At 67.2% G+C, this 228,724-nt stretch carries 204 protein-coding genes, 6 tRNA genes, 1 other RNA gene and 1 pseudogene (2 of these 212 only partly in view); 72 read left to right on the top strand and 140 right to left on the bottom strand.

All coding sequences use genetic code 11. The features are described 5' to 3' along the window. On the top strand, nt 1–106 hold the final stretch of the coding sequence (locus ACFOMD_RS14925) for an isovaleryl-CoA dehydrogenase (RefSeq protein ID WP_380862778.1). Its footprint begins 1,058 nt before the window's first position; only the last 106 of its 1,164 coding nucleotides appear in the window; its start codon lies beyond the left edge, outside the window; the stop codon is at nt 104–106. A 320-nt stretch (nt 107–426) separates the two neighbouring features. Here ACFOMD_RS14925 and fabZ read toward each other — a convergent pair whose 3' ends face one another. The 18 genes from fabZ to secG all read right to left on the bottom strand — a co-directional run bounded on the left by fabZ (nt 427) and on the right by secG (nt 21,637). Continuing rightward, nucleotides 427–900 carry a 3-hydroxyacyl-ACP dehydratase FabZ gene (gene fabZ, locus ACFOMD_RS14930; protein WP_380862780.1) on the bottom strand — a complete coding sequence of 158 codons (474 nt, stop codon included), beginning with the start codon at nt 898–900 and terminating at the stop codon, nt 427–429. Continuing rightward, nucleotides 897–1,490 (bottom strand): OmpH family outer membrane protein, encoded by a 594-nt coding sequence (locus tag ACFOMD_RS14935; protein WP_380862782.1) that lies wholly within the window; start codon nt 1,488–1,490, stop codon nt 897–899. The genes fabZ and ACFOMD_RS14935 overlap by 4 nt, the downstream gene beginning before the upstream one ends. Next, nucleotides 1,490–4,063 carry an outer membrane protein assembly factor BamA gene (gene bamA, locus ACFOMD_RS14940; protein ID WP_380863457.1) on the bottom strand — a complete coding sequence of 858 codons (2,574 nt, stop codon included), beginning with the start codon at nt 4,061–4,063 and terminating at the stop codon, nt 1,490–1,492. Before bamA ends, ACFOMD_RS14935 begins: the two co-directional genes overlap by 1 nt. Nucleotides 4,064–4,134: 71 nt before the next feature. Beyond that, nucleotides 4,135–5,271: an RIP metalloprotease RseP gene (rseP, locus tag ACFOMD_RS14945; RefSeq protein WP_380862784.1), complete on the bottom strand. Its 1,137-nt coding sequence runs from the start codon at nt 5,269–5,271 to the stop codon at nt 4,135–4,137. Beyond that, the gene (locus ACFOMD_RS14950; protein WP_380862786.1) at nt 5,272–6,438 is read right to left on the bottom strand and encodes a 1-deoxy-D-xylulose-5-phosphate reductoisomerase; all 1,167 of its coding nucleotides are present in this window, start codon (nt 6,436–6,438) and stop codon (nt 5,272–5,274) included. Next, nucleotides 6,435–7,259: a phosphatidate cytidylyltransferase gene (locus ACFOMD_RS14955; protein WP_380862788.1), complete on the bottom strand. Its 825-nt coding sequence runs from the start codon at nt 7,257–7,259 to the stop codon at nt 6,435–6,437. The genes ACFOMD_RS14950 and ACFOMD_RS14955 overlap by 4 nt, the downstream gene beginning before the upstream one ends. A gap of 1 nt (nt 7,260) precedes the next feature. After that, nucleotides 7,261–7,992, bottom strand: coding sequence for an isoprenyl transferase (locus tag ACFOMD_RS14960; protein WP_380862790.1), 732 nt, complete (start codon nt 7,990–7,992; stop codon nt 7,261–7,263). Further along, nucleotides 7,989–8,558 (bottom strand): ribosome recycling factor, encoded by a 570-nt coding sequence (frr, locus tag ACFOMD_RS14965; RefSeq protein WP_380862792.1) that lies wholly within the window; start codon nt 8,556–8,558, stop codon nt 7,989–7,991. Before frr ends, ACFOMD_RS14960 begins: the two co-directional genes overlap by 4 nt. A gap of 1 nt (nt 8,559) precedes the next feature. Further along, nucleotides 8,560–9,282, bottom strand: a complete 723-nt coding sequence (gene pyrH / locus ACFOMD_RS14970) for a UMP kinase (RefSeq protein ID WP_380862794.1) — start codon at nt 9,280–9,282, stop codon at nt 8,560–8,562. Between the two features lie 87 nt (nt 9,283–9,369). Continuing rightward, the gene (tsf, locus tag ACFOMD_RS14975) at nt 9,370–10,299 is read right to left on the bottom strand and encodes a translation elongation factor Ts (RefSeq protein WP_380862796.1); all 930 of its coding nucleotides are present in this window, start codon (nt 10,297–10,299) and stop codon (nt 9,370–9,372) included. An 86-nt stretch (nt 10,300–10,385) separates the two neighbouring features. Then, nucleotides 10,386–11,150, bottom strand: coding sequence for a 30S ribosomal protein S2 (gene rpsB, locus ACFOMD_RS14980; protein ID WP_380862798.1), 765 nt, complete (start codon nt 11,148–11,150; stop codon nt 10,386–10,388). Nucleotides 11,151–11,272: 122 nt separating this feature from the next. Further along, the gene (locus tag ACFOMD_RS14985; protein WP_380862800.1) at nt 11,273–12,325 is read right to left on the bottom strand and encodes a 5'-nucleotidase; all 1,053 of its coding nucleotides are present in this window, start codon (nt 12,323–12,325) and stop codon (nt 11,273–11,275) included. Nucleotides 12,326–12,374: 49 nt separating this feature from the next. Continuing rightward, nucleotides 12,375–15,905 (bottom strand): DNA polymerase III subunit alpha, encoded by a 3,531-nt coding sequence (gene dnaE / locus ACFOMD_RS14990; RefSeq protein ID WP_380862802.1) that lies wholly within the window; start codon nt 15,903–15,905, stop codon nt 12,375–12,377. Nucleotides 15,906–15,990: 85 nt separating this feature from the next. Further along, the gene (locus ACFOMD_RS14995) at nt 15,991–16,671 is read right to left on the bottom strand and encodes an ABC transporter ATP-binding protein (RefSeq protein ID WP_380862804.1); all 681 of its coding nucleotides are present in this window, start codon (nt 16,669–16,671) and stop codon (nt 15,991–15,993) included. Continuing rightward, complete coding sequence (locus ACFOMD_RS15000; RefSeq protein WP_380862806.1) at nt 16,664–17,911, bottom strand: lipoprotein-releasing ABC transporter permease subunit; 1,248 nt, start codon at nt 17,909–17,911, stop codon at nt 16,664–16,666. Before ACFOMD_RS15000 ends, ACFOMD_RS14995 begins: the two co-directional genes overlap by 8 nt. Further along, nucleotides 17,908–19,197: a proline--tRNA ligase gene (proS, locus tag ACFOMD_RS15005; protein WP_380862808.1), complete on the bottom strand. Its 1,290-nt coding sequence runs from the start codon at nt 19,195–19,197 to the stop codon at nt 17,908–17,910. The genes ACFOMD_RS15000 and proS overlap by 4 nt, the downstream gene beginning before the upstream one ends. 317 nt (nt 19,198–19,514) lie before the next feature. Then, complete coding sequence (locus ACFOMD_RS15010) at nt 19,515–21,143, bottom strand: CTP synthase (RefSeq protein ID WP_380862810.1); 1,629 nt, start codon at nt 21,141–21,143, stop codon at nt 19,515–19,517. 101 nt (nt 21,144–21,244) lie between these two features. Beyond that, nucleotides 21,245–21,637, bottom strand: coding sequence for a preprotein translocase subunit SecG (secG, locus tag ACFOMD_RS15015; protein WP_380862812.1), 393 nt, complete (start codon nt 21,635–21,637; stop codon nt 21,245–21,247). A gap of 152 nt (nt 21,638–21,789) precedes the next feature. Here secG and ACFOMD_RS15020 point away from each other — a divergent pair, with 152 nt between their 5' ends. After that, the gene (locus ACFOMD_RS15020) at nt 21,790–22,053 is read left to right on the top strand and encodes a BrnT family toxin (RefSeq protein ID WP_380862814.1); all 264 of its coding nucleotides are present in this window, start codon (nt 21,790–21,792) and stop codon (nt 22,051–22,053) included. 19 nt (nt 22,054–22,072) lie between these two features. Then, a complete protein-coding gene (locus ACFOMD_RS15025) occupies nt 22,073–22,309 on the top strand; it encodes a BrnA antitoxin family protein (protein ID WP_380862816.1) in 237 nt (78 codons plus the stop codon). Between the two features lie 15 nt (nt 22,310–22,324). Here ACFOMD_RS15025 and tpiA read toward each other — a convergent pair whose 3' ends face one another. After that, nucleotides 22,325–23,071, bottom strand: coding sequence for a triose-phosphate isomerase (gene tpiA, locus ACFOMD_RS15030; RefSeq protein ID WP_380862818.1), 747 nt, complete (start codon nt 23,069–23,071; stop codon nt 22,325–22,327). Nucleotides 23,072–23,213: 142 nt separating this feature from the next. On the opposite strand from tpiA, the gene ACFOMD_RS15035 reads away from it, so the two are divergent. The 8 genes from ACFOMD_RS15035 (at nt 23,214) to lexA (ending at nt 31,660) form a co-directional block, all read left to right on the top strand. Continuing rightward, nucleotides 23,214–25,148 carry a peptidylprolyl isomerase gene (locus tag ACFOMD_RS15035; protein WP_380862820.1) on the top strand — a complete coding sequence of 645 codons (1,935 nt, stop codon included), beginning with the start codon at nt 23,214–23,216 and terminating at the stop codon, nt 25,146–25,148. Continuing rightward, a complete protein-coding gene (gene trpE / locus ACFOMD_RS15040) occupies nt 25,148–26,656 on the top strand; it encodes an anthranilate synthase component I (protein ID WP_380862822.1) in 1,509 nt (502 codons plus the stop codon). The genes ACFOMD_RS15035 and trpE overlap by 1 nt, the downstream gene beginning before the upstream one ends. A gap of 199 nt (nt 26,657–26,855) precedes the next feature. Further along, nucleotides 26,856–27,452 carry an anthranilate synthase component II gene (locus ACFOMD_RS15045; RefSeq protein WP_380862824.1) on the top strand — a complete coding sequence of 199 codons (597 nt, stop codon included), beginning with the start codon at nt 26,856–26,858 and terminating at the stop codon, nt 27,450–27,452. A 2-nt stretch (nt 27,453–27,454) separates the two neighbouring features. Further along, complete coding sequence (gene trpD, locus ACFOMD_RS15050) at nt 27,455–28,456, top strand: anthranilate phosphoribosyltransferase (RefSeq protein ID WP_380863459.1); 1,002 nt, start codon at nt 27,455–27,457, stop codon at nt 28,454–28,456. Next, entirely contained in the window at nt 28,453–29,244 is a 792-nt protein-coding gene (trpC, locus tag ACFOMD_RS15055; RefSeq protein ID WP_380862826.1) for an indole-3-glycerol phosphate synthase TrpC, read from the top strand. Before trpD ends, trpC begins: the two co-directional genes overlap by 4 nt. A gap of 4 nt (nt 29,245–29,248) precedes the next feature. Then, the gene (moaC, locus tag ACFOMD_RS15060) at nt 29,249–29,719 is read left to right on the top strand and encodes a cyclic pyranopterin monophosphate synthase MoaC (RefSeq protein ID WP_380862828.1); all 471 of its coding nucleotides are present in this window, start codon (nt 29,249–29,251) and stop codon (nt 29,717–29,719) included. After that, entirely contained in the window at nt 29,719–30,927 is a 1,209-nt protein-coding gene (locus ACFOMD_RS15065; RefSeq protein ID WP_380862830.1) for a molybdopterin molybdotransferase MoeA, read from the top strand. The genes moaC and ACFOMD_RS15065 overlap by 1 nt, the downstream gene beginning before the upstream one ends. A 37-nt stretch (nt 30,928–30,964) precedes the next feature. Beyond that, nucleotides 30,965–31,660: a transcriptional repressor LexA gene (gene lexA / locus ACFOMD_RS15070; protein ID WP_380862832.1), complete on the top strand. Its 696-nt coding sequence runs from the start codon at nt 30,965–30,967 to the stop codon at nt 31,658–31,660. On the opposite strand, the gene ACFOMD_RS15075 is transcribed toward lexA, so the two are convergent. Further along, entirely contained in the window at nt 31,621–33,783 is a 2,163-nt protein-coding gene (locus ACFOMD_RS15075; protein WP_380862834.1) for a ComEC/Rec2 family competence protein, read from the bottom strand. The genes lexA and ACFOMD_RS15075 overlap by 40 nt on opposite strands. 43 nt (nt 33,784–33,826) lie before the next feature. Here ACFOMD_RS15075 and gltX point away from each other — a divergent pair, with 43 nt between their 5' ends. Beyond that, nucleotides 33,827–35,239: a glutamate--tRNA ligase gene (gene gltX, locus ACFOMD_RS15080; protein ID WP_380862836.1), complete on the top strand. Its 1,413-nt coding sequence runs from the start codon at nt 33,827–33,829 to the stop codon at nt 35,237–35,239. Nucleotides 35,240–35,281: 42 nt separating this feature from the next. Beyond that, a complete protein-coding gene (gene gltA, locus ACFOMD_RS15085; RefSeq protein WP_380862838.1) occupies nt 35,282–36,565 on the top strand; it encodes a citrate synthase in 1,284 nt (427 codons plus the stop codon). Between the two features lie 6 nt (nt 36,566–36,571). Here the strand turns inward: gltA and ACFOMD_RS15090 are convergent, their stop codons facing one another. From ACFOMD_RS15090 to ACFOMD_RS15100, 3 genes are all read right to left on the bottom strand, one after another. Beyond that, nucleotides 36,572–37,606 carry a sensor histidine kinase gene (locus ACFOMD_RS15090; RefSeq protein WP_380862840.1) on the bottom strand — a complete coding sequence of 345 codons (1,035 nt, stop codon included), beginning with the start codon at nt 37,604–37,606 and terminating at the stop codon, nt 36,572–36,574. Then, complete coding sequence (locus tag ACFOMD_RS15095) at nt 37,606–38,631, bottom strand: DUF2336 domain-containing protein (RefSeq protein WP_380862842.1); 1,026 nt, start codon at nt 38,629–38,631, stop codon at nt 37,606–37,608. The genes ACFOMD_RS15090 and ACFOMD_RS15095 overlap by 1 nt, the downstream gene beginning before the upstream one ends. 87 nt (nt 38,632–38,718) lie before the next feature. After that, a complete protein-coding gene (locus ACFOMD_RS15100) occupies nt 38,719–39,945 on the bottom strand; it encodes a hypothetical protein (RefSeq protein ID WP_380862844.1) in 1,227 nt (408 codons plus the stop codon). A gap of 161 nt (nt 39,946–40,106) precedes the next feature. Here ACFOMD_RS15100 and ACFOMD_RS15105 point away from each other — a divergent pair, with 161 nt between their 5' ends. Further along, nucleotides 40,107–42,434 (top strand): hypothetical protein, encoded by a 2,328-nt coding sequence (locus tag ACFOMD_RS15105; RefSeq protein ID WP_380862846.1) that lies wholly within the window; start codon nt 40,107–40,109, stop codon nt 42,432–42,434. A gap of 294 nt (nt 42,435–42,728) precedes the next feature. Here the strand turns inward: ACFOMD_RS15105 and ACFOMD_RS15110 are convergent, their stop codons facing one another. From ACFOMD_RS15110 to efp, 22 genes and pseudogenes are all read right to left on the bottom strand, one after another. Next, a complete protein-coding gene (locus tag ACFOMD_RS15110) occupies nt 42,729–43,019 on the bottom strand; it encodes a DUF1467 family protein (protein WP_380862848.1) in 291 nt (96 codons plus the stop codon). Then, entirely contained in the window at nt 43,016–44,656 is a 1,641-nt protein-coding gene (locus tag ACFOMD_RS15115; RefSeq protein WP_380862850.1) for a ribonuclease J, read from the bottom strand. The genes ACFOMD_RS15110 and ACFOMD_RS15115 overlap by 4 nt, the downstream gene beginning before the upstream one ends. A gap of 18 nt (nt 44,657–44,674) precedes the next feature. After that, nucleotides 44,675–45,448: a type III pantothenate kinase gene (locus tag ACFOMD_RS15120; RefSeq protein ID WP_380862852.1), complete on the bottom strand. Its 774-nt coding sequence runs from the start codon at nt 45,446–45,448 to the stop codon at nt 44,675–44,677. 13 nt (nt 45,449–45,461) lie between these two features. Then, entirely contained in the window at nt 45,462–46,175 is a 714-nt protein-coding gene (locus tag ACFOMD_RS15125) for a biotin--[acetyl-CoA-carboxylase] ligase (RefSeq protein WP_380862854.1), read from the bottom strand. Nucleotides 46,176–46,180: 5 nt separating this feature from the next. Further along, on the bottom strand, nt 46,181–47,665 hold the full coding sequence (gene nuoN, locus ACFOMD_RS15130) for an NADH-quinone oxidoreductase subunit NuoN (RefSeq protein ID WP_380862856.1): 1,485 nt from the start codon (nt 47,663–47,665) through the stop codon (nt 46,181–46,183). Next, nucleotides 47,665–49,209, bottom strand: coding sequence for an NADH-quinone oxidoreductase subunit M (locus tag ACFOMD_RS15135; protein ID WP_380862858.1), 1,545 nt, complete (start codon nt 49,207–49,209; stop codon nt 47,665–47,667). Before ACFOMD_RS15135 ends, nuoN begins: the two co-directional genes overlap by 1 nt. After that, nucleotides 49,209–51,254, bottom strand: coding sequence for an NADH-quinone oxidoreductase subunit L (gene nuoL / locus ACFOMD_RS15140; RefSeq protein WP_380862860.1), 2,046 nt, complete (start codon nt 51,252–51,254; stop codon nt 49,209–49,211). Before nuoL ends, ACFOMD_RS15135 begins: the two co-directional genes overlap by 1 nt. A 7-nt stretch (nt 51,255–51,261) precedes the next feature. Continuing rightward, the gene (gene nuoK, locus ACFOMD_RS15145; protein WP_380862862.1) at nt 51,262–51,567 is read right to left on the bottom strand and encodes an NADH-quinone oxidoreductase subunit NuoK; all 306 of its coding nucleotides are present in this window, start codon (nt 51,565–51,567) and stop codon (nt 51,262–51,264) included. Then, a complete protein-coding gene (locus ACFOMD_RS15150; protein ID WP_380863461.1) occupies nt 51,564–52,127 on the bottom strand; it encodes an NADH-quinone oxidoreductase subunit J in 564 nt (187 codons plus the stop codon). Before ACFOMD_RS15150 ends, nuoK begins: the two co-directional genes overlap by 4 nt. A 90-nt stretch (nt 52,128–52,217) precedes the next feature. Next, nucleotides 52,218–52,706, bottom strand: a complete 489-nt coding sequence (gene nuoI / locus ACFOMD_RS15155; RefSeq protein WP_380862864.1) for an NADH-quinone oxidoreductase subunit NuoI — start codon at nt 52,704–52,706, stop codon at nt 52,218–52,220. A 4-nt stretch (nt 52,707–52,710) separates the two neighbouring features. Further along, nucleotides 52,711–53,763 carry an NADH-quinone oxidoreductase subunit NuoH gene (gene nuoH, locus ACFOMD_RS15160; protein WP_380862866.1) on the bottom strand — a complete coding sequence of 351 codons (1,053 nt, stop codon included), beginning with the start codon at nt 53,761–53,763 and terminating at the stop codon, nt 52,711–52,713. 4 nt (nt 53,764–53,767) lie between these two features. Further along, nucleotides 53,768–55,801, bottom strand: coding sequence for an NADH-quinone oxidoreductase subunit NuoG (gene nuoG, locus ACFOMD_RS15165; protein ID WP_380862868.1), 2,034 nt, complete (start codon nt 55,799–55,801; stop codon nt 53,768–53,770). 10 nt (nt 55,802–55,811) lie between these two features. After that, nucleotides 55,812–56,528: a hypothetical protein gene (locus ACFOMD_RS15170; protein ID WP_380862870.1), complete on the bottom strand. Its 717-nt coding sequence runs from the start codon at nt 56,526–56,528 to the stop codon at nt 55,812–55,814. Then, a complete protein-coding gene (gene nuoF, locus ACFOMD_RS15175; protein WP_380862872.1) occupies nt 56,525–57,817 on the bottom strand; it encodes an NADH-quinone oxidoreductase subunit NuoF in 1,293 nt (430 codons plus the stop codon). Before nuoF ends, ACFOMD_RS15170 begins: the two co-directional genes overlap by 4 nt. Nucleotides 57,818–57,958: 141 nt before the next feature. Continuing rightward, on the bottom strand, nt 57,959–58,519 hold the full coding sequence (nuoE, locus tag ACFOMD_RS15180; RefSeq protein ID WP_380863462.1) for an NADH-quinone oxidoreductase subunit NuoE: 561 nt from the start codon (nt 58,517–58,519) through the stop codon (nt 57,959–57,961). Between the two features lie 83 nt (nt 58,520–58,602). Then, complete coding sequence (locus ACFOMD_RS15185; protein ID WP_380862874.1) at nt 58,603–59,844, bottom strand: NADH-quinone oxidoreductase subunit D; 1,242 nt, start codon at nt 59,842–59,844, stop codon at nt 58,603–58,605. 13 nt (nt 59,845–59,857) lie between these two features. Beyond that, nucleotides 59,858–60,541 (bottom strand): annotated as a pseudogene (locus tag ACFOMD_RS15190) (NADH-quinone oxidoreductase subunit C); the annotation flags it as partial. Then, entirely contained in the window at nt 60,538–61,011 is a 474-nt protein-coding gene (locus ACFOMD_RS15195) for a NuoB/complex I 20 kDa subunit family protein (protein ID WP_380863464.1), read from the bottom strand. The gene ACFOMD_RS15195 and the pseudogene ACFOMD_RS15190, both read right to left, overlap by 4 nt. Nucleotides 61,012–61,088: 77 nt before the next feature. Continuing rightward, nucleotides 61,089–61,466 (bottom strand): NADH-quinone oxidoreductase subunit A, encoded by a 378-nt coding sequence (locus tag ACFOMD_RS15200; RefSeq protein WP_380862876.1) that lies wholly within the window; start codon nt 61,464–61,466, stop codon nt 61,089–61,091. Nucleotides 61,467–61,571: 105 nt separating this feature from the next. Next, a complete protein-coding gene (locus ACFOMD_RS15205; protein ID WP_380862878.1) occupies nt 61,572–62,798 on the bottom strand; it encodes a hypothetical protein in 1,227 nt (408 codons plus the stop codon). 10 nt (nt 62,799–62,808) lie between these two features. Beyond that, a complete protein-coding gene (locus ACFOMD_RS15210; protein ID WP_380862880.1) occupies nt 62,809–63,612 on the bottom strand; it encodes an inositol monophosphatase family protein in 804 nt (267 codons plus the stop codon). A gap of 50 nt (nt 63,613–63,662) precedes the next feature. Then, nucleotides 63,663–64,226, bottom strand: coding sequence for an elongation factor P (gene efp / locus ACFOMD_RS15215; RefSeq protein WP_380862882.1), 564 nt, complete (start codon nt 64,224–64,226; stop codon nt 63,663–63,665). A gap of 138 nt (nt 64,227–64,364) precedes the next feature. Here efp and ACFOMD_RS15220 point away from each other — a divergent pair, with 138 nt between their 5' ends. After that, complete coding sequence (locus ACFOMD_RS15220; RefSeq protein WP_380862884.1) at nt 64,365–64,913, top strand: 2'-5' RNA ligase family protein; 549 nt, start codon at nt 64,365–64,367, stop codon at nt 64,911–64,913. Here ACFOMD_RS15220 and thiE read toward each other — a convergent pair. From thiE to tkt, 6 genes are all read right to left on the bottom strand, one after another. Further along, nucleotides 64,910–65,584: a thiamine phosphate synthase gene (gene thiE, locus ACFOMD_RS15225; protein WP_380862886.1), complete on the bottom strand. Its 675-nt coding sequence runs from the start codon at nt 65,582–65,584 to the stop codon at nt 64,910–64,912. The genes ACFOMD_RS15220 and thiE overlap by 4 nt on opposite strands. Before the next feature lie 31 nt (nt 65,585–65,615). Then, nucleotides 65,616–66,509 carry a fructose bisphosphate aldolase gene (locus ACFOMD_RS15230; RefSeq protein WP_380863466.1) on the bottom strand — a complete coding sequence of 298 codons (894 nt, stop codon included), beginning with the start codon at nt 66,507–66,509 and terminating at the stop codon, nt 65,616–65,618. A gap of 85 nt (nt 66,510–66,594) precedes the next feature. Beyond that, the gene (locus tag ACFOMD_RS15235) at nt 66,595–67,236 is read right to left on the bottom strand and encodes a TIGR02466 family protein (protein ID WP_380862888.1); all 642 of its coding nucleotides are present in this window, start codon (nt 67,234–67,236) and stop codon (nt 66,595–66,597) included. Further along, complete coding sequence (locus ACFOMD_RS15240; RefSeq protein WP_380862890.1) at nt 67,233–68,426, bottom strand: phosphoglycerate kinase; 1,194 nt, start codon at nt 68,424–68,426, stop codon at nt 67,233–67,235. The genes ACFOMD_RS15235 and ACFOMD_RS15240 overlap by 4 nt, the downstream gene beginning before the upstream one ends. Nucleotides 68,427–68,430: 4 nt before the next feature. Then, nucleotides 68,431–69,441: a type I glyceraldehyde-3-phosphate dehydrogenase gene (gap, locus tag ACFOMD_RS15245; protein ID WP_380862892.1), complete on the bottom strand. Its 1,011-nt coding sequence runs from the start codon at nt 69,439–69,441 to the stop codon at nt 68,431–68,433. Between the two features lie 2 nt (nt 69,442–69,443). After that, the gene (tkt, locus tag ACFOMD_RS15250; RefSeq protein WP_380862894.1) at nt 69,444–71,420 is read right to left on the bottom strand and encodes a transketolase; all 1,977 of its coding nucleotides are present in this window, start codon (nt 71,418–71,420) and stop codon (nt 69,444–69,446) included. 191 nt (nt 71,421–71,611) lie between these two features. Here tkt and ACFOMD_RS15255 point away from each other — a divergent pair, with 191 nt between their 5' ends. From ACFOMD_RS15255 to ACFOMD_RS15280, 6 genes are all read left to right on the top strand, one after another. Then, on the top strand, nt 71,612–71,809 hold the full coding sequence (locus ACFOMD_RS15255) for a hypothetical protein (RefSeq protein ID WP_380862896.1): 198 nt from the start codon (nt 71,612–71,614) through the stop codon (nt 71,807–71,809). After that, nucleotides 71,809–72,129: a cell division protein ZapA gene (locus ACFOMD_RS15260; protein ID WP_380862898.1), complete on the top strand. Its 321-nt coding sequence runs from the start codon at nt 71,809–71,811 to the stop codon at nt 72,127–72,129. The genes ACFOMD_RS15255 and ACFOMD_RS15260 overlap by 1 nt, the downstream gene beginning before the upstream one ends. A 7-nt stretch (nt 72,130–72,136) precedes the next feature. After that, nucleotides 72,137–72,293, top strand: a non-coding RNA gene (gene ssrS, locus ACFOMD_RS15265) — 6S RNA. A 7-nt stretch (nt 72,294–72,300) separates the two neighbouring features. Further along, nucleotides 72,301–72,849: a 5-formyltetrahydrofolate cyclo-ligase gene (locus ACFOMD_RS15270; protein WP_380862900.1), complete on the top strand. Its 549-nt coding sequence runs from the start codon at nt 72,301–72,303 to the stop codon at nt 72,847–72,849. Nucleotides 72,850–72,859: 10 nt separating this feature from the next. Continuing rightward, nucleotides 72,860–73,075, top strand: coding sequence for a DUF2842 domain-containing protein (locus ACFOMD_RS15275; RefSeq protein WP_380862902.1), 216 nt, complete (start codon nt 72,860–72,862; stop codon nt 73,073–73,075). Between the two features lie 23 nt (nt 73,076–73,098). After that, nucleotides 73,099–73,371, top strand: a complete 273-nt coding sequence (locus ACFOMD_RS15280) for a chorismate mutase (protein WP_380863468.1) — start codon at nt 73,099–73,101, stop codon at nt 73,369–73,371. Between the two features lie 23 nt (nt 73,372–73,394). On the opposite strand, the gene ACFOMD_RS15285 is transcribed toward ACFOMD_RS15280, so the two are convergent. After that, nucleotides 73,395–73,471 (bottom strand) — tRNA-Asp (locus ACFOMD_RS15285). Nucleotides 73,472–73,572: 101 nt separating this feature from the next. Next, nucleotides 73,573–74,646: an AI-2E family transporter gene (locus ACFOMD_RS15290; protein ID WP_380862904.1), complete on the bottom strand. Its 1,074-nt coding sequence runs from the start codon at nt 74,644–74,646 to the stop codon at nt 73,573–73,575. 494 nt (nt 74,647–75,140) lie between these two features. On the opposite strand from ACFOMD_RS15290, the gene ACFOMD_RS15295 reads away from it, so the two are divergent. Genes ACFOMD_RS15295 through ACFOMD_RS15320 form a run of 6 tightly spaced genes read left to right on the top strand, consistent with a single transcriptional unit; the run spans nt 75,141 to nt 86,844 of the window. After that, on the top strand, nt 75,141–76,145 hold the full coding sequence (locus tag ACFOMD_RS15295) for a hypothetical protein (protein WP_380862906.1): 1,005 nt from the start codon (nt 75,141–75,143) through the stop codon (nt 76,143–76,145). Continuing rightward, complete coding sequence (locus ACFOMD_RS15300; protein WP_380862908.1) at nt 76,145–76,627, top strand: hypothetical protein; 483 nt, start codon at nt 76,145–76,147, stop codon at nt 76,625–76,627. The genes ACFOMD_RS15295 and ACFOMD_RS15300 overlap by 1 nt, the downstream gene beginning before the upstream one ends. Before the next feature lie 56 nt (nt 76,628–76,683). Then, a complete protein-coding gene (locus tag ACFOMD_RS15305; protein ID WP_380862910.1) occupies nt 76,684–77,853 on the top strand; it encodes a hypothetical protein in 1,170 nt (389 codons plus the stop codon). A gap of 36 nt (nt 77,854–77,889) precedes the next feature. Further along, entirely contained in the window at nt 77,890–83,109 is a 5,220-nt protein-coding gene (locus tag ACFOMD_RS15310; RefSeq protein ID WP_380862912.1) for a hypothetical protein, read from the top strand. Then, nucleotides 83,106–85,790, top strand: a complete 2,685-nt coding sequence (locus ACFOMD_RS15315; RefSeq protein WP_380862914.1) for a DUF7933 domain-containing protein — start codon at nt 83,106–83,108, stop codon at nt 85,788–85,790. The genes ACFOMD_RS15310 and ACFOMD_RS15315 overlap by 4 nt, the downstream gene beginning before the upstream one ends. Before the next feature lie 4 nt (nt 85,791–85,794). Beyond that, nucleotides 85,795–86,844 carry an acyltransferase family protein gene (locus ACFOMD_RS15320; RefSeq protein WP_380862916.1) on the top strand — a complete coding sequence of 350 codons (1,050 nt, stop codon included), beginning with the start codon at nt 85,795–85,797 and terminating at the stop codon, nt 86,842–86,844. A gap of 10 nt (nt 86,845–86,854) precedes the next feature. On the opposite strand, the gene ACFOMD_RS15325 is transcribed toward ACFOMD_RS15320, so the two are convergent. Continuing rightward, nucleotides 86,855–86,939, bottom strand: a tRNA-Leu gene (locus tag ACFOMD_RS15325). A 79-nt stretch (nt 86,940–87,018) separates the two neighbouring features. On the opposite strand from ACFOMD_RS15325, the gene ACFOMD_RS15330 reads away from it, so the two are divergent. Beyond that, nucleotides 87,019–87,876 carry a pseudouridine synthase gene (locus tag ACFOMD_RS15330; protein ID WP_380862918.1) on the top strand — a complete coding sequence of 286 codons (858 nt, stop codon included), beginning with the start codon at nt 87,019–87,021 and terminating at the stop codon, nt 87,874–87,876. Then, nucleotides 87,873–88,415: a 16S rRNA (guanine(966)-N(2))-methyltransferase RsmD gene (gene rsmD / locus ACFOMD_RS15335; protein WP_380862920.1), complete on the top strand. Its 543-nt coding sequence runs from the start codon at nt 87,873–87,875 to the stop codon at nt 88,413–88,415. Before ACFOMD_RS15330 ends, rsmD begins: the two co-directional genes overlap by 4 nt. On the opposite strand, the gene ACFOMD_RS15340 is transcribed toward rsmD, so the two are convergent. Continuing rightward, nucleotides 88,400–91,612 (bottom strand): AsmA family protein, encoded by a 3,213-nt coding sequence (locus tag ACFOMD_RS15340; protein WP_380862922.1) that lies wholly within the window; start codon nt 91,610–91,612, stop codon nt 88,400–88,402. The two genes, rsmD and ACFOMD_RS15340, sit on opposite strands and share 16 nt — an antisense overlap. Before the next feature lie 41 nt (nt 91,613–91,653). Then, nucleotides 91,654–92,046 (bottom strand): GFA family protein, encoded by a 393-nt coding sequence (locus ACFOMD_RS15345; protein WP_380862924.1) that lies wholly within the window; start codon nt 92,044–92,046, stop codon nt 91,654–91,656. 55 nt (nt 92,047–92,101) lie between these two features. Between ACFOMD_RS15345 and ACFOMD_RS15350 the strand changes: the two genes are divergently transcribed. Both ACFOMD_RS15350 and ACFOMD_RS15355 read left to right on the top strand, forming a co-directional pair. Next, complete coding sequence (locus tag ACFOMD_RS15350; RefSeq protein WP_380862926.1) at nt 92,102–94,375, top strand: ATP-dependent helicase; 2,274 nt, start codon at nt 92,102–92,104, stop codon at nt 94,373–94,375. A 42-nt stretch (nt 94,376–94,417) separates the two neighbouring features. Beyond that, the gene (locus ACFOMD_RS15355; protein ID WP_380862928.1) at nt 94,418–95,326 is read left to right on the top strand and encodes a 50S ribosomal protein L11 methyltransferase; all 909 of its coding nucleotides are present in this window, start codon (nt 94,418–94,420) and stop codon (nt 95,324–95,326) included. A gap of 3 nt (nt 95,327–95,329) precedes the next feature. Here ACFOMD_RS15355 and ACFOMD_RS15360 read toward each other — a convergent pair whose 3' ends face one another. The 4 genes from ACFOMD_RS15360 to ACFOMD_RS15375 all read right to left on the bottom strand — a co-directional run bounded on the left by ACFOMD_RS15360 (nt 95,330) and on the right by ACFOMD_RS15375 (nt 100,213). Then, nucleotides 95,330–95,488, bottom strand: coding sequence for a hypothetical protein (locus ACFOMD_RS15360; protein WP_380862930.1), 159 nt, complete (start codon nt 95,486–95,488; stop codon nt 95,330–95,332). Between the two features lie 150 nt (nt 95,489–95,638). Then, nucleotides 95,639–97,750: an NAD-dependent DNA ligase LigA gene (ligA, locus tag ACFOMD_RS15365; RefSeq protein ID WP_380862932.1), complete on the bottom strand. Its 2,112-nt coding sequence runs from the start codon at nt 97,748–97,750 to the stop codon at nt 95,639–95,641. Continuing rightward, a complete protein-coding gene (gene recN / locus ACFOMD_RS15370) occupies nt 97,747–99,408 on the bottom strand; it encodes a DNA repair protein RecN (RefSeq protein WP_380862934.1) in 1,662 nt (553 codons plus the stop codon). The genes ligA and recN overlap by 4 nt, the downstream gene beginning before the upstream one ends. Before the next feature lie 22 nt (nt 99,409–99,430). Next, nucleotides 99,431–100,213 (bottom strand): outer membrane protein assembly factor BamD, encoded by a 783-nt coding sequence (locus tag ACFOMD_RS15375; protein ID WP_380862936.1) that lies wholly within the window; start codon nt 100,211–100,213, stop codon nt 99,431–99,433. Between the two features lie 81 nt (nt 100,214–100,294). On the opposite strand from ACFOMD_RS15375, the gene ACFOMD_RS15380 reads away from it, so the two are divergent. Both ACFOMD_RS15380 and ACFOMD_RS15385 read left to right on the top strand, forming a co-directional pair. After that, nucleotides 100,295–101,467 (top strand): glycosyltransferase, encoded by a 1,173-nt coding sequence (locus ACFOMD_RS15380; protein WP_380862938.1) that lies wholly within the window; start codon nt 100,295–100,297, stop codon nt 101,465–101,467. Nucleotides 101,468–101,502: 35 nt separating this feature from the next. Continuing rightward, a complete protein-coding gene (locus tag ACFOMD_RS15385; RefSeq protein ID WP_380862940.1) occupies nt 101,503–101,838 on the top strand; it encodes a hypothetical protein in 336 nt (111 codons plus the stop codon). 4 nt (nt 101,839–101,842) lie between these two features. Here ACFOMD_RS15385 and ACFOMD_RS15390 read toward each other — a convergent pair whose 3' ends face one another. Genes ACFOMD_RS15390 through yajC form a run of 4 tightly spaced genes read right to left on the bottom strand, consistent with a single transcriptional unit; the run spans nt 101,843 to nt 105,141 of the window. Then, the gene (locus ACFOMD_RS15390) at nt 101,843–102,220 is read right to left on the bottom strand and encodes an Mth938-like domain-containing protein (protein ID WP_380862942.1); all 378 of its coding nucleotides are present in this window, start codon (nt 102,218–102,220) and stop codon (nt 101,843–101,845) included. Between the two features lie 5 nt (nt 102,221–102,225). Continuing rightward, a complete protein-coding gene (gene secF / locus ACFOMD_RS15395; protein ID WP_380862944.1) occupies nt 102,226–103,176 on the bottom strand; it encodes a protein translocase subunit SecF in 951 nt (316 codons plus the stop codon). A 37-nt stretch (nt 103,177–103,213) separates the two neighbouring features. Beyond that, nucleotides 103,214–104,803 carry a protein translocase subunit SecD gene (secD, locus tag ACFOMD_RS15400; RefSeq protein ID WP_380862945.1) on the bottom strand — a complete coding sequence of 530 codons (1,590 nt, stop codon included), beginning with the start codon at nt 104,801–104,803 and terminating at the stop codon, nt 103,214–103,216. Between the two features lie 5 nt (nt 104,804–104,808). Next, complete coding sequence (yajC, locus tag ACFOMD_RS15405; protein WP_380862947.1) at nt 104,809–105,141, bottom strand: preprotein translocase subunit YajC; 333 nt, start codon at nt 105,139–105,141, stop codon at nt 104,809–104,811. Nucleotides 105,142–105,210: 69 nt separating this feature from the next. Between yajC and ACFOMD_RS15410 the strand changes: the two genes are divergently transcribed. Further along, nucleotides 105,211–106,047 carry an ATP-binding protein gene (locus ACFOMD_RS15410; RefSeq protein ID WP_380862949.1) on the top strand — a complete coding sequence of 279 codons (837 nt, stop codon included), beginning with the start codon at nt 105,211–105,213 and terminating at the stop codon, nt 106,045–106,047. Between the two features lie 121 nt (nt 106,048–106,168). Here ACFOMD_RS15410 and ACFOMD_RS15415 read toward each other — a convergent pair whose 3' ends face one another. From ACFOMD_RS15415 to ACFOMD_RS15430, 4 genes are all read right to left on the bottom strand, one after another. Continuing rightward, on the bottom strand, nt 106,169–107,635 hold the full coding sequence (locus tag ACFOMD_RS15415) for a M20/M25/M40 family metallo-hydrolase (protein ID WP_380862951.1): 1,467 nt from the start codon (nt 107,633–107,635) through the stop codon (nt 106,169–106,171). Nucleotides 107,636–107,763: 128 nt separating this feature from the next. Beyond that, nucleotides 107,764–108,219, bottom strand: coding sequence for a peptidylprolyl isomerase (locus ACFOMD_RS15420; RefSeq protein ID WP_380862953.1), 456 nt, complete (start codon nt 108,217–108,219; stop codon nt 107,764–107,766). 59 nt (nt 108,220–108,278) lie between these two features. Continuing rightward, complete coding sequence (locus ACFOMD_RS15425; protein WP_380862955.1) at nt 108,279–108,875, bottom strand: 2-hydroxychromene-2-carboxylate isomerase; 597 nt, start codon at nt 108,873–108,875, stop codon at nt 108,279–108,281. Nucleotides 108,876–108,880: 5 nt separating this feature from the next. Next, nucleotides 108,881–109,612: an SDR family NAD(P)-dependent oxidoreductase gene (locus ACFOMD_RS15430; RefSeq protein ID WP_380862957.1), complete on the bottom strand. Its 732-nt coding sequence runs from the start codon at nt 109,610–109,612 to the stop codon at nt 108,881–108,883. A gap of 77 nt (nt 109,613–109,689) precedes the next feature. On the opposite strand from ACFOMD_RS15430, the gene ACFOMD_RS15435 reads away from it, so the two are divergent. From ACFOMD_RS15435 to ACFOMD_RS15445, 3 genes are read left to right on the top strand one after another with little or no spacing between them, the layout of a single operon-like run. Beyond that, nucleotides 109,690–110,136 carry a winged helix-turn-helix transcriptional regulator gene (locus ACFOMD_RS15435; protein WP_380862959.1) on the top strand — a complete coding sequence of 149 codons (447 nt, stop codon included), beginning with the start codon at nt 109,690–109,692 and terminating at the stop codon, nt 110,134–110,136. An 11-nt stretch (nt 110,137–110,147) separates the two neighbouring features. Then, complete coding sequence (locus ACFOMD_RS15440; protein WP_380862960.1) at nt 110,148–110,900, top strand: sulfite exporter TauE/SafE family protein; 753 nt, start codon at nt 110,148–110,150, stop codon at nt 110,898–110,900. 11 nt (nt 110,901–110,911) lie between these two features. After that, nucleotides 110,912–111,550, top strand: coding sequence for an HAD-IA family hydrolase (locus tag ACFOMD_RS15445; protein ID WP_380862962.1), 639 nt, complete (start codon nt 110,912–110,914; stop codon nt 111,548–111,550). Here the strand turns inward: ACFOMD_RS15445 and ACFOMD_RS15450 are convergent. Further along, the gene (locus ACFOMD_RS15450) at nt 111,547–111,756 is read right to left on the bottom strand and encodes a hypothetical protein (RefSeq protein WP_380862964.1); all 210 of its coding nucleotides are present in this window, start codon (nt 111,754–111,756) and stop codon (nt 111,547–111,549) included. The genes ACFOMD_RS15445 and ACFOMD_RS15450 overlap by 4 nt on opposite strands. Nucleotides 111,757–112,250: 494 nt before the next feature. Beyond that, entirely contained in the window at nt 112,251–112,796 is a 546-nt protein-coding gene (locus ACFOMD_RS15455; protein WP_380862966.1) for a TetR/AcrR family transcriptional regulator, read from the bottom strand. A gap of 83 nt (nt 112,797–112,879) precedes the next feature. Here ACFOMD_RS15455 and ACFOMD_RS15460 point away from each other — a divergent pair, with 83 nt between their 5' ends. Then, nucleotides 112,880–114,319, top strand: coding sequence for an 8'-apo-carotenoid 13,14-cleaving dioxygenase (locus ACFOMD_RS15460; protein WP_380862968.1), 1,440 nt, complete (start codon nt 112,880–112,882; stop codon nt 114,317–114,319). A gap of 58 nt (nt 114,320–114,377) precedes the next feature. On the opposite strand, the gene ACFOMD_RS15465 is transcribed toward ACFOMD_RS15460, so the two are convergent. Continuing rightward, on the bottom strand, nt 114,378–115,844 hold the full coding sequence (locus ACFOMD_RS15465) for a hypothetical protein (RefSeq protein WP_380862970.1): 1,467 nt from the start codon (nt 115,842–115,844) through the stop codon (nt 114,378–114,380). A 179-nt stretch (nt 115,845–116,023) separates the two neighbouring features. On the opposite strand from ACFOMD_RS15465, the gene ACFOMD_RS15470 reads away from it, so the two are divergent. Continuing rightward, nucleotides 116,024–116,206, top strand: coding sequence for a hypothetical protein (locus tag ACFOMD_RS15470; protein WP_380862972.1), 183 nt, complete (start codon nt 116,024–116,026; stop codon nt 116,204–116,206). Nucleotides 116,207–116,285: 79 nt separating this feature from the next. Here the strand turns inward: ACFOMD_RS15470 and ACFOMD_RS15475 are convergent. The 3 genes from ACFOMD_RS15475 to hrpB all read right to left on the bottom strand — a co-directional run bounded on the left by ACFOMD_RS15475 (nt 116,286) and on the right by hrpB (nt 119,237). Further along, nucleotides 116,286–116,362, bottom strand: a tRNA-Arg gene (locus tag ACFOMD_RS15475). A 63-nt stretch (nt 116,363–116,425) separates the two neighbouring features. After that, nucleotides 116,426–116,704 (bottom strand): ETC complex I subunit, encoded by a 279-nt coding sequence (locus tag ACFOMD_RS15480; protein WP_380862974.1) that lies wholly within the window; start codon nt 116,702–116,704, stop codon nt 116,426–116,428. A gap of 79 nt (nt 116,705–116,783) precedes the next feature. Then, nucleotides 116,784–119,237, bottom strand: coding sequence for an ATP-dependent helicase HrpB (gene hrpB, locus ACFOMD_RS15485; protein WP_380862976.1), 2,454 nt, complete (start codon nt 119,235–119,237; stop codon nt 116,784–116,786). Between the two features lie 293 nt (nt 119,238–119,530). On the opposite strand from hrpB, the gene ACFOMD_RS15490 reads away from it, so the two are divergent. Continuing rightward, nucleotides 119,531–120,100: an IS110 family transposase gene (locus ACFOMD_RS15490; protein ID WP_380862978.1), complete on the top strand. Its 570-nt coding sequence runs from the start codon at nt 119,531–119,533 to the stop codon at nt 120,098–120,100. Nucleotides 120,101–120,105: 5 nt separating this feature from the next. Beyond that, complete coding sequence (locus ACFOMD_RS15495) at nt 120,106–120,480, top strand: transposase (protein ID WP_449329081.1); 375 nt, start codon at nt 120,106–120,108, stop codon at nt 120,478–120,480. Between the two features lie 152 nt (nt 120,481–120,632). Here ACFOMD_RS15495 and ACFOMD_RS15500 read toward each other — a convergent pair whose 3' ends face one another. Next, the gene (locus ACFOMD_RS15500; protein ID WP_380862982.1) at nt 120,633–121,652 is read right to left on the bottom strand and encodes a polyprenyl synthetase family protein; all 1,020 of its coding nucleotides are present in this window, start codon (nt 121,650–121,652) and stop codon (nt 120,633–120,635) included. A gap of 85 nt (nt 121,653–121,737) precedes the next feature. On the opposite strand from ACFOMD_RS15500, the gene ACFOMD_RS15505 reads away from it, so the two are divergent. The 3 genes from ACFOMD_RS15505 (at nt 121,738) to ACFOMD_RS15515 (ending at nt 123,056) form a co-directional block, all read left to right on the top strand. Continuing rightward, nucleotides 121,738–122,028, top strand: coding sequence for a chorismate mutase (locus ACFOMD_RS15505; protein ID WP_380862984.1), 291 nt, complete (start codon nt 121,738–121,740; stop codon nt 122,026–122,028). Between the two features lie 27 nt (nt 122,029–122,055). After that, the gene (gene phhA / locus ACFOMD_RS15510; RefSeq protein ID WP_380862986.1) at nt 122,056–122,928 is read left to right on the top strand and encodes a phenylalanine 4-monooxygenase; all 873 of its coding nucleotides are present in this window, start codon (nt 122,056–122,058) and stop codon (nt 122,926–122,928) included. Nucleotides 122,929–122,980: 52 nt separating this feature from the next. Further along, a tRNA-Ala gene (locus tag ACFOMD_RS15515) sits at nt 122,981–123,056 on the top strand. Nucleotides 123,057–123,058: 2 nt separating this feature from the next. Here ACFOMD_RS15515 and ACFOMD_RS15520 read toward each other — a convergent pair. After that, nucleotides 123,059–124,111 (bottom strand): acyltransferase family protein, encoded by a 1,053-nt coding sequence (locus tag ACFOMD_RS15520; protein WP_380862988.1) that lies wholly within the window; start codon nt 124,109–124,111, stop codon nt 123,059–123,061. A gap of 111 nt (nt 124,112–124,222) precedes the next feature. Between ACFOMD_RS15520 and ACFOMD_RS15525 the strand changes: the two genes are divergently transcribed. Continuing rightward, a complete protein-coding gene (locus ACFOMD_RS15525) occupies nt 124,223–125,002 on the top strand; it encodes an NUDIX hydrolase (protein WP_380862990.1) in 780 nt (259 codons plus the stop codon). On the opposite strand, the gene ACFOMD_RS15530 is transcribed toward ACFOMD_RS15525, so the two are convergent. Together ACFOMD_RS15530 and ACFOMD_RS15535 are read right to left on the bottom strand one after the other, a co-directional pair. After that, nucleotides 124,957–125,799: a class I mannose-6-phosphate isomerase gene (locus ACFOMD_RS15530; RefSeq protein WP_380862991.1), complete on the bottom strand. Its 843-nt coding sequence runs from the start codon at nt 125,797–125,799 to the stop codon at nt 124,957–124,959. The two genes, ACFOMD_RS15525 and ACFOMD_RS15530, sit on opposite strands and share 46 nt — an antisense overlap. Before the next feature lie 32 nt (nt 125,800–125,831). Further along, complete coding sequence (locus tag ACFOMD_RS15535) at nt 125,832–127,379, bottom strand: acyl-CoA carboxylase subunit beta (protein WP_380862993.1); 1,548 nt, start codon at nt 127,377–127,379, stop codon at nt 125,832–125,834. A gap of 32 nt (nt 127,380–127,411) precedes the next feature. Between ACFOMD_RS15535 and ACFOMD_RS15540 the strand changes: the two genes are divergently transcribed. The 3 genes from ACFOMD_RS15540 to ACFOMD_RS15550 all read left to right on the top strand — a co-directional run bounded on the left by ACFOMD_RS15540 (nt 127,412) and on the right by ACFOMD_RS15550 (nt 130,861). Beyond that, a complete protein-coding gene (locus tag ACFOMD_RS15540; RefSeq protein ID WP_380862995.1) occupies nt 127,412–128,101 on the top strand; it encodes an extensin-like domain-containing protein in 690 nt (229 codons plus the stop codon). A gap of 35 nt (nt 128,102–128,136) precedes the next feature. Further along, the gene (locus ACFOMD_RS15545) at nt 128,137–129,741 is read left to right on the top strand and encodes an amidohydrolase family protein (protein ID WP_380862997.1); all 1,605 of its coding nucleotides are present in this window, start codon (nt 128,137–128,139) and stop codon (nt 129,739–129,741) included. Nucleotides 129,742–129,871: 130 nt separating this feature from the next. Further along, complete coding sequence (locus ACFOMD_RS15550) at nt 129,872–130,861, top strand: IS30 family transposase (protein WP_380862999.1); 990 nt, start codon at nt 129,872–129,874, stop codon at nt 130,859–130,861. 74 nt (nt 130,862–130,935) lie between these two features. Here ACFOMD_RS15550 and ACFOMD_RS15555 read toward each other — a convergent pair whose 3' ends face one another. Next, on the bottom strand, nt 130,936–131,166 hold the full coding sequence (locus ACFOMD_RS15555) for a hypothetical protein (RefSeq protein ID WP_380863001.1): 231 nt from the start codon (nt 131,164–131,166) through the stop codon (nt 130,936–130,938). A 120-nt stretch (nt 131,167–131,286) separates the two neighbouring features. On the opposite strand from ACFOMD_RS15555, the gene ACFOMD_RS15560 reads away from it, so the two are divergent. From ACFOMD_RS15560 to ACFOMD_RS15575, 4 genes are all read left to right on the top strand, one after another. After that, on the top strand, nt 131,287–131,994 hold the full coding sequence (locus tag ACFOMD_RS15560; protein WP_380863003.1) for a hypothetical protein: 708 nt from the start codon (nt 131,287–131,289) through the stop codon (nt 131,992–131,994). Nucleotides 131,995–132,284: 290 nt separating this feature from the next. Further along, nucleotides 132,285–135,164 (top strand): excinuclease ABC subunit UvrA, encoded by a 2,880-nt coding sequence (uvrA, locus tag ACFOMD_RS15565; protein ID WP_380863005.1) that lies wholly within the window; start codon nt 132,285–132,287, stop codon nt 135,162–135,164. Further along, on the top strand, nt 135,161–136,144 hold the full coding sequence (locus ACFOMD_RS15570) for a hypothetical protein (RefSeq protein ID WP_380863007.1): 984 nt from the start codon (nt 135,161–135,163) through the stop codon (nt 136,142–136,144). Before uvrA ends, ACFOMD_RS15570 begins: the two co-directional genes overlap by 4 nt. 70 nt (nt 136,145–136,214) lie before the next feature. After that, nucleotides 136,215–136,820, top strand: coding sequence for a beta/gamma crystallin-related protein (locus ACFOMD_RS15575; RefSeq protein ID WP_380863008.1), 606 nt, complete (start codon nt 136,215–136,217; stop codon nt 136,818–136,820). A gap of 347 nt (nt 136,821–137,167) precedes the next feature. On the opposite strand, the gene ACFOMD_RS15580 is transcribed toward ACFOMD_RS15575, so the two are convergent. Both ACFOMD_RS15580 and ACFOMD_RS15585 read right to left on the bottom strand, forming a co-directional pair. Next, nucleotides 137,168–137,701, bottom strand: coding sequence for a YybH family protein (locus tag ACFOMD_RS15580; protein WP_380863010.1), 534 nt, complete (start codon nt 137,699–137,701; stop codon nt 137,168–137,170). Nucleotides 137,702–137,887: 186 nt separating this feature from the next. Then, nucleotides 137,888–138,253 carry a hypothetical protein gene (locus ACFOMD_RS15585; RefSeq protein ID WP_380863012.1) on the bottom strand — a complete coding sequence of 122 codons (366 nt, stop codon included), beginning with the start codon at nt 138,251–138,253 and terminating at the stop codon, nt 137,888–137,890. Nucleotides 138,254–139,237: 984 nt separating this feature from the next. Between ACFOMD_RS15585 and ACFOMD_RS15590 the strand changes: the two genes are divergently transcribed. Next, nucleotides 139,238–140,149: a DUF4440 domain-containing protein gene (locus ACFOMD_RS15590; RefSeq protein ID WP_380863014.1), complete on the top strand. Its 912-nt coding sequence runs from the start codon at nt 139,238–139,240 to the stop codon at nt 140,147–140,149. Between the two features lie 216 nt (nt 140,150–140,365). Here ACFOMD_RS15590 and ACFOMD_RS15595 read toward each other — a convergent pair whose 3' ends face one another. The 4 genes from ACFOMD_RS15595 to ACFOMD_RS15610 all read right to left on the bottom strand — a co-directional run bounded on the left by ACFOMD_RS15595 (nt 140,366) and on the right by ACFOMD_RS15610 (nt 143,992). Continuing rightward, on the bottom strand, nt 140,366–141,859 hold the full coding sequence (locus tag ACFOMD_RS15595) for a flavin-containing monooxygenase (protein ID WP_380863016.1): 1,494 nt from the start codon (nt 141,857–141,859) through the stop codon (nt 140,366–140,368). Nucleotides 141,860–142,251: 392 nt separating this feature from the next. Continuing rightward, the gene (locus tag ACFOMD_RS15600) at nt 142,252–143,112 is read right to left on the bottom strand and encodes a S1/P1 nuclease (RefSeq protein WP_380863018.1); all 861 of its coding nucleotides are present in this window, start codon (nt 143,110–143,112) and stop codon (nt 142,252–142,254) included. A gap of 59 nt (nt 143,113–143,171) precedes the next feature. Next, nucleotides 143,172–143,360 carry a hypothetical protein gene (locus ACFOMD_RS15605; protein ID WP_380863020.1) on the bottom strand — a complete coding sequence of 63 codons (189 nt, stop codon included), beginning with the start codon at nt 143,358–143,360 and terminating at the stop codon, nt 143,172–143,174. A 164-nt stretch (nt 143,361–143,524) separates the two neighbouring features. Beyond that, on the bottom strand, nt 143,525–143,992 hold the full coding sequence (locus tag ACFOMD_RS15610) for a DUF2721 domain-containing protein (protein ID WP_380863022.1): 468 nt from the start codon (nt 143,990–143,992) through the stop codon (nt 143,525–143,527). Nucleotides 143,993–144,078: 86 nt separating this feature from the next. Between ACFOMD_RS15610 and ypfJ the strand changes: the two genes are divergently transcribed. Next, nucleotides 144,079–144,960 carry a KPN_02809 family neutral zinc metallopeptidase gene (gene ypfJ / locus ACFOMD_RS15615; RefSeq protein ID WP_380863024.1) on the top strand — a complete coding sequence of 294 codons (882 nt, stop codon included), beginning with the start codon at nt 144,079–144,081 and terminating at the stop codon, nt 144,958–144,960. A 244-nt stretch (nt 144,961–145,204) separates the two neighbouring features. On the opposite strand, the gene ACFOMD_RS15620 is transcribed toward ypfJ, so the two are convergent. From ACFOMD_RS15620 to ACFOMD_RS15645, 6 genes are all read right to left on the bottom strand, one after another. After that, the gene (locus ACFOMD_RS15620; RefSeq protein WP_380863026.1) at nt 145,205–145,414 is read right to left on the bottom strand and encodes a hypothetical protein; all 210 of its coding nucleotides are present in this window, start codon (nt 145,412–145,414) and stop codon (nt 145,205–145,207) included. Nucleotides 145,415–145,449: 35 nt separating this feature from the next. Next, nucleotides 145,450–145,824, bottom strand: a complete 375-nt coding sequence (locus ACFOMD_RS15625; RefSeq protein WP_380863028.1) for a ribose-phosphate pyrophosphokinase — start codon at nt 145,822–145,824, stop codon at nt 145,450–145,452. Between the two features lie 10 nt (nt 145,825–145,834). Beyond that, a complete protein-coding gene (locus tag ACFOMD_RS15630) occupies nt 145,835–146,338 on the bottom strand; it encodes a retropepsin-like aspartic protease family protein (protein ID WP_380863030.1) in 504 nt (167 codons plus the stop codon). 62 nt (nt 146,339–146,400) lie between these two features. Then, nucleotides 146,401–146,940 (bottom strand): MOSC domain-containing protein, encoded by a 540-nt coding sequence (locus tag ACFOMD_RS15635; protein WP_380863032.1) that lies wholly within the window; start codon nt 146,938–146,940, stop codon nt 146,401–146,403. A gap of 11 nt (nt 146,941–146,951) precedes the next feature. Further along, nucleotides 146,952–148,016: a ribonucleotide-diphosphate reductase subunit beta gene (locus ACFOMD_RS15640; protein WP_380863034.1), complete on the bottom strand. Its 1,065-nt coding sequence runs from the start codon at nt 148,014–148,016 to the stop codon at nt 146,952–146,954. Nucleotides 148,017–148,276: 260 nt separating this feature from the next. Continuing rightward, nucleotides 148,277–150,094 carry a ribonucleoside-diphosphate reductase subunit alpha gene (locus ACFOMD_RS15645; protein ID WP_380863036.1) on the bottom strand — a complete coding sequence of 606 codons (1,818 nt, stop codon included), beginning with the start codon at nt 150,092–150,094 and terminating at the stop codon, nt 148,277–148,279. A 446-nt stretch (nt 150,095–150,540) separates the two neighbouring features. Between ACFOMD_RS15645 and ACFOMD_RS15650 the strand changes: the two genes are divergently transcribed. After that, complete coding sequence (locus tag ACFOMD_RS15650) at nt 150,541–152,061, top strand: fumarate hydratase (protein ID WP_380863038.1); 1,521 nt, start codon at nt 150,541–150,543, stop codon at nt 152,059–152,061. Between the two features lie 3 nt (nt 152,062–152,064). Here ACFOMD_RS15650 and ACFOMD_RS15655 read toward each other — a convergent pair whose 3' ends face one another. The 15 genes from ACFOMD_RS15655 to ACFOMD_RS15725 form a co-directional block, all read right to left on the bottom strand. Then, a complete protein-coding gene (locus tag ACFOMD_RS15655; RefSeq protein ID WP_380863040.1) occupies nt 152,065–153,492 on the bottom strand; it encodes a sugar transferase in 1,428 nt (475 codons plus the stop codon). Between the two features lie 301 nt (nt 153,493–153,793). Further along, a complete protein-coding gene (locus ACFOMD_RS15660; protein ID WP_380863042.1) occupies nt 153,794–154,552 on the bottom strand; it encodes a WecB/TagA/CpsF family glycosyltransferase in 759 nt (252 codons plus the stop codon). Then, nucleotides 154,545–155,714, bottom strand: a complete 1,170-nt coding sequence (locus ACFOMD_RS15665) for a hypothetical protein (RefSeq protein WP_380863044.1) — start codon at nt 155,712–155,714, stop codon at nt 154,545–154,547. Before ACFOMD_RS15665 ends, ACFOMD_RS15660 begins: the two co-directional genes overlap by 8 nt. Further along, nucleotides 155,711–157,867: a bi-domain-containing oxidoreductase gene (locus ACFOMD_RS15670; protein ID WP_380863046.1), complete on the bottom strand. Its 2,157-nt coding sequence runs from the start codon at nt 157,865–157,867 to the stop codon at nt 155,711–155,713. Before ACFOMD_RS15670 ends, ACFOMD_RS15665 begins: the two co-directional genes overlap by 4 nt. A 1-nt stretch (nt 157,868) precedes the next feature. Then, a complete protein-coding gene (asnB, locus tag ACFOMD_RS15675; protein ID WP_380863048.1) occupies nt 157,869–159,770 on the bottom strand; it encodes an asparagine synthase (glutamine-hydrolyzing) in 1,902 nt (633 codons plus the stop codon). 133 nt (nt 159,771–159,903) lie between these two features. Beyond that, nucleotides 159,904–161,220 (bottom strand): hypothetical protein, encoded by a 1,317-nt coding sequence (locus ACFOMD_RS15680; protein WP_380863050.1) that lies wholly within the window; start codon nt 161,218–161,220, stop codon nt 159,904–159,906. Between the two features lie 10 nt (nt 161,221–161,230). Next, nucleotides 161,231–162,325, bottom strand: a complete 1,095-nt coding sequence (locus tag ACFOMD_RS15685) for a glycosyltransferase family 4 protein (RefSeq protein ID WP_380863052.1) — start codon at nt 162,323–162,325, stop codon at nt 161,231–161,233. 38 nt (nt 162,326–162,363) lie between these two features. Next, the gene (locus ACFOMD_RS15690; protein WP_380863054.1) at nt 162,364–163,560 is read right to left on the bottom strand and encodes a hypothetical protein; all 1,197 of its coding nucleotides are present in this window, start codon (nt 163,558–163,560) and stop codon (nt 162,364–162,366) included. Between the two features lie 29 nt (nt 163,561–163,589). After that, nucleotides 163,590–164,732 carry a hypothetical protein gene (locus ACFOMD_RS15695; protein WP_380863056.1) on the bottom strand — a complete coding sequence of 381 codons (1,143 nt, stop codon included), beginning with the start codon at nt 164,730–164,732 and terminating at the stop codon, nt 163,590–163,592. Between the two features lie 35 nt (nt 164,733–164,767). Beyond that, nucleotides 164,768–165,445, bottom strand: coding sequence for a class I SAM-dependent methyltransferase (locus ACFOMD_RS15700; RefSeq protein WP_380863058.1), 678 nt, complete (start codon nt 165,443–165,445; stop codon nt 164,768–164,770). A 29-nt stretch (nt 165,446–165,474) separates the two neighbouring features. Continuing rightward, nucleotides 165,475–166,842, bottom strand: a complete 1,368-nt coding sequence (locus tag ACFOMD_RS15705) for an O-antigen ligase family protein (RefSeq protein WP_380863060.1) — start codon at nt 166,840–166,842, stop codon at nt 165,475–165,477. Then, nucleotides 166,842–167,480, bottom strand: coding sequence for a hypothetical protein (locus ACFOMD_RS15710; protein WP_380863062.1), 639 nt, complete (start codon nt 167,478–167,480; stop codon nt 166,842–166,844). Before ACFOMD_RS15710 ends, ACFOMD_RS15705 begins: the two co-directional genes overlap by 1 nt. Continuing rightward, nucleotides 167,464–169,677, bottom strand: coding sequence for a GumC family protein (locus tag ACFOMD_RS15715; protein WP_380863064.1), 2,214 nt, complete (start codon nt 169,675–169,677; stop codon nt 167,464–167,466). Before ACFOMD_RS15715 ends, ACFOMD_RS15710 begins: the two co-directional genes overlap by 17 nt. Before the next feature lie 29 nt (nt 169,678–169,706). Further along, nucleotides 169,707–170,987 (bottom strand): outer membrane beta-barrel protein, encoded by a 1,281-nt coding sequence (locus tag ACFOMD_RS15720; RefSeq protein WP_380863066.1) that lies wholly within the window; start codon nt 170,985–170,987, stop codon nt 169,707–169,709. Nucleotides 170,988–171,319: 332 nt separating this feature from the next. Continuing rightward, nucleotides 171,320–172,084, bottom strand: a complete 765-nt coding sequence (locus tag ACFOMD_RS15725; RefSeq protein ID WP_380863068.1) for a metallophosphoesterase — start codon at nt 172,082–172,084, stop codon at nt 171,320–171,322. 69 nt (nt 172,085–172,153) lie between these two features. Between ACFOMD_RS15725 and ACFOMD_RS15730 the strand changes: the two genes are divergently transcribed. Further along, nucleotides 172,154–172,714 (top strand): polysaccharide biosynthesis/export family protein, encoded by a 561-nt coding sequence (locus tag ACFOMD_RS15730; protein ID WP_380863070.1) that lies wholly within the window; start codon nt 172,154–172,156, stop codon nt 172,712–172,714. Nucleotides 172,715–172,724: 10 nt separating this feature from the next. Here the strand turns inward: ACFOMD_RS15730 and ACFOMD_RS15735 are convergent, their stop codons facing one another. Beyond that, entirely contained in the window at nt 172,725–173,213 is a 489-nt protein-coding gene (locus tag ACFOMD_RS15735) for a transglutaminase-like cysteine peptidase (RefSeq protein WP_380863072.1), read from the bottom strand. Between the two features lie 124 nt (nt 173,214–173,337). After that, complete coding sequence (locus tag ACFOMD_RS15740; RefSeq protein WP_380863074.1) at nt 173,338–174,663, bottom strand: serine hydrolase domain-containing protein; 1,326 nt, start codon at nt 174,661–174,663, stop codon at nt 173,338–173,340. Here ACFOMD_RS15740 and ACFOMD_RS15745 point away from each other — a divergent pair. Further along, the gene (locus tag ACFOMD_RS15745) at nt 174,620–175,663 is read left to right on the top strand and encodes an MBL fold metallo-hydrolase (RefSeq protein ID WP_380863076.1); all 1,044 of its coding nucleotides are present in this window, start codon (nt 174,620–174,622) and stop codon (nt 175,661–175,663) included. The genes ACFOMD_RS15740 and ACFOMD_RS15745 overlap by 44 nt on opposite strands. Before the next feature lie 61 nt (nt 175,664–175,724). Beyond that, a complete protein-coding gene (locus tag ACFOMD_RS15750; RefSeq protein WP_380863078.1) occupies nt 175,725–176,444 on the top strand; it encodes a class I SAM-dependent methyltransferase in 720 nt (239 codons plus the stop codon). A gap of 4 nt (nt 176,445–176,448) precedes the next feature. Here the strand turns inward: ACFOMD_RS15750 and ACFOMD_RS15755 are convergent, their stop codons facing one another. Beyond that, complete coding sequence (locus ACFOMD_RS15755) at nt 176,449–176,844, bottom strand: VOC family protein (RefSeq protein WP_380863080.1); 396 nt, start codon at nt 176,842–176,844, stop codon at nt 176,449–176,451. Nucleotides 176,845–176,924: 80 nt separating this feature from the next. Between ACFOMD_RS15755 and uvrB the strand changes: the two genes are divergently transcribed. Next, the gene (uvrB, locus tag ACFOMD_RS15760; protein WP_380863082.1) at nt 176,925–179,129 is read left to right on the top strand and encodes an excinuclease ABC subunit UvrB; all 2,205 of its coding nucleotides are present in this window, start codon (nt 176,925–176,927) and stop codon (nt 179,127–179,129) included. A gap of 191 nt (nt 179,130–179,320) precedes the next feature. On the opposite strand, the gene ACFOMD_RS15765 is transcribed toward uvrB, so the two are convergent. Further along, nucleotides 179,321–179,647: a hypothetical protein gene (locus ACFOMD_RS15765; protein ID WP_380863084.1), complete on the bottom strand. Its 327-nt coding sequence runs from the start codon at nt 179,645–179,647 to the stop codon at nt 179,321–179,323. A 72-nt stretch (nt 179,648–179,719) separates the two neighbouring features. Here ACFOMD_RS15765 and ACFOMD_RS15770 point away from each other — a divergent pair, with 72 nt between their 5' ends. Then, on the top strand, nt 179,720–180,940 hold the full coding sequence (locus tag ACFOMD_RS15770) for a sulfotransferase family protein (protein ID WP_380863086.1): 1,221 nt from the start codon (nt 179,720–179,722) through the stop codon (nt 180,938–180,940). Here the strand turns inward: ACFOMD_RS15770 and ACFOMD_RS15775 are convergent. Next, nucleotides 180,916–181,632, bottom strand: a complete 717-nt coding sequence (locus tag ACFOMD_RS15775; protein WP_380863088.1) for a fatty acid desaturase — start codon at nt 181,630–181,632, stop codon at nt 180,916–180,918. The genes ACFOMD_RS15770 and ACFOMD_RS15775 overlap by 25 nt on opposite strands. A gap of 53 nt (nt 181,633–181,685) precedes the next feature. Here ACFOMD_RS15775 and ACFOMD_RS15780 point away from each other — a divergent pair, with 53 nt between their 5' ends. Continuing rightward, nucleotides 181,686–182,198, top strand: a complete 513-nt coding sequence (locus tag ACFOMD_RS15780) for a sterol desaturase family protein (RefSeq protein ID WP_380863090.1) — start codon at nt 181,686–181,688, stop codon at nt 182,196–182,198. Here the strand turns inward: ACFOMD_RS15780 and ACFOMD_RS15785 are convergent. From ACFOMD_RS15785 to ACFOMD_RS15805, 5 genes are all read right to left on the bottom strand, one after another. Beyond that, a complete protein-coding gene (locus tag ACFOMD_RS15785) occupies nt 182,164–183,108 on the bottom strand; it encodes a phytoene/squalene synthase family protein (protein ID WP_380863092.1) in 945 nt (314 codons plus the stop codon). The genes ACFOMD_RS15780 and ACFOMD_RS15785 overlap by 35 nt on opposite strands. A gap of 154 nt (nt 183,109–183,262) precedes the next feature. After that, nucleotides 183,263–184,741 (bottom strand): phytoene desaturase, encoded by a 1,479-nt coding sequence (locus ACFOMD_RS15790; RefSeq protein ID WP_380863094.1) that lies wholly within the window; start codon nt 184,739–184,741, stop codon nt 183,263–183,265. After that, entirely contained in the window at nt 184,734–185,888 is a 1,155-nt protein-coding gene (gene crtY / locus ACFOMD_RS15795) for a lycopene beta-cyclase CrtY (protein ID WP_380863096.1), read from the bottom strand. Before crtY ends, ACFOMD_RS15790 begins: the two co-directional genes overlap by 8 nt. 265 nt (nt 185,889–186,153) lie before the next feature. Further along, on the bottom strand, nt 186,154–186,537 hold the full coding sequence (locus ACFOMD_RS15800) for a hypothetical protein (RefSeq protein ID WP_380863098.1): 384 nt from the start codon (nt 186,535–186,537) through the stop codon (nt 186,154–186,156). A 43-nt stretch (nt 186,538–186,580) separates the two neighbouring features. Continuing rightward, nucleotides 186,581–189,232, bottom strand: coding sequence for a valine--tRNA ligase (locus ACFOMD_RS15805; protein WP_380863100.1), 2,652 nt, complete (start codon nt 189,230–189,232; stop codon nt 186,581–186,583). A gap of 153 nt (nt 189,233–189,385) precedes the next feature. On the opposite strand from ACFOMD_RS15805, the gene ACFOMD_RS15810 reads away from it, so the two are divergent. Next, nucleotides 189,386–189,955, top strand: coding sequence for a hypothetical protein (locus ACFOMD_RS15810; RefSeq protein ID WP_380863102.1), 570 nt, complete (start codon nt 189,386–189,388; stop codon nt 189,953–189,955). A gap of 212 nt (nt 189,956–190,167) precedes the next feature. Here the strand turns inward: ACFOMD_RS15810 and ACFOMD_RS15815 are convergent, their stop codons facing one another. The 3 genes from ACFOMD_RS15815 to ACFOMD_RS15825 are packed head-to-tail and all read right to left on the bottom strand — an operon-like array spanning nt 190,168 to nt 192,731. Further along, nucleotides 190,168–190,596 (bottom strand): DUF2497 domain-containing protein, encoded by a 429-nt coding sequence (locus ACFOMD_RS15815; RefSeq protein ID WP_380863104.1) that lies wholly within the window; start codon nt 190,594–190,596, stop codon nt 190,168–190,170. 15 nt (nt 190,597–190,611) lie between these two features. Next, nucleotides 190,612–192,039 (bottom strand): TolC family outer membrane protein, encoded by a 1,428-nt coding sequence (locus ACFOMD_RS15820; protein WP_380863106.1) that lies wholly within the window; start codon nt 192,037–192,039, stop codon nt 190,612–190,614. A 26-nt stretch (nt 192,040–192,065) separates the two neighbouring features. Continuing rightward, on the bottom strand, nt 192,066–192,731 hold the full coding sequence (locus tag ACFOMD_RS15825; protein WP_380863108.1) for a protein-L-isoaspartate O-methyltransferase family protein: 666 nt from the start codon (nt 192,729–192,731) through the stop codon (nt 192,066–192,068). A gap of 142 nt (nt 192,732–192,873) precedes the next feature. On the opposite strand from ACFOMD_RS15825, the gene ACFOMD_RS15830 reads away from it, so the two are divergent. Further along, nucleotides 192,874–192,947 (top strand) — tRNA-Cys (locus tag ACFOMD_RS15830). A 137-nt stretch (nt 192,948–193,084) separates the two neighbouring features. On the opposite strand, the gene ACFOMD_RS15835 is transcribed toward ACFOMD_RS15830, so the two are convergent. The 3 genes from ACFOMD_RS15835 to ACFOMD_RS15845 form a co-directional block, all read right to left on the bottom strand. Further along, entirely contained in the window at nt 193,085–193,693 is a 609-nt protein-coding gene (locus ACFOMD_RS15835) for a hypothetical protein (RefSeq protein WP_380863110.1), read from the bottom strand. Nucleotides 193,694–193,757: 64 nt separating this feature from the next. After that, nucleotides 193,758–194,750 carry an LLM class flavin-dependent oxidoreductase gene (locus ACFOMD_RS15840; RefSeq protein WP_380863470.1) on the bottom strand — a complete coding sequence of 331 codons (993 nt, stop codon included), beginning with the start codon at nt 194,748–194,750 and terminating at the stop codon, nt 193,758–193,760. A gap of 158 nt (nt 194,751–194,908) precedes the next feature. Beyond that, nucleotides 194,909–196,465, bottom strand: a complete 1,557-nt coding sequence (locus ACFOMD_RS15845) for an amidase (protein WP_380863112.1) — start codon at nt 196,463–196,465, stop codon at nt 194,909–194,911. A gap of 36 nt (nt 196,466–196,501) precedes the next feature. Here ACFOMD_RS15845 and ACFOMD_RS15850 point away from each other — a divergent pair, with 36 nt between their 5' ends. Next, nucleotides 196,502–197,764 (top strand): MFS transporter, encoded by a 1,263-nt coding sequence (locus ACFOMD_RS15850; protein ID WP_380863114.1) that lies wholly within the window; start codon nt 196,502–196,504, stop codon nt 197,762–197,764. A gap of 19 nt (nt 197,765–197,783) precedes the next feature. Here the strand turns inward: ACFOMD_RS15850 and ACFOMD_RS15855 are convergent, their stop codons facing one another. From ACFOMD_RS15855 to ACFOMD_RS15890, 8 genes are all read right to left on the bottom strand, one after another. Continuing rightward, on the bottom strand, nt 197,784–198,086 hold the full coding sequence (locus ACFOMD_RS15855) for a hypothetical protein (RefSeq protein WP_380863116.1): 303 nt from the start codon (nt 198,084–198,086) through the stop codon (nt 197,784–197,786). Between the two features lie 23 nt (nt 198,087–198,109). Continuing rightward, nucleotides 198,110–198,484 (bottom strand): YkvA family protein, encoded by a 375-nt coding sequence (locus ACFOMD_RS15860; protein ID WP_380863118.1) that lies wholly within the window; start codon nt 198,482–198,484, stop codon nt 198,110–198,112. After that, a complete protein-coding gene (locus tag ACFOMD_RS15865; protein ID WP_380863119.1) occupies nt 198,481–198,813 on the bottom strand; it encodes an Mpo1-like protein in 333 nt (110 codons plus the stop codon). Before ACFOMD_RS15865 ends, ACFOMD_RS15860 begins: the two co-directional genes overlap by 4 nt. A 121-nt stretch (nt 198,814–198,934) precedes the next feature. Continuing rightward, nucleotides 198,935–200,314, bottom strand: coding sequence for an amidohydrolase family protein (locus ACFOMD_RS15870; protein WP_380863121.1), 1,380 nt, complete (start codon nt 200,312–200,314; stop codon nt 198,935–198,937). A 42-nt stretch (nt 200,315–200,356) separates the two neighbouring features. Next, a complete protein-coding gene (locus ACFOMD_RS15875) occupies nt 200,357–200,794 on the bottom strand; it encodes a DUF3995 domain-containing protein (protein WP_380863123.1) in 438 nt (145 codons plus the stop codon). After that, nucleotides 200,791–201,969, bottom strand: a complete 1,179-nt coding sequence (locus ACFOMD_RS15880; protein WP_380863125.1) for an acetyl-CoA C-acyltransferase — start codon at nt 201,967–201,969, stop codon at nt 200,791–200,793. The genes ACFOMD_RS15875 and ACFOMD_RS15880 overlap by 4 nt, the downstream gene beginning before the upstream one ends. Before the next feature lie 122 nt (nt 201,970–202,091). Next, nucleotides 202,092–202,556 (bottom strand): MaoC family dehydratase, encoded by a 465-nt coding sequence (locus tag ACFOMD_RS15885; RefSeq protein ID WP_380863127.1) that lies wholly within the window; start codon nt 202,554–202,556, stop codon nt 202,092–202,094. Nucleotides 202,557–202,597: 41 nt separating this feature from the next. Then, a complete protein-coding gene (locus ACFOMD_RS15890) occupies nt 202,598–203,053 on the bottom strand; it encodes an Lrp/AsnC ligand binding domain-containing protein (protein WP_449329079.1) in 456 nt (151 codons plus the stop codon). Nucleotides 203,054–203,177: 124 nt separating this feature from the next. Between ACFOMD_RS15890 and ACFOMD_RS15895 the strand changes: the two genes are divergently transcribed. Next, entirely contained in the window at nt 203,178–206,156 is a 2,979-nt protein-coding gene (locus ACFOMD_RS15895) for an L-glutamate gamma-semialdehyde dehydrogenase (protein WP_380863131.1), read from the top strand. A gap of 569 nt (nt 206,157–206,725) precedes the next feature. Here ACFOMD_RS15895 and mutL read toward each other — a convergent pair. Further along, nucleotides 206,726–208,498, bottom strand: coding sequence for a DNA mismatch repair endonuclease MutL (gene mutL / locus ACFOMD_RS15900; RefSeq protein WP_380863133.1), 1,773 nt, complete (start codon nt 208,496–208,498; stop codon nt 206,726–206,728). A 189-nt stretch (nt 208,499–208,687) separates the two neighbouring features. Here mutL and ACFOMD_RS15905 point away from each other — a divergent pair, with 189 nt between their 5' ends. The 7 genes from ACFOMD_RS15905 (at nt 208,688) to ACFOMD_RS15935 (ending at nt 217,322) form a co-directional block, all read left to right on the top strand. After that, nucleotides 208,688–209,728, top strand: a complete 1,041-nt coding sequence (locus ACFOMD_RS15905) for a rod shape-determining protein (protein WP_380863135.1) — start codon at nt 208,688–208,690, stop codon at nt 209,726–209,728. An 86-nt stretch (nt 209,729–209,814) separates the two neighbouring features. Beyond that, nucleotides 209,815–210,714 carry a rod shape-determining protein MreC gene (gene mreC / locus ACFOMD_RS15910; protein ID WP_380863137.1) on the top strand — a complete coding sequence of 300 codons (900 nt, stop codon included), beginning with the start codon at nt 209,815–209,817 and terminating at the stop codon, nt 210,712–210,714. Next, nucleotides 210,711–211,238: a rod shape-determining protein MreD gene (mreD, locus tag ACFOMD_RS15915; RefSeq protein ID WP_380863139.1), complete on the top strand. Its 528-nt coding sequence runs from the start codon at nt 210,711–210,713 to the stop codon at nt 211,236–211,238. The genes mreC and mreD overlap by 4 nt, the downstream gene beginning before the upstream one ends. Beyond that, nucleotides 211,235–213,229 (top strand): penicillin-binding protein 2, encoded by a 1,995-nt coding sequence (mrdA, locus tag ACFOMD_RS15920; RefSeq protein ID WP_380863141.1) that lies wholly within the window; start codon nt 211,235–211,237, stop codon nt 213,227–213,229. Before mreD ends, mrdA begins: the two co-directional genes overlap by 4 nt. A 2-nt stretch (nt 213,230–213,231) precedes the next feature. Beyond that, complete coding sequence (gene rodA / locus ACFOMD_RS15925; protein ID WP_380863143.1) at nt 213,232–214,356, top strand: rod shape-determining protein RodA; 1,125 nt, start codon at nt 213,232–213,234, stop codon at nt 214,354–214,356. A gap of 104 nt (nt 214,357–214,460) precedes the next feature. Beyond that, nucleotides 214,461–214,536 (top strand) — tRNA-Lys (locus ACFOMD_RS15930). A 218-nt stretch (nt 214,537–214,754) separates the two neighbouring features. Then, nucleotides 214,755–217,322: a PAS domain-containing protein gene (locus ACFOMD_RS15935; RefSeq protein WP_380863145.1), complete on the top strand. Its 2,568-nt coding sequence runs from the start codon at nt 214,755–214,757 to the stop codon at nt 217,320–217,322. 73 nt (nt 217,323–217,395) lie between these two features. On the opposite strand, the gene ACFOMD_RS15940 is transcribed toward ACFOMD_RS15935, so the two are convergent. The 9 genes from ACFOMD_RS15940 to ACFOMD_RS15980 all read right to left on the bottom strand — a co-directional run. Beyond that, entirely contained in the window at nt 217,396–219,132 is a 1,737-nt protein-coding gene (locus ACFOMD_RS15940; protein WP_380863147.1) for a carboxypeptidase regulatory-like domain-containing protein, read from the bottom strand. Continuing rightward, complete coding sequence (locus ACFOMD_RS15945) at nt 219,129–221,273, bottom strand: DUF4175 domain-containing protein (RefSeq protein ID WP_380863149.1); 2,145 nt, start codon at nt 221,271–221,273, stop codon at nt 219,129–219,131. Before ACFOMD_RS15945 ends, ACFOMD_RS15940 begins: the two co-directional genes overlap by 4 nt. Continuing rightward, a complete protein-coding gene (locus ACFOMD_RS15950) occupies nt 221,270–222,391 on the bottom strand; it encodes a BatA domain-containing protein (protein WP_380863151.1) in 1,122 nt (373 codons plus the stop codon). Before ACFOMD_RS15950 ends, ACFOMD_RS15945 begins: the two co-directional genes overlap by 4 nt. Continuing rightward, nucleotides 222,391–223,272, bottom strand: a complete 882-nt coding sequence (locus ACFOMD_RS15955; RefSeq protein WP_380863153.1) for a DUF58 domain-containing protein — start codon at nt 223,270–223,272, stop codon at nt 222,391–222,393. Before ACFOMD_RS15955 ends, ACFOMD_RS15950 begins: the two co-directional genes overlap by 1 nt. 19 nt (nt 223,273–223,291) lie before the next feature. Then, complete coding sequence (locus tag ACFOMD_RS15960; RefSeq protein WP_380863155.1) at nt 223,292–224,287, bottom strand: AAA family ATPase; 996 nt, start codon at nt 224,285–224,287, stop codon at nt 223,292–223,294. After that, the gene (locus ACFOMD_RS15965; RefSeq protein WP_380863157.1) at nt 224,284–224,997 is read right to left on the bottom strand and encodes a DUF4159 domain-containing protein; all 714 of its coding nucleotides are present in this window, start codon (nt 224,995–224,997) and stop codon (nt 224,284–224,286) included. Before ACFOMD_RS15965 ends, ACFOMD_RS15960 begins: the two co-directional genes overlap by 4 nt. 147 nt (nt 224,998–225,144) lie before the next feature. Further along, nucleotides 225,145–226,479, bottom strand: coding sequence for a TldD/PmbA family protein (locus tag ACFOMD_RS15970; protein ID WP_380863159.1), 1,335 nt, complete (start codon nt 226,477–226,479; stop codon nt 225,145–225,147). A 15-nt stretch (nt 226,480–226,494) separates the two neighbouring features. Next, the gene (locus ACFOMD_RS15975) at nt 226,495–228,102 is read right to left on the bottom strand and encodes a TldD/PmbA family protein (protein WP_380863161.1); all 1,608 of its coding nucleotides are present in this window, start codon (nt 228,100–228,102) and stop codon (nt 226,495–226,497) included. 314 nt (nt 228,103–228,416) lie between these two features. After that, a protein-coding gene (locus tag ACFOMD_RS15980) for a response regulator (RefSeq protein ID WP_380863163.1) crosses the window boundary here: on the bottom strand, nt 228,417–228,724 show its 3' end. 397 nt of this gene lie beyond the right edge of the window; only the last 308 of its 705 coding nucleotides appear in the window; the start codon falls outside the window, past its right edge — the gene reads right to left on this strand; it ends in the stop codon at nt 228,417–228,419.

The following is a 228,724-nucleotide window of genomic DNA, read 5'->3' on the forward strand; positions in this document are numbered from 1 at the left end:
GACCGGCCGCCTGCTGCGCGACGCCAAGCTCTACGAGATCGGCGCGGGGACGAGCGAGATCCGGCGGTATCTGATCGGCCGGGAACTGTTCGAAGAGACGAAGTAGTCCCCGACTTGGTGCCTCTCCCGCTTGCGGGAGAGGCTAGGTGAGGGTGTGCGAGCGGCAGCGAGCTTGCTGTCGAGGGCGGCGAAGCGGAGCATGCGGTACACCCTCACTCGCGGCGGGCCCCTCCCTCTCCCGCCAGCGGGCGAGGGCTGACCTGCTCGCTCTCCCCCTTGCCGTCATACCGGCGAAAGCCGGTATCCAGTCAACGGTCGGTCTGGATACCGGCTTTCGCCGGTATGACGGATTTGGGTGTGCTGAAAGAGAAAGGGCGCCCTCCTCTTACGGAGTGGCGCCCTTCCCTTATCAGCGATCCGCCGCCGTCAGGCCGGCGGGTCGGCAATCATCGCGGTGAAGTTGGCCTGCGCGACCACTTTGCCGTCGATCATCGCCTTGCCGGCGAATTTGCAGACGGTGGCGCGCTTCTGGACGAACTCGACGTGGAGCTCGATGAGCACGCCCGGTTCGACCGGTGCGCGGAACTTCGCCTCGTCGATCGCCATGAAGTAGACGAGCTTGTCCGAGCCTTCGAGGCCGAGCGACTTGATCGCCAGCACGCCGGCGGTCTGCGCCAGCGCCTCGACGATCAGCACGCCCGGCATGATCGGCCGCGCCGGGAAGTGCCCGGCGAAGAACGGTTCGTTGATCGTCACCGCCTTGATGCCCTTGGCCGACTTGTCGAGGACGATGTCCTCCACGCGGTCGACCAGCAGCATCGGGAAGCGATGCGGGATGAGCGCCATGATGGCGCGAACGTCGGCCGGGCCGACGCTCACCCCGGTATCGGCATCGCTCACTTCTTGGCGGGCGCCGCAGCCGGCGCGACCGCCGGAGCGGTCGCATTGACGCGCGGCAGCGCGGCGTCGAGGCGACGGATCACCTCGGCGGTCACGTCGAGCGTGGGCGACACGGCGAGCGCCGCGTCACGCGCGATCACGAGCGACGCGCCGCGCTCGCGCATCACTGCGTTGATGATCGGGCCGACCGCGTTGAAGATCTGCTGGCGAACATAGCCCTGGTTGCGCTGCAGGCCCTGCTCGCGGTTGCCGAGTTCGGTGCGGGCGGTATTCTGCTTGGTCTGCAGGTCCTTCACCTTCGCCTGGAAGGCTTCCGGCGCCATGGTGTTGCCCTGCTGGGCCTTGAGCAGCGTCTGCTCCTCGCCGCGCAGGCTGTCGGCGAGCGACTTGCCGCGCGCCTGCAGCGAGTCGAGCTGCGTCTTCAGCTGCTGCTGACCGCTCTTGCCGGCGGCGGAGTCCGCGCCGACGCGGTCCATGTCGACGACGATGATGGCGTTGGCGCCGGCCGGCGCGGCCGCCTGGGCGAGCGCGGCGGTCGAGGAGCCGAGAGCGAGCGCGGCAATGGCCGCGGCCTTGAACATGGTCTTCATTAGAACTGAGTCCCTACGTTGAAGATGAAGGTCTTGGGATCGTCGCCGTCACGCTTCAGCAGCGGCTTCGCGAAGTCGATGCGGAACGGTCCAAAGGGTGAATTCCAGGAAACGCCGATACCCGCAGCCGCGCGCGGCTTCCAGGTGTCGCCGAGGTATTCGTCGAGAATATCGCCCGGTTGGCAGGTTGAACCGACGATGCAGCTGCTGGTGCGGCGGCCACCGGTGTTCCAGAGCGCACCCGCGTCGAGGAACGCCGACGGGCGCAGGCCGAGCTCGCGGCCGCCCGCGCCGAGCGGAATCTCCAACTCGAGACGGCCGAGATAATAGGCGTTGCCGCCGAGCGCGGTGTCGAGGGCATCGCTACGCTCGCCGATCGGCAGGCCGTCGGTACCGATCTCGCGCTGGATCGAGCGCGGGCCGACGCCGCGGATGTCGAAGCCGCGGAAGCGCGGCTCGCCGAGGAAGTAGCGGTCGGTCAGGCGAATGTTGTCGCCGCCCCAGCCGAAGATATAGCCGCCCTCGAGCCCGACGCTGAAGATGAAGCCGCTGTTGCCCAGGCCCCAATATTTGTCGAAGTTCGACCGGGTGCGGACGTACTTCACGCCGAGGCCGACGCCGGCCACGTCCTGGCTGAACGCGAAGCGCTGGCCGGCGCTCGGGCGCAGGCGGTTGTTGAGATTGTCGAAGACGATCGAATAGCCGAGCGACGACACATTGTAGTTGCCGAACGCCTCGCAGATGAACACGCCCGCCTGGCAGTTCTGGCGCGTGCGCTCGTCTGCCTGGATGCCGTTGCCGTCGAGGATGCCGTCGCCGTCGGTATCGGCCACCGCATCGAGGTCGCGGAAATAGATGTCGGCGAGATCGACTTCCTCGCGCGACAGGCCATAGCGCAGCTGCGCCGCCCAGAACTCGGTGATCGGGAAGCCGGTGCGGACCTGGAAGCCGGTCGTCACCTGATCGTAGATCGTCTCGCGGTCATTGTTCGCGCCGAAGCCGAAGGATTCATAGTCGCGGCGGAACACGTCGGCGCCGAGCACGAGGTTCTTGCCGAGGAAATAGGGCTCGGTGAAGCCCGCCTCGATCGAGCGCGAGAAGCTCGAATAATTGACCGAGGCGCGCAAGGTCTGGCCCTTGCCCATGAAGTTGCGCTCGGCGATCGACAGGTTGAGCAGGAAGCGCTCGATCGACGAGAAACCCGCCGACACCTGGAGTTCGCCGGTCGCCTTCTCCTCGACGTTCGCCTCGAGGACGATCTTGTCGGGGCCTGAACCCGGCTTCTGCTCGATCTCGAACTTCTCCTGGAAGTAGCCGAGCGACTGGATGCGGTCGCGCGAGCGCTTCACCTTGAAGCTGTTGAAGGCATCGCCTTCCGCCAGACGGAATTCGCGGCGGACGACCTCGTCCTTGGTGCGGACGTTGCCGTTGATGTCGATGCGCTCGACATAGACGCGCGGCGCCTCAGCGATCTGGAAGGTGATGTTCATCACCTTCGTTTCCTTGTCGCGCGAAATCTGCGGGCGGACGTCGGCGAAGGCATAGCCGAGAAGGCCGGCGGTCTCGGTGAGGCCGTCGATGGTGTCTTCGGTCAGCTTGGCGTTGTACCAGTCACCCTTCTTGAACGGAATCAGCGCCTTGAACGTCTCCGGCTTCACGTCGCGGATCTGGCTTTCCAGGTCGACATCGCCGAATTTGTAGCGATCACCTTCTTCCACCACATAGGTGATGATGAAGTCCTGACGATCCGGAGTCAGCTCGGCGACCGCCGACACGACGCGGAAGTCGGCATAGCCCTCGGTCAGGTAGAACTGGCGCAGCTTCTGCTGGTCGTACGCCATACGATCGGGATCGTAGGTGTCGTTCGAAGTGAAGAAGCGGTACCAGCGCGCCGGCCGTGTCGCCATCTCGTCGATCAGGTCGCCATCCGAGAAGCGGGCGTTGCCGATGATGTTGATCTGGCGGACCTTCGACTTGGCCCCTTCCTGAATCTCGAACACCACATCGACGCGGTTCTGGTCGAGCTGGACGATCTTCGGCTCGACGTTCGCGGCGAAGCGGCCCGAGCGGCGATAGACCTCGAGGATGCGCGACACGTCGGCGCGCGCCTTCGAGCGGGTGAATATCTGGCGCGGCGCGAGGCGGATTTCCTCGCGGATCTTGTCTTCCTTGATGCGCTTGTTGCCTTCGAGAACGATGCGGTTGATCACCGGGTTCTCACGGACCTGCACGATCAGCGTGCCGGCGTCGTCGCGGATCGTCGCGTCGGCGAACAGCTCGGTCGCGTAGAGCGTCTTCAGCGCCTGATCGAGCCGGGTGCGGTCATATTCGTCGCCGATCGACAGGCCGATGTAGGAGCGGACGGTTTCCGCCTCGAGGCGCTCGTTGCCCTGCACGACCACCTGGCGGACGGTGCCGACCGGATCGGGCGCGACCGTCGGCGCGGACGCCGGATCGGGCGCGGCCTGTGCGGGCGCAGTCGCCGCCGGCGCCTGCTGCGCCAGCGCCGCCGACGTCGCCATCGGCCCCGACAACAGGGTGCCGGTCATCAGTAGCGCAGTAAGACGGCGCATGCGCTTCACATTCGATGCCTTGTCAGCCACGCTCCGCCTTCCCCGACGTAGAAATTCTCTGGTTGGCCCGGCTAGCCGAGCAAGCCCGCCAGATGCTCGAACACGCCGAACGACGCAAGGTCGTTGAACGTGAGGAAGAGCATCAGCGAGATGAGTAGCGCAAAACCCGACATGAAGGCCCATTCCTGAACCTTCGGATGAAGCGGCCGGCGCCGGATGCCCTCGATGGCGTAGAGGAACAGGTGACCGCCGTCCAGCATCGGGACTGGCAGGAGGTTGATGAACCCCAAGTTAATCGAGATCAGCGCCATGAAGTGAACGAAGTTCGGCAGCCCCATCGTGGCCTGCTGGCCGGAAAACTGGGCGATCTTCAGCGGCCCGCCCAGCTCCTTTACGGAGCGGCGACCGGTGATCACCTGGATCAGCGTGTCGATGATCGACCGCGTCAGCAGAATGGTGTCGTCGACGGCGTAATAGAGGATATCGAAGCCCGACCGCTCGGCGATCACCGGCCGCGCGCCGCGCACGCCGAGCAGGCCGCGCTCGAACTCGTTGCCGAAGCGGTCGCGCATCAGGTCGATCTTCGGAACGACGGTCATCTCGAGCCGCTGGCCGCCGCGCTCGATCGTCGCGTCGAGCGGCATGCCGGCGTGGATGGTGACGACCTGGATCAGGTCTTCGAAACGGTCGATGTCGCGGCCGCCGAGCTCGATGACCCGGTCGCCCTTTTGGATGCCCGCTTCGGCCGCCGCGCTGTTCGGCTCGACGCTCGACACCACCGGCGGGGTGAACATATGGCCGTAGATGGCGATGAACGCCGCGAACACGCCGATCGCGAAGACGAAATTGGTGATCGGGCCGGCGGCGACGATGATGGCGCGCTGCCACAGCGGCTTGAACGCGAAGATATGCCTGCGCTCCGCCGCCGGGATCGCCGCCATTTCGGGCGACGGCTGCGAGCTGACGTTCATGTCGCCGACGAACTTGACGTAGCCGCCCAAGGGCAGCGCCGAGAGCTTCCAGCGAGTGCCCTGCCTGTCGGTCCAGCCGAACAGCTCCTTGCCGAAGCCGATCGAGAAGCTTTCCGCCTTCACGCCGAACATGCGGCCGGCGAGATAGTGCCCCATCTCGTGGATGAACACGAGGATGCCGATGACCAGCGCGAACATCGCGAGGGTGTAGAGCAGCCCCGGCTGGACGATATCCATTCAGCTCATCCTTGCTTCGATCGCGGCCGACGCCCGCCGCCGCGCTTCGCCGTCGACGGCGATCACGTCTTCGAGGCTGGCGATCGGCGCCGACGTCATCGCTTCCAGCGTCTCCGCGACGATTGCGGCGATATCGAGGAATCCGATGCGCCGCGCGAGGAAGGCAGCCACCGCCTCCTCATTAGCCGCATTCAGCACCGCGGGCGCTGAGCCACCTTGCCGCAAGGCGGACCAGGCAAGGTTCAGCGCCGGAAAGCGCACCGGGTCCGGCGCTTCGAAATCAAGGCGCGCAATCTCGGTCAGGTCGAGCCTGCGGCACGGGGTCGCGATGCGTTCCGGCCAGGCCAGCGCATAGGCGATCGGGGTGCGCATGTCGGGCGTGCCGAGCTGCGCCAGAACCGAGCCGTCGATATATTCGACGAAGCTGTGCACCACCGATTGCGGGTGGACGATCACGTCCAGCTGCTCGACACCGATCGGGAACAGGTGCCAGGCCTCGATCAGTTCGAGGCCCTTGTTCATCAGGGTGGCGCTGTCGACCGAGATCTTGGCGCCCATCGACCAGACCGGGTGCGCGACCGCCTGCTCGGGCGTGACGCTGCGCATCGCCTCGTAGCTCAGCTGCCGGAACGGGCCGCCGCTCGCGGTGAGGATGACGCGCTCGACGCGCGCCGGGTTGTCGAAATCGAAGACCTGGAAGATCGCGTTATGCTCGGAATCGACCGGCAGCAGCCGCGAGCCGGTGCGGCCGGCGGTCCTGGTGACGAGGTCGCCGGCGCAGACCAAAGTTTCCTTGTTGGCGAGCGCCACGGTCGCGCCGCGGCTGACCGCGCGCAACGTGGGTTCAAGCCCGGCAGCGCCGACGATCGCCGCCATCACCCACTCAGCCGGGCGATCGGCGGCCTCGGCGACCGCGCCCTTCCCCGCCGCCGCCTCGATGCCGGTGCCGGCGAGCGCGTCTTTCAGCTCGGTATAGGAGGCTTCGTTGGCGACGACCGCGACATCGGGACGGAGCCGCTTGGCCTGCGCGGCGAGCGTCGCGACATCCGAATTGGCGGTGAGCGCCGCGACCCGCCACTTGTCGGGCTGGCGTTCGATGAGGTCGAGGGTGGAGCGCCCGACCGACCCGGTCGAGCCGAGGATGGTGACGGCACGCGCCGCGCTCATCGCCACAAATCCTTGAGGATCAGCGCCGCGGCGACCAGCACCGCCACCGGCACGAGGCCGTCGACGCGGTCCATGATGCCGCCGTGGCCCGGCAGCAGCGTCCCTGAATCCTTCACGCCGACGCGGCGCTTCAGCCAGGATTCGAAGAAGTCGCCGGCCTGCGAGACGACCGCCAGACCACCTGACAGCGAGGCGAACAACGCCGCCGGGAACAGCGCCCAGCGCGCGACGAACCAGCCGACGACCATCGCGCCGATGACGCCGCCGACGAGGCCGGCCCAGGTTTTCTTGGGACTGATCTTGGGCGCAATCTTCGGCCCGCCGATGGTGCGGCCGGCGAAATAGGCGAAAATGTCGGTCGCCCAGACCAAGGTCAGCACCCAGACGACGAGCCCGAGCCCCTGCGGCTGGTCGCGCAGCCAGATCAGCGCGATCGCCGGCAGACCGGCATAAAGCAGCCCGCCGGCCATCGATTTGGCGTCACAGATTTTGAACAGCCGGGCGAGAATGCCGAGGACGCCGGCCGCGGCAAGCAGCCCGAGAATGGCGGGAAACAGCGCCTGAAGCTCGGTCGCGAAGCAGCCGGCCGCGAGCACGACCAGCCCGATCAAGCGCCACTGACGCGGGATGCCGTGCATCACCGCCCATTCGGCAAAGATCAGCAGCACGCCCACCGAAACCAGCGCGGTGAACCACAGCTCGCCCTTCATCACCGCGAACAGCGCGATGGCGATCAGCGGCACCGCGACGGCGATGCGCGTCCACAGCCCGCTCGGCGGCGGCGAATCGGTGACAGACGGCAGCGGGTCGGTAATGGCCATGTCAGAGCCCGCCGTAGCGGCGCTCGCGGCGCAAATATTCGTCGACCAGCCGCTGCAGCGAGGCTTCGTTGAAGTCGGGCCACAGCTCATCGGTGAAAGCCAGCTCGGCATAGGCCGCCTGCCACAGCAGGAAGTTGGACAGCCGCTGCTCGCCCGAGGTGCGGATGATCAGATCGGGCAGCGGCAGGTCGGCTGTGTCGAGCCGCGCCGCGATCGCTTCCTCAGTGACCTGCTCGGCCGGCGTGCCGTCGGCGATCAGCCCGCGCACCGCGCGCGCCAATTCATCCTGCGAGCCGTAGTTGAGCGCCAGCACGAGCGTCATCCGCGTGTTGCCGGCGGTGCGCTCGGCGGACTTTTGCAGGAGCTTCACCAGTTCGGCGCTCAATCGGCTGTGGTCGCCGATGAACTTCAGGCGGATGCCGTTCTCGTGAAGCTCGTCGATCTCGCTCTGGAGATAATGCTTCAGCAGTCCCATGAGGTCGCTGACCTCGTCCGCCGGGCGCTTCCAGTTTTCAGACGAGAAAGCGTAGAGCGTCAGCACCTCGATGCCGATGCGCGGCGCCGCCTTCACCGCGCGGCGAACCGCCTCGACTCCGGCGCGGTGGCCGGCGACGCGCGGCAGGAAGCGCTTCTTCGCCCAGCGCCCGTTGCCATCCATGATGATGGCCACATGGCGGGGCACGCCCGCACCGCCCGATACGCCGGCGGCCTGAGGGGCGGCGTTGGCGGTCACTTGCCGAGGATTTCCTTTTCCTTGGCAGCCGCCGCAGCGTCGATGTCGGTCGCGTAGCGGTCGGTCAGCTTCTGGACCTCGGTCTCGAGCCGCTTCTGATCGTCCTGGCTGATCTCGCCCTTCTTCTCGGCGGTCTTCAGCGCGTCCATGCCGTCGCGGCGAACGTTGCGCGCCGCGATCTTCGCCTTCTCGGCATATTGGCTACAGAGCTTGGCCAGTTCTTTGCGGCGCTCCTCGGTGAGGTCCGGGATCGGCAGGCGCAGGTTCTGGCCATCGGTGATCGGGTTGAGGCCGAGCCCGGCCGAGCGGATCGCCTTTTCGACGAGCTGGACGTTCGTGCGGTCCCACACCTGCACGGCGAGCATGCGCGGCTCCGGCGCGGTCACGGTCGCCACCTGATTGAGCGGCATGTTCGAGCCATAGACCTCGACCTGGATCGGATCGAGCAGCGAGGTCGAGGCGCGGCCGGTGCGCAGACCGCCGAGGTCATGCTTCAGCGTGTCGAGCGCGCCTTTCATGCGGCGCTCCAGATCCGCCTTCACGGCGTTGGCGTCGAATGCTGCCATCTCAGACCTCGTTCTTGACGATGGTGGACGTGCCCTCGCCGCGCAGGATGCGCGCAAGGTTGCCGGGTTCGCGAATGTTGAACACGACGATCGGAATGCGGTTGTCGCGGCAGAGCGCGATGGCCGAGGCGTCCATGACCTTCAGGTCCTTGTTGAGCACCTCGTCGAAGGAGACCTGCTCGTAGCGAACGGCGGTCGAATCCTTCTTGGGATCGGCGTTGTAGACGCCGTCGACGCTGGTGCCCTTGAACAACGCCTCGCAGTTCATCTCGGCGGCGCGGAGCGCGGCGCCGCTGTCGGTCGAGAAATAGGGGCTGCCGACGCCGGCGGCGAAGATCACCACCCGTCCCTTTTCGAGGTGACGCAGCGCGCGGCGGCGGATGTAGGGTTCGCAAATGCTCGCCATCGGGATCGCCGACTGGACGCGCGTATCGACGCCAATCCGCTCCAGTGCGTTCTGCACCGCGAGCGCATTCATCACGGTCGCCAGCATGCCCATATAGTCGGCGCTGGTCCGCTCGAAGCCCTTGGCGGCTGCCGCGAGGCCGCGGAAGATGTTGCCGCCCCCGGTGACGAGACACAGTTCGAAGCCGGCATCACGCGCCGCCTTCACCTCGGCGGCGAGGCGGTCGACGGCATGGACATCGATGCCGAACGGGCCATCGCCCGCGGCGGCCTCGCCGGACAGCTTCAGCAGGATACGTTTATACGGCTGTCGGGCCACGCGCGACGGTCCTCCCCAGGGTTGGCGCACCATAGAGAGAGGGCCGGCGACTGCCAAGCCGCCGGCCCTCCCCATTCAACGCGAATATTACTGCTTGCCGGCGGCGGCGGCGACCTCGGCGGCGAAGTCGCTCTCCGCCTTCTCGATGCCCTCGCCCAGCTGGAAGCGGACATACTGCTTCAGCGTGATCGGGCCGCCGGCGGCCTTGCCGGCCTGCGCGATGACGTCGGTGATCTTGGTCTTGCCGTCGATCACGAACACCTGACCGAGCAGGGTGTTTTCCTGCTGGAACTTGCGGATGCCGCCCTCGATCATCTTCTCGATGATCTCGGCCGGCTTGCCCGACGCCGCGGCCTTCTCGCGCGCGATGCTGCGCTCGCGCTCGACGACCGCCTGATCAAGCTCGGCCTCCGACAGCGCCAGCGGGTTCGCCGCGGCGATGTGCATGGCGAGCTGCTTGCCGAGCGCGTTCAGCTGATCGGCAGGTGCGGCCGATTCCAGCGCGACGAGCACGCCGATCTTGCCGAGGCCGTCGGCAGCCGCGTTGTGCACGTAGCTGGCGACGACGCCCTGATCGACCGACACGACGGCGGCGCGGCGGACGCTCTGGTTCTCGCCGATGGTCGCGACGTTGTTGGTCAGCGTCTCCTGAACACTGCCCTCGCCGCCCGGATAGGCGGCGGCGAGCAGTGCAGCGACGTCGTCGCCGGTGGTCAGCGCCAGCTCGGTGACGGTGCGGACGAAGCCCTGGAACTGGTCGTTCTTCGCGACGAAGTCGGTCTCCGAGTTCACCTCGACGGCCGCGCCCTTGGTGCCCTTGACGGCGACGCCGACAAGGCCCTCGGCCGCGACGCGACCCGACTTCTTGGCAGCGGTGGCGAGGCCCTTGGCGCGCAGCCAGTCGATCGCGGCTTCGAAGTCGCCGTTGGTCTCGGCCAGCGCCTTCTTGCAGTCCATCATGCCCGCGCCCGAACGGTCGCGCAGATCCTTCACCATCGCGGCGGTGATCTCAGCCATGGTCTTAATTCCTTATCTTATGTTCTTGATAAGAGGGGCCGGCGCACGTTTCTGTACGCCGACCCCCGAAAATTACCCCGAGAGCGTTACGCCGAAGCTTCGGCGGTCGCCTCCTCGGCCGGCGGGGTGTCGAGCGCGCCGATGTCGACGCCGCGGTTCGACTGGAAGCCCTGGCGACCGTCGAGGATCGCGTCGGCGATCGCGTCGCTGTAGAGCTTGATCGCGCGGCTGGCGTCGTCGTTGCCCGGAACCGGGAAGGCGATGCCGTCGGGCGAGGTGTTGGTGTCGAGGACGGCGATGACCGGGATACCCAGCACGTTCGCTTCCTTGACCGCCAGCTCTTCCTTGTTGACGTCGATGATGAAGATGACGTCGGGCAGGCCGCCCATGTCACGGATGCCGCCCAGCGACGCCTCGAACTTGTCGCGCTCGCGGGTCATCTTGAGCACTTCCTTCTTGGTGAGGCCGTGCGTGTCGCCCGAGAGCTGCTCTTCGAGCTGCTTGTAGCGCTTGATCGAACCCGAGATCGTCTTCCAGTTGGTGAGCATGCCGCCCAGCCAGCGGTGGTTGACGAAGTGCTGGCCCGACTTGCGGGCGGCCTCGGCCACCGCTTCCTGCGCCTGGCGCTTGGTGCCGACGAACAGCACCTTGCCACCGGCGGCAACGGTCGAGCGGACGAAGTCGAGCGCGCGCGCGAACAGCGGCACGGTCTGCGACAGGTCGATGATGTGGACGCCGTTGCGATCACCGAAAATATACGGCTTCATCTTCGGGTTCCAGCGGTGAGTCTGGTGGCCGAAGTGGGCGCCTGCTTCCAAAAGCTGCTGCATCGTGATGACCGGAGCGGCCATAACGTTTCTCCTTTTACCGGTTGTGCCTCGGTGAGGGGTTAGCGCTGACCGAAATCAACGCACCGGGTAGGCAACCCTCACCTGTGTGATGGCGGGCGACTTAGTCGGAATGGGTGCGGAAATCAAGCGTCGCGGGCGTCCCCTGCCCCATCGGCAAGATCGAGCGCTGGCGCCTCGACGGGGCGTTCGGCCTCCTTGCGCTTCTTCGCGCGCTTCGGCGCCTGCTGCACGGGCACGGCGATCGGCGGCTCGCGGCGATTGCGGACGCCGAAGGGGATGTGGACGCAGGGGGTGAATTCGGAGGCGGGCTCGAGGTGGCCGAGCTGGTCGTCGAAGAAGATCTGCGGCTTCAGCACATCGAGGAAGGATTTCTTCTCCAGACCGCCGGTCAGAAACAGCTCGTCGACCTCGATCTCATAGGCGCCGAGCGTGGTGATGATGCGCTCGTGCGCGGGCATCGAGCGCGCGGTGACGATGGCGACGCGGATCGCCTTGCCCGGTGCGTTGACCGCCGTCGGGTTCTCGCGTTCCAGCCGCTGCAGCATCGACAGCTGCTTCAGCAGCGGCATCAGCGGCCCCGACCCGAGCGGGCGTTTCCGGTGCTCGACCTCATGATGATAGAACAGCGGCAATCCGCCGCTGGCGTATTGGCTCTCCGCCTCGTCGTCGACGATCACCCCGTCGAAGTCGAAGGCGATGCGCAGCTGCGTGTCGCCGTCGTCGTCCTCGGCGGCGCAAGGCAGGACGTGGCCGGCCGGGTAGCCCGCCTCCATCGCCTCGGCGACCTCGTCCTTGTCGGTGCTGAGGTAGAGGCAGCCGTTGATCGCCTGCATGTAGGGATAGGGCGCCTCGCCCGAGCGAAAGATCGCCCGGCTGATCTCCAAGTCATAGTGCGGCAGTGCGTCCATCATGCGCAGCCCGGCTTCCGGGTCGTTGCGCGACAGGATGATCACCTCGACCGGCTGCTGCTCGCGGAACACCTTGTTGAGGCGGAGCAGCCGCTTGATGAACGGAAAGGCCGCGCCGGGCTTCGGCGGCACGTCGCGGTTGTCGCGCTGATATTGCCGGAACGCCTCCACCCCTTCCTCGAGGAAGATGCGGTGCTCCTTCGAAAAATCGAAGAGCGCGGTCGAGGAGACCGCGACGACCAGCTTGTCCTTGACCGAATAGCCCATGGTGCCTCTCGGGCCACCATATCGGCGCTAAGCGCCGGCCGCGCAACCTTCAGGCGAACGCGCGGGGCACGTCCATCGCGCTGAGGGAGGCGCTGCGCACGCTGGCAAGGCGCCCCAGCTCCTCCTGCACGTCGCCGTCGACGGTGAAGCCGCGCCCGAGGCTGAGGTTGGCGAAGCGATGGCCGGCGAGCGGCACGCGTACCTGCACCTCGCTGCGCCCGCCGAGGCGGGTTTCGAGGATGCGCTTGATGTCGTCGAGCGCCGCCGCCGTGGCGATATCGATGGTCAGCCGGCTGCGCTGGCGCTTGGCGGCCTCCGCCAGCGGGGTCATCCCGCGGACGGTGACGCGCGGCTGCTCCTCGCCCGGCCGCCACAGCAGCTCAGCGCTGACCAGCGAGGGTTCGCCCGAGCGCGCCGCCGCCTCGACCGCGGCCTGCGCTTCGTCATCGAAGCAACTCGCCATGTAATTGCCGCTGCTGTCGGTGAGATCGATCAGCAGGTAACGCCCCTGCCGGCTGTTGCCGTTCTGCGGCGTGCGCCAGCGAACGCTCTCCACCATGCCTGCCATCGACGCCGAGGTGCGGCCGCCGCCGATCGGCCCGCCCGCCTCGCAGATTTCGGCGTAGGTGCGCGCGCCGTTCGCGTCGAGCACATGGCGCCACTGGTCGAGCGGGTGCCCTGAGAAGAAGAAGCCGAAGGCGTCCTTTTCCTGCGCCATCGTCTGCGCGAGATTCCAGTCGGCCTGGCGGGGGATGGCGAGGCGCAGAATTTCGTCGGCGGCGTCGGCGCTGCCGCCCCCGCCCTCGGCAGGACCGCCGAACAGGCTCGCCTGCCCGCTCGACTTCGATTCCGCCTGCTCGACAGCGATGCGCAGGATGACGTCGGTGCCGGCGTGCAGTTCGGCGCGGTTCCACGGCTCGAAGCCGTCGAAGGCGCCGGCGGCGACAAGGCATTCGACCTGCCGCTTGTTCAGCAGCTTGGCATCGACGCGCGACACGAAGGCGCCGAGCGTCTCGAACGGCCCGTTCTTCTGCCGCTCGGCGACCAGCTCGGTCATCGCCTTCTCGCCGACGCCCTTCAGCGCGCCGAGCGCATAGCGGACGGCGTAACGGTCGGGGCCGGTGCATTCGACGCTGAAGTCGGCCTCGCCCTTGTTGAGGCAGGGCGGCAGGCAAACGACGCCCGAGCGGCGCATATCGTCCATGAAGATCGCGAGCTTGTCGGTCAGCGCGATGTCATAGGCCATCGAGGCGGCGTAGAATTCGACCGGGTAATGCGCCTTCAGCCAGGCGGTATGATAGGCGACCAGCGCATAGGCGGCCGCGTGCGACTTGTTGAAGCCGTAGCCCGCGAACTTGTCGATCAAATCGAACAGCTCGTTGGCCTTGGTCTCGTTGATGTTGTTCGGCGCACAGCCGGCGACGAAGGTGGCGCGCTGCGCGTCCATCTCCGCCTGGATCTTCTTGCCCATCGCGCGGCGCAGCAGATCGGCCTGCCCGAGCGAATAGCCGGCGAGCACCTGCGCCGCCTGCATCACCTGTTCCTGATAGACGAAGATGCCGTAGGTCTCGGCGAGGATGTCTTTCAGCAGCGCGTGCGGGAATTCGATCTTCTCCCGCCCGTTCTTGCGCGCGCCGAACAACGGGATGTTGTCCATCGGGCCGGGACGGTAGAGCGAGACGAGCGCGATGATGTCGCCGAAGTTGGTCGGGCGGACGGCGGCGAGCGTGCGCCGCATGCCTTCCGATTCCAGCTGGAACACCCCGACGGTGTCGCCCCGCTGCAGCAGCTCATAGACCTTGGGGTCGTCGAGCTTCAGTTCGGCGAGGTCGAGATGAACCGGCTGCGAGCGCTTCGCCAGCAGCTCGAGCGCGCGCTGCAGCACCGACAGGGTCTTAAGGCCGAGGAAGTCGAACTTCACGAGGCCCGCCTTCTCCACCCATTTCATGTCGAACTGGGTGACGCCCATGTCGGAGCGCGGATCGCGGTACATCGGCACGAGCTGCGACAGCGGCCGGTCGCCGATGACGACGCCCGCGGCGTGCGTCGAGCTGTGGCGCGGCAGGCCCTCCAGCCGCTGCGCGAGGTCGAGCAGGCGCCGTACCGCCGGCTCGCCCTTCGCTTCCTGCGCCAGCTCGGGCACGCCGTTCAGCGCGCGTTCGAGCGTCCACGGGTCGGTCGGGTGGTTGGGCACCAGTTTCGCCAGCCGGTCGACCTGGCCGTAGGGCATCTGGAGGACGCGGCCGACGTCCTTCAGCACGGCGCGCGCCTTCATCTTACCGAAGGTGATGATCTGCGCGACCTGCGCCGAGCCGTATTTCTGCTGGACGTAATCGATGACCTCGCCGCGCCGGGTTTCGCAGAAGTCGATGTCGAAATCGGGCATCGACACGCGTTCCGGGTTGAGGAAGCGCTCGAACAGCAGGCCCAGTTGCAGCGGGTCGAGGTCGGTGATGGTCAGCGCCCAGGCGACCACCGAGCCGGCGCCGGAGCCGCGGCCTGGGCCGACCGGAATCCCCTGCCCCTTCGCCCACTGGATGAAGTCGGCGACGATCAGGAAGTAGCCGGCGAACCCCATGTTGTTGATAACGTTGAGCTCGAAATCGATGCGCTCGCGATAGGGTTGCGCCGCCTCGCCGGTGAGGCCCATGCGCTCCAACCGCGCGTCGAGGCCGCGATGGGATTGGTCGATGAGCAGCTGCGCCTCGCCCTCGCGGTCGCCGGCGAGGCTGGGCAGGATCGGCGCGCGGGCGGGCGCCATCACCGAGCAGCGCTGTGCCACCACCAGCGTGTTGGCGATCGCCTCGGGCAGGTCGGCGAACAGCTCGCACATCACCGGCGCGCTCTTCAGCCAGAAGTTGCGGCCCGAGCGGCGGCGCTCCTTCGTCTCCACATAGGCGCCGTCGGCGATGCACAGCATCACGTCATGCGCCTCGTGGAATTCCGGCCCGGCATAGGCGACCGGATTGGTCGCGACGAGCGGAAGATTGCGCTCATAGGCGAGCGCGATCAGCGCCTCCTCCGATTTCTGCTCTACGGACTCGTCGCAGCGCGCGATCTCGATGTAGAGCCGGTCGGGGAACAGTTCTTCGAGGTCGGCGAGATAAGCGAGCGCGGCCGTTCGCTGCTCCTCGGCGAGCAGCCGCGCCAGCGCGCCCTCGGCGCCGGCGGTCAGCGCGATCAGCCCCTCGCTGCGGCCGTGCAACGCACCCAAGGTCAGATGCGGCTCGTCGCTGCCGTCGCCGTCGAGGTGGGCGCGCGACACCAGCTCGATGAGGTTGGCGTACCCCGTCTCGTCCTGCGCCAGCAGCACCAGCCAGTCGAGCGTCGGGCGGCTGTTGCGATCGCCCTTCCCCGGCCGCGCCACGGCGACCAGCGCCCCCATGATCGGCTGCACCCCCTCGCCCTTGGCGTAGTCGGCGAACTCCATCGCCCCGAACATGTTGTTGCGATCAGTGACGGCGACCGCGGGCATCTCGAGCTTGCGGCAGGTCTTGGCGATGTCCTTCGGCTGCATCGCGCCTTCGAGCATCGAATAGGCGGACTGCACGCGGAGATGGACGAATCGCTGGTGAGGCATTCGCCCAATTTCAACTTTTGGTTGATTTTGGCCAAGCGCTGTTTCGCGCTTATCCACAACTCAGTGAGACGATATGAGTGAAAGCTCAGTCCTCGATCTGGCCCTCGTGCAAGGTCACGATCCGGTCCATCTGCTGGGCGAGCGCCTGGTTGTGCGTGGCGACCAGCGCTGCCGAGCCGCGCGAGCGGACGAGGCGGAGGAATTCGGCGAGCACTTTCTGCGCGGTGGCCTCGTCGAGATTGCCGGTCGGCTCGTCGGCGAGCACCAGCACCGGTTCGTTGGCGAGTGCGCGGGCGACCGCGACGCGCTGCTGCTCGCCGCCCGACAGCTGGCTGGGGCGATGGTCGAGCCGCTGGCCCAGGCCCAGATCGGTGAGCAGCGCCGCCGCCTTGTCGCGTGCCTCGGCATTGGTCCGCCCGAGGATGAGCTGCGGCAGGATGACGTTCTCGACCGCGTTGAAGTCGGGCAGCAAATGGTGGAACTGGTAGACGAAGCCGAGCTTTTCGCGGCGGACGCGCGTGCGCTCGCCGGCGTTGTGCTTCTCGACGCGCTCGCCGGCGATGCTGATCTGGCCTTCGAAGCCGCCTTCAAGGAGGCCGACCGCCTGCAGCAAGGTCGACTTGCCCGAGCCCGAGGGGCCGAGCAGCGCAACGATCTCGCCGGGCGCGATCGACAGATCGACGCCGCGCAGCACCTCGATGACGACGCCACCCTGCTTGAAGCTGCGCGTCAGCCCGTCGGTGACGAGGACGGGGGTTTTACTCATAGCGGAGCACCTGCACCGGATCGGTGCTCGCCGCCTTCCACGCCGGGTAGATGGTGGCGAGGAAGGAGAGCAGCAGCGCCATGGTGACAATGCCGACGACCTCGATCGGATCGGTCTTCGCCGGCAGTTCGGTCAAATAGCGCACCGACGGGTCCCAGATCTGCGCGCCGGTCAGCTTGGCGACGCCCATGATGATGTTTTGGCGATATTCGATCAGCGCGAAGCCCAGCACGGTGCCGAGCGCGATGCCGAGGCCGCCGATGATGGTGCCAACCGACATGAAGATGCGCATCATCGCCGCACGGCTGGCGCCCATCGTGCGCAGGATGGCGATGTCCTTGGTTTTGGCGCGCACCATCATGATGAGCGACGACAGGATGTTGAAGGTCGCGACGAGGATGATGATCGATAGCACCCAGAAGGTGACGACGCGGTCGACGACCAGCGCCTCGAACAGCTCGGCGTTCATCTGTTGCCAGGTGACAATGACGCCCTTCGGCGCCACCCGCTGTTCGAGCGGCGCGAGGATCGGCGCGATGCGGTCGGGATCGCTGGTTTCGATCTCGATCATGCCGACGGCGTCGCCGAGGCGCAGGAAGGTCTGCGCCGTCTCCATCGGCATCACCACGAACGCCTTGTCATAATCGAAGATGCCGACCTCGAAGGTGGCGACGATGCGGAAGGCGACGATGCGCGGCGTGGTACCGAACGGCGTGACCTGCCCCTCGGGCGAGATCAGGCTGACGCTGTCGCCAACGGTGGCGCCGAGCGAATCCGCCAGCCGCGAGCCGATGGCGATGTTGTTCTCACCGGGTACGAGGCCGTCGAGCGAGCCGCGTCGCACATTGTCGGCGATCACCGAGGTCTCGCGGATGTCGGCGACGGTCATGCCGCGCAGCAGCACGCCTTCGACACGGTTGCGGTAGGACGCCATCAGCGGCTGCTCGATCAGCGGCGTGGTGCCGGTGACGCCCGGCGTCTTCGCGATCTCGGCGCGCAGCGGCTGCCAGTCGGGCAGCCGGCCGCTGTAGCCCTGCACCACCGCATGGCCGTTCAGGCCGAGGATGCGGTCGAACAGCTCGGCACGGAAGCCGTTCATCACCGACATGACGGCGATCAACGCGGCGACGCCCAAGGCCACGGCGATGAGCGAGATCGACGCGACGAGGAAGATGAACCCCTCCCCCCTGCCCGGCAGCAGGTAGCGCTTGGCGATCATGCGCTCGTAGCGGGAGATCATGCGGTGAGCCGGGCCAGCGCTGACTCGATCGACAATTCCTCACGGTCGCCGCCGCCGCGGCGCTTCAGTTCGACCACGCCGGCCGCGACGCCCTTCGGGCCGATCACGACCTGCCAGGGCACGCCGATGAGGTCCATCGTGGCGAACTTGGCGCCGCCGCGCTCGTCACGATCGTCGTACAGCACCTCGACACCGGCGGCGCTGAGCTTGGCATAGAGATCATCCGCAACCGCCGCGCAGGCGGCATCGTCGACGCGCAGGTTGATGAGGCCGACCTTGAACGGCGCGATGGCGTCGGGCCACACGATGCCGTCCTTGTCGTGGCTCGCCTCGATGACGCCGCCGACGAGGCGCGATACGCCGATGCCGTAGCTGCCCATCTGCGGCACCACGGCCGAGCCCTCCGGCCCCTGCACCGTCATGCCCATCGCCTTGGTATATTTGTTGCCGAAGAAGAAGATATGACCGACCTCGATGCCGCGACGCGAGCGCAGGCGGTCGGCGGGGACCGGGCAATTTTCGACCTTGGCGTGCTCCTCGGCCTCCATCGCGTAGATGCCGGTGAGCTGCTCGACGGCGCCGGCGTCGGTGATGTCGACGTCTTCCAGCGCGGCGTCGTAGAAGATCTCGCTCTCGCCCGTCTCCGCGAGGATGTGGAATTCATGGCTGAGGTTGCCGCCGATCGGCCCGGTCGGCGCGCGCACCGGCACCGCCTTCAGCCCCATGCGCGCGAAGGTACGCAGATAGGCGACGAACATCGCGCGATACGATGCCTGTCCGCCCGCCTCGTCGAGATCGAAGCTGTAGGCGTCCTTCATCAGGAACTCGCGGCCGCGCATCACGCCAAACCGGGGTCGCGTCTCGTCGCGGAACTTCCACTGGATATGATAGAGGGTGCGCGGCAGATCGCGGTAGCTGCGCACGCTGTCGCGGAAGATCGCGGTGATCATTTCCTCGTTGGTCGGGCCGAACAGCATCTCGCGGTCGTGGCGGTCGTTGAACCGCAGCATCTCCGGGCCATAGGCGTCGTAGCGGCCGGATTCGCGCCACAGGTCGGCAGCCTGGATGGTCGGCATCAGCAGCTCGACGGCCCCCGCCTTATCCTGCTCCTCGCGCACCACCGCCTCGATCTTGCGCAGCACGCGCAGGCCGAGCGGCAGCCAGGCATAGATGCCGGCGGAGGTTTGCTTGATCATCCCGGCGCGCAGCATCAGCTGATGGCTGACGATCTGGGCGTCGGTCGGGGTTTCCTTGAGGACGGGGAGAAAATAGCCGGAGAGTTTCATGGCGGCGGTATCTCGCACGCGCGGCGCGACGGTGCAACGGCGCTAAACCGCTGTGACATCACTGCCACAGTTTCGCCGAGATGGCGTCACGAGCGTGAAACGACCTTCGACTCCCACGACAAAATGCCGTTAGCGTCCGGTCAACCGAGTCCAGCCAAGGGGTTCGGGGAGGAACGGTCGTTGAGGGGCGACCGCGGTGAGCGCCCGGATCGAAAGGTCCGGGCCGCTCCTGTTTTGGGGCCTGGCGATCGAGCGGCTAGCGCCCTCACCCACCATCAAAAATGCCGTCAGGATGACGTATCTCTGGCGAGAGGGCTTTAAACCAACCGGCTGTGCTTCATCGCGGCTTCGATGAAGCTCGCGAACAGCGGGTGCGGGTCGAAGGGCTTCGACTTCAGCTCCGGGTGGAACTGCACGCCGATGAACCACGGGTGATCGGGCCGCTCGACGATCTCGGGCAACTCGCCGTCGGGCGACATGCCGGAGAAGGTCAGGCCGCTTTTCTCCAGCGCCTCGCGATAATGGATGTTGACCTCATAGCGATGGCGGTGCCGCTCGCTGATGTCGTTGCCGCCGTAGATCGCCGCGACATGGCTGTTGCCGCCGAGCTTCGCTGGGAAGGCGCCCAAGCGCATCGTACCGCCGAGATCGCCGCCCGCCTCGCGCATCTGGCGCCCGAGCGGCCCATCCCATTCGGTGATCAGGCCGACGACGGGCTCGTCGGTCGGGCCGAATTCGGTGGTCGAGGCCTTTTCGAAGCCGGCGCAGTTCCGCGCCGCCTCGATGCAGGCCATCTGCATGCCGAGGCAGATGCCGAAGAACGGCACCTTTCGCTCGCGGGCGAAGCGCACCGCGGCGATCTTGCCCTCTGACCCGCGCTCGCCGAAACCGCCGGGGACGAGGATACCGTGCATGGGCTCAAGTGCTGCGGCGACATCGTCGCGCTCGAACGCCTCGGCATCGATCCACTTCAGATTGACCTTGATGCGGTTGGCGATGCCGCCATGCACCAGCGCCTCGGACAGCGACTTATACGCGTCCTTCAGGCCGGTATATTTGCCGACGACGCCGATGGTCACCTCGCCCTCGGGGTTGACCAGCCGGTCGACGATATCGTCCCAGCGCCGCAGCACCGGCGGCTTCGCGTCGGTAATGTTGAAGGCGGCGAGTACCTGATCGTCGAGGCCGGCGGCATGATACTGCAGCGGCACCGCGTAGATGCTCTCGGCGTCGAGCGCCGGGATCACCGCTTCCTTCGGCACGTTGCAGAATAGCGCGATCTTGGCGCGGTCGCTGTCGGGCAGCGGATGCTCCGATCGGCAGACCAGCACGTCGGGCTGGATGCCGATACCGCGCAACTCGGCGACCGAATGCTGCGTCGGCTTGGTCTTCAGCTCGCCGGCGGCGGCGATGTAGGGAACGAGCGTGCAGTGGATGAACACCGATCCGCCGCGGCCCTTTTCGTTGTGCAGCTGGCGGATCGCCTCGAGGAACGGCAGGCTCTCGATATCGCCGACAGTGCCGCCGATCTCGCAGATCACGAAGTCGAGCCCGTCGATCTGGTCGCGGGCGAACGCCTTGATGGCGTCGGTGACGTGCGGGATGACCTGCACGGTGGCGCCCAGATAGTCGCCGCGCCGCTCCTTGGTCAGGATGTCGTAGTAGATGCGCCCCGAGGTGACGTTGTCGCTCTGCCGCGACGGCACGCCGGTGAAGCGCTCGTAATGGCCGAGGTCGAGGTCGGTCTCCGCCCCGTCGTCGGTCACATAGACCTCGCCGTGCTGATACGGGCTCATCGTGCCCGGATCGACGTTGAGATAGGGATCGAACTTGCGGATGCGGACCTTGTAGCCACGCGCCTGCAGGAGAGCCGCGAGACTCGCCGCCATCAGGCCCTTGCCCAAGGAGGAGACCACGCCGCCGGTGACAAAAATGAACCGCGCCATGGGAGGAAACCTATAGAATGAGTCGATCCGTTCGCGCCAGCCGCAGCGGCGCGTCCGAAACAAATTTATTGTGGATAGATCGCGCTAACGAGCGATGAAGGCTATTGGGCGATCGGAACGTCGGCGGTCTTCTCAGCAGCCTTCTCGGCGGCCGGCGCGACAGGCACGAGGCCCGTATCGGTCGGATCGGCGAGCGGCGACACCTCGTCGGCAATCTCCGGCGCCGCCGTCGTCGGCGACAGATTCGGGTCGATCTGCCGCACCCGGCTCCCCGAGCTGTGCAGCACCGCGAGGATGATGCTCGTCGCGATGAAAGCAGTGGCGAGCCACGCCGTCGCGCGCGTCAGCAAATTGGCCGCACCCCGCGCCGTCATCATGCCGCTGGGCCCCGCGCCGATACCGAGCGCCCCGCCCTCCGACCGCTGAAGCAGGATCACGCCGACAAGCGCGGCGGCGATGATCGTGTGGATGACGAGAATCAGCGTCGTCAGCATGGGAGAGCAGGCTTTCGTGGCGAGATGTGTTGGGCGAGCATGTAGTCGGTGGGGGCGTTGGGTGCAACCATACACGGCCAGGATCCATCATCGCCGATACCGAGTATCGACCGGCGATTGATCGCGCAGTTAATTGTAACTACAATCTGATAGTGGAAATCGATTTCGATCCAGCGAAAGATGCAGCCAACATCGCCAAGCACGGCATTTCGCTCAAAGCCGCCGAGGGCTTGGATTGGGAAGTCGCCGTCGTCATGGCGGATGACCGCTTTGACTACGGCGAAGTTCGGTTCAGAGCGTTCGGTCGGATCGAAAATGCTGGCTTCTGCTTTGTCTTCACTGAACGAAGCGGACGTCTTCGCGCGATAAGCCTGCGAAGGGCACATGAAAAGGAGCTTCGTCGCTATGGAGCGTGAGCGTATCGACCCCCCTGTCGTGTTCGACGACGACAATCCGGAATGGACGCGGGAAGATTTCGCTCGCGCTACCCCGGTCAACGGCAACCTCGCTGCTGCGCTTTCCGCAATCCGAAAAGCGCGTGGCGCGCAGAAGGCGCCGACAAAGAAGCAGGTTTCGCTTCGCCTCGATCAGGATGTGCTCGATCGCTTCAAGGCGACGGGGCCAGGCTGGCAGCGCAGAATGAATGAGGTGCTTCGCAAAGCGCAGCTGTGACGAAGCGGTTCGCTTTCAGACCGCCTGCGCAATCGGCAGGAACTGCTCCGCCGTCAGGCTGGCACCACCCACCAACGCGCCATCGACATCAGCCACCGCCAGCAGCTCGGCGGCGTTCGACGCCTTGACCGAGCCGCCGTAGAGAATGCGAACGCCCTCCCCTTCGGCGCCGAGCTGATCGCGCAGGCGAGTGCGGATGTGGGCGTGCATTTCGGCGACATCGGCGGTGCTCGGCGTGCGGCCAGTGCCGATCGCCCAGACGGGTTCGTAGGCGACGACGAGGTTCGCGGCGGTGCTACCGGCGGGCAGCGAGCCGGCGAGCTGGGTGCCGACCACGTCGAGCGCGCGCCCGGCGTCACGCTCGGCCTCGGTCTCGCCGACGCAGACGATGGCGATCAGCCCCTCGCCGATCACCGCGGCGGCCTTGGCGTTGACCTCGGCGTCGGTTTCCTTCTGGTCGGTGCGGCGCTCGCTGTGGCCGACGATGACGTGGGTGGCGCCGGCGTCCTTCAGCATCGCCGCCGAGACGCAGCCGGTATGGGCGCCCGACGCCTTGGGGTGCGCGTCCTGCGCGCCGACGGCGACGCGGCTGCGCTCGGCGCGGTCGGCGAAGCGGTCGATGAGCGTGAAGGGCGGGCAGATCAGCAGTTCGACGCGCGACGGCAGCTCCTTTGCACCGGCGATGATCTTGTCCAGCTCGGCGGTGCTCGCCGCGAGGCCGTTCATCTTCCAATTGCCGGCGATCAGCTTGGTGCGCGTCATTTCGTCCCCATCGCGAAGGTTAAGGTCGCGGCGGCTGTAGCAAAGCGCCCGCGCGCACGCTACCGCCTCGCTTGCGGGATGGAGCGCCCCTCCCTATGCTCCGCCGCCATCGTTTCAGCCCGCTATTTCGAACGGGAATTCCATGCTGACTTTCTTCCGCAAGGCGCTGTCCTCCTGGATCGTGCTCGCGCTGCTCGGCCTGTTGCTGGTCGCCTTCGTCATCACCGGCATCGGCGATCCCTTCGGTGGCGGCGGCGCGCCGTCGGCCGGCAGCCTCGTTCGCGTCGGCGACAAGAACATCGGCGAGCCGGAGTTCCGCCAGCGCTTCGACCAGCTTCTCCAGCGCGCCCGCCAGTCGAACCCGACGGTGACCGCGGTGCAGGCCGCGCAGCAGGGCGCCGTCGAGCAGCTGATCGACCAGATGGAGGGCCTCGAGGCGCTGAGCCAGTTCGCGGCCAAGGAAGGCCTGACCTATTCGGAGGCCGCCATCGACCGCGAGATCGCCGGCATCCCCGCCTTCCAGATCGCCGGCCGCTTCGACCAGGCGACCTATGAGCAGGCACTCGCCGCGCAGCGCATGACCGATCGCGAGCTGCGCGACGGCCTGCGCAGCGACGCGACCCGCCGCCAGCTGCTCGTGCCGATCACCTTCGGCGCCACCGCGCCGCTGGCACTCGGCGAACCCTATGCCTCGCTGCTGCTCGAGCGCCGCACCGGCGCCGTCGCCACCGTGCCGGCCGAGCGGATGACCAGCGTCGGCGCGCCGACCGACGCGCAGATCAACGCCTTCTACAGGGCCAACATCGCGCAGTTCACGCTGCCCGAGCGCCGCGCCTTCCGCTTCGCGCTGATCAGCCGCGCCGACGCCGTCGCCCGCGTCTCGATCCCGGAAGCCGACATCCAGAAATATTATGACGAGCGCAAAGCCATCTATGGCGGCGTCGAGCAGCGCGAGCTGAGCCAGGTCGTCGTGCAGGATCAGGCCGTCGCGCAGCGCATCGCGCAACGCGCCAAGGCCGGCGAGGCCTTCGCCACCGTCGCGCAGCAGCTCGGCGGCTATTCGGCGAGCGACATCGCGCTGGGCGTGCTTAACGAGGAGAAGCTGACCGAGGCGACCAACGCCAAGATCGCGGCGGCAGCGTTCGATACCGCCTCGGGTGGTGTCATCGGCCCGGTGAAGTCCGACTTCGGCTGGCATGTGCTGCGCGTCGATTCGATCGTGCCGGGCGTGTCGCGCTCGCTGGCGCAGGTCCGCGACGAGATCGTCACCACGCTGCGCACCGAGCGCGCCGACGACATGCTGTCCGATCAGGTCGCCGCCATCGAGGACGCGCTGGCCGACGGCCAGAGCTTCGCCGACGTCACCGCCGAATATAAGCTGAAGACGGTCGCCGTGCCGCCCGCGACGCGCGAGGGGCAGACCACCGATAACAGCGGCTTCAGCCTGCCGCCGCAGGCCGCGCCGCTGGTTGCGCAGGCGTTCGAACATAATGCCGGCGACGAGCCGACGGTGCAGGAACTCGACAAGGAGACCTTCGCCGTCCTCGAGGTCACCGACGTGACCGCGCCGACGCCGGTGCCGCTGGCGCAGGTCAAGCAGGCGGTCGCCGCGCAGTGGCTGATCGATGCCCGCATGAAGGCCGCCAAGGCGATGGCCGATGCGATCATCGCCGAGGTGAAGGCGGGCACGACGCTCGCCGCCGCGCTGTCGAAGCGCAGCCTGCCGCCGGCGGCGCCGTTCGACGGCCAGCGCGTGCAGATCTCGCAGGGCGGACAGGTGCCGCCGCCGCTGGCGCTGCTGTTCACCCAGCCCAAGGGTTCGGTGCGACCGCTAGCCGGCCCCGGCGGCCTCGGCTATTTCATCGTCGCCACCGACACGGTGACGCCGGGCGACCCGAGCACGATGCCGCAGGTCCTGCAGGCGACACAGGCCGAGATGCAGCGCAACGTCGGCGAGGAACTGCTCAACCAGTTCGCGCACGCCGTCGAGAAGCAGATCGGGGTCAGCCGCAACGACACGGCGATCAAGGCGATGAAGGCGCGCTACCTGGGCCAGGCCCCCGCGACGGACGAATAATGATCGCGCCCGACGCCGCAGCCTTCGCCGCGGCGTATGCGGCCGGCCGCCCGCAAGTCGTGTGGACGCGCATCGTCGCCGATACCGAGACGCCGGTGTCGGCGATGCTCAAGCTCGGCCTCGACGGCCGCGGCGGCTTCCTGCTCGAATCGGTTGAGGGCGGCGCGGTGCGCGGCCGCTATTCGCTGCTCGGCCTCGCGCCCGATCTGGTGTGGCGGGCGAATGGCCATGCCTGCGAGGCCAATCCGCGCTTTCAGGACGATCCCGACGCCTTCGAGCCGTGCGGGGGCGCAACGCTCGAGGAATTGCGCAAGCTGGTCGCCTCGATTCGCATGGAGCTGCCGGAGGCGCTGCCCTCGGCGCTGTCGCTGCTCGTCGGTTACATGGGCTATGAGACGGCGGCGCTGGTCGAGAAGCTGCCGGCGCCGAAGGCCGACCCGCTGGGTGTGCCCGACATGCTGTTCATGCGGCCGACCCTGCTGCTGGTGTTCGACCGGCTGAAGGACGAGCTGTTCATCGTCGCCCCCGCCTTCCCCGACGGCACGACCGATGCCGACACCGCCTATGCGGAGGCGCGTGAGCGGATCGAGACGGCGGCGGCGAAGCTGACGCGCCCGGTCCCCGCCGAGCGCGCCATCGCCGAAGCGATCGACGTGACGCCGAAAGCCCAGACCAGCCCGACGGCCTATGCGTCGATGGTCGACCGCGCCAAGGAATATATCCTCGCCGGCGACATCTTTCAGGTGGTGCTGGCGCAGCGCTTTGCGGTCGACTTCCCGCTGCCGCCGTTCGACCTCTACCGAGCGCTGCGGCGGATCAACCCCTCGCCCTTCCTCTATTTCCTCGACCTGCCGGGCTTCGCGCTCACCGGATCGAGCCCGGAAATCCTCGTCCGCGTCCGCGATGGCGAGGTGACGATCCGGCCGATCGCTGGCACCCGGCCGCGCGGCGCCACCGGTGCCGAGGACGCCGCCAACCGCGACAGCCTGCTCGCCGATCCCAAGGAGCTGTCGGAGCATCTGATGCTGCTCGACCTCGGGCGCAACGATATCGGGCGCGTAGCGAAGCCCGGCACGGTTGCCGTCACCGAGCGCAACATGGTCGAATTCTACAGCCATGTGATGCACATCGTCTCGAACGTCCGCGCCGACCTGTCCGACGACAAGGACACGATCGACGCGCTGCTGGCGGGCTTCCCGGCGGGCACCGTCTCGGGCGCGCCGAAGGTGCGGGCAATGGAGATCATTCACGAGCTCGAAGCTGAGAAGCGCGGCGCCTACGCCGGCGGCGTCGGCTATTTCGCGGCCGACGGTTCGATGGACAGCTGCATCGTCTTGAGGACCGCGGTGGTCAAGGACGGCACCATGCACGTCCAGGCCGGCGCCGGCATCGTCGCCGACAGCGAGGCGGCCTATGAGCAGCGCGAATGCGAAGCCAAGGCCGGCGCATTGATGGCCGCCGCCCTCGAGGCCATCCGCATGGCGAGCGAGCCGCGGTTCGGGCAGTAGGCGCCCCGCATCGGTGGCCATTTCCATCCTCCCCGGCACGGGGAGGGGGACCCTGCGCAGCAGGTGGAGGGGTCACGGCGGCGGATACCCCTCCACCGCCTGCGGCGGTCCCCCTCCCCTTGCAGGGGAGGATAATGATGCCTTCGCAAAGGGGAAATTCTGGACGCCGCTTGCGCATCGTGGCTAAGGGGAGCCCGTCATGATCCTTGTCATCGATAACTACGACAGCTTCACCTACAACCTCGTCCACTATCTCATCGAGCTGGGCGCCGAGGTGGAGGTGGTGCGCAACGACGCCATCGGCGTCGGGCAGGCGTTGGGGATGAAGCCGTCGGCGCTGCTGCTGTCGCCGGGGCCGTGCACCCCCAACGAGGCGGGTATTTCGCTGGATCTGATCGCCGCCGCCGCCGAGGCCAAGCTGCCGCTGTTCGGCGTCTGCCTCGGCCATCAGGCGATCGGGCAGGCGTTCGGCGGCGCCGTCGTGCGTGCCGACAAGGTGATGCACGGCAAGACCTCGCCGCTGAGCCACGACGGCACCGGCGTGTTCGCCGGCCTGCCCTCGCCCTATGCGGCGACGCGCTATCATTCGCTGGTGGTGCGCGAGAGCGACCTGCCCGCCGACCTGATCGTCAACGCGCGCACGCCGGACGGCGCGATCATGGGGCTGCGGCACAAGACGCTCCCCATCCACGGCGTGCAATTCCACCCGGAGAGCATCGCCACCCAGCACGGCCACGCGCTGCTTGCCAATTTCCTCGACCTCGCGGGCGTGCCGCGCCGCCGGCAGGCCGCGTGAGCGTGGCGGTTGCCAGCCGCCGCCTGTCCGACGCGACCGCGCCGCTGTCCTATGACGCCGCCTCGGAAGCGTTCGCGGATATCTTCAGCGGCCGGGTCGACGCCGACGAGATTGCGCGCTTCCTCGTCACCATGACCGATCGCGACGAAAGCGCCGACGAGATCGCCGCCGCCGCGCAGGCGATGCGCGACCGCATGATCCCGGTCGCGGCCCCCGCGAATGCCATCGACGTCTGCGGCACCGGCGGCGATGGCAGCCACAGCCTCAACATCTCCACCGCCGTCGCCATCGTCGTCGCGGCGGCGGGCGTGCCGGTGGCAAAGCACGGCAACCGCGCCGCCTCCAGCAAGGCGGGCGCCGCCGATACGCTCGAAGCGCTCGGCCTTGACCTCGACCGCGCCTCGGCACGCGCCGAAGCTAGCCTCGACGGCATCGGCATCGCCTTCCTGTTCGCGCAGAAGCATCATCCGGCGCTCGGGCCGATCGCGCCGATCCGCCGCGCGATCGGGCGGCGGACGATCTTCAACCTGCTGGGGCCGCTCGCCAATCCGGCGGGGGTGCGCCGCCAACTCATCGGCGTGGCGCGTGTCGACTATCTGCCGACCGTCGCCGCCGCGTTGACGCGGCTGGGCGCCGAGGCGGCGATGCTGGTGTCGGGCGACGAGAGTCTCGACGAGCTGTCGATCGCCGGCGGCAGCCGCGCGGTGCGGCTCGGCGCGATCGGCAGCGGCGACGAGCGGGTGACGCCCGACCTCGCCGGCCTGCCCCACCACGGCCTCGATGCCATCCGCGGCGGGGACCCGGCGTTCAACGCCGCGGCGCTGCGCGAATTGCTGAACGGTGCGGCGGGCGCCTATCGCGACGCGGTGTTGCTCAACGCCGCCGGGGCGCTGATCGTCGCCGGGCGCGCCGCCGACTGGCGCGATGGCGCCGCCCAGGCCGCCGCCGTCATCGACGACGGCGCGGCGCGTGATCTCCTCGACCGCTGGATTGCCTTCACATGAGCGACACGCTGGCCCGCATCCTTGCCGACAAGCGCGAGTTCGTCGCGGCGCGGAAGCGCGCGCGCAGCCTTGCCGATGTCGAAGGCGACGCCCGTGCCGCTTCCGCGCCGCGCGGCTTTGCCGACGCGCTCGCCCGCACCCGCCGCGACGGCCGCTTCGGGCTGATCGCCGAGATCAAGAAGGCCAGCCCGTCGAAGGGCGTGATCCGGCCCGATTTCGACCCGCCGTCGCTGGCGCGCGCCTATCAGGCGGGCGGCGCGACGTGCCTCTCCGTGCTGACCGACGAGCCCTATTTCCAGGGCGCTGACCGCTATCTGCGCGCCGCCCGCGCCGCCGTGCCGCTACCGGCGCTGCGCAAGGATTTCATGGTCGACACCTATCAGGTGGCGGAGAGCCGCGGCCTCGGCGCCGATTGCATCCTGTTGATCATGGCGGCGCTCGACCTCGCGCAGGCGAAGGAACTGGAATCGGCGGCGCAGCACTGGGGCATGGACGTGCTGGTCGAGGTGCATACCGTCGAGGAGCTGGAGCAGGCGACGCAATTGTCGACGCGCCTTCTCGGCATCAACAACCGTGATCTCAAGAAGTTGGACGTCGACATTAACCGATCGGTCGAACTCGCCGCGATGCTGCCGCAGGGCTATCTGCTGGTTGGTGAGAGCGGGCTCAGAACGCGTGCCGATCTCGACCTGCTCGCCGCGCACGACATCACCTGCTTCCTCGTCGGGGAGTCGCTGATGGCGCAGGAGGATGTCGAGGCGGCCACCCGCAAGCTGCTCGAAGGTTAGGCGCGTGACGCTCACCCACCTCGATGCGAAGGGCGCTGCGCACATGGTCGACGTGACCGGCAAGGCGGCGACCGCGCGCACCGCCGTCGCCGAGGGGCGCATTCGCATGAGCGCCGCCGCGGCGACCGCGATCCGCGACAGCCAGGTGGCGAAGGGCGACGTGCTTGCCACGGCGCGCATCGCCGGCATCATGGCGGCGAAGCGTACCGCCGAACTGATCCCGCTGTGCCATCCGCTGCCGCTGAGCGGTGTCGATCTCGATCTGGCGGTCGATGGCGACGGGGTGACCGCGACTGCGACGGTGCGCACCACCTATGTCACCGGCGTCGAGATGGAGGCGATGACCGCCGTCTCTGTCGCCCTCCTCACCGTCTATGACATGGCCAAATCAGTCGACAAGGCGATGGTCATCGAGGCGGTGCGGCTGCTGTCGAAGACCGGCGGCAAGTCGGGCGACTGGACGGCGCCCGCCTGATGCTGCCGCTCGGCGACGCGCAGGCGAAGCTGCTGGGCAGCCTGTCGCCGCTGCCGGCCGAGACCGTCCCGCTGGCCGCCGCCGCTGGCCGCCACCTCGCCGCCGATATCGTCGCGCGCCGCACGCAGCCGCCGTTCGCCGCCTCGGCGATGGACGGCTACGCCATTCGCTTTGCCGACATGCCGGGGCCTTGGCGGCTGATCGGCGAAAGCAGCGCCGGGGCGCGGTTTGAGGGCAGCATCGGCGCGGGCGAAACCGCGCGCATCTTCACCGGCGCGCCCCTCCCCGCCGGCGCCGATACGGTGATGGTGCAGGAGGATGTGGCCCGCGACGGCGACAGCGTGCGGCTGGCGCTCGAGGGACCGCCGCGCGAGGGCGCGCATATCCGCGCCGCCGGGCTCGATTTCGGCAAGGGCGATCGGCTGGTGACGGCGGGCACGCGGCTCGGCGCGGCGCAGATCGGGTTGATCGCCTCGGGCGGCTTTGCCGAGGTCGCAGTCCATCGCCGTCCTCGCGTGGCGCTGCTGTCGACGGGCGACGAGCTGGTGCCGCCCGGCGTGACGCCCCGCCCCGACCAGATCGTCAACGCCAATGGCGCGATGCTGGCGGCGCTGTTCACAGCGGCGGGCGCGGAAGTGACCGACCTCGGCATCGTCGCCGACGACCGTGACGCGATCGGCGCGGCGCTGGCGGAAGCAGCGGGCGCGGACCTGCTGGTGACCATCGGCGGCGCCTCGGTCGGCGACCGCGATCTCGTCGTGCCGGTGCTGGAGGCGCAAGGCGCTGCGATCGATTTCTGGAAGGTGGCGATCCGGCCGGGCAAGCCGATGTTGACCGGGATGCTCCGCGCGACGCGGGTGATCGGGCTGCCCGGCAATCCGGTGTCGGCGTTCGTCTGCGCGCAATTGTTCGTGCTGCCGGCGATCCGGCGGCTGGCGGGATCGCCGTCGCCGCTGCCACCCGTCCTTCAGGCGCGCGCCACCATCGACCTGCCCCCCAACGACAAACGCCGCGACCATCTGCGCGCGACGTTGGCGTGGAGCGGTAACGCTTGGACAATCACGCCCGTCGCGCGGCAGGACAGCTCGATGCTGGGGATATTGGCCGCCAGCAACGCCTTGCTGGTACGCCCCGAGAACGACGCCGGCGTAACGGTCGGCGGGTTTGTTCCCGTTATACCCCTTGACAGTGGAATCCCCACCCCGTAGTCGTTCCTTATTCGTTCCTGTACGACGAGGCGACCGGATGTTGACGCGCAAGCAGCACGATCTCCTGGCTTTCATTCACACCCGCCTGCAGACGAGCGGCGTGTCGCCCTCGTTCGAGGAGATGAAGGAGGCGCTCGAGCTCAAGTCGAAGTCGGGCGTGCACCGCCTGATCAGCGCGCTCGAGGAACGCCGCTTCATCCGCCGTCTGCCCAACCGCGCGCGTGCGCTGGAAGTGCTGCGCCTGCCCGAAGGCATGGCTGCCGCCGCGCCGGCACCCGCCGCGCAGGCGAAGCCGTCGAACGTGGTGCAGGCCGAGTTCGGCAAGCGCGCCGCACCGAAGGTCGCCAACGACGTCATCGAGCTGCCGCTGCACGGCCGCATCGCCGCCGGCCAGCCGATCGAGGCGTTCGAGACCGACGCGGCGCTGTCGGTGCCGGCCGCCCTGCTCGGCTCGGGCGAGCATTATGCGCTCGAAGTGTCGGGTGACTCGATGGTCGAGGCCGGCATCCTCGACGGCGACTATGCGCTGATCCAGCGCTGCGAGACCGCCCGCGACGGCGAGATCGTGGTGGCGCTGGTCGACGGGCAGGAAGCGACGCTTAAATATCTCCGCAAGGAAGGCGGCATGGTCCGCCTCGACCCGGCGAACGCGATGTACGAGGCGCAGCATTACCTGCCGTCGCGCGTGCGCATTCAGGGCAAGCTGGTCGGCCTGCTCCGCCGGTACCATTGATCGGGAACGGCGGTCGCCCACGGGTGATCGCCGTGATCGTCGGCCACAGCACGTACCCGTAGCGGATCCAGCCAGATCGCCACCGCGCCGCTCTTCGCCAGCGCCGCGCGGTCGAGCTTCAGCCAGCGCGGACGGCAGCCGTCGGGCAGCCAGCGCTCGCTGACCACGATATCGACGCGCGCGCAGGCACGTACCAGCTGCCGCCAGTCGAGATGCGCACGCGACCGCGTCGCCATGAGGCGCCATTCACGACCGCCCTTCGTCACCGTGGTCACACAGGCATCGCGGTTGCAGCGGCCCCTCGTGCGGTCGCTCCACGCGGTCAGGCTGTCGGTGGCGGCGGCATCGCTCCACATATCGCTGATGAAGCTGCCGGCGCGCGGGCGGAGCATCACCAGCCGCCCGTCCTCGACGATGGCGACGTGGCGCCCGTCGGGACTGACAACGAGGTCGGCGGGCTTCGCTGCGAGCGCCAGCAGCGCGGCGAGCGCGACCGGCGCAAAGCCGGCATAGCGCATCCGCCCCTCCCACAACGCCAGCCACAGGCCGCCGACGATGAACGCGGCGAAGGCGGTGGCCGGCATCGACGGCAGCCGCGACACCGCGCCGGGCCAGGAGGCCACGGTGTCGGCGAGCAGGATCAGCATGTCGAGGCTCCACCCCAGCACCGCATAGGCGGGAGCGCCCAGCCCCAACGGGTCGAGCAGCAGCGCCGCGGCAGCGGCGGGCATCACCACGAAGCTGGTGAACGGGATGGCGATGATGTTGGCGAACACGCCGTAGAAGCCGGTGCGCCCGAAATGCGCCAGCGCGATCGGCGCCAGCGCCCCCTCGACCAGCAGGCCGGTGACCAGCAGCGCGATGAACGCCCGACCGAAGCGCGCCGCAAGGCCTATGTCGCCGCCGCCCGCCATGCTCTTGCCGAGGCGTGACTGATAGAAGACGACAATGGCGGTGACCGCGGCGAACGACAGCTGGAAGCTGGCGCCGAGCAGCGCCTCGGGCCGCACCACGAGGATCAGCAAGGCGGCAGCGGCGACCATGCGCAGCGAGATCGCCTGCCGCCCGATGCAGAGGCCGGCCAGCACCAGCAGGGTCGCGATGCAGGACCGCACCGTCGGCACCTCGGCGCCGGCGAGCAGCGTATAGCCGATGCCCGCCAAGGCCGCGACGGCAGCCGCGATGATCTTCACCGGCCAGCGCAGCGCGATCCACGGGCTGAGCAGCAGCAGGTGCCGCACCAGCCACAGGGTGCCGCCGACCACCACGGCGATATGCAGGCCGGAGATCGACAGCAGATGCGCGAGGCCGCTGTCGCGCATGTCCTCGGTCACTTCCTCGGGGATGCCTCCCCGGTCGCCGGCGACAAGCGCTGCGGCGATGCCACCCGCCGCACCCTCGATCTGGCTGTGGATGCGTTCGGTAAGCTTGCGCCGCAGCGTATCGAGCCACGCGCGGGCATCGCCGGGCGGCGGCGCAGGCTTCAGCAGGGTCGGCGCGCCCAAACTGTACCCCGACGCGCCAATGCCCTCGAACCACGCCCGGCGGGCGAAATCATAGCCGCCCGGCACACTCGGCCCCGGCGGTGGACGCAGGGTCGCGCGGATGCTGACCGTGGCACCGGGAAGGATGTCCTCGGCGGGCGCCTTGCGCAGCGATACGCGCACCTGCGGCGGCAGATCGTTGGCACTAGGCGCCAACAGCAGGCGATAGCGCTCGAGCGCCGGCTGGCGATCGACGCCGACGACCCTTGCCTCGAAGGTCCGCGCGAATTGGCTGCGCTCCAGCTTGGGCGCGGCGACGCTCTCGGCCCGCCACCACGCCAGCGCGACACCGGCAGCGATCAGCAGGCCCGCCCACAGCAGGCAGCGTCCCAGCAATCCGCGCACCGCCAGCCCGCTGACCGCGACCGCCCCGGCCGCCAGCAGCACCGCCTGCCACTGGCCGACGCGCGGCAACGCGAAATAGGCGGCGATGCCCACGCCCAGCATCACCGGCACCCACAACACCAGCTGATGCCGCTCCGCCGCGAGTGTTTCCTCTATGCTTTCGACAGCGCGGCGCAGGCGGCCGGCCAGTGCCCCGCCCTGCGTTTGAACCGCTGCCGACGCTATGCTAAGCACCCCGCTCCTTTCGGCATTCGCCCGAGTTTCAGTCAGGTTTTACATGGGCGCAAGCACCAGCCCCAAGGTGGTCACGCGGTTCGCGCCGTCGCCCACCGGCTACCTCCACATCGGCGGCGCGCGCACCGCGCTGTTCAACTTCCTTTTCGCCCGCCACCACGGCGGCGAATTCAAGCTGCGCATCGAGGATACCGACCGCGCACGCATGCCCGAGGGCGCCACCGAGGCGATCTTCGACGCGCTCGGCTGGCTCGGCCTGCAGTGGGATGGTGAGGCAATCTTCCAGTTCGCCCGCGCCGCCCGCCACGCTGAGGTCGCGCATGAGCTGCTGGCCAAGGGCGGCGCGTACAAATGCTGGATGACGCCCGAGGAGCTGGCGGCCGGCCGCGCCGCGGCGGAAGCGGCGCGCAAGCCCTTCCGCCTGTCGAGCCCGTGGCGCGACCGCAGCGACGGCCCGGCCGACCAGCCCTTCGTCGTTCGCCTGCGCGCGCCACGCGAGGGCGCCGTCACCATCGACGATCAGGTGCAGGGCGACGTCACCGTCCAGAACGCCGAGCTCGACGACATGGTGCTGCTGCGCTCCGACGGCACGCCGACCTATATGCTCGCCGTGGTGGTCGACGATCATGACATGGGCGTCACCCATGTCATCCGCGGCGATGACCATCTGAACAATGCCTTCCGCCAACTCGCGCTGATCCGCGCGCTCGGCTGGCCGGAGCCGGTCTATGCGCATGTCCCGCTGATCCACGGCCCGGACGGCGCCAAGCTGTCGAAGCGCCACGGCGCGGTCGGCGCGGAGACCTATCGCGACATGGGCATCCTGCCGGAGGCGCTGGAGAATTATCTGCTCCGCCTCGGCTGGGGCCATGGCGACGCCGAGATCATCTCGCGCGAGCAGGCGATCAAGTGGTTCGACCTCGCCGGCGTCGGCCGCGCGCCGGCGCGGCTCGACCCGAAGAAGCTCGAGCATATCAACGGCCATTATCTGCGCGAAACCGATGATGCGCGACTGGTCGATCTGATCGTGCCGCTGATTGGCGCCCAGAATGGGCGCAATCTCAACGAGTCGGAGCGTGCATTGCTGCTGCGCAGCATGCCGGAGCTGAAGGCGCGGGCCAAGGATTTGAACGAGTTGGCTTCTGCCTCGCTTTTCCTGTTTCGCACCCGCCCTATCCCACTCGACGAACGCGCGCAGAAGTTGCTAGAACCGCCGGCAAGCGACCTGCTGAGCCAGGCCCGCGACGCGCTTGCCGCCTCGGCCGACTGGTCGGGACCGGCGCTCGAAGCTGCGATCCGCGAGCTCGCCGAACGCATCGGCGTCGGCCTCGGCAAGATCGCGCAACCGTTGCGTGCCGCGCTGACCGGCTCTTCCACGAGCCCCGGCATTTTCGATGTTCTCGACGTGCTGGGTCGCGACGAGAGCCTCGGGCGGATCGACGACCAATTGCGCTAGCCCTCGAGCGAGCGAAACAAGAAGACGGAAGGGACGAAGCCCATGACCGATACCGCAAAGCTGAACGTCGGCGACAAGGCGCTCGAATATCCCGTTCTGAACGGCACCGTCGGCCCCGACGTCGTCGACATCCGCAAATTCTACGGCCAGTCGGGCCGCTTCACCTACGATCCGGGCTTCACCTCGACCGCGTCCTGCGAGTCGAAGATCACCTACATCGACGGCGACGAGGGCGTCCTCCTCCACCGTGGCTACCCGATCGAGCAGCTGTCCGAGCAGTCGTCCTTTATGGAGGTCGCCTACCTCCTGCTGCGCGGCGAGCTGCCGACGCCCGACGAGCATGACGATTTCGTGCGCACGATCAGCCGCCACACCATGGTGCATGAGCAGCTGGCGATGTTCTATCGCGGCTTCCGCCGCGACGCGCACCCGATGGCGATCATGTGCGGCGTCGTCGGCGCGCTGTCGGCCTTCTACCATGACTCGACCGACATCAACGATCCGGCACAGCGGCTGATCGCCAGCCACCGGCTGATCGCCAAGATGCCGACGATCGCGGCGATGGCGTATAAATACGCCGTCGGCCAGCCGTTCCTCTACCCGGACAACAGCCTGTCCTACACCGGCAACTTCTTGCGCATGACCTTCGGCGTTCCCGCCGAGCAATATGAGGTGAACCCGGTCGTCGAGAAGGCGCTGGACCGCATTTTCATCCTGCACGCCGACCATGAGCAGAACGCGTCGACCTCGACCGTGCGTCTCGCCGGGTCGTCAGGCGCCAATCCGTTCGCCTGCATGGCGGCGGGCATCGCGTGCCTGTGGGGTCCGGCGCACGGCGGTGCCAACGAGGCGGCGCTCAACATGCTGCGCGAGATCGGCCGTCCGGAGCGGATTCCGGAGTTCATCGCCCGCGCCAAGGACAAGAACGATCCGTTCCGCCTGATGGGCTTCGGCCACCGCGTCTACAAGAACTACGACCCGCGCGCGACGGTGATGCAGAAGACCGTCCGCGAGGTGCTGAGCGCTTTGGGCGTCGATGATCCCGTGTTCGAGGTGGCGCTCCGCCTCGAGGAGCTGGCGCTCAGCGACGATTATTTCGCCGAGAAGAAGCTGTTTCCGAACGTCGATTTCTATTCGGGCATCATCCTGTCGGCGATCGGCTTCCCGACCACGATGTTCACCGTGCTGTTCGCGCTGGCCCGCACCGTCGGCTGGGTCGCACAGTGGAACGAGATGATCGAGGATCCCGAGCAGAAGATCGGCCGTCCGCGCCAGCTCTACACCGGCGCCACCACCCGCGACTACATCCCGCTCGACAAGCGTTAGGCGCTTCTAGGCACTCGGCAACGTCAGCACGAAGCGCGCGCCGCCGGTCGGCGCGGCTTCGGCGGACAGGTCGCCGGCCATGCGCCGCGCCAGCTCGCGCGCGATGTGCAGGCCAAGGCCCGAGCCTTCTTCCTCGACCCCGTCGCCGCGCGCGAACTTGCCGAACACCCGCTCGCGCTCGTCTGGCGCGATGCCGGGGCCGGTATCGTCGATCGTCAGCCGCACCCGCCCGCCGTCCGCCGTCACCCCCAGCCGCACGCTGCCGCCCTCCGGCGTGAATTTCACCGCATTGGTCAGCAGGTTGACGAGGATCTGCAGAACGCGGCGGCGATCGGCGAGTACCGCACGGGCGATGCGCAGCGGCCCGTCGATCTCGATGCGGCGGCCGGCGGCACGCAGCGCGATCAACGATTTCGCCTGCTCGACCACCTCGACCAGATCGAAAGCGACGACCTCCAGTCGCCCGCTGTCCGCCGCCTCGGGGCTGACATCGAGCAGATCGTCGAGCATCGACAGCAGATGGCGCCCGGCTGCGGCGATGTCGCGGGCATAATCCTCATAATGCGGCTGCAGCGGGCCGTGCGTGCCCAGCGCCATCACCTCGGCAAAGCCGATGATCGCGGTCAGCGGCGTACGCAGCTCATGGCTCATCGCCGCGACGAAGCGCTCGCTCGACAGTTCGGAGCTGGGCGCATCGGCGGCGCGGCCGAAACCGCGAAAGCCGACCAGCACGCCCTCTTCGACGATCGGCAGCCCGTCGAGCCGCTGCATCCGACCGCCCATGTCGAGCAACTGCCCCTTGAAGCCCGACACCTCACGCCGCGCGCGCAGGATCGGCGGTTCGCCGCCGGGGCCGTCGAGCAGGCGGCCGAGCGCGTCGAGCGGCTGGCCGATGAACAGCATCGACGGGCGCCCTGATTGCCCGAGTGCGCCGTCGGACAGCGTGACGAGGCGGAGTTGCGCATCGACCTCCCACGCCCAGTCTGTGCCGGCGCGCGCGAAGTCGCGCAGCCGGTCGCGGTCGCGCGACGAGGTCGGCATCAGCGCGGTGTCTCCGCGTTGAGATCGTCGATCGCCTCGCGGAAGCCCGGATCGAGCCGCCAGCCGGCCAGCAGGCGCCGGGCGGCCGAGGGTTCGATCGCTTCATAAGCGGCAAGCAACGCTCGCTGCGCCGCCGGCGAGCGCGCGATCGGTTGCCCGGCCTCCAGCAGTTCGACGATCGCTGCCGCCGAAGCGGCGGGCGCGCCGATGCCGCGGAGCATCGCGAGCAGGCTGTGGCGGCCTCGGTCGGCGAGCAATTGCCAAACCAAATCGAGCGCAACCCCGGCGCGCACCGAGAGGCCGCAGGCGAACAGCGCCAGATGCCCCTGTTCGAGCGCCTTCAGCAGGAAGTCGTCACTGAGCTCGCCTAGCGCTTCCAGCCGAGCGGCGAGGCGCAGCGCGCGGGCGCGGCTGCCCTGCGATTCGCTGTGATCGGCCATCGCCTCACGCACCGCATCCTCGAGCGCACGATCGACCTCAGCGGCATCCACCCCGCCCTGCCGCAGCGGGGCACGGAGCGCGGCAGCGACCAGCCAGTAGAGGCGGTAAGCGAGCGTCGGCGGTAGATCATCGGCGAGGAGCAGCGGCTCGCGGAAGCGGTCGCGGCGGCGTGCCTCGCCAACCACATAGGCGACGGCCCGGCGGGCGAGTTCGGCGTCGGCGCTGCGGGCGAGCGCGTCGAGCAGGCCAATACCGCCCGCCGCGTCGAACGCGGCGTCGGCAGCGACCAGCGACAGCCGATGTTCCTCGGCGCGCTGCATGACAAGGCGGAGCAGCGCGGAATCGCGCAGCAGGCCGCCGACTTCGAGCGTGGGCCAGGCGGTATCGGAGAGATCGGGCGTACCGGGCAGCCGGTCGGCGACCTGATGGAGCAACAGCAGTTCGACCGCGCCGACGAGCTTCGCCAGCAGATCGCCGATCAGCGCGCGCTGTTGATCGGTAAGTCGTTGATCGGAGGGCAGGAACAGGTCATGCGCAGCCGCCGACAGCTCGGCCCGCGCGCTGCGCGTCCGATCTGCTGCCATGGCAAGCAGATGCTCGACCTCCCTGTTCCGCTCGTGCGCCACAATCCCTCTCTGCGGACCACGGTAAATACACTGGGTTAACGGGGCCTAAAGCTTCGCGCCAGCGGGATCGGCGAGCCGCGAAAAAAGTCGCGCCTGCAGCACGAAAAAGCTCGAGGCCGCATAGATCGCGATGGCGATCAGCCCGGCTTTCCACATCACCAGCAAGGCGAAGGGCAGCAGCAGCCACGGCAGCGTGTCGCGCCCCGCCGCCACCGCAGACCAGCCGGGCTCGGCGGCCTCCAGATCGTCGTCCTTCAGTCGCCGGTAGAAACGCGACTGCTGGTTCATCGCGACGCGCGCGGCGACCACGCCGATCGCCAGCGGCCACGCCGCCGACCAGCCGAGCGTCGACAGATGCGCACCGAGCGCCAGATACCAGCCGGGCTCGATGGCATGGTCGAAGGCGGGTTCGATCCACTTCTCGGTTGGCTCCAGCCGCAGCCGCGCCAGCTGCACGCCGGCGTCGGCCAGCTGCGGCGACAGGATCGCCAGCAGCAGCGCCGGCCCCGGCCAGCCGAAGGCGAACAGCAGCACGCCGAGCAGGCCGAGCGTGACCGCGCCGGCGGTGACCATCCGCCCGGTCAGCCGTGTCGGCAGCATCAGCCGCACCAGCCGCGGCTCCAGCCCGGCGAACAGAAAACGCGACGGCCAGCCGAAGCGGCGGGGCCGCGTCTCGCTGAGCAGTTGATCCGAAAGCGCCGTCGCGCTCGCCGCCTCGCCGACGAACCGCCATTCGGCGGGCTCGACATGGAGGGTGAGCCGGGGCGAGTCCGAGGATGCCGCGGTGCGGAGCAGGGTCGATTGCAGATCCCACTCCCCGATATCGGCGGCGACCTCCTTCACCTGTTCGGCGGGATAAACGGCGAAACCCGCCCAGAAACTCAGCGAATCGAGACGCTCGGCGGCCTGATAGGCCGGCTCGCCCTCGGTGACTGCGAGCAGCGGCGCCGGCGCCTCTCCGAGCAGCGCGGTCGCGGGCGCCACCTCGGCGACGAGGCCCTCCTGCAGGCTCAGCACCAGATCGTCGTCGGCCACCGCCTCGCCAAGCAGCGCCGGGTCGCGCAGAATCTTCACCGAATCGCCGACCCGGTCGAGTGCGGCGGCTAGGCCAGGCGGCATCCGCTCGGCGATCACGAAAATCTTCTCGGCGCCGAGGCGGCGCGACAGCACCACCTGCCGTTCGAGCACGGTCAAGCCGGCGACATCGATCGCCGCCAGCGGTTCGCCGCCGGGCGCGCCGTGATGCGCGAAAAGCAGCGCGACCAGTGCCATCGATTGGTAACCCCCGTTTCGGCGCCGATGTTGGCGTGCCGCGGCGGCGTTGCCAAGCGGCGACAATCGCGCTGCGACAGGCCGACAAATGGCCGCGTCGGGCTGTCATGCGACGTTCGCAAATGGTAGACATCGGCGAAACCAGCACATTGGGGGAATTCATGCGCTCGCTCGCGCCCGTCAGCACCGAAGCCGAGCCGACGCCGGCCCTGCCGCCCGAGGCGGCCGCCATCGCTGCGCCGCTGCCGCCGGAGGCCCTGATGGAAGACGAAGACGACGCCCTCCCCGCGCGTCGCAGCCGCGCGCTCGCCTTCGCGGCGGTCGCCTCGGCGATCTGGCTGGCCGCCGCGGCGGCGGCTATCTATCTGCTGATCCGCTACCAGCCGCCGGGCGCGCTGACGCTCAGCTCGCTCGCCGGCCTCGCCGCCGGCGTGACCGCGCCGCTGAGCGCGATCTGGCTGATGGCGCTGGTACTCGGCCGCGCCCGTACCGACGAGCGGCAGGTGATGCTCGCGCGCATCCGCGCCGCCGAGGGGCGCGTCGCCGATATCGCCACCCGTACCCGCCAGGAACTGTCCGCGATCGACGGCGTGCTGTCGGCGGTGGCCGATCGCGTCGAGATCATCCGCACCGCGATGGGCACGCAGGCGACGCAGATGATGGAGTCGGCGGGCAAGCTCGAGGAGCGCAGCCGGAAAATCTCGGGCTCGCTGTCGAAAGACCGCGAGGCGATCGAGGTGCTGCTCGACCGGCTGACCGCCGGTGGCGCGCATGCGCGCGGCGAGCTGGCGACGGTGATGGCGGCGCTGCCGCAGGCCGAAGCGCAGGCGCAGACGATCGCTGCCGCGCTCGCCTCGGGCGCAGGCAATGCCCGGCAGCAGCTCGCCGACATCGATTCGCTGGTCGCCGCCGCCCATGCGCGCGGCACCGATACGCAGGCGGTGATCGTCGAGGCCGCCGAGCGGCTGACGCAGGCGATCGCCGCGGTCGATACCGCGAGCAGTGGCGCCGCCGAGCGTATCCGTGACCGCACCGCGGCGCTCAGTGAAAGCACCGATACCGCCTTCACCCGCACCGCCCAGGCGGTCGAGACCACGCGCCGCGCCGTCGAGGTGCAGGTCGCGGCGGTGCGTGCCAGCACCGAGCAGGCGCGCATCGTTCTGCAGGGCTTCTCCGGCGAGGCGATGCGTGAGGTGATCGCGCGCTTCAGCGAGGCCGGCGACAAGGCCGAGCGGCTGACCCGCGAGATGGACGCGCAGGAAGCGCGCAGCCGCACCTTGCTGGAAACCGCCGACCGCGGTTTCGGCGTGCTCGACGTCAAGCTCGCCAACGCGGCGCAGACCAGCGGCAACCTGCTCGATCGCCTGACCGAGCGGCTGACCGCCGTTCGCGAGCAGATGCACGAGCTGGCGACGCCGCTCGGCGGCACGCAGGCGGCCACGCGAGAGCTGGAAGCGGCGGTCGCGGCATTGCGCGCCACCACCGCCGAATCGGCCGAGGCGCTGTCGACCGCGCTGCCGCAGCAGGTCGCAGAGACCTCGGACGCGATCGGCGCGGTGCGCGACGCGGTCACCGCGCTCGCCGGCGACATCGCGCTGCTGAAGGGGCAGGCGCGCGACGCCGTCGTCCCGGTGCAGGAAGGCCGGAGCACGATCGACGCGATGCTGGTGGCGCTCGACGGGCAGCGCGACGCGCTCTCGGCGACCGTCGCCGATATCAATGCCCGCCTCGCCGAAGCCCGCTCGATGGCGGCGGGCGTCGATGCCGACGCGCAGCGGGCCGCGCTCACCGCCACCACCCGCCTCGTCGAGGCGATGACCCGCGTGCGTGAGGTGGCGTCGCAGGCCGAGGGCACGATGCGTACCGCCCTGGAAGGCGTGGTCGCCGAGGCGCGCGAGGCGGTGGCAACCGCCAGCCAAGAGGCGATGCACGAGAATTTCACCAAGCGCGTCCGCGTCGAGATCGCCGAGGTGGAAGCCGTCGGCGAGAAGGTCGCACAGGCCGCGCAGGCCACCGCCGAACGGCTGTCGCGCCAGATGATCAGCGTCGCCGAGACCGCCGCCGCGGTCGAATCGCGCATTGCGCAGGCGGAAAGCCGCCTCGACGCCGCGTCGCAGGGCGATCTGGTCCGCCGATCAGGCCTGCTGATCGAGGCGCTCAATTCGGCGTCGATCGATATCGCCAAGGCGCTGTCGACCGAAGTCGCCGACACCGCTTGGGCCGCCTATCTGAAGGGCGACCGCGGCATCTTCACCCGCCGCGCGGTGCGGCTGCTCGACGGCGGCGAGGCGCGGCTGGTCGCGCGGCGCTATAATGAGGAAGCCGAGTTCCGCGACAGCGTCGCCCGCTACGTCCATGATTTCGAAGCGCTGATGCGCCGCACGCTCGCCGAGCGCGACGGGGAGTCGCTGTCGGTGGCGCTGCTGTCGTCGGATGTGGGCAAGCTCTACGTCGCGCTGGCGCAGGCGCTGGAGCGGCTGCGGAGCTAAGGCTCCACTTTCACAGTTTTCACCGCCGTCATTCCGGCGAAAGCCGGAATCCAGTCGATTGCCGGTCTGGATACCGGCTTTCGCCGGTATGACGGTCTAGCGAGGCGGTGGGCCCACACATCGAGCAGTTAGCCCGCTCGAGCAGACACCCTCACCCTCCCACCGCTTCGCGGCGGGCCCCTCCCTCTCCCGCAAGCGGGCGAGGGGTTGGAGGCTGAGGACGGTCTTGGGGCAGCGTCCCTCTCCCGCTTGCGGGAGAGGACAGGTGAGGGTGTAAGCCGCCGCAGGCGGCTCTTAGCGCGGCAGCGCGCCTGCCGGCGGGCGCAGGAATTCCGGCACAACATCGTCGAAGCCGACCCAGCCGTAGACGAAATTCCCGTAAAAGATCGCGAACAGAACTGCCGAGACCACGGTCGTGATCAGCGCCTTCTTCGCCAGCATCGGCGCGCTCGGCGCGCTGTCGGCCTGCCCCGGTACGCGCTCGGCGCCCGATTCCTCATGGGTGCGCACGCCGATCGGCAGGATGGCAAACAGCGTCACCGTCCAGAACAGCAGGTAGACCGCGAGCGCCGAGCCGAGCTTCACAGGCGCACCACCTGCACATCCGTCACCGGCTTCTTGCCGGTCCAGTCGCGGGCAACGCGGCGCACGGCGACCCGGACGGCCTCGGCGAACTTCTCCTCGTTGCGCGGGTCGTTGCTCCGCGCCGCCTTCTCGGCGGCCTCGACGCAGTCCTCGATGAACTCGTCGCGGTCTTCCTCGACCGGCACGCCCTGCAGCAGAATCGCCGGATCGGTGGCGAGCTTGCCCTTGGCGTCGATGACGATTGTCGCCGAGAGGTAGCCGTTGTGGAGCAGCCGGCGGCGGGCGACCATCGTGGTGCCGTCGGCCGGCAGGATCACGTCACCGTCGACGACGAGGCGACCCGCCGTTTCATGGCTGACGATCTCCGGCTTGCCGGGCGCGAGGCGGATGGCGGCACCGTTCACCGGCACCACCGCATGCGGCACGCCGTGCGCCTTGGCGATACGGGCGTGCTCCTCCATGTGGCGGCGCTCGCCGTGCACCGGGATCGACACTTCCGGGCGGATCCAGCCGTACATCGCCTCAAGCTCCGGCTTGCCGGGGTGGCCCGAGACATGGACATGCGCCTGGCGGTCGGTGATGACCTCGACACCCTTCGCCGCCAGTGCGTTCTGCACGCGGCCGATCGACAGCTCGTTGCCGGGGATCTGCTTCGACGAATAGACGACGAGGTCGCCGCGCTCGAGCTTGATCTGGTGGCTGCCCTCGGCGATGCGCGACAGCGCCGCCTGCGGCTCACCCTGCGCACCGGTCGAGATGATCATCACTTCGTGGCGCGGCAGCTTCATCGCCTCGTCGAACGACAGGATCGGCGGGAAGTCGGTCAGATAGCCGACGCTCTTCCCGACGCGCAGGATACGGTCGAGCGAACGGCCGGCGACGCAGACCTTGCGCCCGGTGTCGTTGGCAACCTGCCCGAGCGTGTGCAGCCGCGCGGCGTTCGACGCGAAGGTCGTGACCAGCACCCGGCCCTTCGCCGCGCCGACAACGCGGTCGAGCCCCTCGCGGACCCCCGTCTCCGAGCCCGAGGGCTCCGGGTTGAACACGTTGGTGGAATCGCCGACCAGCGCGAGGATGCCCTTGTCGCCGATCGCGGTCAGTTCCTGCGCCGTCGAGGGCGTGCCGAGCACCGGTTCCTCGTCGAGCTTCCAGTCGCCGGTGTGGAAGACGCGGCCGTAGGGCGTCTCGATCAGCAGCGCGTTGCCTTCGGGGATCGAGTGGGCGAGCGGCACATAGGTGAAGTGGAAGGGGCCGAGATCGAACGACCCCTCCTTCGGAATCACATGCAGCTTCACCTCGCCGGCAATGCCCTCTTCCTCCAGCTTGTGGCGGATGAGCCCGGCGGTGAACGGCGTCGCGTAGAGCGGCACGCCGAGTTCGGCGGCGAGATAGGGGATCGCGCCGATATGATCCTCATGGCCGTGCGTCAGCACGATGCCGAGCAGGTCCTTCGACCGTTTCTCGATGAATTCGAGATCGGGGAGGACGAGGTCGACGCCCGGGTAGGCCGGGTCGGCGAAGGTCATGCCGAGATCGACCATCACCCACTTGCCGTCGGCACCGTAGAGATTGACGTTCATGCCGATCTCGCCCGAGCCGCCAAGCGGCAGGAAGATCAGCTCTTTTCCAGGTTTCATCTAGTAATTTGTTCTTTTCTATTTTGAGTTCCGCGCGTGGATCAGCGCCAGGCCGCGGATGGTAAGGTCGCCGTCGACATGATCGATCACGTCCGTGTGGCGATTGAATAGGGTCGCAAGGCCGCCGGTTCCGATGACGGTCGCCGGCCGGGACATATCCGATTTAATGCGCCGGACCAAACCTTCAACCAGCCCGACATAGCCGAAGAAGATGCCCGACTGCATCGCCGGCACCGTCCCCTGCGCCAACGCGCGGCCATTGGCGGGCGGCTCGATGGCGATGCGCGGCAGCTTGGCGGCGGCCATGTAGAGCGCTTCCATCGACAGGTTGATGCCGGGCGCGATGGCGCCGCCGACATAAGCGCCGTCCATCACGGTGTCGAAGGTGGTGGCGGTGCCGAAATCGACGACGATCAAGCCATCGCCGTAGCGCTCGTAGGCCGCCGCCGAATTGACGATGCGGTCGGCGCCGACCTCTTGCGGGTTCGGCACGTTGACGCCGATGCCGGGATCGACTCCGGGCTCGCCGACGACGATCGGCTCGACGTGGAAATATTTGCTGCACAGGCGCTTCAGGTCGAACAGCGACGGCGGCACCACCGTCGAGATGACGGCGGCGGTCACCGCCGAGCGGTCGAGCCCCTCGAGCGCCATCAGCTGCGACAGCCACACCGCATATTCGTCGGCGGTGCGCGCATGGGTGGTGGCGATGCGCCAGCGATGGTGGATCGTCTCGCCCTCGATGAGCGCAAAGACCACGTTGGTGTTGCCGACATCGATGGCGAGCAGCATGCCCGTTGTTCCCCTAGAGACCGAAGACCTCGCCCGCGTGAATGGCGCGCACGCTGCCATCTGGCAACCGCAGGCGCAACGCGCCGTCGAAGCCGAGGTCTTCGAAGGTGCCGGTGATGCTTTCCTGTCCCAGTCGGGCGACCAGCTCGCGCCCCTTCCCCGCCGCCCGGCTCATCCAGCGCTCCCGCACCGCCGCGAAGCCGCCGTCGCGCCATTCGGCACGAGCCGCGGCGAAGGAGTCGCGCAGGCGGATCGCGAACTCGGCGGCGGAGGGCGGGTGGATGCCCGAAGCCATCAGCGAGGTCGCCGGGCGCTCGGTGTCGCCGGGGTGGTGGAGCAGGTTTACGCCGATGCCGACGATCGTCGAGCCCTCGACACCTTCAAGGAGGATGCCGCAGCATTTGACGCCGTCGAGCAGCACGTCATTGGGCCATTTGAGGCCGAGGCGCGCGGCGGGCACCCAGGTCTGCAGCGCTTCGTCGAGCGCCAGCGCCGCGACGAAGCTCAGCTGCTGCGCCGGCCCCTCACCCGGTTGCGGGCGGCAGAGCGCAGAGGCGAACAGGTTGCCGGCTTCCGAGGTCCAGGCCCGGCCGCGACGCCCGCGACCGCCGGTTTGGCGGTCGGCGCGCACCCACAGGCCGTCGGGCGCACCGGCTGCCGCCCGTTCGGCCATCCAGTCGTTGGTAGAGCCGACGACCTCGATCTCGACGATGTCGCCGGCCCGCATCCTTCTTAGAGGATGGATTGCGCCGCGCGGGTGGCCGCGGTGACCAGCGGCGTGATGGCGAGCATGCCGACCGGCGAGCAGAAGATCGCCGCGGCGGCGATCATGCCGCTGTTGATGCGGCTTTCGGCCGGCGCGAACGCCGGGGCCGGCTCGTCGAAATACATCACCTTGATGATGCGCAGATAGTAGAAGCAGCCGACCACCGAGGTGACGACGGCGATTACTGCCAGCACATACATGTTGGCTTCGATCGCCGCGTTGAACACCGACAGCTTCGGCCAGAAGCCGAGCATCGGCGGAATGCCCGCGAGGCTGAACATGAACACCATCATCGCGAAGGCAAGCGCCGGGCGGGTGCGCGCGAGGCCGGCGAGCGACTCCACGCTTTCGACCGAGCGGCCGTCCGCGTCGCGCATCTGCAGGACAACGAGGAAGCTGCCGAGCGTCATCGCGGCATAGACCGCCATGTAGAACAGCACCGCGGCGATGCCGCCTTCGTTGGCGGCGGCGAGGCCGACCAGCGCGAAGCCGATGTTGTTGATCGACGAGTAAGCGAGCAGCCGCTTGACGTTCTTCTGGCCGATGGCGCCGACCGCGCCGAGGATCATCGAGGCGATGGCGGCGAAGGCGATGATCTGCTGCCATTCGTGCAGCATGCCGCCGAACACCTCGATCGCGACCCGGACGAGCAGGCCCATCGCCGCGACCTTGGGCGCCGCGGCGAAGAAGGCGGCGACCGGGGTCGGCGCGCCTTCATAGACGTCGGGCGTCCACATGTGGAAGGGCACCGCCGACACCTTGAAGGCGAGGCCGGCGAGGATGAACACCAGGCCGAACAGCACGCCGATCTGCACCTCGCCGCCGCCCCGCAGGCCGGCGCCGAGCGCGGTGAAGTTGGTGGTGCCGCCAAAGCCATAGATCAGCGAGACGCCGTAGAGCAGGATTCCCGAGGCCAGCGCGCCGAGGACGAAATATTTGAGGCCCGCTTCCGAGGAGCGCGCTTCGTTGCGGTGGAAAGCGGCGAGCACATAGGCGGCGAGCGACTGGAGCTCGAGCCCGAGGTAAAGGGCGAGCAGGTCGTTCGCCGACACCATCATGCTCATGCCGAGCGTGCCGAGCATCAGCAGCACGGGATACTCGAACCGCGCGGTGCGGGTGCGTTTCAGGTACGGGACCGCCAGCAGCGCCGCTACAGCGGCCGAGGCGAAGATCACCACCTTCAGGAACACCGAGAAATCATCGGCGATATAGAGGCCGTCGAAGGCCGACAGGCCGACGGTGACGCCCGGCAGCGCGGCGGTGGCCGCCCCCTGCCCCAGGTCGACGAACAACAGCGCGCCGGCGGCGGCGTAGACGATCACCGACAGCCAGGTCAGCAGCACCAGCGAGCGGTCGCCGCGGAACACGCCGAGCATCAGCAGGGCCATCGCGCTGACCGCGAGCAAAAGCTCAGGCGCGGCGATGCGGATGGATTCGATCAACGGCTGCATCAGTGTGCCTCAGCGTGATTGGCAGCCGGCACGGCGGCCTTGGCCTTCGCCACGACATGCTGCACCGGCGGCGCGGCGCGCTCGACGCGCGCGAGAATGGCTTCGACCGGCGCGTGCAGCGGATCGAGGAACGGCTTCGGATAGATGCCCATCCACATGACGACGGCGGCGAGCGGCACCATCATCGCGATCTCGCGCACGGTGAGGTCGGACATCGAGGTCAGCTCGGCCTTCTCCAGCGTGCCGAAGATCACCCGGCGGTAGAGATAGAGCATGTAGGCGGCGCCGAGGATGATGCCGCTGAGCATCACGAAGGCGACCCACGACGCCGTTTCATAGGCGCCGATGAATACGAGCAGCTCGCCGACGAAGCCGCTGGTGCCCGGCAGGCCGACCGACGCCATGGTGAACAGCATGAAGAACAGCGCATAGGCGGGCATGTTCTTGGCGAGACCGCCGTAGCGGGCGATCTCGCGGGTGTGCAGCCGATCGTAGACGACACCGACGCAGAGGAAGAGCGCGCCCGAGACGACACCGTGGCTGAGCATCGTGACGATCGCGCCTTCGATGCCCTGCTGGTTGAACACGAACAGGCCGACGGTGACGAACGCCATGTGGGCGACCGACGAATAGGCAATCAGCTTCTTCATGTCGTCCTGCACCAGCGCGACCAGCGAGGTGTAGACGACGGCGACCATCGACAGGCCGAACACCAGCCACATCAGCTCCGCCGAGGCTTCGGGAAACATCGGCAGCGAGAAGCGCAGGAAGCCGTAGCCGCCGAGCTTCAGCAGCACGCCGGCGAGGATGACCGAGCCGGCGGTCGGCGCCTCGACGTGCGCGTCGGGCAGCCAGGTGTGCACCGGCCACATCGGCATCTTCACCGCGAAGCTGGCGAAGAAGGCGAGCCACAGCCAGGTCTGCACCTGCGGGTCGAAGTCATAGGCGAGCAAGGTGCGGATGTCGGTCGTGCCCGCGGTGTTCACCATATAGAGCATGGCGAGCAGCATCAGCACCGAGCCGAGCAGGGTGTAGAGGAAGAATTTGTAGCTGGCGTAGATGCGCCGCGCGCCGCCCCAGATGCCGATGATCAGATACATCGGGATCAGACCGCCCTCGAAGAACAGGTAGAAGAGGAACAGGTCGAGGCTGGCGAACACGCCGATCATCAGCGTTTCCATCAGCAGGAACGCCGCCATGTACTCGGGCACCCGCTTCTCGATCGATTCCCATGAGGCGAGGATGCAGATCGGCATCAGGAACACCGACAGCGCGATCAGCAGCATGGAGATGCCGTCGACGCCGAGGTGCCAGGCGAAATAGGGCGCGAACAGGTCGATCTTCTCGACGAACTGGAACGCTGCGGTCGACGTGTCGAAGTTCAGCCAGAGCAGCACGCCGAGCACGAACTCGGCGAGCGTGACGATCAGCGCCGTCCAGCGAGCATTGTTGGCGCGCGCCGCCTCGTCACCGGGCGCGAGCAGCGCCCAGGCGCCGCCGACGAGCGGCAGCAGGATCAGCAGCGACAGGATGGGGAAATGCATCAGTGACCCCCGAACACGCGCGGCAGGAACCAGGTCGCCGCCGCGGCGAGGCCGATCAGCATGACGAGCGCGTAGGTGTAGACATAACCGGTCTGCAGGCGGCGGGCGACGGCAGCACTTCCCTCGACGAGCGCCGCAACGCCGTCAGGACCGAAGCGGTCGATGGTGCCCTGGTCGCCGCGGCGCCAGAACTGCCGGCCGAGCCAGAAGGCCGGGCGAACGAAGATGAAATGGTAGAGTTCGTCGAAATACCACTTCTTCAGCAGGAACTGGTGCAGCCCTGGGAAGGTCGCGACAAAGCGGCCCGGGATGCTCGGATTGAAATAGTAGCTGTTGAGCGCCAGCAGCATGCCGAGCACCCATGAACCCGCCGGCGCCCAGATCACCCACGCCGGCACGTTGTGCAGCGCATGGATCAGCTCGGCATTGAAGGCGATCGAGTCACGCCAGAAACCGGCGTCCTCGATGAACGCATGGTGGAACAGCCAGCCGGCACCAGCCGCGCCCGCACCCAGCACGATCAGCGGAATGAGCATCGCCCACGGGCTTTCATGCGGGTGATAGCCCGCGGTGCCCGGCGCATGGTGATGATCATTGTGGGCGTGCGCCGGCGCATGGCCGTGCGCCTCATGGCTGCCCTCGGCAGCCGCCGGCTCGTCGTGATGATGCACGGCGTGCTGGATATGCTCCGACCCGGCCCAGCGCGGCTTGCCCGTAAAGGTCAGCAGGATGAGGCGCCACGAATAGAAGCTGGTGAGCAGCGCGGCGAAGATGCCGACGAAAAAGGCGACGACGCCCGCTTCGGTGCCGCTCGCGAACGCCGCTTCGAGGATGGCATCCTTCGAGAAATAGCCGGCAAACGGCACGACGCCGGTGATCGCCAGCGTGCCGAGCATCATGGCCGCGAACGTTATCGGGATGTCGCGGCGGAGGCCGCCGTAGAAGCGCATGTCCTGCTCGTGGTGCATCGCATGGATGACCGAGCCGGCGCCGAGGAACAGCAGCGCCTTGAAGAAGGCGTGCGTGAACAGGTGGAACATCGCGACGCCGTAAGCGCCGACGCCCGCGGCGAAAAACATGTAACCGAGCTGCGAGCAGGTCGAATAGGCGATGACGCGCTTGATGTCGGTCTGCACCGTTCCGACGGTCGCAGCGAACAGCGCGGTCGCCGCGCCGACGTAGGTGACGACGGTGAGCGCCACCGGCGCTGCCTCGAACATCGGCGACAGGCGGCAGACCATGAACACGCCGGCGGTGACCATCGTCGCCGCGTGGATCAGTGCCGACACCGGGGTCGGGCCTTCCATCGCGTCAGGGAGCCAGGTGTGGAGGCCGAGCTGCGCCGACTTGCCCATCGCGCCGACGAACAGCAGCAGGCAGATGGTCGTCATCACGTCGACCTGATAGCCGAGGAAGGTGAAGCTCTGCCCGGCAAAGCCCGCCGCGCCCTCGTTGATCGTCGTGATGTCGATGGTGCCGAACACCAGGAAGGCGGCGAAGATACCGAGCGAGAAGCCGAAGTCGCCGACACGGTTCACGACGAACGCCTTGATCGCGGCGGCGTTGGCCGAGGGCTTCTGGTACCAGAAGCCGATCAGCAGATAGCTGGCGAGGCCGACGCCTTCCCAGCCGAAGAACATCTGGACGAGGTTGTCGGCGGTCACCAGCATCAGCATCGCGAAGGTGAACAGCGACAAATAGGCGAAGAAGCGGGGCTGGTCCGGATCCTCGGACATGTATCCCCAGCTATACAGGTGGACGAGCGCCGAGACGGTGGTGATCACCACCAGCATGACCGCGGTCAGCGTGTCGACGCGCAGCGCCCAGTCGATCTGCAGATTCCCTGAGGAAATCCACTCGAGGACGCGCACGGTGTGGTCGTTGCCGCCGATGGCGACGTCGAAGAAGGTCACCCACGACAGCGCGGCCGAGATGAACAGCCCGCCCGTGGTGACGAGCTTGGCGCCGGTATGCCCGAGCGCGCGCTGGCCGAGGCCCGCGACGAGCGCCGCGAGCAGCGGCAGGAAGACGATGAGCTGGATCACGGGATTGTCAGCCCTTCATCATGTTGATGTCGTCGACCGCGATGGTGCCGCGGTTACGGAAGTAGAGCACGAGGATGGCGAGGCCGATCGCTGCCTCGCCGGCGGCCACCGTCAGCACGAACATCCCGAATACCTGTCCGACGAGATCGCCGAGGAACGCCGAGAAGGCGACGAGATTGATGTTCACCGCGAGGAGGATCAGCTCCACCGACATCAGGATGATGATGACGTTCTTGCGGTTGATGAAGATACCCAGCACGCCGAGCACGAACAGGATCGCGCCGACGGTGAGATAATGCCCGAGACCGATCATGGGACGTCGACCCCTTTTCCGCTCTCGACCTTGACCAGCGACACCGCGTCGCTCGGCTGACGCGCCACCTGCGCCGCGATGTTCTGGCGGCGGACGCCCGGACGCTGGCGGTGGGTGAGCACGATCGCGCCGATCATCGCCACCAGCAGCACCATGCCGGCGCCCTGGAAGATGTAGACGTAGCGCGTGTAGATGAGGCCGCCGAGCGCCTGCGTGTTGGAAAGCCCTTCGGTCGCCGTCACCGGCGCCGCCTTAACCGCGGGCGCGAAGTCGGCGAAGGTCCAGGCGCCGCCGATCAGCACCAGCTCGGTAAGCAGGATGAAGGCGAGCAGCAGCCCGAACGGCAGATATTTGGCAAAGCCGGCGCGCAGTTCGGCGAAATCGATGTCGAGCATCATCACGACGAACAGAAACAGCACCGCGACCGCGCCCACGTAGACGATCACCAGGATCATCGCGAGGAACTCCGCCCCCAGCAGCAGGAACAGGCCGGCGGCGTTGAAGAACGCCAGCACCAGCCACAGCACCGAATGCACGGGGTTGCGCGCCAGGATCGTCATCAACGCGGAGAGCGTGACGAAGCCGGCGAACAGGTAGAAGATGATGGCTTGGACGGCCAAGAAACGGTCCCTTCGAATTCGGTGCGCGGTTTATCGCCAGGGTGCGTCGGCGGCAAGGTTCTGGGCGATCACCTTTTCCCAGCGATCCCCGTTCGCGAGCAGCTTCGCCTTGTCATAGAAAAGCTCCTCGCGGGTCTCGGTCGAGAATTCGATGTTCGGCCCCTCGACGATGGCATCGACCGGGCAGGCCTCCTGGCAGAAGCCGCAGTAGATGCACTTCGTCATGTCGATGTCGTAGCGCGTGGTGCGGCGCGACCCATCCTCGCGCGGTTCGGCCTCGATGGTGATCGCCAGCGCCGGGCACACCGCCTCGCACAGCTTGCAGGCGATGCAGCGTTCCTCGCCGTTCGCATAGCGGCGCAGCACATGCTCGCCGCGAAAACGGGGCGACAGCGGCCCGCGCTCATACGGATAGTTGAGCGTCGCCTTCGGCCGGAAGAAATATTTCAGCGTCAGCCACATGCCCTTCACGAACTCGAGAAGGAGCAGCGACTTGGCGGCCTGGAACACGGCGGTCATATCGTTACCCGTTGTACTTGTCGGTGAAGAATACGAGCCAGCCCGACACGATGAACACCCAGAACAGCGACAGCGGCAGGAACACCTTCCAGCCAAGGCGCATGAGCTGATCGTAGCGGTAGCGCGGGACGGTCGCCTTCACCCAGGCGAACACGAAGAACATGAAGCCGATCTTGGCGAACAGCCACACGAAGCCCGGCACGATGTAGAGCGGCGCCCAGTTCACCGGGGGCAGCCAGCCGCCGAGGAACAGGATGCTGGTCAGCGCGCTCATCAGCAGGATGTTCGCGTATTCGCCGAGGAAGAACAGCGCCATCGCCATCGACGAATATTCGACCTGATAGCCGGCCACGAGTTCGGCCTCGGCCTCGGGAAGGTCGAACGGCGGGCGGTTGGTCTCGGCCAGCGCCGAGATGAAGAAGATGATCGCCATCGGGAACAGCAGCGGGTTGAAGATGTGGCCGTTGACCACCCCGAGGATGTTGCCCTTCTGGCTGAGGACGATGTCGTTGAGGTTGAAGCTCGACGCGTAGAGCACCACGCAGACGATCACGAAGCCGATCGACACCTCGTAGGACACCATCTGCGCCGCGGCGCGCAGGCCGCCGAGAAACGGGTATTTCGAGTTCGACGCCCAGCCCGACATGATGATGCCGTAGACGCCCATCGACGAGATCGCGAAGATGTAGAGGATGCCGACGTTGATGTCGGCGAGCACCGCCTCCGGCCCGAACGGGATCACCGCCCAGCTGATCAGCGCCAGCGTGAAGGTGATCATCGGCGCGATCAGGAAGATGCCCTTGTTCGCGCCCGACGGGATGATCGTCTCCTTCATGAACAGCTTCAGGCCGTCCGCGAAGGATTGGAGCACGCCGAAGGGGCCGACGACGTTCGGCCCGCGGCGCATCTGCATCGCCGCCCAGATCTTGCGATCGGCGTAGACGATCATCGCCACCGCCAGCAGCAGCGGCAGGGTGATGAGCAGGATCAGCAGGATGTAGGCGGCGAGATAGCCGACCACGGGGCCGAGGAAGCTGTTCTGGAATGCCGCGACCATCGCCCTACTCCGCCGCCTCGAGCTGGCCCTGACCGAGGATCTCGCGCACGCAATCCTGCATGGTGTCGCTCGCCCGGGCGATCGGGTTGGTGAGGTAGAAATTGTCGATCGGCAAGGTCACCGCGCCCGACGGCGTGCTGGTGTCGCCGCCGCCGAAGTTGCCGTCCCACACCGCCGGGGTCAGCCCCTCGGTCGCGAGATGCGGCCATGCCTCGCCGATGCGCGCGCGGAGCGTCGCAATGTCGTCGTAGGGCAAGGTCTGACCGAGCGCGTCGGACAGCGCGCGCAGGATCGTCCAGTCCTCGCGCGCCTCGCCCGGCGGATAGACCGCCGCGAGCGCGCGCTGAACGCGGCCTTCCATGTTGACGTAGGTGCCGCGCTTCTCGGTGTAGGCGGCCGCCGGCAGGATCACGTCGGCATGACGCACGCCCTTGTCGCCGTGGGTGCCGATGTAGACGGTGAACACCGTGTCGAGCGCCGCGGTGTCGATCTCGTCGGCGCCGTAGAGGAACGCCGCCTTCAGCTTGCCGCCGCGCGCGTCTTCCAAGATGCCGGCGACGCCGCTCGGCGTGGTGAAGCCGATGTCGAGCCCGCCGACACGCGCCGCCGCGGTGTGCAGCAGGTTCCAGCCGTTCCAGCCGGCGCGGGCGACCTTGTACTTGGTGGCGAGCGCCAGCGCCGCGGCGAGCACGCCCGCCGACTGCAGCGCGCCCATGCCGACGATGATCGCCGGCCGCTCGGCAAGTTTCAGCGCCTCGGCGGCTTCCTTCGGCAGCTTCGCGAGCAGGCTAAGGTCGTCGCCGAGCTGTGTCGCCGGATAGGTCAGGTCGATCTGCGGCCCGATGGCGAACACCTGCGCCTTGTTGCGGCGCACCGCCTTGCGGATGCGGGTGTTGACCAGCGGTGCTTCCCAGCGCGGGTTGGCGCCGACCAGCAGCACCACGTCGGCGCGCTCGATGCCCGCCAGGGTCGAGTTGAACAGATAGCCGGCGCGCACCGACGGATCGATCGGCGCGCCGTCCTGGCGGCACTCGTGGCGCGTCGAGCCGAGCTTGCCGAGCAGATCCTTCAGCGCGACCATGCCCTCAAGGTCGACCATGTCGCCGGCGATGGCGGCAATCTCGTCGCCCTTCGCCTTGCCGATACCGGCGCGGATCGCCTCGAACGCCTCGCCCCAGCTCACCGGCTGCAGCTTGCCGCCGCGGCGCACATAGGGCTTGTCGAGGCGGCGCTTCATCAGGCCGTCGCACGCGAAGCGGGTCTTGTCCGACGCCCACTCCTCGTTGACCTCCTCGTTGATGCGCGGGTTGACGCGCATCACCTGCGGGCCGCGGGCGCCGACGATGATGTTGGTGCCGACGGCATCCATCACGTCGATGCTCTCGCTCTTCTTCAGCTCCCACGGGCGGGCGGTGAAGGCGTAGGGCTTCGAGGTCAGCGCGCCGACCGGGCACAGGTCGATGACATTGCCCGACATCTCTGAGGTCGCGGCCTTCTCGAGATAGGTGGTGATCTGCATGTTCTCGCCGCGGAACACCGCGCCGATCTCCTCGACGCCGGCCACTTCCTCGGCGAAGCGCACGCAGCGGGTGCAATGGATGCAGCGCGTCATGATCGTCTTGATCAGCGGCCCCATGTACTTCTCGGTGACCGCGCGCTTGTTCTCGTCGTAGCGGGTGTGGCCGCGGCCATAGGCCAGCGCCTGATCCTGCAGGTCGCACTCGCCGCCCTGATCGCAGATCGGGCAGTCGAGCGGATGGTTGATGAGCAGGAACTCCATCACGCCCTCGCGCGCCTTCTTGGTGCGCGCGCCCTGCGTGTGGATCACCATGCCGTCGGCGGCCGGGTAGCTGCACGACGCGATCGGCTTCGGCGCCTTCTCCAGCTCGACGAGGCACATGCGGCAATTGCCGGCGATCGACAGCCGCTCGTGATAGCAGAAGCGCGGAATCTCCTTGCCGGCCTCTTCGCAGGCCTGCAGCACGGTGGCGCCCTGCGGCACCTCCACTTCAATCCCGTCGACGATCAGTTTCGGCATAGGAACTCGCTCAGCGACTTGAAGCCGACGCGGTCACCGGCAGGTGCTCGTCGGAAATGGCATGATAGACCGCTTCGCCCATGTAGAGGCGCAGGCGTTCGCGGGTAATCGACAGCTTCACGCCCTGCGGCAAGCAGGTCGGCAGCACCGGCACGAGCTGCTGCATCACGTCCCGCTCCTCCGGGCTGCCCGATTTCGAGCGCAGCAGCGCGAGGCTCTCCGGCCACTTCTTGCGCGACACGCAGGAGGTGACTTCGTGCATGGCGAGCGCGGTGCGATCGGCAGGCTGGCCCGGGCCCAGCGCCTGAACCTTCGGCATAAACCAATATTGCATGTTCTCGGCGACCGGCGACGTCGCCGGCGCTGTGTCCAGCAGCCGCCGCGCGAGCGCATAGCCGACGCGCTGACGCATGCCGGCCTGCGTGAAGCGCATGCCGCCGCCATCTTCGAGGACAAGCTTGTCATTATCCATGCAGGCGGCGAAGTCGGGCTTCAGCTTCGCCAGGATTTCGTTCTCTTCGTAGCTACCCGGCAGCGACAGCATCCACGCGCGAACCGTCTTCGCCTGACGCCCCGCCATGCACTTGGCGAAGCCTTCGGCATATTCGGCGGCGTCCGCCGTCCCCGCCTTCGCCTGGCGACCGATCAGCGAGCCGGTACGCTGCGCAAGCGCAGGCGCCGACAGGCCGATCGCCACGACGGCGGCAAGGAGCAGCGGGAAGTTCACTCAGCCGCCTCGCGGAGGCCGCCACGCTTTTCAGCGATGCGGCGCTCGAGTTCGGGACGGAAGTGGCGGATGAGGCCCTGGATCGGCCACGCCGCCGCGTCGCCGAGCGCGCAGATCGTGTGCCCCTCGACCTCGGTGGTGACGTCGAGCAGGAGATCGATCTCCTCCGGCGCGGCGTCGCCTTCGCGCAAGCGCTCCATCACGCGCCACATCCAGCCGGTGCCCTCGCGGCACGGCGTGCACTGGCCGCAGCTCTCATGCTTGTAGAAATAGCTGATGCGGCTGATCGCGCGGACGATGTCGGTCGACTTGTCCATGACGATGATCGCGGCGGTGCCGAGGCCGGACTTGAGGTCGCGCAGACCATCGAAGTCCATCGGCGCGTCCATGATCTCGTGCGCCGGGACGAGCGGCACCGAGGAGCCGCCGGGGATGACGGCGAGGAGATTGTCCCAGCCGCCGCGGATGCCGCCGCAATGCTTGTCGATCAGTTCGCGGAACGGGATGCCCATCGCCTCTTCGACGACGCAGGGCTTGTTCACATGGCCGCTGATCTGGAAGAGCTTGGTGCCCTCGTTCTTCGGGCGGCCGATGCCGGCGAACCAGGCGGCGCCACGGCGCAGGATGGTCGGGACCACCGCGATCGATTCGACGTTGTTGACGGTGGTCGGGCAGCCATAGAGGCCGACGCCGGCCGGGAACGGCGGCTTCAGGCGTGGCTGGCCCTTCTTGCCCTCGAGACTTTCCAGCATCGCCGTCTCTTCGCCGCAGATGTAGGCGCCGGCGCCACGGTGGACGAAGACGTCGAAGTCATAGCCCGACTTGGACGCGTTCTTGCCGATCAGCCCCTTGGCGTAGGCTTCCTCGACGGCAGCGAACAGCACCTCCGCCTCGCGGATATATTCGCCGCGAATGTAGATGTAGGCGGCGCGCGCGCGCATCGCATAGCCGGCGATCAGCGCACCCTCGATCAGCTTGTGCGGATCGTTGCGGATGATCTCGCGGTCCTTGCACGAACCGGGCTCGGACTCGTCGGCATTGATGACGAGGAAGCTCGGACGGCCCGGCTGCGGGTCCTTGGGCATGAAGCTCCACTTCATGCCGGTCGGGAAGCCGGCGCCGCCGCGGCCGCGCAGCCCCGACGCCTTGATGGCGTCGATGATCGCGTCCTGGCCGACGGCCATCAGGCCCTTCGTGTTGTCCCAATCGCCGCGCTTCTGCGCCGACGACAGGTTCCACGGCTGGAAGCCGTAGAGATTGGTGAAGATGCGGTCGGCGTCAGCGAGCATCGCGGGCAACCCACATACCGACCGTCATCCCCGCGCAGGCGGGGACCCAGTCCAGATCAAGGAAATGCCCGCTGCCGCGGGCGCTATTTTTCCCGTGCTGGGTCCCCGCCTTCGCGGGGATGACGAAGAAGGGAGCGTCGCTCACTTCGCCATCTCCAGCAGCGTCGTCGGGCCGCCCTCGGGGCAGCTGACCTGACGGCCGTTCTGCGGGCCGGTCTTCGGCGTCTCGCCGCGCGCCAGCGCATCGAGGATCGCGACCGTCGCGTCGTAGGTCAGGTCTTCGTAGTTATCGTCGTTGATCTGCACCATCGGCGCGTTGGCGCAGGCGCCCAGGCACTCGACTTCGGACAGGGTGAACAGCCCGTCGGCGGTCATGCCGCCGCCCTTCTTCATGCCCCGATCCTTGCAGGCGCGCATCACGTCGTCGGAGCCGCGCAGCATGCAGGGGGTCGTGCCGCAGACCTGCACGTGGAAACGGCCCACCGGCTGCAGGTTGAACATCGTGTAGAAGGTCGCGACCTCGTAGGCGCGAATGTAGGGCATCTCGATCGTCTTCGCGACGAACTCGATCACCGGCACCGGCAGCCAGGCATGGCCGGTCGCCTCGCCCATCTGATACTGCGCGAGGTGCAGCAGCGGGATGATCGCCGAATGCTGACGGCCCGGCGGATAGCGGCCGATGACACGCTCGACCTCTTTCACATTCTCGGGCGTCCAGGCGAAGTCCTTGAACTGGCCCGGATCGAACCGCGGATCGGCGGTTGCGGTGCTGGGGGTATCTGAACTCACCGGTCGACTTCTCCGAACACGATATCGAGCGAGCCGAGCACCGCCGGCGCGTCGGCGAGCATGTGGCCGCGGCAGAGGAAATCCATCGCCTGCAGGTGGCTGAAACCGGTCGCGCGGATGTGGCAGCGGTACGGCTTGTTGGTGCCGTCGGACACCAGATAGATGCCGAACTCGCCCTTCGGGCTTTCGGTGGCGACGTACGCCTCGCCCGCCGGGACGTGGAAGCCCTCGGTATAGAGCTTGAAGTGGTGGATGAGCCCTTCCATCGAGCGCTTCATCTCACCGCGCTTCGGCGGGACGACCTTGCGGTCGAGGCTGGCGACGGCGCCGCCCGGCATGTCGTTGAGGCACTGGCGGATAATGCGGAGCGATTCCCGCATCTCTTCCATGCGCACCATGAAGCGGTCGAAACAGTCGCCGCGGTTGCCGATCGCCACGTCGAAATCGATGCGGTCATAGACATCGTAAGGCTGCGACTTGCGCAGGTCCCACGGAATGCCGCTGGCGCGGATGCAGGGGCCGGAGAAGCCCCAGGCGATCGCTTCCTCGGCGGTGATGATGCCGATATCGACGTTGCGCTGCTTGAAGATGCGGTTGTGCGCGACCAGCGCTTCCATCTCGCCGAGCACCTTCGGGAAGCTCTCGGTCCACTTCCAGATGTCTTCGGCAAGGCCGTCGGGCAGATCCTGATGGACGCCGCCCGGGCGGAAATAGGCCGCGTGCATACGGGCGCCCGAGACGCGCTCGTAGAAGCCCATGATGTGCTCGCGCTCCTCGAATAGCCACAGGATCGGCGTCAGTGCGCCGACGTCCATCGCATGCGTCGTGACGTTGAGGATGTGGTTCATGATCCGCGTCAGCTCGGCATAGAGCACGCGGATATACTGCCCGCGGAGCGGCACCTCGAGGCCCATCAGCTTCTCGATGGCGAGCACATAGCTGTGCTCCATCGACATCGGCGAGCAATAGTCGAGGCGATCCATGTAGGGGAGCGCCTGCAGGTAGGTCTTGTATTCGCACAGCTTTTCGGTGCCGCGATGCAGCAGGCCGATGTGCGGATCGACGCGTTCGATGATCTCGCCGTCGAGCTCCAGCACCAGCCGCAGCACGCCGTGCGCCGCCGGGTGCTGCGGCCCGAAGTTGATCATGTAGTTCTGGATCGCCACGCCGTCCTCGGCGTCGGCGACGATGCTGCCGCTCGACGGCGGCACGCCCAGATTCGGATCGCGGTCAGCCATCGGCCTAATCCTTCTTGCCGACCGGCGCGGTGGACGCCGTGCCGGCGGCGGTCACCGGCGACGGCGCGCCCGGCGCCTGCGGTTCGGCCTTCTCGTCGCCCGGCAGCACATATTGCGCGCCTTCCCACGGCGAGAGGAAATCGAACGCGCGGAAGTCCTGCGCCAGCTTCACCGGCTCGTAGACGACGCGCTTATGCTCTTCGGAATAGCGCAGCTCGACATAGCCGGTCAGCGGGAAGTCCTTGCGGAACGGATGCCCCTGGAAGCCATAGTCGGTGAGGATGCGGCGCAGATCAGGGTTGCCCTCGAACATCACGCCGTAGCAGTCCCACACCTCGCGCTCGAGCCAGCCGGCGACCGGCCAGATGCCCGTCACCGACGGAACGGCCTGGTCCTCGTTCGCCGTGACCTTCACGCGCAGGCGGCGGTTCGCCTTCAGCGACAGCAGGTGATAATTCACCTCGAAGCGCTCGGGCGCTTCCGGGTAGTCGACGCCGGCGATGTCCATGAGCTGGCCGAAGCGCAGCTCGGCATCGTCGCGCAGCTTCACCATCACCTCGACCAGCGCCTCGCGGCGCACGGTGACCGACAGCTCGCCGACGACTTCGACAGCGGCAACGAACGCGTCGCCGAGCAGCGACGCGATGCGGTCGGCGACGCCGTCGTTCGACGCCATGACGGGGGCGGGGCTGCTCATCGCTCGAACGTCCCGACGCGGCGGATCTTCCGCTGCAGCGCGAGCACGCCGTAGAGCAACGCCTCGGCGGTCGGCGGGCAGCCCGGGACGTAGATGTCGACCGGCACGATGCGGTCGCAGCCGCGCACCACCGAATAGCTGTAATGATAATAGCCGCCGCCGTTGGCGCAGCTGCCCATCGAGATGACGTAGCGCGGCTCCGACATCTGGTCGTAAACGCGGCGCAGCGCCGGGGCCATCTTGTTGCACAGCGTCCCGGCGACGATCATCACGTCCGAATGGCGCGGCGAGGCGCGCGGCGCCACGCCGAAGCGCTCGAGGTCGTAGCGCGGCATGTTGGTGTGCATCATCTCGACCGCGCAGCAGGCGAGGCCGAACGTCATCCACCAGAGCGAGCCGGTGCGCGCCCAGTTCACGAGGTCCTCAGTCGAGGTGACGAGGAATCCCTTGTTGGAGATTTCCTGGGTCACGTCCTTGAAGAACTGGTCGCCCTGCCCGGCCGCGAGCGCACGCGCCTGCTGGTCCTCAGTGGCGAAGGGGGGCTGTACTATTCCCAATCCAACGCTCCCTTCTTCCACTCGTAAATGAAGCCGATCGTGAGGATACCGAGGAAGGTCATCATCGACGCCCAGCCGAACACGCCCGTCTGCCCGAGCGATACCGCCCACGGGAACAGGAACGCCACCTCGAGGTCGAAGATGATGAACAGGATCGACACGAGGTAGAAACGCACGTCGAACTGCCGGCGCGCATCGGAGAAGGCCGGGAAGCCCGACTCATACTCCGACAGCTTGTCGGCATAGGGTTTGTTCGCCCCGCTGAGATTCGAGATCAGCACAGGCAGGCCGACGAAAACGCCCGAAAGGGCGATCGCGACGATCAGAAAAAGAAGGATCGGCAGATATTCGGCTGCGATCGCGGGCATGAGAGAACCTCGGCCGGTCGGTTTGCTGGCGCCCTATTAGGCGCGGGTCCGCCGAGTGGCAAGGCCGCTGGCGCCCCTCGCAAAAGCTGAGAATCGTTCGCAGTTTTACCGGAGCAGTTGCAACGCGAGAATGACGGTCGGCGCCTGCCCCTCGCCGGGCTTTTGTTCCCCATTTTGGGCATATTTCGGCCACTGGCTGTTGGCCACGTAAAGCAGCTGCCCGGCGACGATCGCGCCCTGTGTCGGATCATCATGCTGGGGATGGCCGCGCTCCAGCACGTCGCCCACGGTGATCGCCTTCTCATCCACCGACAGGCGCAGCCGCAAGATGCGCGACGGCCGCCAGCCATTCTGGATGGCGATGAGGTCGTCGCCGTGCCGCAGCAACCCGTCGATGCCGTCGAGGCCTAGGTTGTCGACGACCTTCATCGGCTGCACCGCGCCGGTGCCGAGATCGATGCGGACGATGCCGTAGCTGTAGTCGGCAACGTGCAGGTGCTTGCCGTCGGGCGACGGCGCGATTCCCTGCGCGCTGTGCAGCACGCCAGGCGGTACCAGCACCGCGAGCTTGCCGTGGCGCAGCCGGTAGATCGCCCCCGAGCGGCTGTCGGCGGCGAACACTTCGCTGCCCTGCCCGACCGCCACGTCGCCCAGTTCGACGACGCCGGCGGGCATCGGAATGGCCGTAACCTTCGAGGTAGGGAGATCGAGGCCGAACAGCCCCGACGGCGTCCCGCCGCCGAACACCGGCGCCGAGACGAACCACAGCCGGTCGGCGGCGGCATCGAGCGCGATGCCGAGAATCGGGCCGGTGTTCGCGGGCAGCGGCAGCGTCTTTGCCGGCACCGCGCCGCAGCGCGCATAGAGCGCCTGCCCGACCACTGAGGAGAAATAGAGGCAGTCGCGCTTCGCGTCATAGGCGATCGCTTCGACCAGCGGAATCTGCGGCGGGATGGTAAGGCGCGGCTGCGAGAAGGCGAGCGGCTTTCGGTTGTCGATGAGCGCCTTGGCCAGCCGCTCGCGATCGGCGGCGTCGGTCAGCATCGGCAGCAGTTGCGCGGCAGTCGGCTCGCTGAAGGTGGCGCCGAGCGCCACGAAGCGGTCGATCAGCATCACCAGGCGCTTCGGATCCTCGGTCGAGGCGGAAAGCGCCTGGCGCACTGTCTCGAGGCTGGTCGGCGCCAGCGCCATCGCCGCGTCGTATTTCGCGGCCTTGTCGGCGGCGGGCGCTTCTTGCGCGGCCCGCCGGGCAGCCGATACCTCGGCGAAAGGTCCGGCGGGCGCGGCGGCGACGAGCGCCAGCAGCGCAACCGGTAAAAGCAGTGATTTCATGCGCTAGAGGCTAGCGCCCGCGAACCGCCCCCGCCACCAGCTTGTGCAGCTTTGAATGCACATCGCTGTTACCGGCGACCACCTCGCCGCGCTCCAGCATGCGCTGACCGCCGCGGAAGTCGGAGACGAAGCCGCCGGCTTCCTTGACCAGCAGCAGGCCCGCCGCCCAGTCCCACGGGTGGAGGTCGGCTTCCCAATAGCCGTCGTAGCGGCCGGCGGCGACCCAGGCGAGGTCGAGCGCGGCCGAGCCGAAGCGGCGGATGCCGGCGATCTTCGGGCTCACCGCTTCCATGATCGCGGCCTGCTCCGCATAGTCGCCATGCCCCTGGAACGGGATGCCGGTGGCGATCAGGCAGTCGTCGAGGTCGCGCCGCGCGGAGACGCGCAGGCGCTGGTTCTGCAGCCACGCGCCGCTGTTCCGCTCGGCCCAGAAGCTTTCATCGGTCAGCGGCTGGTAGACGAGGCCGGCGGTAATCTCGCCGCGCTCCTCGACCGCGATCGAGATCGCGAAATGCGGGATGCCGTGCAGGAAGTTGCTGGTGCCGTCGAGCGGATCGACGATCCAGCGCGAGCCGCCCTCGCCGCCCATGACCTCGCCGCCCTCTTCCATCAGCAGGCCGAAATCGGGCCGCGCCTGGCGCAGCACCTCCATGATGGTATTCTCGGCGGCATGGTCGGCGTTCGACACGAAGTCGGACGGGCCTTTGCGCGATACCTGAAGCTGCGCGACTTCGTTGAAGTCGCGGCGAAGGCGCGGCGCGGCCTTGCGCGCGGCCTTCTCCATCACGGTGATCAGCGCGGAATGCGAGGGCATGTGTCTGCTATCCTACGCCCCCTCCCGCTACTGGGAGGGGGAAACTCAAATCAATCGGCGCGGCGGACGTATTCGCGCTCATACACGTCGACGACGATGCGCGTGCCACTGGCGATGTGCGGCGGCACGAGGATGCGCACGCCGTTGTCGAGCACTGCGGGCTTGTACGACGAGGAGGCGGTCTGCCCCTTCACCACGGCGTCGGCCTCGACGATGGTCGCCTCGACCTGGTCGGGCAGCTGCACCGAGATCGGCTTGTCCTCATAGGTTTCCATGAGCACGTCCATGCCGTCCTGCAGGAACTCGGCGGCGTCGCCGAGCAGGTCGCGCGGCAGCTGGACCTGGTCGTAGTTTTCCTTGTCCATGAACGTCAGCTGGTCGCCCTCGGCGAACAGGAACTGGAAATCCTTGGTGTCGAGGCGCACGCGCTCGACGGTCTCCGACGAGCGGAAGCGGACGTTGGTCTTGCGGCCGTCCATCACGTTCTTGAGCTCGACCTGCATATAGGCGCCGCCCTTGCCGGGCTGCGTATGCTGGATCTTCACGGCGCGCCACAGGCCGCCTTCATACTCGATGATGTTGCCGGGACGGATGTCCACGCCGCTGATCTTCATGGGATGACCCTTGTTCGGAAAAGTGGGCGGGCTCTAGCAGAGGGGGGCATATCGGAACAAGCCCGGTCATCCGAAGCGCCGGCTTGCGTGCCGCTGCCACCTCATGAGAACATATAGCGAACATTATGTGAGTCGGTCATGCCCGCAGACAGTCATCGCTTCCTGTTCGCCCTGACGCCGCCGCCCGATATCGCGCGGCGGCTGCATGCGCTGGCGCCCGACTTCCCCGACAAGATGCTGCCCGAACGGCTGCACATGACTTTGGCGATCACCGACGATTTCGAAAGGGTGCCGGAGGGGCTGGCGCCTGCGCTGCAGCACGCAGGCGGCTTCGTGTTCGCCGAAGCGTTCGAGCTGACGCTCGACCGTCGCCGGGGCAGCCATCGGTCGATCGCGCTCCGTCCCGCCCAAGCCATCCAAGGGTTGAGCGAGCTGCACCGCCAATTGGCCGCGGGGATGCGCCGGGCGGGCGTGCCGATGCGGCGCGGCTGGAGCTTTGGGCCACATGTGACGCTCGCTTACCGCAAGGGCGAGCCGTTCATCACGCCGACACGGCCGATTTCGTGGCAGGCGACGCAGTTCGTGCTCATCGAAAGTCTCGTCGGTCGGACCATCCACCGCGAACTGGGCCGTTGGCCGCTCGATGCGCCCGCCCCGCTGACGCTGTTCGACGAGATCGCCGCCTAGACGGAAAGCAGCTTGCCGAACTCGGCGACCGCGCCGCCAGGACCCTGCGCATGGCCCCAGACGGCGTTCGACACCGCGAGGAAGTCGGCGCCGGCCGCCACCAGCGGCGCGGCGTTGGCGGCGGTTATGCCGCCGATGGCGACGCAGGGCAGCGGCGACAAGGTCGTCCACCAGCCCAGGATCGACGGGTCGGGGCGGTGCGTGGTTTCCTTGGTGGTCGTCGGGAAGAAGGCGCCGAAGGCGACATAGTTGGCACCGGCTTCGGCCGCGTCCATCGCGAGGTGGCGGCTGTCGTGGCAGGTGACGCCGATCTGCGCCTCCTTGCCGAGCAGCTTGCGCGCCGCCTCGACGCTGCCGTCGCCCTGCCCCAGATGCACGCCGTCAGCGCCGAGCTGCGCGGCGAGATCGGCGCGGTCATTGACGATCAGCGCGACATCATAGGCGGCGAGGATGGGTTTGAGCACCTCGCCGGCGCGGATCACCTCGAAATCCTCGACATCCTTCAGCCGCAACTGGAACGCGGCGACCTCACCACCGTCGAGTGCCGCCTTCAGCTTTTCCGGAAAGCCCGGATCGAAGCGCGGCGGCGAAATCAGGTAGAGCTGGCAGGCAGGCCGCCGCTCGCGCTCGAAACGCGAGCCGAACTCGGGATCGAAATCATCCTCGTCCACGGCGCCCTGCCCCCCTTTTCCTTGGCGCCGCTTAGTTCTTGACCGTCGAGGCGGTGTAGATCTCGTCGATCGCGCCGCCGAGCGAGGCGTTGAATTCGTCGTCGCTCATCTGGTGGCGCAGGTCTTCGAGGAGCGCGCGCGAGAAGCTGGCGATCATGCCGCGGTTCTTCGCCAGCTCGGCGCAGGCCTCGGGCCGCGCGAAGCCGCCCGACAGCGCCACGACGCGCAGCACGCGCGGATGGTCGACCAGCGGGTCGAACAAGCCGGCCTTCGCCGGGATCGATAGCTTCAGCATGACCTTGTCGTCGCCGGTCATCGCGTCGAGCGCCTTCACCAGCTCCTCGAGCAGGATCTGGTCGGCCTCGGCGCGCTCGGCGCTCTTGATGTTCACTTCCGGCTCGATGATCGGCATCAGCCCGGCGGCGAGCACTTGCTGGCCGACCTCGAACTGCTGCTTCACGACGGCGGCAATGCCGGCGCGGTTGGCGAGGTTGATGACCGAACGCTCCTTGGTGCCGTAGACGCCGAGGTCGCGGGCGCGGTGGAGCAGCGTATCGAGGCCGGGGTTCGGCTTCATCAGCTGGACGCCGTTCGCCTCATCCTCGAGGCCCTTGTCGATCTTGATGAACGGCACGACGCCGCGCGCCTGCAGCGCCTGCGGGGTCGGCTGGCCGCCGACCTGGCCGTCCATCGTGCGCTCGAACAGGATGGCGCCGATCACCTTGTCGCCGCTGAACGCCGGCGAGATGATGATGCGCGAGCGCATATCGTGGATCAGGCCGAACATCTCCTCGTCGGTCGACCAGGCGCCTTCTTCGACGCCGTAGCCCTTCAAAGCCTTGGGCGTCGACCCGCCGCTCTGGTCCAGCGCCGCGATGAAGCCCTTGCCCGCCTTCATCTTCGCTTCCATCTCGGCCTTGGTCATCGCGCTCATCGGGCTTTTCCTCTGTTGGTTCGTGATTGCACCGGAGGCAAAACCAGCCCCGGCGTTCGGCGTCAACCGCGTTTGGCTATCGCACGCCCTCGCGGACGGCGTTGGCGTTCATGGCGATGGAGATGCGCTCCCCCTCACCGAAATAGGGCCGCACCGCGTGCATCAGCCACGGCGGGAACATGACGAGCCGGCCCGCCGACGCGCGCATCGCCATCTGGCTCTGCGCCACCTTGCCGTCGGGACCGCGATAGCGAAGATCGAGCGGCAACATGCGCGTCATCGGCATGCGCGGATCGTAGAGCACCAGCTCGCCGCCGAGCGCCGGATCGGTCGAGCCGGCATAGCCGTCATCTACATAATAGACCGCCGACCAGACCGCGCCGGGGTGGCAATGCGATTCATTGGCGGCGCGCGGCGGCGAGATGTTCGCCCACATGTCGACGAACCAGCGAAACGATTCGTCCTCGGGGTGCGGCTGCCAAGTATATTGCTGACACAGCGCGATGAAATGGCGCGCAAGCGTCGCCGCCGCCTCGCCGCCCCAACCGAGCATGTCGGGCGTCGACTGCCAGCCGTTCCAGTTGGACTTGGCGACGCCGGGATGCGCCTCGCGGCGGCGGCGCGCGATGGCAGCCAGCTCGGCGTTGAGCGCGGCGGCGTCAGCCAGGGTATCGACGATGACCGGCGTCTCGAAGAGATGGCCGACCTGCGCCGTCACCGCTGAAGCGCCTCCACGCCCGGGAGGGCCTTGCCTTCCATCCATTCGAGGAAGGCACCGCCCGCGGTCGAGACGAAGCTGAACTTGTCGGCGACGCCGGCATGGTTGAGCGCCGCGACGGTGTCGCCACCGCCCGCCACCGAGACCAGCTGCCCCGCCTCGGTCAGCGCCGCGGCGATCTTTGCCAGCGCGACGGTGGCGGTATCGAACGGCGTCATCTCGAACGCACCCATCGGGCCGTTCCAGACCAGCGTGCGGCAGTTCTTCAGCGCATCGCCCAGCGCCTCGACGGCGGCGGGGCCGACATCGAGGATCATCTCGTCGGCGGCGACCTCATGCACGTTGACGGTGCGGTTCGCGGCGTTGGCCTTGAACTCCTTCGCCACGACCACATCGTAGGGCAGATGCACGGTGCAACCCGCGGCATCGGCCTTGTCGAGGATGCCGAGCGCAGTGTCCTTCAGGTCATGCTCGCACAGCGACTTGCCGACGTCGACGCCGCGCGCGGCGAGGAAGGTGTTGGCCATGCCGCCGCCGATGATAAGGTGATCGACCCTGGCGACGAGGTTGGTGAGCACGTCGAGCTTCGACGACACCTTGGCGCCGCCGACCACCGCCGCGACCGGGCGTTCGGGCTCGCCAAGCGCCTTCTGCAGCGCCTCCAACTCCGCCTGCATCGACCGGCCCGCGAACGCCGGCAGCTTGTGGGCCAACCCTTCTGTGGAAGCGTGTGCGCGGTGCGCGGCCGAAAAGGCGTCGTTGACGTAGAGGTCGCCGAGCTTGGCCATCGCCTCGACCAGCGCCGGATCGTTCTTTTCCTCGCCGGCATGGAAGCGGGTGTTTTCGAGCACCGCCACCTGCCCCGGCTGCAACGCCTTCACGTCGGCCTCGGCCTCGGCGCCCTGGCAATCGTCGATCAGCGTCACCGGACGCCCGAGCACGCCACCGAGCGCGTCGGCAGCGGGCTTCAACGACATCGACGGGTCGCGCCCGCCTTTCGGACGCCCGAAGTGCGACAGCACCAGCACCACCGCGCCCTTGTCCGCCAGTTCGGCGATCGTCGGCATGGCGGCGCGGAGGCGGGTGTCATCGGACACCGCGCCATTCTGCATCGGCACGTTGAGGTCGGCGCGGACGAGGATTCGCTTGCCGCGCACCTCGCCAATGTCGTCGAGCGTCCGGAAAGCCATGACCTTAGCCGAGCTTCGCCATGGCGAGTGCGGTGTCGGTCATGCGGTTCGAGAAACCCCACTCGTTGTCGTACCACGACACGACGCGGACGAGCTTGCCGTCCATGACGGTGGTCTCGAGGCTGTCGATCGTCGACGAGGCCGGGCAGTGGTTATAGTCGATCGAGACCAAAGGCTCCTCGCTGTAGTCGAGAACGCCCGCAAGCGGGCCCGACTGCGACGCCGCCTTCAGCACCGCGTTGACCTCTTCCTTGCTGGTCGTGCGGCCGGCGTCGAACACCAGATCGACGAGGCTGACGTTGGGGGTCGGCACGCGGATCGCCGAACCGTCGAGCTTGCCCTTCAGCTCCGGGAGCACCTCGCCGACGGCGCGGGCCGCGCCGGTCGTCGTCGGGATCATCGACATCGCCGCGGCGCGCGCGCGGCGCATGTCCGGGTGGATCTGGTCAAGGATCTTCTGGTCGTTGGTGTAGGCGTGGATCGTCGTGCAGAAGCCGCGCTCGATGCCGAAGGCGTCGTTCAGCACCTTGGCGACCGGCGCGAGGCAGTTCGTCGTGCAGGACGCGTTCGACACGATCTTCATGTCGGCGGTCAGCTTCTCGTGGTTGACGCCGTAGACGACGGTCAGGTCGACGCCCTTCGCGGGGGCCGAGATCAGCACCTTCTTGGCGCCGGCATCGAGATGCTTCTGCGCGCTGTCGCGGTCGGTGAAGAAGCCGGTGCACTCCAGCGCGATGTCGACGCCGAGTTCAGCCCACGGCAGCTTCGCCGGGTCGCGCTCGGCGGTGACGCGGATGCGCTTGCCGTTGACGATCATGTCGTTGCCGTCGGCCGAAACTTCGCCGTTGAAGCGGCCGTGCACGCTGTCGCGCTTGAACAGCATCGCGTTCGACTTGGCGTCGCCGAGATCGTTGATGCCGACCACTTCGATGTCGCCGCGCGGATTTTCGAGCAGCGCGCGCATGACAAGGCGGCCGATGCGCCCGAAACCGTTGATCGAAACCCGAACCGTCATGTCTAGCGCTCCTCGCTCAGTCTGGCCTTGACCTTCGCCACGATCGCGTCGGGCGTCAGGCCGAAGTGCCGATAAAGATCCTCGATCGGCGCCGAAGCGCCGAAACTGTCGATGCCGATACGCAGGCCCCGCACCATCGTGTAGCGGTCCCAGCCCATCGTCACGCCCGCCTCCACCGAGACGATCAGCGCATCCTCGGGAAGGAGATCGGCGCGATACTCGGCCGGCTGCGCGTCGAACAGCGACCAGCAGGGCATCGAGACGACGTCGCAGCCGACGCCCTCCAGCTCCAGCGGCTCGGCCGCGCTGTGCGCGATGTGAACCTCGGAGCCAGTCGCGACGAACACCACCTTGCGCTCGGCGCGCGCCGACACCAGCCGGTAGGCGCCTTTCGCCGAGAGATTCTCGTCCGACGCCTCGGTGCGGACCTGCGGCAAGTTCTGCCGCGACAGCGCCAGCAGCGACGGGCCGTCGGCCTGCGCCAGCGCCAGCGCCCAGCATTCCGCCGTCTCGACGGTGTCGGCCGGGCGGAAGGTCAGCAGGTTCGGGATCGCGCGCAGCGACAGCAGATGCTCGACCGGCTGGTGCGTCGGGCCGTCCTCGCCGAGACCGATCGAGTCATGCGTCATGACATGGATCGCACGCGCCCGCTGCAGCGCGCCGAGGCGGATCGCCGGGCGCGAATAGTCGGAGAAAACAAGGAAGGTGCCGCCATAGGGAATGACGCCGCCATGCAGCGCCATCCCGTTCATCGCGGCGGCCATGCCAAACTCGCGGATGCCGTAATAAATGTAGCGGCCGCCGTAATTGTCGCGCGTAAGCGGCTGCTGCGCCTTGGTTTTGGTGTTGTTCGAGCCGGTGAGGTCGGCCGAGCCGCCGATCGTCTCGGCGAGCGCGGCGTTGATCGCCTCCAGCGCCATTTCCGACGCCTTGCGCGTCGCGACAGTCTGCGGATTGGCGATCAGGCCGGCGATATAGTCCTTGAGGTCGGCGCCGGCGGGCAGCTCGCCCTTCATGCGGCGCTCGAACTCGGCGCGGTCGGCGGAAGCCGCGAGACGCTTGTCCCATTCGGCCGACACCGACTTGCCGCGGTCGCCCGCTTCCAGCCAGGCGTCGCGCACATCGTCGGGCACCACGAACGGCTCATGCGCCCAGTTCAGCGCGGTGCGCGTACCCGCGATCTCCTCGGCGCCGAGCGGCGAGCCGTGGGTGGCCGACGTGCCCTGCTTCTTCGGCGCGCCGTAACCGATGATGGTGCGGCAGGCGATCAGCGACGGGCGCGGATCGGCCTGCGCCGCCTCGATGGCTTTCGCGATCTCCGCCGGCTTGTGGCCGTCGCAGGCGACGACATGCCAGCCATAGGCCTCGTAGCGCTTGGCGATGTCTTCCGAGGTCGACAGGTCGGTCGGCCCATCGATCGAGATTTTGTTGTCGTCCCACAGGACGTTGAGGCGCCCGAGCGCGAGGTGGCCGGCGAGGCCCGCCGCCTCGTGGTTGACGCCTTCCATCAGGTCGCCGTCGCCGGCGATCACCCAAGTGGCATGGTCGACGAGATCGTCGCCAAAATTGGCGTTCAGGTGGCGCTCGGCAATCGCGAGGCCGACCGCCATGGCGAGGCCCTGCCCCAGCGGGCCGGTGGTGACCTCGACGCCCGCCAGCTCGAAATTCTCAGGGTGACCGGCAGTCGGGCTGTGCAACTGGCGGAAGTTCTTCAAATCTTCCAGCGTCGGCCGCGCATAGCCGGTCAGGTGCAGCAGCGAGTAGATCAGCATCGAGCCGTGGCCGGCCGACAGCACGAAGCGGTCGCGGTCAGCCCAATCGGGGCGCGACGGATCGAACTTCAGATACTTGGTGAACAGCACCGTCGCCACGTCGGCCATGCCCATCGGCATGCCGGGATGCCCCGATTTCGCCCGTTCCACCGCATCCATCGACAACGCGCGGATGGCGTTCGCCATCGAATCGTGCGGAACGGTCATGATCGGCCGGGTACCTTTTTGCTGGAGGAACAGCGATGGGCTCGGCGACTCGGGGAGCGCGAGCGCGCGCACAATGGCCAGCGACCTACACCCCGTCAACCGAAGCGCCGGCCCCTCTCAAGAGTCTGATTGACGCGACTCGATATTCGCTCTTACCGTCGCCCTCCAACGCCTTGATTTTTAGGGGTGGCATGGCCGAGGACACGAGCGCGAACGCTGCGCTGGAACGTCTCGAGCGCGCATTTGCGCGCGTCGAGGCCGCCGCGCATCGCCTGCGCCAGGCCCCCGCCAGCGCCGAGCTCGAAGCGCGTCACCAGCGGCTGCAGGCCGAGGTGAAGACCGCGCTCGATGGCATCGACCGCCTCATCGCCGCGGCGGACGGCCGCTAATGGGCCAGATCAACGTGACCATCGGCGGACGCTCCTATGGCCTTGCCTGCCGCGATGGCGAGGAAATGCGGCTGACGCGCCTTGCCTGCCATCTGGCCGACAAGGCGGGCGAGCTCGAGGTCAGCCTGGGCCAGATGAGCGAGCCGCGGCTGCTGCTGATGGCGGGCATTCTCGTCACCGACGAGCTGTTCGATCTGCGCGAAACGCCGGGCGGCGCGCAGGCCGCCGCGGACGCGCGGGTGAGCGATGCGATCAACAAGGTGGCCGAACGGCTGGAAAAGCTGGCGGCGAGCCTTGAGGCCGAGGCCGGCACACCCTAGATAAGGGGCGGGACTGCCGGGTGCGAGCAAAGCGAACATCCCTGAGGCGATATCGACATCCTAGGGTGCTGTCCCTGCCCGGATCCTGGTCCGACGCACACGGTGCCCACCTGACGTTACTGGCGTCAGAGGATATTCCGGCAAACGGCCCAGGCGGTCCCACCTTTTTCCATGGATAAGCCGGCGTTCCGCCGCGAGATGCGCCGCCGCCGCGCGGCGTTCGTCGCGGCGCTGCCCGCGAGCGAGCGCGAGGCGCTGCTGGCGGCATTGGCCGAGCGGCTGCTGGCACTGATCCCCGACACCGGCATCGTCGCGGGCTACAGCGCCTATGGCGACGAAATCGACGTCTCCGCGCTCGGGACCGCACTTGGTGACCGCTACGCCCTGCCCTGGTTCGCCGCGCGCGAAGATCCGATGACCTTCCGCCGCGCCGGCACCGCACGCGAGGACGGCCCGTTCCGCATTGCGCAGCCGACCGCCGACGCCGAAATCGTCGAGCCCGACGTGCTGCTGGTGCCATTGGTCGCCGCCGACCTTGCCGGCAATCGCGTCGGCCAGGGCAAGGGACACTATGATCGCGCGCTCGCCGGCCTTGCGGCGCGCAAGCCCATCCTGACCCTCGGCATCGCTTGGGACGTGCAGGTCGTCGAGGCGCTGCCGCCCGATCCGTGGGACGTGCCGCTCGATCGGGTGGTGACCCCGTCCCGCATCCTCGGCTAAAGGCTCCGCCATGAAGCCGACTTTTCGCAAGCCCGCCGGGGTGCTGGGGCTGATCGCGGGCCTAGCCGCCTATGCGGTGCTCGTCGCCTCGCTGGCCGGGCCGATCGGCCGCCTGCCGATCCTCGTGCAGGCGATCCTCTATCTCGTGCTGGGAATCATATGGATACTACCGCTGCGGCCGCTGCTCATCTGGATGGAGACGGGCCGCTGGCGGGCGCCGGACTGACCGCGCCGGCCGCCTGCACGACGATGGCGGAGGTGCGCGCCGGCATCGACGCGCTCGACCGGCAGCTGGTGACGCTGATGGCGGAGCGGCTGGGCTATATTGCCGCCGCCGCCCGCATCAAGCCGGAGCGTGGCGCAGTGCGCGACGAATGGCGCAAGGCCGATGTGCTGGCGAAGGTGAAAGCCGCCTCGGAGGCACAGGGCGTGCCGCCCGAACTGACCGCCGATCTGTGGGAACGGATGGTCGAATTCTCGATCGCGCACGAGTTCGTCCTGTTTGACAGGAAGAATTCGTAAGCGGCCATTCCGATTATGGAAAGTGGCGCGAGTGACGGGGCTCGAACCCGCGACCTCCGGCGTGACAGGCCGGCGCTCTAACCGACTGAGCTACACCCGCGCAAAAAGCGTGGCGGGTACCTATTCGCCGCCCCTCCCCCTGTCAAGCACGACCGGCCGACTTTTCGTCACAGGGCTGAAAGGTTTTTCGCCCCAGAATCGCTAGCGGTCGTCGTGATGCGGCTCGGCCAGCGTCGTCTCGTCGAACAGGAAGCCGAGAATATCCGGGCTGCCGACGCGGTCGAGGATCACCTTGAACATGATGAGCAGCGGCACGGCGATCAGCGCGCCGACCGTCCCCCACACCCAGCCCCAGAAGCTCAGCGAGATCAGGATGGCGAGCGGATTGATCTCCAGCCGCTTGCCGACCAGCGAGGGCGTGACCACGTTGGCCTCGAGCGTGTGGATCAGGATGAATACCGCGGCCGGCATCAGCGCGGTCCACGGATCGTTGAACGCGAGCAGCCCGCCAAATGCGATCAGCCCGCTGGCGATCACCGGCCCGAGATAGGGCACGAAGTTGAGCAGCGCCGCGAATCCGCCCCACATTAGCGGCGTCGGCATGCCGAGCATCCACATCGCAAACGCCACCACCGCCCCCATCGACACATTTATCATGGTGATGGTGAGCAGGTAGGAAGCGGTGTTCTGCACGATGTCGCGGATCAGCCGCGCCACGCGCAGCGAGCCCGACAGCGACGACCGGTTGCGGATCGTCCGCTCACGCATCCGGGTGTAGGCGGCGAGCAGGAAGTAGACGAGCAGGATCGCGAACATCAGCTGGACGAGCGCGGCCGGCGCCGATCCGGTTAGCAGCTCGAACGCCGAATTGGGCGTGTTTACCACGACTTCGGCCTGGTGCGGCGCGGCCTTCGAGGTGAGCACGCCCGAAATCTGCTCCATCAGCCGTTCGAGCGAGGCGAAGGCCTCGAGGATCGGCGCGAGGTTCTCACGCACCTGCGGCAGGCGCGATGGCAGCAACTGTACCCATTGCGTCGCCGGCAGGACGATCGCGACCAGCGTGACGTTGGCGACGAACAGGAACGCCATGAGCACGATCAGCGCGCTCAGGCCCGGCGGCAGCTTGTGCCGTTCCATCCAGTCCTGCGCCGGCGCAAGCATCAGCGTGATGACGATCGCCACCATCACCGGCATGAAGAAGATGGCGCCGGCGCGCAGCGCGAAGGGCAGCGCCAGGAACAGCCCCGCCCCTGCGACAAAAACCAACCATGACAACAGTCTGTCTCGCCGGTAGGAGACGGCCTCTGCCTCGTCGACCAATTCGGCGATCGCCGCGACGGCTTGCGGCGCATCCGCTGGATCGATTCGCTGTTCGGGGTGAGGAGCTGGGGGGTCCATGTTTCTCGCAAACGGCTGGCTGCGACGATTGTGCCGCAGCCCGTTCCGGCTGCGCAATATCATGGTTAACACACGGCGTCTGCTGTGCTCCGATACGGAGTGTCGGTCGATTTTACAGATATGGGACAGTCCCCAGGGCTCTACCCAGCGATGGCCTTAGAAATATTGGAGTTTTGTCCAATTGGTACTGCACTTGCTTTAAGTGATTTAACGGTAGTCCGGCGGGGGGCTGCGGGATGGGGATCCTGCAATCAACAGCTCTGGGTTACCGCGGTTCGTGCGTAGCGGGCGTAGCGAAACCAGGTCCGGTTGGGCCGTAAAAGGGGGTTGCGGGGGTGTTTCGACGTAGCACAGCCATAGCGGTACGCCGCATGATGCTGGCCGTCTGGGTCGCGGGGGGCCTGACGTGCGCCCTCGGCGCCGCGCCCGCCATCGCCAAAGGTACGCCCGCGGGCACGCTCATCAACAACCAGGCGACGGTCACCTATCGCGAAGGCGACAACCCGATCACCACCTTTTCCAACAACACGGTGGTGCGCGTCGACGAGATCCTCGACGTCGTGGTGACGCCCGGCAGCGGCGACAAGCCCGTCGGCCTCCCCGGCGATACCGAGCGGCCCGTGCCGTTCCTCATCACCAACAACGGCAACGGCAGCGAAGCTTTCGCGCTGACGCTGAAGACCGACGTTGCCGGCGACAATTTCGACCCTGTCTGCAACCGCCTGTTCTTCGACACCAACAACAGCGGCACCTTCGAGGCGGCCAGCGATACGTTGTATGTCGCCGGCACCAACGATCCGGTGCTCGCCGCCGACGGCACGTTGCTGGTGTTTGCGCTGTGCGACATCCCGGCGACCGCGAACAACGCCGACCTCGGCAACGTCCAGCTGGAAGCGCGGGCGCGCACGCTCGACAAGACGCCGACCAGCGGCACCGGCGGCCCGGGCACCATCTTCACCAACCCGAACGGCGACAATGTCGATGCGGTCGTCGGCGCCACCGGTGCGCGCGGCAGCGGCATCAACGGCGTGATTGCCGCGGTCAATTTCCCGACGCTGGTCAAATCGCAGCGCGTGACCGACCCGAATGGCGGCACCAACCCGATCCCGACCGCGACGATCACCTACACGATCGTCGCGAGCATCGCATCGGGGTCGGTGACCAACGCGATCATCAGCGACGCGATCCCGGCGGGCACCACCTATTCGCAGAACAGCATGGCGCTGCAGGTCGGCACCGGCAGCTTCACGCCATTGACCGATGCGTCGGACGCCGACGCGGGCCGGGCGGGCAACACCAGCATCGACGTCAACCTCGGCGAGCTGAAGGCGGGCACGCCGCAGACGCTGCGCTTCCAGGTCAGGATCAATCAGTGATGGGTAACCGGCGTATGAAGATGAAGATCATGGCTGCGGCGATGGCCGCGACGATGGCAGCGTCCGGCGCGTGGGCGCAGGCGGTCGCCGTGACCACACGGATTTTCTCCGAGACGTTCGTCACCGGCAAGGACGGCGCGATCGAGCGCGTGCTGAAGCCCGCGGCAGCGATCACGCCGGGCGACCGGATCGTTTATGTCGTCACCTATCGCAACGGCGGCCGCCAGCCGGCCGCCGACGTGGTGATCAGCAACCCGATCTCGAAGCATGTCGAGCTGATCGGCGATGAGACGGCCGGCGTGCAGATGTCGGTCGACGGCGGCAAGACCTTCGGCGCGCTGCAGACGCTGACGGTGCGGGGCGCCAACGGCGCCAGCCGCCCGGCGCGGCGCACCGACGTCACCAATCTTCGCTGGATCCTGACGCAGCCGGTCGCGGCCGGCGCCGAGGGCCAGGTCACTTTCAAGGCACGTCTGAAATAGCGGGAGTAGCGCGGTCGCGTTCGCGCAAATTCATTCAGGGGAACAGGAAGAAGACTATGGGCAACATGTTCAAAAAGCTGGGAAAGGCAGCGATCGCCGTGGCGTCGTTGTTTGCGGCCCAGCAGGCACATGCCGCCGGCACGCAAGCCGGCTCCACCGTCACCAACACCGCGACGGTCAGCTATACGATCGGCGGTGGCGGTACGCAGACCGCGACGGGCACCCACGACTTCACCGTTGACCGCAAGATCAACGTGGTCGTGACCGAGGTCGGCAGCACGACGAAGACCGTCGTGCCGGGCTCGACGGGCCAGTATGTCACCTTCCAGGTTTCGAACGAGTCGAACGACAGGATCGACATCGGGCTTACCCAGGCGCTCAACCTGACGACCGGCCCGCGCGGTACCTCGACGACCCCGCTTAGCTTCGATGGTCAGAGCCCGACCATCCACGAGGATACCAACAACAACGGTACCTACGAGGCAGGCACCGACCTTGCCATCACCTACCTCGACAACCTGTTGCCGACCGTCGATGGCAACCCGACCACCGGCCGCAAAACCGTGTTCGTGGTCATGAACATTCCGTCGGGCCTGGCGAACGGCGCGACCGAAGTCATCTCGCTGACCGGCGAAGCGCGCATCAGCTCTGGCACTGACGACGCGGTTCTCGGCGGCACCTTCGCCAACGATAGCGCCGCCGCGGACGTCGCCGGCGGCGCGGCACAGAACGTGTTCGCCGACGGCCAGGGGCCGGCAGGCGACGACGGCGCCTCGGGCGACAGCCGCCATAGCGCGTTCAGCGTGCTTGTCGTCGCGGCCTCGTCGATCGCCGCCACCAAGACCGGGTCGGTGATCAGCCACCCGGGTCCGGGCGGCGTCGGCACCGTAAACGCGCCGGAAGCCAAGGCCATTCCGGGCGCGATCGTGGAGTATTGCATCCTGCTGACCCACAGCGGCGCCACGGCGGCCGACGGCGTGGTGATCGACGACCCGGTCCCGACGACGATGACCTATGTCGCCGGCTCGCTGCGGTCGGGCGAAACCTGCCTTACGGCGACGACGCCTGAAACCGACGCCAACAATGCCGGCGTGGGCGAAAGCGATGCCGACGGTTTCGGTGCCAACTTCGTCGTCGGTCCGCCGGCGAGAGTGACCGGGTCGATCGCCACGGGCTTCCCCGTGGGCGGTACCCGCGCACTCAAGTTCCGCGCAACGATCAACTGAGGAGGCATCTCCGGCCTCGGCCGGGGGATCTGACGCATGCGTAGCAAGCTCGCCCACATCCTGTTCCCCATCGCCGCGCTTCTGGGCGCGGCGGCGGGTGGGCTGCACGCTGCGACGATCGAGAATACTGCGACGATGCGCTTCGCCGTCGGCGGCGGCGAGCGCACCGTCACCTCGAACACCACGACCGTGATGACCGAGCTGCCGCCGACCCCGGCAAAGCTCACTTTCCTCCGCTACACGCCCGGCGGCGGCGGCGGCACGACCAACACCTCGGCCGACGGTGGCCAGTGCCGCAACGGCGCCGGCTTCACCTCGATCGACCTGCCGAACATGCCGGCGGGCCTCGACCTGGCCAGCGCGCCGCTGGCGCCGACGCGCACCTTCCGTGGCGGCGACATCGTTTTCATCTCGCTGCAGGACGGCAACCGCAACCTCGACCCCCTGACCGAGGAGCTGATCGAGGTGCGCGTCACCACGAACAGCGGCGACGAGGAAATCCTGCGCCTGCGCGAGACCGGCCCCGACACCGCGACCTTCGTGGCGCCGATCGCGACTCTCCCCATCCCGCCCGCCGCGGTGAAGATGGATTGCCACCTGTCGGTCGGCAACGGCACCGACATCAGCGCGAGCTATGTCGACGCCTTCTACCCGACCGATATCGGCACCGCCGAGGCGCTGATCGATCCGTTCGGCTATGTCTTCTCGACCGAGGACGGCGCGCCGATCAACGGCGCGACGGTCACGCTGTTGAACTCGTCCGGCCAGCCCACCGAGGCGTTCGGCGACGACGGCCTGCCCGAGCCCTACCCGACCACCGTCACCTCGGGCGGATCGGTCACCACCAACATCCGTACCTATCAGTTCCCGATCGGCGGCTTCCGCTTCCCGCTGCTGCGGCCGGGCAACTATATCCTGCGCGTGACGCCGCCGGGCGGCTTCCGCTGGCCGTCGACCACGGCGCCGCGCGACCTGTCGCTGCTGGTTGGTCCCGACGGGCTCACCTTCACGATCAATCCGTTCGACACCGACCCGAACACCCCCGCCGGCGGCTCCTATGGTGCGCCCTTCCCGGTGTTCACGCCGGCGCCGATCAAGATCGACTTGCCGGTCGATCCGCTGCGCGGCCAGCTCGTGCTGGTGAAGAATGCCTCGACCGGCATGGCGTCGGTCGGCGACTTCATCCGCTATGAAGTGACGCTGACCAACCGCAACCGCATCGTCGCCCAGACGGGCGCGTTCATCACCGATACGCTGCCGGAAGGCCTGCGCTATCGCGCCGGATCGCTGAACGTGAACGGCGAGAAGGTCGCCGATCCGCAGATTTCCAACGACGGCCGGACGCTCACGGTACAGCTCGGCACCATTCCGGCGACCCAGACGCGCACCGTCAGCTATGTCACGCAGGTCGGCCCGGGCACCCCGCTCGGCGAGGCGGTCAACGAAGCGACCGCGACCGCCGAAGGCGGCATCTCGGCCTCGAACCGTGCCACTGTCGGCGTCCGCATCACCAACGGCTTCTTCACCGACGCCTTCACCATTGTCGGCCGCGTGTCCGAGGGTCAGTGCGGCATCGATCCGAAGACCCGCCCGGGCGTCACCGGCATCCGCCTGGTGATGGAGGACGGCACCTTCGTCGTCACCGACGAGAACGGCCAATATCATTTCGAGGGCGTCCGCCCCGGCACGCACGTCGTGCAGGTCGACACGTCGACGATCCCCGAAGGCTATGAACTGGTCGAGTGCATCAAGAACACCCGCACCGCCGGCCGCGCCTTCTCGCAGTTCGTCGAGGGCCAGGGCGGTTCGCTGTGGCGCGCCGACTTCGTCCTGAAGCGCAAGGAAGGCGCCGCCGCCTCGCCGCGCGTCGGCCAGAAGCCGGGTGCGATCGCCGCCAAGGCCGTCGCCGCGGTTCCGGGCGAGCCGGTGCCGGCCACCGACGGCGAAACGGCGACCGCGACCGCAGCTGAGGCGACGACCGATACGCCGGGCGTGGAAAGCGGCCTGAAGACCGATGCTGCCGGCAACATCGACTGGTTCGCCGACCCGACGCCGGCCCCCGCCCTTCTCTATCCGAAGGTCGACTACAACCCGCGTGCGCCGGTCACGAGCGTGGTGTTGAAGCACCTGCCGCGCCAGCGCGTGAAGCTGACGGTCAACGGCAAGATCGCCGACCCGCTGTTCTATGAGGGCCTCGAGCTCAGCACCGACAACAGCTTCGCGATCAGCTCATGGCGTGGCCTGCCGCTGCAGGACGGCGAGAACGTCATCAAGGCGGAAGTGCTCAGCGAGGGCGCGCCGCAGGTGTTCGAGCGCAAAATCTATTACAGCAACACCGCGACGCGGGCGACGTTCGTGCCGGAGCGGTCGAAGCTGGTGGCAGACGGCGTCACCCGCCCGGCCATCGCGGTTCGCATCACCGACCGCTCGGGCAAGCCGGTACGCGCCGGCCTCACCGGCCCGTTCAAGATCCGCTCGCCCTACACCGCGGCGACCGAGGTCGACCTGCAGCAGGAGCGTCAGCTCGCCGGCCTCGATCGGTACGAGACGACGTGGCGCGTGCTCGGCGATGACGGCATCGCGCTCATCGAGCTGCAGCCGACGCAGCAGACCGGCACCGCGGAGCTGGAGTTCGAGTTCACCTTCGACCGCCAGAAGCGCACCGACGAGGTTCGCGCCTGGCTCGAGCCGGCGGCGCGCGACTGGATGGTCGTCGGCTTCGTTTCGGGCACCTATGGCTTCAACACGCTGGCGAAGAACAGCGAGCGGCTGACCGACACCACCAAGGACAAGACCATCCAGGATGGTCAGGCGACGCTCTACGCCAAGGGTCGCGTCAAGGGTAAATGGGTGCTGACGCTGGCCTATGACAGCGAGCGCAGCAAGCGTGGCCTTGACGGCCGCCGCTCGCTGCTCCGCGTCATCGATCCGGGCCGCTACTACACCGTCTATGGCGACCGCTCGCAGCAGGGCTATGACGCCGCCAGCTCGGAGAAGCTGTACCTCCGCCTCGAGCGCCCGCAATTCTACGCGCTGTTCGGCGACTATGACACCGGCCTCGGGGAATCGCAGCTCGGCGCCTACAGCCGAACGCTGACCGGCGGCAAGGCGGAGTTCCGCAATGAGAAGGTCGCGGCCACGGCGTTCATCGCGGACACCAGCCTCAACTTCCAGCGCGACGAGATCCAGGGCAACGGCCTGTCGGGCCCCTACCCGCTCGGCCGTCGCGACCTGATTCTCAACACCGAGAAGGTGCGCATCGAGACGCGCGACCGCTTCCGGTCAGAGCGGATCGTCGATACCAAGTTCCTGACGCGTCACATCGACTATGACATCGACTATGACGCCGGCACGCTGCTGTTCCGCGAGCCGATCCTGAGCCGCGACCGTCAGTTCAACCCGATCTTCATCGTGGTCGAATATGAGACCGAGGGCTCGGCGGTGACCTATATGAACGGCGGCGCGCGCGTGGCGGTCGAGCCGATCCCGGGCAAGGTCCGCCTCGGCGTCACCGCGGTGCGCGACGAGGACGGCATGGGCAAGTCGAACCTTGGCGCCGTTGATGTCCGCCTCCGCCCGACCGACAAGACCGAGGTGCGCCTCGAGGCCGCGCTGACCGACAGCAAGGGCGCCGGCACCAACGAAGCCTATATCGCCGAGGTCGAGCACCGCGGCGAGAAGGTCGACGCGGTCGTCTACTACCGCCAACAGGATACGTCGTTCGGCGTTGGCCAGCAGAACCGCGCCGAGGGCGGCACGACCAAATATGGCATCGACGGCCGCGTGCAGATCGCCACCGGCCTCGACGCCAACGCGAGCGCCTATCGCGAGACCTATGCCGGCGGCGTCGCCGAACGGCAGGCGGTCAACGCCAACGTCGAATACCGCAACAACAACACGTCGATGCGCGTCGGCGTGCTGCACACCGACGACACCAACCAGACCGGCGAGGAGCTGACCTCGACGCTGCTGCAGCTCGGCGCCAGCCAGCGGCTGCTCGACGGCAAGCTCGACGTGACCGCCGACAGCGACTTCAGCATCGGCAAGGGCACGCCCGAGAGCATCGACTATCCGGCGCGCTACCGCTTCGGCGCCGCCTACGCGCTGCTCCCCGATGTCCGCCTCGTGGCCCGCCACGAGATCACCGACGGCGAGGATTTCAACGCGGCAACGACGCAGTTCGGCATCGACGCCTCGCCGTGGGGCGGTTCGCGCCTGACCACGACGCTGAACCAGCAGCAGATCGGCGAGAATGGCGAGCGCAGCTTCGCCAACCTCGGCCTGTCGCAGTCGCTGCTGCTCAACAAGAACTGGGGCGTCGACCTGTCGGTCGACAGCGCCCAGACCTTCAGCGGCGGCGTCGATGCGGCCGACGTGCTCAACGTCTATCACCCGATCGCCTCCGGCGGGCAGCTGTCGGGCAACCAGGTGGCGGCCAGCCGCCTCGTCGACGACTTCATCGCCTTCAGCGGCGGCGCCACCTATCGCAGCGAACTGTGGAGCTGGAACGGCCGCTTCGAATATCGCGATGCCGACAGCGGCGATCAGTATGGCGTGCAGATGTCGCTGTTGCGCCAGATCGAGAACGGCATCTCGCTGTCGCTCGCGACCCGCGCCTTCCGCTTCGACCAGGATGACGGCAGCCGCACCACCGCGGTCAACACCGAAGCCTCGGTCGCCTGGCGCCCGATCGGCAGCCGCTGGTCGATCCTCGACAAGCTCGAAGTGCGCATGGACAAGGTCGAGGGCGGCGTCGTCGGCGGCTACAATCCCTTCGGCAACAGCGGCCTCTCGGTGTCGGGCGACGCCAAGTCGTGGCGCATCGTCAACAACCTCGCGCTCAACCGCGTGTCGGGCGCCTGGAAGGACGGCGACCTCGAGCAGCGCGCGCAGTTCACGCTGTTCTACGGCTCGAAGTACGTCCTCAGCCGCTTCGATGCGCAGGATTACACCGGCTACACCCACCTGCTGGGTATCGAGGCCCGTCTCGATCTCACCACCTGGCTCGACGTCGGTGTCGCGGGCAGCATCCGCCACGCCTTCGAGGGCGATGCCATCGCCTACGCGGTCGGCCCGACGATCGGCGTGACGCCCTTCTCCAACGCGTGGATCAGCGTCGGCTACAACCTCGTCGGCTTCCGCGACCGCGACTTCGAGGCTTCGCGCTATACCCGCGACGGCTTCTACATCATGATGCGCCTGAAGTTCGATCAGCAGACGCCCCAGGACCTGGGGCTTGGGAGTAAGGACAAGTGAAGCTACGCCTCGCGTTGCTGGCGACCGTCGCCTTTTCCGCGCCTGCCATCGCCAATGTGTGCGCCGCGCCGACCAGCCGCGTGAACAACACGACCGCCAGCGGCATCCTGAATAGTTACTACCCAGTGGTGCCGAGCGGTGCGAACGGCTGGTCTACCGTGCCTGACATCACTGTGGGCCCGGCGCTAAATTGTGCTGAATGCAACCCGCGTAACATTGTTGCGGGAGACATGGTGCTGGTCATCCAACCGCAGGCAGCGGTCATCACCCAGACGAACGGCTCAGGCTATGGCCAAGGCGGTAGCCATACTACTGGTCGCGGGCTAGACACACGCGGTTCGATCGCACGGTTCGGCTTCTACCGCGTCACCGCCTCCAGCGCCACGGCTGCGGCCGGCGGCAGCATCACGCTCCGTAACGGTGAATTCCAGCCCGTCGATTTCAACATTGGCCCGGGCGTCACGCAGGATCGTTTGAAAAGCGGCCAGGTCATTCTCCTTGATCAAGTTGCCAACATGCGCCTCACCGGAACGGTGACCGCGCCGCCGTTTCAGAACGGTCCAGCCTTCGTATCGCCCGGGTCTAGCACCAGCGGGCAATTGCAACCGGTTGGAGGCATCGTTGTATTGGATGTGGCCGGTACGTTAGATTTCAACGGCCAAACCATCGACGTGAACGGAAAAGGCTTCCGCGGCGGCGGGGGGCGCCAGTTCACCGGCTTTAGCAATACTGGCAATTCTTGGGATGTGGCGAACAGCAACTATGTCCGCTACTCGCCTGGCTCTGGGACCAACGTCAATAACCGCACGCCTGGCGATGGCACCAGCGTTGCCTACGCCCACGGTTTCAAGGGCGAAGGCATCGCGGGAACCCCTCGATTTGTGAATACGGCAGGCGTTGTTTCTGACAATGGCGCTCTCGCCAACACCGGCACGCCAGATGGTTACAACGGCGGCGCGCTCGGCCGCGGGGCGCCCGGCAATGCCGGCGGCGGCGGCACTGACAACGCGCCGACGCCAGCAAGTACCGGCAACAGCCAGAATACGGGCGGCGGCGGCGGCGCAGGCTACAGTCAGGGCGGTAGCGGCGGCAATTTCAACGGTAGCGGCAATCCCGGCATCGGCGGCTTCGGCATCACGCCTGCCGTCGTCTCCGCGCTCAACACCGCCGGCGGCAACAATAACGGCGCGACCAATCACGTCGACGGCACCCAACAGATGGCCTCGTTCGGCGGCGGCGGCGGAGCGGGAAGCGCAAACGACGCTGTCGGCAACGCCGCATGGGCGGCCAGCGGTGCGGCAGGTGGCGGGATTGTTATCATTCGCGCCAACGCGATTACCGGTACCGGCACGGTGACGGCGAATGGCGCTAATGCCACAACCGGCCCTACCGGCGATGCGGCTGGCGGCGGCGGCGGCGGCGGATGGATCATCATGGCGTCGAATGACCAGAGCCAGGTCACGGCGCCAAGCCTCAGCCTTCAGGCGCGTGGCGGAAACGGCGGTTCCACGACCGGTGTCGGAAACAACTCCGGCCCCGGCGGCGGCGGCGGCGGCGGGGCAACAGCGGTGAGTGCAAATCTCGCCGGTGCGGCCTCTTCGAGCGTAAGCGGCGGTGCGGCGGGAACGGCGGCCGGGACATCGACCGGCGCGACCGCGGGCACCGCGGGTAATTCCGCTAGCTTTGGAGCACTCTACCATGTGGGTGTCGGCATCTCGAGCCAGCCCGGCGCGTCGTCACGCAGCGTTTCGTCGGGCGCCGAGTGCGTGCCGTATATCAAGAAGAGCTACTCGCCTTACATGGCGGCAAGCGGCACGACGCGCACCTTCACCTTCAGCGTCAGCAACCCGAATGGCGGCACCTACCCCAAGCCGTTCGGCTTTATCGGCGGCGCCTCGATGGCTTCCGATCCCAGCAATAACATCTCGCTGGTAGACACCTATCCCGCGGGGGTCGTCAATGCCGCCGTACCGAACCTGGCCAACAATGGCTCGTCCAACTGCGGCACCAATATTGCTGCTGTCGCCGACCCTGGCACGAACCAGTTCACCGTTCGCGGCCTCACCGTTCCGGGCGGCAGCACCTGCACCTTCACCATGGACGTGGTCGCGACCGGTTCGGGCATCCTGACCAATACGATCGCTCAGGATGCCGCGTACATGCGCATCGACCCGAACGTTGGCTCGCAGTCAGTTCAATCGCAGAACGCAACGCCAGCCGTCGCCTCGCTGACCTTCCCCGCCGGCCTCGCCGCGCAGAAGACGAGCGTGGTGTTCTCAGATCCGGTCAACGACACCACCAACCCGAAGCGCATTCCGGGCGCCGCGGTCGACTATACGATCACGATCACCAACAATGCGGGGGCGACGGTCGACAATAATACCGTAATCCTGAGCGATGCGCTGCCGGCGGAGGCGGATTTCTTTGCCGGCAATTATGCCGGCGGCAATACTTTCGAGTTCACCGCGAACAGCAGCGGCCTCACCTGCAGCGCAAGCTGCATCAGCTATTCCACCATGGCATCGCCCAGCGTCAGCAACGATGCACATTGGACGCACGTACCAGCTGGGGTCGGCCCAACCTTCGCCGATCCTGCTATCCGACATATCCGCTTCAAGACCCTCGGCTCGATGGTCGACGGCAGCTCGATCACGCTCAAGTACCGCACGCTGGTAAAATAGCCGCATGACAATCGAATCGGTGCGGACGGAAGGGCGCCTGCAGGAGCTCGACGCCCTGCGCGGGCTCGCGGCGCTGGTGGTCGTGCTGTTTCATTATACCAGTCGCTACGATGTGGTGTTCGGGCACAACAGTGCGCCGCTCGTCTCGGCGCCCTGGGGGCATTTCGGGGTCAACCTGTTCTTCGGGATCAGCGGCTTCGTCATTTTCATGACGCTTGGCCGAACGAAGACACCCGCCGATTTCATCGTCAGCCGCTTCTCGCGCCTCTACCCCGCCTACTGGATGTCGATCGCGCTCACCACCGCTGTCGTCAGCCTGGGCGTGCTGCCCGACCTGCAGAAGCCGCTGTGGGTGATCGCCGCCAATCTGACGATGGTGCACGGCGCCGCCGACATCCCGAGCGTCGACGGCGTCTACTGGACCCTGCTCGTCGAGCTGTTCTTCTACGCGCTGATGCTCGGCCTGTTCATGACGCGGCTGCTCGGGCGGATCGAGCTGGTGCTGGTCTTCTGGATCGGCCTCAAATGGCTGTGGTGGGGCACGGCGGCCTTTGCCGGCATCGACCTCTCCTACAAGATCGGCCTGCTGCTGGTGCAGCAGTACATCCCCTTCTTCGCGCTCGGCATCGCCGCCTACCGGCTGATGACCGGGGCGGTGCCGGCGATCCGGCCGCTGCTGCTCATTGCGTTCTCGTTGGCCACCATTGGCGTGATCGACGGGCTCGACCATCTGGTCGTCGCGCTGATCACCGCCGCGCTGCTGCTGGCGATCGCCTTCGGCAAGGCGCGGCTGCTCGCCGCCGCGCCGCTGCTCGCGCTCGGCGCCATCTCCTACCCGCTCTACCTGCTGCATGAATATATCGGCTGGACGATCATCGCCGCGGTTGAGGCGCAGGGCGTGAACGCCAATCTCGCCATCCTGATCGCGCTGATACTGGTCATCGCGCTGTCGGCGGCGGTGACCTTCCTCGTCGAGCGGCCGGCAATGCGGGCGATCCGCGACCGGTACAAGGCGATGAAGGCGAAGCGGGAATTGGCGCCGGCGGCCGAATAGCCAGCGCGGATGGTGCCCCTGGTCCGACTCGAACGGACACTTCTTTCGAAACTCGATTTTGAGTCGAGCGCGTCTACCGATTCCGCCACAGGGGCACGGCTGTCGACGTAGAGGCGCGCAAACCTCCGGTCAACCGCACTTGCCAAGCCCCGGCGCGACCGCCATGTCCCGGCGATGAAGCCCGAACGCCCCCGCCCTGCCCGCCCGCCGCGCCGTGCCCCCGCCGACAAGCCGCGCCCCGCGAACAAGGTTGCCAGCAAGCCTTCTGGTAAGCCCGTTGCCAAGCCGGCCGAGAACGCCCCTGCTCCCGGCACGCCGCAGCGCATCGCCAAACTGCTGGCGCGTGCCGGCATTGCGTCGCGCCGCGACATCGAGCGGATGATCGAGGATGGGCGGATCGCGCTCAACGGCGTGACCTTGACCACGCCGGCGACCTTGCTCGTCGATCTCGCCAACGTCACCGTCGACGGCAACCCGGTCGCCGAGCCGGAAGCCGCGCGGCTGTTCCTGTTCCACAAGCCCGGCGGCTGCCTGACGACGGCGCGCGACCCTAAGGAACGGCGCACCATCTACGATATCCTGCCGAAGAATTTGCCGCGGCTTCAGCCGGTCGGGCGGCTCGACATGAACACCGAGGGGTTGCTGCTGCTCACCACCGACGGCGAGCTGAAGCGGGCGCTCGAGCTGCCGGCGAACGCGGTCGAGCGGAAGTATCGCGTGCGCGTCTACGGCCGGGTCGAGCAATCGGCGCTGGAGGCGCTGTCGGAGGGTGTCGAGATCGAGGGCGTGCGCTACGGGCCGATCCTCGCCGACATGGAGCGGCGCACCGGTGCGAACGGCTGGCTGTCGATGACCCTGAAGGAAGGCAAGAACCGCGAGGTTCGTCGGGTCGCCGAGCATCTCGGGCTCGAGGTCACCCGCCTGATCCGCACCGCCTATGGCCCGTTCAACCTCGGTGACAGCGAGCCCGGCGAGGTCGCCGAGGTGACGCCGCACGAGCTGGCCAAGCTGCAGAAGCAGCTGAAGAAATGAGGATCATCGCCGGGCGCTGGCGCGGCCGCCCGCTGGCCTCGCCCGCCGGTGCCGCGACCCGCCCGACCGCCGACCGGGTGCGCGAGGCGCTGTTCTCGATGCTGGCGAGCCGACTGGGCAGTTTCGAGGATCTGGCGGTGGTCGATCTGTTTGCCGGGACCGGGGCGCTTGGGCTGGAAGCCCTGTCACGCGGGGCGGCGCAGGCGAGCTTCGTCGAGAGCGACCGCGCGGCGCTCGATGCGTTGCGGGCCAACGTCACCAAGCTCGGCGCCGAGGCCAACGTCATCGCGCAGCGCGTCGAGACGCTGGGCAGCGCGACGCGGCAGCATCATGTCGCCTTCCTCGATCCGCCCTATGGCAAGGATCTCGCCGCGCCCGCGCTGGCGCGGCTGATCGAGCGCGGCTGGCTGGCGCCGGGCGCCATCGTCAGCGTCGAGACCAGCCGCGACGAGACGCTCGACGCGCCGGGCTACGAGCTCGACACCACCCGCGACCACGGCAAGGCACGGCTGCACCTGCTGCGTTACGTCGGCGGCTGAGTTTCCTCGGGTGGCGCGTCGACGGCGGGCGCCGGTTCGACCGCTTTCTTCTTTTTGCCGAACAATCCGCCCAGCCCCTGCTTCAGCACATCGCCGAGCTCTTCCTCGACGCTCTTGCGTGGCGGCGCTGGCGCTTCCGCGACCGGGGTGTCGGTGGCGGGAAGCGAACCGTCGCTTGCCGGTCCCGGCACGATCCCCGGCGTCGTCGGCTTCTTCACGCCGAGCAGGTCGCCCAGACCGACGCCCTCCCCCTTCACCGCTGCATTGAGCCCCGCAAGCGCGATGCGCTTGCCGAACCACAGCTTCATCGGGTTGAGGTTGTAGTCGACCTCAGGCGCCGACAGCGGCCCGCGGATGCTGCCGGGGATCGATGGTGCGTCAGCATAGCTGCCGAGCTTCAGCACCGCGTTGACGTTCGCAGTCCAGTCGGCGAGGTCGATCGCGCCGGTCGCCGTGGCGCTGCCGCCCACCATGTCGGTGACCACGCGCTCGATATCGAAGCGCCCGCCGCGCCCCTGCAATTCGATGCCGAGCGTCTTGTACGGCGTCTGCCCGCCTTTGAGCGCGGTGCCGGCGAACTGCAGGAAGCTGTTGACCGTGCGCAGCCCGTCGAGTTGGCGGTTGAGGCTGTCGAGATCGACCTTGTTGATAACGCCATTCTCCGCGGCGATACGCACCGGCCCGGCGAGGCTGGCGATCATCTCCTGCTGCGAGCGGCCGCGCACAGCGAGGTCGGTGGTGATGGTGGCGGTGCCGGTGGCCGGCACCGACGCCATGCTGGCCTTCAGCAGCGGCTCCATCGGCACATCGGTCAGGCTGAGCTTCAGTTTGCCCGCCGGCATCGCGCGCGCGTCGAGGCTGCCCGACGCTGCCATGCGCCCGCCGAACAGCTCGCCTTCAAAGCGGTCGAGCGTCGCCTGGCGGCCGTTCGAGGCCAGCACCAGAGTCGGCGCGCCGAGCGCATAGGGGCCGTAGGTCAGCCGATCGGCGGTGAAGGTCAGCTTGCCGGCGAAACTGTCGAGGAAGGCGAAGTCCATCGGTTCCTTCGACCAGCGCGCATCCGGGTTGCGCGCCGCCGCCGCCGCGCCCGTCGGCGAGCGGCCCCACAGTCTGTCGAGCGGGACATCGCCGGCGCGCAGGGTCGCGGTGATGACCGGCCGCGTGCCGGCGGTGTTCACGACCGCGCTGCCCGCCAGCTTCATCGGGCCGACGCTGCCGGCGATGTTGGAAAGCGTCGTGCGGTCACCCGCGCCGCTCGCCTTCAGGGTCAGCACCAGCGGGCCGATCGCCTGCGGCTGGCCGAGCAGCTTCGCCGCTTCCGCCGCCTTGGCATCGACGTCGATCTGATATGTGAGCTGAGGCTCGGTTTTGACCCAGCCGTCCACGCCGACCGCCGCGCCGGCATAGTTGACGGTGCCGTTGACCGTCATCCGCGCCAGCGGCCCTTTGATCGCGACTGCGCCACGCGTGTCGGCGCCGGCGAGCGACACCGACAGGTCGGTATCCATGTCGCCCGATAGATCGGCGATCTCGCCCTTGCCCTCTACCGCGAAGCCGAAGGCATCGCCAGCCGACGCGCTGGCGAGCGTAACCTTGTCACCGCCATAGACACCGTTGGCGCGCACATTGCCGAACACGCGGCCTTCGTTGAGCAACTGCTTGGCGGCGACGGTGAAGCGCACCGTCGGCCCGGCCTCGCCCTTGGCGGACGGACGCGTGGAATCGCCGCGCAGCCGGTCGAAGTTGATCCGGTCGGCAACAAAGGTCGCGTCGATCGGCTGCCCCTCGGCGAGCGGGTAACGGGCGGTGGCGACATAGGGACTACCATCGAACCGGCCGCGCAAGGCCGGCAGGGTCACCACATCGTCGACCATCGTCATCGGGCCAGCCAGAGTCAGCGCCGGCAGCCCGCGCGGTGAGCCGATCTCGAAGGCCGCGAGCGTCGCGCTCGGCTGCGGCACCTCTGCGGAGAGCGTGCCGCGCACCCGCAGGCCCTGCGTCCCCGGCGTATCGATCGTGCCCTGAAAAACGCCGAGCCCACCAGCGGGCAGCACGAAGGCGGTGCGTCCTACCGTCAGCACCTGATTGGCGAGCTTCAGCGGCGCATCGACCCGGCCGAGCGCCGCCTTGCCGTAGCTCAACCGACCAACGCTGAGCAGCAGGTCGGCGGCATAGCCTCCGGGGATCGTGAAGGGCTCGGTGTCGTCGCCGCTGTCAGGCGACTGCCAGCGTTCAGCATCCAGCGTATCGAGATTGAGCCGTCCGCTGAGCGCCGTGGCCTCGGCGAAACGTGCCGTTACCTCGCCGCCGATCCTGCTGCCACCGACGCTGCCGCTGAGGTTGGCGAGGCGCAGCGCCTCGGTGGTGCCCGACACGACCGCGCGCAGGCTCATCGCCGCCGCCATTGCCGGCGAAGGCTCGCCGCTGTCCTTGTCGTCGACGAACTTCGCCAGCAGGCCGTCGAGCGATGGCGCGGACACGGTCAGCGTTCCGGCGATTTCCTGCGCGGCATCGGCCGCGACCTCGGGCAGCCGCCCGGCGAAGCTGATCTTGCCCGCCTTCTCGATGTCGGCATCGACCTTGAGGCCGCCGCCCATCGCATAGCTGGCCTTCAACGCCACCGGCAGCTTGTTCCAGACGAGCGTGCCGTCGATGCCGTATGGCCCGTCGAGGCTCGGCACCGACAATTGCACGTCGATGTCGTCGATGCGCAGCTCCGATCCCGTCGCGGCGCGCTTGATCAGGGTGCCGTTCTCGATGCGGAAATCGGCGATCTCGAGCTGCGTTTCCGACTTCGCCGCCTTGGCGTCGTCGGGCCGCGACCAGTTGTTGCTGCCATCGGCGTAGGAGACCAGCAGCACCACCGGCGTCTTCAGCGCGATATAGTCGACCTCCGCCTTGCCGCCGAGCAGGGGCCAGAAGGCGACGGCGGCGGCCAGCTGATCGGCACGGATCAGCGGCTGGCGCTCGGCGCCAAAGCCGGTGATCGCGACCTTGTCGACGACCAGCGACGGCCGCGGGAACAGCGCGAAGCGCAGCTGGCCCTCGACCGCGACGTCATAGCCGGTGGCGTCCTCGACCGCCGCGATCATCTGCGGCTTGAACCAGCTCCAGTCGATGAAATAGGGCACCCCTGCCACCGTGGCGGCGAGCCCCGCGACCACGCCGGCGCCGATCCAGACCTTGCGAACCGCCATGAAGCCCTTCTCTCGCGAAGCCGCTGAATCGCGACTGAACGCTACCCTGGGTAACGCTCGAAGGCGTGGATTTCATTCAGCTGCTTCACCCACGGCAGCCGCTCCGCCGCCTGAATCTGCGCGCCGGGCGCCATGTCGGCGGCGTTGTCGAGCGTCGAGGACTGGATGTCGACGACGCCGGGGAAGACCGGCGCGTTGCGGTAGAACAGGCCGGTGCCGCAGGTGCCGCAGAAATCGCGGCGGCCATGCTCCGACGACTTATACGTCACCGGCGTGCCCTTGATGCGCACCTGAGCTTCCTTGAAGGCGATCCAGCCGACCATCGGCGCGCCGGCGCAGCCGCGGCAGTCGGTGCAGTGGCAGAGCGCGTGATGCTCGGGCTCGCCTTCTGCTTCATAGCTGATCGCACCGCAGTGACACTTACCAGTGAGCATGATGATCGCCTTTCCGCGCTTGCCGTGGAGATATCTGTTCCCTAACTGTTCGTGCGTGAGCGTGCCAGTCCCCAATCCCGAACCCGGCTATCTGCGCGGTCTCAATGCGCCGCAGCGCGAGGCCGTGCTGACCACCGAGGGCCCCGTGCTGGTGCTGGCGGGCGCCGGCACCGGCAAGACCAGCGCGCTGACCGCGCGGCTCACCCATCTCGTCGCGACGCGGAAGGCGTGGCCGAGCGAAATTCTCGCCGTCACCTTCACCAACAAGGCGGCGCGCGAGATGCAGCACCGCGTCGGCCGGATGATCGGCGACGCGGTCGAGGGCATGCAGTTCCTCGGCACCTTCCACTCGGTCGCGTCGCGGATGCTGCGCCGCCATGCCGAGCTGGTGGGCCTCAAGTCCAACTTCACCATCCTCGACACCGACGACCAGTTGCGCCTGCTGAAGCAGATCATCGCCGCCGCCGATCTCGACGAGAAGCGCTTGCCGGCGCGCGTACTCGGCGGGCTGATCGACAAGTGGAAGAACCGCGGCTGGACGCCCGAGAAGCTGCCCGAGGACGAAACCTTCGCCTTCGCCGACGGGCGCGGCCGCGATTTGTACGCCGCCTATCAGGCGCGGCTGCTCGCTTTGAACGCCGCCGACTTCGGCGACCTGCTGCTGCACATGCTGACCATCTTCATGAAGCACCCCGATGTGCTGGCGCAGTATCAGCAGCGCTTCAAATATGTGCTGGTCGACGAATATCAGGACACCAATGTCAGCCAGTATCTGTGGCTGCGGCTGCTCGCCCAGGAGCGGAAGAACATCTGCTGCGTCGGCGACGACGACCAGTCGATCTATTCGTGGCGCGGCGCCGAGGTCGCGAACATCCTGCGCTTCGACCAGGATTTCCCCGGCGCCAAGGTCATCCGGCTGGAGCAGAATTACCGATCGACCGGCCATATCCTCGGCGCCGCCGGCGGGGTCATCGCCAAGAACAGCGGCCGGCTCGGCAAGGAGCTGTGGACCGAGGCGGAGGGCGGCGAGAAGGTCAGCGTCCTCGGCGTGTGGGACGGGCCCGAGGAAGCGCGCTGGATCGGTGACGAGATCGAGAAGCTGCAGCGGCAAGGCCATTCGCTCAACGACGTCGCCATCCTCGTCCGCGCGCAGTTCCAGACGCGCGAGTTCGAGGACCGCTTCATCTCGATCGGCCTGCCCTACAAGATCGTCGGCGGTTTCCGCTTCTACGAGCGCGCCGAGATCCGCGACGCGCTCGCCTATTTCCGCGTCGTTGCGCAGCCGGCCGACGACCTTGCCTTCGAACGGATCGTCAACACGCCGAAGCGCGGCCTTGGCGACAAGAGCCTGCAGCGGCTGCACAGCTATGCGCGGGCGCAGAATATCGCGCTGACCAGCGCGGCGGCGGCGCTGACCGAGACAGATGAGCTGCCGGCGGCCGCCCGGCGGGCGCTGAGCGGCGTCGTGCAGGACATCGCCCGCTGGCGCGGCCAGCTCGACGACCTGCCGCATGCCGAACTGGCGCGGCTGATCCTCGAGGAATCGGGCTATATCGCGATGTGGCAGGCCGACCGCTCGGCGGAGGCCGCGGGGCGGCTGGAAAACCTCCAGGAACTCACGCGAGCGATGGAGGAATATGAGAACCTCGCCGCCTTCCTCGACCATGTCGCGCTGGTCATGGAGAATGAGCAGTCGGACGCCACCGCCAAGGTGACGATCATGACGCTCCATGCCGCCAAGGGCCTTGAGTTCGACAATGTCTTCCTCGTCGGTTGGGAGGAAGGCGTCTTCCCCAGCCAGCGCTCGCTCGACGAGGGTGGCAACGCCAGCCTCGAGGAGGAGCGGCGCCTCGCCTATGTCGGCATTACGCGGGCGAAGCGGAAGGCCTACATCCTCCACGCCGCCAACCGCCGCATCTACGGCCAATGGACCTCGTCGATTCCGTCGCGCTTCGTCGGCGAGCTCCCCGACGAGCATATCGACGTCGACACGACGATGAGCGGCGGCGCGAGCCTATGGCGCGCCGCCCTTTCCGACCGCGAGAGCTTCTTCGACGTCGGCCGCGGCACCGGGCGCGGGCCCGGTTGGTCACGCGCCGCCGCGCAGGGCGGCATTCCCAAGACGCGCGGGCCGCTGCTCGAGGCGAAGGCCAGCGCGGTCAGCGTCGGCAATCCGGGCCGCAAGGACGTGAGCGTCGGGCTGCGCGTGTTCCACAGCAAGTTCGGCTACGGCAAGATCACCGCGATTGACGGCAACAAGCTGGAGATCGACTTCGAGAAGGCCGGGCAGAAGCGCGTGCTCGACAGCTTCATCGAACTGGTTACCTGACCCCTCTCCCTTGAGGGGAGAGGGGCTGCTATGTCCGTCGCTATGACCGACACCTGGAAAATCACCCTCCCCTGCACCCGTGAGGAAGGCGAGGACCTCGCCGGCGAGGTGCGCCTCGCGTCGGGGCGCGAGCCGCCGGTGATCGCCACCGAGGAGGCCGACGAGCGCGATCCCGAGCGCTGGCTGCTTACCGCCTATGTTGAGGACGCGCCCGACGATGTGCTGATCGCCGACCTGCTGGCGCTGGCACCGAGCGCCACGCGCGCCGACATGCTCATCGAGAAGCTGGCGGCGCAGGACTGGCTGACGATGAGCCAGGCGGGGCTGGAGCCGATCACCGCGGGGCGCTTCCACGTCTATACCGCCGCGCACGCCGACAGCCTGCAACCCGGCCAGATCGGCATCCGCATCGAGGCGGGACAGGCGTTCGGCACCGGGCAGCATGCGACCACCGCCGGTTGCCTGACGATCCTCGACCGGCTGGCCAACGAAGGCCGTGACTTCACCGACGTGCTCGATCTCGGCACCGGCAGCGGCATCCTCGCGCTCGGCATCGTCAAGCGCTGGCCGCAGGCGAAGATCATCGGCAGCGACATCGATCCCGTGTCGGTCGACGTCGCGATCGAGAATGTCGAGGTGAACGGCGAGCGGGTCGGCCGCGGCGCGGGCGAGATCGAGCTGGTCGCGGCGGACGGCTTCGACCACGAACGGCTGCGGGCGCGGGCGCCCTATGATCTGGTGACGGCGAATATCCTCGCGGGGCCGCTGGTGGCGCTGGCGGCGGATATCGCTTCGGTTATGGCGCCCGGCGGCACACTCTTGCTCGCCGGGCTGCTCAACGACCAGGCCGCCGATGTACTGGCGGCCTATGAGGCGGCGGGATGCCGCCTCGTCGACACGCATGTCGCCGGCGACTGGCCGACGCTCATGCTGGTACGCGAACGCAACTGAAGCTTACGGGCGCCAGGCGTGGAAGAGCGAGGTCTGCGTCTCGGCGACGAAGCTCGGGAAGCGGCGCGAGGTGCGCGTCAGGCGCAGCGCACCCTGCTCGATGCGCGGCGCGGCGGCGGTGTCGCGAACCATATCGGTCTGCGTGAAGGCTGCGGGAGTCATGTTTCTATTCTTTCCTGTCTGCCGGCGGTGATTTACCGGCCCGGCATGATCTGAATAGAGGCAAATAACCAAAATGAGCAGGCGCGGAGGTCGAGCAGCAGCCATGCACTGACTGCATGCGTCCACCTTAACGCTTTCTTCGTAGACTGGTTATTCGGCTCGGGCGACGATTTCGAGCCAGCCCGCTTCGTCGGTGACCGCGACGCCAAGCGCTGCCGCCTTGGTAAGCTTCGAACCAGCACCCGGCCCCGCGATAACCAAATCGGTTTTGTCCGACACCGAACCGGCCACCTTCGCCCCCAGCCGCTCCGCCTGCGCCTTCGCCTCATCGCGGCTGAACGCGGTGAGGCTGCCGGTGAACACCAGCGTCTTGCCGGAGACTTCCGACGCCTTGGTTTCGAACACCACGTCGGCGGGCGTCACCTGCGCGAGCAGGTCGGCGAGCACCTCGCGGTTGTGCGGCTCCGCCCAGAAGTCGACGAGCGCGCTCGCCACCTCGGGGCCGATGCCCGGCACCGCGATCAGCGCGGCGAGCCCGGCGGCCACCCGGCGCGCATGCTTTTCTTCGGTCTCGCCGATCACCGGCTCGGCGAGCGGCCCCTCCCGCTCAGCCACACACTCATCGAGCTTCGCGACCAGCGCGTCCCAGCTGCGGTAGGCGCGCGCCAGATCGCGTGCCGTCACCTCGCCGACGTGGCGGATGCCGAGCGCGAACAGAAAGCGGTCGAGCGGCGGCGTGCGCTTCGCGTCGATGGCAGCGATGAGGTTGTTCGCCGAGACTTCCGCCCAGCGCTCGCGCTGCGCGAGGCTTTCGGCGTCGAGGCGGAAGATATCCGCCGGCGAATGCAGCAGCCCGTCGTGGAAGAAGCTCTCGATGCTGGTCATGCCCAGCCCCTCGATGTCGAGCGCGTGGCGCGACACGAAGTGGCGCAGCCGCTCGACGCGCTGCGCGCCGCAGATCAGGCCGCCGGCGCAGCGATAATCGACCTCCCCCGCCTCGCGCTCGGCCGCCGAGCCGCAGATCGGGCATGCTTGCGGGAAGACATAGGGCTCGCGCGGCTCGTCACGGGTCAGATTCTCGACGATCTGCGGGATGACGTCGCCGGCGCGCTGCAGCACAACGCGATCACCGGGGCGCACGCCCAGCCGATCGATCTCGTCGGCGTTGTGCAGGGTGGCGTTGGTGACGACGACGCCACCCACCGTCACCGGCTCCAGCCGCGCCACCGGCGTCAGCTTGCCGGTGCGGCCGACCTGGATGTCGATGGCGTTGAGCGTGGTCTGCGCCTGCTCCGCCGGGAATTTATGCGCGATCGCCCAGCGCGGCGCGCGCGCCACCTGCCCCAGCCGTGCCTGCCAGTCGAGCCGATCGACCTTGTAGACGACGCCGTCGATGTCGAACGGCAGGTCAGCGCGCGCCTTTTCGATGCCGGCATAGTGCGCCAGCGCAGCTTCGGTGTCGGCGACGCGCACCAGCCCGTCGCTGACCGGCAGGCCCCAGCTCTCGATCGCCTTCATCACGCCCGTCTGCGTGTCGGCGGGCAGCGCTGAGGTGTCGCCCCAACCGTGCGCGAGGAAGCGCAGCGGGCGCGAGCGGGTGATCTCGGGGTCTTTCTGGCGCAGCGAGCCGGCGGCGGCATTGCGCGGGTTGGCGAACACCCGCTCGCCGGCCAGCCGCTCATTGAGCGCCGCGAAGTCGGCCTTGGTCATATAGACCTCGCCGCGCACCTCGAAGATTTCGGGCGGATTTCCGGCCATCACGTTGGGAATGTCGGCCATGGTGCGGACGTTGGCGGTGACGTCCTCGCCCACCGACCCGTCGCCGCGCGTCGCGGCGCGGACCAGCCGGCCCTTCTCGTAGCGCAGCGAGCAGGACAGGCCGTCGATCTTCGGCTCGGCGGTCAGCGCCACCTCGGCCTCGGCGCCGAGGTTGAGGAAGCGACGCGCGCGGCCGACGAAATCCTCGACATCCTCTGCGTTGAACGCGTTGTCGAGGCTGAGCATCGGCCGCGCGTGCGACACCTTCGCCAGATGCTCGGATGGTGCGGAGCCAACCAGTTCGGACGGCGAATCCGTCCGCTTCAACCCTGGAAAACGCTCTTCCAGTTCCCGGTTGCGCCGCATCAGCGCGTCATACTCAGCGTCCGACACCGTCGGCGCATCGAGCTCGTGATAGGCGCGGTTATGCGCGGCGATCTCGTCCGCGAGCCGCGCCAATTCGGCGGCCGCCTCCAGCTCGGTCAGCTTCTCGACAGGGATCACGCCTCGCTCCGCGCCAGCAGCTTGCCCGCCTGCGCGCGCGCCTCGTCGGTAACGGTGGCGCCGGACAGCATGCGGGCGATCTCTTCCTGCCGCTCGGCATCGCTGAGCGGGCGAACATCGGTGCGAGTGACCTCGCCGCTACTCGACTTGGCGATGCGCCATTGATGGTCGCCGCGCGCCGCCACCTGCGGGCTGTGCGTGACGACCAGCACCTGCGTACCCTGCGCGAGCCGCGCCAGCCGCTCGCCGATCGCGCTCGCCACCGCACCGCCGACACCGCGGTCGATCTCGTCGAAGATCATCGTCCCCGCCGTCTTGGTCTCGGCCAAAGCCACCTTCAGCGCGAGAATGAAGCGCGACAACTCGCCTCCGCTCGCGATCTTGATGAGCGGCGCGAAGGGCGATCCGGGATTGGTCGAAATCTCGAACTCGACGCGGTCGGCGCCTGAGGGCGACCATTGCCCTTCGCCCAGCGGCTCAACGACGGTGCGGAAGCGCGCCGCATCGAGCTTAAGCGGTGCCAGTTCACCCGCCACTGCCTTGTCGAGCGCCACCGCCGCCTTCGCGCGCGCGGTCGACAGCGCGGCGGCAGCGGCCTCGAACGCAGCGCGTGCCTTGCCGACGGCCACCGCCAATTTCTCGACGCGTTCCTCGCCGGCACCGATCGCCTCTGCCCGCGCGCCCAGTTCCGCCGCCAGGTCGGCGAGCGCATCGGGTTCGACGCGATGCTTGCGCGCGAGGCCGCGCAGTTCGAACAGCCGCGCCTCGACCGAGTCGAGCCGCGCCGGGTCATAAGCCATCGCCTCGGCGGCGGCGGCGAGCTTGTCCTCCACCTCGCCCGCCTCGGTCAGCGTGCGGTCGAGCGCGACCAGCGCCTCGTTGAGCAGCTCATGCTCGCCGGAGAGCCGCTCGAGCCGCCGCGCCGCCTGGCGCAGCTGCGCGAAGCCGCCGTCCGAACCGTCGAGCAGCTGCGTGACGCTCGACATATCCTCGGCAAGCCGCTGGCCCTTCATCATCGACGACCGCGCCTCGGCCAGCTCGGCTTCCTCGCCCGGCAATGGCTTCAGCGCGTCGAGCTCGCTCACCGCATGGCTCAGCCACTCGCGATCACGCAGCCCCGCTTCCAGCGTTTCGCGCGCGGTCGCCAGCGCCGTCTCCGCCTCGCGCCAACCGGTATAGGCCGCCGTCACGCTCGCCACGTCGAGCCGCCCGAAGGCGTCGAGCAGCGCGCGGTGGCCGCGGGCGTTCAGGAGGCCGCGGTCGTCATGCTGGCCGTGAATCTCGATCAGGGTCGCACCGACGTCGCGCAGCAGCGTCGCCGACACCGGCTGGTCGTTGATGTAGCCGCGGCTGCCGCCATCGGCCTTCACCTGCCGGCGCAGGATCAGCAGATCGTCCGATTCGAGGTCGTTTTCCGTCATCAGGCGGCGCGCGGCATGGTCGGCGCCGATCTCGAAGCTGGCGGTGACGCTCGCCTGTGTGGCGCCACTGCGCACCAGCCCGGCGTCGGATCGCGCACCCAGCGCCAAGCCAAGGCTGTCGAGCAGGATCGACTTGCCCGCGCCGGTCTCGCCGGTGAGCACACCCAAGCCCGGCGCAAAGTCGAGGGTGAGCGCCTCGATCAGCACCACATCGCGAATGGTGAGCGAGCTCAGCATGCCCGCGACCCCTCTCGCCGCCTTAGGCGGCGTGCTTCTGGACGAGCTTGTATGCGCGCTCGTACCACTTCGAGCCCGGATAGTTATAGCCGAGCACCGCCGCGGCCTTCTTCGCTTCCTCGGGGATGCCGAGCGCGAGATAGGATTCGACCAGCCGCTCCAGTGCCTCGGGCACATGAGTGGTCGTGTCGTACTTCTCGGTCACTGACCGGAAGCGGATGATCGCGCCGAGATACTGGCCCTGGCTCTGATACCAGCGGCCGATATCCATCTCCTTGCCGGCGAGGTGGTCGCGGGCGAGGTCGATCTTCAGGCGCGCATCCGACGCATAGTCGGTATTCGGATAGCGGCGGACCAGCTCGGTCAGCGCGTCGAGCGCCTGCTGCGTCACCTTCTGGTCACGCTCGACGCCGATGATCTGCTCATAATAGCAGACGGCGATCAGATAATAGGCGTAGGGCGCGTCCTTGTTGCCCGGATGCAGCGACAGGAAGCGCTGGGCGGCGAGCGTGGCCTCCTGATATTCACGGCCCATGTAATAGCTGAAGGCGCTCATCAGCTGCGCGCGGCGCGCCCAGACCGAATAGGGATGCTGGCGTTCGACCTCGTCGAAGATCGCGCCGGCGTCCTTGTACCGCTTCTTCTCCAGCGTTTCCTTGCCGAAATTGTAGAGCGTCTCCACGTCGCGGGCGACATAGGACTGGTCGGCCTTGGTGGCGTCGCTCGTCTTGGAGCAGCCGGCAACGCCAAGGGCGGCAACGGCAAGGGCAAGGGCGGCGGCGCGGGACAGGCGGGACTGGCTCATGGCACCCTCTTTAGCGGGCGCTTCACGACCCGCCAAGCGGTGCGGTGACGGCGCGACCCGGCGTCGCTATGGAAGGGTGCAATGCTAAGGGTCCTGACGCTCTCCACTCTCTATCCGAACGCGGTTCGGCCCACCTTTGGTGTGTTCATCGAGGGACAGACGTCGCGCCTCGCGGCGCGGCCCGATGTCGACCTGCGCGTGGTGTCGCCGCTCGGCCTGGCGCCCTTTCCGTTCGACCGCGGCGCGCAGCATGCGGCGCTGAAGACACTGCCGCGCGAAGAGGATTGGAACGGCGTGCGCGTCCTGCGCCCGCATTTCCTCGCGATTCCGTCGATCGGCTGGCGCTTCAACCCGGCATTCGTCGAGGCGGCGGCGTTGCGCGCGGTCGAGCGGCTGCGCTCGCAGGGCTTCGTCCCCGATGTGATCGACGCCGAATTCTTCTTCCCCGACGGCATCGCCGCGGCCCGCCTCGGCAAGCGGCTCGGCATTCCGGTGTCGATCAAGGCGCGCGGCAGCGACATCCATTATTGGGGCGAACGGCCGAAGGTGCGGGCGCAGCTGGTCGAGGCCGCCGATTCGGCCGACGGCCTGCTTGCCGTGTCCGAGGCGATGAAGGCCGACATGGTCGCGCTGGGCATGCCCGCCGAGAAGATCAGGGTTCACTATACCGGCGTCGATCTCGACCGCTTCCGCCCGCAGGACCGATGGGAGGCCAAGGCGAAATACGGCATCACCGGGCTGCTGGCGGTCAGCGTCGGCAATCTCATCCGCCTGAAGGGCCATGAGATCGCCGCGGGCGCGGTCGGCAAGATGAAGGGGCTGACCCTGTTCGTCGTCGGCACCGGCGACGACGAGATGTGGATCCGCCGTCAGGCCGCCGCCACCGAGGAGCCGCGGCGCATCCGCTTCCTTGGCACGGTGCCGCATGCCGAAATGCCCGACCTGCTCGCCGCCGCCGACCTGCTGGTCCACGCCTCGGCGCGCGAGGGGCTGGCGAACGTGTGGGTCGAGGCGCTGGCCTGCGGCACGCCGGTGGTCGCCAGCGATGTCGGCAGCATCCGCGAGGTCATCGACCGGCCCGAAGCCGGCCGTATCGTATCGGAACGCAGCGCTGGCGCCTTTGCCGGTGCGATCGGCCGGCTGCTGTCGCAGGAGCCCGACCCAGACGCCGCGCGCCGCACCGCCGAACGCTTCGGCTGGGCGCGCAATACCGAGACGCTCTACGCCCATCTGGCGGGGATCGCCGGGCGCTGAGCGTGCCGTTGGCGAATAGTCCAACCCGGACTATCATGCGGCGGTTGAACGCCTTTCCGAAAGGCACCGTCATGAAGAGGGTCGTCACTGCCGGCTTATTCGTTGCGTTAGCCGCCCTCGCCGCCCCGTCGCGCGCCGCCCCCGATGACGGCGATGCGCCCGCGCCAACGGTCGGCGCCATCCACGGCGAAGGCGCGAAGATCACCTGCCAGCGGGTCAGGCAGGTCGGATCACTGCTCCGGACGCGGAAGATTTGCCTGACCGCCGCGGAATGGGCCCGGCTCGGCGAGGAAGCGCAGCGCAAGACTGACGGGCTGCAGTCGAGCAATATCGGCGGCAACGACGGCTGTAAGGTCGGCCAGCCCTGCTAAGGGTCTAAAGCGGCAGGAGCGCCGCCACGACCAGCCGCCCCTCGCCCGCCAGCATCGTGTAGGTTCGCGCGGCGGCTTTTGAATCCATCAGCTCGACGACGAGGCCGCGCGCGACGAACGCCTCCATCACGTCCTTTGCCGGGCGCCGCATCGTGGCGCCGGTGCCGAGCAGGATCACCTCGACCGGCTCATCGCCGAGCGGCGCAAAGCTGTCGGCGGTCAGGTCGTCGAGCGTCGTCACCGGCCAGTCGATGGCACGCGTCGGCGTGACCAGCACGCCGCCGGCATAGTGCTGGCCGGACACGCGGAAACCGCCGGCGGCATAGCCCTGGATGACCGGCGCGCTGCCCGCCGGCGCCTGCTGTTCGAAGCGCGGCGGCACGCCGGTCAGGCGCCCTTCTTCTCGGCCTTCGCGGTCGCGTCGTCGGGGGCGAAGGTCTTGCTGGACACGCCGAGCGAGATCAGCAGCGACGACGACACGAACACCGACGAATAGGTGCCGATGACGATGCCGAGCAGCATCGCGGCAGCGAAGCCGAAGATCACGTCGGGGCCGAAGAACAGCAGCGAGGCCAGCGCGAGGCTCAGCGACGTCGTCGTTGCATAGGTGCGCGACAGCGTCTCGTTGACCGACAGATCGATCAGCGGGCCGATATCCATCTGCCGGTATTTGCGCAGATTCTCGCGGATTCGGTCATCGATGACGACCTTGTCGTTCAAGGAATAGCCGATGATTGTCAGCACCGCGGCGACGATGTTGAGGTCGAACTCGAGCTGCGTCAGCGCGAAGAAGCCGAGCGTGACGGTCACGTCGTGGATCAGCGCGACGATCGTCGACACGCCGAAATGCCATTCGAAGCGCGCCCAGGTGAACAGCACGATCGCCGCCATCGACAGGACGATCGCCCAGGCGCCGTCGCGCAGCAGTTCGTCGGATACCTTGCCCGACACCGTCTCGACGCGCGCGAACGACACGTCGGGATGGTTGGCGCGCAGCGCGGTCTGCACGCGCTGCACGGTGCGCTGCACCGCCACCTCGTCGCCCGGCGGCAGCGGCAGGCGGATCAGCACATTCTGCAGCCCGCCGAAATTCTGCAGCGCCGAGGTGCCGACGCCGAGGCTGTCGACGTTGGTGCGCAGCTCGTCGAGCTGCACCGGCTGATCGAAGCGCGCGTCGATCATCAGGCCGCCGACGAAATCGACGCCGAGATTGAGGCCGCGGGTCGCGACCAGCGCGATCGAGCCGATGGTCAGCAGCAAGGTGAAGGCGAACGCCACCCAACGCAGGCGGACGAAGCGGAAGTTGGTATTGTCGGGGACGACCTTGAGCAGGCGCATGATCAGGCTTCCCGATCCAGAATGAGAGAGGTGCGCATCAGACGACCAACGTGGTCGGGCGCGAGCGCAGCCAGTGAGAGGCGAGCATGCGGGTCACGGTGACCGCGGTAAACACCGAGGTGGCGATACCGATCGACAGCACCACCGCGAAGCCCTTGATCGGGCCCGAGCCGAACCAGAACATCACGACCGCCACGATGATGTTCATCGAGTTGGCGTCCCAGATGGTGCGGCTGGCTTCCTTGAAGCCGGTCTCGATCGCGTTGGCGATGTTGCGGCCCTTGCGCTGCTCCTCGCGGATGCGTTCGTTGATCAGCACGTTGGCGTCGACCGCGGCGCCGATGGTCAGCACCATGCCGGCGACGCCGGGCAAGGTTAGCGTGGCGCCTGTGACAGACATGATCGCCATGATCAGGAAGATGTTCAGCACCAGCGCAATGTTCGCGTAGAGGCCGAACCGGCCATAGGTCAGGAACATGAACAGCCCGACCGCGACCACGGCGATGGCCGAAGCGATGATGCCGGCGCGGATCGAGTCGGCGCCGAGGTCGGGACCGACGGTGCGCTCCTCGACCACCGTCAGCTCGACCGGCAGCTTGCCCGAGCGCAGCAGGATGGCGAGCTCGTTGGCGGTTTCGGTGGTGAAGCTGCCCTGGATGATGCCCGAGCCGCCCAGAATGGGCTCGTTGATGTTCGGTGCCGAGATGACACGGCCGTCGAGGACGATCGCGAACGGCTTACCGACATTCTCAGTGGTGGCGCGCGCGAAACGCTTGCCGCCGGCGCTGTCGAAGCGGAACGACACGACCGGCACGCCATCCTGGAACGACGGGGCGGCGTCGATCAGCTGATCGCCGCTGATGATGGCGCGGCGCTTGACCGCGACGTTGCCGGCGCCCTCGGCATTCGGCAGCACCTCGCTGCCCGCCGGCGCACGGCCGGCGGCGACGTCGGCGGCATCGGCTTCGACATCGACGAGCTTGAACTCGAGCTTGGCGGTCTTGCCGAGCAGCGCCTTCAGCTGCGACGGGTCCTGCAGGCCCGGGACCTGCACGACGATACGGTCCTTGCCCTGGCGGATGATCGTCGGCTCGCGCGTGCCGAGTTCGTCGATACGGCGGCGGATGACTTCGACCGCCTGCTGCATCGCGCTGTCGATGTTCGCCGACAGGCCCGAGGCGGTGATGGTGAGCACGATGCGGCTGCCGTCGATGACCTCGACGTTTAGGTCGCGCTGGCCGGTGACGCCGACCGGCTGGCTGATCCCGCGCATCGCTTCCACGGCGCGGTCGACGTCGTTGACGTCGCGCACCAGGAACGTCAGCCGGTCGTTGCGCAGCGACATGTCGCCGAACGAGATGCGGCCACCCGGGGCACTGCGCAGCTCGGCGCGAACGGTTTCCTCAAGCGTATCCAGCCGCTGCTTGCGCACGTCGGCGGTGTCGGCTTCGAGCAGGATGTGGCTGCCCCCGCGCAGGTCGAGACCCAGGTTGATCTGGGCCTTCGGCACCCCGTCCGGCAGCGCGGTCAGCACCGACCGCGGGAGGAAGTTGGGGAGCGAAAGCAGGATGCCGAGCACCAGGACGGTGATCGTGCTCCAGATCTTCCAACGCGGGAAATTGAGCATAAGGGTTATTTCGCCCCGTCGTTGGCGGCGGTCTGCGCGCCGACGCTCGACAGCGTCGACTTCACCACGCGGACCTTGACGGTCGGGGCGATCTCCACCTCGACCTCATTGTCCTGGACGCGCACGACCTTGCCGATCAGGCCGCCCGAGGTGACGACGTTGTCGCCCTTCTTCACCGCCTCGATCATCGCGCGATGTTCCTTCATCCGACGCTGCTGCGGCCGGATCATCAGGAAATAGAAGATCACGAAAATGAAGATGAGCGGCAGGAACTGCATGAAGGCGCTGGCGCCGCTGGGGCCCGCTGCCGTCTGGGCGTAGGCCGGAGAGATAAACATGAGGATTGCCTTTGATGCGATTGGCGGGCGATTTGGCGCGCGACTATACAAATGCAAGGCGCTTGCGCAATGATCGACCCACCCCGCGACATTTCGGCCACGCTGGCGCGCATCGCCGACGCCCTCGATCGGCTGGCCCCGCCGCCCCCGCCAACGGCCGACCCGACGGCGGCCAGTGCCTATGTCTGGTCGGGTACCGAACTGCGCGCCGTCGAGTCCCTGCGCGCCCAGCCGCTCGACCGGCTGCTCGGCATCGACGCGCAGAAAGCGGCGGTGCTGGCCAACAGCGACCGCCACGCCCGTGGCCTTCCGGCGCACGACATCCTGCTGTGGGGGTCGCGCGGCATGGGCAAGAGCGCGCTGGTCAAATCGGTGCACCGTGCGCTGACCGGGAATGGGCTCGGCCTCGTTGAGGTGGCGCGCGACGACATCACCACCCTGCCCGCGCTGTTCCGTCGCTTGCGCGGCGTCGATCGGCGTTTCCTGCTGTTCATCGACGATCTGAGCTTCGAGGCGAACGAGAGCGAATACAAGGCGCTGCGCTCGGTGCTCGAAGGCGGCGTCGAGGCGCGGCCGGACAATGTTCGCCTCTACGTCACCTCGAATCGCCGCCACCTGGTGCCGCGCGATGCCGCGGAGAATGAGGCGGCAACCGCGATCAACCCGCGCGACGTGATCGACGACCGGCTGGCGCTCTCCGACCGCTTCGGATTGAGTCTGGGTTTTCACGCCTGCGACCAGCCGACCTACCTCGCCATCGTCGAAGGCTATGCCGCACACTTCGGCCTGCCGTTCGACGAACATGACGCGCTGGCCTGGCAGGTGGGTCGCGGCAGCCGCTCGGGCCGCGTCGCGTGGCAATATGTGCAGGAACTGGCGGGGCGCGCGGGGAAGACGCTGGCCTGAAGCTCTAAGCAGACCCCCCACACCCAAATTTATCGTCATCCCCGCGAAGGCGGGGATCCATATCCCAGAGGCCCCGGCGTATGGATCCCCGCCTTCGCGGGGATGACGATGGATGGTGTGGTTAGCGGACAGGCCCCATCGTCATCACCGTCGCGGCCACGCCGATCGCATCCCACAGATTGCCCAGCCGGAGATTCTCATCCTCGGCATGCTGGCTGTTGTCGTGGTTCGCCAGCGACAGCGTGACGCTCGGCGCCGACAGCCCTTCGCGGAGCAGGTAGAGCGGCAGGCTGCCGCCGAGCGACGGCAGCACCACCGCATCGGCATGGACGGTGCGCACCGCCGCCGCCACGTCGCGGGCGAGCGGGTGACCGAGCGGCGTGCGCTCGGCGTTGTAGCCGCCGTGCTTCACCACCTTCGCGACCTTGCCATGCTGGCGACGCTCGTTGGGCGTCGGGTCCTTGTCGGTGACGAAGTAGCCCTGCTTGCGGATATGCGCGACGACCTTGTCGAACTGGCGCTGATGGTCGTTCCCGGCGACGAGGCGCATGTCGATCGTCGCCATCGCCGTCGAGGGCACCACGTTGCGCGCCTTCTCGCCGACATCGGCGCTGCGCACACCGTCGACGTTGAGCGACGGCTCGTGGGTCAGCTCGATGAGCGGGCGCTTGCCGCCTTCGGTCCAGCCGAGGAACAGATCGTCCTTCAGCGCCGCATCGCCATTCGGAACCGCGGCGACGGCGGCTTTTTCGGCGGCGGTGAGCGGCGTCACATCGTCATAGAAGCCGGCGACCGTCACCCGGCCGCTGTCATCCTTCATCGAGGCGAGCAGCTGCGACATCATCATCGCCGGGTTGGGCGCCCAGTTGCCGTAGTGGCCGCTGTGCAGCGGCCGTGACGGGCCATAGACAATGATATCCGCCGACAGCACGCCGCGCACCCCAAGCACCACCTGCTTGGCGCCGGTCTGGTGCGCGGGGCCGTCGAAAATCACCCAGCCGTCCGACTGAAGCATGTTCTTGTGGCGCTTGAGCAGGTCGCCGAGGTTGGGCGAGCCCGCCTCCTCCTCGCCCTCAAAGAAAATCTTGAGGTTGAACGCCGGCCGCTTGCCTTCGGCTTTCAGCGCATCGACCGCCGACAGGATCGCCATCACCCCGGCCTTGTCGTCCGATGCCGAGCGGCCATAGAGCCGCCAGTCTGGGTCGATCTTCGTGCCGGCGCTTGGCAGCGGAATTTCCTTGCCGCCCTTGTCGAGGCGCGCGGTGAGCAGCTTCGGCTCGAACGGCGCCGTCGACTTCCAGTCCTCGGGCGTCACCGGCTGGCCGTCGTAGTGGGCGTAGAGGATCAAGGTGCGCTTCGCGCCGGGCACCTTCCATTCGCCGTAGATCGCCGGCGGCACGGTTGGCCCGCTGCCTTCCAGCAGACGCGGCGACAGCCCGCGCGTGCGCATCATGCCGACGATATGGTCGGCGTTCCTGCGGATGTTGGGAATGTCCGAGGCGACGTTGGGGATCGCCAGCAGCTCGGCATATTCGGCGAGGATCTTTGACTGGTTCGCCGCCACCCAATCGGCCGGCGCAGCTGCCACGGGCGCCGCGATACAAGCCGCCAGCGCCATAAAACCCCACCGCATCGTCCGTCCCCCTTTGGCAATATCGGCCAAAGGCTAGACGGGCGGCGCGGGCCGGACCAGATGGCCCGGATAAACGGGCGTGATTATTCGGCGGTCGCCTTGACGATCTTGCCGGGGCTGCGCGGCGGCTCGCCCTTCGGCAGCGCGTCGATATGCTCCATGCCCGAGGTCACTTCGCCCCAGACGGTGTATTGCTTGTCGAGGAAGCGCGCGTCTTCGAAGCAGATGAAGAACTGGCTGTTCGCCGAGTGCGGATACGACGTGCGCGCCATCGAGCAGACGCCGCGGACATGCGGGGCGTCGGAGAATTCCGCCTGCAGATCGGGCTTGTCCGAACCGCCGCTGCCGGTGCCGGTCGGGTCGCCGCCCTGCGCCATGAAGCCGGGGATGACGCGGTGGAACACGACGCCGTCATAGAAGCCCTCGCCCGCCAGCTCGGCGATGCGCGCGACATGGCCCGGCGCGAGATCGGAGCGCAGGCGGATGACGACGTCGCCGGTCTCGAGCGTCAGGGTGAGGTTGGTCGGCTGGTCGGTCATCGGGGGCTACTCCTGGCCAAAACAGATGGCGCGCCCTGTCGCATGACCGCGGAGTCGGGTCAAACCAGCGCTTCCTCGACGTCCCTCAGCCGGTCCTTGCCGAACCACAGCTCGCCGCCGACGACGAAGCTGGGGATGCCGAAGGCGCCGGCGTCATAGGCGGCTTGCGTGTTCGCCATCAGCCGGTCCTTGACCTCCTGCGACTGCGCCAGCTCGAACAGCTTGTCGGCGGGCAGCCCGGCCTCGGCGATGGCGGCGGCGAGGATAGCGGGGTCGTCCATCTTGCGCCCCTCCTCCCACATGAAACGGAACATCGCCTCGACATATTCGGGAAGCACGCCCGCCACCTCGGCCGCCACCGCGGCGCGCATCAGCATCAGCGTGTTGACCGGGAAATGCGGGTTCATGTTGAACTTGGTCAGCCCATGCCGCGCGATGAAGCGCCGCATCTCGAGGCTCTCGTACGCCAGCTTGTTGGGGATGTTGGCGAAGGCCATCACCGGCGACTGGTTGCCGGTCATCTTGAACAGCCCGCCGAGCAGCACCGGCACATAGCGGAAGCGCTTGCCCGTGCGCGCCTCGATACCCGGCAGCACACGGTGCGTGAGATAGGCGTTGGGGCTGCCGAAATCGAAATAGAAGATCGGGTCGGTCATAGCGTTCACCAGCTTTCGCCAAAGGGACGGAGGTCGAGTTCGTGCGTCCAGGCATCGCGCGGCTGGCGGTGCAGCTGCCAGTAGGTTTCGGCGATCGACGCCGGGTCCATCAGCGTGTCGGGCGGCACCTCCTCGACACCGCGCGAGGCCATCATCCCGCGCACCCAGGCCGTATCGACGCCGGAATCGATGATCAGGTGCGCGACGTGAATGCCCTGCGGGCCCAGCTCGCGCGCCATCGCCTGCGCCGTCGCGCGCAACCCGGCCTTGGCTGACGCGAACGCCGCATAGCCCTTGCCGCCGCGTACCGAGGCGGTGGCGCCGGTGAAGAAGATCGAGCCCTGCCCGCGCGGCAGCATGCGTCGTGCCGCCTCGCGCCCAGCGAGAAAGCCGCCGTAGCAGGCCATTTCCCACACCTTGCGGAACACCCGCTCGGTGGTCTCCAGCAGCGGGAAATTCACATTGGCGCCGACGTTGAAGATCACCGCCTCCAGCGGAGCGTCGGCCTCGGCGGTATCGAGGAAGGCCGTGATCCCCTCCTCGGTGCGCGCGTCGAGCGTATGGCCGGTGAAACGGCCACCCGTCGCGGCGATCTCGGCGGCGAGATCGGCGAGCTTGTCGCCCTGCCGCCGTCCGCCATGCACCGCATAACCCTCGGCGGCAAAGCGGCGCGCGATGGCGGCGCCGATGAAGTCGCCCGCCCCGACGATCGCCACGCTGGCGTTCCGCGCTTCCATGCTCGCGACTCCTGTCAGTTCACTTTCAAGACTCGTAAGTCTTGAATCGGAACCCTGTCAATGGCAGGTTGCGCGGCATGAAATGGAATGATCTCGCGTCGGAGAATTGCTCGCTTGCCCGCTCGCTGGCCGTGGTCGGCGACCGCTGGACGCTGTTGATCCTGCGCGACGCCTTCCTGCGCGTCCGCCGCTTCGACGATTTCCAGGCGAGCACCGGCATCGCGCGCCGCGTGCTGGCCGAGCGGCTGCCCAAGCTGGTCGACGACGGCATCCTCGAAAAGCTGCCCTATCAGGAGCGGCCCATCCGCTACGAATATCGCCTGACCCCCAAGGGTCTCGACCTCTACCCGGTGATCCTCGCGCTCGTGCACTGGGGCGACGCGCATTACGCCGGCGAAGCCGGGCCGCCGCTCCTCCACCGCCACAAGGCGTGTGGCCATGTGTTTCGCTCGGAAGTGTGCTGTTCGGAATGCGGGGAGCAAGTGACCGCGCGTGATGTCGCCGTGGAACGCGCCGCCTGCTAACAGCGGCCTGGATGCTCGACGATCCGCTTTTCTACGCGTTCGCCATTCCGGCGGTCATCATCCTCGGGCTGGCGAAGGGCGGTTTCGCGGGGCTCGGCATCCTCGCAGTGCCGATGATGGCGCTGTCGGCCTCGCCGGTGCAGGCAGCATCGATCACCCTCCCCATCCTGATCGTGCAGGACGTGGTCAGCGTCTGGGCGTTCCGGCACAGCTGGGACGGCAAGATCCTCGCGCTGATGGTACCGAGCGCCGCGCTCGGTATCGCCGCCGGCTATGCGCTGGCCGCCTTCGTGTCGGCCGCCGCGGTCGAGCTGGCGGTCGGGCTCGTCTCGGTCGCCTTCGCCATCCTGCGCCTCGCCGCGCGCGGCAAAGAGCCGGCGGCGGGCCACTCCCCCACCGCCGGTGCCTTCTGGGGCAGCGTCGCCGGTTTCACCAGCCAGATCGCCCATGCCGGCGGGCCGCCATTCCAGATCTATGTGCTGCCGAGGAAGCTGGCGCGCGACACCTTCATCGGCACCAGCGCGCTGTTCTTCGCGATCATCAACTGGCTGAAGGTGCCTGCCTATGCCGCGCTCGGCCAGTTCACGCGCGAGAATTTGCTGACCGCCGCGGCACTGATGCCGCTGGCGATCGTCTCGACCTTCGCCGGCGTTTGGCTGATCCGCCGGATGCCGGCCGATCGCTTCTACACGCTGATCTACGTCTTGTTGCTAGTGGTCGGCGCCAAGCTGACGTGGGATGGAGCGACCGCATTGGCGGCTTGAGGAGGCGGGTTTTGGCGATCGAGGCGGTGATCTGGGATTTCGGCGGCGTGTTCACCACCTCGCCGTTCGAGGCGTTCGACCGCTACGAAAAAGCCAACGGCCTGCCACAAGGCCTGATCCGCAAGGTCAATTCGACCAATCCCGACGGCAACGCCTGGGCATTGTTCGAGCGCAACGACATCGACGCCGCCGGCTTCGACACGCTGTTCCACGAAGAATCATCGGCGCTCGGCCATCCGGTGCCGGGCCGCGAGGTACTGCCGCTGCTCGCCGGCGATCTGCGGCCGCGCGTCGTCGAGGCGCTGAAGGCCTGCAAGGCGCTCTACAAGGTCGGCTGCATCACCAACAACATGGCGACGATGCACAGCCCCGGCCCCGACGCAGGCGGCATGGCGGGCGCGATGGCGAGCCTGTTCCCGCTGTTCGACGCAGTGATCGAGAGCTCGAAGGCGGGCGTCCGCAAGCCCGATCCGCGTATCTACCTGATGATGTGCGAGCTGCTGAACGTCGAGCCGGCGGCGTGCATCTACCTCGACGACCTCGGCATCAACTGCAAACCGGCCGCCGCGCTCGGCATGCACGCGATCAAGGTGACCGACGAAGCCTCGGCGCTCGCCGCACTGTCCGCCGCGACGGGCCTCGCGCTCTAGAAGGGACCGCTGGTCTCGCGCACCACGCGGCGAATCGGCGCCTCGCCCGAGCGTGCCCGCCGCAGCCGGCTTTCGAGCGCGGCGATGCAGGCGTCGAGGTGAAGCGAGCACACGCCGACGTCGAGGTCGACGAACAGGGCGTCGATGCCGCGCAACTGCTCGACCACCGCCTCGAGGGCGACGATATCCTGTTCACTGGTCGTCACGCTTCCCCACTCGCGCACGCTACGTGCGTTTCGCCGGCGTTGCCGCGTCGGCGCTTTGACCGGGCTCAGAGCCCTGGCGCGCCGATTTCCCCCCGACGCACCGGGACTCGCCCGATGTCCCCATCATAGCATGCGGCGACCGGGGGTCTGTCGCCTAGGCGACACTCGCATCGAATGGGATGTGGGGGCGCGGCTGCGACAGGCCGCGATAAGCTACGGGCTGCCCGTCGGCGACCGGCGCTGAACAGCAGCCGGGCCGCGCCCCCCGAACCTATCAACGACCGCCGCCGCCGCAGGTTGCGATCAAAATTTCAGTTCGGAAACCAACGGCTTCAGCTTCGTTGAGGGTGGATGCGACGGAAGGCTGAAAAACGCGGAGCGATGGCAATAGCCGCCCTTTGGGCGCTGTTTATCTACGCGTCGGTGTTCAGCGACTGGCTGGAGCCGGCCGGCGGCAGCCTGCTCGCCGAGGCGCAGGCCTCCTCCTACCTCGACTAGCCAAGCGCCCGCACGTCGACCACGCGGTCGATCAGCGCCTCATCGACCGGGACCTGACCGTCCAGCATCAGCATCGCGAGGCCGTGCGCGATCGACCAGGCTTGCAGCGCAAAGGCGGCGGGATCGCGGCCGGGGGGCGCCAGCGCGGCCGATGCCTCGCGGAGCATCGACATCGGATTGTCGGCGCACATCTCACCCGCATGGGCCGCCCCATGCGCGAAGATCAGCCGGAATAGGCCTGGGTTGGCGAGCGCGAACCGCACATATTCAGCGCCGGTCGCGGCAAAGCCGGCACTGCCCCCACCCGCACGCTCCGACGCCGCCTGCTGCGCGACGGCGAGACGCGCGAGACCCGTCTGGGCAAGCTCCGCCATCAGCGCCGCCTTGTCGGGGAAGTGACGATAGACCGCCTGCGGGCTGACCCCGACGCGGCGCGCCACCTCGCGGAGCGAGATATTCTCGGCGTTGCTCTCCTCCACCAGCGTCAGCGCCTCGGCAACCAGCGCCGCCCGCAGATCGCCATGGTGATAGGGCTTGTTCATGCCCTCTCTCCTAGCGGCAACGATCGATGTTGACAATGTTCACACTCAGCGTATGTTTACATCGTTCACATTGGAGATTCGCTATGGCAAGCGTCATCGAAACGGCGATCCGGTCAGTGGTCACCAAAGGCATCTACGGTGTCGCGGCGTTCAACCGCTGGCGCCTGCCGGAAGCCCCGCATCCCTTCCTGACCGGTATCCACCGCCCGATGCGCGAAGAGCTGACGCTGCACGATTTGCCCGTGACCGGCACCATCCCCGCCGGCCTGCAGGGTCGTTACCTGCGCATCGGCCCTAACCCGGCCGAGCCCGACGCCAGCGCCGGCTATCACTGGTTCGTCGGCGACGGCATGGTCCACGGCGTGGCGCTGAAAGACGGCGCGGCGCCCTGGTATCGCAACCGCTGGATCCGATCGAACCAGGTGGCCGAAGCCCTCGGCAAGGCGCCCGCGCCGGGACCGCGCCACAATGGCTTCGACACGGTGAACACCAATGTCGTGCGCATCGCCGGCCGCGACTGGGCGATCGTCGAGGCGGGCAGCTATCCCGTCGAGCTCGACGAGACCTTCGACACTCAGGTGTTCAACCCGTTCGACGGCACCCTGCAAGGCTCGTTCACCGCGCATCCGCACCTCGACCCGCTGACCGGCGAGCATCACGCAGTGACCTATGAAGGCGCCGACCCCAACGTCGTCCGCCATGTCGTCATTGGCCCCGACGGCCGCGTGACGCGTGAACTGCCGATCCCCGTGCAGCACGGCCCGTCGATCCACGACTGCGCGATCACCGCGCGCTACGCGATCGTCCTCGACCTGCCGGTGACCTTCTCGATGCGCGCGCTGATCGGCGGCCATCGCTTCCCCTATGCGTGGAACCCCGATCACCGCGCGCGCGTCGGGCTGTTGCCGCGCAACGGCGGCGCCGACGATATCATCTGGTGTGACGTCGAGCCCTGCTACGTCTTCCATGTCGCGAACGCCTATGACGACGCGGACGGCAAGGTCGTGATGGACGTCTGCGCGCATGAAACGATGTTCGCCGGCGAGCCGGGCGGTCCCAACGGTCGCAACCTCGGTCTCGAACGCTGGACGATTGACCCGATCGCGAAATCGGTGTCGCGACGCACCTTCGACCCCGCGCCGCAGGAGTTTCCGCGTCCCGACGAACGCCGCTTCGGCCAGCCCTATCGCTACGCCTATACCTTGGCGCTGCCCGACGAAGGCGACGACGCGCAGTTCATCGGCGCGACGATGCTTTACAAGCATGACCTCGAAACTGGCACGCGCGCCGTCCACGACTTCGGTGCCGGCCGCTACCCCGGCGAATTCGTGTTTGTGCCGGCGCAGGCCGACGCGGCGGAGGACGAAGGCTGGCTGGTCGGGCTAGTCGTCGACCTGCCCGGCGAAACCACCGACCTCGCGATCCTGAACGCACGCGACTTCGCGGGTCCGCCGGTGGCGAGCGTGCGGCTGCCGCACCGGGTGCCGCCCGGCTTTCACGGCAACTGGATCGCGGATCTGTAGCGCATACATTCGCGCCGCTCAGCTGGGGACGGAAGTCAGCCTGATCACATCATCACACTTAGCGAGACCGTCGCACCTGATGTGAAATAGGCGGTGTCACGAAATCAGCGAGTATAACATCGAGCAAGTTGGCTGCTTGTAGCAGCGCGGCCGCTCCGGCAGGGAGCATCGGCGGTTGAATCGCTTCAGATAACGCTTGCTCTCTCAGAGCATCCTTCGTGAGCTTGATTGGATGCATCACGCCTTCGAAATTTCCTCGGACCATGCGTGCAGACGTGCGGCGGCGCAGAGCCGCCATGTCTAACACCCCTACCGCTAGGATTTCAGGCTTTGTCGTTAGTGGATCCAGCCCAAGCCCGGTCAAGTAGAAGCGCGCAATCTGGGGATTGCGCAGCGCGGTTGCGAGATCTCGTGACGCAGGGGCATCTAGTGGATCCGAGCCATCATCTGTGTCTATGACCGCTCCCTCGATACCGAATACCTCTTGCAGCAATTCCCGCATGATCGTGCGCCATAGCGGTATATCCCTCACGGTGTCTGGGAAGCCCACCCCACTCGGGCCGTGTGAGCCTGCCGGAACTACGTGCCGCACGTTCTGCGCCTCAAACGCCCCTGTTGCACGGACATGTATCCAGAAATAATCACCGACATCTGCTGTATTGGGGGGACGATAATTTAGCGTTAGCAAAACGACATTAACACCGGCGATGGCAGCGCGCGTAGCGAGATTGAATGGATCGCCAAGGGCTGAGCGCATCGGAAGATGACCTAAAGTGCCGTTGAGATCCGCGTCGGCAATCTCTGCAGCCAAGACCTCGAGGCCGTTCACATAGTCCAAATATTTACTGGGGCCGAACGTTAATTGTAGGCCGTGTTCGGTTGGGCGGGCGAAAGTCAGTCGATATTCGTCATTGTTACGAGTTTCAGCCCCAGAGCCGACTGTGCGAGGCGCCACTGTATCAGCGAATGTACCCGCTCCGCCTGGCAGTCGTTGCACGAGCGGCGGCGGCAAAGATGCATCGTGCGCGCTTACAAAGTCATCAAATTCACGTAATTCAACAAACTTACTGAGAAGCCATCCATGCTCACATAGTAAGGGGTGTTTTCCGTCAGTTACACCGCGGTCCACATAATGCTGTCGGGCGAGTTGAGCTAGTCGATGACGCGCCGTTGACACATGCGCACGCGCGAAGGCCCAGCGTGCTTGCGCTTGAATGTATTCCCCCACTCCCTTTCGAAAGGCTTCGATCGTGGGAGAGAACAACACTTCTCGTTGTAAAGCCGGGTACATCCGACATATGGCTTCTGCGACTGGCAAAGGCAGCTTATCGCTATTCCTCCACCGCTCGAAGGTACGTCTTGCCAATCTAGACGGATCAATGCCGGCAAACTTTCTGAGCCCGATCAAGAACTCTTTTGTTGAGCCGATTGCGCCAAGAGATTCTGCCGGCCGGTAATGAGCAATAATCAACGAGAATCGCTCAGCTAGTCCTGGCAAGCAGCAATCACCAAAACCTATTGCCATGCGCCTTTCCCGTTCGTGGCAACCAAGATGATCAAAACCGTGCGACAGAATGCGACTCCAACGCCGCAACATGCCACGCCGCTCAAAAACGTCGACTGCTAGTTCTGACTTGCCGGCATCACCAGGCGCCGGTTGGCAAGGCAGTATGGAGTATCACTCCACGCGAAAGGAAAATAATTATGAGCGTTAAAACGCAATCTTATCGCAAGACCGGCTTTCTTTCGGGATTGACCGCAGGCATCATCAACGATGACGGATACAAGGCGGAGGCAATCGACACGGAGACCGGTCGGACGGCTTCCGGCTATGCCATCACTCGCGAAGAAGCCGAGTTCGAGGCCATTCGTCAGCTCCGGAAGTAGTGTTTGGCGGCGATGGCAAACGCCATCGCCGCCAACGGCAAAGACAAATCCACCTTGTAGGTGGCGCTAAGCGTTTTTTTGGCGCGCCCGGCAGGATTCGAACCTGCGACCACGAGCTTAGAAGGCACGTGCTCTATCCAACTGAGCTACGGGCGCGCAATGACGTGAAGCTGGCACGGCGGCGGGGCCGCGGCCAGTCCCTCTATCCGAAATTGCCGGCTATCTGAAATTGTCGGCGTAGGCCTGGAGCTTGAGGACGCGGTCGGCGACGCGGCGGACCTCGAAGGTAATGCCCTCGCGCTCCGCATAAGCGGTGGCGGCGTCGAGCGTCGGGAAGGTCAGGCGCACCTGCTTCTGTGTGTCCGCCGAGCCGATCCAGCCAGTGACCGGGTCATGGCGCTGCTTGTCGGCGGCATCGAATTCCAGCACCCAGCGGCCGGCGCGTCCTCGCCCCGACTGCATCGGATTCTTGGCTTCCTGATAGATGCGCGCGGCCACCGCAAACCCTCTTCGTGAACTCGATCGGGCAATGCGTCGTCAGGCGGGTCGCGTCAAGTCTCAGCGTTCCGCGCGCGGGTCAGTCGTGGCGCGCATCGCGCGCGGCGGCGTTCTTGGTGCGCGTGGTCGCCTTCGCGGCGGCGGGATCGTCGGGCCAAGGGTGCTTCGGGTAGCGCCCTTTCATCTCCGCCTGCACCGCCCGCCACGAGCCGCGCCAGAAGCCGGGCAAGTCCCTGGTCTTCTGGATCGGGCGATAAGCGGGCGACAGCAGCACTAGGGTCAGCGGCACGCGGTTGCGCCCGATGACGGGATGCTCGGCAAGGCCGAACAGCTCCTGCACGCGCAGCTCGACCGCCGGGCCGCCTTCCGCGGCATAGTCGATGGCGTGGCTGGTCCCGGCGGGTGTCGAGAGGCGCGTCGGCGCCTGCCGATCGAGCGTCTGCCGCTGCGACCAATCCAGCAAATTTTCCACCGCCTGCGCCAGCGCCCCCGCATCGACGCTTTCCAACCGTCGCTTGCCAGCGAGAAGCGGCGCCAGCCAGTCATCGAGGCGATCGAGCAGCGCCGCGTCGGACAGGTCCGGCAGTTCCTCCCCGCCCTCGCGCAGGAAGGCGACACGCCCCCGCAATGCCTGCGCGCCCTCGCTCCACGGCAGCTTGTCGAGGCCAGTGGCGCGAACCCCATCGAGCAACGCCCCAGTGATCGCCGCCGGGTCGGGCCGCTCGACCGGCCGCCGCGCCAGGGTGATCGCTCCCAGTGACCGCGTCTCCTCGGCGCTCACCGCCCCGGTCGCGGTATCGAAGCTTACGCGCTGGCGCTTCTCGATGGCGCCACCGAACAGCCGCTCGACGGTCGCCAGCTCGATCGGCGCGGCAAGCAGGATGCGCGCACCGGCGGCCGCGCCGCTCGCTTCCGCCACCGCCAGCCATTCCTGCTTCGCCAGCGGATCGGCGGCGTCGAGCTTCACCGCGCGGCCGTTGCGCATCAGCCAGGCATCGCCGCGCCGCCGCGCCACCCGGTCGGGATAGGCCAGCGCGATGGCCAGCCCTGCCGCATCGCCGCCCGCTTCGTCACGGCCCGCGCCGACCAGCTTCACCCAGCGTTGCGCCATCGCGGCGGCTGCCTGCGAACGCCGGTCGCGCGAGCGATCCCAATTGCGCAGTCGCGTCTCCGCATCGGCGTCGCGCCCGCCGAGGCCCCGCTCGGTGATCAGCACCGCCATCTTCGCCGCCATGGTGCCGATACCCAGTTCGGCGCCCGCGACCAGCATATGCGCGAGGCGCGGCGGCAGCGGCAGGCCGGCGATGCGCTTGCCATGCTCGGTCGGCCGCGCGTCGGCGTCGATGGCGTCGAGCAGCTTCAGCCGGTCGCGCGCCTCCGCTACCGCCGCGGCGGGCGGCGGATCGAGCCATTGCAGCTGGCCGGGATCGGCAACGCCCCAGATGGCGAGATCGAGCACCAGTCCGGTCAGGTCGCTTTCGAGGATTTCGGGCGGATCGAACGGCGGCAGGCCGCGCGTCTCCCCCTCCTCCCACAGCCGCCACGCGACACCCGGCGCGGTGCGACCGGCGCGACCGGCGCGCTGCGCCACCGCCGCCTGGCTGGCGCGCTCGGTGACGAGGCGGGTGAGCCCGGTCGCCCGCTCGTAGCGGGGGCGGCGCGCGAGGCCGGAATCGATGACGACGCGCACGCCGTCGATGGTCAGGCTGGTCTCGGCGATCGAGGTGGCCAGCACCACTTTCCGCCGCCCCGCCGGCGCCGGCTCGATAGCGGCGCGCTGCACGGAACCGTCGAGCGCACCATAGAGCTTGTGCACCTCGACGTCGGCAGGTGGGGCCAGCCGCTCGGCGGTGCGCTCGATCTCGGCAGCGCCGGGCAGGAAGGCGAGCAGGCTGCCCTCCTCCTCGCGCAGCGCCTGCCCGATGGCGCGGGCCACGGCATCCTCGATGCGCTCGTCGGCGCGGCGGCCGAGATAGCGGTGCGCCACCGGATACATCCGCCCCTGCGCCTCGATCACCGGCCCGTCGAGCAGCCGGGCGTATTTGGCGCCGTCGAGCGTCGCCGACATCGCGACGATGCGCAGGTCGGGCCGCAGCGCCCCTTGCGCATCGAGCGCCAGCGCCAGCCCGAAATCGCCCTCGAGGCTTCGCTCATGCACCTCGTCGAACAGCACGGCGGCGACGCCAGCGAGTTCGGGGTCGCGCTGAATCAGGTTGGTGAACACCCCCTCGGTCAGCACCTCGACCCGCGTCGCCGCGCTGATCTTGCTGTCGAGCCGGGTGCGGTAGCCGATCGTCCGCCCCGCCGGCTCGCCGCGCAGCGACGCCATCCGCTCGGCGGCGGCGCGCGCCGCGAGCCGGCGCGGGCTCAGCAGCAGGATGCGCTGCCCCTCGGCCCACGGCCGGTCGAGCAATGCCGGGGCCACGGCGGTGGTTTTGCCGGCGCCCGGCGGCGCAACGAGCACGGCGTTGCGACCGGCATCGAGCGCGGCGATCAACTCTGGAAGAACATATAGGACGGGAAGGTCGGTCACGGTAACGCCGCCCTACCCGATATTGTCATCCCCGCGAAGGCGGGGACCCACGCTCGACCATGTCCTGATCTCTCGCTCACCCTCGTCTTAGCGAGATGGTGTAATTTTGTTGTGCCGCGATGATGGCGGTGCCGGGTTGGGGGTGGCCACCCCCAACCCGGCGGTCGGCTGTCGGATCGGGTTCACCCGGTTCCTTGAGGGAACGCGGCTCAGCAGGATCGCAGTCGGCCACTTCATCGGATCCGCATGGTTGCCGGAGCCATGGGCTCCTGGACGAGGAAGGATCGACGAAGATGGTGCAGCATAGCATTTGCGTTGCCGGGATCGACATCGGCAAACAGGCGCTCGACATTGCCTGCCACCCCTCGGGCCTGGCGATGCGGGTGGACAACACGCCGGCGGGCCACCGGGTGCTGGCGGACTGGCTGGTGGCGCAGCGCGTCGATCGGGTGGGGCTCGAGGCCTCGGGCGGGTACGAGCGCGGTGTGGTGACGGCGTTGCGTGAGGCCGGGTTCGAGGTGGCCGTGCTCCAGCCCCGACAGGTCCGCGCCTTTGCGCTGTTCCGGTTGAAGCTGGCGAAGAACGATCGGCTGGATGCGGCGCTGATCGCGCGGTGCACAGCCGAGCTGGACGACGTCCGCGCCGCACCCGACCCGCGGCTGGCGCCGCTCGCCGAGCATCTGCGCCTCATCGAGCAGCTGGAGGCCGACCTCGCCCGCGCCCGGACGCGCGCCGAGGCCTATCACACGCCCCGCCTCAAGCGAGCGCTCGCCCGCGAGAGCGATCGGCTTGAACGGCGGGTCAAGACTGAGCTGCTGCTCCTCGGCAAGGCCGTCACCGCGATCACCTCGCGCAGCGCCTGACGCTCATCGAAAGCGTCCAGGGCATCGGCCGCCGCACCGCCCTCACCCTGCTCATCCTGATGCCCGAACTCGGCCACCTCACCCGCACCGAGATCGCCAGCCTCGCCGGCCTCGCGCCCTTCGATCGCGACAGCGGCCAGTATCGCGGCCAACGACGGATCGCCGGCGGACGCCCCCGCGTCAGGCGCGCCCTCTACGCCGCCGCACTCCCCGCCAGCTTCCGCTGGAACCCGGCACTCGTCGACATCTACACGCGCCTGCGCGCCAACGGCAAAAACCACAAACAGGCGCTCACCGCCTGCGCCCGAAAGCTCCTCACCTTCGCAAACGCCGTCCTCGCACGGCAGACCAATTGGCAACCGCAACTTAATGGTTGCTGAGCTTGTCGAAGGGCGAGCTCCCACTGGCGTCACGGCGCGCCAATCCTGCTTCGACAAGCTCAGCATGAGCGCTTCAGAGTGTTCGGGAGTGGGTCCCCGCCTACGCGGGGATGACGGAGTTATGGAAACGTCGTCGGATGACCGAATGGGCGTCAGTAAGCCCGCGCGATGGCGAACTCGACGGTCTCGGTGAGCGCCGCGCGGGCCGGGCCGTTGGGGAAGTGGGCGAGCGCGTCGATGGCGCGGCTGCCATAGTGGCGCGCGCGGGCGAGCGTGTCATCGACGGCGCGCGAGGATTTGAGCAGCTCGACGGCGCGCGCCAGCTCCTCGTCGCCCGCGGCGCGGCCCGACACGGCGTCGCGCCAGAATAGGCGGTCCTCCTCCGACGCGCGCTGGTAGGCGAGGATGACCGGCAGGGTCACCTTGCCCTCGCGGAAATCGTCACCGATCGACTTGCCCATCGTGTCGGCGTCCGAGACGTAATCGATCGCGTCGTCGACGAGCTGGAAGGCGATGCCGAGGTTGCGGCCGAAGCTTTCGAGCGCCGCCTCGGTCTTGTCGTCGCGCTCGGCGACCACCGCGGCGATCTGGCAGGCGGCGGCGAACAGCACCGCCGTTTTGGCGCTGATGATGTCGAGGTAGCGGTCCTCGGTCGTTTCGATCTCGCGCGCGGCGGTCAGCTGGTCGACCTCGCCTTCCGCGATCGTCGACGAGGCATGGCTGAGGATCTTCAGCACCCGCAGCGAGCCGTCCTCGACCATCAGCTCGAAGCTGCGGGAGAACAGGAAGTCGCCGACCAGCACCGTCGCCGGATTGCCGTAGATGAGGTTCGCGGTTTCCTTGCCGCGGCGCAGGCCCGAGCCGTCGACGACATCATCGTGCAGCAAGGTCGCGGTGTGGATGAACTCCACACAGGCGGCGAGCTTGTGATGCCGGGTGCCGGCATAGTCGAGCAGCCGCGCACAGGCGAGCGTCAGCATCGGCCGCATCCGCTTGCCGCCGCCGGCGATCAGATGGCCGGCCAGCGCGGGGATCAGCGACACCGGCGACTGCATCCGTTCGAGGATGCAGCGGTTCACCTCGTTCATGTCGCCGGCCACGAGATTGAGCAGCGGCTGCAGCGAGGGCGCCGGCTCACGGTTGGGACGGATCGGATGAACGGTCGCGGTCATTTGCGGGGCGCAACATAGGGTCCGCCCCCGCGCGCGCAACCCTCGTGCTTTGACTTAAGGACGTTTGGCCGCAAAAAGTGACGCGATGGCCGATTCAGACGAGACGCTCGCCGCCTACCGGGAAAGCATCGACAATATCGATGCGGCGCTGGTGTACATGCTCGCCGAGCGATTCAAGGTGACGCAGAAGGTCGGCGCCTACAAGGCGACCGCCGGGCTGCCGCCCGCCGATCCGGGGCGCGAGGCGGCGCAGGTGGCGCGCCTGCGCGAGCTGGCGAACAAGGCCAACCTCGACCCTGAGTTTTCCGAGAAATTCCTGCGCTTCATCATCGATGAGGTGATCCGTCACCACGAGCGCGCCAAGGAAAATGCCTAAACGCCGTACACGCGTTATATAGGCGACATGACCGACTCCGACTTTCCGACGCCGCCCGAGGGCGCGGCGGCCGACTGGACGATCCCGCAGAACTGGGCCGACTACACGCCCGAGGAACATGCGGTGTGGGACACTCTGTTCGCGCGGCAGGCGAAGATGCTGCCGGGCCGCGTCGCGCCCGAGTTCATCGACGGCCTCGACGTGCTTCGCCTGTCCAAGCCCGGCATCCCCGATTTCGAGGAACTGTCCGAGGTGCTGATGAAGCGCACCGGCTGGCAGGTGATCGCGGTGCCCGGCCTGGTGCCCGAGGAGGTGTTCTTCGAGCATCTCGCCAACCGGCGTTTCGTGGCCGGCCAGTTCATTCGCCTGCGCCAGCAGCTCGACTATCTGCAGGAACCCGACATCTTCCACGACGTGTTCGGGCACGTTCCCCTGCTCGCTCACCCGGTGTTCGCCGACTATATGCAGGCTTATGGCCAGGGCGGCCTGCGCTCGATGGAATTCGGCGCCATCCACAAGCTGGCGCGCCTCTACTGGTACACGGTCGAGTTCGGTCTGATCCGCTCGGGCGGCGAGCAGCGCATCTACGGCGCCGGCATCGTTTCCAGCTACGGCGAGTCGATCTTCGCGCTCGACGATCCCTCGCCCAACCGCATCGGCTTCGATCTGGCGCGGGTGATGCGCACGAAGTACCGCATCGATGATTTCCAGCAGAATTACTTCGTGATCGACAGCTTCGAGAGCCTGTTGAAGCAGACGCTCGAAACCGATTTCGCACCGCTCTACGCCGAGCTGGCGCAGCTGCCCGATATCGAGATTACGGAGATCTTGCCGGAGGACCGCGTCTACACGCAGGGTACGCAGGCCTATGCGAACGGGAAACGGCAGGCGGCCGAATAATCGCGGTTGCGAGGCTGCGAAAGCGCCTTTATATGCCCGCTTCACCGCGTGCGGGGCTGTAGCTCAGATGGGAGAGCGCTGCAATCGCACTGCAGAGGTCAGGGGTTCGATTCCCCTCAGCTCCACCACTCTACCACGCGGTCTTCTCTGAAGCTTCTATGGCGATCCCTGCCGGGCGGCTCTTCCGCCGCAGCAACGGCCGTTCGACCGCGAACCATGACGCCACGCCCGCCGCGCTGCTGAGCAGGATAAGCAGCGCATAGGCCGCCACGCTTCCCATCAGCCCCTGCTCGATCAGCAGGTTCATCATGAGCCCGTGGTAGATGTAGATACCGTAGGAGAAATCCTGGCCGCGCAGCACGCGGTCGGACAGCGCCGGCGCGCTGAACGCCAGCGCCACCACCGCGACGGCGAGCAGCAACCGGCTCGCGAAGTGCAGCAGATCGCCTCCCGGCAGGAGGTTCATCGCCAGCAGGTAGGCCGCCAGCCACCACAGTCCCCGGCCCGCGATCCAGTGGCTGCGCTGCACCCCGGCCTGCCGCAGGAGCAGGCCGGCAAGGAACAGGAAGAAATGCGGCAGGAAGGAATAGCGTATCAGCTTTTCGACCGGTCCTTCCGGCCCGTCCAGGGCGAGGCGCAGCCCGACAGCCAGTGCAAGGAAACCGACGAAGGCGCCGACCATCACCGCGCGTTCGCCGCCGATGCGCCGCGCCACCGCATAGAGGATCGGCAGCACCACATAGAATTGCAGCTCGATCGGGATGGTCCACAGCGCGCCGTTGTAGGAACCGAAGCCGAAATCGCGCAGGAAATCCGGCGTGTAGATAAGGCCGACGCACTGCGCGACGAACCAACCGAGCGCCGGCCAATGCAGGAAATCGAAGCCGTGCAGCGCCGCGACGACGACCGTCGCGACGATGCAGCACCAGAGCGCCGGATAAATGCGGATCGCTCGCTTGCCGAGATAGTTGCCGAGGCTCCGGCTGCGCTCGTAGGAGTCGGAAACGAGAAAGCCGCTGATCACGAAAAAGATCGGCACGCCGGGCAGGCTTTCGAGGATCGGCCACCACGCCGGTGTCGCCAGCTTCAGGTGATGCGCGCCATGCGTCAGCAGCACCTGCGTCGCGGCGGCCAGCCGCAGCAGGTCGAAATTATTCGTCCGGTCGACCGAACCCGCGCGCATCGCCGCTCCCCTGCGCCGTCATCGCATCGCCGCGCCGGCTCGGCAAGCAAACCGCCATACTCTGCTATTGGGCAGCGGTGACAATGTCGTGTGGCCCGGTACAGTAAGCGCATGACCGACAGCCAGATTGAAATCGCCGCCGCCACGCTTGTCCTTCTTCGCGAGGACAGCGGGCCGGTCGAAATCTTCATGGTCGAGCGCGCGAAGACGATGGGCTTCGCCGGCGGCATGATGGTGTTCCCGGGCGGCAAGGTCGATGCGGCCGATATCGCGCTGGCGAAGAACGCCGAGCTGGCGCCGGGCTATGCCGAGCTCGATCCGGTCGATGCCGCCGCGCGCATCGCCGCCATCCGCGAGACGTTCGAAGAGGCGGGCGTGCTGCTCACCATCGGCGGGCCGGTGTCGGAGGAGACGCGCGACCATTGGCGGGCGCGCATCGTCGAGCATGAAGAGACCTTCAGCGACTTCCTGATGACCACCGGCCACCGGCTCGATGTCGAGGCGCTGGTGCCGTTCGCGCACTGGTGCCCGCCGCGCGACCTCGAGAAGAAGCGCTTCGACACGCGCTTCTACCTCGCACGGATGCCCGCGGGTGAGACCGCGCTGCATGACGGCAATGAATCGACCCGCTCGCACTGGATCACCGCCGCCGACGCGCTGGCGCGGGCGGATTCGGGTGAGAACGCGATCATCTTTCCTACCCGCCGCAACCTCGAACGGCTGGCGAAGAGCGACAGCATCGAGGCGACGATTGCCGAGGCGCATGCGACGCCGGTGGGTCTCGTTCAGCCGGTCGTCGAGACCCGCAACGGCGAGCCGTACCTCTGCATCCCCGAGGGCCTGGGCTATCCCGTAACCGCCGAGCCGCTTGCCGCGGCGATGCGCGGATAGGCGACCAGCAGCTCGGTCGGCTCGTCGGGCTCGTAGAGCGCGCCGCCGTCACTGTACCAGACCTCGCCGGGGCCATAGGCCCCGCCGCCGATCGTGCCGTGCCCGGTGAGCGCCACGAGCCAGACCGGGCCGTCGATGAACCGGTCGCTGACACCCTGCCAGCGCTCCAGCCGGAACGCCGGGCCGTCGACGAGCTGCGTGCGCCCTTCTCCAAGATCACGCGGGGTATCCACCCGGGTAAACGGCTCAGGGTCTGACACCGCGATGCCTTCGTCGAGGTGAAGCTCTCGCGGGCGGCCGTAATCGTAGAGGCGGTAGGTCAGGTCGACATTCTGCTGAATCTCGACGATCGCCAGCCCCGGCCCGAGCGCATGCACCGTGCCCGCCGGCGAATAGATCACATCGCCCGCCTTCGCCGGCCGCCAGTCGACCAGCTGCTCGATCGATCCGTCAAGCGCGCCGGCGCGCAGTTCCTCGCGCGTCGACTGGCGGGTGAGGCCGAGACCGATGGTGGCGTGGGGCTCGACATCAAGCACCACCCACGCCTCGTCCTTGCCGCGCGGATAGCCGGCGGCCTGCGCCGCGGCATCGTCGGGATGGACCTGGATCGACAATTTCTCGCTGGTGAACAGGAACTTGACCAGCAGCTCGGGCGCATCGGCGGGGACGCCGGGCATCTCGTACCAGATCTCGCCGACCGGCTCGCCATCGGCCGGTGCGTCGGGGAACCAGGGCGACAGCTTGTGGCGGCCCCAGACTTTCTCGATGCGGCGGGTGGTAAGCTTGATCGCGGTCATTTGTGCCCCTTAGTCCGCGACACCCGCCGTCGCTAGGGCCGATAGCCGAAGCTTCGGCGACCGGGCGACAGGGCACGCTGTGCGAGATTGGCAAACTCGCAGAGATGCGCCCGGGTTTCGCGCGGATCGATAATCTCTTCGATGCCAAAGCGTTCGGCGGTGCGCAGCGGCGAGCGCACCTTGTCGAGCCGTCCCTTGATCTCGGCAAGCCTCGCCGCCGGGTCATCGGCCTTTTCAAGGTCGCTCTTGTACGCCGCCTCCAGCCCGCCCTCGATCGGCAGCGAGCCCCAGTCGCCGCTCGGCCACGCCATGCGCCAGCGGAAGCGGCTGGTGTTGGCGTGCGCGCTGCCCGCCATCCCGTACGCCTTGCGCAGGATCACGGCTACCCAAGGCACCGTCGCCTGATAGATGGCGGTGAGCGCGCGCGAGCCCCAGCGGATCGTCGCCTCCTCTTCCGCCTTGCGGCCGATCATGAAGCCCGGATTGTCAACGAGGTGGACCACCGGCAGGTGGAAGGTCTCGGCGAGGTCGACGAAGCGTTCGACCTTGCGCGCGGTATCCGCCGACCACAGGCCGCCCAAGGTCATCGGGTCCGAGGCGATCACCGCCACCGGCCAGCCGTCGAGCCGCGCGAAACCGGTGACGACGGCGCGGCCCCAGTTGCGGCCGATCTCGAAGAAGCTGCCCTGATCGACCACCGCCTCGACGATCGGCCGGATCTTGTAGAGCTGGCGCAAATTGCGCGGGATCGCTTCGATCAGCCCCTCCTCGCGCCGGTTGGGATCATCGCCCGACGGCACCCGCTCCGCCAGTTCGTGAACGTTGCTCGGGAGATAGGAGAGGAAGCTGCGCAGCAGTGCGAAGGCGTGTGCCTCCGACGCGGCGATGTCGTCGACCGCGCCGTTGCCGGCATGGATCGAAGCGCCGCCCAGCTCCTCCTTGGTGCGCTTCTCGCCGATTGCCGCCACCACCGGCGGCCCGGCAACGAACATCTGCGACAGGCCATCGACCAGCAGCGAATAATGGCTCATCACCATCCGCCCGGCGCCAAGGCCCGCTACCGGTCCCAGGCCGAGCGCCACCACCGGCACCGCCGACAGATTGTCGACCATCGTCTCCCAGCCGGGCAGCTCGGGCACATAGGTATGCCCCATGCTTTCGAGCGTTTTCACCGAGCCGCCGCCGCCCGTTCCCTCGATCAGCCGGATCAGCGGCAGCCTGTATTCGCTGGCGAGCTTCTCCGCCTCGACCAGCTTTCGATGAATGGCGGCATCGGCCGCGCCGCCACGCACCGTGAAATCGTCGGCGGTCAGGACCACCGGCCGGCCGTCGATGCGCGCACGGCCGAACAGGAAGTTCGACGGCTGGAAGGCCGCGACCTGCCCGCTCGCGTCGTACTGGGCGAAACCGGCGATCTGGCCGAGTTCGTGGAAGCTGCCCGGGTCGGCGAGCGCGGCGATGCGCTCGCGCGCGTTCAGCCGGCCGGCGTCATGCTGGCGCTGCAGCTTCTCGGGACCGCCCATCTGCTCCGCCAGCCGCTTGCGCATTTCCAGCTCGTCGATTTCCGGCTGCCAGGACACTTTCGCTCCCCCAAGTGGTTAGGGTGGCGATCATGCGCGCGCTTCTCGTCCTTGTCGCCCTCCTGATAGCGGGGGTGGTCTTCGTCCGGCATCTGGAGCGGACCCGGCCGCAAGACCTGCCGTGGACACCGCTCGACCTCACGGCGCCCGCCGGCGCGATGACGGCGATGAAGCTGCAACTGCTGCGCAGCGACCCGGACATGTGCCGCGATGCGCTGGCCCGCGCCGGCGTCGATTTCACGCCGGTGCCCAACCGGCAGGACGGCGAGAACTGCGGGCTCACCGACGCGGTGACGCTCGACCGCACGCGGATCTCCTATGTGCCGACGCCGGTCACCACCACCTGCCCGCTCGCGGCGGCAATGGTGATGTGGGAACGGCAGGTGGCGGCGCCCGCGGCGCGGCGGCGCTTCGGGCAGGAGCTGGCGAGCGTGCGCCATTACGGCATCTACAGTTGCCGCCGCCTCTATGGCGCGAGCAGTGGCGCGTTCAGCGAGCATGCGACCGCCAACGCCATCGACCTCGCCGTCTTCCGGCTGGCCGACGGGCGGCGCGTCAGCGTGCTGCAGGACTGGGACGACCCCGGCGCGAAGGGCGCCTTCCTGCGCGACGTGCATGATGGCGGCTGCAGGTTGTTCGGCACCACGCTCGGTCCCGAGTACAACGCCGCGCACCGCGACCACTTCCATGTCGACATGCGCGGCTGGAAGTCGTGCCGCTAGCGTTCTAGTCTCTCCCAAACTTTCGGGGGATTCCCATGCGCTTGTTGAAGGTCGCGCTCGCCGCGGCAACGCTTCTCACCTCGATTCCGGCGCTCGCGCAGATGCAGCCGACGCCCGACCGCCGCGCCGATGAAGGCAAGGGGCCGTTCAAGAAGCTGGTCATCCGCGGCGTCAACGTCATCGAAGGCAATGGTGGGCCGATGTACGGCCCGATGGACATCGTCATCGAGGGCAACCGCATCACCGATGTGCGCAGCGCCGGCACGCCGGGCAAGCCGCTCGCCCCGGTGCGCGAGCCGCGCGACGCCACGCACGAGATCGACGCGCGCGGCATGTATGTGCTGCCCGGCTTCGTCGACATGCACGGCCACAACGGCGACCCCGACAAGGCGCCGCAGCCCGAATATGGCTACAAGCTGTGGCTCGCCCACGGCGTTACCACGGTGCGCGGCGTCGGCTTCTTCAACGACCCCGCGCGAGCCTTGGACGATAAACGCCGCAGCGCCGCAAACACCATCGCCGCGCCGCGCATGTACGTCTATCAGACGATCGGCAGCGGCTGGGACCGCGGGCGCATCGACAATCCGGCGATGGCGCGCGACTGGGTGCGCTGGGCGGCCAAGCAGGGCATCGACGGCATCAAGCTGTTCAACCGCGGCGACGAGACGCCCGCGATCGTCGCAGCGGTGCTCGACGAGGCGAAGAAGCAGGGCCTCGGCACCGTCGCGCATCTCGCGCAGCCGGGCATCGGCGAGGTCGACGGCCGCGTCGCGGGGCAACTCGGCCTCGGCACGATCACGCACTTCTACGGCCACTTCGAATCGATCATGAAGGACGGCCACCTCCAGAAGCTGCCGCCCGACTATAATTTCTTCGATGAGCAGCACCGCTTCGGCGAGATCGCCGAAATCTGGGACGATATCGAGGAGCCCGGCGGCGAGGTCTGGAAGGAATATCTGAAGGAGCAGAAGGCGGCAGGCGTCACCTTCGATCCCACCTTCAACATCTATTCCGCCTCGCGCGACCTGATGCGCGCCCGCAATGCCGATTGGCACAACGCCTACACGCTGCCGAGCCTGTGGGACTTCTTCCAGTCGAACCGCGACAATCACGGCTCCTATTTCTACGACTGGACCACCGCACACGAGACGACATGGCGCAATTTCTACAAGCGCTACATGCAGCTCATCAACGATTACAAGAACATGGGCGGGCGCGTGACCACGGGTTCGGACCCGGGCTACATCTTCCAGACCTGGGGCTTCGGCTACATCCTCGAACTCGAGATGCTGCAGGAAGCGGGGTTCACGCCCCTGGAGGTGTTCCAGTCGGCGACGATCAACGGCGCGCGCACCTTGAACGACCCCAAGAAGCTCGACCCGCAGTTCGGCCTCGTCCGCCGCGGCATGCTCGCCGACCTGGTGATCGTGCCGGAAAACCCGCTGCAGAACATCAAGACGCTCTACGGTGTCGGCACGCCGCGCCTTAACGAGGCGACCGGGCAGCTCGATCAGGTCGGCGGGGTGCGCTGGACCGTCAAGGACGGCATCGTCTACGACGCCCACGCGCTGCTCGACGACGTCGCGGCGATGGTGGCAGCGGAAAAGCAGAAGCGGGCGGCAGCCCAGCCGCAACCCTGAAAAGAGCCGTCATCCTGACGAAAGTCAGGATCTCCCGTCGCGTACCGCAACGCTCCACGTTGCCGAGGCTACCCGGATGGAGATCCCCTGAGTTCACAAACGAAGTGCAACACCTGATGAAGGTGGTGCCATGGTCATCTATCGACATTTTTCGCTTGAGGAGCGGTGGCGGCTTGCCGAGCTACATCGCTCGGGCGCCTCGCTCCGGCAGATCGCTGCAGCTCTGGATCGCTCGCCATCGAGCATCTCGCGGGAGCTGAAGCGCAACAGCGGCAGCCAGGTGGGCTACCAGCCGCGCTATGCCGACGACTGCGCCTGGGCGCGGCGCTGGTCGGGGTCGCGGCTCGAGCGCGACGCGGCGCTGCGCACCACCGTGCTCGATCATCTCGCTCGCGGCTGGTCGCCCGAGCAGGTCGCCGGCCGGCTGGCGCTCGAAGCCGGCCATCCCATCATCAGCTACGAGAGCATCTATCGCTTCGTCGAGGCCCAGACAAAGCGCACCGACGACTATGGCTGGCGACGCTACCTGCCCCTGGCCAAGTTCAAGCGCGGACGGCGTAAACGCAAAGGCCGCGCGCCCGTTATCAAGAACCGCACCCCGATCACCGAGCGACCGCCGAGCGTTGCCGATCGCGCCGAGTCCGGCCACTGGGAAGGCGACACCCTGCTGTTCAAAACCTACGGCCAAACCCTGCTCGCCGCTCAAGAGCGAAGCTCCCGCCTCCTCCTGCTCGCCCGCCAACCCAGCAAGGCCTCAGCCCCCGTCGCCAAGCAACTCATCGCTTGGCTCAAACCCATCCCCGCCAGCCTGCGCCAAACCATCACCTTCGACAACGGAACCGAGTTCGCCCAGCATCAGCGCCTTACCAAGCGCCTCAATACCCAAACCTTCTTCTGCAATACCCATAGCCCCTGGCAAAAAGGCGGCATCGAAAACGCCATCGGGCGCCTCCGACGATACCTCCCCAGAAAAACCAACCTCAACGACCTCAGCACCAAAAACATCCAGGCTTGCGCCAATGCCTACAACCTGACACCCCGAAAATGCCTCGGATACCAAACCCCCGCCGAGGTCTTCGCTAAACACCTGTTGCACTTCGAATGTGAATCCACATCCTGACTTTCGTCAGGATGACGTTTCCTTTCAGCTAAGCCCCAACGAACTGGGGCGACCTCTCGGCCGCCCCACTCGGATCAGTCGTACTTGCCACCCGGGACCGGCCCGTCGCTGCCCTTGCGGGGCTGCGTGATGCTCGGCGGGTCGCTTGCCGGGAAGCTTTCGTCGATGTCGATGTCGAGGCGGGCGTCGCGATCCGACGGGTTCGCCTTCAGCTTCTTGATGTCGTCGGCGTCCAACGCCTCGCGATGGCCGCCGGCGGGCGGACCCTCAGGATTCGAGACCTTGTCATGCGCGTTATTGTTCACGGTTCGGCTCCTGCCAACTTGCAGAATACCTACGCGCGGACCCCGCTTAGCGTTCCTCGCTTGAACCCAATGCCTATGCTAAGCGTCGTTACGGCTTCAACCCCGACGAGCGGAGGAACTGTGAGCAAGAAGCAGAAGAGCGCCAAAGGCAGCGACAAGCGCGTGAAGGTTTCGATCCCGGCCGACCTGGCCACCGCCATCGAGGCAGCGGGCAGCACGGTCGACAGCACCATCGAACGGCTGCTGCGCGGCACGCTCGGCGGCAACGCCAAGAACAAGATCACCGGTTTCTTCCAGGACCTCGCCGGCCCCTATCTGCCGCAGATCGAGGCGACCGCCAAGGAAGTCGCCGCGCGCGTCGCGAAGGAAGTCGCCACGGCGGCGGCCGCCGCTGCGCTGACCACGTTCACCGCGAAGGCCTCGACCGGCAAGAAGGCGGCGCCGAAGGCGGCTGCCAAGCCGGCCGCCAAGCGCGCCGCGAAGCCGGCTGCGAAGACGGCCCCGGCCAAGAAGGCTGCTGCGCCGAAGGCCGCTGCGAAACCGGCGACGGCCAAGCCGGCTGCCGCGAAGCCTGCATCGGCGAAAAAGGCGGCTCCGGCAAAGAAACCGGCCGCGCCGAAGAAGGCGGCTTCGGCCAAGCCGGCCGTGAAGGCGGCTTCGGCCAAGCCGGCGGCTGCCAAGCCCGCCGCTGCGAAGCCGGCTGCCGCGGCGCCCGCCGCCGCGACCGCGCCGAAGCCGGACGCCAAGCCGGTGCCGCGCCGCCGCACCGCCACCGCGCGCAAGCCGGCGGCCCGCAAGGCAGCGCCGAAGCCCGCACCCAAGGCGTAAGGCACACCCCCCTTTTTCGTCATCCCGGCGAAGGCCGGGATCCATACCGACCGTGGTTATGGATCCCGGCCTCCGCCGGGATGACGTGTATCTTGGGCCTGAGAACGAGGCACCGATCACAGCGCTTACCGCTCCGGTAATTGCCCACCGCGGTTACCCGCGCGAAACGATCGCGTGCCCCCTCTCGCAATCTTCCGGCCCCTCCCCCATCTTGCCTGTCGACGCCCGCTTGACTCGTCACGCCGGCTGCGTCACCTCATCCCTGAAGCCGGAACACAGCGGGAACATCGATGCTGACGCACATCTCGGTACGCGGCGCGCGCGAGCACAACCTCAAGGACGTCGACCTCGACCTGCCGCGCGACAAGCTGGTGGTGATCACCGGCCTGTCCGGCTCGGGCAAATCGAGCCTCGCGTTCGACACCATCTATGCCGAGGGGCAGCGCCGCTATGTGGAGTCGCTCTCCGCCTATGCGCGCCAGTTCCTCGAGCTGATGCAGAAGCCCGATGTCGACCATATCGAGGGGCTGTCGCCCGCGATCTCGATCGAGCAGAAGACCACCTCGAAGAACCCGCGCTCGACCGTCGGTACCGTGACCGAGATCTACGATTACATGCGCCTGCTGTGGGCGCGCATCGGCGTCCCCTATTCGCCCGCCACTGGCCTGCCGATCTCGGCGCAGCAGGTAAGCCAGATGGTCGACCGGGTGATGGAGCAGCCGGAGGGTACGCGCCTCTACCTGCTCGCCCCCGTCGTCCGCGGCCGCAAGGGCGAGTACCGCAAGGAATTCGCCGAGTGGAAGAAGACCGGCTACCAGCGGGTCAAGGTCAACGGCGAATATTACGACATCGACGACGCCCCGGCGCTCGACAAGAAGTACAAGCACGACATCGATGTGGTCGTCGACCGCCTCGTGGTGCGCGAGGGGATCGAGACGCGGCTCGCCGACAGTTTCGAAACCGCGCTGCGCCTCGCCGACGGCCTCGCGGTCATCGAGTTCGCCGACCAGAAGGACGAGAAGGATCAGCCGCTCCGCAGCGTCTTTTCCGAAAAATTCGCCTGCCCGGTCTCCGGCTTCACGATTCCCGAGATCGAGCCGCGGCTGTTCTCGTTCAACTCGCCCCACGGCGCCTGCCCGAGCTGCGACGGCCTCGGCGAGAAGCTGTATTTCGACCCCGAGCTGGTGGTGCCCAACGAGGGGCTGTCGATCGCGGCGGGCGCGGTGATGCCCTGGGCGAAGTCCAACCCGCCCTCCCCCTATTACATGCAGGTGCTCTCGAGCGTGGCGCGCCACTTCGGCGCCGACATCAAGACGCCGTGGAGGGATCTGCCCGCCGACATGCGCCACGCGGTGCTGCACGGCACCGGCGGCAAGCCGATCGCGCTGGTGTTCGAGGACGGCCGCAAGACCTATGAGGTCAAGAAGGCGTTCGAGGGCGTCATCTCCAACATCGAGAAGCGCTGGCGCGATACCGAGAGCACGCTCGTCAAGGACGACCTCGGCCAGTATCAGGCCGCGCGCAACTGCGAGGTCTGCGACGGCGCGCGGCTGAAGCCCGAGGCGCTGGCGGTGAAGATCGACGGCGAGACCATCGCCGACGCCTCGCGCCGACCGGTGTCCGAAGCGTTCGGCTGGGCCAGCGCGCTGATGCCCAAGCTCAGCGACAAGGACCGCCAGATCGCCGAGCGGGTGCTGAAGGAGATCGTCGAGCGCCTGGGCTTCCTGTGCAACGTCGGCCTCGAATATCTGAACCTCGACCGCAAGTCGGGCACGCTGTCGGGCGGCGAGAGCCAGCGCATCCGCCTCGCCAGCCAGATCGGCTCAGGGCTCTCGGGCGTGCTCTACGTGCTCGACGAGCCGTCGATCGGCTTGCACCAGCGCGACAACGACCGGCTGCTCGAAACCTTGAAGCGCCTGCGCGACCTCGGCAACACCGTGCTCGTCGTCGAGCATGACGAGGACGCGATCCGCACCGCCGACCATATCGTCGACATGGGGCCAGGCGCCGGCGTCCACGGCGGTCATGTGATCGCGGAAGGGAATCTCGACGCGATTCTCAGCAATCCGAACTCGATTACCGGCGACTATCTCGCCGGGCGGCGCGCCGTGCCGGTGCCGGCGAAGCGCCGCAAGGGCAACGGCAAGAAGCTCACCGTAAAGGGCGCGCGCTCGAACAATCTTCAGAATGTCAGCGCCTCGATCCCCTTGGGCACTTTCACCTGCATCACCGGCGTGTCGGGCTCGGGCAAGTCGACCTTCACCATCGACACGCTCTATGCCGCCGCCGCACGCACCTTGAACGGCGCCCGCATCCACGCCGGCGCGCATGACGCCATCGACGGGCTGCAATATCTCGACAAGGTCATCGACATCGACCAGTCGCCGATCGGCCGCACCCCGCGTTCCAACCCCGCGACTTATACGGGCGCCTTCACGCAGATCCGCGACTGGTTCGCCGGCCTGCCCGAGTCAGCCGCGCGCGGCTACAAGGCGGGGCGGTTCAGCTTCAACGTGAAGGGCGGCCGCTGCGAGGCGTGCCAGGGCGACGGCGTCCTCAAGATCGAGATGCACTTCCTGCCCGACGTCTATGTCACCTGCGACGTCTGCCACGGCAAGCGCTACAACCGCGAGACCTTGGAGGTCCATTTCAAGGACAAGAGCATCGCCGACGTGCTCGACATGAACGTCGAGGAGGCGGTGGAGTTCTTCAAGGCGGTGCCGCCGATCCGCGACAAGATGGCGATGCTTCACGAGGTCGGCCTCGGCTACGTCAAGGTCGGCCAGCAGGCCACCACCCTGTCGGGCGGCGAGGCGCAGCGCGTGAAGCTCGCCAAGGAACTCTCCCGCCGCGCCACCGGCAACACCCTCTACATCCTCGACGAGCCGACCACCGGCCTGCACTTCGAGGACGTGCGCAAACTCCTCGAAGTGCTCCACACCCTCGTCGAGCAGGGCAACACGGTGGTGGTGATCGAGCACAACCTCGAGGTCATCAAGACCGCCGACTGGATCATCGACCTGGGCCCCGAAGGCGGCACCAAGGGCGGCGAGATCGTCGCGCAGGGCACGCCGGAGACGGTGGCCGAGACGGCGCGGAGCTATACGGGCGGGTATTTGAAGCCGTTGTTGGGGGAGAAGGTTGGAGGGGAGAAAGTAGCCGCAGAATGAGCCTGTTCACCCTCCGCACCCAGAAGATGCTTTGGGGCCGAGCGGCTGGCCGCTGCTCAATGATGGACTGCAGGATTGAGCTAGTAGAAGACGCAACTGAAACCGACAACGAAGCGCTCGTTGGCGAAAATTGTCATATCGTTGCAGATTCTGAAGACGGGCCGCGGGGCAAAGACCCCTTACCCTTTGATCAACGCGCAAAGTACGGAAACCTTATCCTCCTTTGCAGAAATCACCACCGAGTGATCGACCAACAGGTCAATACCTATACGGTTGAAGCTCTCAACAAAATCAAATCAGATCATGAATCTTGGGTGAAGTCGACGCTGCAGATATTCGATGAGGCCAAACAAAGAGATGACGAATGGTATGCAACGGTTGTCGATGATTGGGTTCGTCGGTGCCATTTGGATGAGTGGCAAAGGTGGACGAGTTGGCTGGTTGGCGGCGGACCTCCACAGATTTGGGTCGATATCGAGGCAGACTTAGACGAACTGCGAGCGTGGCTTCTCAATCGATTCTGGCCAGAACGATATGCTGATCTAGAAGCAGCATTATCGAATTTCAGACGTGTTCTCAGTGACTTGCATGGAACGTTTCGCCGCCATGCAATACGAGAAGAAGATGTTTGGATAACAGAAGCGTTCTATAAGAAGATCTGGCACCGCGATCCAAAAACTTACGACCGCTTGCTCAATCAATACGAGGCCCACGAAGACCTTCTCACAGATTTAACATTTGAGCTCACCCGAGCTGCTAACCTCGTGCTGCAGATTGTGCGCGAGCGAATGTCACCAAGCTTTCGGGAAGCCGAGGGAAAATGCATGGTTCAGAGGGGGCCGGAAGAAGATTTCAGTTATCGCACCTACTTGCCAACATACTCGGCCGAACAGCGCTTAGAGGGTCAGCTGTACCCGGGCGCGAAGAAGTTTTCTGCTGTGTTGAAAAGCCGTGATTTCTTTTTCGGTAAGGCCGACTGATCCAATAATGTTCGCAACCTCATTTTCGTTTGGCTCGTTCTCTCTCTGATACCCACGCAAGGAGAGACACATGCGTATCCTGATCCTCGCCGCCGCAGCGGTGGCGTTGCCGTTGGGGGCGGCTTCGGCGCAGACGGCCACGAGCGGCGCCAGCATCACGCTGTATGAGCTGCCCGGCTTTCTCGGGCGGTCGGTGACGATCACCGGGTCGACCGCCGATCTGACGACGCAGGGCTTCGCGCGGCGAGCGCAGAGCGCGCGCGTCGTCGGCGAGTGGGAGATCTGCGGCGCGACCAGCTTTGGCGGCACCTGCCAGACGCTCGCGGCGAACACGCCCTATCTGAAGCGCTCCGGCATCGTGTCGCTGCGGCCGACCGGCAGCTCGCTCGACGACGAGTTCAACAGCGGCACCGGCGTCAACCTCGACGACATGGACCCCGGCGACGGCACCAGCGGCCAGGACGTCACCTTCTACCCGCGCCCGACGCTGGGCGACGTGCAGGTCTCGGCCGGCACCAACGACCTGACCTCGGCGGGCGCCTTCTGCCAGCGCGCGGGCTTCAGCGGCGCCGCCTATGCCGCCCGCGCCCGCGTGCAGGCGTCGAACATCGTCGACGCGCAGCGCGGGACGCGCGTTCGGGCCTTCCCGCTGCGGGATGTGCTGTGCAAGCGGTAGTGGCGACTGAGCGGCGTCCGTGAGGGCGCCGGGTTGATGACGGAGGGGCGATGGCCGGGTGGCTGCCACCCCTTCCGCATTTGGGGCCGCACCGCTTTCCCCTTCCCGTCATACCGGCGAAAGCCGGTATCCAGTCGAGCGTCGGTCTGGATACCGGCTTTCGCCGGTATGACGGGTGGAAGGGTATGGCAGGGTCACTCCCCTTCCCTTTTCGTCATCCCCGCGAAGGCGGGGACCCAGCGCACAGGAAGCGGCGCCCGCGGTAGCGGGCAGGGTTGTTGTTGTGGACTGGGTCCCCGCCTTCGCGGGGATGACGGTTTGGAGTGTGTGGGGCGGGCGCCGGCTCCCTACCTGTCGAACTTCAGCCCCGGCTGCGCCACCGCCGCCTCATAAGCCGCCTGCGACGACGCCACGCTCGCGTCGTGCGTGATCTTCCAGCTGCCGTCCTTCTGCTTCGCCGAGACCACCAGCATCTTGTTGTAGCGGGTCAGGCTGCGCGGCTCGCCGGTGGGGCGGGTCATGTCGGTGCGGTAGTAGCCGGCGTCGATGGCGAGATTGCCGGCGATCTGCCGGCTGACGATGCGGTAAGCGATTTTGAAGGTGGCGCCGTCCGCCGTCATCCGCTCGACGCCCATGCGCATCTTGTCGTGCACCGCCGCGCCCTGGTCGATGCCGACCGGCTGCGACGGCAGGAAGACGGCGTCGTCGGCGTAGGTGAGCCGCGACATCGCCGCGTCGCCGGTCGACAGCGCGGTCGCCATGCGCTCGTAGATGGCGTTGACGCCCTCATTGGCGGTGGCGGCATGGGTGTCGGCGTGCGCGACGCCCGGCAGCGCCGCGAGCATGGCGGCGGCGGCGAGGCGCGTCAGGTGGCTGGTCATCGGATAAGTCCCCCAAGGAATCGATACGACCGGAGATGGTCTCGTCCGATACGTATCAATCGCGGGCAGCCCCCTGCCCGCTTCGTCGAACCGGCGGTCTGGGTCGACGAACGCCCGCCGACGGCGCGCATGAAAAACGCGGCGCGGGAGAGGTCCCGCGCCGCGCGCTTCATTCAGTGAAGGCGGTTAGCGCTTCTTGGCCATCTTGGCGGCGTCATGCTCGGCCTTGGAGATCGAGCCGTTGCCGTCCGCGTCGGCCGTGGCGAACCATGCCGACTTCTTGGCGGTGAACTCGGCCGACGACAGCGAGCCGTTGCTGTCGGCATCCGCGGCGGTCCAGTCAGCGCCAGGCTTCATGCCTGCCTCGGCCGCGGAAAGCTGGCCGTCACTGTTGGCGTCCTTCTTGGTCCAGGCGGCGGTCACGCCGGCATCATGCTCGGCCTTCGAGATCGAGCCGTTGCCGTCGGTGTCGATGGCCTTCCAATCGTCGTTGGCATAGACGGCCGAGGCGAAGGTCAGGCCTGCGGCAGCCGCAATCAGGGCGATTTTCATGTCACGCTCCTTATGTTGTTGATGATCTCGCGCTGAACCAACGGATGGACGGGAGCGGATATCCTCGGGTCGTGGGGTGCGCGGCACGGCCTGCCGTGGGTGGCACATGAGCGGACGGTAGGGCGGTAAGGGGGAGCGATGGATTGATTTCGGGGCCTGCTCGATCGTCCCCGACCGTCATCCCGGCGAAAGCCGGGATCCAGCCGGCCTACAGCCGTCCGCCGCCTGCCCCTTCGACAGCCTCAGGGTGAGCGCGGCGAGCCTGGTGCGGGCGAACTGGATACCGGCTTCCGCCGGTATGGCGGAATTGATGGGTCGTGGGCGGTGACGGTGGCGATCCGCGCCATGGCAGCCAGCACCGAGTGCCGCGATGAGGGCCGCGCATCCCCCGATCGCGCGGCCCTTCGCGCGAAGACGTGGCCCCAAACGGAAAATGGGGGCCGGCATCGCTGCCAGCCCCCACTTCGTCGAGGTCCCGGTCGTCGGCCTGTTCCCTGCCTTGCGGCGTAGTTCGGGCTCGCCCGTTCGTCTCGGCGTGGCTCGATGCCTTTGGACCACGGGGGGTCGAGAAGCATCTCGCTCCCGCCAGCCTTTGCTTCGCCTGGTGCCCCTGCGGGTCGCTTGCGCTTCCCTTGGAGGCTTCGGCGCCATCTCCGGCCCGGCGTCTCCGGTGCTTTCGCTTTCCGCGGCCCTTTCGGGCATCGGGCGGCTTCCGCACCGCGGTGTCCAGGAGGTTGGTTTCGTTGGCGTTTCCGCCGCCGTTGCCGCTCCCGGCCACACCCGAAAGCTCTCATGAGACCCTGAGTCGTGCGAGCGAAAAATGGGCCTCGAAGCCTGTGGATTACGAGGATAACGGGGATAAGTTTCGACGAACGCCATTCGCCGAAAGACGCTCGCCGGATGGTCCGATTAGGACCAAGGATCAGCAGGTGATCCGGGCGGCCGAGTGGGCGCGGCAGCCTCCTAACAGGGGAATCCTGCAGAATGAAGACTCTATCTCGCGCCGCCGCCCTCGCGCTTGCGATGGCCGCCCTCCCCGCCGCCGCCGTGGCCGCGACCCCCGCCGTCGCAGCTGCCGCCAGCCCGCAGGCGGCAGTCGACGAGCTGCTCGCCGCCGACCGCGCCTTTGCCGCCGCCGCGGCGAAGCGCAACGTCATCGACGGCCTGACCGCGATGTTCGCCGAAGACGTGTGGATGCCAACCGCTGCGGGCAGTTTCGCGCGCTCCCCGGCGGCGGCGGCCGAGGTGCTGGGGAGCAACCCCGCCAACCGCACCGCCCAGGTCGAATGGGCGCCGGTGCGCGGCGGCATCTCGGCGGACGGCAGCCACGGCTTCACCTTCGGCTTCATCACGACGAAGGAGGCCGGCAAGCCTGACCGGCCGGGCAAATATCTCGCCTATTGGGTGAAGAAGCCTGACGGCTGGCGCGTCGCCGCCTACAAGCGCGTGCCGCGGCCCGAGGGCGCCACCTCGCCCGCCTCGCTGGCGCCGGCGCTGCCGGCGAAGCTGGTTCGCGCGACGGGCAGCGCCACCGCCCACGCCGCCTCGCTGAAGGCGGCGGAGGACAGCTTCGGCGCCGAGGCGCAGAAGATCGGCCTCGGGCCGGCGTTTGCCAAATGGGGCCGTGCCGATGCGGTCAACATCTATCAGGGCGGCGCGACCATCGAGCAGGGCGCCGAGCGCATCGGCCGCAACCAGGGGACCGACGCGACCAGCTCGGTCAATTGGGGCGCCGATGCCGGCGTGCTCGTCGCCCCGAGCGGCGACCTCGGCGTCACCTTCGGCTACCTCCGCGCCAACGGCCCGGTGCCCGAAGGCCGCCCGACGGTGAGCCCGTTCTTCACGGTGTGGCGGCGGAACAGCGTCAACGATCCGTGGCGGTATATTGCGGAGTAGTGGGGGCCTCGCCCTCACCGCTCCCTTCCTGTCATCCCCGCGACGGCGGGGACCCATGCCTGAGCGCAAACACCCCATCCGCGCTCATCCTGAGCTTGTCGAAGGGCGAGCTTGCACAGCGGTCCAGCGCGCCAACCCTGCTTCGACAAGCTCAGCATGAGCGCTTGGGGGTGTTCAGCAGTGGGTCCCCGCCTTCGCGTGGATGACAGGGAAGCGTTAGGCGGCCACCTTCACCTTCCCGCGCGGCACCAGCTCGTAACTGTCTAGATCCACCTTCCGCATTTGCCGCCAGAAAGCGATCGTCGAGCCCGACCAGTTGTTGGTGATCTTGCCGTCGTGCTTGTACCAGCTGCCGCAATTTTCCGACCACACGGTGGTGGCGAGCTTGGCCTGCAACTCGCGGTTGTACGCCGCTTGGGGCCCCGGCTTGACGTCGAGCAGCGCCAGGTCGCGCGCGAGGATCGTGTCGATCAACGGCAGAATGTAATCCATCTGCCGCTCCGACATGAAGATGATGCTGTTGTGGCCAAGGTTGGTGTTCGGCCCGTACATCACGAACATGTTGGGGAAGCCCGCCACGGTCACCCCGCGGTGCGCCTCCGCCCCGTTCGCCCACACATCGTGCAGCCGCTTCCCACTTCGCCCGACGATATCGATCGGCATCAGGAAGCCGGCGGTGGCAAAGCCGGTGCCCCAGATGATGACGTCGAGCGGCACCTTCTTCCCCGACTGCGTCTCGATGCCGTCGGGCACGATGCGCGCGATCGGTTCGCTGACGATCTCGACATTGGGGCGGCAGACCGCCGGGTAATAATCGTCGGTGATCAGGATGCGCTTGCAGCCGATCGGATAGTCGGGGGTCAGCAACTCGCGCAGCTTCGGGTCATGGACCTGCGCGGTCAGATGATCGCGCGCCATCTTCTCCAGCCGCCTCGACGCCCAGCTCCCCGCCTTCCTGAACGCGCCCCAGCGGCTCTCGTTGATCGAATAGATCAGCAGGCGCAGCGCCTGCCGGAGGATCGGCAGCTTCTTGAACAGCGCATGCTGCTTCGGCGTGATCTCCTCGTCGGGGCGCGGGATCAGCCAGTTCGACGAGCGCTGGAAGATCGTCAGCTTCTCGGCCAGCGGCGCGATCTCGGGAATATACTGAACCGCGCTGGCGCCGTTGCCGATCGAGGCGACGCGCTGGCCGGTCAGATCGACATCGAGGTTCCAGCGCGCCGAGTGGAACTGGGTGCCGCGGAAACTCTCCTTGCCCTCGATATCGGGCGACCACGGGCGGTTCAATTGCCCCGCGCCGACGATCAGGATGCGCGCGGTCCAGCGCCCGCCGTCTGCCCCGCGCACCTGCCACTCCCCCGCCGCCTCGTCGAAACTCGCGCCCTCGACCTCGGTACCGAAGCGGATGTGCGGGTTGAGGCCGTAGCGCTCGGCCACGTCACGGAAATAGGCGAGGATTTCGGGCTGGCGGGCAAAGGCGCGCGTCCAGTTGGGATTGGGCGCGAAGCTGTAGCTGTAGAGGTGGCTCGGCACGTCGCAGGAGGCGCCGGGATATTGATTGTCATACCAGGTGCCGCCCACCGAGTCGGAGCGTTCGAGGACGACGAAATCGTCGATCCCGCGCTCCTTGAGCTTGATGGCGGCGAGCAGCCCCGACATGCCCGCGCCGACGATCACCGCCGTCAGCCGCTCCCCCGTGTCGCCAGCCATGCCAACCCTCCCCCGGTCGTTTCGGGGAGGCTAACGCGGGTGGGGTCAGGGGACCAGCCTACCGTTTGTGCGGAGGCGCCCCCCTTCTTCGTCATCCCCGCGCAGGCAGGGACCCACTCGGAGCCAAGCGCGACCCACCCCGCTCACGCTGAGCTTGTCGAAGGGCGAGCTCGCCGGGACGCCTCAGCGCGCCAATCCTGCTTCGACAAGCTCCGCATGAGCGTCTGGGGTGTTCGACGGCGGGTCCCCACCTTCGCGGGGATGACAGGAAAGGGAGCGGCAGCGGCCCACCACAGCCCGTCATACCGGCGAAAGCCGGTATCCAGTCTGAAGGTCGGTCTGGATTCCGGCTTTCGCCGGAATGACGGAGCGTGTGAAAGAGGCGGCGGCCTCTACTGAAACGCCTCGTTGATCATCTTCGCCAGCCGCACGCCGCCGCGCTTGGCCTGTTCGCGCACCGCCTCGCGCGTTGCGGCGATATAGGCCTCGTCGACCATCACCCGCGCCGTCGGCTTAGCCTCGCAGATATTGACGCCGGCAAGCTTGCCGTAGGCGAGCCGGCCCGACACTTCCCAGCCATCGCGGTGCCAGTCCGACACCCCGCCCTGCTGCCACTGCGCGGCCAGCTCCGGCGTGATCTGCGACAGCAGCCCCGGCACGTCGCCCGGCGGCTCGGACAGGCTGCGCTCGGCCAGCTCGGTGTCCCAGATGCGGTGCAGATTCATCCGCTCCGGCGCGATCAGGCCGTAAGCCGCACGCACGCTGTTGCCGCCCCGGTCGGCGGCGTCGCCGGCGTGCAGCGGCTGATGCATGTCACCGACGAAGTGGACGAGCCAGGCGAGCGACATCAGCTTCTCGCGGTCGGGCACTTTGTCATTGGCGATCAGCTTGGCGTGGCGGGCGATCTGCGCCGATACGCAATTGCCGTCGGGACAGTTCGCCTTGGCATCGAAGTCCTTGCAGACATGGACGTTCTGATAATGCCACGGATAGGAATAGCTGAAGCGGTCGCCCATGCCGCGGATGCAATCGGGCCAGTAGCTGGCGTCCTCGATCGACTTCAGCGGGCATTCGGGCGTCGCCACCTGGCTTTCGGCCTTCAGCAGCCGCGTGACCCCCGCTTTGGCCTTCGGCGTAAGATACGCCCAGGCGATGCTGGCGACGGTCTTGTGGCCATATTCGCCCCAGGCGAGCGCCGGGCGCGGCAAGGCGGCGATCGCGACGAACGCGAGCAGGAGGCGGACGAGCTTCATGCACCCGCCCATGCCATCCTTGTCTTACGAAAGCGAGAGAGCAGCGCGTCGCAGACGCGTCAGGCGACCTGCTCCGACGGCTGCTCGTCGGCGGCGTCGCGCTGACGGCGGATATGGCTCTCGAGCGCGGCCATCGCGGCATCCATGTGAAGCACGGCCAAGCCGGCATGGCGCTCGGCCAGCTCGTCATGGATCGCGCGGATCTGCCCGAGGATACTGTCGAGCGAGCGGATATCGTCCATGGTCATCGTACACGTCCGTTCTTTCCGGGGGCCGGTGCGGCGGCCTTTGCGCCACAAAAGCCCGTGGCGCCGGGGTTGGTCGGACAGTTCATGGGCGCCGCAATCATCGCGACCTGTCACCGAGACGCGCCCATCCGAGGGCGGCGTTATCCGTTTCGGGGGATGAACGGCTAATGAAGCCGGCGCTTGCGCTCAGGCAGCAGATGCCGCGAGACGCGCACCGACCGCGTGGCGATGTTGATTTCGTAGAGGAACAGCGACAGGCCGACGACGATCAGTCCCATGGCGATGGTGAACAGCCCCGCCACCACCCGCGCCGACCCACGCTCGGTCATGTCGGCGAGGAACAGGATGGCGACGAGCAGGCAGACAAACAGCGCCGAGGCGACGCAGCAGCCGATCGCCCAGTGCGCCGTCGCCATGCGGCGGTCGAGGATTTCGAGTTCGGGGATGTGCTTCGCCCGCTCCGCCTCGGGCAATTCCATCAGATGCGCCTCGAGCCGCCGGGCGCGGTCGATGACGCGGCCCAGCCGCGCGGTCATCACGTTGAGGATCGATCCGATGCCCGCGAGCAGGAACACCGGCGCCACGGCCAGCTGGATGACGTGCGCGACGTCGGATACCGTGCTCTCGTCCATATCGGCTTTCCTACGCAGCGACGGCGTATCGGAGCAACTTTTTACCGCCCTGCCCGGTTGAGCGAGCAGGGAAGCGGAGAACCACCATGCGCCTGGACGACCTGCGCGGCAGCAGCAACATCGAGAACCAGCGCGGCATGGGTGGCGGCGGCGGTGGCGGCGGGCTCGGCGGCCTGCTCCCGCTGCTGTTCATGGGCCGCGGTCTCGGCCTTGGCGGCGTCATCCTGCTAGTCATCCTCGCCTTCGCGTTCGGCATCAACCCGTTCGGCGGCGGCAGCGGCACGCCGCGTCAGCCAGTCGGGCAGCAGGTCGGCCAGCAGACGTCGCCCGAGACCGCCGCCGCCGACCAGTTCGTCGCGCGCGTGCTGGAAACCACCGAGACGACGTGGAGCAAGATCTTCGCCGCCGAAGGTCAGGATTACCCTGAGCCGACGCTCGTCCTCTACGACGGCTTCGGCCAGTCGGGCTGCGGCGCGGCGCAGGCGGCGACCGGCCCCTTCTACTGCCCGGCCGACCGGAAAGTGTATCTCGACACCAGCTTCTTCGACGAGCTCAGCCGCCGCTTCGGCGCCCCCGGCGATTTCGCCGCCGCTTACGTCATCGCGCACGAGGTCGGCCACCATATCCAGACCGTCACCGGCGTCGCCGATCAGGTGCGGAGCGCGCAGGCCAAGGCCGGCGAGCGCGAGGCCAATGCGCTGCAGGTGCGCATGGAGCTGCAGGCCGATTGCTACGCCGGCCTCTGGGGCCGCGACAACGCCCAGCGGCTGGAACCCGGCGACATCGAGGAAGCGATGCGCGCCGCTGAATCGATCGGCGACGACACCCTCCAGCGCCAGTCGCAGGGCCGCGTCGTGCCGGACAGCTTCACCCACGGCAGCTCGGAACAGCGCATGCGCTGGTTCATGGCGGGCTATCAGCAGGGTAGCGTCGCGGCGTGCGACACGTTCAACGCGCGGACGCTCTAACCGCTCCCCAGGTCCGGTGCCACCCCGCCCAAACCGTCATCCCGGCGAAAGCCGGGATCCATCTGCGAGCATCCAGCGCCCTTTCCCGCTTACCCTGAGCCCGTCGAAGGGCGAGCGCTGCCGCGCCGCCAGAGACGCTGCGACAAGCTCAGCGGGAGCGGAGGAAAGATAAAAAGTTGGATTCCGGCCTTCGCCGGAATGACGGACTTGGGGGTTGTCGAACGGGGGTGTCGACGGGAGAGGCTTACCCAACCCCCCGGATAAACGCCCATTCCGCGGCGTCATCCTCGATCACCCACCAGCGCCCGCGCAGCCGCTCGTCAAGCCGCATCGCCAGCGCCGCCGCCAGGAAATCATGCGAGGCCGACACGGCGTCCGCCTGCACAAACGCCCACGCGCCCGCGCCGACGCAGGTGAGCATCGCGATGGGAAACAGGCGCTCGTAGAACCGCATTCGGGCTGAGTATCGCCGCCGGCGCTAACACTGCGTTACCCGATGCGGTTAACGCGCCTTCCAGTATTTGCCCCCCAATAGCCAAACACCTCGGCCTGCACCTTGCGGATATAGGCGGCCGCCTTCGGCCCCTCCCATTCGCCCTTGTAGCCGTCGCGGGCCGGCCGGCCGCCGACCCACCAGCCCTGCCCCGGCAGCCGATCCGACTGACGCACCACCAGCACCGCCAGCTCGGGCTCGCCGCGACCGCGCGCCCGCGCGTCGATGTCGTCGAGCGTCTTGCACAGCGCCCGCATCTTCGGCCGCGAGAAGGAGAAGCCGAGCGCGCCGAGCACCTCCGAATAGGTCACCGCCTCGCCGGCGCGCGCCGACGCCTGCAGCAGCGCCTCGACGTGATCCCCATCGATCATTTGGCGCCGATCATTCGAGCAGCAGCACGTCATTCTCGATGGTGACGCGCTTCAGGTGGCGAAGGAAGCTCATGCCGAGCAACGAGATGCCGGTGTCGACGCTCGACACCACCGCGAACACATTGCTGACCTGACGCCCGCCGACGGCGACCCGCTCGAGCGTCACCGGCGCCACCGCCGACACTCCGCCCGCCGTCTTCGCCTGCGCGGTATAGGCGGCCGGGCCGATATTGATCCCGGCGCGCGCCGCGTCCTGCGGGGTCAGCATCACCATCCCGGCGCCGGTATCGACGACGAAGCGCACCCCGACTCCGTTCACCAGCCCCGTCACATAGAAATGCCCGTCGGGCGATCGCGCCACCCGCCGATCAGCGACGCCCATCGTGGTGGCGGGCGCGGCGGACGACGCGCCCTGCATCGAGGTCGGCCCCGGGATCGGCGCATCGGGCCGCCATGTCGGCGCCGGCGGCAGGCCGGCGGCTTGCAGGAGCATCAGGGCGGCAAGGAAACTCATGGCGATGATGATGGCGCGCCGCGGCGGCCATTGCCAGCCACCATTGCGACGCGGCGCGCGCCTCAGACCGGCTTCAGCGGCAGATGTGGCAGCGGCGGCCACTCCGCCATGATCGCATCCCCGGCCCGAATCTCGCCGCCCGCCACCACGATCCCCATCACCCCCGCCTTCAGGGTGATCTTGTTGCGCACGCCGCGCTCGACGGTCGCCATCTTCAACCCCGGCTGCCAGCGATCGAGCTTGAAGCACGGCGTCCGCAACCCGGTCAGCTCGACCACCGCGTCACCGCCAAGCCGCAGCCGCGCCCCCACCGGCAGCGCCAGCAGATCGATCCCGACGGTGGTGACATTCTCCCCCATCTCCCCCGGCGCCACGGCAAAGCCCTTGGCCGCCAGTTCGGCGAACAGCTCCGACTGGATGAGATGCACCTGCCGCAGGTTCGGCACCTCGACGGTCGGGCGGAAGCGCGCGCGGTGGCGACGGGTGGGACCTGAATGGCGATCACCCTCGACGCCGTGTCCGGCGACGAGGGTGATCGTTAATTGAGTCAGCTTGGAGAGAGCAACGTCCGACCGCGCATGAAGGGCAACGACGGACGCCATGATATTTCGAACTACTCCGCCGCAATCATCCCGCCGGCGCCGCCGAGCAGTTCGCCCGTCTCGCCGTCATTGCTCTCGTTCGCGGCCGACGCGATCTTGGCGTCCTTGCGGCGGTCGAAGGCGTCCCACACTTCGTTCCAGTTCCCCTTGGTCGCCGCCTTCGAATATTCGGTGGCGCGGGTCTCGAAGAAGTTGGCGTGCTCGACGCCGTTGAGGAGCGGCTGGAGCCAGGGCAGCGGGTGTTCGTCGATCAGGTAGATCGCCGGCAGGCCGAGCTGCTGGAGGCGCCAGTCGGCGATGAAGCGGACGTACTTCTTGATTTCCTTCGGCGTCATGCCGGACACCGGCCCCATCTCGAAGGCAAGGTCGATGAAGGCGTCCTCCAAACGGACGACCTTCTGGCAGACGTCGATGATGTCGTCGCGCACCGCCTTCGTGAGGCAGTTCCGCTCCTTGGTGAAGGCGTGGAACAGCTTGATGATGCCGTCGCAGTGCAGGCTCTCGTCACGTACCGACCAGCTGACGATCTGGCCCATGCCCTTCATCTTGTTGAAGCGCGGGAAGTTCATCAGCATCGCGAAGGACGCGAACAGCTGCAGCCCCTCGGTGAAGCCGCCGAACATCGCGAGCGTGCGCGCGATGTCGGCGTCGCTGTCGACGCCGAAGGTGTGCATGAAGTCATGCTTGTCGCGCATTTCCTTGTAGTTGAGGAAGGCGCTGTACTCGCTCTCGGGCATGCCGATGGTGTCGAGCAGGTGGCTGTAGGCCGCGATGTGCACCGTCTCCATGTTGGAGAAGGCGGCGAGCATCATCTTGATCTCGGTCGGCTTGAACACCCGGCCGTATTTCTCGTGGTAGCAGTCCTGCACCTCGACGTCGGCCTGGGTGAAGAAGCGGAAAATCTGCGTCAGCAGGTTGCGCTCATGATCGGACAGCTTCTGCGCCCAGTCGCGGCAATCCTCGCCGAGCGGCACTTCCTCGGGCATCCAGTGGATCTGCTGCTGGCGCTTCCACATGTCGAACGCCCACGGGTATTCGAACGGCTTGTAGCTCTTTGAGGCTTCCAGCAGCGGCATTGTCCCAACTCCACTCACATCGTCGTCCCGGCGAAAGCCGGGACCCAGTCCTACCGTCGGTCTGGATTCCGGCTTTCGCCGGAATGACGCGGTAGGATCGCCCCCTCCCAAACTCGATCAAAGTACCACTTTGATCGAAACTGTGTGGCAGGGGTGAAGCAGACGCCGGTCGGTTTTATCAAAAAGATCGGTGTCCGGCCCGGCTTCACCCCCGCCCTACCCGGCGCGCCCCGAGAGGCGCCACCGGGTTGACCGGCGTGTTATTGGCACGCCAAGCACTCGTCGTAGTCCTTGCGCTCGACCTCGAAGTCGACGGCGCGCAGCTCCGACGTGTTGTCCGTTTCCACCCCGCCGGCAAAGCCCGCGCGCTGGATGCTCTTCGACCGACAGTAATAGAGCGACTTGATCCCCAGCTCCCAGGCGCGGAAATGGAGCATCAGCAGGTCCCACTTCTCGATGTCGGCCGGGATGTAGAGGTTTAGCGACTGCGCCTGGTCGATATAGGGCGTGCGATCCGCCGCCAGCTCGAGCAGCCAGCGCTGGTCGATCTCGAACGCGGTGCGGTAGGTCGCCTTCTCGTCGACCGTCAGGAAGTCGAGATGCTGGACCGAGCCGCCCTGCTCGAGGATCGAGTTCCAGACCGCGTCGGCGTTCTTCGCCTTCTCGATCAGCAGCTTTTCCAGATAAGGATTCTTGATCGAGAAGCTGCCCGACAGCGTCTTGTGCGTGTAGATGTTCGCCGGGATCGGCTCGATGCAGGCCGAGGTGCCGCCGCAGATGATCGAGATCGACGCGGTCGGCGCGATCGCCATCTTGCAGGAAAAGCGCTCCATCACGCCCATGTCGGCGGCATCGGGGCAGGCCCCGCGCTCGGTGGCGAGCGTCATCGACGCTTCGTCGACCTTGCCGCGGATGTGCTTGAAGATCTTCAGGTTCCACGACTTCGCCATCGCGCTTTCGAACGGCACGCCGCGCGCCTGCAGGAAGCTGTGATAGCCCATGACGCCGAGGCCCACCGAGCGCTCGCGCATCGCCGAATATTTGGCGCGCGCCATGTCTTCGGGCGCCCGCTCGATATAGTCGGTCAGCACATTGTCGAGGAACCGCATGATGTCCTCGACGAACTGCTTGTCGCCGTTCCACTCGTCCCAGGTCTCGAGGTTCATCGACGACAGGCAGCAGACCGCGGTGCGGTGCACGCCGAGGTGATCCTTGCCGGTCGGCAGCGTGATTTCCGAGCAGAGGTTCGAGGTCGACACCTTGAGGCCGAGATCGCGGTGATGCTTCGGCATCGTCTTGTTCACGGTGTCGGCGAAGATGATGTAGGGCTCGCCCGTCGCCAGCCGCGTCTCGACCAGCTTGATGAACAGCGAGCGGGCATCGACTTCGCCGCGCTTCTCGCCGGTCTTCGGGCTGACGAGGTCGAACGGCTCGCCGTTGCGCACCGCTTCCATGAAGGCGTCGGTGATCAGCACGCCGTGGTGCAGGTTCAGCGCCTTGCGGTTGAAGTCGCCCGAGGGCTTACGGATTTCGAGGAATTCCTCGATCTCCGGGTGGTTGACGTCGAGATAGACGGCGGCCGAGCCGCGGCGCAGCGAGCCCTGGCTGATCGCCAGGGTCAGCGAGTCCATCACGCGGACGAACGGGATGATGCCGCTGGTCTTGCCGTTGAGGCCGACCGGCTCGCCGATGCCGCGGACATTGCCCCAATAGGTGCCGATGCCGCCGCCGCGCGAGGCGAGCCAGACATTCTCGTTCCAAGTGTCGACGATGGCGTTGAGGCTGTCATCCACCGAATTGAGGTAGCAGCTGATCGGCAGGCCGCGCCCGGTGCCGCCGTTCGACAGCACTGGCGTCGCCGGCATGAACCACAGCTTGGAGATATAGTCGTAGACGCGCTGCGCATGGTCCTGGTCGTCGGCATAGGCCGAGGCGACGCGGGCGAAGAGATCCTGGTAGGTCTCGCCCGGCAGCAGATAGCGGTCGTCGAGCGTGTCCTTGCCGAACGCGGTCAGCAGCGCATCACGCGACGCGTCGGTCTCCACGTTGAATCGCGGCTTGTGAATGGGATCGGGCATCGGGCCCGAAACGCCGGTCAGGCTGGCCACGGCCGCTGCCTCATTACCGCTGAACTCCATAGCGCCATTCCCCTGCTACACCGGCCTATGGATCGAGGCTTGGACGCTCATCGCGCCCGGGTCGACGGCGAATTCACGCCATCCCCGATATCCTCGCAATCCACAGGGCTAAACCCCTCCGGAACATGGCGTCACCAACACGGATCGCATCGACTCCGATGCTAACATCGATCCGTGACATCCACATGATATAGTGGTGACCCCCCAGTCCCAGAACCATATCCTGTGCCTAAATCGATAGGGTCGCAAGGGGGCGAATCTTAATTTTTTCGTTTTCCGAGAGTGTCCAAGGCGCTAGCGGCGTCGGTCGTCAAGGATCGTTAATGGACCCCGCAAGGGCCTCGCGCTAGAAGCGCTTCGAAAGCGATTTCAACGGGGGACGGCAAGTGACGGTAATTCGCCAGGAAGATGTAATCGAATCAGTGGCGGATGCCCTTCAGTTCATCTCCTATTACCATCCGATGGACTATATCCGGGCGCTGGGCCGGGCCTATGAGCTCGAGGAAGGCCCCGCCGCGAAGGACGCGATCGCGCAGATCCTCACCAACAGCCGCATGTGCGCCGAGGGGCATCGCCCGATCTGCCAGGACACCGGCATCGTCGTCGCCTTCGTGAAGGTCGGCATGAACGTCACCTGGCAAGCCACGATGACCGTTGAGGAAATGATTAACGAAGGTGTACGCCGCGCCTATCTCCACCCGGAGAATCGCCTGCGCGCCTCGATCGTCGCCGACCCCGCCTTCGGCCGCACCAACACCCGCGATAACACGCCCGCGATCACCCACATCGAGTTCGTCCCCGGCGACCATGTCGAGATCACCGTGGCGGCAAAGGGGGGCGGCAGCGAGAACAAGACCAAGTTCGCGATGCTCAACCCCTCCGAATCGATCGTCGACTGGGTGCTGGAGATGGTCCCGAAGATGGGCGCCGGCTGGTGTCCGCCGGGCATGCTTGGCATCGGCATCGGCGGCTCGGCCGAAAAGGCGATGCTGCTGGCGAAGGAGTCGCTGATGCTCCCCATCGACCTGGCGGAGCTCAAAAGCCGCGGGCCGCAGAACAAGATCGAGGAGCTGCGCATCGAGCTTCACGACAAGGTCAACGCGCTCGGCATCGGCGCGCAGGGCTTGGGCGGCCTCGCCACCGTGCTCGACGTCAAGATTCTCGACACGCCGACGCACGCCGCGTCGAAGCCGATCGCGATGATCCCCAATTGCGCCGCCACGCGCCACGCGCATTTCACGCTCGACGGCTCCGGCCCCGCCTATCTCGAGGCGCCGAATCTCGCCGAATGGCCGAAAGTCGACTGGAAGCCGTCGAAGGAAGCGATCCGCGTCGATCTCGACGCGCTGACGCCGGAAGTGGTCGCCTCGTGGAAGCCGGGCGACCGCCTGCTCTTGAACGGCAAGATGCTCACCGGCCGCGACGCCGCGCACAAGCGGATGACCGACATGCTGGCGAAGGGCGAGCAGCTTCCCGTCAGCTTCAAGAACCGAGTCATCTATTATGTCGGCCCGGTCGATCCGGTGCGCGACGAGGTGGTCGGCCCGGCCGGCCCCACCACCGCCACCCGCATGGACAAGTTCACCGAAACGATGCTGGCGGAGACCGGCCTCATCGCCATGGTCGGCAAGGCCGAGCGCGGGCCGATCGCGATCGAGGCGATCGAAAAGCACAAGGCCGCCTATCTGATGGCGGTCGGCGGCGCGGCCTATCTCGTCTCCAAGGCGATCAAGGGCAGCAAGGTGCTTGCGTTCGAGGACCTCGGCATGGAGGCGATCTACGAGTTCGAGGTGCGCGACATGCCGGTGACCGTCGCCGTCGATTCGACGGGTGAGTCAGTGCACCATACCGCGCCGTTGGTGTGGCGCGACAAGATCGCCAAGGCAAAGGCGCTCGAGCCGGCGTAACGCCTAATAGGCGTTGCGGTGGAACAGCACCCGCAAGGTCGACACCAGGATGCGCATGTCACGCCAGATCGACCAGTCGACGACATATTCGAGGTCGGACTGGATACGATCAACCAGCGCGCCGCGCGTCTCGGTGGCGCCGCGGTGGCCGCGCACCTGCGCCAGCCCGGTAAGGCCGGGCTTCGCCGCGTGCCGCTGCCAGTAGCGCTCGTCGATCTCCCAGAACAAATGGCTCTCGGCGGTCGAGCCGAGCGCGTGCGGGCGCGGGCCGACAATGCTCATCTCGCCGGTGAGCACATTCCAGAGCTGCGGCAGCTCGTCGAGGCTGGTCGCGCGGATGAAGCGCCCCACCCGCGTCACCCGGTCGTCATCGCGGAGGGTCGACACCCGCCCGTCGCCGTCGAGCCGCTCGATGCGCATCGAGCGGAACTTGTGCATGCGGAACTGGCGATTGCCCTCGCCCACCCGTGTCTGCGTGAACAGCACCGGGCCACGCGTGTCGAGCTTCACCGCGATGGCCACAATGCCGCAGATCGCCAGCGCGAGTGGCGACGACAGGATCACCAGCACCAGGTCGAAGACGCGCTTGATCGTGCGGTCGCGGGTGCCAAGCGGGCCGCGCCCAACCACCATCGTCGCCCGGTCGCCGAGCCGGCCGGTGCCGATCGCGCCGACAGCATCAAGCTCGGGCGCGAGGATCTCGGCGATGATGCCGATGCCCTTGAGCGTCGATGCCCAGGCCAGCCGCCGCTCCGCCGGGCAGGCGACGATCACCCGGTCAGCGCCGCGCAGCGCGCGACCGAGCCGGTCGAGCGCCTCGGGATCGGTGAGGCTCGGTTTCAGCCCCTGGCCCGCGGCATGGATATAGATGTCGGCGCTGACCGACGGCGGGTGAGCGCCATCGATCAGCAAGACGCTGGTATCGACGCGGTCGCCCAGCAGCCGGCGTGCCAGCAGTCGCGTCGCAGCCCGGCCGAACGCCACCGCCACGCCGCCGGTGAAAACCAGCAGCAGGAAGGCGAGACGCGAATATTCGCCCGACGCCTTCAACAGAAACAGGATGATGACCGCGCCGATCAGCGCGCCGAGAAAGGCGGTGACGCCCTTGCGCATGCTGAAGGTGGTGCTGGTCAGCGTATCGAGCTGGAACGCGCCGATGTTGAGCGCCAGCAGCACGTGCAGCGGCAGCAACAGCGTAAGCACGTCAGGCGCCCACTCGGTCGACGTGAAGCCGAAGCGAATGGCTGTCGCCGCCCCGACGCCAACCGTGATAGCGACGAGGTCGATGACGAGGTAGATGGCGTAGAGTTGCGCGCGCTGGGCGGCCTTGTCGCGGAGTGGAGGCTGCGCGGCCGGGGCAACGCCGATCGTCGCCGGCGAACCCTCCGCCGGCGCCCCTTCAACTTCGACTCGCGACGCGACGAAGTTCATGGTTCCCCCCAAAGGGAACCTTAGCGGTCAGGCAACTAGATTGCCAGCGCGCTAACCATCAGGCGGCGACAAGCGCGATGCCCACGCCGGCGGCGGCGACGGCGATGACATAGGCGGCAACGGCGAGGCGCCGGCGCCAGGAAGCGCGCCGGCGCTCACGCGCCATGCGTACGTGCGGATGATACCCACGAGTTGATCGCCGGTCGGTCATTTGCCCCCGATGGTGTCGTACGCAACTCTAACCGAACAACCGCGCCGTTTTGCCCCCGTCGCGGCTGTCCGTTCAGCGACTCTCACATCGCTATCTTCGCGACATCGACCGCCACAACTCAACAGTCAATATTCGTGCGAAAATGATGTTGGTCGAAAAATAGCGATAGAACATGCGCCGCGGTTCCTGGATCACACGGTAGAGCCATTCCAGCCCCGACCGCTGCATCCAGTGCGGCGCGCGCTTCACCTTGCCGGCGACCACATCGAAGGTGCCGCCCACCCCCATGACGAAATCGACGCCGAGCTGGTCCCGCCAGCGGTCGATGAAATTCTCTTTGCTCGGCGAAGTGATGGCGACGAACAGCAGCCGCGCGCCCGACGCGGCGATCTCGTGCACCATCGCCGGCTCGTCGTCCCAGAAATAGCCGTTGTGATAGCCGGCGACCTTCAGCGCCGGGTGGCGCTCCACCAGACGGTCGCGCGTCGCCAGCACCATCTCGTCGGTGGCGCCGAGCAGATAGACGGGATATCCGCGCGCCGCCGCCAGCTCGATCAGCGCGTGGAAAAGATCGATGCCGGCGACGCGCTCGCCGACCGCATGGCCGACCAGCCGCGCGCCCCACACCACGCCCATGCCGTCGATGTTGACGATATCGCAGCCTTCTACCGAGCGACGGAGCTGCTCGTCGCGCCGCATGTGGACCAGCTTGGCGACGTTGACGACCGCATGCTGGGTGAAGCTGCGCGCGGCGAGCCGGCTGTCGATCCAGCGCACCGTCTCCGCCATCGACAACGGATTGAGTCGCGCGCCGGCGAAGTCGATGACGGGCAGCGGCGCGTCAGCCATGTGCCAGCGCCTCGCGCCGCCGTAGGAACGACAGCGCATAGAACGCCCAGGCCTGCGACCAGCGGCTGTAATCGACGCGGTTGGTGAGCCAGCGCGAGCGCTGATAGTGAAAAGCACCGCGGCGCGCGTCGTAGAGCGTCTCGATCATCCGCCTGCGCACCTTGTCCGCCAGCGCCAGGTCCGCCGCATCGCCGAGCAGCGCAAGCGTCACCAGCGCCTGCGCCGCCGAATGCGTCTCCTCCGGCCAGCGCTGCCCCGCATAGTAGCGCACCGCGCCGTCGGCATCGATGAAGGCCGCCTTGTAATAGGCATAGCCCGTGTCGATCGCCGGCTCGAACAAGTCGACGCCGAGCGCCGTCTGCAGGCGCCTCAGCGCCTCCAGATTATAGCCGGTGTGGAAGCCGTCGATGAAGCGATGGTGCGGCCGGGTGCCGTAGATCCAGCTGCCGTCGGCCGCCTGCATCGCCGCCGACCGCCGTGCCGCTGCCAACGCGCGCTCGGCGAGTCTGGCATCGCCGGTCGCTGCAGCGCCTTCCGCGACCCGCGCGGCGACCCACAGGTTGGCGTTGTGGACGAAGGTCGGGTCGCCGGGGATGTAGCCGTAGAAGAAGCCGTCACCATCGTAGCGCCCGAGTGTGCCGTCGAGGAACAGCGCCGCGTCGTCGGCCACCTCGGCGTAGCACCCCTCCCCGCTCGCCGCCGCCAGCGTCCGCAGCGCACCGGCGACATAGCAGGTGGTGATCGCGTTGGGGGTCCCTTCCAGCACATGGAAGGCGCGCGCCTGCCAGTCGAAATGATAGCCCCAGCCGCTGTGCCGCCAGATGGTGCGATCGACGCGCACGTCGAGCAGCCAGTCGGCGAGTTCGCGCGCCTCGGCGAGCAGCGCCGCGTCGCCCGTCCGCCGCCATTGCTCGACCATCCCGAGCATGAACAGCGCGACACCTTTGGGATTGCGCCGCCGCGGAACACCGACGAGCGGGCGGAAATTGACCGGCGAGCGCTTGAACGCCTGCAGCCAGGCGAGCCGCGCCAGCGGCCAGCGCCGGATCAGTGGCAAGGCGTTGAACAGCCGGCTGTTGAGCCCGTCGAACGGGTCGTAGCCGGCGAAATCCTGGTCGCGCGCCCGATCGAGCAAGCGGTCGGCGACGGCGTCGGGGCTCATTCGCTCGCTTCGAAATCCGCCAGCACCACCGGCTGCCCGGTCTGCAGCGATTCAACTGCGGCCAGCGTCGCAAGGCTGGTGGCGAACAACTCTTCCGCCGGCACGCACGGTGCGCCGCTACGCAATCCGGCCACCCAGCCCCGCAGCATGTCGCCCTGCCCCTTGTCGACCGCACCGAGCTTCACCGCACGATGGCCGCCATCAGCGTAAAGGTCGAGCTGCCGGAAATCCCCGATCACCGCCGAGCGGCCACCGCCGAAAATCTCCACCTGCTCCTTCGCGAGCGCGGTCGAGCCGTCGGCGACATAGGCCACGCTGGCGATCGAGCCGTTGGCGAAGCGCAAGGTCACCACGACATTGTCGTTGGTGACCGGGGACCGGTCGGCGCGGCCGGAGCCGATCGCGCTGACCTCAAGCGGCGCGCCGCCCGCAATCGCCGCGGCGAGATCGATGAAGTGGCACGCCTCGCCCACCAGCCGCCCGCCGCCGATCGACGGCGACTGGATCCAGTGATCGGCGGGGATGGCGCCGGCATTGACTCGGATCGCAACTACCAGCGGCGTGGCGACGCCGGCGAAATGCGCCTGCGCCTGCCGGGTCAGCGGCGCGAAGCGGCGGTTGAAGCCGACCATCAATTGCCGGCCGCTCGCCGCCCAGGCGCTGCGCACCGCGCGCCATTCGGCCAAGGTCAGCGCCAGCGGCTTTTCGACATAGACATGCTTGCCTGCCCGCAACGCCGCCTCGGTCGCCGAAGCATGCGTGTCGTGGCGCGTCGCGATCAGCAGCGCATCGCCATCGGGCGTCAGCAGCGACGGCAGGTCGGCGCCGGCAAAGGCGAAGCCCAGCCGTGCGGCCAGATCCTGCGCGGTGCGCCCGCTAGCGGTGGCGATGCCGGCGAAACGCACCCCGGGCAGGCGCTGGAGCACCGGCAACAGCGACGCCGTGGCATAGTTGCCGGCGCCATAGACGGCGATGCCAAGGCCTTCGCCCGTCACCGCTGCCGGCGCTGCGACCGCCGTCAGCGCCGCCACTTCCGGCGCATAGGTCAGCACAACGCCCAGATAGGGCTCGCGCGGCTTGCCGGCGAGCAGCTCATAGGCCTGCGGCGCCGCCTCGATCGCGAAGCGGTGGGTGATCAGCCGTTTGACATCGACCGCGCCGCTGGCGAGCAGGTCGAGGAAGGTCTCGAGATTGCGCTGTTCGGTAAATCGCACATAGCCATAGGGGTAGTCGCTGCCTTCCTCCTCATACCGCGGGTCGTAGCGGCCCGGGCCGTAAGAGCGCGAGATGACCAGCGCGATCTCTTTCCGGAAATAGGGCTCGCGCGGCACGTCCATGCCGACCGCGCCGACGACGACCACCCGCCCCTTCTCGCGCGTGACCTCGCCGCACAGCTCGATCGGCTGGTTGCTCGACGTTCCGGCGCAGACGATCACCCCATCGACGCCGTGCCCGCCGGTGCGCGCCGCGCACAGGCTGGCGAGCGCGGCGGGATCGATGGCCGTCTCCGCGCCTAAGCCTTCGGCAAGCTTGCACAGCGCCGGATCGAGATCGGTGCCGATCACCCGGCAGCCGTTGGCACGAAGCAGCTGCACCGCGATCTGACCGAGCAGGCCGAGCCCGAGCACCAGGAAAGTCTCGCCGATCTTCGGTTCGGCCAGCCGCAACCCCTGCAGCGCGATGGCACCGACGGTCGCGAACGCCGCCTCCTCGTCGCTGACGCTGTCGGGCACCCGCGCCACGAGGTTGCGCGGCACCGCCACCACCTCGGCATGATTGGCAAAGCCGGCCCCGGCGCAGGCGACACGGTCACCCTTCTGCAATCCCGTCACCTCGCCGCCCGCCGCGAGGACCCGACCGGCACTGCTGTAACCGAGCGGATTGGGCGTCTCCATCCGCGAGCGCACGGTCTGCAAGGTCTTGGCGAAGCCGTCGGTTCGCAGCTTCTTCAGCACCTGCCGCACCAGATCGGGCCGCGCCGCCGCTTTCCCAAGCAGCGACTTGCGGCCCATGTCGACCTTGGTTTTCTCGGTGCCGGCGCTGATCACAGAGGCGGCGTTGCGCACCAGCACATAGCGGGACGACAGCGCCGGGTCGGGCACGTCGGCTACCCGGATCTCGCCGCTGCGCAAGGACTGCACGACCTGCTTCATCTCAGACCCGGTGGTTCCTGAACCATTGCTCCATCGTCAGCAGATGCCAGATTCGCTGCGCGTTGTCCGCCCGCCCGCTGCGATCGTCGGCGACCAGCCGCGTGAGGACGCCGGCATCGAACATGCCGCGTCCCGCCAGCCCCTGCGCCGACAGCACATAATCGTCGACCATCTCCGCCAACTCGTTCTTCACCCAGGCGCGCAATGGCATGGTGAAGGAACTCTTGGGGCGGTCAACGATCTCGTCGGGCAGCCAGTCGGCGGCGACGTCTTTCAGCACCGACTTCATCCGCCCGCCGCGGATCTTGAAGCGCGACGGGATACGGAAGGCGGTGGCGATGACTTCGGGATCGACGAAGGGCACGCGCACTTCGGTGGAGGCCGCCATGCTGGCGCGATCGGTGTAGGTCTGGTTCAGCGCGACGAGGAAGTGGTTCACGTCGGTAAACGCCATCCGCTCCAGCGGGTCGGTGCCGCCCGCCGCATAGAGCGCCGCATGGTCGCCGCGCAGCGTTTCGTACAGTTCGGGTGCCGCGGGCCCCAGCAGCTCGGCGAACTCCGCCGGCCCGAAATAGGTGTAGCTGCGCATATAGGCGTCCGCCTCCGGCAGTTCGGCGAACTGCAGGAAGCGTTTGGCCCAGCGCGAGGCGACGAAGCCACGGCTGCGCGTCGATGCCGGCATGAGGTCGACAAGCTTGCCGACGCCGCGCCGCGCCGCGCCCGGCACGCGCCGATAATGGCGGGCGAGCAGGGCGGCGCGATGCCGGCGATAGCCGCCCAGCACCTCGTCGGCGCCCATGCCCGACAGCAGCACCTTGGTACCGGCCGAGCGCGCGGCTTCCGCCATCAGGAAGGTGTTGATCGCGGCGGAATCGCCGATCGGCTCACCCAGGTGCGCAACCATCTTCGGGATCAGCCCCGCGACATCGGCCTGCAGATCAATCGGCGTGAGGCGGACACCAAGATGGTTCGCCACCCTCTGCGCATAGGCCGCATCGTCGGGCATGCGCTCGTGCCCGCGCGCTTCGTCAGAGAAGCGGATAGTGTAGCAGTCCATTGCCCCCAGATGCCGCGCGGCCATCGCGACGATCAGGCTGGAATCGATGCCGCCGCTGAGGAACGCGCCGACCGGCACATCGGAGACAAGGTGCGCCTCCACCGACCCTGCGAGAGCGGCCGCAAGCGCGTCGCGCGCGCCCCTCGCGGTACCGAGCTGCTCGGCCGGCGGCACCAGCAATTCGCTCGCGCGCCAGTAGCGGTCGAGGCTGTGGCGGCCATCGGGCTCGATCGCCAGCACCCCGCCCGGCGGCAGCTTCCTCACCTCGCGCCAGATGCAGCGATCCTCAGGCACGAACACATAAAGCAGCGACGCGCCAACCGTTGCCGTGTCGAGCGTGAACGCGCCGGGAAACGCGGCTTCGAGCGCGCCGAGTTCCGAGGCGAAGGCAACGGCGCCATCGGGCCGCGCGGTATAGAAAAGCGGCTTGATACCGAAGCGGTCGCGGGCGAGCCACGCGCGGCCGGTGGTGACCTCGACGATCGCGAAGGCGAACATGCCGCGCAGCCGCCGCACCCCGTCGACACCCCAGGCGCGCCAGGCCTCGAGCAGCACCTCGGTGTCGCTTTCAGTGCGGAAGGCCACGCCCTGGCCGGCGAGCTCGGCGCGGAGCGCCTGATAGTTATAGATTTCGCCGTTGAAGACGATGACCAGCCCGTCCTTTTCGAACGGCTGGTTCGCCGCGGCGCTGACATCGATGATCGACAGACGGCGATGGCAGAGCGTCGCCGTGCCCTGCCGCCAGATACCTTCCGCGTCGGGGCCGCGATGCGCCAGCGCCACCGACAGCCGCGCGGCCGCCTCCGGCGCAAGGCCCGCCCCCACGGCGCCCGCAATTCCACACATGACTTAACGCCCCCGTGGCGGGCAGATGCCCGCCGCCGGCCGGTCACCCCCCGCCAAAGGATGCGCAGCCCGTGTCCTGTCCACTACCGTCGCGCCGCTTCGCGCCGACCTGCTCCCCCAAGCGCCGGCCATCCTACGCCTCAAACTGCCGGACGAGAAGCTGCGCCTTGCCGTTGCGCCCGAGTTGCGGCGCATCGACCGGGCGCACCCGGACCAGCATGTCGGCGCCGAGGCGCGCGCGCATGGCGTGTTCGATCTCGCGAAGCATTGCCGCCGACACCTCGGCGCGCGGCACGACCAGCACGTCGACCTCGCCGGCGACCGGCTGAAACAGCTGCAGATGGCTCACATTCGCCAGCTGGCTGTCGTGCAGGTTAAGCGCGGTGGTGCTGACCCGGCTGCCGTCGCGGCGATGAATCCATTCGCCGGCGCGGCCGCTCTTCATCCGGAACGCACGCCCCAGCCGTCCACAATCCGGGCAGGTTTCACCGAGGAATTCGGCCATGTCGCCGGTGCGATATCGCAGGAGCGCCATCGACGGATTGATAAACCCGGTCGCGACGATCTCGCCGACCTGCCCCGGTTCCACCGCCTTGTTCATGTCGGGGTCGAGAAACTCGGTCAGCCCATAGAAGGGATTGGCGTGATAGTTGCGGCAGTCGGAATATTCGCCGGCCAGCGCAAGCTTCTCCGAATGACCGTACCAACTGAGCAGGCGCAGCCCCAGCTCGCCCTCGATGAGTGCGCGATGCGCGGGATAGACGAACTCGCTGCCGCACAGCACCGCCTTCAGCGAGCGCGGCCGGTTGCCCTTCGTCGCCCATCGCAGCCCGACGGCCGCCGCCGCGCTGGGATAGGCGTGGAGATACTCGATGCCGTTCGCCTCGATGAATGCCGAGAATTCGTCGATATAGGCATCGTCGAGATTGAAGTTGTCGAAGGCGATTTCCTTGGTGATCGGAAACACCGCCATCCGCCCGCGCAGCACATGATTGCGCAACACCGCCCGCACCGACCGCCGCCGATCAAACCCCACCTCGGCCCAGATCCGGCTCATCCAATACCATTCGGCGCCCTTGCGGCGACGATGCATGTAGAGAGTCAGCGTTTCACCGGTGGAGCCGCCGGTTGTAACGATTTCATGCGGGCCGATGCCGGTGCGGAAAGCCGCGGGATTGCGGATGACGATATCTTTGGAGAGGGGGGGGAGGTCGGTGAAGTGGTTGAGTGTTATTGGACCAGCAGAACGATAGTGGTCGGCCAACGACGCACACGCAAGCCCAGCCACAAGAGCCGCTCGCTGGTAGTCGTCGATGAATCCGCTTTTATTCCAGACCTCGGCAAAGTGGCGACCCAACGCACTTGCGTCACGAAACGTAGGCGACAGCTTGCCAATATTGACCAGACACATAGCGCCGAGAGCCGAACGCTGCCAGCCTGACAACCGCATAAGGCATGACTTATCGGGTACGCGCATTGCCGACTAGTATGTCTGCCACGCGCTCCTGGAACTTCTCAAGCTGATATCTGTCCTCGTATCGCTTACGAGCCCGCGTACCAAACGCCTCTCGAAGATTCGGCGAACGGATTAGCTCCTCCAGAGCATCGGCTAGCGCAACTGCAGACCGTTCCCGTATGAGCACTCCGGCGTTGTCGGCGAGCATTTCCGGAATAGCGCCTTCGCTTGTAGACACAATCACCAGTCCGGCGCTCATGGCTTCAAGGATGCTGAGCGGGAAACCTTCGTTCTGTGAGGGGAGAACGAAGATATCCGCCGCATCAAGCAATTCTTGCTTTAGCTTTCCATATGCTGGGCCGACGTACCTCGCCAGAGTTGACCATGGCTCTCTAGCTAGCGCTTCCAGAAATCGGTCATGAAACATGCCATCACTTGCTGGCGCTCCTGCAAAACATACCTCGAACACGCATTCGCGTTCACGCAGGATTTGTGCCGCCTCCAGTAACAATAGCGGCCCTTTGGCTTCCACGAGGTTAGACAGAAAGAGAACTCGCACAGCGCCACTGGGTCGGGATTTACGCTTGCTTGCAAAATCGTTAGCACCGTTTGGGACAACCGCAACCGAAGTCGATCGGGCGAACGCCTCAATGTCGCGCGCCAAAGGCTCTGCCAACACGATTACTGTCTGCCCTTTGAAAAGCCATTTGAGCAAGCTTCCCAGTATCGGCCGATCTGCGTATGCCGCGAGCCCTCTACCATGAAGATGAACAATCAACGGAACACGAGTGAATCTAGTTACAATTCCTAACGCGATATCCTTAATCAGGCCAGGGCCGATAACAGCCATAGCCAAGTAAGCCTTGGTAGGTCTCCAGAAAATTGTCAAAACTGCAACTCGTAAGATCAACAGAGCTACGCGCATCGCCTTGCTGACCCGGAACACCCCTACGTCTGACAAAATTCTTGCACCGGCTATATTCACCACGCGCATTTCAAATTCACGATCAGGTGAAGCCGCTGCCAAATGATCGACGACCGATTGGCATGCCTGGGCGGATCCATGCAGGGGCGGGGGTAACGGCACGAGGAGCAGCACTCTCTGCACATTTCGACTGCGCCGTCTAGGGATAGCCATCAAAGCGCGCAAGCTCGGTCGCCGCACACAGCTCGCCGATGTCGAATGACGGTAGCAAGCGCGATAATAAAAGCGCAGCCCAAAGTGTAGGTCGGACTTTCAATGCCGACATTCAGGAACATTGCCAAAAATAGTATAGCTGAGAGCGCGGAAAATATTTTCTCCGATTCTTTTGCGGATCGAGGAGTTGTTCCCCGGATCATAATATAAAAAAATATTATCCCAAATATTCCCATCCTATAAATAACACCAACAAAACTATTATGATGACCAATCAAGAAAAAAGATACATCCTGCGAAAGAATTCCAGTAGTCATTTCAAACGATTGATCACCACTATAAACCAAGCCCCTTAGCGCTGGAACACCGAATCCGAAACCAAAAGGTCCCTGGGTTAGCCATGCCGTCAAACCATCGATGGCCCATATCGCCCTAGCCGCAGTATTAGGATCATAATAATATGCTTGCTTAAAAAAAACATACGCCAAAATTAAACCAAAAGTTGAAAAAATGACTAGATATAAAAATATTGATCTATGATAGTTCGTAATCAATATAAAAAATAACGCGACGCCAAGAATTATGTTCTGCATTGCTAATGATAGTAAATTTGCCGACAAATATATAATAAATACCATCCACATTGAATTATACCTTTCAAAGTAGATGTATGCACATATAGCCCCCAATATCGAAATATTATTCCTCAGCCCGTAAAATACTCCAGCCTCATGGTAATATGTTCTCACAATTCCCGTTGAAAAAAAATACTCCGCAAATAACCCCATTAGTAATACCGGGATTGACCAATGTAATATTCTAATATCTATCAATTTATTAATATATATAGCAAACAAATAAATGGCTACTGGCAAAATCAAAAAAGGATAAGCCTGACGCAATACGATATTTTCGTCACGGACATGCCCCCAAGGATTGGGTAACATTTCCAGATAAGAGGCAGATACCATCAAAATAGAAAGACAGAAGAATGCCTTGGCACCAGGGGGCGCGCTTAAACTACTTCCTCTCCCAAAAAATACCACAGGAAAGAAGAGAGTAAGCGCGACGAGCTGAGATAACCCCTGACTTTCGCGAATAAAAGCGCTCGATAGAGCGAGACCCAGCATTGGAATTTGCCATACGACTATTTCGCTGTAAGTCGCTCGCGACCTGCGCGGCCCAATGTCAGCCACTCTAGCCTCGCCATGCAGAAAATTTCCTCTCATGATTGTTCATATTTTATTAATGAACGCAGACTAAAGTGACGGTAGGCTGCCGCCAGTGCAGCCTCAATAACCGCGAGGGCCAGCAAGGCGTAAAATACGCTGACTTTAAGAACAGATGTCAGAAGCACAGCCGATATCGCCGCGAGCAGAGCTAAGACATTCACCACTCCAAACACTCGATCTCTCCGTGTCAGTATTATCTGCACTTGATAGCCAACGGTAGCTGCGGCTGGGAGCATCGCAACCATGGCGATCATGGCCGAAATTATCTCCCCGTCTCCCAAAGAAAAGTAAGTCCCGGCTGCGATCACGCCTACTGCAGACGCGAGGACAGCCAGCATCAAGAGCCCGTTTGCTCGAGCCGCAAAAGCAGCATCCGAGAAGCGCGGAAAAAAGACCTGCGAAACTGACCTTAGTCCACCATAACAAACAGCCACGACCTTAAAATAGATATAGAAATAGCTCGCTGCGCTAGGTTCCACCGTTGCGACAGCAAGCCACAATGGGAATGTGCGCAGCAGATTCTGCGCCGCTGCACCAAGCCCCACATGGAATAGCCTGCCATAGATCCGAAGAGCACTAATCGAGAAGTGCGGTATAGCACGCAAGCCGTAATGCCGGCCGATGAGCGCTGAAAAGGCTCCCGCAAATATAGCGCCAGCCGAAAATGCCGTTAGCAAGCTAGCTTCATCAGACCGCCAAAAAGAGAAGAGCAGTGCCGCCGCGATCGGCAGCAGCGCTCTAGCGGCGCTAGATAGCGCGGCGGCCAGCACATTCCCTCGCCCGTAGAGGATTGCCTCCGGGCCAATCATTGCCATTGGCAGAAGGCCAATGCCAATGCTGACCGAAAGAGGGATGGCACCGAGTGTCAGGCCCACGACGCTCACCACGGCACACAAAACTGCTGCCGTCCAGCAGCAGGATCGGACAGCCTCGATATACTTCGGAGCCCGCGACTGCGCAGCCGACCTACTAAGCTCAGTTGCAATACCGAACGAGGCGAACGCCTGAAAAAGCAGAAGTGTAGACTCTACCGACGCGATCCGCTGAAAAGCGTCACTGCCAACCAATGAAAGCAGTGCCAGCGCACCAGCCGCAGCGCCGGCCTGCCCGCCACCGGTAATTCCGAGCACGGTCAAAAGCCGTAAAATCGCCGACGAGCGCCCCGACTCAATCACGCCGTGCGAACCACCCGACTAGATACGACGACAATTCCCTCGCCGAACTGCGGAAATACACTTAGCACAACATGATAGATTCCTTTCATTATTCTCTTTAATCCATTTTTTCTTGTAATATCTGAATAAAATGCGAAATTAACAATATATAGCCCGTATCTTGAAAGAAATGTCCTCATCGTAGCATATGAAAAATACGATACATGATCCTCATGTACGGTCTCTATTCCTCGAAATAATCTTATAATTGTAGTTAGACAAAACGCGTTTGGCGCCGTTATGATAAAAACGCCATCATCCTTCATTATTTGTGCAGAATTCTCAATGAGCTTGCCTGAATTGGATAGATGTTCAATTACTTCTCCTGCGACAACGACATCGAATTTTTCGTCTAAATTTAAACCATTTTCGATGTCCGCAACGTGAAGGTCACGTATACCAAACGACCTCATCAACTCGATGCCGCCTTCGTCGATGTCCACTCCTACAACTCGCGCCGACACTTTGAGTAATTGAGCATGCAATAGTTCACCGTTTTCGAAGCGAACTTTTGTTAGACCCGAATCAACACAACCGATATGAAGAACTGATTTCCCCCGGCAAAAATCGCTTAGAAAAGCTTGACGCGACGTGACCAGCGCCGAGCGCGAAATCTTGTGAAAGAATTTGACCATGTCGTCCTCTTGAACGGTCTGAGTGATCGTCAGGTGCGGTTTGCTGGCTTCAATTGCCTAAGCGTCGATGCCAACGACCAGCTCTGCGCCGTCGCAATCCCCAGCAGTGCCGCGTAGGTTACCGCCACCGCGGGCATTTGTGCGCTGAAATCGGTGATCGCGTGGACGCCGACCACCACCGACGTCGCCACGCCGAGCGTCGGGATCAGGGCGTCGCGCTGGCGGGTCAGGGCGCCGCGCAGGTTGAACGCCGTCAGCCAGACGAAGGCGACCACGATCGCCACGGCGGCCGGGATGCCGAGTTCGAAGGCCAGTTCCAGATAGCTGTTGTGCGCTTCCGGGAAGGTCTGGCCGCTGGCAAAGCCCGGCGCGCGGAACATCGGGAAGAGCGACGGGAAACTGCCAAGGCCATAGCCGGTCCACGGCGCGGTCTCGATCCCGCGGATCACCTGTTCGAACAGTTCGGCGCGGTCGAAGGTCTGCGTCGCCTCGAGGCGTGCGATGGTGCCGCCGCCGCTGACCGCGATGAGGAAGCCGGCGACGCCGAGCAGCAGGACAAACGTCAGCGCACGGGCGCCGGCGGACATGCCGCGCGCCAGCAGCAGGAAGGCGAGCATGCCGGTCGCGCCGGCGGCAAAGCCCATGCGCGAATGCGTCTGCAGCCACGCCATCGCCACCAACAGCGCGGCGAGCGTATAGGCCAGCGAGCTGCCGATGAAGGCGTCGACCAGGCGTTGCGAGCGGGCCATCGACCGATCCGACAGCCGATATTTGGTGCGAAAGGCGCGGATCGCCAGCGTCGCGCAGATCAACACGCCGATCGCCGCATAGGTGGCATAGCTGTTGCGGTTGACGAAGGTCGACGTCAGATCGTCATGATAGGCCCACCGCGGGAACCACAGCAGCCAGTCGTTGCCGGACAGATAGGTGATGAGGCCGTAGGCCGCATAGGCGATCGACGCCCAGGCCAGCCAGCGCAGCAGCGCCCAAGCCCGGTCGGAATCGCGACTGAGCTGGAGCGCCAGCCAGAAGACGCCAATATAGCTCAGCCAGCGCAGGATGCCGGTCAGCGCCGCATCGGGCGCGAAACCGAGCCGCGGAAAGACCGGAGCGCCCAGCGCCGTTTGTGCTGAGACCCACAGCGGGTCGGCGGCGCCGGCCGGCACGAAGGTCTGCACCACCGCCCACAGCGTCACCGCCCCGGCGATCCCGAACGGCACCCAGAGCGCGCGATGCCACGTAAGCGAAGCGCCGTCTTGAAGCGCCCGCGCGCGCGCCACCAGCATCAGGCCGGCCAGCAGCGCGATCAGGCTCCAGGCGAACGGCCGGTTGGCACCGAACGGCAAGGGCGCCAGCACCAGCAGTGCGAGCAGCAGCGGACGCACCATCGCCGCCATCAGCCGGCCACCGCCCGATCGAAATCGTCGAGTGCGGGATCGCCGCGCAGGATGTAGCGCACAAAGGGCACTGCCCCGGTCTGGCGCGCGACCGCGACCAGCCCCATCACATCGACACGGGCGACCGCGCGGACCTGCTGGGCGAGCAGATCCTCATGCTCTCGGTCCCCCGGCACATGCAGCGAAACGCCGACGGCCAGTTGCTGCGCGTTGAGGCGCGGCTCATGCGCGCCGGTCAGCACCGACATCCGCCATGCCGCCCGTGCGCCGCCGCCGTCCCCCTCGCCCGCGCGAAGCAACGCCAGCCGCAGCCAGTTGAACGGGGATGTCGGGCAGCGCGCCAGCGTGCGCTCGACCAGCGGCTTGATCTCGCGCGGGTCGGCGCCGGTCGTCGTGAGCGCCAGCGCGGCATTCGTATCGTGGCGACAGCGTTCGAACCAGTTGGCGGCGCGCCGGCTGCCGTTGGCGGCGCTCAGCACGTCGTCGCGCCGCACGGCCTCGCGGCTGCGTACCGCTTCCAGCGTGGCTTCACCGGGGAGCGCAAGAATGGCGGCCGTCAGCGAAGCGGCGCTGAGCGCGGTAAGCGCGAGACCGGCAATGCCGACGATCAGTGCGACGCGGTCAGGCCTTGGCGCCATAATATGCGCCATACTTCGAATAATGGTAACCGTAGTCGCCGTAGCCGTACTGGGCGTGGCGATCCATATCGACCTGGCTCAGCACGGTGCCGGTGAACGGTACGCCGAGCTTGCGCACCTGGCGCAGCGTGTTGGTGACCACCTGTGCCGGCGTTTCGCCCCAGCGAACGACCAGCAGCATCGCATCGACGAGGCGCGCGACATTCTGGCTGTCGGTCATCGGCACGAACGGCGGCGTATCGACGATCACCAGGTCGTAATGTTCGCGCAGCAGCCCGAGCAGCTGCTCCATCCGCTGAGACCGCAGCAAATCGGCCGGGTTGGGCGCGCCAACGCCGGCGGTCAGCACCTGCACTTCGGTTTTGGGGTCCTTGCGAATGACATCGGCGAGCTGCCCCTTGCCGCTCAGCACCTGAACGAGGCCCGCCTCATTGCTCAGCTCGAGCGCCTTGTGGAGGCGCGGGTGGCGCATGTCGGCGTCGACGAGGATGACCTTCTTGCCCGACTGCGCGAACACGCGGGCAAGGCTGGTGCTGATGAAGGTCTTGCCCTCCGCCGGCACCGACGAGGTCAGCATGATGACCTTCGGCGGATCGTCGACATCGATGAGGCTGAGCGCACCCTGCAGGGTTCGGATCGATTCAGCGACCATCGATTGCGGCCGCTCGATGATCACATCCTCGGGGTTTTCATATTTGCCGCTGACGATCGGCACGAAGGTCAGCACCGAACCGCCACCGATCCGCTCGACGAGGTCGGCGCCGCGCACCGTATTGTCGAGCTTCTCAAGCGCGAAAGCGAGCGCCGCGCCTGCGATGAGGCCGACCAGCAGCGCCAGGCCGACGGTCAGCGTCTTGCGCGGGTATGCGGCATTCACCGGCACATCGGCCGGCGCGATGATGCGCGCATCCGCCGTCTGCACATCAACCTGCTCGCGCGTTTCCTTGTAGCGGTTGAGGAAGGTCTCGTAGAGCGTCTTCGTCGAATCTGCCTCGCGCTGCAGCTCGCGCAGGCGAACCTCCGCCTGCCCGCTGGCGCCGACCCGGCCGCGCAGGCCCGAAAGGCTGCTCGACAGCGCGCCTTCGCGGGCGCGGGCCACCGATACCTCGTTCGCCGTCGATGCCGCGATCTTGCGAACCTCGTCACCGATCTTGCTGCGCAGGTCGCGCAGTTCGGCGGTGGCATTGATGATGCGCGGGTGGCGCTCGCCATAGGTCGCCTGCAGCTCGGCAAGCTTGCGCACGACCTCGCTTTCCTGCTCGCGCAGGCGCTGGATCAGCGGAGAGTCGATGATGGCGCCCGAGGTCTCGATATTGGCCCCGCCGCCGGCGACGAGCTGCCGTACCTGCGACAGCTGCGCTTCCTTCGCCGCCCGTTCCGACCGCGCGAGGATCAGTTGCGAGTTGATCTCGGACAATTGCTGGCTGTCGACCCCGCCGCTGACGCCGCCGACGAGGCCGTACTGGATACGATAGAGTTCGACGGCGCGATCGGCGGCAACCGCCTGATCACGCAGTTCGGCGACACGTTCCTCCAGCCAGCCCGAGGCGCGGCGCGTCGCTTCATATTTCGCTTCGATCTGATCGCTGATGTAGAGGTCGGCGAGGCTGTTCGCCATCGACGCGGCCTTTTCAGGATCTTCTGAAATCGCACGAATTTCAACGACGTACGACCTCGGCACCACCGAGATTTCGATGGCTTTCCTGACCCTCTGGGTGATCCGGGTCCGTTCGCGCGCCCGCGCCAGCGGCTCGACCGGCGCCTTGTACTGCTGGCGCTCGCCGAACCAGGACGCCGGCTTAAGCAGGTCGAAATTTCCCTGCGCGGCCTCGACTGCCGGATTAAACTCGGGATCCTGGTCGAGCTTCAGCCGGTCGATCAGCTTGCCCATCAGAGCGCTCGACCGCAGGATCGACGCCTGCGTCTCCATCGTCGCCGTATCGGGCGCCATGTCGGAGACGACATCCTGGATATCGACGACCTGCGTTTTCTGGGTCTGCACCGCCACCGCCGACATGGCGGCATAGCGCGGCGTCAGCTGGTACACCGTCAGCGTCGCCAACAGGACGACGCTCAGCGTGATCGCGCCGATCAGCTGCCATCGGCGGCGGAGAATCCCGATCAGCGCGCCGAGGTCGAGCCCCGGATCTGGCCGATCAACAAGGGGCGCGGGCGGGGCAGCGGCAATGGTGGCCATAAATACTCAACACTACAGGGCCTCGACGCTCAGAACTGAGCGCCGAGGGTGATCAGGAACTTGTTGCGGCCGTAGTCGCTGGCCGGGAGGTTCGATTCCCGGCTGATCCATTCATAACCGGCCGACGTGTAGAGCAGGCGGTTGAGCTGATAGCGGAGGCTCGCCTGCGCGCCGTAATTGTCGTCGCTGCGCGCCGCGGCCGTGCTGCCGATGCTGCGCTCATATTTGTTCTTCGAATAATTCACCCCGCCGTTCAGCGTGAGCTGACGGGTCAGCTCGTGCGTCACCCGCACGCTGCTCGAGGTGTTGAGATAGCCGGTATAGCCCGGGAACACCGTCTCCTCGATCGAGCGATCGAGGTTGATCCGGACGGTGGTCAGCTCGGTCGGCGACCAGATGAGGCCGGCGCCGAAGATCGCGTCCTTCGTCGTCTGGAAGCGGGCGTCGTCATAATTGCGATTGAGGTAGCCCGCGAAGATCTCGCCGGTCAGCAGCCGGGTCAGCTCGAAGCCGATGCCGCCGGTAATGCGGAAGCCCTTGCTGTCGCGATCGAAGCCGAGGTCGTCGCTCGCCTCATCATAGTTGATGCTGTCGTACGACGCACGAACCAGGAAGTCGTAGCCCGGCGAGAATTCATAGCCGATCTTGCCGCCAACCTGCGCAAGGCTGCGGTCACGGTCGTCATTGTTGTCGATCGTGCCGTTGTTGCGCTCGACGTCGTCGAAGTTGAGCTTCCGGTAGCCGCCGTCGACGCCGAACAGAATACGACTGACATCGCGCTCGAAGCCGAGGCCGGTGTCGAACGTCTTGTACTTCACCGGCTCGGAATTCGAGGTCAGCGCGTTCGGGCTGCCGCGATCCTCATGATCGACATCATAGCTGAGACGGCCGCTCAGCCGGGTGTCGCGCACGACTTCGGTGCGGAAGGTCGTGCCCGCGCCGTAGTTGGTGCGGCTCTCGTCGTCGAACTTGTCGAACTCGAGGAACTCGACGCCGGCGCGCACATCCCAGCGGTAGCGGCTGGTGTCGGCGGTAAGCAGCAGCGACGGCGCGACACGATAGATGGTGTCGGAGCGCTCGCCGCCGTCGGTCGCGTAGACGTTGTCGTCGAACAGCAGGCCCGCCTCGATGCGCGGCAGCACGCGGAAGGCGCCGACGCGGCCACCCACCTGCTCCAGCTCGGAGCTTTGCGTGTCATTCTCGCGATTTTCCTCGAGCCGGGTCTTCTCCTCGACCTGCGCCAACACCGGCGCCACCGAAGTCATCATCGCAATCGTTGCCGCCGAGCGCAGCAGAAGTCCGAACCGCATCCTCAACCCCCGCAGGTCAAAAGAAAGCTGCATCGCGCCAGACGGATGCCTGGCACGCAAGACGCACACTCAACGGTAAGCGGACCCCCACAAACCGATCGACCGATCGGCGAGCATTCGCGGCAAACGACGGGAGACATGAATGACGGGATGCAATGTCGCCGCCCCGGAACCCCCTGAAGGTTCCCACATCGTCCGTTGCAGATTCGCGAACGCGAAACACGCACGGGGGCAGACAGTAAACGCGACAAGCCCCTCTCTCGTTGTGTTGGCAGAAGAGCCGCGTCCGGTCCAGCGCTTTTGCCGGTTCGTCGCGGCTTTTCGCCGGTTCGTCAGGCGACAAGAATCTCGACGGACGCGCCCTCGATCACCGCGGCGGTCAGCCGCCCGCTCGCATAGGCGCCGGTATCGAGCCCGATCCGGCTCGGCAGCACTTCCGCCGCGTCGGAAACGGTGTGTCCATGCACGACCCGCCACGGCAGCGGCCTGCGGTGGCCGAGGAAAGGTTCGCGGATTTCCAGCAGGTCGCTGCGCGACTGTTGCTCGAGCGTTCGGCCGGGGCGAACGCCGGCGTGAACGAAGAGATAGTCGCCCACCTGCACGGTCAGCTCAAGCGATTGAAGAAATTCGAGATGTGCCGGCGGCAGCTGCGCGATCAACGCCTGGCGCAGATATTCCATCCGGTCATCAACCGGCACCGACGGCAGCGACACGCCATAGCTGGCAAGCGTCGCCATGCCGCCATAGGCGAGCCAGGCCGGGCCGATCGACGGGTCGTCGAGGAAGGTCAGCAGCGCCGCTTCATGGTTGCCGAGCAGGCGCCGCGTCGGCAGGCCGGCGAAGTTGCCGCCGAGCAGATGGTCGATCACGCTGCGCGATTCAGGGCCGCGATCGACATAGTCGCCGAGCAGCACGACGAAGGTCTCGGGCGCCGCGCCATGTGCCGCGAGATGCGCGGCGATCTGCGTCTCCATGTCGCGGAGCTTGTCGAGCCGGCCGTGGATGTCGCCGATCGCATAGACACGCACGCCGGCTGGCAGCGCATATTCGCGCTTGCCGGCGGACGGCCAAAACTGCTGCAACAGCGCCTTCAACATGATATCAGTGCACCGCGTTCGGCTCGGGTGGGTCAGCCGACGCCTAGTGTGAGTGAGGGGCTTCAGGCAATGGCGCGTATCGTCTCGCTGCTTTTTTCGCTGTGCGTTCTGCTGGCCGCGCCGTTGGCGCAGGCTGCGGAATCGGCCACGCCGGCCGCTACCGCGGACAGCGGCGCCTACCGGCTCGGGTCGGGCGACAAGCTGCGTATCACCGTCTACAATGAAGATACCCTTTCGGGCGAATATGAAGTCGACGGCTCAGGCACGCTGGCGCTGAAGCTGATCGGGCTGATCGACGCCGGCGGCAAGACCATCGCCGAGATCACCAGGGCGATCGAGAACAAGCTGAAGGAGGGTTACCTCCTCAACCCGAGCGTCGCGATCGAGGTGCTCAACTACCGGCCGTTCTACGTTCTTGGCGAGGTCAAGGAGCCGGGGAAATATCCCTACGTCAGCGGCATGACCGTGCTCAACGCGGTGGCGCTGGCCGGCGGCTATACCTACCGCGCCAAGCAGAGCCGCGTGCTGGTGATCCGCGCCAACGACCCGGCGAAGGAAGAGCAGGAAGCGGACAAGAACACGGTGATCATGCCGGGCGACATCATCCGGGTGCCGGAGCGCTTCTTCTAAACATCTTGCGTCAGGCGACGGTGATCCAGAAGGGCTGGCCCGCGGCCTGCCGCCGGTCCCAGCGATAGTCGAGATCCTGCCAGTGGTGGACGGCCGCATAGCGGCTGTCGATCACATAGGTCACCAGCGCGCCGCCGCGGCGGCCGTCGATGGTCAGCACGGCATGGTAGATGCCTTTCTCGGTCCAGCCGGTCGCGAGGCGCAGCGACCGCGGCGGCCAGCCGGCCGCCAGCAGCTTGGCGCGCACGGTCAGCGCATGATCTTCGCAGTCGCCGGCCTCGCTGGTCGAGACCGTCCAGATGTCTGTGCCAGGCGCGTCGGCCTGTTTGCCGAGCGCGCGGACTTCGCTGTGAATGCGCTGCAGTTCGTTGAAGCGGGCGGTGGTGATGTCGACGGGGCGGCAATAGGGATCGCCCGAATTGCGCTCGCAAAAGCCCAGCCAGCCGGCGGGCGGCGCGGTCACATGACCGTCGCGCATCGCGGCGCCGTCGCTGCTCATGCAGCCGGCCAAGAGAAGAGCGGCGGCCAGCGGCCCCGCCTTGAAACGCCCCCACAACATTCCCGCCTCGTCACGCAACCCCGCCCAACATCGGCGGTTCGAGGGTCCTTATCGCTTACGAAGGTTAACGAATCAGCTCATCCAGCAACGCTTCTTCATAGGCGCGGAAGTTGGATCGCTTGCCGGGATAGTCCGCCGGATTGGCGGCAGTGCCGGTGACCGCATAGACGTAGCCGCGCCCCCGCGCCGGGTCGATCCAGAGACCGCTCCATAGCCCATAGGCGTCGCCCATATGACCGAGCCAGCGCGGATCGCCGGCCACCGGCTGGTCGCCCCTCCCCACCATGCACTGCACCGACTGGCCGTAGCAGCGCATCAGCCCGCCATAGCTCTCGCCGGTCGCCCCCTGCCCGTCGCGCCAGACGGGGGTGAGCATCGCCCGCACCGTCTCCGCCTTCAGCAGCCGGACACCGTCGAGCTCGCCCTCATTGAGCAGCAACCGCGCCACCCGCCCGAGGTCACGCATCGAAATGCGCAGGCCGCCCTGCGGGCTGAACAGGGTGCCATTGTCGCCGGGCCGATAGCTGGCGACGTCGCAGGCCGCGTCAGGCGTCGGCAGCCGCACGAGGCAGGCCGGCGGCTTTCCCTTCAGATCATCGACCTGCACCACCCAGTCGGGGCTCGGCGTCCATTTCTCCTCGTCGGCACTCTTGCGGTAGAGCGCCCCGGCGCGCGCCAGCGCGGCGTCCGAACAGCCCGACCAGTTGAAGCAGGCGTCGAGCTTCAGCGGCCCGGTCACCAGCCGCCCGACCAGCCGGTCGAAGCGCTCGCCGGTCACCTTCTCCATCACCGTCGCCGCGACGCCGAAGTTGAGGTTGGTGTAGCTGAACACCGCCCCCGGCGGCGCCGCATGCCAGCTCTTGGCCGACAGCGACCCCTGCACCGTCGCGCCGAGCGGGAAGAAATAGCCGCCGTCGTCGAGCAGGCTCGACCGATGCGACAGCAGCAGCCGCAGGCTGATCGGCGCGTCGGGGTGCGCGGGGTTTCGGAACCGCCAGCCGAGATAGTCGGAGACGTCGCGGTCGAGATCGAGCCGCCCTTCCTCGACCAGCCGCAGCACGGCGAGCGTCGTCATGACCTTCGACACCGAGGCGACGCGCACCGGCGTGTCCACCGTCATCGCCCGCGCCGGATCGATCACCGCCAGCCCCCGCGCCTCAGCGCGCACCTCGCCGGTACGATCGACGACGACGGCGGCAAGCCCTGGCAGGCCGGGGCTCACGCCGGGCTGCCCGTCCACCAGCGCCTGCAGCGGGTCGCCACCCGCGACCCTCGGCGCACAACCGCTTGCGACCAGCGCGCCGGCCACCCACAGTGGCAGGATGAAGCAACGGGCGAGGCGGTGGATGACCGGACTGGCAATCGCGATCGTCGTCTTCGTGGCGATCATCCTGCTGCTCCCCCGGCTGCTCGACAGCCGCTACTATAGCGGGCCGGTCAGCGATCACTACAACGGCCAGCGCTTCGTCAATCCGGGCGCTGCCGATGTCGTGCGAGGCCTAAGCGACGTGCTGCGCTGGCGGATGACCGCCGACCGCGCAGAATGGCCGGCGACCGTCCCGGTCACGCCCGCCAAGCCCGCCGCGCGTGTCGAGGGCGATGCGATGGTCGCGACAGCCGTCGGCCACGCGACGGTGCTGGTGCAGACCGCCGGGCTCAATATCCTCACCGATCCGGTCTGGGCGGCGCGGGTCAGCCCGTTCAGCTCGCTCGGCCCGAAGCGCGTCCGCGCGCCGGGCGTGCGCCTTGAAGACCTGCCGAAGATCGACATCATCCTCGTCAGCCACAACCATTACGACCACCTGGACCTCGACACGCTGAAGAAGCTCTGGGCGCGCGACCGGCCGCTGATCGTTACCCCCTTGGGCAACGAAACCCTGCTGAAACGGCACGGCATCGACTCCGTTGCGCGCGACTGGGGCGAGAGCGTCACCGTGCGCGACGGCGTGAGCGTCACCGTCGAGCGCGTGCAGCATTGGTCCACCCGCTGGAATTACGACCGCAACCGCGCGCTCTGGGGCGGCTTCACCGTGACGACGCCGGGCGGCAATCTCTATTTCGCCGGCGACTGCGGCTACAGCGACGCCTTCACCGCCACCGGCGCCGCGCGCGGCCCCTATCGCCTCGCGCTGCTGCCGGTCGGCGCCTATGAGCCGCGCTGGTTCATGAAGCCGCAGCACATGAACCCGGCCGAGGCCGTCCAGTCCTTCGCCGACCTGCGCGCCGAAACCGCCGTCGGCATCCACTGGGGCGTCTGGCAGCTCACCGACGAAGCTATTGACGCCCCGCGCGAGGACCTCGCGCACGCGCTCCGAGAGGCAGGGATCGCATCGGGCCGCTTCGTCGCGTTGGAGCCCGGCGAGCGGATGGAAATTCCGGCACTTCCTTAGCGATTGTGCGTCAACCAGCGCACTGCCATAGATGCCGCCTGACCGTCGTGAAGAGGGGCGAATGGACATCGACGTTCGGTATACCGACGGCCAGTATCTGGCGCAGACGGGCAACTGGCATGAGGATGATGCGCGCTGGAAGGCCCGCCACATCCTGTCGCTGATCGGCGGCGCCGGGCTTGCGCCACACTCCGTCGTCGACATCGGCTGCGGTACGGGTGGCGTGCTCGCCAACCTGCAGTCGATGATGTCGCAGGAGGTCGAGTTCACCGGCTACGAGATCGCCGCTCCGGCCTTCGCCGTCGCCGAGGCGCGCAGCAACCCGCACCTGCGCTTCATCAACGGCAGCGCGCTCGAGGATGACGCCGCGCCGCTCTACGACCTTGCCATCGTGATGGATGTCTTCGAGCATGTGCCCGACTACCTCGGCTTCATTGCCGGTATCCGGCGACTGGCGAAGGCGTTCGTCTTCCACGTCCCGCTCGACATCTCGATCCGGTCGCTGATCAACGAGTGGCCGATGGAAGCGCGCCGGACGGTCGGCCACATCCATTATTTCACCACCCCGACGGCCAAGGCGACGATCGCGGAGAGCGGTTACCGCATCGACCGGGCGTTCCACACGCACGCGATCATGCATCCGCCGCCGCAGGGCTGGAAGATGAAGCTGCGCCGCTGGCCGCACAAACTGCTGTTCAGCTACAATACCGACCTGTGCGCCAAGGTGCTGGGGGGCTGCTCGCTGATGGTGCTGGCAACCCCCGTCGCCGACGAAGGCTAGCGACTCAGCCCACCGCCCCGCCGATCCGGAACGCGCAGAGCTTGTTACCGTCAGGGTCGCGGAAATAGGCGGCGTAGAAGGCACCTGGCCCCTCGTCGCCTCGCACGCCCGGCGCGCCTTCGTCCTGCCCGCCGAGCGAGATCGCCTTGGCGTGAATCGCATCGACCAGCGCCCGGCTGTCGACGTGCAGCGCCACCATCGTGCCGTTGCCCGCCGTCGCCCGCTCCTGATTGTAGGGCGTGGTCACGCCAAGGTGCGGTGCCGATTCGGCATCGCGGCCCCAGACGGTGCAGCCCGGAAACTCCATGACCCGCTTGCTGCCCGTGACAGCGAACAGCTTGTCGTAGAAGGCGTTGGCGCGGTCGTTGTCGTTGGTCCCCAGCAGCACGTAACCGATCATCTGAACCTCCCCGAAATTTGCTTTGTCGAAAGCCGATGCTAGCGCTGGAACAAATCGTGTCCAGTCGCCATATTGAGCGCATGGCGATTCAAATCCGTACCAATCTCGACGAGCCCGAAGGCGGGCAGGTCTTCGTTCCGCACCGCCCGGCCCGGCCCGACAAGTCGGAAGGCGGCAAGGCGTTCGAGCTGGTGTCAGACTATTCGCCGGCGGGCGACCAGCCGGCGGCGATCGCCGAACTGGTCAGCCAGGCCGACGCCGGCGAGCGCGACCAGGTGCTCCTGGGCGTCACCGGCTCGGGCAAGACCTTCACCATGGCGAAGGTGATCGAGGCGGTGCAGCGGCCGGCACTGGTGCTGGCGCCCAACAAGATCCTCGCGGCGCAGCTCTACGGCGAGTTCAAGAGCTTCTTCCCGAACAACGCCGTCGAATATTTCGTTAGCTATTACGACTATTACCAGCCGGAGGCCTACGTCCCGCGCACCGACACCTACATCGAGAAAGAATCGTCGGTGAATGAGGCGATCGACCGGATGCGCCACTCGGCGACCCGGGCGCTGCTCGAACGCGACGACGTTCTGATCGTCGCCTCGGTGTCCTGCCTCTACGGCATCGGGTCGGTCGAGACCTATTCGGCAATGACCTTCAGCCTGAAGAAGGGCGACACCCACGACGCGCGCGAGATCGTTAGGAAGCTCGTCGCGCTTCAGTACAAGCGCAACGACACCAATTTCGCGCGCGGCGCCTTCCGGGTGCGCGGCGACACCATAGAGCTGTTCCCGTCGCACTATGAGGATACCGCCTGGCGGATCGTCTTCTTCGGCGACGAGATCGAATCGATCACCGAGTTCGATCCGCTGACCGGCAACAAGGTCGCGAACCTCGACTATGTGAAAATCTACGCCAACTCGCACTATGTGACGCCGGGGCCGACGCTCAAGCAGGCCACCGAAGCGATCAAGCACGAACTGGCGGAGCGGCTGAAGGAATTGGTGTCCGAGGGCCGGCTATTGGAGGCGCAGCGCCTTGAGCAGCGCACCAACTTCGACCTCGAGATGATCGCCGCGACGGGCGCCTGCGCGGGCATCGAGAATTACAGTCGCTTCCTCACCGGCCGCCTGCCGGGCGAGCCGCCGCCCACGCTGTTCGAATATCTCCCCGAAAACGCCGTGCTGTTCGTCGACGAGAGCCATGTCACCGTCGGCCAGGTCAACGGCATGTCGCGCGGCGACCACCGCCGCAAGCAAACGCTCGCCGAGCATGGCTTCCGCCTGCCGTCGGCGATCGACAATCGCCCGCTGCGCTTCGAGGAGTGGAACGCGATGCGGCCGCAGACGGTCTATGTCTCGGCCACCCCGCAGAGCTGGGAGCTGGAGCAGACCGGCGGCGTGTTCGTCGAGCAGGTCATCCGCCCCACCGGCCTCATCGACCCCGTGGTCGAGATCCGCCCGATCGAGGACCAGGTCGACGACCTGATCCACGAGGCGAAGGAAACCGTCAAAAAGGGCTATCGTACGCTCGTCACCACGCTCACCAAGCGCATGGCCGAGGATTTGACCGAGTTCCTGCACGAAGCGGGCCTCAAGGTCCGCTACATGCATTCCGACGTCGAGACCCTGGAGCGCATCGAGCTGATCCGCGACCTGCGGCTCGGCGTCTATGACGTGCTGGTCGGCATCAACCTGCTGCGCGAGGGACTCGACATTCCCGAATGCGGACTGGTCGCCATTCTCGACGCCGACAAGGAAGGCTTCCTGCGTTCGGAAACCTCGCTGATCCAGACCATCGGCCGCGCCGCGCGCAACGTCGATGGCCGCGTCATCCTCTATGCCGACCGCACGACGGGGAGCATGGAGCGCGCGCTTGCCGAAACCGGCCGGCGCCGCGAAAAGCAGCTCGCCTATAACGAGGCGCACGGCATCACGCCGCAGTCGGTGAAGAAGAACATCTCCGACGTGCTCGCCGACGTGTCCGAGCGCGACCACCTCACCGTCGATCTCGGCGATACCGACACGCCGCACCTCGTCGGCCACAACCTCAAGGCCTATGTCGCCGACCTCGAGGAGCGGATGAAGAAGGCCGCGTCCAACCTCGAGTTCGAGGAAGCGGCGCGCATCCGCGACGAAATCCGCCGTCTGGAGAATGACGAACTCGGCCTACCGACCGAACAGCACAGGGCACCGATCAAGGGTCGCTCGATCAGTGGAACTCCGGGTACGCATACGACACGCTTCGGCAAGGCCAAGGCCGCGCGGGCGCAGAAGCGCTCGCAGAGTCGGCGGTAAGATGGCTGTCACACCATTTTAACCGACTCATGGTCTAGGCTTCCAAAGCACACGGTGAGGGGAGTTTTCCGTGGACCAGTGTCTGTACATGCGCTTCATGGGCTGGGCGATGCGGAGCGGCTACCGCCGCCCGAAGCCGCCGCTGCACTCGCGCCTGCGCGGGATGTTCAGCTTCCTCTAGGAGGCTATCGCTAGCCGAGGACGGCGCAGCCGATCCCGGCGCGCGTCAGCACGCCAAGCAACTCCGGATCGCCGCTCCGGCGCACATGCTCCGCCAGTTCGCGCACCGTCATCTTGCGCAGATCGCGCCCGTCGCGCGACAGGCCCGTCACCAGATCAGCCAGCGTCTTCAGCTGCCGGTTCGACAGCCGGTCCTCCAGCTCGTCGCCGACACAGGTTGCGGTCGAGCGGTCGAAGCCATAATCCATCAGCCGCTGCGCGATGCGATGCTCAGGTCGCGCGCAGGCGGCGATGACGGCGACGAGCGCCAGCGGCAGGATCCAGTTACGGTGCTTCATACCCACGAGCTTTAGCCCCGCCGCCTGAACGCAGGCTGACGGGCGGGCGGCGTCTCGCTAGAAATGCCGGCGATGCCGCTGCCACCCGCCACCGCCTACCGCCCCACCCTGGTGCGGCACGCCAATGCGGCGCTTCCCAAACTCTGGGACAAGCGCTGGCTGCCCCCGCCCGATTTGCTGGAAGAGACGCTCGACCGGCAGGCGATGCAGGCGACCGGTCTTTGCGATTTCGGCGACCCATGGTTCCGCGGCCCGCTGCGCGTGCTGCTGCCGGCGCTGCGCGAGGAGGCGCGGCTCAATGCGATGGGCCGGCTGATCGCGCACGGCTCGCTGCTGAAAATGCTAAAGGAGCGGCTAAGGGCGCAGGCGTGGTTCACGGCCCATCCCGACATCCGCGAGCGCCCCCTGCCCGCGCCGGTGGTGATCGTCGGGCCGATGCGTTCCGGCACCACCCGCCTCCACCGCCTGCTCGCCACCGATGACCGCTTCGCGCATCTGCGGCTCTACGAAGCGATGTGCCCGGTACCGCCGCGCGGACGCGATACCCGCGCGCTGCAAACGGCGTTCGGGCTGAAAGCGATCAACTGGATCAATCCCGCCAACGCCGCCGTCCACCCGACCGGCCCGCACCAGGCCGACGAGGAACTCGGCCTGCTCGAGAACAGCGCGTGGGGCGCGCAGATCGAGGCGCAGCGTCGGGTGCCCGGCTACGCGCGCTGGTGCGAGGCGCAGGACGCAACTCCTGCCTACCGCCACATGGCCGACCTGCTGCGCCTGACCGGCTGGCGGCGCGGTGACAATCCGGCAACGCCGTGGCTGCTGAAGACGCCGCAGCACATGCAGGACCTGCCTGCGCTGCTCGCTGTCTTCCCCGACGCCCGGCTGATCTTCACGCACCGCGACCCGGCCAGTGTCGTCGGCTCGGCGGCGTCACTCGCGTGGCACCAGATGGTGGTGCAGAGCGACGAGGTCGATGCGCACTGGGTCGGCGCCGAATGGCTGCACAAGACCGCGCATCGCATCGAGAAGACGCTGGCAGTGCGTGCGGCATTGCCTGCCGCCCGGCAACTCGACCTGACGTTCGACGAGATGAACCGCGACTGGCGCGGCACGATCCGGCGCGTCTATGCCTTTCTCGGCCTCGATCTTGAACCGGCGCTCCCGGCAATGGAAACCTATCTCACCCGCGAGAATCGCCACGCCGCGCACCGCTACGACCTCGCCGACTTCGGCCTGAACGCCGACGCCATCCGCGAGCGGTTCAGCAGCTACAGCGCGCGCTTCCTCGCCTGAGGCAGCGCCCACCACGGCAGCGCCGGGTGGAGGTGATGCTCATGGTGGAAGCCGCCGAAGTGGAAGCAGGTGACCAGCGACCCGCCCCAGCCGAACCCGTTGCTGCGCGCATTGTGATGGTCGGCGAAGGCGCGGTCGTCGTGGCGATGCGGCAGCCAGGTGCCGAACAGGAACAGCTGCACCGACGATAGCAGCGCCGGCACCGCCCAGAACACGACGATGTTGAGCAGCGACGCCCCGAGCAGCAGGTAGGCGACCGCCGCCACGGTGATCCGCAGCAACTGCCCGTGCGTGTAATAGCCGCTGAAGAAATGCACATACCAGCGCACGAACGCCCGCGGGTCGCGCGCGTCGAAGTCGGGGTCGTCGGCGGTGCCCGGAAAGCGATGATGCAGATGATGGTTCGCCGCCAGCCCGCGATAGCCGAAGCAGGCGTAGAGCGCCGCGCACACCATGCCCACCGCCGCATTGAGCCGCGGCCGTCCCGGCGCGAAGCTGCCGTGGATGCAATCGTGCATCACGATGAACAGCCCCGCCGACAGCCAAGTCTGCGCCAGCACCGCCGCCACGACCAATGCGACATTGCCCGGCAGTGGGTAGAAAAAGATCCCGCCCACATGCAGCGTCGCCCACGCGGCGAGGATCATCGCCGCGAGCGTCACGCTGGTGATCGTCTGCCGACGCGCGGTCATGCCGCTTCGCTACGCCCGGTGCATGGCAAAGGGAAGCGCGCTATATCGCCCCGATGAGCCTCGGCACCGGCCTCCTGATCCTGATCGTCACCATCGCCGCGATGGAGGTGTTCGCCTATGCGATGCACCGCTGGGTGATGCACGGCTTCCTGTGGGTGCTGCACGAATCGCACCACCGCCCGCGCGACGGCTGGTTCGAGGCGAACGACTGGTTCGCGGTGATCTTCGCGCTGCCGTCGGTGGCGCTGATCTTCATGGGCACCCAAGGCGGCTTCCCGCCCGCCGTCGCCTGGGTCGGCGCCGGCATCGCCGCCTACGGCATGATCTATTTCGGCTTCCACGACATCATCGTGCACCGCCGGCTGAAGCATGGCTGGCGACCGAAAGGCGCCTACATGCGCCGTATCGTGCAGGCCCACCGCCTCCACCATGCCGCCGAGACCAAGCACGGCACCGTGTCGTTCGGCTTCCTCTATGCCCCGCCGGTGCGCCGGCTGAAGGCCGAACTGGCGGCCAACGAACAGGTCCGCCTCAGGGCATCGTCCACAGCCCGTCGCGCGCGGTAGGATCGGCGTAGAGCCCGTGCCGCGCCATGGCCTGGGGCAAGGCCTTCGCCACCGCCGCCAGCTTCGCCGCCTTCGGGGTCGAGACGCGCGTGCGCCAGGCGTCGGGGCCGAGGTGCCTGACCTCGCGGCCGATCCCGGCATAGATGTCCGCCGCCGACAGCACCGCCCAGGCCGAGCGGAAGGACAGCGCCGGTGTGCCGTAGCGCGCCGACAGCGCATAGCGCTCCGCCTCCCCCACCATGCGCGCGACCACGTCGGCGAGTTCGCGGGCGAACATCGGTTTGTCGAACTCGCCCGGCGGGATATCGGCCGCGGTCAGCCAGTCGTCGGGCAGATAGCAGCGGCCGATGCGGGCATCGTCATGGATGTCGCGGACGATGTTGTTGAGCTGGAAGGCGATGCCGAGGTCGGACGCGCGGTCGAGCGTCGGCCGGTCGTCGGGGTCGACACCCATCACGATCGCCATCATCACCCCGACGACGCCGGCGACATGGTAGCAATAGTCGAGCGTGTCCTCGAACGAGCGATAGGTACGGTCGCGCGCGTCCATCGCGAAGCCAGCGATCAGCTCCAGCGGATAGCGCGCCGGCATTCGCGTCGCCTTCGTCACCTGCCCCAGCGCATCGAACGGCCAGTCGCCGGTCTCCTCGCCCGCGATGGCGCGGCGGGTCAGGCCTTCGATATTGGCCAGCCGCGTGTCGATATCGTCGGTCGGCTCGACATGGCCGTGCCCGCCGATCTGCGCGTCGATGACATCGTCGCAGTGCCGGCACCAGGCATAGAGCAGCCACGCCCGCTCGCGCGTCTCGCGGTCGAACAGCGACGACGCGAGCGCGAAGCTCTTCGACCCCTTGGCGATGGCGGCGCGGCTCTTGTGGACGAGGTGATGGTCGGGTTGCCGGGGGCTCATGAGCGAGACAGTCCGTTGGGAAGACGGGGTTCCCCTATTTCGTCGTCCCCGCGAAGGCGGTGATCCAGTCCACCTGCGAAGACTCGCCGGCTACCGTCGGCACCTTTGCTTCGGACTGGGTCCCCGCCTTCGCGGGGATGACGGCAGGAGGCGCTCACCCCAAGTCCGCAATCATCAGCTTCGCCGTCGCCTTCGCCGAGCCGACGACCCCCGGCACGCCCGCGCCCGGATGCGTGCCGGCGCCGACGAAATAAAGATTCTTCAGCACGTCGTCGCGGTTGTGCGTGCGGAACCAGGCGCTCTGCCACAGCACCGGCTCCAGGCTGAACGCGCTACCGAGATGCGCGCCCAACTCGGTGGCGAAATTCTGCGGCGTGAAGGTGCGCATCGTGACCAAGTCATCACGCAGGCCGGGGATCAGCCGCTTCTCCAGATAGCCGAGGATGCGATCCGCATATTTCGGCGCGAACGTCTCCCAGTCGATCGGCGCCTTGCCCAGGTGCGGCACCGGCGACAGCACGTAGAAGGCGCTGCACCCTTCCGGCGCCAACGCCGGGTCGGTGGCGGTCGGGTGGTGCAGGTAGAGCGAGAAATCCTCGGCGACGACGCCGTGCGAATAGATGTCCGCCAGCAGCTCGCGGTAGCGCGGGCCGAACAGGATGCTGTGGTGCGGGATATGGGCGTGCTGCCGCTTCAGCCCGAAATAGGTGACGAACAGCGAGGGCGAGAAGCTGCGCCGCTGCAGCCGCTGCCCCATCTGCACCCCGCGCGGATGGCCGCCAAGCAGGTCGCGATAGGTGTGGACGACGTCGCCGTTCGACGCGACCGCGTCGAACGCCGCCGACCAGCCATCGTCGGTGGCGACGCCGGTCACGCGCTCACCGGCCGCCTTGATGGTGCGCACGCCGGAGCCCATCCGCACCTGCCCGCCGAGGTCGGTGAACAGCTTCAACAGCCCGCGCACCAGCGCATGGGTGCCGCCGCGCGGAAACCACACGCCCCATTTCTTCTCGAGCGCATGGATCAGCGCATAGATCGAGCTGGTCTTGAACGGATTGCCGCCGACCAGCAGCGTGTGGAAGCTGAACGCCTCGCGCAGCCGCGGATCGCTGATGTAGCGCGATACCATCGCATAGACGCTGCGGTAGGCCTCGTAGCGCAGCAGCTGCGGCGCCGCCTTCACCATCTGGCCGAAGTCGAGGAACGCCTCGTGGCCGAGCTTCTCATAGCCCTCCCGGAACACGCCTTCCGAATAGGTCAGGAAGCGCCGATAGCCCTCGACATCCGCCGGCGACATCGCCGCGATCTGCGCGTTCAGCGCGGCATCGTCGTTCGAATAGTCGAAGACGCTGCCGTCCTCCCACATCAGCCGGTAGAAGGGCGTCACCGGGAGCAGTTCGACATAGTCGGCCAGCCGCCGGCCGGAGAGCGCGAACAGCTCCTCGAGGCAGCTCGGGTCGGTGATGACGGTCGGCCCGGCGTCGAAGGTGAAGCCCTCGTCATGCCAGACGTAGGCGCGCCCGCCTGGCTTGTCGCGCTTCTCGATGAGCGTGACGTCGAGGCCCGCCGATTGCAGCCGAATGGCGAGCGCGAGGCCGCCGAAGCCGCTGCCGATCACCGCAACCTTACGCACGCGGCTTTTCCTTCATCACTTTCAACGCCCGCTTGATCGGCACCGGCGGCTTGCCGATCAGAATGAAGGCCTTGTCGAGCAGGGTCGTGGTGCCGGCGTAGAAACGCGAGATCAGCGCCGCATCCAGCCGGTAGAAGCGTTCGAGCACCTTGTAGCGCTGTCCCGGCTCGGCGGCGAGGAAGAACATGCGGTTGAGCATCCGGTAGAAGCCGCGCTTCTTCCACGCCGTCTCCGCATATTGGCGCAGATCGGCATGGATGTTGGCCGAGGTGAGATTGCGGATCGCGGCGATCCGGTCGGCGACGCGCACGGCATCGGGGAAGCTGTAGCCGGTGGTCGGGTGAAACAGCCCGGCGCGCAGCCCCACACGCGGCACACCCGCGTCGCCCGCATCGAGGAAAGCCTTGATGTCGCCGCCGAGCGCGATCGGCAGCACCCCCTGCTCCTCGCGGATCACCCGCGCGATCTTCCAGCCGCGCTTCGCCGCCTGCTCGGCGATGCGGGTGCGCAGCCGCTCGACGTCGAGCGCCGGGCCATCGGCGTAATAGGTGTCCTCGATCAGGAGGTCGCGGTTGCCGAAGGGCAGCAGGTAGACGAAGCGATAGCCGTCGTCCTGCGCCACCGTCGCGTCCATGATCATCGGATAGGCGAGCCCGTGCGGCGCCTCCAGCTCGACATGCTGACCGACGAACTTCTGCCAGCGCAGGTCGAGATGCTGGCTCTCGACCGCGCCACGCGCGTCGATCACCGCCTTCGCCTTCAATTCGGTACCGTCGTCGAGCGTCACGCCGGTCGGCGTCACCGCCGTCGCGGTACGGCCGAGGAACAGCCGCTCGGGCCGGATCACCCCGCGCACCTCGCCGTCGAGCCGCTCGCTGGTCGCGCTGGCGTAGCCGAGGCCGAGCGTGCGGCGGAATTTCGGGAAGGCGACGCTATAGGCCCGCCACTGCTTCACATACAGCCGCGCCGTCCACGCCCGCTGCGCGCTGCGCAGATCCTTGTCGAACGACGACCAGGTGTGGTTGCCGCCGATCCGGTCGCTCGCCTCGACGATGCCGACGCGCAGCTCGGGCCGCACCTTCGCCAGCTTCAGCGCGATAAGCCCGCTGGCGAGCCCGCCGCCGACGAGGATGAGATCGAGGTCCACGGCCAATGGCTTAGCGCACTGGCTGCAACCCCTGCCACCCAATTCCGCTTCATCCGGATTTAGGGGAGCCCCAACCCTCTCCGCTCCCCCTGAGCTCGTCGAAGGGTGTGAGCGCGGATAGGGCGTTGCAGGCATGGGTGCGGAGGCGATAGGCTCAGTCGATGGCCCGCAAGCGCAAGCCCACCGTCAAACGCGAACGCCGCCTGCTGGTGGCGGGCGGCGTCGCGGGCGCGCTGCTGCTCGCCTTCCTAATCTGGGTGTCAGCCTAATCGCCCGCCGGCCGGGCGAGACCGCCCATCTGAAGCTGCCAGTCGCGGAATTCGATGGCGACGATGCCGGCCTTCACCGCCGGATCCTCCTCCAGCGCCCGCCGCACCGCGCCCCGGTCGACATCCAGCGTGAACACCGACAGGCCGAGTACCGGCTCGCCTTCGAATCGACCGCCGGCGATCAGGACGCCTTCACGCGCAAACTGCTGATAGAGGCGCTGGTGTGCGATGATGAGGGCGCGATTGGCCGGATCATGCGCCTTTGCGAATTCGGGGCCGGGCCGGTTGAACACCGTCATGTGCGACACAGCGGCCGGCGCAGGCTGCGCCACCGCCGGCACCGCGCTGAGCAGCGCCAATGTCAGAAGCAGATATTTCATTCGCCATCCTTCCATTCACCGGAGGATGGCGACGCTGCCTGCGTCAGCCGAGCCGGGCGAGCGCGGCGCGAAGCCGCTGCGCGTCCGCCTGCAGCGCCGCGAGCCGGTCGCGATTCTCCTCGACCACCTCGGGTTTCGCCTTGCTGACGAACGCTTCGTTGCCGAGCCTGCCGGCGATGCCCGCCGCGTCCTTTTCGGCCGTGGCCACCGCCTTCTCCAGTCGTCCGCGCTCCGCCGCGATGTCGATCACGCCTTCGACGCTCAATGACAACGTCACGCCGTTTCCGACCACCTGGAGGCGCGCGCCACCATCTTCCGGCGCCGATACTAGGCGGATGCTTTCAAGGCGGGCGAGGCGCGCGACGAATGGGGCGTATTTTTCGATGCGCGCCGCGACAACCGGGGTTTCGACCTGCGCCGTGGTGACCAGCTTGGCGCTGGGCGGCACGTTCAGTTCATTACGTGCAGCGCGAATCTCGGTGACGACCTCGATCAGCCAGTCGATGTCGGCCGCGGCCTCGGCGTCGATCGAGTGCGCGTCCGCCTCGACCCATTTGGCGAGGATCAGGTCATAGGGCCGCTCGCCGAGCGCGTGCCACAGCTCCTCGGTGATGAACGGCATCACCGGGTGCAGCATGACGAGGATCTGGTCGAGCGCCCAGCCGGCGACCTTGCGCGTCTCGTCCGCCGCCGGGCCAGTGGCGCCGTCGGCGAGGATCGGCTTGGTCAACTCCAGATACCAGTCGCAGAAGCGGCTCCACGTGAACTGGTAGATGGTGTCGGCATAGGCATCGAAGCGGAACTCGGCCATCGCAATGTCGAGCGCTTGGCTCGTCTTCGCCACCTCGCCGATGATCCAGCGGTTGACCGGCAGGGTCGCATCGGGCGCGCCGATCTGCTGCGAGGCGCCGATGCCGTTCGACTGCGCGAAGCGGGCGGCGTTCCACAGCTTGGTGCCGAAGTTGCGATAGCCCTCGACCCGCTTCTCGCTGAGCTTGATGTCGCGGCCCTGCGTCTCCATCGCGGTCAGGGTGAAGCGCAGCGCGTCGGCGCCATATTGGTCGATCAGTTCGAGCGGATCGACGGTATTGCCGCGCGACTTGGACATCTTCTGCCCCTTCGCGTCGCGGACGAGGCCGTGGCAGTAGACGGTGTGGAACGGTACTTCCTTCATGAAGTGCATGCCCTGCATCATCATGCGGGCCACCCAGAAGAAGATGATGTCGAAGCCGGTGACCAGCACCGAGTTCGGATAGTAGCGATCGACCTTGTCGTTGTTCTCCGGCCAGCCGAGCGTGCCGAACGGCCACAGGCCCGACGAGAACCAGGTGTCGAGCACGTCGGGGTCGCGGGTCAGCGCCTTGTTGCCGGCTTGCTGCTGCGCCTCGGCCTCGGTTTCGGCGACATAGACATTGCCGTCGGTGTCGTACCACGCCGGGATCTGGTGCCCCCACCACAGCTGGCGAGACACGCACCAGGGCTGGATGTTCTCCATCCAGTTGAAATAGGTCTTTTCCCAGGTCTGCGGCACGAACTTCGTCGTGCCGGCGCGCACCGCCTCGATCGCCGGCTTCGCCAAGGTCGCGGCGTCGACATACCATTGGTCGGTCAGCAGCGGCTCGATCGGCACGCCCGAGCGGTCGCCGTAGGGCATCTGGATCGTCTTGTCCTCGATGCGGTTGACGAAGCCCACTTCCTCCATGTCGGCAACGACCGCCTTGCGCGCGTCGAACCGGTCCATGCCGACATATTTCGCCGGGATCAGGCCGTCGCTGGTCTGCTGCACCTTGCCGTCGAAGTCGAACATGCTGAGCATGTCGGCCGCGGCGATGCCGGCGCGCTTCCCGACCTCGAAATCGTTGAAGTCATGGCCCGGCGTGATCTTCACCGCGCCCGAGCCCAGCTCAGGGTCGGCATGTTCGTCGGCCACGATCGGGATCAGGCGGCCGGTCAGCGGCTGGCGGATGTTCTTGCCGATCCACGCCTTGTAGCGGTCGTCGTCGGCGTTCACCGCCACGGCCATGTCGGCGAGCATCGTCTCGGGTCGCGTCGTCGCGACGACGATCTCGCCCGATCCGTCCTCGAGCGGATAGCGGAAATGGGTGAAGCTCCCCTGCACTTCCTTCTGCTCGACCTCGAGGTCGGAGATGGCGGTGCGCAGCTTCGGGTCCCAGTTGACCAGCCGCTTGTCCTTGTAGAGCAGCCCCTGCCGGTAGAGGTCGACGAACACCTTGAGGACGGCCTGGTTGAAGCCCTCGTCCATGGTGAAGCGCTCATGCGCCCAGTCGCACGACGCGCCGAGGCGGCGCAGCTGACGGGTGATGGTGCCGCCCGACTGCTCCTTCCAGTCCCAGACCGTCGAGACGAACGCCTCGCGGCCCATGCCCTGACGCGTCAGGCCCTGCCCGGCGATGGTGCGCTCGACCACCTGCTGCGTGGCGATGCCGGCATGGTCGGTGCCGACCACCCACAGCGCGTCGCGGCCGCGCAGGCGGTGATAGCGGATCAGCACGTCCTGCAAGGTGTTGTCGAGCGCGTGCCCGATGTGCAGCGAGCCGGTGACGTTCGGCGGCGGGATGACGATGGTGAACGGCTCGGCCTCGGGCCGCTCGGGGCGGAACGCGCCGCTCCCCTCCCAGTGCGGGTACCAGCGGGCCTCGATGTCGGCGGGCGAATAGGTCTTGTCGATCGTCATGCGGACCCTTTAGCGGCGCGTGGCGCGCAGGGGCAAGCACAGGCGACCAATGAACGGGCGCAAGGGCTCGACAAGCGGGCCCGCGCTTCGACCGGCGGCGTGGCAAAGCGCGCCCGCTGCCCTCATTCTCCCGACCGAGTGAGGGAAGACTATATGCGATATCTGATGCCCGCAGCGCTGCTCGCGCTCGCCGCTGCCGCACCGGCACCGATCAAGGCCGACAAGGCGGCGTCGATGCTGATGGACGGCCACTGCACCGACGCGGCGTGGACGCGCGCGAAAGGCCATGACATCGGCCACGGCGCGAACCTGAAGATCGCCGCCGACGCCGACTTCGTTTGGCTGTGCGTGACGCCGCCCGCGGAAAGCTACGCCACCGCCGACCTCTATCTCGTCGACAAGGCCGGCGCGATCCACAACCTCCACGCCTCGGCGCAGCTCGGCGAGCGGGTGAAGGGCGCGAGCGGCTGGCCCGACTATGTCTGGGGCAACAATGTCGGCTGGTACGGCAACCCGGTCGCCTTCAGCGGCGCGCGCGAAGGCCGCGTGCAGTTCACCCCGTCGAAGGGCCGCGAGCTGCAGATCGCCCGGTCGAAATATCCGGGCGACCGCTGGACGCTGATGCTGGAAGTGCGGGCGCTCGGCGCGGCGAATACGGAGACGGTGTTTCCGGCGGGCGCGAAGGAAGACGACACCAAGACCTGGGTGACGGTGCAGCTTTAGCGGGGCGGGGCGCGGCACGGCCCCGCCCTGCCCTGCGTCGCCCTGCCCCGCCCAGCCCCACACCCCATCCCACCCACAAACCGTCATACCGGCGAAAGCCGGTATCCAGTTCGACGGCCGGCCTGGATACCGGCTTTCGCCGGTATGACGGTTATGGGTGTTGCGACGTTGTGGACTGTCGGGGCTGTCGTGGTGTGACGTGCAGGCGACGCCTACCGCCGCGTCAGGCGCTCGACCTCACGGGTCACCACCCGCTCGACCAGCTCCGGCAGATGCGCATCCAGCCATTCGGCGAGCATCGGCTTCAGCATCTCGCGCACCAAGCCCTCAAGCGTGTGATCCGCGCCTTCGTAGCCGCGCACCGACAGGCCCGACAGCGCCGACAGCGACTGCGAGGCCACCGCCGCGGTCGACGGCGATACCAGCCCCGGCCCGGCGGTCAGCTCGGGCAGCGGCTGCGTCAGCTCGAGCACGTCGGCGGCGGGCGCGACGAAATGCTCGTCGGGCTCCGCCGGCTGCGGCTCGGCGACCGACAGCGTGCCGTCGCCCGCGGGCGCGGCGTCGGCCGGCTCTTCGGTGATGATCCGGCGGATGGAGGCGAGAATCTCCTCCATCGACGGGTCGTTCTTGGTCTCTGCCATGCGCGCCACTGTTACCTAGTTGGCAGGCTTTGTCACCTCGGAGGGGGTGCTGGTCGAGCCCGACGCGGGGACACGGCCGTTGCCGCCCGCCCACTTGCCGCGAACGCTGTCGTAATAGACCTTCGGATCATAGGTTTCGACCGGCAGCGCGAGCGCCCTGGCCTCGACGCGGCCGAGCGCGGCGAGCAGCGCATAGCCGGCGACATATTCGTCGCGGCGCGCCGTCACGAGGTTGCTCTGCGCCAGCAGCAGTTCCTGCTGCGCGTTCAGCACGTCGAGGATGTTGCGCGAGCCGACCAGGTTCTCCTGCTGCGTGCCCTCGACGGCCAGCTCGTTCGAGCTGACCGCGACCTGCGCCGCCTCGATGGTCGCGCGCGCCGTCTGGATCTGCTCCCAGGCGTTGCGGACATTCTCGGTCACCTGCCGCTCGGAGACGACGATGTTCTCGACCGCCTGGCTGCGGCGCGCCTTCGCCTCGCGGATGCGCGAGGAAACGGCGCCGCCCGAATAGAAGGGCACGCGAAGCTGCGCGCCGACGCTCTGGCCGAAGTCGTTGATGCTGAAGCCCTGGTTCGCGTTCGAGCTGCCGAGCTGGGCGTTCTGATAGCCGATGTCGGTCTGCACGCCGAGCGTCGGCAGGCGGCCGGCCTCGGCGAGGCGCACGTCATAGCGCGCCGCGGCCTCGGCGTAGCGGGCCGAAATCAGCGCCGGGCTTTCGGCCTGGGCGATGTCGATCGCCTGCTCGACGGTGCCCGGCAGCGGCGGCAGCGGCGGCGGCGGCGCCAGCTCGACCGGCGCGCGGCCCACGGTGCGGCGATAGGCTTCGCGGCTGGCGGTCAGGCGGCCGATCGCCGCGATACGCTGGCTGCGGGCGTTGGCGAGCCGCGCGTCGCTCTGTGCAACGTCGGTGCGGGTCACGTCGCCGACCTCGAAGCGGTCGCGGCTGGCGCGGAGCTGCTGTTCGAGCACGCTCACCTGGTTGGTGTTGAGGTCGACGAGGCTCTGGTCGCGCAGCACGTCGTTGTAGGCGGTGACTGCGTTCAGCAGGATGCGATTCTCGGTGCCGCGAAGGTTCTGGCGGCCCGACAACACCCGCTGATCGGCGGCGCGCAACGTCGCGATGTTGGAGCCGCCGGTGTAGACGTCCTGCGTGAAGCTGACGCCGGCATTGAACTGGCGCCCGTCATCGTCGAACTGCCCCGGCTCGCTGAAATCCTGGTTCAGCGTCGCCAGCGTGCCGAGCGTCGGCCGGAAGTTCGAATTGGCGAGCGACACCGATTCGTCGACCACCCGCTGCGCGGCGCGCTGCGCCGTCAGTTCAGGGTTGGTAAGATAAGCGGAGGCGAGCGCCTCCTGCAGCGTGTCGGCGCTTGCGGCGCCCAGCGGCGTCGTCGCCAGCAACGCGGCCACAGCGGCCCGAACTGACCAGTTACGCTTCATCATTTCCCACCGCTCTCTTCAGATCGATCCTAGAAAGTGAACTGCTTCGGGCGATCGAAGCCCGGAAGCGGCCGCACCGAAATATCCGCGAACTCCGACTTGCCGACGGCGCCGCCGTAGACGATGCCGGACGCGCCGCGCTGGACGCCGTCCGCGTCGACGATGACGCCCACGACACGCCCGCCGTCCTTCAGCTGCGCCAGCAACGCCGGCGGCACCGCCGCGACGGCGCCGTCGAAGAACAACACGTCATACGGCCCCGACTGCGGCCATCCCCCGGCCAGCGGGCCTTCGACGACGGTCGCGTTGTCCGCGCCCTCGGCGTCGAGATTCGTCCGCGCCGTCGCGGCCAGCGCCGTGTCGCTTTCCAGCGCCACCACCTCGCGGACGAGGCGGGCAATCACCGCGGCAGCGTAGCCGGTGGCGGCGCCGACGACGAGCACGCGCTCATGCGCCTTGAACGCGCCGCCCATCAGCAGCTGGCCGAACGCCATCGGGTCCATCAGGTAGCGGCCCGGCGCGATAGCCAGATCCTCGTCGACATAGGCGAGGCCGGCGCGGTCGGCGGGAACGAAGCGCTCGCGCGGCGTGGCGGCAAACGCCTCGACCACACGCGGATCGCTCACCCCGGTCGGGCGCAACTGGCAGTCGATCATCGTCTGCCGCATCTCGTCGAAGCTGGGCTGCTGGTTCACGCTAATCCGTCCCACTTGGCGGGGTGATCTATATTCATAACACACCCCAAATGCAATCGCCGTGAAATTAGGCGTCGCCGCATTTAGCCGCGCACGTTGCAACCGCCAAGCTGCATTGCTAGATAGCGCGCCCACGCCCCGAGGCCCGATGGCGGAGTGGTTACGCAGAGGACTGCAAATCCTTGCACGCCGGTTCGATTCCGGCTCGGGCCTCCAATTCGTCTCGGCGTTCATGCCTGCTCAGCGAGCAGGCATCATGCCAAGTGCCAAACCCTTGATTTAATTGAAGTCATGCGTCGGAATCCCGACGCTTCGCTGTTCGCGGGCGGACAATAGTGTCCGATATCGGGCGCTTAGCGTGAAGCGTAACCGCCGAGCTGGTAGGAATCGACGAGGCCGTTCCTGACGATGCAGATGAAGCGCTCGCTGCTGATCTGCCGCTGCATATTGCCGCCGACCTGCTCGCTCTTGGCGATTTCGACGAGGCCGCGCACCCGCACCTCGTTGCCGCGCCCGTCGACGTCGTAGATGTCGCGGATGCTGGCGCTGGTGCCGTAGGTGCGTGCCTGCCGCTCCGCCTCGTCGCGGCATTCGTCGACGGCGATGTCCTCGCGCCGGTCCTGCCTTGTGCCACCATCGCGGCGGCGGTCCCAGTCGCGGTCGCCCCAGCCGTCGTCGTCATTGTCGCGGTCGCGACGGGCCGAATTGGCGATGGCGACAGCTGCGCCGACCACCGCGACGGTGGCGATCACCTCGCCGGCCGAGACGCGGTTGCGGTGATAATAGCCGTAGCCGCCGTAGCGCCCGCGATGGCCATAGCCGACGCCGTAACCAAAGCCGCCGCCCCCGCGCCGCCAGCCCGCTTCGGCGGCGGTGGGCGTGAAGGACAATGTCGCGATATCGCCGGCCAGCATGCCGAGGGTGAGCACGGCAACGGCGGCGGTACGGAACAGGCGGCGCATGGTCGGCTTCCTCGCGAAACTAGGTGCCAAGCATAACCAATCTACGACCGCCAAGCGATTGAATTTAATCGAGTGTTTTCATCACATCCGCCGCGATTTCGAACGAACGCAGCCGCGCGGCGTGGTCATAGACCTGCGCGGTGATCATCAGCTCGTCGGCACCGGTGCGCGCGATGATCGCCTTCAGCTGATCGCGCACCTCGTCCGCCGTGCCGATCGCCGAGCAGGACAGCGCCTGGTCGAGCCCCGCCCGCTCGATCGGCGACAGCGCCGCCTCATAGCCGTCGACCGGCGGCTGCAGCGGCCCCGGCGTGCCGCGCCGCAGGTTGAGGAAGGCCTGCTGGATCGAGCTCATCAGCCGCCGCGCCTCCTCGGCGCTGTCGGCGGCGAAGACGTTGGTGCCGACCATCACATAGGGCTTGGCCAGATGCTCCGACGGCTCGAAGCGATGGCGGTAGATCTCGATCGCCTCGTCGAGCGCCTGCGGGGCGAAATGCGAGGCGAAGGCGTAGGGCAGTCCGAACGCGGCGGCGAGCTGCGCGCCGTAGAGGCTCGAGCCGAGCACCCACACCGGAACATTCGTCCCCTCGCCCGGAATCGCCCGCACCCGCTGCCCCGGCTCCGACGGCCCGAGATAGGCCATCAGCTCGGCGACGTCGTTGGGGAAGGTATCGATGTCCTGACGCAAATTGCGGCGCAGCGCCTGCGCGGTCAGCCCGTCGGTGCCCGGCGCGCGTCCCACCCCGAGATCGATTCGCCCCGGATGAAGCGCGGCGAGCGTGCCGAACTGCTCGGCGATGATCAGCGGCGCATGGTTCGGCAGCATGATGCCGCCGGCGCCGATGCGGATCGTCGAGGTGCCGTCCGCCACATGCGCCATCGCCACCGCCGTCGCCGCGCTGGCGATGCCGGGCATATTGTGATGCTCGGCCAGCCAGTAGCGCGTGAAGCCCCAGCGCTCAGCATGCTGGGCGAGATCGCGGGCGTTGCGCAGCGCCAGCCCGGCGTCGCCGCCCTGAACGATCGGCGCCAGGTCGAGCATCGAATATTTGGTCATGCTGCCGATATGAGGTGCCATGTCGCGCGCGCCAAGCCCTCTCCCCGCTGGGGAGAGGGTTGGGTGAGGGGTGCGAGCGAAGCGAGCCCATGCCGGGCGCTCCCCTCACCCCGCTCGCCTACCGGCGAGCCGCCCTCTCCGCGACGGGGAGAGGGGATTTATGGCAGCTCCGTCGACCGCTCGACGAAGGTCGGCGCCCGCCACTTGCGGCTCGCCTGCTCATAAGCGTGGCCCGCCGCCAGCAGCTCGGCCTCCGACCACGCCGGGCCGATGAACGACAGCCCGACCGGCAGCCCTTTCACCAGCCCCATCGGCACCGTCAGGTGCGGGTAGCCCGCCACCGCCGCCAACTGGCTCGAGCTGCCGCCGCTATACTGATCGCCGTTGACGAGGTCGGTCATCCACGCCGGCCCCATCGTCGGCGCGACGAGCATCGTGACGCGGTTGGCACCGAGCAGCCGATCGATCCCGTCCGCCCCCGCCAGCCTTTTCGCCTCGGTGCGCGCCTTAAGATAGTCGGGATCGTCGAGACCCTTCGTCGCCTCGGCATCGACGAACAGCCGTTGCCCGAACAGCTTCATCTCCGCCTCGCTCGCGGCGTTGAAGGCGATGATCTCGGCGAGCGTCCGCGTCGTCACCGCCGGCGGCGTGGTCGCGAGATAGGCGTTCAGCCCCGCCTTGAACTCGGTGAGCAGGATCTTCAGCTCATGGTCACCGAGCGTGCGCGGCACGCCCGACTCTGCGATATCGACAAGCTCGGCGCCGCGCTCACGTAACTGCGCCAGCGCCGCCTCGAACAGCGCATCGACGCGCGCGTCATGGCCGGTGCGGTAGCGCAGCACGCCGATCCGCCTGCCCTTCAGCACGTCGGGCGTCAGCGCCGCCGCATAGTCGCGCTTGCGGGCATCGGCCCCCGCCGTCGCGGCATCGGCCGGGTCGCTGCCCGCCATCGCGGTCAGCAGCAGCGCTGCATCCGCCACACTGCGCGTCATCGGCCCCGGCGTGTCCTGGCTCGCCGAGATCGGCACGACGAACGTCCGCGAAATCAGCCCGACCGTCGGCTTCAACCCGACCAGCCCCGTCATGTTCGCCGGGCAGGCGATCGAGCCGTCGGTTTCGGTGCCGATCGCCGCCGGCGCGAGGTCGGCGGCGACCGCAGCACCGCTGCCGCTGCTCGACCCGCAGGCGTTGCGGTCGAGCGCATAGGGGTTCTTCACCAGCCCGCCGACCGCGCTCCAGCCACTGGTCGAATCGCCGTCACGGAAATTGGCCCATTCGGACAGGTTGGTCTTGCCGAGGATCACCGCCCCGGCTGCGCGCAGCCGCGCGATCAAAGGCGCATCGCGACGCGTGACGTTGGCGGCGAGCGCCAGCGAGCCGGCGGTGGTCGCCATCGCGTCGCGCGTCTCGATATTGTCCTTCACGAGGATCGGCACGCCGTGCAGCGGCCCGCGCGGGCCCTTGGCACGGCGCTCCGCATCGAGCGCGCGCGCCTGCGCCAGCGCCTCCGGGTTGGTCGCGATCACGCTGCGCAGGGTCGGCCCGGCGCGATCAATCGTATCGATCCGCTTCAGATAAGTGGCAACCAGCTCCTCGCTGCTCGTCCGCCCCGCTGCCATGTCCGCCGACAGCTCGGCGATCGACCGCTCGGGCATCGCCTTGGGCGTCATGCACCCGGTCAGCAGCAGCGCGCCGATGATCGCCAGTTGCTTCATTGCCCCTCCCCCTCTCCCCGCCTAGGGTGCGCGTCGATGCTCCATCTCTTCGCCACCCGGCGCTTCGGGCCGTTGTTCGTCACCCAGTTCCTCGGGGCGTTCAACGACAATCTCTACAAGACGGCGATGCTGTTCCTCATAACCTATCATCTGCTGGCCGCGCGGCCGGAGGATGCGGCGGTGATGGTGAGCCTGGCCGGCGGCGTGTTCATCCTGCCATTCGTGCTGTTCTCCAGCCTTGCGGGTGAACTCGCCGACAGCGTCGACAAGGCACGCGTCGTCCGCCTCGTGAAGCTCGCCGAAATCGGCATCATGGGCGTAGGCGCCTTCGCGCTGACCCACGACTCGATCGCGCTCCTCATGCTCGTGCTGTTCGGCATGGGCGTCCACTCGACCTTCTTCGGCCCGATCAAATACGCGATCCTGCCGCAGCATCTGGGGTCGAACGAACTGCTCACCGGCACCGGCCTCGTCGAAGGCGGCACCTATATCGCCATACTGACCGGCCAGATCGCCGGCGGCATGCTCGGCGCGCACGCGGCCTGGGCGGTGGTCGCCGTCGCCTTCGTCGGCTGGCTGACCGGGCGGCAGGTGCCGACCGCGCCGCCGACCAAGGCGATCCGCGTCAATCCCAACGTCGTCGCCTCCTCCTTCCGGATGATCTCGCACCTGTTCGAGGACCGGCGGCTGAAGCTCACCACGCTTGCCGTCTCCTGGTTCTGGGCGATGGGCGCGGTGTTGACCACGCAGTTCGTGCCGCTGGTGAAGGACCGGCTGCACGCCGACGAGGGCGTCGCGACGCTGTTCCTCACCATGTTCTCGGTCGGCGTCGCGCTCGGCTCGATGACGGTCAGCAAGCTGCTGAAGGGCAAGGTCTCGGCGCGCTACACCCCCGCCGCCGCCGTCGCGGTCAGCACCTTCACCGCCTATGTCGTCGCCGCGGTGCATTTCTACGACACCGTGCCGGGCGTCGCCGATGTCGGCACCTTCATGGCGCACAGCGGATCGTGGCATGTGTTGATCGCGCTGTTCGGCATGGCCTTTTCAGCGGGCATCTTCGTCGTGCCGCTCTATGCAATCCTGCAGACCGAGTGCGACCCCGGCGAACGCGCGCGCACCATCGCCGCCAACAACATCGTCAACTCGGCTTTCATGGTGGCGGGATCGGTGATCGCCGCGGCGATGATCGCCAGCGGCCTCAAGGTGCTCGACGTCATCCTCGCCGTCGGCGTCGCCAACCTGCTGGTGCTCCCCGCCGCGCTGAAGCTTCGCGTGGACCGCTTAATCCCTCTCTCTTGAGGGGAGAGGAAAACAAGGGTCAGGGGTTCCGCTTCACATGCTCGATGATCTCGTCAAAGAAGCGTTCGAGATGATGGATGACGTTGACCTTGAACTCGTAATTCACGTCGGGTGACGAGGAATCGATGATCTTCGATTCATCGACCTTCTCGGTGTAGATGTCGGCGAGGTTCTTCACATAGTCGGGCGTCAGCTCGATATGGCCGAGCTCGTTCAGGATGCGCAGCTGGATGATCATCTGCTGGCGCATCAGCATCTCCAGCGCGGTGATGCGCGACACGGTGACGACCGGATCGAGTTGAACCTCTTCTTCGTCGCTCATGCCGTCACTCCACCGATACGCGCTCACCAATAACGATAATGATAGACCGACCAGGCGAGGCTGGCGGCGATCGCCGTCCACAACAGGATGATCGCCGCCGCGCCCCAGCGGCTGACCGGCCGATGGCTGGCGATCTCGGCGGCGGCGCGGTGCTCGGCGAACACCTCCTGCGGGATCAGCCGCAGCATCAGCCAGATGCCGATCGGGATCAGGATCGCATCGTCGAGCAGCCCGAGCACCGGCACGAAATCGGGGATCAGGTCGATCGGCGACAGCGCATAGCCAGTGACCAGCAGTCCCAAGAGCTTGGCGAACCACGAGGTGCGCGGATCGCGCACCGACAGCCACACGGCATGGGCATCGACGCGCAGCGCATGCGCCCGGTCACGAAGGCTCATGCCGGCTCCACCCCGGCGTGGCGCAGGTGACGCGGCAGCTGCCCCATCGTCCACAGGAAGAACATGCGATAGTCGGCGACCAGCGACCACCAGGGATGGGTGAAGGTCAGCGGCACATTGTGCTCGACCTTGAAATGCCCGACCCAGGCAAAGCCGTAGGACAGCAGCAGCCCGGCGAGCAGCCACCAGCCGCTGCCGGTGAGCAGCACCAGCGCCAGCGCCGTCAGCCCGCTGATCGAGGCGGCATAGTGCAGCGCCCGGCACGTCGGGTTCGAATGCGCCCGCAGGTAGATCGGCCAGAATTCCTCGAAGCTGCTGATTCTCGTCATCGCATCGGTCCTCGCGTCCCCGCCACTCTAGGCGCTCATCCTGAGCTTGTCGAAGGGCGAGCGTGTGCCCTGAAAGGGCGGTTGGGAGGGCAAGGTCCCCTCTCTCCTCAAGCGATAGGGACTAGGGTGTTGCCACATAAGTATCGGCAACTTTCTCACGCATCGCGGCGAGCGCCGCTGCATCATGCCAGCGCCCCGCTGCCATTACCCCGACAGGCTCGCGCAGCGCGACGAGGCCGTCGAGCGGATTGGCGGTGACGAGCAGCAGGTCGGCGCGAGAGCCCACTGCCACCGTCCCGAACCGCTCGCCCGGTGGCAGCGCCCTCGCCACAAACGCCCCCGGCTCGCGCGTCGCCGTCGCCAGCGCCTGATATCGGCTGAGCCCCGCCGCTTCGAGCGCGGCGAGGTCACGGTGGAGGGCGTCGCCGGCGAACAGCCCGGCGATGGTCGGGGCGTCGGTGCCGGCGATCAGCGGCACACCCGCCGCGGCCAGCGCCCTGGCGAAGCGGCCGAGGAAGGCGGCGCGCGCGTCGAGGCTGCCGGTGCGGCGCTGATAGCCGCTGCGCCTCCAGTCGATGCGGTCGCCGGGCGACAGGTGGCGCGCCTCGGGCGACGCCAGCGCGGCCTGCACCGCCGCCGGCTTGCCCCATTGCGCGGCGATCGCCTGATAGGTGGCAAGGTCGGCGGTGACCGTGGTGCCATGCTGCTTCAGGAAAGCGACCGCGCGGGCGATCTCGCTATCGGCGGGCGCGGCCTGCGGATCAGCTCCTTCGGGCAGCTTGAAGAAGCCGTAGAGAAACTCCTCAAGATGCGCGACCATCGCCTGCCCGCCGGCGACCTGCCGTTCGAGACCGATCTTCTCGACATTGTGGCCGACGACCGCCAGCCCCTGCGCGCGCGCCTCAATGACCAGCGCGGCGAACACCTCGGGCGTCAAATTGCTGTATACCTTGATGAACTCATAACCGTTCGCCTTGGCCACCCGCACCGCGTCGCGCGCGATCTCGGGCGTCGGTAGCACCAGATGCCCGAACTGCGCCGAGCCGTCGACGGCTAGCGCCGCAAACAGCCGCGGCCCCGGCGTGTCGCCACGCGCGATGGCGGCACGGGTCCGCCCGACGATGGCGTTGTGCGCCTCGCCCATGTCGAGCGCGGTGGTGACCCCGCTCGCCAGCAGCATCGCCAGCGTCTCGCGGTCGCGAACATGGACGTGCATGTCGCTAAGGCCGGGCAGCAGATAGGCTGTGCCGCCGCCGTCGACGACCACCACCGCGCCCGCAGGCGCTGCGATCTTCGGCGCGATGGCGGCGATGCGGCCCTCCCGCACCAGCACCGACTGCCCGCGCAGCACGCGCTCGCGGTCCATCGGCACGACGTTGACGTTGACGAACAGCGTCGGCGGCGCGGCCTCGGCGGCAGCGGCGGGCATGGCCAAAAGGCTGAGCGCGAGAAGGAAGATCGCCCGCAGCGCGACCATGGTGCGATTAGCGTCACTCATCATCGCCGCGCTCTAACACAGGCGACGGCGACGAATGAACCGGCGCTAGACGCGCGCCCGTGCCACGACGACGAACAGCAGCGCCAGCAGCAGACAAAGCGGCGAATAGGCGAAGCGGTTGAAGCTGGCGAACGGTTCTAGCGGAAACATTCGTTCGAAGGCGGCGAGATAGCCGCCGATCCCGCGCACGACGAACAGCGCCGCCGCCGCCCAGCAGGCCCAGCCCGCGAGCCGCGCCAGCCACGCCGGCGCCGCGATCCAGCCGAGTGCCAGCGCGGGCAGCACGGCCAGCGCCGCGACGAACGACGCAACCACAAAGCAGGCGACAGGCGGCGGCAATTGCGGTCGCCCGACCACCAGCAACGCCAGCGATTGACGATCCGCCGCCGGGAAGGTCACCCCGATCCCCCACAGCGCGTGCAGCGCCGCGATCCCGGCAAGGATCGCGACGAGCAGCGCGGCGGCGGAGTTGGTCAGGCTCAATAGACCTCGAACAGCCCCGCGGCGCCCTGGCCGCCGCCGACGCACATCGTGATGACGACGTACTTGGCGCCGCGGCGCTTGCCCTCGATCAGCGCATGGCCGGTGAGGCGCGCGCCCGACATGCCGAACGGGTGGCCGATCGAGATCGCGCCGCCGTTGACGTTGAGCAGATCGTTCGGAATGCCGAGCTGGTCGCGGCAGTAGACCACCTGCACCGCGAACGCCTCATTCAGCTCCCACAGGCCGATGTCGTCCATCTTCAGGCCGTTGGCCTTGAGCAGCTTCGGGATCGCATAGACCGGGCCGATGCCCATCTCGTCGGGCTCGAGGCCGGCGACCGCCATGCCGACGTAGCGGCCGAGCGGGGTCAGGCCGCGCCGCGACGCCTCGCCCGCTTCCATCAGCACGCTTGCCGAGGCGCCGTCGGACAGTTGGCTGGCGTTGCCGGCGGTGACATTGTGACCGGGGCCGCGCACCGGCTGCAGACCTTTGAGCCCTTCGAGCGTCGTGTCGGGGCGGTTGCCCTCGTCCTTGGTGAGGTTCACCTCATGCTTGGTGACCTCGCCGGTCTCCTTGTTCTTCATCACCATCGTCGACGCCATCGGCACGATCTCGTCGTCGAACTTGCCCGCCTGCTGAGCGGCGGCCGTGCGCTGCTGCGACTGGAAGCTGTATTCGTCGCAGATGTCGCGATCGATGTTGTAGCGCTTGGCGACGACCTCGGCGGTGTCGATCATCGGCATGTAGGTTGCCGGGTGCATCTCGAGCAGGCTCGGGTCGACGCCGCCGCGCATCTGCTCGTTCATCACCATCGAGATCGAATCGACGCCGCCGCCGACGGTGATCTGCTGCCCATCGACGATGATCTGCTTCGCCGCCGTGGCGATCGCCATCAGGCCCGAGGCGCACTGGCGGTCGAGCGACTGGCCGGCAACGGTCACGGGGAGCCCGGCGCGAAGCCCGGCGAGGCGGGCGATGTTGCCGCCCTGAACGCCCTGCTGCAGCGCCGCGCCGAACACGACGTCGTCAACCTCGCCGCCCTCAAGGCCCGCGCGCTTCACCGCGGCGGCGATGGCATGGCCGGCGAGCGTCGGCGATGGAGTGGCGTTGAACGCGCCGCGATAGGCCTTGCCGATCGGCGTGCGGGCGGTGGAAACGATGACGGCTTCACGCATGGGGAAATCCCTTCAAATCGTCATCCCCGCGAAGGCGGGGACCCAGTCCAACAAATAACCTGCCCGCTGCCGCGGGCGCTTTTCATCCGTGCTGGATCCCCGCCTTCGCGGGGATGACGGATCTAAACATACGCCAGCGTCACCCACTCGGCGATGAGCGCCGGCTTGGTCTCGCCGTCGATCTCGACGCTGACCTCGACGGTCGACTGCAAGGTTCCCGGCTGGCGCTCGGTCAGGTCGACCAGCTTGAAGCGGCCGCGGATGCGCTTGCCCGACTTCACCGGCGCCATGAAGCGCACTTTGTTGAGGCCGTAGTTGACGCCCATCTTGGTGCCCTCGATGCCCGGCATCGCATCGTATGCCATCGCCGACAGCAGCGAGAGCGTCAGGTAGCCGTGCGCAATGGTGGTGCCGAACGGGGTCAGCTTCGCCTTGTCGGGGTCGACGTGGATGAACTGATGGTCGCCGGTGCATTCCGCAAAGGCGTCGATGCGCGCCTGGTCGACGGTGATCCAGTCGGACACCCCCAGTTCCTCGCCCACCTTCGCCGAATAGTTGGCCTTCGACAGGATATTCGCGCGCGCCATTGCCCTCTCCCTTATCTCTATTCCCGGCTTCCCTATCGGCGTCAGACCGGAAGCGCCATCGTGCTCTTCACTTCCTCGAGCACGGCGTAGGTCCGCGTCTCGCGCACGCCCGGCAGTGTCACCAGCGTGTCGCCGAGGAATGCCCGATAGGCCGCCATGTCTTTCACTCTCGCTTTGATCAGGTAGTCGAAGCCGCCCGCCACCATGTGGCATTCCATGATCTCCGGGTGGCGGCGCACCGCGGCGGCGAACTCCTCGAACATCTCCCCCGTCGTGCGGTCGAGCACCACTTCGACGAAGATCAGCAGTGCCCGGTCGAGCAGGCCGGGGTCGAGCACCGCCATCGTCCCGACGATATAGCCTTTCGACCGCAGCCGCTTCACCCGGTCGAAGCAGGCGGCGGGCGAGATATGGCAGGCGTCGGCCAGCGCCTGGTTGGTGATGCGCCCGTCGGCCTGCAGGGTGCGCAGGATGCGGCGGTCGGTTTCGTCGAGCATGTCCGAACATCCTTCGGGGAAATCCCCTCTTTTCACCTGAATCATCGGACGTCATGCCGAAGATAACAAGCACCTTCGGGTCGAAATGCGGCATCTAGCGGCAACTCTTGGGGAGTTTGACCAGATGACCGACCTCGCCGCCGCCCGCGCCCGCATGAACGCGCTCTATCGCGCCCCCGAGGCCGAGGTGCTGCGCGACCTGCTGCCCGGCGCCACCATCAACGCCGCCGCGCGCGAGCGGGTGGTCAACCACGCGCTCGGCCTGCTTGCTGATCTGCGCGGCGCGCAGTCGGAAGGCTGGGTCAACCGCTTCCTCCACCAGTATCGCCTCAACACGCAGGAGGGCGTGGCGCTGCTCGCGCTCGCGGAGGCCTTCCTGCGCGTGCCCGACCCTGAGACCGCCGACATGCTGATCCGCGACAAGCTCGGCACCGCCGACTGGTCGGCGCATTCGGGCCAGTCGGATTCGGCGCTGGTCAATTCGGCGACCTGGGGCCTCGTCCTCACCCGCGCCGTCGTCGGCGACAGCGAGAAGGCCGGCACCTTGCGCCGCCTCGTCCAGCGCGCCGGCGAGCCGTTCGTGCGCACCGCCGTCGGCACCGCGATGCGGCTGATGGGCCAGGTGTTCGTGATGGGTCGCACCATCGACGAGGCGCTGGGCCGCGCCGACGAGGCCGACTATCGCGGCTTTACCGCCAGCTTCGACATGCTCGGCGAGGCCGCGAGGACGTCTGAAGACGCACAGCGCTATTTCGAAAGCTACCGTGACGCCATCGCCCGCGTTGGGGCTTCCAAAACCAAGAAAGACCACTCCATCTCGGTGAAGCTGTCGGCGCTGCACCCGCGCTACGAGACCGCGCACGCCGACACCGCCGTCGCCGAACTGACCGAGATAACCCGCGCGCTCGCCATCCAGGCGGCGGAAGTGGGCATCGGCCTCACTGTCGACGCCGAGGAATCCGAGCGGCTGATGATGTCGCTCGACATCATCGAGGGCGTGGCGCGCGACCCGAAGCTCAAGGGCTGGGACGGCTTCGGCATGGCGGCACAAGCCTACGGGAAACGCGCCGCCGCGGTCATCGACTGGGCGCAGACCCTCGCCGCCGACACGCACCGCAAGATGACGGTGCGCCTCGTGAAGGGCGCCTATTGGGACAGCGAAATCAAGCGCACGCAGGAGGCGGGCCTTTCCGACTATCCGCTGTTCACCCGCAAGGCGGCGACCGACGTCTCCTATCTCGCGGTGTCGAAGCAGATGCTTGCCGCGCCCAACCTCTACCCCGCCTTCGCCAGCCACAACGCGCTGACCGTCGCGACCATCCTCGACTGGGCCGGCGACCGCCGCGACTTCGAGTTCCAGCGGCTACACGGCATGGGCGGCGGCCTCTATGAGCGGCTGGTGCAGGAAGACGGCTACCACTGCCGCATCTACGCCCCCGTCGGCGGCCACCGCGACCTGCTCGCCTATCTGGTCCGCCGCCTGCTGGAGAACGGTGCCAATTCGAGCTTCGTGCACCAGCTCGCCGACCCCAACGTCACCGAGGCGGATCTGCTCGCCGATCCGGCGGCGAAGATCGCGCGGGTGAAGGGCACGCCGCACCCGAGCATCCCGGCGCCGCGCGACATCTTCCCCGGCCGCGTCAATTCGGGCGGGCTCGACCTGCAGGACGCCGCGGTGCTGCACCCGCTGGCGAAGACCCTCGCCGCGACGCCACTGCCTGCCGCCGCGAAGGTACCTGACGTCGCCGCCGCCATCACCGCCGCGCATGCCGCCGCCGAGACGTGGGACCGCGTGCCGGTCAAGGCGCGCGCCGCCTGCCTCGATCGCCTCGCCGACCTGATGGAGATGCACCGCACCGAGCTGATGGCGATCTGCGTCAAGGAAGCGAAGAAGACGATCCCCGACGCGCTCGCCGAGGTGCGCGAGGCGGTCGACTTCTGCCGCTATTACGCGATCAATGCCCGCGCGCAGTTCGCTCCGCTCCCCCTCCCCGGCCCGACCGGCGAGCGCAACGAGCTTCGCCTCGGCGGCCGCGGCGTGTTCGCGGCGGTGGCGCCGTGGAATTTCCCGCTCGCCATCTTCATCGGCCAGGTCGCCGCCGCGCTGGTCGCCGGCAATTCCGTGCTGGCGAAGCCCGCGCCGCAGACGCCGCTGATTGCGAAGCGCGCCGTCGAGCTCGCCTATGAGGCGGGCATCCCGAAGGACGTGCTGCATTATCTGCCCGGCGGGCCCGAGGTCGGCCGCGCCATCGTCGCCGATGCGCGCGTCACCGGCGTCGCCTTCACCGGCTCGACGGCGACGGCGAAGGCCATCGCCCGTTCGCTGCTCGACGACGACAACCGTCCGATCGTGCCGCTGATCGCCGAGACCGGCGGCATCAACGCGATGATCGTCGATTCGACCGCGCTGTCTGAACAGGTGGTCGCCGATGTTGTTACCTCGGCCTTCCGCTCGGCGGGCCAGCGCTGTTCGGCGCTGCGCCTGCTGCTGCTGCAGGACGAGATCGCCGAGCGCACGCTGCATATGTTGATCGGCGCGATGGAAACGCTGGTGATCGGCGACCCCGCCGATGTCCGCACCGACGTCGGCCCGGTGATCGACGAGGCCGCCTACCAGCGCCTCGAGGACTATCGCCAGTCAGCCAAGAGCCGCTGGCTGCACGCGCTCGACGCCCCGGCGGGCGGTGGCCTGTTCATCCCGCCGACCGTCATCGGCCTCGATTCGATCGAGGAGCTGACGCAGGAATGGTTCGGACCCGTCCTGCATGTCGCCACTTGGAAGGCCGGCGAGCTGGAGGACACGGTGCGCCGCGTCAACGCCAAGGGCTACGGCCTGACGATGGGCCTCCACAGCCGCATCGCCAGCGCCGCCGACCGCGTCATCGCCGAGGCCAAGGTCGGCAACCTCTACGTCAACCGCTCGATGATCGGCGCAGTGGTCGGCTCGCAGCCCTTCGGCGGCGAGGGCCTGTCCGGTACCGGCCCCAAGGCCGGCGGCCCCCACTACCTCCTCCGCTTCGCCTCGGAACGCACCGTCTCGATCGACACGACGAGCGCCGGCGGCAACGCCAGCCTGCTCAGCATCGACGACCTGGGGCTGTAAGCGTCAAGCCCTCTCCCCGCTGGGGAGAGGGTTGGGTGAGGGGCGCGAGCGCAGCGAGCGTTCTGACTCGTCGGCGCTCCCCTCACCTTCCCGCTGACACGGGCCCCTTCCTCTCCCCGGCGGGGCGAGGCGTTGCAGGGGTGCTGCGATCAGCCCCCCCCCGAAATTGGAATGGTGAATCGCTTCCCGGAAAAATACTCCGCGAAGATGGTCGCGACCTGCCCTGAGCTGAGCGAGGACTCGGCCGGCGGGGACTTGAATGTCAACGCGATCTGCTTCCAAAGTGAGCCGGCCACACGCGATTGCTTCGCCTGATGCGCGCTGTAGTCGCTTGTAAAAGCGGCCGTAAACGATGCGCGCGTCCACCATTTCTCCAGTCGCACAGTTGCTGACCAAAATTCGCCGCAACGGGTTGCGGAGATGAAGTGCTTGGGCCCGCGGGATAGCCGGATGGTTTCACCCGACTTGATTGATGGCAGCCACTGCAGAGCGAGACGGAGCTCTCCCTCGTTGGTAACGAGCAGTGCCGGCTGGCCGGGCATCGTCAGTTCTGCCGTTACCTGAGCCACTCACCGCCGCCCGAACAGCTTCTCGATGTCGCCCTTCGCGAGCTTCACATAGGTTGGCCGCCCGTGGTTGCACTGGCCGGAGTGCGGCGTCACCTCCATCTCGCGGAGCAGTGCGTTCATCTCGGCGGGGGATAGCGCGCGGCCGGCGCGAACCGAGCCGTGGCAGGCCATCGTCGCGCAGACCGCGTCGATCTTCTCCTTGAGGCTGAGCGCCTCGCCGAAGCTGCCGAGTTCGTCGGCGAGGTCGATGACGAGGCCCTTCACGTCGACGCGCGTGCCGAGCAGCGCCGGCACCGCGCGCACCAGCACGGCGCGCGGCCCGAAACGCTCGATCTCCAGCCCCCAGCCCGCCAGTTCGGCGGCGCGCGATTCCAACCGGTCGGCCTCGACCTCGCCCAGCTCGACGACCTCGGGCAGCAGCAGCGCCTGCGACGCGGCGACACCGTCGCCGAGCGCCGCCTTCATCCGTTCGAGCACCAGCCGCTCATGCGCGGCATGCTGGTCGACGATCACAAGGCCGTCGGCCGCTTCGGCGACGATATAGGTGTTGTGAACCTGCCCGCGCGCGACGCCGAGCGGGAAGTCCTGTGCCGGGGCTGACGGCGCATAAGCCGGCTCATATTGCGGCGCCCGCGCCATCGGCGGCGCCACGAAGGTGGCCTGGCGGTCGGCGAAGCTTGCCTGCGTCGGTGGCATCGGCGTCCAGCCCGGCGCGACCGGCTGCTCGGGCCGCAGCGACGCCAGCACCGAGGCGGCCACCGTGGTCGACGCCTGATGCCCCGCCGCATCGAGCGCCCGTCGCAGCCCGCCGACGATCATGCCGCGCACCAGCGCCGCGTCGCGGAAGCGCACCTCGGTTTTCGCCGGATGGACGTTCACGTCGACGAAATCGCTCGGCACCTCGAGGAACAGCGCCACCACCGGATGCCGGTCGCGCGCCAGCAGGTCCTGATAGGCCCCACGCACCGCGCCGACGAGCAGCCGATCGCGCACCGGACGGCCGTTGACGAACAGATATTGATGGTCGGCGACGCCGCGATTGTAGGTGGGCAGCCCCGCAAGCCCACCCAGCCGCAGCCCCTCGCGGTCGAGATCGACCGGCACCGCATTGTCGGCGAACTCGACGCCGAGCAGCGCCGCCATCCGGGTCAGCCGGGCATTTTCGAGCATCGACCCGCCCGGCGCCGCGTCGATCAACTTGCGGCCGTCGTGGCGCAGCTCGAAGGCGACATCGGCATGCGCCATCGCCAGCCGGCGCACCACATCGACGCAGGCGCCAAGCTCCGACCGCTCCGACTTCAGGAATTTCCGCCGCGCCGGCACCTTGCCGAACAATTGCTCGACCGAGACCCGCGTCCCCACCGGCACCGCCGCCGGGCCATCCGCCTCGACGCGGCCATGGTCGACCACGATCCGCCAGCCTTCCCCGGCTCCCGTCCGGCTGGTCAGCGACAGCCGGCTGACGCTGGCGATCGACGGCAGCGCCTCGCCGCGGAACCCCAGGGTCGCGATGGCGGAGAGGTCATCGTCGGGCAGCTTCGAGGTGGCGTGGCGTTCGAGCGCCAGCCGCAGTTCGTCGGCGCGCATGCCGCGGCCGTCGTCGACCACCGAGATCAGCTCGATCCCGCCCGCCGACAGCTCGATCTGGAGGCGCCGCGCGCCAGCATCGAGCGCGTTTTCGACCAGTTCCTTCAGCGCGCTCGCGGGTCGTTCGACCACCTCGCCGGCGGCGATCTGGTTGACCAGATGATCGGGTAATCGGCGGATTGGCATGGTCCGCGATGATATAGCGCGCCAAACCGCGTCCGACAGCCGTCAAAACGTTACGAAAGGGCTTGGCGCGGCAGGGCGCATTCGCCATGGTGCCGCCTTCGTCGGGCGGGGATTTCTGCGGCTTTCGGGGCCGCACCGGAAGGGGCCGCCGCACCGGCCAAGCAAATTTTTGTGGTGGGGCCAGCTTACATGTCCATCTTCAGCCGTCTGTTCTCGTTCCTCAGCCAGGATATGGCGATCGACCTCGGTACCGCGAATACCCTCGTCTATGTGCGCGGGCGCGGCATCGTGCTGAACGAGCCGTCGGTCGTGGCGATCGAGACGATCAACGGCCGCCGCCAGGTGAAGGCCGTCGGCAACGACGCCAAGCTGATGATGGGCCGCACCCCCGGCAACGTCGAGGCCATCCGCCCGCTGCGCGACGGTGTCATCGCCGACATCCAGGTCGCCGAGCAGATGATCAACTATTTCATCAAGAAGGTGCACACCTCGAAGCTGCCGCGCTTCCCGGAGATCGTCATCTGCGTTCCGTCGGGGTCGACCTCGGTCGAGAAGCGCGCCATCCGCGACGCCGCCTCGAACGCCGGCGCCAGCCAGGTCTATCTGATCCAGGAGCCGATGGCCGCCGCGATCGGCGCCGGCATGCCGGTGACCGAACCCATCGGCTCGATGGTCGTCGACATCGGCGGCGGCACCACCGAGGTCGCCGTGCTCTCGCTGCGCGGCCTCGCCTACACCACTTCGGTGCGCGTCGGCGGCGACAAGATGGACGACGCCATCGTCTCCTACGTCCGCCGCAACCATAACCTTCTGATCGGCGAAACCACCGCCGAGCGCATCAAGAAGGAAATCGGCACGGCGAAGCCGCCGGCCGACGGCGTCGGCCTCACCATCGAGATCAAGGGCCGCGACCTGATGAACGGCGTGCCCAAGGAGATCACGATCAACCAGGCGCAGATCGCCGAGGCGCTGTCGGAGCCGGTCTCGACCATCGTCGAGGGCGTGCGCATGGCGCTGGAGAACACCGCGCCGGAGCTGGCCGCCGACATCGTCGATCAGGGCATTGTGCTCACCGGCGGCGGCGCGCTGCTCGGCGACATGGACGCGGTGCTGCGCGAAGCGACCGGCCTGCCGGTCTCGGTCGCGGAAGACCCGCTGACCTGCGTTGCGCTCGGCACCGGCAAGGCGCTCGAAGAGCCGGTTTACCGCGGCGTTCTCGAAACCGCCTGATCCTCTCCACCGCTCAGGGTTAGGGGAACCCGATGGCGTGGCCGCCCCGACAGCGATCCTGGAGCGCCTCGCGACGCGAGCGCAACTTGGCGCTTGTCCGCATCGCCGTGGCGATCGTCGCGGTGTTCGTCGGGCTTGTCCTGCTGCTGATGAGCCGCAGCGACCCCACGCGCGGCAGCGGCTTGCGCGGCGCGGCGATGGACGTGACGGCGCCGGTCTGGGGCCTGCTGCGCGGGCCGCTCGGCGCCATCGAGGACGCCGGCAACTACGTCTCGCATTATTTCTGGGCGGTCGACCGCAACCGCGACCTCGAGGCCGAGCTGCGCCGCTATCGCCTGCGCGACCAGCAGCGGCTCGCGATGGTGCGCGAGAATGAGCAGATGAAGGAGCTGCTGCGCGTCGTTGAGCCGGCGCGCCGCTGGCGCCGCGTGGTGCCGATCGCCGCCGGCTCCTCGGGCTCCTATGTCCGCTCGGCGGTGGTGAGCGGCGGTCGCGACCAGGGCCTGCGCATCGGCCAGCCGGTGCGCGCCGCGCGCGGCCTCGTCGGCCGCGTCGTCGAGGTCGGCAATCATTCGGCGCGCGTGCTGCTGCTGACCGACGCGTCGAGCCGCGTGCCGGTGAAGGTGCTGCGCACCGGTCGGCCGGCGATCATCGCCGGCATCAACGATGTCGAGCTGGAGCTGCGCTATGTCGCGCCTGCCGACGGCCAGCTGAAGGTCGGCGACCGGCTGGTGACCAGCGGCGACGGCGGCATTTTCCCGCCCGACGTGCCGGTGGCGGTGGTGACGCGCGTGCTGCGCGACGTGCAATACGCCCGCCCGCTCGCGCACCCCGAAGGCCTCGGCTACGTCATCGTCGAGCAGCCCTATCTGCCGCCGGTGGTGGCGCTGCCCCAGCCCGAGGCTGCCGCCGCGCCGCCCGCCGCTGCACCAGTAGCCGCCGCGCCTGCCGCGCCTGTTCCCGCCGCACCGGCGCCCACCGAATGAGCGGCCCGCTCGTCGGCCTCGAGCATGACGACCGGCTGGCGGCGCGCATCGCGCGGTGGCGCCGGCTCGTGCCGCTGCTCACCTGCGTCGTCGCCCTGTTCGTGATGACGATGCCGCTGATCACCTCGGCGCCGCTGATGCCGCATCTGGCGCTGCTCACCGTACTCATCTGGGGGCTGTTCCAGCCGGCATTGATGCCCGCGCATCTGGCGCTCCTTCTCGGCGTGCTGACCGATGCGGTGCTCGGGCTGCCGCTCGGCGTCAACGCACTGCTGATGCCGATCACCACCATCGCGGTCGGCGCGCTCGAACGGCGCTACGGCCACCGCCCCTATGCGCTCGACTGGGCGCTCGTGGCGCTGCTGGTCTTCGCCTATGAAGTGCTGACCTGGCAGCTGATCGGTTTCACCGGCGGCGAGCTGCCGTTCACGCCCCTCCTGTGGCAAGCCGTCACGACGGTCTTGGCCTATCCCTTCGTCGTCGCGATAATCGCCGGAATCCAGCGCCGCTGGGGCGACCGATGACGATCAAGAGCGAGTCAGACCGAGAACAGGTATTTTCCCGCCGCGCGCTGTTTATCGGCGCGGTGCAGGGAAGCATTGGCCTCGTGCTGGCCGGGCGCATGGCCTATCTCTCGGTGTTCGAGCAGGAGAAGTACAAGCTCCTCGCCGAGGACAACCGCGTCCAGGTCCGCCTGATCCCGCCGCGCCGCGGCTGGATCGTCGACCGCAACGGCAAGCCGCTGGCCTTGAACCGCCCCGACTATCGGCTGGAGCTGGTCTCCGAACAGGTCGACGACCTCGACACGACCTTGGCCCAGATCGCGCAGGTCATCACGCTGACGCCCGAGGATCTGGCGCGCATCCGCAAGGACGTGAAGCGCCTGCCCGGCTATGTCCCGGTCGAGATCGCCAAGGACATGCCGTGGGACCAGTTCGCGGCCGTGAACGTCCGCCTGCCAGAGCTTCCCGGCGTGCAGCCGATCCGCGGCTTCGCGCGCTATTATCCCGACGGTTCGGCGGTCGGCCACCTCCTCGGCTATGTCGGCACCCCGACGCGCGAACAGTTTCTCGAAACCAAGGACCCGCTCTACGTCTTCCCGGGCTTCCGCCTCGGCAAGGACGGCATCGAGAAGATGCTCGACGACCCGTTGCGCGGCAAGGCGGGCGCGCGGCGCAGCGAAGTGAATGCGCGCGGCCGCATCATCCGCGACCTCGAAACGGTCGACGACACGCCCGGCAAGACGGTGAAACTCACCATCGATCGCGACCTGCAGGCCTATGCGGCGCGCCGCCTCGGCGAGGAATCGGCGAGCGTCGTCATCATGGACTGCTGGACGGGCGACGTGCTGTGCCAGCTGTCGATGCCGGCCTTCGACCCCAACGACTTTTCGGACGGCATCAGCCACACCGAATGGAACACGCTTACCAACGACGAACGCCATCCGCTGATCAACAAGACGGTGCAGGGCATCTACCCGCCCGGATCGACCTTCAAGATGATGACCGCGCTCGCCATTTTGAACGCCGGTTTCCTGCCGAGCGACGGCTGCTCCTGCTCGGGCCGCTATTATTTCGGCGGCCACGCCTTCCACTGCCACAAGCGCGGCGGCCACGGCTTCGTCAGCATGCCGGCAGGCATCTACCAGAGCTGCGACACCTATTTTTACCATTACGGCAAGCAGGTCGGCATCGACGCCATCGCCGCGACCGCGCGCAAGTTCGGCCTCGGGCAGGAGTTCGATCTGCCGCTCCCCAGCCAGCGCAGCGGCATCGTCCCCGACCAGGCGTGGAAGATGAAGCGCTATGACCAGAAATGGCTGCCCGGCGAAACGCTCTCCTGCGCGATCGGCCAAGGCTATAATGCGACGACGCCGCTGCAACTGGCGGTGATGACGGCACGCATCGCCTCGGGGCTTCAGGTCGAGCCGAACCTGCTCGCCGGCGCCAGGCGAAAGAATTTCAAGCCGCTCGACGTGCCCGTCGAGCATCTGGCGCTGGTGCGGCAGGCGATGTCGGACGTGGTCAATTCGCCGCGTGGCACCGCCGGCCGCGCGCGCCTCCCCGTCCCCGCCGTCCACATGGCGGGCAAGACCGGCACCGCGCAGGTCCGCCGCATCACCGCCGCCGACCGGCGCCGCGGCGGCAAGTTCGGCGGGTTGAGCGTACCGTGGAAGCATCGCGACCACGCGCTGTTCGTCGCCTTCGCCCCCGTCGAGGCGCCGCGCTACGCGATGAGCATCATCGTCGAGCATGGCATCTCGGGCTCGGGCACCGCCGGGCCGATCGCGCGCGATATCATGACCTATCTGTTCGCCCCCGAGGTCGCGATGAAGAACCTCGAAAAGCTCGAAGCCGACTGGGCCGAGAAGAAGCGTAAGCTGAAGGCCGATCAGGAATATCGCGCCATGCTTGCCGCGCGCGCCGCCGCACAGACCGCGGCCGGCGGAACGCCCGCCGCGACGACTGCAGCCACCCCCCCTGCCCCGACCCCCGCGGCCGGCACCGGCGAATAGCGATGCTCAACACCTCGCTTCCCGACAAGCTGCGCCTGCTGCCCTGGTCGGTGATCTTCGTGATCATCGCCATCGGCAGCTTCGGCATCGCCGTTCTCTATTCGGCCGCCGGCGGCAGCATGGAGCCGTGGGCGCTGACGCAGAGCATCCGCTTCGCGGTGCTGCTCGTCGCCATGCTGGCGGTGGCGCAGATCGATATCGAGGTGTGGATCAAATATGCCTATCCGCTCTACGCGGTGATCCTCGTGCTGCTCACCGTCGTCGAGATTTTCGGCAAGATCGGCATGGGCGCGCAGCGCTGGATCGACCTCGGCGTCATCCGGCTGCAGCCGTCCGAGTTCATGAAGCTGGCGATCATTCTGGCGCTCGCCCGCTATTATCACTATCTGCCGCGCGCCTTCATCGAGAGCCCGCGCGCGCTGTGGCCGCCGGTGCTGATGATCGGCGTGCCGATGATGCTGGTGATGGCGCAGCCCGATCTCGGCACTTCGCTGATGATCGCCTTCGGCGGCGTCGCGATGCTGTTTCTCGCCGGGGTGCGCCTGCGCTGGTTCATCGGCGCCGGCGTCGCCGTCGCCGCCGCGCTCCCCGTCGTCTATTCGATGCTCCGCCCCTATCAGCAGCGGCGCGTGCTGACGTTCCTCGATCCCGCGGCGGATCCGCTGGGCGCCGGCTACCACATCACCCAGTCCAAGATCGCGATCGGCTCGGGCGGCATCTTCGGCAAAGGCTATCTCAATGGCACGCAGAGCCATCTCGAGTATCTGCCCGAGAAGCACACCGACTTCATCTTCTCGACGATGGCGGAGGAATGGGGGCTGATGGGCGGCCTGTTCATCTTCGGCGCCTATGCGATCGTCATCGGCTGGGGCATTTCGGTCAGCATCACCGGCCGCACCCCCTTCGCCAAGCTCGCGGCGATGGGCCTCACCTGCACCGTCTTCTTCTACCTGATGATCAATGCGCTGATGGTGATGGGACTCGCCCCCGTCGTCGGCATCCCGATGCCGCTCGTCTCCTACGGGGGCTCGGCGATGATGACCGTGCTGCTGACGATGGGCGTGCTGATGTCGATCGCCCGCGAACGCCACCGCCCGATGCTCGGCGGCGGCCCGTCGTCGCTTTAGTCGACACTTTTTACGCGATTAGGCGTGGACATCCCGAAAAGTGCGTGATACCCGCCCACTCCGGTTGAAAAAGGGCGCTCCGGCGCCCAGCTTTCCGACCAGATGGACGCATAGCTCAGTTGGTAGAGCAGCTGACTCTTAATCAGCGGGTCCTAGGTTCGAGCCCTAGTGCGTCCACCATAAATTCCAAGGGCTTCGCAGCGATGCGGGGCCCTTTGCTTTCCAGAATTTGATATCCGGCAATCACCCAGCAAGCACGCGACATTCGCTGCCCGTCGGCGCCACCTTCGGTTTGAAGATACGAAAGGCGATAATCGCGGCGAACTTTCCGCGGCAGGGTGAGCAAACTCGTTCTGTTTTACATCGTGATCAGTTCGCGTAGCTGCTAACTAGTCAAAGTGGCTGTCGAATCCCTTCGCTCTCAACCATGGTCCGAAGCCGAGCGCGTTCGCGCGCTCGAGAGCTACGCGATCCTCGATACGCCGGCCGAGGCGGAGTTTGATGAGATCGTTCGCCTGGTCGCTGAAACCTTTGCCGCGCCGATTGCCGTCGTGAATCTCGTTGCCGACGATCGGCAATGGTTCAAGGCGGAGGTCGGGATCGGCGCGCGCGAATTGCCGCTCGATGTATCGATCTGCGCGCACGCGATCCTGCAGAACGACTTCATGGTCATCCCCGACACGCGGGAGGACGATCGCCTCGCCTGCAACCCGCTGGTGACCGCCGAGGACGGCTTGCGCTTCTACGCCGGCGCGCTGTTGCGCAGCGCGGAGGGGCTGCCGATCGGGACCGTCTGCGTGCTCGACCGAACCCCGCGCCCCGACGGGATCACCGCGCACCAGCGGCTGGTACTTGAGGTGCTGGCGCGACAGGTCATGACGCAGCTCGAGCTGCGCAAGACGCTGGCGCGGCAGACGCAGCATGCGAACGAACTAAGTGCCGAAGTCGCCCAGCGTGCGGAGGCCGAAGCGGCACTTCGCGGTATCGAGGAGCGCTATCGCCTGGTCAGCCTGGCGACCAACGATGCGATCTGGGACTGGGATTTCGCGACGAACCATGTCACCTGGAGCGAGGCGCTGGAAACGGCGCACGGCCACCGGCTGGAGCAGGTCGAGCCGACGGGCGAGTGGTGGATCGAGCACATCCATCCTGACGACCGCGCCCGCATCGACCGCAGCATCCACGCGGCGATCGATGGCACCGCCGACAGCTGGTCGGAAGAGTATCGCTTTCTGCGCGCCGATGGCACCTACGCGAGCATCTTCGACCGCGGCCATATCATTCGCGACGCCGCCGGCGCGCCCCAGCGTATGATCGGCGCGATGCTCGACCTGACGGAGCGCCAGCGGACCCGCGCCGAGCTGGCGATCAATGAGGAACGGCTGCGGCTGGCGACCGAAGCCGCGGAGGTCGGCTTCTGGGATGTCGATATCATCCACGACATCCTGATCTGGCCGCCGATCGTGAAGCAGATGTTCGGCATCTCGGCCGACGCGCCGATCTCGATGACCGATTTCTACAACGGGCTGCATCCGGAGGACCGGGGCCATACCGGCGAAGCCTTCGACGCCGCTTGCGATCCTGCGCGCCGCGCGCTTTACGACGTCGAATATCGCACCGTCGGCAAGGAAGACGGGCTGATCCGCTGGGTCGCCGCCAAGGGCCGCGGCATGTTCGATGCCGAGGACCGCTGCGTCCGCGTCGTCGGCACCGCGATCGACGTGACCGGGCGCAAGCACGCCGAGGCCCAGCTGCGCCAGCTCAACGACCATCTTGAACAGCGGGTCACCGAAGTTGTCGCCGAGCGCGAGCAGATGGCCGAGGCGCTGCGCCAGTCGCAGAAGATGGAAGCGGTCGGCCAGCTCACCGGTGGCATCGCGCATGACTTCAACAATATGCTGGCAGTGGTGATCGGCTCCCTGGATTTGCTCGGCCGACGGCTCGGTGACCAGGATCTGCGCGCGAAACGCTATGTCGATGCCGCGAGCGAAGGCGCCCAGCGCGCGGCGACGCTCACCCAGCGCCTTCTCGCCTTTTCGCGCCAACAGCCGCTCAACCCCGAAGTGCTCGACCCGAACAAGCTGGTGCCCGGTATGTCGGAACTGCTGCGCCACTCGATCGGGGCGGACGTTCGGCTGGAGACGGTGCTGGCCGCCGGCCTGTGGCGGACCCACGCCGATCGCAATCAGCTCGAAAACGTCATTCTCAATCTTGCCGTCAACGCGCGCGACGCGATGCCGGAGGGCGGCCGGCTGACCATCGAAACCCAAAATGCTCACTTCGACGAGCGCTATGCGAGCAGCAATTTCGGGGTGCGCGCCGGCCATTATGTGATGATCGCCGTGACCGACACCGGCGGCGGCATGTCACCCGAGGTGATGACCAAGGCATTCGACCCCTTCTTCACGACCAAGGCGGTCGGCAAGGGCACCGGGCTTGGCCTCAGCCAGGTATATGGCTTCGTCAAGCAGTCGGGCGGCCACGTAAAAATCTATTCGGAGGCCGGCGAAGGCACGACGGTGAAAATCTATCTGCCTCGCTTTGTCGGCGAGGAGACCGCCGAGGCGGTCCCCAGCTTCCCGGAACTGCTGCGCGGCGAGCGGCAAGAGGTCATTCTGGTCGTCGATGACGAGCCGGCCGTCCGTCAATTCAGCGTCGATGCGCTTACCGAACTGGGTTATCGCGTGCTCGAGGCGGAGGGCGCCGCGGCCGCCCTGCGGTTGCTCGATGCACATCCGGAAATCGCGCTACTGTTCACCGACATCGTCATGCCGGACGTCAACGGGCGGAAGCTGGCCGACGAGGCGCGGCGGCGGCGCGGCGATCTGAAAATCCTGTACACGACCGGCTACACACGAAACGCGGTCGTCCACAACGGCGTGATCGATCCGGGCGTCGAGCTTCTCAGCAAGCCCTATTCGATCGAGCAACTCGCCGCGAAGATCAGGGCGGTGTTGGAGAGCTAGGGTCCGCGCGTGAGCGCAGCGTCCGCCTGGGGCACACCCTGTCGGCACGCGGTGCGCGCGCGAATTACATGAATCAGCTTTGGCTCGGCCCAGTCGGACGGTGTCCTGTCTTGGCACCGCGTCGCTCGAACCGCCAGAGCATGGCGCTGACCGCCACCCAACTCAGAAACCATGGCCATGACGCGCCGCGCCGCGTGGCGGTCATCGCGCCGGCGGCTGGCGGGTTATGAGCCACCGCAATTCGCTGCGTGCCGCCGCGGGCCTCGCCAGCACGCATCGCGGGCAAGGCATCGCTTGCTTCGACATGGAACGGCAGGCCGGCGGCGCCATCGCGCAGCAGGTGCCAGCCGCCTTCGGCCGGCCAGTAGGCTGCGCAGCCCGACGCGTTGGCGATGAGCCGGGCTGGCGTGGCAGATGGCGGCGTCACCGTCGCGGCGCGCGACACGCCGCACAGGCCCATCCGCTGTCCCGCGCGGGCGACGCCGTCGAGGCGAAGACCGGCGGCCGACCGCGGGCGGGACAGGACGGTAAGCGCACCGCTCCACAGTTCGGCGTAGCGGCCGGTACCGCCGGCGAGCGCCAGCGCGTAGCTGTCGGTGATCGGCCAAACCGCGACCCGTCCGCGCCCTTCCTGCCGCCACGACGCGACCGCCATATTCGTCGCGTCGCGCAGCAAGGGCACAAGATCGCGGCCGGTGCTGCGGATCGACCGGCGCGACAGGACACCATCGCCTGCCCGCAGTTTCGTCTCCGCCGCGTCCCCGCCACCCGTGACAGTGAAGCCGAGTGCGGCCCATTGGCGACGCGTCGCGTCGGGGAGCGGCCCGGTGACGCGCAGCAGCAACCCGAGGCCGCCGCGCACCGCGCCGACCAGCGCCGTTCGCTCGCCGGCGCCGAGCGCCGCCCAGCTGCGCTCGTCGAGGATCGCGACATCGAAACGCGCGAGGCTCGATGCCGTCAGCGCCACCGGCCCGTCGCCGATCGCGATGCCGCCGCCGGTTGGATAATGGGCGTGGATCGGCAGGCCCGCATCGGCCGCCCAGCGGCGCAGGAACTTCGGTTCGGGCCCCGGTGCGCCCGCGATCAGCAGCAGGCGGGGCTGCGCCGCTTCCACGACGACCAGCGGAACGTTCGCTTCTTCGATCGGTCGCCGGCTCGCGTCGCGCAGGCGGAGCTTGAACAGCGCCACGCCTGCCCCCCGCGCCGTTCCGCGCACGGTGAAATCGCCCGCCTCCGCCACCGGTGCGCTGTCGGCGAGGCGGCCGGCGGGATCGAGCAGTTCGACCGTGCCGGTCAGGCCAGCGACGCGGCCCGTTACCGCGAACGCCGCGCCCGGCGCCGCGGACGACGGAGGATCGAGACGAACGATACCGCGCGTCAGCGGTGCCGGGTCGAAGCTCAGGCGGAGCCCACGCGCCGCTTGCCCGTCGCGCGGCGGCAAGCCCTCACCGACGACGCGGACATGATCGACATCGGGATAGCGGCGCAGCGCCGTCGCGAGGTCGGGAACCCGTTCGACCGCGGCGCCGACATCGGCTTCGGGCAACGCCACGACATGCGTTCCCGCCGGCAGTCGCTCGGCGTTTCGCGTCGCGACCACCAGCGTTCCGGCCGGCGTGACCACCGCCGGCGGCATCAGCGTCAGATAGAGGAGCAACGCGCACAGCGGCTGCGCGGCGAGCAGCACGGCCAGCCGCCAGGTCGGCGCGCGCTCTTCCGCCGGCGCCCGCGCCTGCCAGCGCAGCAACCGCACCGCCGCGACCAGCACGGCCAGCCCGAGCAGCAGCGCGAGGAGCTGCGCGGCGCTCATTCGCCGCCCCGCAGCGCATCGAGATAGCGGCGGCCGGCGGCATCGCCGGCATCGCGGCGCGGCACCTGCGCGGTCGGCCGCGGCATCGCCGTCCACAACAGGCCGCGCAACCGCGCCCGGCACGACGTGCAGTTGGGCTCCTGCCGCACCGCGTCGATCGCGGCGACCAGCGCCAGCGGGTCGGCCAGCTTCGCCTCATTAGCACGCAGCCACAGTTCGAGCGCATCGAGCGGCGGGGCCTCCCGCCCCGGCAGTCCGGCGAGCGCCGCCCAGGCGCGGGCCGGCGCGGCATCGACCTGCGCCGGCGGCAGCGGCGGCAGCGGCCGGCGCTCGATGCCCTCGCGCTTGCCGGTCATCCGCCGCGTCTCGTCGATCGGCGGCAGCTCGGGGCCGACGCGCGCGAGGTAGATGCGCTGCGACTGCTGCACTTGCTTGATGAAGGCGAGCGCCTTGTAGGCGAAGGGCAGCGCCTGCTTCGGGTCACCCTGGCGGAGGTGCAGCTCCGACTGCCACATCTCGTCGAGCGCCTTTTTGAGGATGGCGCGGGTTTCCGGATCGATCAGCGTCGCCGCCTCGGACTCGTCATGCGTGTGGCCATAGGCGCCCATCACGTCGCCGGCATTTCCGAACGCTTGCGTTCCGCCTGTTGCCGACGACGCCGAACCGCCATGGTCATGCCCGTCGTCGGCGCTGTGGCCTTCTTTGGCCTCTTCGCCAGTCGCGGGCGCATCGTTGGTCGGCGGCGGTTCCGGCTCGCCTTCGGAGACCTCGCCGAGAAACTGGCCGTAGCGCAGGCGCAGCAGCCGCTGGTCGACGCCCAGCTTGTCCGAGCGTTCGAGGAAGGTGTCGGCGCTGAGCTGTCGCCGTTCGCGGAGCAGTTTCTCCGCATCGATGATGATCTGGCGCTGGCTGCGGAAATAGGCGGGCAGCGTCTTGCGCATCATCCCTTCGATGCCGTCGCCGGCCATCTCCATCTCTTTCGGCCAGCGCAGGATGACGCTCGGCCCGCGCACCACATGCGACGCCGGGCGGCGCAGGTCGCGGATCGTGAGTTGCGCGACGATGTCGTTGCCGCGCGCCAGGGCGAGCTGCCGGGGGTCGAGGCGGATCGCAAAGCGGCGGCGCTTGGCCTCGCCGCTGCCGGACAGTGTCAGCAAGCGCTCCTTGAAGCTGATATTCTCCCCCTCGCCTTCGGTCACGGTGACGCGCAGCGAAGCGGTCGGCGCGACGGCATAGTCGTCGGTCGCCTCGAACAGCAGCGGCCAGTCGGCCTGATCGGCGAGCAAAGTCACACTGCGCTCCGGCGCGATGACGCGCAGCCGCGGCGGCGCGTCGGGCGTGGCGTCGAGCCGGTGGAGCGGCGGCAGCGGCGGCCCCTCGCCGCCGGTCGGCACCACCCGATAGAGCGCCGAGCGGTCGAGGCGATGGCTCGCCGTCCATTCGTCACCGTTGCGCCGGAGCGCGAGCCGGCGCCCGTCATGAAACAGGATCGCGGCGGTGGCAGGCTGCGGATCGAAGCGCAGGCGCCAGCCAACCTGCGACCCCTGCGGCGCCCGCGCATCGAGCCGCGTTTCCGAGCGGGCGGGGAGGCCGGTGTAGGCGGGCGGGTCCAGCGACAGCCGTTGCGCGACCAGCCTCGGCACCCCCGGCGGCGGCGCAATCCCCTCACGCGCCGGGGCAAGTTCGGGAGGCGTCGCCATCGACGGCAGCAGCAGCGCCAGCAAGACAACAGCGACACCGCCGGCCCACGCCGCTGCCAGCACCCGGCCGCGCCATGCCGGACGCAGCGCAGCGCCATCCTCGCCGGAGAGCCGCTGCTCCAGCCGCTCCCGCTGAAGCCGTTGCAAGGGGCCGAGTGTAGCGGGATCGGCGAGCAGCAGGCCGGCGCTGTCTTCAGCGTCGGGCCGCAGCGTATCGAGCCGCCGGACGAGCCATTGATCGTCGTAGCGCTGCGCGCGCAACAAGGCGGCGAGGGCCAGCGCGACGATGCCGATCGCTGCAACCACCATCGCGACGGTCGAGCCGCTCAAGCGCCACGCCAGCGCGGCGGCGGCCAGCACCAACGGTATGCCGAGCAGCGCATCGCGCGTGACGCTGCGCACCCGTGACGGGCGCAGCCAGATCGGCAACGCCGAACTCATGGTGCCACCCTCCGTGTGCGCCGCGTCGCCATCCAGCGTTCGACGATCAGCAGCGCGGCGATAAGCAGCGCCAGCCACGGCTGTACCTCGCGCGCCGGTGGCACATAGCCGCTGGCCCCGCGCAGCGGCGCGACATCGGCGGCGAACGCCTGCGTCGGTGGCGGCGGCGCGTCGGCGAGCAGCGCGCGCAGGCGCTGCGGGAAATCAGGTTCGAGAAGCGCCGGCATCGCCGCCGGGGCGAGCGGTTGCGTGAGCTGCAACAGGCGCCCGCGCCCGCGCGAAACTTCGGTGGCGATGTCGCCGCGTGTGCCGCCCGCCATATCGACATTGGTCGACATACCGATCAGCGCGGTGCCGCCCGCCTTGACCCAGCTATGGACTGCGGCCGGAAGGTCGCCCGGCACCAGCCATACCAGCACCTCGGAGCGCGCCGGCAGCGGCGCATCCGCCGACGCCGCCGCATAGCGAAGCGGCTGGTCCGGCGCCTGCCAAGCGACCGCCGCCGCTCGCAGATAGCGCAGGGTGTTCGCCTCGCCGGCGGCATAGCGAACGGCCAGCGACGGGGGCGGTGCCGCCGCGACGGTGGCGGCCTGCATCGTACCGGCGCGCACCACCCACTCAACCTCGCGCGTCAGCCGCAACCGTTCGCTGTCGAGCCCCGCCAATCGCTCCGGCACCACCACTGTCAATGGTGCACCAGCCGGCAGCTCGGCATCGAGCTGACGGACCAGGCTCGCGACCGATCCGGCGGGCGGCGGCGTCGCGGTCAGCGGCGGGAAGCCCGGCGCCAGCCAGCGCCGCTCGGCGTCGTCGGCGAGGGTCAGGCCGCTTACATCGACGCCCGGCACGACCGCCACCCACGGCGTCGCATCGGCCGTATCGCGCAGCACCGGCCGCGCGAGCCACAGCGCCGCAAGCGCGATGAGCAGCAGGCGGACCAGCAGCAGCGGCCATTCGTCGAAACGCAGCCGCTGGCGCGGCTTCGGCCGGCGGTCGAGCCAGCGTAGCGCCGCGAACTCGGTCAGGGTCGCTTCGCTGCGCCGTGCAAGATGGACCAGCGCCGGCAACGCCAGCGCCGCCAACGCGAACAGGGCTGCGGGCAACAGGAAGGCCAGCATCAGCCGCGCCCGCCGAACAACCGCTGCAACGGCAGGTCGGGCGCCTCATCGAGGATGTGCGCCGCATGGCGGATGCCCGCCGCATCGAAGCGCGCGTCGAGCGCGGCGCGCGCAGCGGCGAAGCGCGCGATGAAGTCGTCGCGCATCGCGCGGCCGTCACCGATCAGCTCATCGCCAGTCTCGGGATCGCGGAACTTGCGGCCGTCGCTGAACGGGAAGTCGCGTTCCTCGGCGGTCAGCAGCTGGATCGCTAGCGTCTCGCGCCCCGCCGCCGCCAGCCGCTCGACCAGCGCCACCGCACCGTCGTCGAAACAGTCGCTGAGCAGGACGACGAGGTCCCGCGCCGCCACCCGCTCCCACAGCGCCGCGAGGCGATCGGGCGCCGGGAAACCGCCGCCGGCCGCCAGCCGGTGAAGCTCGATCAGCAGCCGGTCGCGATGGCGCGGCCCGCTGCCGGGCGGCACCATGCGCAGGCCGTCTTCATGCAGCGCGATAAGGCCGAAGCGGTCACCCTCGGCGATCGCCAGCTCCGCGAGGCAGGCGGCGAGCGTTCGCGCCGCATCGAGCCGCGCATAACCGGGCCGGGCCGCATCGCCCTGCCCCATCGAGGCGCTGAGATCGATGAGGACCCACAAGGTCAGCGGGCTTTCGCGCTCCGCTTCGCGCACGAAAAATTTGTCCGACCGGGCATAGAGCTTCCAGTCGATCTGGCGCGGTTCGTCGCCCTGTTCGTAGGCGCGATATTGCGCGAACTCGAGGCCGCTGCCCCGGCTGCGGCTCCGATGTGCGCCGATCCCCTGCACGCCGACGGCGCGGCGCGCGGCCAGGCGCAGCCGTTTCAGCCGGCTGCGCACGCCCGGAGGGATCAGGTCGTCGCTCATCGATGCGCTCCGCCCGCCCTCAGGCGGGGAAGGGAACGCCGCGCAGCAGCGCCGCGATGACGTCGTCCGCCGTGCGCCCTTCGGCCTCGGCGGCGAAGGACAGCAGGAAGCGGTGGCGCATCACCGGCGCGGCAAGCGCGATCACGTCGTCGCGTGTCGCCGCCAGCCGGCCCTGCAGCAGCGCGCGGGCCTTGGCGGCGAGGATCAGCGACTGGCCGGCGCGCGGCCCCGCGCCCCAGCGCACATAGCTGCGCACTTCCGCCGGCGAGTCAGCGCCCGGCCGGCTGGCGCGCACCAGCCGCGCGACCCAGCGCAGCACATCGTCGCCGACATGCACGTCACGCACCCACCCCTGCAGCGCCAGAATGTCGGCCGCCTGCATCACCTGCGGCACGTCCGCCGGCTTGTTGCCGGTGGTCTGCGCGATGATCGCGATCTCCTCCGCCTCGGTCGGATAGTCGACGCGGATGTGGAGGAGGAAACGGTCGAGCTGCGCTTCCGGAAGCGGGAAGGTGCCGGCCTGTTCGAGCGGGTTCTGCGTCGCCAGCACGAAGAACGGCCGCGGCAGTTCGTGCGTCTGGCCGGCGTAGCTGACGGTGCGTTCTTGCATCGCCTCCAGCAGCGCCGCTTGCGTCTTCGGCGGCGTGCGGTTCAATTCGTCGGCGAGCAGCAGGTTGGTGAACACCGGCCCCTTCTGGAAGCGGAAGTGACGGTAGCCGGTGCCGTGATCCTCCTCCAGCAGCTCGGTGCCGAGGATGTCGCTCGGCATGAGGTCGGGGGTGAACTGCACCCGGCGGAAGTCGAGCTCCAGCGCCTGGCCGAGCGAGCGGACCAGCAGGGTCTTGCCGAGGCCGGGCACGCCTTCCAGCAGACAGTGCCCGCCGGCGAACAGCCCGGTGAGCAATTGCTCGACGACCTCTTCCTGGCCGACCACGGCCTGGGCGATGGCGGCGCGTAGCGCGCCCAGGCGCGACAGCCGCTCGGCGATCTGCGCTTCGGTGACAGGCTGGCTCATGCGGTTAGCGCGTACATCACGATGTTGACCCCGAACTTGGTGTTGTCTTCGGCAAGGAAGCGCTTGTTGCGCCAGTCATAGTCCCACTCGCAGCCGTAATCCTTGTTGCTGTAGAGCAGGCCGAGCCGGCCGCCGATCTCGATGCCCTTGATATAATCGTGGACAAGATCGTCGCCCCACCCGTTCAGCTCGAACGAGGTGGCGGGCGGGCCGTCGAACTTGAAGAAGCTGCGGTAGATCGGATGCGCCGCCGGCAGCTTCTTCATCGCCGCGGCCCCGAAGATCGACGCCATCTCCCGCTCGAACGACTTCGCGAACAGACCGTCGATGTCGTGGTTGCAGTCGTCGACGAACACGAAGCCGCCGTTCCGCACATAGCGTTCGAAGTTGCGCCGTTCCGCCGGGTTGAACTCGACCAGCTTGTGGCCCGCCAGATAGCAGAAGGGCGCGGTGAGCATCTTCGGGTCGGCCAGTTCGACCACATGCTCCTTCGGGTCGACCCTCAACGTCGTATAGTCAATCAGCGAGGTGATGAGGTTCGACGGCATGCGCTGGTCGACGTCCCAATCGCCCGAGTCATACTTCAGCCGGGTGAACCAGAAGTCGTAGGCCGGCGCGGCATTCAGCCGGCCGGAAAGCGCGGCTGCGGCTAGGCCTCCGGCGATCCAGCGCAGGAATTGCGCACGGGAAAGATGGTTCTGGTTCGGCATCAGATTGTTCGATGAACCCCTCTCCCTGAAGGGGAGAGGGAGGGGCCCGGCGCAGCCGGGAGGGAGAGGGCGGTTCGGCAGCTTGCGCCGCCCTCGGACCACCCTCTCCCCAACCCCTCTCCCCTCCAGGGAGAGGGGCTCACCATATCAGACCGCGTCCGACAGCGAGGTGAAGGTGAAGTCGCGCAGGCGCATCGGCGGCAACATCATCACGAAGTCGGACTCGTCACCGGCGACGCGCACCGGCTTTCCGAGTTCGTTGATGTTGTTGAGCATGATCACCGGCGATTCATTGAAGCGGAAGTTCTTCACCGGGTGCTTGATCTGTCCGTTCTCGATGTAGAATGTCCCGTCGCGCGTCAGGCCGGTCAGCAGCACGGTCTGCGGATCGACCATGCGGATGTACCAGGTGCGGGTGACGAGGATGCCGCGCTGCGTGCCGGCGATCAGTTCGGCGGTCGACTTGGTGCCGCCCGACATCAGCAGATTGCCCGGTTGCCCGACTGCGCGCTTGCCCTGCTTCTGAGCCCAGTAGCGCGAGTAGTCGAGGTTCATCACCTTGCCCTTCTCGACGATCGCCGTGCGCTCGCGCGGCAGGCCGTTCTGGTCCCACGGCATCACCGCGGCGCCCGGCGCCCAGGGGTCGGCGTAGATGTTGACGCGCGGGTCGTAGACCTGCTCGCCGATCTTGTTGCCGCCGCCCTTCTTCGACAGGAAGCTGCGCCCCTCATCCGCCTGACGCGCATCGAAGAAGCGCATCATGAACGAAACGAGGCCGGCGACCGCCGCCGGCTCGAGGATCACGGTGTATTTGCCCGGCTCCAGCGCCTTGGCATCGGCCGAAGCCGCTGCCTTCCGCATCGCAGTCTGCACGTCGCTGCCGGCGTTGAACGCCGCCGAATCCTGCAGGCCCCGGCCGACCCAGCCCGACCCGCGGCCATCCTCGGTTCGGACGGTGCAGGTGTAGTTGAGGCTGGTGGCGCGCTGATAGCCGAAGTTGCCGTTCGAGTTGGCGAAAGCGACGAAGCTCTGGCCGTCGAGCAGGAAACCCGCGGCGATCAGCTTTTCATTGCGGCAGGGCGTGATCGAATCCGCCGCCACCTTGGCGCGATATTCGGGCGTGATCGCCGCGGTCGACGCGCTGAACGTGTCGCTCGGCTTGTAGGTCTGCTTGGCGACCGCCGGTACGAACTCGGGATTCTCGGGCGCGAGGCGCGCGAGATCCTCGGCCCGACGCACCACGCGTTCGAGCGCGGCATCGTCGAACTGGTTGATCGTCGCGATGCCGACGCGCTTGCCGAACGCGACCTGGACGCCCAGTTCGCTGTCGTTGACGATGCCGCTGGTCGACACGTTGTTGAGCGCGAAGCGGATGTTGCCGTTGGTCGAGCCGGTGAGCTGCGCGGTGCACTCGTCGGCCTTGGACAGCGCCACGACCTTGGTGAGGATCGCGCGCGCCTGCTCTTCGGTGAGGATGCTCATGTTCAGGTCTCCGGATCAGCCGAGCGAGCGGGCGGTGTTGATGACGTTGATGCCGTTGAAGCGCGCGGTCGAAGACCCGTGCGACACCGCCGACGACTGACTGGGCTGACCCTTGCCGTCGAAGAAGGAGCCGCCAAGACGATAATCGCTCTCGTCGCACACCGCCGCGCAGGCATTCCAGAATTCCGGGGTGCGGATCTGGTAGGCCACGTCCTCGATCATCCGGGTGATCTTGCCCTGCTTGATCTCGTAGAAGAGCTGGCCGCCGAACTGGGCGTTGTAGCGCTGCTGGTCGATCGAGAACGACCCGTCGCCGACGATGTAGATGCCGTTCTCGACATTCTTGATCATGTCCGCGACCGACAGCTTGGTCTTGCCGGCCTCGAGCGAGACATTGGCCATGCGCTGGAACTGCACGCTCGACCAGCTGTCGGCGTAGCAGCAGCCGTCCGACTCCTTCTTGCCGACGATGTGCGCCTGGTCGCGAATGGTCTGATAGTCGACGAGCTTGCCGTCGCGGATCAGGTCCCACTTCTTGGTCTTCACGCCCTCATCGTCGTAGCCAACGCCGCCGAGGCTGCCCGGCGCGGTCTTGTCGGCGGTGAGGTTGACGATCGGGCTGCCGTACTGGAAGCGCGCATCGCGCTTGTCCATCGTGGCAAAGCTGGTGCCGGCGTAGTTCGCCTCATAGCCGAGCACGCGGTCGAGCTCGAGCGGGTGACCCACGGACTCGTGGATCGTCAGCCAGGTGTGCGAGGGGTCGAGGACCAGGTCATACTTGCCCGGCTTCACCGAAGGCGCGCTGAGCTTCTCGCGCGCCTGACGGGCGGCGGCGACGGCGTCCTCCTTCATATCGTAGGACATGCCGTAGTTCACCACGCCGTTCGGCGAGATGAACTTCTGCGACTTGTCGCCGTCGAGATATTCGAAGCCGAGGCCCATCGGTGCCGACAGGCCGTCGCGGGTGCGGAACTTGCCGGTCGTCTTGTCGACCGCGGTCACCGTCAGCGGCGCCCAGATGCGGTGCACGTCCTGGTCGATATACGAGCCGTCGGTGCTGGCGAAATACTTCTGTTCGTTCACGAGGAAGAGCAGCGAGTTGATAAAATTGGCGCCGGCGGCGAGCGTCGCGGCGTTGACGTCGAGCAGCAGGTCCGCCTTTTCCTTCAGCGGCACCTCCATCGCGTTCTTCTTGATCGGCGTCTTCCACGACACCTCGCCAAGCCCCGGCGTCGGCGCGAGCTGCACCGGCGAGGTCTGGCTCTTCGCGTTGGCCTTGGCGATCGCCGCCGCCTGCCGCGCCGCGGTTGCCACACCCTCAGGCGTGAGCTCGTTGGTCGCAGCGAAGCCCCACGCCCCATCGGCAAGAACGCGGATGCCGACCCCGGTCGACTCGGTGTTGACGACGTTTTCGATATGCGCGTCGCGGGTGATGACGAACTGGCGCAGATAGCGGCCGACGCGAACGTCGCAATAGCTGCAACCCGCGGTCTTCGCCGTGTTGAGAGCGGCGTCCGCAAGCCGCTTCTTGAAGGCGATGTCGAGCGTGCCGAGCAGTTGCTCTGCCGCGATCGCCTTGCCGAACACGGACGGCAGCGCCGCGCCGCCGATGCCGAGACCCATCAGGGTTATGAAATCACGTCTGTGCAAGCGTTCCTCCACCGATGCGTCCCGTCCGCCGACAGGCCCGAAGCGTTACAATTTGTATGGCGGAGCCCCCCAAGGGCCAGTCAAGCGATCTTCATCAACGAACCGACCAGCGTCAAACTCAATTCGACAAGCTACACTCGCTCGTCATACCCATTTTGGGGAATGACGAACGTCCCGGGGGCAGCCAGCCTGCTGAGCGGCTTTCACGCCACCGCCGGGGTTAGCCACTGGCATCCACCATGTTCCCAAGGGCGTGGCAGCGATGCGGGGCCTTTTCCTTAGCGGCGCTATCCTTCCGACGCTGCCCCGTTCAGCCGGTAACCGACGCCCGGCTCATTGCTGATGATGCCGGGTTCTCCCGGCCGCTCGCGGAGCTTCTGGCGGATGCCGCGCACCGCGACGCGCAGGTATTCGACATCGCGCTCGTGCGCCGGGCCCCAGATGGCGCGCAGCAATTGCGCGTGGGTCATCACGCGCCCCGGGTGCTTCGCCAGTTCGGCGAGCACGCTATATTCCTTCGGCTTCAGGTGCACCGCCGCGCCGGCCGCCGCGACCCGCCGATTGACGAGATCGATCTCGACCTCGCCCGCCCTCA

The sequence above is a fragment of the Sphingoaurantiacus capsulatus genome, from assembly GCF_042648405.1.
Classification (GTDB): domain Bacteria; phylum Pseudomonadota; class Alphaproteobacteria; order Sphingomonadales; family Sphingomonadaceae; genus Sphingoaurantiacus; species Sphingoaurantiacus capsulatus.

Coding starts and splice junctions, on each gene's coding strand:
- ACFOMD_RS15505 (WP_380862984.1), top strand. CDS start 121,738: ATGGCCGATTCAGACGAGACGCTCGCCGCCTACCGGGAAAGCATCGAC.
- ACFOMD_RS15420 (WP_380862953.1), bottom strand. CDS start 108,219: ATGACCGACCAGCCGACCAACCTCACCCTGACGCTCGAGACCGGCGAC.
- ACFOMD_RS15355 (WP_380862928.1), top strand. CDS start 94,418: ATGACCGACACCTGGAAAATCACCCTCCCCTGCACCCGTGAGGAAGGC.
- ACFOMD_RS15230 (WP_380863466.1), bottom strand. CDS start 66,509: ATGACCAAGGCCGAGATGGAAGCGAAGATGAAGGCGGGCAAGGGCTTC.
- ACFOMD_RS15120 (WP_380862852.1), bottom strand. CDS start 45,448: ATGCTGCTCGCCATCGATGTCGGCAACACCAACGTGGTCTTTGCGCTC.
- gltA (WP_380862838.1), top strand. CDS start 35,282: ATGACCGATACCGCAAAGCTGAACGTCGGCGACAAGGCGCTCGAATAT.
- gltX (WP_380862836.1), top strand. CDS start 33,827: ATGGGCGCAAGCACCAGCCCCAAGGTGGTCACGCGGTTCGCGCCGTCG.
- phhA (WP_380862986.1), top strand. CDS start 122,056: ATGACCGACTCCGACTTTCCGACGCCGCCCGAGGGCGCGGCGGCCGAC.
- ACFOMD_RS15775 (WP_380863088.1), bottom strand. CDS start 181,632: ATGACCGCGCGTCGGCAGACGATCACCAGCGTGACGCTCGCGGCGATG.
- ACFOMD_RS15305 (WP_380862910.1), top strand. CDS start 76,684: ATGGGCAACATGTTCAAAAAGCTGGGAAAGGCAGCGATCGCCGTGGCG.
- efp (WP_380862882.1), bottom strand. CDS start 64,226: ATGAAGATCAGCGGCGTGGACATCCGTCCCGGCAACATCATCGAGTAT.
- lexA (WP_380862832.1), top strand. CDS start 30,965: ATGTTGACGCGCAAGCAGCACGATCTCCTGGCTTTCATTCACACCCGC.
- ACFOMD_RS15645 (WP_380863036.1), bottom strand. CDS start 150,094: ATGCCCGATCCCATTCACAAGCCGCGATTCAACGTGGAGACCGACGCG.
- ACFOMD_RS15680 (WP_380863050.1), bottom strand. CDS start 161,220: ATGCGGTTGTCAGGCTGGCAGCGTTCGGCTCTCGGCGCTATGTGTCTG.
- ACFOMD_RS15135 (WP_380862858.1), bottom strand. CDS start 49,209: ATGCATTTCCCCATCCTGTCGCTGCTGATCCTGCTGCCGCTCGTCGGC.
- ACFOMD_RS15435 (WP_380862959.1), top strand. CDS start 109,690: ATGAAATGGAATGATCTCGCGTCGGAGAATTGCTCGCTTGCCCGCTCG.
- mrdA (WP_380863141.1), top strand. CDS start 211,235: ATGACGATCAAGAGCGAGTCAGACCGAGAACAGGTATTTTCCCGCCGC.
- ACFOMD_RS15950 (WP_380863151.1), bottom strand. CDS start 222,391: ATGCTGGCCTTCCTGTTGCCCGCAGCCCTGTTCGCGTTGGCGGCGCTG.
- trpC (WP_380862826.1), top strand. CDS start 28,453: ATGAGCGACACGCTGGCCCGCATCCTTGCCGACAAGCGCGAGTTCGTC.
- ACFOMD_RS15090 (WP_380862840.1), bottom strand. CDS start 37,606: ATGCCGACCTCGTCGCGCGACCGCGACCGGCTGCGCGACTTCGCGCGC.
- ACFOMD_RS15810 (WP_380863102.1), top strand. CDS start 189,386: ATGCGATATCTGATGCCCGCAGCGCTGCTCGCGCTCGCCGCTGCCGCA.
- ACFOMD_RS15375 (WP_380862936.1), bottom strand. CDS start 100,213: ATGAGCCAGTCCCGCCTGTCCCGCGCCGCCGCCCTTGCCCTTGCCGTT.
- secD (WP_380862945.1), bottom strand. CDS start 104,803: ATGCTCAATTTCCCGCGTTGGAAGATCTGGAGCACGATCACCGTCCTG.
- ACFOMD_RS15880 (WP_380863125.1), bottom strand. CDS start 201,969: ATGCGTGAAGCCGTCATCGTTTCCACCGCCCGCACGCCGATCGGCAAG.
- yajC (WP_380862947.1), bottom strand. CDS start 105,141: ATGTTTATCTCTCCGGCCTACGCCCAGACGGCAGCGGGCCCCAGCGGC.
- ACFOMD_RS15210 (WP_380862880.1), bottom strand. CDS start 63,612: ATGCCCTCGCATTCCGCGCTGATCACCGTGATGGAGAAGGCCGCGCGC.
- bamA (WP_380863457.1), bottom strand. CDS start 4,063: ATGCGCCGTCTTACTGCGCTACTGATGACCGGCACCCTGTTGTCGGGG.
- ACFOMD_RS15715 (WP_380863064.1), bottom strand. CDS start 169,677: ATGGCCACCATTGCCGCTGCCCCGCCCGCGCCCCTTGTTGATCGGCCA.
- ACFOMD_RS15905 (WP_380863135.1), top strand. CDS start 208,688: ATGTCCATCTTCAGCCGTCTGTTCTCGTTCCTCAGCCAGGATATGGCG.
- ACFOMD_RS15540 (WP_380862995.1), top strand. CDS start 127,412: ATGCGCGCGCTTCTCGTCCTTGTCGCCCTCCTGATAGCGGGGGTGGTC.
- rseP (WP_380862784.1), bottom strand. CDS start 5,271: ATGGATATCGTCCAGCCGGGGCTGCTCTACACCCTCGCGATGTTCGCG.
- ACFOMD_RS15330 (WP_380862918.1), top strand. CDS start 87,019: ATGAAGCCCGAACGCCCCCGCCCTGCCCGCCCGCCGCGCCGTGCCCCC.
- ACFOMD_RS15150 (WP_380863461.1), bottom strand. CDS start 52,127: ATGACGATCCTGGCGCGCAACCCCGTGCATTCGGTGCTGTGGCTGGTG.
- ACFOMD_RS15320 (WP_380862916.1), top strand. CDS start 85,795: ATGACAATCGAATCGGTGCGGACGGAAGGGCGCCTGCAGGAGCTCGAC.
- ACFOMD_RS15340 (WP_380862922.1), bottom strand. CDS start 91,612: ATGGCGGTTCGCAAGGTCTGGATCGGCGCCGGCGTGGTCGCGGGGCTC.
- ACFOMD_RS15960 (WP_380863155.1), bottom strand. CDS start 224,287: ATGAGCCAGCCTGTCACCGAAGCGCAGATCGCCGAGCGGCTGTCGCGC.
- ACFOMD_RS15095 (WP_380862842.1), bottom strand. CDS start 38,631: ATGGCAGCAGATCGGACGCGCAGCGCGCGGGCCGAGCTGTCGGCGGCT.
- ACFOMD_RS15635 (WP_380863032.1), bottom strand. CDS start 146,940: ATGGCGTCCGTCGTTGCCCTTCATGCGCGGTCGGACGTTGCTCTCTCC.
- dnaE (WP_380862802.1), bottom strand. CDS start 15,905: ATGCCTCACCAGCGATTCGTCCATCTCCGCGTGCAGTCCGCCTATTCG.
- ACFOMD_RS15460 (WP_380862968.1), top strand. CDS start 112,880: ATGGCAAGCGTCATCGAAACGGCGATCCGGTCAGTGGTCACCAAAGGC.
- ACFOMD_RS15000 (WP_380862806.1), bottom strand. CDS start 17,911: ATGATCTCCCGCTACGAGCGCATGATCGCCAAGCGCTACCTGCTGCCG.
- mutL (WP_380863133.1), bottom strand. CDS start 208,498: ATGCCAATCCGCCGATTACCCGATCATCTGGTCAACCAGATCGCCGCC.
- ACFOMD_RS15655 (WP_380863040.1), bottom strand. CDS start 153,492: ATGAACTTCGTCGCGTCGCGAGTCGAAGTTGAAGGGGCGCCGGCGGAG.
- ACFOMD_RS15035 (WP_380862820.1), top strand. CDS start 23,214: ATGCTGACTTTCTTCCGCAAGGCGCTGTCCTCCTGGATCGTGCTCGCG.
- ACFOMD_RS15575 (WP_380863008.1), top strand. CDS start 136,215: ATGCGTATCCTGATCCTCGCCGCCGCAGCGGTGGCGTTGCCGTTGGGG.
- proS (WP_380862808.1), bottom strand. CDS start 19,197: ATGAAACTCTCCGGCTATTTTCTCCCCGTCCTCAAGGAAACCCCGACC.
- tsf (WP_380862796.1), bottom strand. CDS start 10,299: ATGGCTGAGATCACCGCCGCGATGGTGAAGGATCTGCGCGACCGTTCG.
- ACFOMD_RS15965 (WP_380863157.1), bottom strand. CDS start 224,997: ATGCCGAACCAGAACCATCTTTCCCGTGCGCAATTCCTGCGCTGGATC.
- ACFOMD_RS15545 (WP_380862997.1), top strand. CDS start 128,137: ATGCGCTTGTTGAAGGTCGCGCTCGCCGCGGCAACGCTTCTCACCTCG.
- ACFOMD_RS15860 (WP_380863118.1), bottom strand. CDS start 198,484: ATGAGCCTTCGTGACCGGGCGCATGCGCTGCGCGTCGATGCCCATGCC.
- ACFOMD_RS15255 (WP_380862896.1), top strand. CDS start 71,612: ATGGCCGAGGACACGAGCGCGAACGCTGCGCTGGAACGTCTCGAGCGC.
- ACFOMD_RS15115 (WP_380862850.1), bottom strand. CDS start 44,656: ATGAAACCTGGAAAAGAGCTGATCTTCCTGCCGCTTGGCGGCTCGGGC.
- ACFOMD_RS15260 (WP_380862898.1), top strand. CDS start 71,809: ATGGGCCAGATCAACGTGACCATCGGCGGACGCTCCTATGGCCTTGCC.
- ACFOMD_RS15280 (WP_380863468.1), top strand. CDS start 73,099: ATGGCGGAGGTGCGCGCCGGCATCGACGCGCTCGACCGGCAGCTGGTG.
- ACFOMD_RS15850 (WP_380863114.1), top strand. CDS start 196,502: ATGCTCCATCTCTTCGCCACCCGGCGCTTCGGGCCGTTGTTCGTCACC.
- ACFOMD_RS15610 (WP_380863022.1), bottom strand. CDS start 143,992: ATGGACGAGAGCACGGTATCCGACGTCGCGCACGTCATCCAGCTGGCC.
- frr (WP_380862792.1), bottom strand. CDS start 8,558: ATGGCAGCATTCGACGCCAACGCCGTGAAGGCGGATCTGGAGCGCCGC.
- ACFOMD_RS14955 (WP_380862788.1), bottom strand. CDS start 7,259: ATGGCCATTACCGACCCGCTGCCGTCTGTCACCGATTCGCCGCCGCCG.
- ACFOMD_RS15500 (WP_380862982.1), bottom strand. CDS start 121,652: ATGACCGCGACCGTTCATCCGATCCGTCCCAACCGTGAGCCGGCGCCC.
- ACFOMD_RS15065 (WP_380862830.1), top strand. CDS start 29,719: ATGCTGCCGCTCGGCGACGCGCAGGCGAAGCTGCTGGGCAGCCTGTCG.
- ACFOMD_RS15835 (WP_380863110.1), bottom strand. CDS start 193,693: ATGCGCCGCCTGTTCCGTACCGCCGCCGTTGCCGTGCTCACCCTCGGC.
- ACFOMD_RS15705 (WP_380863060.1), bottom strand. CDS start 166,842: ATGGCGGCGATGGTGCGTCCGCTGCTGCTCGCACTGCTGGTGCTGGCG.
- ACFOMD_RS15295 (WP_380862906.1), top strand. CDS start 75,141: ATGATGCTGGCCGTCTGGGTCGCGGGGGGCCTGACGTGCGCCCTCGGC.
- nuoN (WP_380862856.1), bottom strand. CDS start 47,665: ATGCAGCCGTTGATCGAATCCATCCGCATCGCCGCGCCTGAGCTTTTG.
- ACFOMD_RS15750 (WP_380863078.1), top strand. CDS start 175,725: ATGGACATCGACGTTCGGTATACCGACGGCCAGTATCTGGCGCAGACG.
- uvrA (WP_380863005.1), top strand. CDS start 132,285: ATGCTGACGCACATCTCGGTACGCGGCGCGCGCGAGCACAACCTCAAG.
- ACFOMD_RS15785 (WP_380863092.1), bottom strand. CDS start 183,108: ATGAGCCCCCGGCAACCCGACCATCACCTCGTCCACAAGAGCCGCGCC.
- trpE (WP_380862822.1), top strand. CDS start 25,148: ATGATCGCGCCCGACGCCGCAGCCTTCGCCGCGGCGTATGCGGCCGGC.
- ACFOMD_RS15840 (WP_380863470.1), bottom strand. CDS start 194,750: ATGACCAAATATTCGATGCTCGACCTGGCGCCGATCGTTCAGGGCGGC.
- ACFOMD_RS15490 (WP_380862978.1), top strand. CDS start 119,531: ATGGTGCAGCATAGCATTTGCGTTGCCGGGATCGACATCGGCAAACAG.
- ACFOMD_RS14995 (WP_380862804.1), bottom strand. CDS start 16,671: ATGAGTAAAACCCCCGTCCTCGTCACCGACGGGCTGACGCGCAGCTTC.
- ACFOMD_RS15625 (WP_380863028.1), bottom strand. CDS start 145,824: ATGATCGATGGGGATCACGTCGAGGCGCTGCTGCAGGCGTCGGCGCGC.
- ACFOMD_RS15670 (WP_380863046.1), bottom strand. CDS start 157,867: ATGAAGCAGGTCGTGCAGTCCTTGCGCAGCGGCGAGATCCGGGTAGCC.
- ACFOMD_RS15890 (WP_449329079.1), bottom strand. CDS start 203,053: ATGCTCGACGAAACCGACCGCCGCATCCTGCGCACCCTGCAGGCCGAC.
- ACFOMD_RS15730 (WP_380863070.1), top strand. CDS start 172,154: ATGGCGCGTATCGTCTCGCTGCTTTTTTCGCTGTGCGTTCTGCTGGCC.
- ACFOMD_RS15440 (WP_380862960.1), top strand. CDS start 110,148: ATGCTCGACGATCCGCTTTTCTACGCGTTCGCCATTCCGGCGGTCATC.
- asnB (WP_380863048.1), bottom strand. CDS start 159,770: ATGTGTGGAATTGCGGGCGCCGTGGGGGCGGGCCTTGCGCCGGAGGCG.
- ACFOMD_RS15755 (WP_380863080.1), bottom strand. CDS start 176,844: ATGATCGGTTACGTGCTGCTGGGGACCAACGACAACGACCGCGCCAAC.
- nuoI (WP_380862864.1), bottom strand. CDS start 52,706: ATGACCGCCGTGTTCCAGGCCGCCAAGTCGCTGCTCCTTCTCGAGTTC.
- ypfJ (WP_380863024.1), top strand. CDS start 144,079: ATGCGCCTGGACGACCTGCGCGGCAGCAGCAACATCGAGAACCAGCGC.
- ACFOMD_RS15660 (WP_380863042.1), bottom strand. CDS start 154,552: ATGGCTGACGCGCCGCTGCCCGTCATCGACTTCGCCGGCGCGCGACTC.
- ACFOMD_RS15410 (WP_380862949.1), top strand. CDS start 105,211: ATGATCGACCCACCCCGCGACATTTCGGCCACGCTGGCGCGCATCGCC.
- gap (WP_380862892.1), bottom strand. CDS start 69,441: ATGACGGTTCGGGTTTCGATCAACGGTTTCGGGCGCATCGGCCGCCTT.
- ACFOMD_RS15455 (WP_380862966.1), bottom strand. CDS start 112,796: ATGAACAAGCCCTATCACCATGGCGATCTGCGGGCGGCGCTGGTTGCC.
- ACFOMD_RS15870 (WP_380863121.1), bottom strand. CDS start 200,314: ATGATGAGTGACGCTAATCGCACCATGGTCGCGCTGCGGGCGATCTTC.
- nuoH (WP_380862866.1), bottom strand. CDS start 53,763: ATGGTCGCGGCATTCCAGAACAGCTTCCTCGGCCCCGTGGTCGGCTAT.
- ACFOMD_RS15125 (WP_380862854.1), bottom strand. CDS start 46,175: ATGCGGGCCGGCGACATCGTCGAGATCGAGGTCGTCGGCTCTACCAAC.
- ACFOMD_RS15300 (WP_380862908.1), top strand. CDS start 76,145: ATGGGTAACCGGCGTATGAAGATGAAGATCATGGCTGCGGCGATGGCC.
- ACFOMD_RS15620 (WP_380863026.1), bottom strand. CDS start 145,414: ATGCGGTTCTACGAGCGCCTGTTTCCCATCGCGATGCTCACCTGCGTC.
- ACFOMD_RS14935 (WP_380862782.1), bottom strand. CDS start 1,490: ATGAAGACCATGTTCAAGGCCGCGGCCATTGCCGCGCTCGCTCTCGGC.
- ACFOMD_RS15595 (WP_380863016.1), bottom strand. CDS start 141,859: ATGGCTGGCGACACGGGGGAGCGGCTGACGGCGGTGATCGTCGGCGCG.
- nuoK (WP_380862862.1), bottom strand. CDS start 51,567: ATGATCGGTCTCGGGCATTATCTCACCGTCGGCGCGATCCTGTTCGTG.
- ACFOMD_RS15640 (WP_380863034.1), bottom strand. CDS start 148,016: ATGCCGCTGCTGGAAGCCTCAAAGAGCTACAAGCCGTTCGAATACCCG.
- ACFOMD_RS15820 (WP_380863106.1), bottom strand. CDS start 192,039: ATGATGAAGCGTAACTGGTCAGTTCGGGCCGCTGTGGCCGCGTTGCTG.
- ACFOMD_RS15865 (WP_380863119.1), bottom strand. CDS start 198,813: ATGACGAGAATCAGCAGCTTCGAGGAATTCTGGCCGATCTACCTGCGG.
- rodA (WP_380863143.1), top strand. CDS start 213,232: ATGCTCAACACCTCGCTTCCCGACAAGCTGCGCCTGCTGCCCTGGTCG.
- nuoF (WP_380862872.1), bottom strand. CDS start 57,817: ATGCTCGCTGACGCCGACCGCATCTTCACCAATCTCTACGGCTTCCAG.
- ACFOMD_RS14950 (WP_380862786.1), bottom strand. CDS start 6,438: ATGAGCGCGGCGCGTGCCGTCACCATCCTCGGCTCGACCGGGTCGGTC.
- ACFOMD_RS15805 (WP_380863100.1), bottom strand. CDS start 189,232: ATGACGATCGACAAGACCTATTCGCCCGCCGACATCGAGGCCCGCTGG.
- ACFOMD_RS15720 (WP_380863066.1), bottom strand. CDS start 170,987: ATGCGGTTCGGACTTCTGCTGCGCTCGGCGGCAACGATTGCGATGATG.
- ACFOMD_RS15765 (WP_380863084.1), bottom strand. CDS start 179,647: ATGAAGCACCGTAACTGGATCCTGCCGCTGGCGCTCGTCGCCGTCATC.
- tkt (WP_380862894.1), bottom strand. CDS start 71,420: ATGACCGTTCCGCACGATTCGATGGCGAACGCCATCCGCGCGTTGTCG.
- ACFOMD_RS15940 (WP_380863147.1), bottom strand. CDS start 219,132: ATGAGCGCCGCGCAGCTCCTCGCGCTGCTGCTCGGGCTGGCCGTGCTG.
- ACFOMD_RS15700 (WP_380863058.1), bottom strand. CDS start 165,445: ATGGTCAAATTCTTTCACAAGATTTCGCGCTCGGCGCTGGTCACGTCG.
- ACFOMD_RS15570 (WP_380863007.1), top strand. CDS start 135,161: ATGAGCCTGTTCACCCTCCGCACCCAGAAGATGCTTTGGGGCCGAGCG.
- ACFOMD_RS15970 (WP_380863159.1), bottom strand. CDS start 226,479: ATGAGCATCCTCACCGAAGAGCAGGCGCGCGCGATCCTCACCAAGGTC.
- nuoG (WP_380862868.1), bottom strand. CDS start 55,801: ATGCCGAAACTGATCGTCGACGGGATTGAAGTGGAGGTGCCGCAGGGC.
- ACFOMD_RS15585 (WP_380863012.1), bottom strand. CDS start 138,253: ATGAAAATCGCCCTGATTGCGGCTGCCGCAGGCCTGACCTTCGCCTCG.
- ACFOMD_RS15855 (WP_380863116.1), bottom strand. CDS start 198,086: ATGAGCGACGAAGAAGAGGTTCAACTCGATCCGGTCGTCACCGTGTCG.
- ACFOMD_RS15710 (WP_380863062.1), bottom strand. CDS start 167,480: ATGGCGCCAAGGCCTGACCGCGTCGCACTGATCGTCGGCATTGCCGGT.
- ACFOMD_RS15530 (WP_380862991.1), bottom strand. CDS start 125,799: ATGACCGCGATCAAGCTTACCACCCGCCGCATCGAGAAAGTCTGGGGC.
- ACFOMD_RS15955 (WP_380863153.1), bottom strand. CDS start 223,272: ATGAGCGACGACCTGATCCCTCCGGGCGTGCGCAGCCGGCTGAAACGG.
- ACFOMD_RS15600 (WP_380863018.1), bottom strand. CDS start 143,112: ATGAAGCTCGTCCGCCTCCTGCTCGCGTTCGTCGCGATCGCCGCCTTG.
- ACFOMD_RS14985 (WP_380862800.1), bottom strand. CDS start 12,325: ATGGGCTATTCGGTCAAGGACAAGCTGGTCGTCGCGGTCTCCTCGACC.
- ACFOMD_RS15205 (WP_380862878.1), bottom strand. CDS start 62,798: ATGAAATCACTGCTTTTACCGGTTGCGCTGCTGGCGCTCGTCGCCGCC.
- mreD (WP_380863139.1), top strand. CDS start 210,711: ATGAGCGGCCCGCTCGTCGGCCTCGAGCATGACGACCGGCTGGCGGCG.
- ACFOMD_RS15345 (WP_380862924.1), bottom strand. CDS start 92,046: ATGCTCACTGGTAAGTGTCACTGCGGTGCGATCAGCTATGAAGCAGAA.
- ACFOMD_RS15725 (WP_380863068.1), bottom strand. CDS start 172,084: ATGTTGAAGGCGCTGTTGCAGCAGTTTTGGCCGTCCGCCGGCAAGCGC.
- ACFOMD_RS15240 (WP_380862890.1), bottom strand. CDS start 68,426: ATGGCTTTCCGGACGCTCGACGACATTGGCGAGGTGCGCGGCAAGCGA.
- ACFOMD_RS15430 (WP_380862957.1), bottom strand. CDS start 109,612: ATGGAAGCGCGGAACGCCAGCGTGGCGATCGTCGGGGCGGGCGACTTC.
- tpiA (WP_380862818.1), bottom strand. CDS start 23,071: ATGACGCGCACCAAGCTGATCGCCGGCAATTGGAAGATGAACGGCCTC.
- ACFOMD_RS15100 (WP_380862844.1), bottom strand. CDS start 39,945: ATGGCACTGGTCGCGCTGCTTTTCGCGCATCACGGCGCGCCCGGCGGC.
- ACFOMD_RS15380 (WP_380862938.1), top strand. CDS start 100,295: ATGCTAAGGGTCCTGACGCTCTCCACTCTCTATCCGAACGCGGTTCGG.
- ACFOMD_RS15200 (WP_380862876.1), bottom strand. CDS start 61,466: ATGCCCGCGATCGCAGCCGAATATCTGCCGATCCTTCTTTTTCTGATC.
- uvrB (WP_380863082.1), top strand. CDS start 176,925: ATGGCGATTCAAATCCGTACCAATCTCGACGAGCCCGAAGGCGGGCAG.
- ACFOMD_RS15630 (WP_380863030.1), bottom strand. CDS start 146,338: ATGAGTTTCCTTGCCGCCCTGATGCTCCTGCAAGCCGCCGGCCTGCCG.
- ACFOMD_RS15885 (WP_380863127.1), bottom strand. CDS start 202,556: ATGGCGCGCGCGAATATCCTGTCGAAGGCCAACTATTCGGCGAAGGTG.
- ACFOMD_RS15605 (WP_380863020.1), bottom strand. CDS start 143,360: ATGACCATGGACGATATCCGCTCGCTCGACAGTATCCTCGGGCAGATC.
- ACFOMD_RS15800 (WP_380863098.1), bottom strand. CDS start 186,537: ATGAAATATCTGCTTCTGACATTGGCGCTGCTCAGCGCGGTGCCGGCG.
- ACFOMD_RS15360 (WP_380862930.1), bottom strand. CDS start 95,488: ATGACTCCCGCAGCCTTCACGCAGACCGATATGGTTCGCGACACCGCC.
- ACFOMD_RS15465 (WP_380862970.1), bottom strand. CDS start 115,844: ATGGCAATAGGTTTTGGTGATTGCTGCTTGCCAGGACTAGCTGAGCGA.
- ACFOMD_RS15520 (WP_380862988.1), bottom strand. CDS start 124,111: ATGCGCGCGGGTTCGGTCGACCGGACGAATAATTTCGACCTGCTGCGG.
- recN (WP_380862934.1), bottom strand. CDS start 99,408: ATGCTGAGCTCGCTCACCATTCGCGATGTGGTGCTGATCGAGGCGCTC.
- secG (WP_380862812.1), bottom strand. CDS start 21,637: ATGCTGACGACGCTGATTCTCGTCATCCACACGATCATCGCCGCCGCG.
- ACFOMD_RS15945 (WP_380863149.1), bottom strand. CDS start 221,273: ATGAGTTCGGCGTTGCCGATCTGGCTGCGCCCGTCACGGGTGCGCAGC.
- ACFOMD_RS15590 (WP_380863014.1), top strand. CDS start 139,238: ATGAAGACTCTATCTCGCGCCGCCGCCCTCGCGCTTGCGATGGCCGCC.
- ACFOMD_RS15185 (WP_380862874.1), bottom strand. CDS start 59,844: ATGGCTGACCGCGATCCGAATCTGGGCGTGCCGCCGTCGAGCGGCAGC.
- ACFOMD_RS15045 (WP_380862824.1), top strand. CDS start 26,856: ATGATCCTTGTCATCGATAACTACGACAGCTTCACCTACAACCTCGTC.
- rpsB (WP_380862798.1), bottom strand. CDS start 11,150: ATGGCCGCTCCGGTCATCACGATGCAGCAGCTTTTGGAAGCAGGCGCC.
- ACFOMD_RS15780 (WP_380863090.1), top strand. CDS start 181,686: ATGAGCCTCGGCACCGGCCTCCTGATCCTGATCGTCACCATCGCCGCG.
- ACFOMD_RS15010 (WP_380862810.1), bottom strand. CDS start 21,143: ATGGCGCGGTTCATTTTTGTCACCGGCGGCGTGGTCTCCTCCTTGGGC.
- ACFOMD_RS15385 (WP_380862940.1), top strand. CDS start 101,503: ATGCGGCGGTTGAACGCCTTTCCGAAAGGCACCGTCATGAAGAGGGTC.
- ACFOMD_RS15770 (WP_380863086.1), top strand. CDS start 179,720: ATGCCGCTGCCACCCGCCACCGCCTACCGCCCCACCCTGGTGCGGCAC.
- ACFOMD_RS15815 (WP_380863104.1), bottom strand. CDS start 190,596: ATGGCAGAGACCAAGAACGACCCGTCGATGGAGGAGATTCTCGCCTCC.
- secF (WP_380862944.1), bottom strand. CDS start 103,176: ATGCGCCTGCTCAAGGTCGTCCCCGACAATACCAACTTCCGCTTCGTC.
- ACFOMD_RS15105 (WP_380862846.1), top strand. CDS start 40,107: ATGCGCTCGCTCGCGCCCGTCAGCACCGAAGCCGAGCCGACGCCGGCC.
- ACFOMD_RS15470 (WP_380862972.1), top strand. CDS start 116,024: ATGAGCGTTAAAACGCAATCTTATCGCAAGACCGGCTTTCTTTCGGGA.
- ACFOMD_RS15740 (WP_380863074.1), bottom strand. CDS start 174,663: ATGATCGCCACGAAGACGACGATCGCGATTGCCAGTCCGGTCATCCAC.
- ACFOMD_RS15745 (WP_380863076.1), top strand. CDS start 174,620: ATGACCGGACTGGCAATCGCGATCGTCGTCTTCGTGGCGATCATCCTG.
- ACFOMD_RS15975 (WP_380863161.1), bottom strand. CDS start 228,102: ATGGGTCTCGGCATCGGCGGCGCGGCGCTGCCGTCCGTGTTCGGCAAG.
- rsmD (WP_380862920.1), top strand. CDS start 87,873: ATGAGGATCATCGCCGGGCGCTGGCGCGGCCGCCCGCTGGCCTCGCCC.
- ACFOMD_RS15895 (WP_380863131.1), top strand. CDS start 203,178: ATGACCGACCTCGCCGCCGCCCGCGCCCGCATGAACGCGCTCTATCGC.
- ACFOMD_RS15310 (WP_380862912.1), top strand. CDS start 77,890: ATGCGTAGCAAGCTCGCCCACATCCTGTTCCCCATCGCCGCGCTTCTG.
- ACFOMD_RS15735 (WP_380863072.1), bottom strand. CDS start 173,213: ATGAGCAGCGACGGCGCCGCGATGCGCGACGGTCATGTGACCGCGCCG.
- ACFOMD_RS15275 (WP_380862902.1), top strand. CDS start 72,860: ATGAAGCCGACTTTTCGCAAGCCCGCCGGGGTGCTGGGGCTGATCGCG.
- ACFOMD_RS15525 (WP_380862990.1), top strand. CDS start 124,223: ATGACCGACAGCCAGATTGAAATCGCCGCCGCCACGCTTGTCCTTCTT.
- ACFOMD_RS15550 (WP_380862999.1), top strand. CDS start 129,872: ATGGTCATCTATCGACATTTTTCGCTTGAGGAGCGGTGGCGGCTTGCC.
- ACFOMD_RS15845 (WP_380863112.1), bottom strand. CDS start 196,465: ATGAAGCAACTGGCGATCATCGGCGCGCTGCTGCTGACCGGGTGCATG.
- ACFOMD_RS15425 (WP_380862955.1), bottom strand. CDS start 108,875: ATGACCGACCCGATCTTCTATTTCGATTTCGGCAGCCCCAACGCCTAT.
- ACFOMD_RS15270 (WP_380862900.1), top strand. CDS start 72,301: ATGGATAAGCCGGCGTTCCGCCGCGAGATGCGCCGCCGCCGCGCGGCG.
- ACFOMD_RS15580 (WP_380863010.1), bottom strand. CDS start 137,701: ATGACCAGCCACCTGACGCGCCTCGCCGCCGCCGCCATGCTCGCGGCG.
- ACFOMD_RS15665 (WP_380863044.1), bottom strand. CDS start 155,714: ATGAGCCCCGACGCCGTCGCCGACCGCTTGCTCGATCGGGCGCGCGAC.
- ACFOMD_RS15220 (WP_380862884.1), top strand. CDS start 64,365: ATGCCCGCAGACAGTCATCGCTTCCTGTTCGCCCTGACGCCGCCGCCC.